The sequence below is a fragment of the Pseudobacillus sp. 179-B 2D1 NHS genome (assembly GCF_045370945.1).
In the GTDB taxonomy this organism is placed as follows: Bacteria; Bacillota; Bacilli; order Bacillales; family Domibacillaceae; genus Pseudobacillus.
In genome coordinates this window covers 55,282-285,967 of the sequence record NZ_JBIQDP010000001.1, presented here as the reverse complement: position 1 = coordinate 285,967, position 230,686 = coordinate 55,282, and the positions used below count along the sequence as shown (strand labels likewise).

At 39.9% G+C, this 230,686-nt stretch carries 228 protein-coding genes, 4 pseudogenes and 5 riboswitches (2 of these 237 running past the window's edge); of the genes and pseudogenes, 62 read left to right on the top strand and 170 right to left on the bottom strand.

The annotated features are described in order from the left end of the window. On the top strand, positions 1-749 hold the 3' portion of the coding sequence (locus ACH0BF_RS01525) for a sodium:solute symporter family protein (RefSeq protein WP_406908690.1). 733 nt of this gene lie to the left of the window's left edge; only the last 749 of its 1,482 coding nucleotides appear in the window; the start codon falls outside the window, past its left edge; its stop codon occupies positions 747-749. A 131-nt stretch (positions 750-880) separates the two neighbouring features. On the opposite strand, the gene ACH0BF_RS01520 is transcribed toward ACH0BF_RS01525, so the two are convergent. The 4 genes from ACH0BF_RS01520 to ytvI all read right to left on the bottom strand — a co-directional run bounded on the left by ACH0BF_RS01520 (position 881) and on the right by ytvI (position 4,790). After that, positions 881-1,843, bottom strand: coding sequence for a metal ABC transporter substrate-binding protein (locus tag ACH0BF_RS01520; protein ID WP_406908689.1), 963 nt, complete (start codon positions 1,841-1,843; stop codon positions 881-883). 21 nt (positions 1,844-1,864) lie between these two features. After that, complete coding sequence (locus tag ACH0BF_RS01515; RefSeq protein WP_340854067.1) at positions 1,865-2,722, bottom strand: metal ABC transporter permease; 858 nt, start codon at positions 2,720-2,722, stop codon at positions 1,865-1,867. Then, positions 2,723-3,466, bottom strand: coding sequence for a metal ABC transporter ATP-binding protein (locus tag ACH0BF_RS01510; protein WP_340854066.1), 744 nt, complete (start codon positions 3,464-3,466; stop codon positions 2,723-2,725). 292 nt (positions 3,467-3,758) lie between these two features. Next, positions 3,759-4,790, bottom strand: a complete 1,032-nt coding sequence (ytvI, locus tag ACH0BF_RS01505; protein WP_120031390.1) for a sporulation integral membrane protein YtvI — start codon at positions 4,788-4,790, stop codon at positions 3,759-3,761. A 187-nt stretch (positions 4,791-4,977) separates the two neighbouring features. Between ytvI and msrA the strand changes: the two genes are divergently transcribed. From msrA to ACH0BF_RS01490, 3 genes are read left to right on the top strand one after another with little or no spacing between them, the layout of a single operon-like run. Next, the gene (gene msrA / locus ACH0BF_RS01500; protein WP_340854065.1) at positions 4,978-5,523 is read left to right on the top strand and encodes a peptide-methionine (S)-S-oxide reductase MsrA; all 546 of its coding nucleotides are present in this window, start codon (positions 4,978-4,980) and stop codon (positions 5,521-5,523) included. Between the two features lie 51 nt (positions 5,524-5,574). Further along, on the top strand, positions 5,575-6,996 hold the full coding sequence (gene pdxR / locus ACH0BF_RS01495; protein WP_406908688.1) for a MocR-like pyridoxine biosynthesis transcription factor PdxR: 1,422 nt from the start codon (positions 5,575-5,577) through the stop codon (positions 6,994-6,996). A gap of 29 nt (positions 6,997-7,025) precedes the next feature. Next, the gene (locus ACH0BF_RS01490) at positions 7,026-8,093 is read left to right on the top strand and encodes a DUF3900 domain-containing protein (protein WP_406908687.1); all 1,068 of its coding nucleotides are present in this window, start codon (positions 7,026-7,028) and stop codon (positions 8,091-8,093) included. Between the two features lie 663 nt (positions 8,094-8,756). Here ACH0BF_RS01490 and ACH0BF_RS01485 read toward each other — a convergent pair. The 9 genes from ACH0BF_RS01485 to ACH0BF_RS01445 form a co-directional block, all read right to left on the bottom strand. Then, the gene (locus ACH0BF_RS01485; protein ID WP_406908686.1) at positions 8,757-9,899 is read right to left on the bottom strand and encodes a hypothetical protein; all 1,143 of its coding nucleotides are present in this window, start codon (positions 9,897-9,899) and stop codon (positions 8,757-8,759) included. Then, on the bottom strand, positions 9,900-10,319 hold the full coding sequence (locus tag ACH0BF_RS01480; protein ID WP_406908685.1) for a hypothetical protein: 420 nt from the start codon (positions 10,317-10,319) through the stop codon (positions 9,900-9,902). A gap of 514 nt (positions 10,320-10,833) precedes the next feature. Beyond that, a complete protein-coding gene (locus ACH0BF_RS01475) occupies positions 10,834-13,437 on the bottom strand; it encodes a DEAD/DEAH box helicase family protein (protein ID WP_406908684.1) in 2,604 nt (867 codons plus the stop codon). A 380-nt stretch (positions 13,438-13,817) separates the two neighbouring features. Beyond that, positions 13,818-14,693, bottom strand: coding sequence for a hypothetical protein (locus ACH0BF_RS01470; RefSeq protein WP_406908683.1), 876 nt, complete (start codon positions 14,691-14,693; stop codon positions 13,818-13,820). 63 nt (positions 14,694-14,756) lie between these two features. Then, the gene (locus ACH0BF_RS01465) at positions 14,757-14,981 is read right to left on the bottom strand and encodes a hypothetical protein (protein WP_406908681.1); all 225 of its coding nucleotides are present in this window, start codon (positions 14,979-14,981) and stop codon (positions 14,757-14,759) included. A 36-nt stretch (positions 14,982-15,017) separates the two neighbouring features. Continuing rightward, positions 15,018-15,437 (bottom strand): GIY-YIG nuclease family protein, encoded by a 420-nt coding sequence (locus ACH0BF_RS01460; protein ID WP_406908680.1) that lies wholly within the window; start codon positions 15,435-15,437, stop codon positions 15,018-15,020. A 5-nt stretch (positions 15,438-15,442) separates the two neighbouring features. Then, positions 15,443-15,613 (bottom strand): HNH endonuclease, encoded by a 171-nt coding sequence (locus tag ACH0BF_RS01455; RefSeq protein WP_406908787.1) that lies wholly within the window; start codon positions 15,611-15,613, stop codon positions 15,443-15,445. 344 nt (positions 15,614-15,957) lie between these two features. After that, positions 15,958-16,173, bottom strand: coding sequence for a hypothetical protein (locus tag ACH0BF_RS01450; protein ID WP_406908679.1), 216 nt, complete (start codon positions 16,171-16,173; stop codon positions 15,958-15,960). Positions 16,174-16,213: 40 nt separating this feature from the next. Beyond that, positions 16,214-17,116, bottom strand: coding sequence for an HNH endonuclease (locus ACH0BF_RS01445; RefSeq protein ID WP_406908678.1), 903 nt, complete (start codon positions 17,114-17,116; stop codon positions 16,214-16,216). A 637-nt stretch (positions 17,117-17,753) separates the two neighbouring features. Between ACH0BF_RS01445 and sduA the strand changes: the two genes are divergently transcribed. Together sduA and ACH0BF_RS01435 are read left to right on the top strand one after the other, a co-directional pair. Next, a complete protein-coding gene (gene sduA / locus ACH0BF_RS01440; RefSeq protein WP_406908677.1) occupies positions 17,754-18,896 on the top strand; it encodes a Shedu anti-phage system protein SduA in 1,143 nt (380 codons plus the stop codon). A gap of 559 nt (positions 18,897-19,455) precedes the next feature. Further along, the gene (locus tag ACH0BF_RS01435) at positions 19,456-20,226 is read left to right on the top strand and encodes a hypothetical protein (protein WP_406908676.1); all 771 of its coding nucleotides are present in this window, start codon (positions 19,456-19,458) and stop codon (positions 20,224-20,226) included. A 347-nt stretch (positions 20,227-20,573) separates the two neighbouring features. Here ACH0BF_RS01435 and ACH0BF_RS01430 read toward each other — a convergent pair whose 3' ends face one another. Continuing rightward, positions 20,574-21,353 carry a hypothetical protein gene (locus ACH0BF_RS01430; RefSeq protein WP_406908675.1) on the bottom strand — a complete coding sequence of 260 codons (780 nt, stop codon included), beginning with the start codon at positions 21,351-21,353 and terminating at the stop codon, positions 20,574-20,576. 1,364 nt (positions 21,354-22,717) lie between these two features. Between ACH0BF_RS01430 and ACH0BF_RS01425 the strand changes: the two genes are divergently transcribed. Continuing rightward, entirely contained in the window at positions 22,718-23,788 is a 1,071-nt protein-coding gene (locus ACH0BF_RS01425; RefSeq protein WP_406908674.1) for an immunoglobulin-like domain-containing protein, read from the top strand. A gap of 118 nt (positions 23,789-23,906) precedes the next feature. On the opposite strand, the gene ACH0BF_RS01420 is transcribed toward ACH0BF_RS01425, so the two are convergent. Together ACH0BF_RS01420 and ACH0BF_RS01415 are read right to left on the bottom strand one after the other, a co-directional pair. Next, entirely contained in the window at positions 23,907-24,668 is a 762-nt protein-coding gene (locus ACH0BF_RS01420) for a DUF1385 domain-containing protein (protein ID WP_406908673.1), read from the bottom strand. Between the two features lie 159 nt (positions 24,669-24,827). Then, complete coding sequence (locus ACH0BF_RS01415; RefSeq protein WP_406908671.1) at positions 24,828-25,391, bottom strand: GIY-YIG nuclease family protein; 564 nt, start codon at positions 25,389-25,391, stop codon at positions 24,828-24,830. Positions 25,392-25,877: 486 nt separating this feature from the next. Between ACH0BF_RS01415 and ACH0BF_RS01410 the strand changes: the two genes are divergently transcribed. After that, positions 25,878-26,609 (top strand): M48 family metallopeptidase, encoded by a 732-nt coding sequence (locus ACH0BF_RS01410; protein ID WP_406908670.1) that lies wholly within the window; start codon positions 25,878-25,880, stop codon positions 26,607-26,609. A 29-nt stretch (positions 26,610-26,638) separates the two neighbouring features. Here the strand turns inward: ACH0BF_RS01410 and ACH0BF_RS01405 are convergent, their stop codons facing one another. From ACH0BF_RS01405 to ACH0BF_RS01385, 5 genes are all read right to left on the bottom strand, one after another. Next, positions 26,639-26,962: a hypothetical protein gene (locus ACH0BF_RS01405; protein ID WP_406908669.1), complete on the bottom strand. Its 324-nt coding sequence runs from the start codon at positions 26,960-26,962 to the stop codon at positions 26,639-26,641. 62 nt (positions 26,963-27,024) lie between these two features. Continuing rightward, a complete protein-coding gene (locus tag ACH0BF_RS01400; protein ID WP_406908667.1) occupies positions 27,025-27,717 on the bottom strand; it encodes a hypothetical protein in 693 nt (230 codons plus the stop codon). Positions 27,718-27,803: 86 nt separating this feature from the next. After that, entirely contained in the window at positions 27,804-30,743 is a 2,940-nt protein-coding gene (locus tag ACH0BF_RS01395) for a type I restriction endonuclease subunit R (protein ID WP_406908666.1), read from the bottom strand. After that, positions 30,740-31,915, bottom strand: coding sequence for a restriction endonuclease subunit S (locus ACH0BF_RS01390; protein ID WP_406908665.1), 1,176 nt, complete (start codon positions 31,913-31,915; stop codon positions 30,740-30,742). Before ACH0BF_RS01390 ends, ACH0BF_RS01395 begins: the two co-directional genes overlap by 4 nt. Next, on the bottom strand, positions 31,908-33,389 hold the full coding sequence (locus ACH0BF_RS01385) for a type I restriction-modification system subunit M (RefSeq protein ID WP_406908664.1): 1,482 nt from the start codon (positions 33,387-33,389) through the stop codon (positions 31,908-31,910). The genes ACH0BF_RS01390 and ACH0BF_RS01385 overlap by 8 nt, the downstream gene beginning before the upstream one ends. A gap of 519 nt (positions 33,390-33,908) precedes the next feature. Between ACH0BF_RS01385 and ACH0BF_RS01380 the strand changes: the two genes are divergently transcribed. After that, positions 33,909-35,045 carry a site-specific integrase gene (locus ACH0BF_RS01380; RefSeq protein WP_406908663.1) on the top strand — a complete coding sequence of 379 codons (1,137 nt, stop codon included), beginning with the start codon at positions 33,909-33,911 and terminating at the stop codon, positions 35,043-35,045. A gap of 76 nt (positions 35,046-35,121) precedes the next feature. Then, positions 35,122-35,655, top strand: a pseudogene (locus ACH0BF_RS01375) (DUF3898 domain-containing protein); the annotation flags it as partial. A gap of 454 nt (positions 35,656-36,109) precedes the next feature. Here ACH0BF_RS01375 and ACH0BF_RS01370 read toward each other — a convergent pair. From ACH0BF_RS01370 to ACH0BF_RS01345, 6 genes are all read right to left on the bottom strand, one after another. Continuing rightward, positions 36,110-36,565: a PH domain-containing protein gene (locus ACH0BF_RS01370; RefSeq protein ID WP_406908662.1), complete on the bottom strand. Its 456-nt coding sequence runs from the start codon at positions 36,563-36,565 to the stop codon at positions 36,110-36,112. 672 nt (positions 36,566-37,237) lie between these two features. Next, positions 37,238-38,557, bottom strand: coding sequence for a C40 family peptidase (locus ACH0BF_RS01365; protein WP_406908661.1), 1,320 nt, complete (start codon positions 38,555-38,557; stop codon positions 37,238-37,240). A gap of 314 nt (positions 38,558-38,871) precedes the next feature. Next, complete coding sequence (locus ACH0BF_RS01360; protein WP_340854057.1) at positions 38,872-40,077, bottom strand: MFS transporter; 1,206 nt, start codon at positions 40,075-40,077, stop codon at positions 38,872-38,874. Between the two features lie 101 nt (positions 40,078-40,178). Beyond that, a complete protein-coding gene (locus ACH0BF_RS01355) occupies positions 40,179-41,690 on the bottom strand; it encodes a sodium:solute symporter family protein (protein ID WP_406908660.1) in 1,512 nt (503 codons plus the stop codon). Then, positions 41,683-43,350 (bottom strand): amidohydrolase, encoded by a 1,668-nt coding sequence (locus ACH0BF_RS01350; RefSeq protein WP_406908658.1) that lies wholly within the window; start codon positions 43,348-43,350, stop codon positions 41,683-41,685. Before ACH0BF_RS01350 ends, ACH0BF_RS01355 begins: the two co-directional genes overlap by 8 nt. Before the next feature lie 14 nt (positions 43,351-43,364). Further along, on the bottom strand, positions 43,365-44,618 hold the full coding sequence (locus tag ACH0BF_RS01345) for a M20 family metallo-hydrolase (protein ID WP_340854053.1): 1,254 nt from the start codon (positions 44,616-44,618) through the stop codon (positions 43,365-43,367). 284 nt (positions 44,619-44,902) lie between these two features. On the opposite strand from ACH0BF_RS01345, the gene ACH0BF_RS01340 reads away from it, so the two are divergent. Continuing rightward, positions 44,903-46,309, top strand: a complete 1,407-nt coding sequence (locus ACH0BF_RS01340) for a sigma-54 interaction domain-containing protein (protein WP_406908656.1) — start codon at positions 44,903-44,905, stop codon at positions 46,307-46,309. A 170-nt stretch (positions 46,310-46,479) separates the two neighbouring features. Here ACH0BF_RS01340 and ACH0BF_RS01335 read toward each other — a convergent pair whose 3' ends face one another. Beyond that, positions 46,480-46,647 carry a hypothetical protein gene (locus ACH0BF_RS01335; protein ID WP_340854051.1) on the bottom strand — a complete coding sequence of 56 codons (168 nt, stop codon included), beginning with the start codon at positions 46,645-46,647 and terminating at the stop codon, positions 46,480-46,482. A 441-nt stretch (positions 46,648-47,088) separates the two neighbouring features. On the opposite strand from ACH0BF_RS01335, the gene ACH0BF_RS01330 reads away from it, so the two are divergent. Both ACH0BF_RS01330 and ACH0BF_RS01325 read left to right on the top strand, forming a co-directional pair. After that, positions 47,089-48,537 carry a serine hydrolase domain-containing protein gene (locus ACH0BF_RS01330; protein ID WP_406908655.1) on the top strand — a complete coding sequence of 483 codons (1,449 nt, stop codon included), beginning with the start codon at positions 47,089-47,091 and terminating at the stop codon, positions 48,535-48,537. 181 nt (positions 48,538-48,718) lie between these two features. Next, the gene (locus ACH0BF_RS01325) at positions 48,719-49,261 is read left to right on the top strand and encodes a PspA/IM30 family protein (protein ID WP_406908654.1); all 543 of its coding nucleotides are present in this window, start codon (positions 48,719-48,721) and stop codon (positions 49,259-49,261) included. Between the two features lie 380 nt (positions 49,262-49,641). Here ACH0BF_RS01325 and ACH0BF_RS01320 read toward each other — a convergent pair whose 3' ends face one another. From ACH0BF_RS01320 to ACH0BF_RS01295, 6 genes are all read right to left on the bottom strand, one after another. Beyond that, positions 49,642-50,775: an NADH:flavin oxidoreductase gene (locus ACH0BF_RS01320; RefSeq protein ID WP_406908653.1), complete on the bottom strand. Its 1,134-nt coding sequence runs from the start codon at positions 50,773-50,775 to the stop codon at positions 49,642-49,644. 64 nt (positions 50,776-50,839) lie between these two features. Continuing rightward, positions 50,840-51,487, bottom strand: coding sequence for a DsbA family oxidoreductase (locus ACH0BF_RS01315; protein ID WP_406908651.1), 648 nt, complete (start codon positions 51,485-51,487; stop codon positions 50,840-50,842). A gap of 336 nt (positions 51,488-51,823) precedes the next feature. Next, positions 51,824-52,207 carry a Rossmann-fold NAD(P)-binding domain-containing protein gene (locus tag ACH0BF_RS01310; protein WP_406908650.1) on the bottom strand — a complete coding sequence of 128 codons (384 nt, stop codon included), beginning with the start codon at positions 52,205-52,207 and terminating at the stop codon, positions 51,824-51,826. Positions 52,208-52,226: 19 nt separating this feature from the next. Then, a complete protein-coding gene (locus tag ACH0BF_RS01305) occupies positions 52,227-52,397 on the bottom strand; it encodes an SDR family NAD(P)-dependent oxidoreductase (RefSeq protein WP_406908649.1) in 171 nt (56 codons plus the stop codon). A gap of 148 nt (positions 52,398-52,545) precedes the next feature. Beyond that, a complete protein-coding gene (locus tag ACH0BF_RS01300; RefSeq protein WP_406908647.1) occupies positions 52,546-53,346 on the bottom strand; it encodes a methyl-accepting chemotaxis protein in 801 nt (266 codons plus the stop codon). Between the two features lie 19 nt (positions 53,347-53,365). Next, positions 53,366-53,452: riboswitch (cyclic di-GMP riboswitch) on the bottom strand. A gap of 232 nt (positions 53,453-53,684) precedes the next feature. Beyond that, positions 53,685-54,557, bottom strand: coding sequence for an AraC family transcriptional regulator (locus tag ACH0BF_RS01295; protein ID WP_406908646.1), 873 nt, complete (start codon positions 54,555-54,557; stop codon positions 53,685-53,687). A 327-nt stretch (positions 54,558-54,884) separates the two neighbouring features. Between ACH0BF_RS01295 and ACH0BF_RS01290 the strand changes: the two genes are divergently transcribed. Further along, complete coding sequence (locus ACH0BF_RS01290) at positions 54,885-55,352, top strand: hypothetical protein (RefSeq protein ID WP_406908645.1); 468 nt, start codon at positions 54,885-54,887, stop codon at positions 55,350-55,352. A gap of 594 nt (positions 55,353-55,946) precedes the next feature. Here ACH0BF_RS01290 and solA read toward each other — a convergent pair. From solA to ACH0BF_RS01260, 6 genes are all read right to left on the bottom strand, one after another. Further along, the gene (gene solA, locus ACH0BF_RS01285; protein WP_406908644.1) at positions 55,947-57,092 is read right to left on the bottom strand and encodes an N-methyl-L-tryptophan oxidase; all 1,146 of its coding nucleotides are present in this window, start codon (positions 57,090-57,092) and stop codon (positions 55,947-55,949) included. Between the two features lie 427 nt (positions 57,093-57,519). Continuing rightward, positions 57,520-58,971, bottom strand: a complete 1,452-nt coding sequence (locus ACH0BF_RS01280; protein ID WP_340854035.1) for a sodium:solute symporter family protein — start codon at positions 58,969-58,971, stop codon at positions 57,520-57,522. 30 nt (positions 58,972-59,001) lie between these two features. After that, positions 59,002-60,252 (bottom strand): NAD(P)/FAD-dependent oxidoreductase, encoded by a 1,251-nt coding sequence (locus ACH0BF_RS01275; RefSeq protein WP_340854033.1) that lies wholly within the window; start codon positions 60,250-60,252, stop codon positions 59,002-59,004. 181 nt (positions 60,253-60,433) lie between these two features. After that, entirely contained in the window at positions 60,434-61,642 is a 1,209-nt protein-coding gene (locus tag ACH0BF_RS01270; RefSeq protein WP_340854031.1) for a CdaR family transcriptional regulator, read from the bottom strand. A gap of 241 nt (positions 61,643-61,883) precedes the next feature. Further along, positions 61,884-62,687: a CPBP family intramembrane glutamic endopeptidase gene (locus ACH0BF_RS01265; RefSeq protein ID WP_259455537.1), complete on the bottom strand. Its 804-nt coding sequence runs from the start codon at positions 62,685-62,687 to the stop codon at positions 61,884-61,886. Between the two features lie 198 nt (positions 62,688-62,885). After that, positions 62,886-63,305, bottom strand: a complete 420-nt coding sequence (locus ACH0BF_RS01260; RefSeq protein WP_120031432.1) for a carboxymuconolactone decarboxylase family protein — start codon at positions 63,303-63,305, stop codon at positions 62,886-62,888. A gap of 121 nt (positions 63,306-63,426) precedes the next feature. Between ACH0BF_RS01260 and ACH0BF_RS01255 the strand changes: the two genes are divergently transcribed. Then, positions 63,427-63,867 (top strand): Lrp/AsnC family transcriptional regulator, encoded by a 441-nt coding sequence (locus tag ACH0BF_RS01255; protein ID WP_406908643.1) that lies wholly within the window; start codon positions 63,427-63,429, stop codon positions 63,865-63,867. A gap of 182 nt (positions 63,868-64,049) precedes the next feature. Here the strand turns inward: ACH0BF_RS01255 and ACH0BF_RS01250 are convergent, their stop codons facing one another. The 3 genes from ACH0BF_RS01250 to pdxR (ACH0BF_RS01240) form a co-directional block, all read right to left on the bottom strand. Continuing rightward, positions 64,050-66,212 (bottom strand): sensor domain-containing protein, encoded by a 2,163-nt coding sequence (locus ACH0BF_RS01250; protein WP_406908642.1) that lies wholly within the window; start codon positions 66,210-66,212, stop codon positions 64,050-64,052. Between the two features lie 245 nt (positions 66,213-66,457). Continuing rightward, a complete protein-coding gene (locus ACH0BF_RS01245; RefSeq protein ID WP_182916935.1) occupies positions 66,458-66,601 on the bottom strand; it encodes a hypothetical protein in 144 nt (47 codons plus the stop codon). A 48-nt stretch (positions 66,602-66,649) separates the two neighbouring features. Next, positions 66,650-68,038, bottom strand: coding sequence for a MocR-like pyridoxine biosynthesis transcription factor PdxR (gene pdxR, locus ACH0BF_RS01240; protein ID WP_406908640.1), 1,389 nt, complete (start codon positions 68,036-68,038; stop codon positions 66,650-66,652). Positions 68,039-68,129: 91 nt separating this feature from the next. Here pdxR (ACH0BF_RS01240) and ACH0BF_RS01235 point away from each other — a divergent pair, with 91 nt between their 5' ends. After that, entirely contained in the window at positions 68,130-68,699 is a 570-nt protein-coding gene (locus ACH0BF_RS01235; RefSeq protein ID WP_340854025.1) for a GNAT family N-acetyltransferase, read from the top strand. A 204-nt stretch (positions 68,700-68,903) separates the two neighbouring features. Here the strand turns inward: ACH0BF_RS01235 and ACH0BF_RS01230 are convergent, their stop codons facing one another. Together ACH0BF_RS01230 and ACH0BF_RS01225 are read right to left on the bottom strand one after the other, a co-directional pair. After that, positions 68,904-69,362: a divergent PAP2 family protein gene (locus ACH0BF_RS01230; RefSeq protein ID WP_120031442.1), complete on the bottom strand. Its 459-nt coding sequence runs from the start codon at positions 69,360-69,362 to the stop codon at positions 68,904-68,906. Between the two features lie 582 nt (positions 69,363-69,944). Further along, complete coding sequence (locus ACH0BF_RS01225; RefSeq protein ID WP_340854023.1) at positions 69,945-71,327, bottom strand: sigma-54 interaction domain-containing protein; 1,383 nt, start codon at positions 71,325-71,327, stop codon at positions 69,945-69,947. A gap of 650 nt (positions 71,328-71,977) precedes the next feature. Between ACH0BF_RS01225 and ACH0BF_RS01220 the strand changes: the two genes are divergently transcribed. Together ACH0BF_RS01220 and ACH0BF_RS01215 are read left to right on the top strand one after the other, a co-directional pair. Further along, entirely contained in the window at positions 71,978-73,384 is a 1,407-nt protein-coding gene (locus tag ACH0BF_RS01220) for an amino acid permease (protein ID WP_406908639.1), read from the top strand. A 327-nt stretch (positions 73,385-73,711) separates the two neighbouring features. Then, positions 73,712-74,389, top strand: coding sequence for a DUF2711 family protein (locus ACH0BF_RS01215; protein WP_340854022.1), 678 nt, complete (start codon positions 73,712-73,714; stop codon positions 74,387-74,389). A 395-nt stretch (positions 74,390-74,784) separates the two neighbouring features. On the opposite strand, the gene ACH0BF_RS01210 is transcribed toward ACH0BF_RS01215, so the two are convergent. Next, the gene (locus ACH0BF_RS01210) at positions 74,785-75,276 is read right to left on the bottom strand and encodes a GNAT family N-acetyltransferase (RefSeq protein ID WP_120031448.1); all 492 of its coding nucleotides are present in this window, start codon (positions 75,274-75,276) and stop codon (positions 74,785-74,787) included. A gap of 277 nt (positions 75,277-75,553) precedes the next feature. Between ACH0BF_RS01210 and ACH0BF_RS01205 the strand changes: the two genes are divergently transcribed. Next, complete coding sequence (locus ACH0BF_RS01205) at positions 75,554-75,946, top strand: hypothetical protein (RefSeq protein ID WP_340854021.1); 393 nt, start codon at positions 75,554-75,556, stop codon at positions 75,944-75,946. Positions 75,947-76,196: 250 nt separating this feature from the next. Here ACH0BF_RS01205 and ACH0BF_RS01200 read toward each other — a convergent pair whose 3' ends face one another. From ACH0BF_RS01200 to ACH0BF_RS01185, 4 genes are all read right to left on the bottom strand, one after another. Next, a complete protein-coding gene (locus ACH0BF_RS01200; protein ID WP_406908638.1) occupies positions 76,197-76,754 on the bottom strand; it encodes a DUF4256 domain-containing protein in 558 nt (185 codons plus the stop codon). A gap of 508 nt (positions 76,755-77,262) precedes the next feature. Beyond that, complete coding sequence (locus ACH0BF_RS01195; protein ID WP_406908637.1) at positions 77,263-77,841, bottom strand: YdhK family protein; 579 nt, start codon at positions 77,839-77,841, stop codon at positions 77,263-77,265. 72 nt (positions 77,842-77,913) lie between these two features. Beyond that, positions 77,914-78,624: a response regulator transcription factor gene (locus ACH0BF_RS01190; protein ID WP_340854017.1), complete on the bottom strand. Its 711-nt coding sequence runs from the start codon at positions 78,622-78,624 to the stop codon at positions 77,914-77,916. Between the two features lie 22 nt (positions 78,625-78,646). Further along, positions 78,647-80,002 (bottom strand): sensor histidine kinase, encoded by a 1,356-nt coding sequence (locus ACH0BF_RS01185; protein WP_406908636.1) that lies wholly within the window; start codon positions 80,000-80,002, stop codon positions 78,647-78,649. A 143-nt stretch (positions 80,003-80,145) separates the two neighbouring features. Between ACH0BF_RS01185 and ACH0BF_RS01180 the strand changes: the two genes are divergently transcribed. After that, complete coding sequence (locus ACH0BF_RS01180; RefSeq protein WP_340854014.1) at positions 80,146-80,472, top strand: four-helix bundle copper-binding protein; 327 nt, start codon at positions 80,146-80,148, stop codon at positions 80,470-80,472. Positions 80,473-80,568: 96 nt separating this feature from the next. On the opposite strand, the gene ACH0BF_RS01175 is transcribed toward ACH0BF_RS01180, so the two are convergent. After that, positions 80,569-81,000, bottom strand: a complete 432-nt coding sequence (locus ACH0BF_RS01175; RefSeq protein ID WP_340854012.1) for a DoxX family protein — start codon at positions 80,998-81,000, stop codon at positions 80,569-80,571. Between the two features lie 29 nt (positions 81,001-81,029). Next, positions 81,030-81,812 (bottom strand): dioxygenase family protein, encoded by a 783-nt coding sequence (locus ACH0BF_RS01170; protein ID WP_340854011.1) that lies wholly within the window; start codon positions 81,810-81,812, stop codon positions 81,030-81,032. Positions 81,813-82,235: 423 nt separating this feature from the next. Between ACH0BF_RS01170 and ACH0BF_RS01165 the strand changes: the two genes are divergently transcribed. Together ACH0BF_RS01165 and ACH0BF_RS01160 are read left to right on the top strand one after the other, a co-directional pair. Continuing rightward, complete coding sequence (locus tag ACH0BF_RS01165; protein WP_120031462.1) at positions 82,236-82,763, top strand: helix-turn-helix domain-containing protein; 528 nt, start codon at positions 82,236-82,238, stop codon at positions 82,761-82,763. Between the two features lie 24 nt (positions 82,764-82,787). Continuing rightward, positions 82,788-82,958: a hypothetical protein gene (locus tag ACH0BF_RS01160; RefSeq protein ID WP_340856477.1), complete on the top strand. Its 171-nt coding sequence runs from the start codon at positions 82,788-82,790 to the stop codon at positions 82,956-82,958. Between the two features lie 154 nt (positions 82,959-83,112). On the opposite strand, the gene ACH0BF_RS01155 is transcribed toward ACH0BF_RS01160, so the two are convergent. After that, positions 83,113-83,355 carry a hypothetical protein gene (locus ACH0BF_RS01155; protein WP_120031464.1) on the bottom strand — a complete coding sequence of 81 codons (243 nt, stop codon included), beginning with the start codon at positions 83,353-83,355 and terminating at the stop codon, positions 83,113-83,115. Next, a complete protein-coding gene (locus tag ACH0BF_RS01150; RefSeq protein ID WP_340854009.1) occupies positions 83,352-83,714 on the bottom strand; it encodes a helix-turn-helix domain-containing protein in 363 nt (120 codons plus the stop codon). Before ACH0BF_RS01150 ends, ACH0BF_RS01155 begins: the two co-directional genes overlap by 4 nt. A 282-nt stretch (positions 83,715-83,996) precedes the next feature. Here ACH0BF_RS01150 and ACH0BF_RS01145 point away from each other — a divergent pair, with 282 nt between their 5' ends. Beyond that, entirely contained in the window at positions 83,997-84,392 is a 396-nt protein-coding gene (locus tag ACH0BF_RS01145) for a hypothetical protein (RefSeq protein ID WP_340854008.1), read from the top strand. A 217-nt stretch (positions 84,393-84,609) separates the two neighbouring features. Here the strand turns inward: ACH0BF_RS01145 and ACH0BF_RS01140 are convergent, their stop codons facing one another. The 3 genes from ACH0BF_RS01140 to ACH0BF_RS01130 form a co-directional block, all read right to left on the bottom strand. Next, complete coding sequence (locus ACH0BF_RS01140; protein WP_340854007.1) at positions 84,610-85,164, bottom strand: sugar O-acetyltransferase; 555 nt, start codon at positions 85,162-85,164, stop codon at positions 84,610-84,612. A gap of 295 nt (positions 85,165-85,459) precedes the next feature. Further along, positions 85,460-86,215 (bottom strand): GNAT family N-acetyltransferase, encoded by a 756-nt coding sequence (locus tag ACH0BF_RS01135; protein ID WP_120031473.1) that lies wholly within the window; start codon positions 86,213-86,215, stop codon positions 85,460-85,462. 429 nt (positions 86,216-86,644) lie between these two features. Continuing rightward, positions 86,645-87,403: an SDR family NAD(P)-dependent oxidoreductase gene (locus ACH0BF_RS01130; protein ID WP_120031475.1), complete on the bottom strand. Its 759-nt coding sequence runs from the start codon at positions 87,401-87,403 to the stop codon at positions 86,645-86,647. Positions 87,404-87,549: 146 nt separating this feature from the next. Between ACH0BF_RS01130 and ACH0BF_RS01125 the strand changes: the two genes are divergently transcribed. Continuing rightward, on the top strand, positions 87,550-88,800 hold the full coding sequence (locus tag ACH0BF_RS01125) for a helix-turn-helix domain-containing protein (RefSeq protein ID WP_340854003.1): 1,251 nt from the start codon (positions 87,550-87,552) through the stop codon (positions 88,798-88,800). A 168-nt stretch (positions 88,801-88,968) separates the two neighbouring features. After that, complete coding sequence (locus ACH0BF_RS01120) at positions 88,969-89,337, top strand: SMI1/KNR4 family protein (RefSeq protein ID WP_340854002.1); 369 nt, start codon at positions 88,969-88,971, stop codon at positions 89,335-89,337. 159 nt (positions 89,338-89,496) lie between these two features. Here ACH0BF_RS01120 and ACH0BF_RS01115 read toward each other — a convergent pair whose 3' ends face one another. Beyond that, positions 89,497-89,859: a hypothetical protein gene (locus ACH0BF_RS01115; RefSeq protein ID WP_340854001.1), complete on the bottom strand. Its 363-nt coding sequence runs from the start codon at positions 89,857-89,859 to the stop codon at positions 89,497-89,499. Positions 89,860-90,665: 806 nt separating this feature from the next. Beyond that, entirely contained in the window at positions 90,666-91,403 is a 738-nt protein-coding gene (locus ACH0BF_RS01110) for a cyclase family protein (protein WP_406908634.1), read from the bottom strand. A gap of 339 nt (positions 91,404-91,742) precedes the next feature. On the opposite strand from ACH0BF_RS01110, the gene ACH0BF_RS01105 reads away from it, so the two are divergent. The 3 genes from ACH0BF_RS01105 to ACH0BF_RS01095 all read left to right on the top strand — a co-directional run bounded on the left by ACH0BF_RS01105 (position 91,743) and on the right by ACH0BF_RS01095 (position 94,596). Beyond that, positions 91,743-92,780: a dipeptidase gene (locus ACH0BF_RS01105; RefSeq protein ID WP_340853998.1), complete on the top strand. Its 1,038-nt coding sequence runs from the start codon at positions 91,743-91,745 to the stop codon at positions 92,778-92,780. Continuing rightward, on the top strand, positions 92,752-93,978 hold the full coding sequence (locus tag ACH0BF_RS01100; protein WP_120031483.1) for a DUF819 family protein: 1,227 nt from the start codon (positions 92,752-92,754) through the stop codon (positions 93,976-93,978). The genes ACH0BF_RS01105 and ACH0BF_RS01100 overlap by 29 nt, the downstream gene beginning before the upstream one ends. An 81-nt stretch (positions 93,979-94,059) precedes the next feature. Further along, positions 94,060-94,596 (top strand): helix-turn-helix domain-containing protein, encoded by a 537-nt coding sequence (locus ACH0BF_RS01095; RefSeq protein ID WP_120031485.1) that lies wholly within the window; start codon positions 94,060-94,062, stop codon positions 94,594-94,596. Between the two features lie 146 nt (positions 94,597-94,742). Here ACH0BF_RS01095 and fosM read toward each other — a convergent pair whose 3' ends face one another. Together fosM and ACH0BF_RS01085 are read right to left on the bottom strand one after the other, a co-directional pair. Then, the gene (gene fosM, locus ACH0BF_RS01090) at positions 94,743-95,165 is read right to left on the bottom strand and encodes a FosM family fosfomycin resistance protein (RefSeq protein ID WP_340853997.1); all 423 of its coding nucleotides are present in this window, start codon (positions 95,163-95,165) and stop codon (positions 94,743-94,745) included. A gap of 443 nt (positions 95,166-95,608) precedes the next feature. Beyond that, positions 95,609-95,884, bottom strand: a complete 276-nt coding sequence (locus ACH0BF_RS01085; protein WP_120031489.1) for a YqhV family protein — start codon at positions 95,882-95,884, stop codon at positions 95,609-95,611. Positions 95,885-96,193: 309 nt separating this feature from the next. On the opposite strand from ACH0BF_RS01085, the gene ACH0BF_RS01080 reads away from it, so the two are divergent. Then, positions 96,194-96,529 (top strand): coiled-coil domain-containing protein, encoded by a 336-nt coding sequence (locus ACH0BF_RS01080; protein WP_120031491.1) that lies wholly within the window; start codon positions 96,194-96,196, stop codon positions 96,527-96,529. Positions 96,530-96,573: 44 nt separating this feature from the next. Here the strand turns inward: ACH0BF_RS01080 and ACH0BF_RS01075 are convergent, their stop codons facing one another. Then, positions 96,574-97,056, bottom strand: a complete 483-nt coding sequence (locus tag ACH0BF_RS01075) for a C40 family peptidase (protein WP_120031493.1) — start codon at positions 97,054-97,056, stop codon at positions 96,574-96,576. A gap of 115 nt (positions 97,057-97,171) precedes the next feature. Next, the gene (locus tag ACH0BF_RS01070; RefSeq protein WP_120031495.1) at positions 97,172-97,990 is read right to left on the bottom strand and encodes a GDSL-type esterase/lipase family protein; all 819 of its coding nucleotides are present in this window, start codon (positions 97,988-97,990) and stop codon (positions 97,172-97,174) included. 210 nt (positions 97,991-98,200) lie between these two features. Between ACH0BF_RS01070 and ACH0BF_RS01065 the strand changes: the two genes are divergently transcribed. Further along, entirely contained in the window at positions 98,201-98,503 is a 303-nt protein-coding gene (locus ACH0BF_RS01065; protein WP_340853996.1) for a DUF6509 family protein, read from the top strand. An 86-nt stretch (positions 98,504-98,589) separates the two neighbouring features. Here ACH0BF_RS01065 and ACH0BF_RS01060 read toward each other — a convergent pair whose 3' ends face one another. The 6 genes from ACH0BF_RS01060 to ACH0BF_RS01035 form a co-directional block, all read right to left on the bottom strand. Then, on the bottom strand, positions 98,590-98,730 hold the full coding sequence (locus tag ACH0BF_RS01060) for a hypothetical protein (RefSeq protein ID WP_182916937.1): 141 nt from the start codon (positions 98,728-98,730) through the stop codon (positions 98,590-98,592). Positions 98,731-98,929: 199 nt separating this feature from the next. Further along, on the bottom strand, positions 98,930-99,052 hold the full coding sequence (locus ACH0BF_RS01055) for a hypothetical protein (RefSeq protein ID WP_340853994.1): 123 nt from the start codon (positions 99,050-99,052) through the stop codon (positions 98,930-98,932). Between the two features lie 94 nt (positions 99,053-99,146). Further along, a complete protein-coding gene (locus ACH0BF_RS01050; protein WP_340853993.1) occupies positions 99,147-100,187 on the bottom strand; it encodes a ribonucleotide-diphosphate reductase subunit beta in 1,041 nt (346 codons plus the stop codon). 8 nt (positions 100,188-100,195) lie between these two features. Next, positions 100,196-102,421, bottom strand: coding sequence for a ribonucleoside-diphosphate reductase subunit alpha (locus tag ACH0BF_RS01045; protein ID WP_340853992.1), 2,226 nt, complete (start codon positions 102,419-102,421; stop codon positions 100,196-100,198). Positions 102,422-102,631: 210 nt separating this feature from the next. Then, positions 102,632-102,809, bottom strand: a riboswitch (cobalamin riboswitch). A gap of 93 nt (positions 102,810-102,902) precedes the next feature. Beyond that, positions 102,903-103,310, bottom strand: coding sequence for a sporulation protein (locus ACH0BF_RS01040; protein WP_406908632.1), 408 nt, complete (start codon positions 103,308-103,310; stop codon positions 102,903-102,905). 204 nt (positions 103,311-103,514) lie between these two features. Continuing rightward, entirely contained in the window at positions 103,515-104,399 is an 885-nt protein-coding gene (locus ACH0BF_RS01035; RefSeq protein WP_120031503.1) for a YitT family protein, read from the bottom strand. Between the two features lie 584 nt (positions 104,400-104,983). On the opposite strand from ACH0BF_RS01035, the gene ACH0BF_RS01030 reads away from it, so the two are divergent. Beyond that, positions 104,984-105,841, top strand: coding sequence for an MBL fold metallo-hydrolase (locus ACH0BF_RS01030; RefSeq protein WP_340853989.1), 858 nt, complete (start codon positions 104,984-104,986; stop codon positions 105,839-105,841). A gap of 647 nt (positions 105,842-106,488) precedes the next feature. On the opposite strand, the gene ACH0BF_RS01025 is transcribed toward ACH0BF_RS01030, so the two are convergent. Together ACH0BF_RS01025 and ACH0BF_RS01020 are read right to left on the bottom strand one after the other, a co-directional pair. Next, positions 106,489-106,995, bottom strand: a complete 507-nt coding sequence (locus ACH0BF_RS01025; RefSeq protein ID WP_340853987.1) for an NUDIX hydrolase — start codon at positions 106,993-106,995, stop codon at positions 106,489-106,491. Between the two features lie 125 nt (positions 106,996-107,120). Next, the gene (locus ACH0BF_RS01020; protein ID WP_340853986.1) at positions 107,121-107,330 is read right to left on the bottom strand and encodes a hypothetical protein; all 210 of its coding nucleotides are present in this window, start codon (positions 107,328-107,330) and stop codon (positions 107,121-107,123) included. A 333-nt stretch (positions 107,331-107,663) separates the two neighbouring features. Between ACH0BF_RS01020 and ACH0BF_RS01015 the strand changes: the two genes are divergently transcribed. After that, positions 107,664-108,077: a hypothetical protein gene (locus ACH0BF_RS01015; RefSeq protein WP_340853984.1), complete on the top strand. Its 414-nt coding sequence runs from the start codon at positions 107,664-107,666 to the stop codon at positions 108,075-108,077. Between the two features lie 92 nt (positions 108,078-108,169). Here the strand turns inward: ACH0BF_RS01015 and ACH0BF_RS01010 are convergent, their stop codons facing one another. Beyond that, positions 108,170-108,739: a DUF2238 domain-containing protein gene (locus ACH0BF_RS01010; protein ID WP_340853982.1), complete on the bottom strand. Its 570-nt coding sequence runs from the start codon at positions 108,737-108,739 to the stop codon at positions 108,170-108,172. Between the two features lie 645 nt (positions 108,740-109,384). On the opposite strand from ACH0BF_RS01010, the gene ACH0BF_RS01005 reads away from it, so the two are divergent. Next, the gene (locus tag ACH0BF_RS01005) at positions 109,385-109,963 is read left to right on the top strand and encodes an undecaprenyl-diphosphatase (RefSeq protein ID WP_340853981.1); all 579 of its coding nucleotides are present in this window, start codon (positions 109,385-109,387) and stop codon (positions 109,961-109,963) included. 341 nt (positions 109,964-110,304) lie between these two features. Here ACH0BF_RS01005 and ACH0BF_RS01000 read toward each other — a convergent pair whose 3' ends face one another. From ACH0BF_RS01000 to ACH0BF_RS00980, 5 genes are all read right to left on the bottom strand, one after another. After that, entirely contained in the window at positions 110,305-110,526 is a 222-nt protein-coding gene (locus ACH0BF_RS01000) for a hypothetical protein (RefSeq protein WP_406908631.1), read from the bottom strand. 407 nt (positions 110,527-110,933) lie between these two features. Beyond that, positions 110,934-111,536, bottom strand: a complete 603-nt coding sequence (locus ACH0BF_RS00995; protein WP_406908786.1) for a cupin domain-containing protein — start codon at positions 111,534-111,536, stop codon at positions 110,934-110,936. 1,831 nt (positions 111,537-113,367) lie between these two features. Next, positions 113,368-113,997 carry a metal-dependent hydrolase gene (locus ACH0BF_RS00990; RefSeq protein ID WP_340853977.1) on the bottom strand — a complete coding sequence of 210 codons (630 nt, stop codon included), beginning with the start codon at positions 113,995-113,997 and terminating at the stop codon, positions 113,368-113,370. A 251-nt stretch (positions 113,998-114,248) separates the two neighbouring features. Next, on the bottom strand, positions 114,249-114,563 hold the full coding sequence (locus ACH0BF_RS00985) for a hypothetical protein (protein ID WP_120031521.1): 315 nt from the start codon (positions 114,561-114,563) through the stop codon (positions 114,249-114,251). 221 nt (positions 114,564-114,784) lie between these two features. After that, positions 114,785-115,132 (bottom strand): hypothetical protein, encoded by a 348-nt coding sequence (locus ACH0BF_RS00980; protein WP_120031524.1) that lies wholly within the window; start codon positions 115,130-115,132, stop codon positions 114,785-114,787. A 213-nt stretch (positions 115,133-115,345) separates the two neighbouring features. On the opposite strand from ACH0BF_RS00980, the gene ACH0BF_RS00975 reads away from it, so the two are divergent. Then, positions 115,346-115,477: a hypothetical protein gene (locus ACH0BF_RS00975; RefSeq protein WP_259455538.1), complete on the top strand. Its 132-nt coding sequence runs from the start codon at positions 115,346-115,348 to the stop codon at positions 115,475-115,477. An 89-nt stretch (positions 115,478-115,566) separates the two neighbouring features. On the opposite strand, the gene ACH0BF_RS00970 is transcribed toward ACH0BF_RS00975, so the two are convergent. Next, entirely contained in the window at positions 115,567-116,667 is a 1,101-nt protein-coding gene (locus ACH0BF_RS00970; protein WP_120031526.1) for an AbrB family transcriptional regulator, read from the bottom strand. 125 nt (positions 116,668-116,792) lie between these two features. Between ACH0BF_RS00970 and ACH0BF_RS00965 the strand changes: the two genes are divergently transcribed. Beyond that, entirely contained in the window at positions 116,793-117,665 is an 873-nt protein-coding gene (locus ACH0BF_RS00965; RefSeq protein WP_340853975.1) for a LysR family transcriptional regulator, read from the top strand. A gap of 171 nt (positions 117,666-117,836) precedes the next feature. Here ACH0BF_RS00965 and ACH0BF_RS00960 read toward each other — a convergent pair whose 3' ends face one another. The 9 genes from ACH0BF_RS00960 to ACH0BF_RS00920 all read right to left on the bottom strand — a co-directional run bounded on the left by ACH0BF_RS00960 (position 117,837) and on the right by ACH0BF_RS00920 (position 129,053). After that, positions 117,837-119,435, bottom strand: a complete 1,599-nt coding sequence (locus ACH0BF_RS00960; RefSeq protein WP_340853973.1) for an amidohydrolase — start codon at positions 119,433-119,435, stop codon at positions 117,837-117,839. 462 nt (positions 119,436-119,897) lie between these two features. Then, positions 119,898-121,514, bottom strand: coding sequence for an amidohydrolase (locus tag ACH0BF_RS00955; RefSeq protein ID WP_406908629.1), 1,617 nt, complete (start codon positions 121,512-121,514; stop codon positions 119,898-119,900). Positions 121,515-121,920: 406 nt separating this feature from the next. Further along, a complete protein-coding gene (locus tag ACH0BF_RS00950; RefSeq protein WP_340856400.1) occupies positions 121,921-123,291 on the bottom strand; it encodes a sigma-54 interaction domain-containing protein in 1,371 nt (456 codons plus the stop codon). Between the two features lie 293 nt (positions 123,292-123,584). Then, on the bottom strand, positions 123,585-125,708 hold the full coding sequence (locus tag ACH0BF_RS00945; RefSeq protein ID WP_406908785.1) for a sensor domain-containing protein: 2,124 nt from the start codon (positions 125,706-125,708) through the stop codon (positions 123,585-123,587). An 87-nt stretch (positions 125,709-125,795) separates the two neighbouring features. Then, a riboswitch (cyclic di-GMP riboswitch) is annotated at positions 125,796-125,879 on the bottom strand. Between the two features lie 251 nt (positions 125,880-126,130). After that, positions 126,131-126,652, bottom strand: a complete 522-nt coding sequence (locus ACH0BF_RS00940; RefSeq protein ID WP_340853970.1) for a MogA/MoaB family molybdenum cofactor biosynthesis protein — start codon at positions 126,650-126,652, stop codon at positions 126,131-126,133. A 24-nt stretch (positions 126,653-126,676) separates the two neighbouring features. Further along, on the bottom strand, positions 126,677-127,687 hold the full coding sequence (gene moaA, locus ACH0BF_RS00935; RefSeq protein WP_120031540.1) for a GTP 3',8-cyclase MoaA: 1,011 nt from the start codon (positions 127,685-127,687) through the stop codon (positions 126,677-126,679). A gap of 58 nt (positions 127,688-127,745) precedes the next feature. Next, positions 127,746-128,354, bottom strand: coding sequence for a molybdenum cofactor guanylyltransferase (locus tag ACH0BF_RS00930; protein ID WP_120031542.1), 609 nt, complete (start codon positions 128,352-128,354; stop codon positions 127,746-127,748). Positions 128,355-128,359: 5 nt separating this feature from the next. Next, positions 128,360-128,590, bottom strand: a complete 231-nt coding sequence (gene moaD / locus ACH0BF_RS00925; RefSeq protein WP_120031544.1) for a molybdopterin converting factor subunit 1 — start codon at positions 128,588-128,590, stop codon at positions 128,360-128,362. Next, on the bottom strand, positions 128,583-129,053 hold the full coding sequence (locus tag ACH0BF_RS00920) for a molybdenum cofactor biosynthesis protein MoaE (protein ID WP_120031546.1): 471 nt from the start codon (positions 129,051-129,053) through the stop codon (positions 128,583-128,585). The genes moaD and ACH0BF_RS00920 overlap by 8 nt, the downstream gene beginning before the upstream one ends. Before the next feature lie 120 nt (positions 129,054-129,173). Here ACH0BF_RS00920 and moaC point away from each other — a divergent pair, with 120 nt between their 5' ends. Continuing rightward, positions 129,174-129,668: a cyclic pyranopterin monophosphate synthase MoaC gene (moaC, locus tag ACH0BF_RS00915; protein ID WP_120031548.1), complete on the top strand. Its 495-nt coding sequence runs from the start codon at positions 129,174-129,176 to the stop codon at positions 129,666-129,668. A gap of 14 nt (positions 129,669-129,682) precedes the next feature. Here the strand turns inward: moaC and ACH0BF_RS00910 are convergent, their stop codons facing one another. From ACH0BF_RS00910 to ACH0BF_RS00870, 9 genes are all read right to left on the bottom strand, one after another. After that, positions 129,683-130,705, bottom strand: a complete 1,023-nt coding sequence (locus ACH0BF_RS00910) for a ThiF family adenylyltransferase (RefSeq protein WP_120031551.1) — start codon at positions 130,703-130,705, stop codon at positions 129,683-129,685. Between the two features lie 429 nt (positions 130,706-131,134). Next, positions 131,135-131,662 carry a molybdopterin-guanine dinucleotide biosynthesis protein B gene (gene mobB / locus ACH0BF_RS00905; protein ID WP_340853966.1) on the bottom strand — a complete coding sequence of 176 codons (528 nt, stop codon included), beginning with the start codon at positions 131,660-131,662 and terminating at the stop codon, positions 131,135-131,137. After that, positions 131,647-132,912, bottom strand: a complete 1,266-nt coding sequence (locus ACH0BF_RS00900) for a molybdopterin molybdotransferase MoeA (protein ID WP_120031555.1) — start codon at positions 132,910-132,912, stop codon at positions 131,647-131,649. The genes mobB and ACH0BF_RS00900 overlap by 16 nt, the downstream gene beginning before the upstream one ends. Positions 132,913-133,215: 303 nt before the next feature. Further along, positions 133,216-134,223: a zinc-binding dehydrogenase gene (locus ACH0BF_RS00895; RefSeq protein WP_120037749.1), complete on the bottom strand. Its 1,008-nt coding sequence runs from the start codon at positions 134,221-134,223 to the stop codon at positions 133,216-133,218. A gap of 884 nt (positions 134,224-135,107) precedes the next feature. Next, positions 135,108-135,488 (bottom strand): hypothetical protein, encoded by a 381-nt coding sequence (locus tag ACH0BF_RS00890; RefSeq protein ID WP_340853965.1) that lies wholly within the window; start codon positions 135,486-135,488, stop codon positions 135,108-135,110. 259 nt (positions 135,489-135,747) lie between these two features. Next, positions 135,748-136,068: a 2Fe-2S iron-sulfur cluster-binding protein gene (locus tag ACH0BF_RS00885; protein WP_120031559.1), complete on the bottom strand. Its 321-nt coding sequence runs from the start codon at positions 136,066-136,068 to the stop codon at positions 135,748-135,750. A gap of 154 nt (positions 136,069-136,222) precedes the next feature. Next, a complete protein-coding gene (locus ACH0BF_RS00880; protein WP_340853963.1) occupies positions 136,223-137,359 on the bottom strand; it encodes a zinc-dependent alcohol dehydrogenase in 1,137 nt (378 codons plus the stop codon). A 17-nt stretch (positions 137,360-137,376) separates the two neighbouring features. Then, positions 137,377-137,739 (bottom strand): spore coat protein, encoded by a 363-nt coding sequence (locus ACH0BF_RS00875; protein WP_340853962.1) that lies wholly within the window; start codon positions 137,737-137,739, stop codon positions 137,377-137,379. A gap of 10 nt (positions 137,740-137,749) precedes the next feature. Then, positions 137,750-137,965: a spore coat protein gene (locus tag ACH0BF_RS00870; protein ID WP_340853960.1), complete on the bottom strand. Its 216-nt coding sequence runs from the start codon at positions 137,963-137,965 to the stop codon at positions 137,750-137,752. A 192-nt stretch (positions 137,966-138,157) separates the two neighbouring features. Between ACH0BF_RS00870 and ACH0BF_RS00865 the strand changes: the two genes are divergently transcribed. Beyond that, positions 138,158-138,364 carry a hypothetical protein gene (locus tag ACH0BF_RS00865; protein WP_120031567.1) on the top strand — a complete coding sequence of 69 codons (207 nt, stop codon included), beginning with the start codon at positions 138,158-138,160 and terminating at the stop codon, positions 138,362-138,364. Then, positions 138,361-138,660 carry a spore coat protein gene (locus ACH0BF_RS00860; protein WP_340853958.1) on the top strand — a complete coding sequence of 100 codons (300 nt, stop codon included), beginning with the start codon at positions 138,361-138,363 and terminating at the stop codon, positions 138,658-138,660. The genes ACH0BF_RS00865 and ACH0BF_RS00860 overlap by 4 nt, the downstream gene beginning before the upstream one ends. A gap of 116 nt (positions 138,661-138,776) precedes the next feature. Here ACH0BF_RS00860 and ACH0BF_RS00855 read toward each other — a convergent pair whose 3' ends face one another. Beyond that, positions 138,777-140,174, bottom strand: coding sequence for a M28 family peptidase (locus ACH0BF_RS00855; RefSeq protein WP_340853956.1), 1,398 nt, complete (start codon positions 140,172-140,174; stop codon positions 138,777-138,779). Positions 140,175-140,587: 413 nt separating this feature from the next. On the opposite strand from ACH0BF_RS00855, the gene ACH0BF_RS00850 reads away from it, so the two are divergent. After that, positions 140,588-141,385, top strand: coding sequence for an SDR family NAD(P)-dependent oxidoreductase (locus ACH0BF_RS00850; RefSeq protein ID WP_120031573.1), 798 nt, complete (start codon positions 140,588-140,590; stop codon positions 141,383-141,385). Between the two features lie 139 nt (positions 141,386-141,524). Further along, positions 141,525-142,937, top strand: coding sequence for an FMN-binding glutamate synthase family protein (locus tag ACH0BF_RS00845; protein ID WP_340853954.1), 1,413 nt, complete (start codon positions 141,525-141,527; stop codon positions 142,935-142,937). Here the strand turns inward: ACH0BF_RS00845 and ACH0BF_RS00840 are convergent, their stop codons facing one another. From ACH0BF_RS00840 to ACH0BF_RS00810, 7 genes are all read right to left on the bottom strand, one after another. Continuing rightward, positions 142,938-144,056 (bottom strand): GerAB/ArcD/ProY family transporter, encoded by a 1,119-nt coding sequence (locus ACH0BF_RS00840; protein ID WP_340853953.1) that lies wholly within the window; start codon positions 144,054-144,056, stop codon positions 142,938-142,940. It lies immediately after the preceding gene. A 45-nt stretch (positions 144,057-144,101) separates the two neighbouring features. Further along, on the bottom strand, positions 144,102-144,323 hold the full coding sequence (locus tag ACH0BF_RS00835; protein WP_340853952.1) for a hypothetical protein: 222 nt from the start codon (positions 144,321-144,323) through the stop codon (positions 144,102-144,104). Further along, complete coding sequence (locus ACH0BF_RS00830) at positions 144,320-145,531, bottom strand: Ger(x)C family spore germination protein (RefSeq protein WP_340853951.1); 1,212 nt, start codon at positions 145,529-145,531, stop codon at positions 144,320-144,322. Before ACH0BF_RS00830 ends, ACH0BF_RS00835 begins: the two co-directional genes overlap by 4 nt. Before the next feature lie 25 nt (positions 145,532-145,556). Beyond that, complete coding sequence (locus ACH0BF_RS00825; protein ID WP_340853950.1) at positions 145,557-147,122, bottom strand: spore germination protein; 1,566 nt, start codon at positions 147,120-147,122, stop codon at positions 145,557-145,559. A 161-nt stretch (positions 147,123-147,283) separates the two neighbouring features. Then, a complete protein-coding gene (locus ACH0BF_RS00820) occupies positions 147,284-148,321 on the bottom strand; it encodes an ABC transporter substrate-binding protein (RefSeq protein WP_340856397.1) in 1,038 nt (345 codons plus the stop codon). A gap of 69 nt (positions 148,322-148,390) precedes the next feature. Next, complete coding sequence (locus ACH0BF_RS00815) at positions 148,391-149,170, bottom strand: ABC transporter ATP-binding protein (RefSeq protein ID WP_340853949.1); 780 nt, start codon at positions 149,168-149,170, stop codon at positions 148,391-148,393. Between the two features lie 4 nt (positions 149,171-149,174). After that, a complete protein-coding gene (locus ACH0BF_RS00810) occupies positions 149,175-149,990 on the bottom strand; it encodes an ABC transporter permease (protein ID WP_340856395.1) in 816 nt (271 codons plus the stop codon). A 594-nt stretch (positions 149,991-150,584) separates the two neighbouring features. On the opposite strand from ACH0BF_RS00810, the gene ACH0BF_RS00805 reads away from it, so the two are divergent. The 3 genes and pseudogenes from ACH0BF_RS00805 to ACH0BF_RS00795 all read left to right on the top strand — a co-directional run bounded on the left by ACH0BF_RS00805 (position 150,585) and on the right by ACH0BF_RS00795 (position 151,886). Further along, positions 150,585-151,031 (top strand): GNAT family N-acetyltransferase, encoded by a 447-nt coding sequence (locus ACH0BF_RS00805; RefSeq protein ID WP_340853948.1) that lies wholly within the window; start codon positions 150,585-150,587, stop codon positions 151,029-151,031. 242 nt (positions 151,032-151,273) lie between these two features. Further along, positions 151,274-151,475 (top strand): annotated as a pseudogene (locus ACH0BF_RS00800) (flavodoxin family protein); the annotation flags it as partial. Positions 151,476-151,502: 27 nt separating this feature from the next. Next, positions 151,503-151,886 (top strand): annotated as a pseudogene (locus ACH0BF_RS00795) (VOC family protein). Between the two features lie 424 nt (positions 151,887-152,310). Here the strand turns inward: ACH0BF_RS00795 and ACH0BF_RS00790 are convergent. From ACH0BF_RS00790 to ACH0BF_RS00720, 15 genes are all read right to left on the bottom strand, one after another. Then, positions 152,311-152,760, bottom strand: coding sequence for a YaiI/YqxD family protein (locus tag ACH0BF_RS00790; RefSeq protein ID WP_340853946.1), 450 nt, complete (start codon positions 152,758-152,760; stop codon positions 152,311-152,313). 32 nt (positions 152,761-152,792) lie between these two features. Continuing rightward, positions 152,793-154,388 carry an ATP-binding protein gene (locus ACH0BF_RS00785; RefSeq protein WP_340853944.1) on the bottom strand — a complete coding sequence of 532 codons (1,596 nt, stop codon included), beginning with the start codon at positions 154,386-154,388 and terminating at the stop codon, positions 152,793-152,795. Positions 154,389-154,671: 283 nt separating this feature from the next. Continuing rightward, complete coding sequence (locus tag ACH0BF_RS00780; protein WP_340853943.1) at positions 154,672-156,012, bottom strand: aminotransferase family protein; 1,341 nt, start codon at positions 156,010-156,012, stop codon at positions 154,672-154,674. 140 nt (positions 156,013-156,152) lie between these two features. Then, on the bottom strand, positions 156,153-157,577 hold the full coding sequence (locus tag ACH0BF_RS00775; RefSeq protein WP_340856394.1) for an aldehyde dehydrogenase family protein: 1,425 nt from the start codon (positions 157,575-157,577) through the stop codon (positions 156,153-156,155). A gap of 66 nt (positions 157,578-157,643) precedes the next feature. Next, complete coding sequence (locus tag ACH0BF_RS00770) at positions 157,644-158,849, bottom strand: M20 metallopeptidase family protein (RefSeq protein ID WP_406908623.1); 1,206 nt, start codon at positions 158,847-158,849, stop codon at positions 157,644-157,646. Positions 158,850-158,873: 24 nt separating this feature from the next. Further along, on the bottom strand, positions 158,874-159,881 hold the full coding sequence (locus ACH0BF_RS00765; RefSeq protein WP_340853940.1) for a cyclodeaminase: 1,008 nt from the start codon (positions 159,879-159,881) through the stop codon (positions 158,874-158,876). A gap of 12 nt (positions 159,882-159,893) precedes the next feature. Beyond that, positions 159,894-161,093, bottom strand: a complete 1,200-nt coding sequence (locus tag ACH0BF_RS00760) for a M24 family metallopeptidase (RefSeq protein WP_340853939.1) — start codon at positions 161,091-161,093, stop codon at positions 159,894-159,896. A 168-nt stretch (positions 161,094-161,261) separates the two neighbouring features. Then, positions 161,262-162,929 (bottom strand): PucR family transcriptional regulator, encoded by a 1,668-nt coding sequence (locus ACH0BF_RS00755; protein ID WP_120031600.1) that lies wholly within the window; start codon positions 162,927-162,929, stop codon positions 161,262-161,264. A gap of 56 nt (positions 162,930-162,985) precedes the next feature. Further along, positions 162,986-163,990: a hydroxyectoine utilization dehydratase EutB gene (gene eutB / locus ACH0BF_RS00750; RefSeq protein ID WP_340853937.1), complete on the bottom strand. Its 1,005-nt coding sequence runs from the start codon at positions 163,988-163,990 to the stop codon at positions 162,986-162,988. Positions 163,991-164,263: 273 nt separating this feature from the next. Continuing rightward, on the bottom strand, positions 164,264-165,685 hold the full coding sequence (locus ACH0BF_RS00745) for a polysaccharide deacetylase family protein (RefSeq protein WP_340853935.1): 1,422 nt from the start codon (positions 165,683-165,685) through the stop codon (positions 164,264-164,266). A gap of 445 nt (positions 165,686-166,130) precedes the next feature. Further along, positions 166,131-167,624 (bottom strand): MFS transporter, encoded by a 1,494-nt coding sequence (locus ACH0BF_RS00740; protein ID WP_120031606.1) that lies wholly within the window; start codon positions 167,622-167,624, stop codon positions 166,131-166,133. Positions 167,625-168,079: 455 nt separating this feature from the next. Next, positions 168,080-169,042 carry an NAD(P)H-dependent flavin oxidoreductase gene (locus ACH0BF_RS00735; protein WP_340853933.1) on the bottom strand — a complete coding sequence of 321 codons (963 nt, stop codon included), beginning with the start codon at positions 169,040-169,042 and terminating at the stop codon, positions 168,080-168,082. Positions 169,043-169,333: 291 nt separating this feature from the next. Next, the gene (locus ACH0BF_RS00730; protein WP_120031608.1) at positions 169,334-170,494 is read right to left on the bottom strand and encodes a CapA family protein; all 1,161 of its coding nucleotides are present in this window, start codon (positions 170,492-170,494) and stop codon (positions 169,334-169,336) included. 310 nt (positions 170,495-170,804) lie between these two features. After that, positions 170,805-171,242 carry a YusW family protein gene (locus ACH0BF_RS00725; protein ID WP_340853932.1) on the bottom strand — a complete coding sequence of 146 codons (438 nt, stop codon included), beginning with the start codon at positions 171,240-171,242 and terminating at the stop codon, positions 170,805-170,807. 62 nt (positions 171,243-171,304) lie between these two features. Then, the gene (locus tag ACH0BF_RS00720; RefSeq protein WP_340853931.1) at positions 171,305-172,984 is read right to left on the bottom strand and encodes a glycoside hydrolase family 55 protein; all 1,680 of its coding nucleotides are present in this window, start codon (positions 172,982-172,984) and stop codon (positions 171,305-171,307) included. A gap of 283 nt (positions 172,985-173,267) precedes the next feature. Between ACH0BF_RS00720 and ACH0BF_RS00715 the strand changes: the two genes are divergently transcribed. The 5 genes from ACH0BF_RS00715 to ACH0BF_RS00695 all read left to right on the top strand — a co-directional run bounded on the left by ACH0BF_RS00715 (position 173,268) and on the right by ACH0BF_RS00695 (position 178,629). Further along, complete coding sequence (locus ACH0BF_RS00715) at positions 173,268-174,263, top strand: glycosyltransferase family 2 protein (RefSeq protein WP_340853930.1); 996 nt, start codon at positions 173,268-173,270, stop codon at positions 174,261-174,263. Next, positions 174,202-174,591, top strand: a complete 390-nt coding sequence (locus ACH0BF_RS00710) for a GtrA family protein (protein WP_120031614.1) — start codon at positions 174,202-174,204, stop codon at positions 174,589-174,591. The genes ACH0BF_RS00715 and ACH0BF_RS00710 overlap by 62 nt, the downstream gene beginning before the upstream one ends. Beyond that, positions 174,588-177,197, top strand: coding sequence for a YfhO family protein (locus ACH0BF_RS00705; protein ID WP_340853927.1), 2,610 nt, complete (start codon positions 174,588-174,590; stop codon positions 177,195-177,197). The genes ACH0BF_RS00710 and ACH0BF_RS00705 overlap by 4 nt, the downstream gene beginning before the upstream one ends. A 70-nt stretch (positions 177,198-177,267) precedes the next feature. Then, complete coding sequence (locus tag ACH0BF_RS00700) at positions 177,268-177,594, top strand: YflT domain-containing protein (protein ID WP_120031618.1); 327 nt, start codon at positions 177,268-177,270, stop codon at positions 177,592-177,594. 300 nt (positions 177,595-177,894) lie between these two features. Continuing rightward, positions 177,895-178,629: a CBS domain-containing protein gene (locus ACH0BF_RS00695; RefSeq protein WP_120031620.1), complete on the top strand. Its 735-nt coding sequence runs from the start codon at positions 177,895-177,897 to the stop codon at positions 178,627-178,629. Between the two features lie 339 nt (positions 178,630-178,968). On the opposite strand, the gene ACH0BF_RS00690 is transcribed toward ACH0BF_RS00695, so the two are convergent. After that, the gene (locus ACH0BF_RS00690; protein ID WP_120031622.1) at positions 178,969-179,634 is read right to left on the bottom strand and encodes a C40 family peptidase; all 666 of its coding nucleotides are present in this window, start codon (positions 179,632-179,634) and stop codon (positions 178,969-178,971) included. Between the two features lie 198 nt (positions 179,635-179,832). Here ACH0BF_RS00690 and ACH0BF_RS00685 point away from each other — a divergent pair, with 198 nt between their 5' ends. Continuing rightward, positions 179,833-181,431 carry a multicopper oxidase family protein gene (locus ACH0BF_RS00685; RefSeq protein WP_406908621.1) on the top strand — a complete coding sequence of 533 codons (1,599 nt, stop codon included), beginning with the start codon at positions 179,833-179,835 and terminating at the stop codon, positions 181,429-181,431. Positions 181,432-181,582: 151 nt separating this feature from the next. Here the strand turns inward: ACH0BF_RS00685 and ACH0BF_RS00680 are convergent, their stop codons facing one another. Next, complete coding sequence (locus tag ACH0BF_RS00680) at positions 181,583-182,437, bottom strand: helix-turn-helix transcriptional regulator (protein ID WP_340853924.1); 855 nt, start codon at positions 182,435-182,437, stop codon at positions 181,583-181,585. A 122-nt stretch (positions 182,438-182,559) separates the two neighbouring features. Between ACH0BF_RS00680 and fabF the strand changes: the two genes are divergently transcribed. Next, positions 182,560-183,795 carry a beta-ketoacyl-ACP synthase II gene (fabF, locus tag ACH0BF_RS00675; protein ID WP_340853922.1) on the top strand — a complete coding sequence of 412 codons (1,236 nt, stop codon included), beginning with the start codon at positions 182,560-182,562 and terminating at the stop codon, positions 183,793-183,795. A gap of 170 nt (positions 183,796-183,965) precedes the next feature. Here fabF and ACH0BF_RS00670 read toward each other — a convergent pair whose 3' ends face one another. Beyond that, positions 183,966-184,454, bottom strand: coding sequence for a PaaI family thioesterase (locus tag ACH0BF_RS00670; RefSeq protein WP_340853921.1), 489 nt, complete (start codon positions 184,452-184,454; stop codon positions 183,966-183,968). A gap of 141 nt (positions 184,455-184,595) precedes the next feature. On the opposite strand from ACH0BF_RS00670, the gene ACH0BF_RS00665 reads away from it, so the two are divergent. Continuing rightward, positions 184,596-185,048 carry a hypothetical protein gene (locus ACH0BF_RS00665; RefSeq protein ID WP_340853920.1) on the top strand — a complete coding sequence of 151 codons (453 nt, stop codon included), beginning with the start codon at positions 184,596-184,598 and terminating at the stop codon, positions 185,046-185,048. A gap of 64 nt (positions 185,049-185,112) precedes the next feature. Here ACH0BF_RS00665 and ACH0BF_RS00660 read toward each other — a convergent pair whose 3' ends face one another. The 4 genes from ACH0BF_RS00660 to ACH0BF_RS00645 form a co-directional block, all read right to left on the bottom strand. Further along, entirely contained in the window at positions 185,113-185,370 is a 258-nt protein-coding gene (locus tag ACH0BF_RS00660) for a DUF2533 family protein (RefSeq protein WP_120031636.1), read from the bottom strand. A gap of 206 nt (positions 185,371-185,576) precedes the next feature. After that, positions 185,577-185,855, bottom strand: a complete 279-nt coding sequence (locus ACH0BF_RS00655) for a hypothetical protein (RefSeq protein ID WP_340853919.1) — start codon at positions 185,853-185,855, stop codon at positions 185,577-185,579. A gap of 92 nt (positions 185,856-185,947) precedes the next feature. After that, positions 185,948-186,385: a GNAT family N-acetyltransferase gene (locus ACH0BF_RS00650; RefSeq protein WP_340853918.1), complete on the bottom strand. Its 438-nt coding sequence runs from the start codon at positions 186,383-186,385 to the stop codon at positions 185,948-185,950. A gap of 140 nt (positions 186,386-186,525) precedes the next feature. Next, positions 186,526-186,834: a DnaD domain protein gene (locus tag ACH0BF_RS00645; protein ID WP_406908620.1), complete on the bottom strand. Its 309-nt coding sequence runs from the start codon at positions 186,832-186,834 to the stop codon at positions 186,526-186,528. A 457-nt stretch (positions 186,835-187,291) separates the two neighbouring features. On the opposite strand from ACH0BF_RS00645, the pseudogene ACH0BF_RS00640 reads away from it, so the two are divergent. Continuing rightward, positions 187,292-187,887: pseudogene (locus tag ACH0BF_RS00640) on the top strand (class I SAM-dependent methyltransferase). A 212-nt stretch (positions 187,888-188,099) separates the two neighbouring features. On the opposite strand, the gene ACH0BF_RS00635 reads toward ACH0BF_RS00640, so the two are convergent. Continuing rightward, positions 188,100-188,438, bottom strand: a complete 339-nt coding sequence (locus ACH0BF_RS00635) for a zinc ribbon domain-containing protein YjdM (RefSeq protein ID WP_406908619.1) — start codon at positions 188,436-188,438, stop codon at positions 188,100-188,102. A gap of 85 nt (positions 188,439-188,523) precedes the next feature. Continuing rightward, positions 188,524-189,414 (bottom strand): LysR family transcriptional regulator, encoded by an 891-nt coding sequence (locus ACH0BF_RS00630; RefSeq protein ID WP_120031649.1) that lies wholly within the window; start codon positions 189,412-189,414, stop codon positions 188,524-188,526. Positions 189,415-189,568: 154 nt separating this feature from the next. Here ACH0BF_RS00630 and ACH0BF_RS00625 point away from each other — a divergent pair, with 154 nt between their 5' ends. Continuing rightward, positions 189,569-190,270, top strand: coding sequence for a class I SAM-dependent methyltransferase (locus ACH0BF_RS00625; protein WP_120031651.1), 702 nt, complete (start codon positions 189,569-189,571; stop codon positions 190,268-190,270). 134 nt (positions 190,271-190,404) lie between these two features. On the opposite strand, the gene ACH0BF_RS00620 is transcribed toward ACH0BF_RS00625, so the two are convergent. Further along, a complete protein-coding gene (locus ACH0BF_RS00620; RefSeq protein WP_340853917.1) occupies positions 190,405-190,833 on the bottom strand; it encodes a hypothetical protein in 429 nt (142 codons plus the stop codon). A gap of 267 nt (positions 190,834-191,100) precedes the next feature. Here ACH0BF_RS00620 and ACH0BF_RS00615 point away from each other — a divergent pair, with 267 nt between their 5' ends. Continuing rightward, on the top strand, positions 191,101-191,442 hold the full coding sequence (locus tag ACH0BF_RS00615; protein ID WP_120031655.1) for a hypothetical protein: 342 nt from the start codon (positions 191,101-191,103) through the stop codon (positions 191,440-191,442). A gap of 106 nt (positions 191,443-191,548) precedes the next feature. Here the strand turns inward: ACH0BF_RS00615 and ACH0BF_RS00610 are convergent, their stop codons facing one another. From ACH0BF_RS00610 to ACH0BF_RS00600, 3 genes are all read right to left on the bottom strand, one after another. Continuing rightward, entirely contained in the window at positions 191,549-192,277 is a 729-nt protein-coding gene (locus ACH0BF_RS00610) for an MOSC domain-containing protein (RefSeq protein WP_340853916.1), read from the bottom strand. Between the two features lie 36 nt (positions 192,278-192,313). Further along, positions 192,314-193,375, bottom strand: coding sequence for a nicotinate-nucleotide--dimethylbenzimidazole phosphoribosyltransferase (cobT, locus tag ACH0BF_RS00605; RefSeq protein WP_120031657.1), 1,062 nt, complete (start codon positions 193,373-193,375; stop codon positions 192,314-192,316). Positions 193,376-193,456: 81 nt separating this feature from the next. After that, a complete protein-coding gene (locus ACH0BF_RS00600; RefSeq protein WP_340853914.1) occupies positions 193,457-194,062 on the bottom strand; it encodes a histidine phosphatase family protein in 606 nt (201 codons plus the stop codon). A 261-nt stretch (positions 194,063-194,323) separates the two neighbouring features. Between ACH0BF_RS00600 and ACH0BF_RS00595 the strand changes: the two genes are divergently transcribed. Continuing rightward, positions 194,324-194,506, top strand: coding sequence for a CsbD family protein (locus ACH0BF_RS00595; protein ID WP_340853913.1), 183 nt, complete (start codon positions 194,324-194,326; stop codon positions 194,504-194,506). Positions 194,507-194,653: 147 nt separating this feature from the next. After that, positions 194,654-195,109 (top strand): DinB family protein, encoded by a 456-nt coding sequence (locus ACH0BF_RS00590; RefSeq protein ID WP_340853912.1) that lies wholly within the window; start codon positions 194,654-194,656, stop codon positions 195,107-195,109. Between the two features lie 54 nt (positions 195,110-195,163). Here the strand turns inward: ACH0BF_RS00590 and ACH0BF_RS00585 are convergent, their stop codons facing one another. From ACH0BF_RS00585 to ACH0BF_RS00485, 21 genes are all read right to left on the bottom strand, one after another. Then, positions 195,164-195,307, bottom strand: a complete 144-nt coding sequence (locus ACH0BF_RS00585; RefSeq protein ID WP_182916943.1) for a hypothetical protein — start codon at positions 195,305-195,307, stop codon at positions 195,164-195,166. Positions 195,308-195,433: 126 nt separating this feature from the next. After that, on the bottom strand, positions 195,434-195,709 hold the full coding sequence (locus ACH0BF_RS00580; RefSeq protein WP_120031665.1) for a YiaA/YiaB family inner membrane protein: 276 nt from the start codon (positions 195,707-195,709) through the stop codon (positions 195,434-195,436). Between the two features lie 150 nt (positions 195,710-195,859). After that, a complete protein-coding gene (locus tag ACH0BF_RS00575) occupies positions 195,860-196,726 on the bottom strand; it encodes an energy-coupling factor ABC transporter ATP-binding protein (RefSeq protein WP_340853911.1) in 867 nt (288 codons plus the stop codon). Between the two features lie 23 nt (positions 196,727-196,749). Beyond that, a complete protein-coding gene (gene cbiQ / locus ACH0BF_RS00570) occupies positions 196,750-197,526 on the bottom strand; it encodes a cobalt ECF transporter T component CbiQ (protein ID WP_340853910.1) in 777 nt (258 codons plus the stop codon). Next, a complete protein-coding gene (locus tag ACH0BF_RS00565; RefSeq protein WP_340853909.1) occupies positions 197,523-197,816 on the bottom strand; it encodes an energy-coupling factor ABC transporter substrate-binding protein in 294 nt (97 codons plus the stop codon). Before ACH0BF_RS00565 ends, cbiQ begins: the two co-directional genes overlap by 4 nt. Before the next feature lie 3 nt (positions 197,817-197,819). After that, positions 197,820-198,515 carry an energy-coupling factor ABC transporter permease gene (locus ACH0BF_RS00560; RefSeq protein WP_340856393.1) on the bottom strand — a complete coding sequence of 232 codons (696 nt, stop codon included), beginning with the start codon at positions 198,513-198,515 and terminating at the stop codon, positions 197,820-197,822. A gap of 88 nt (positions 198,516-198,603) precedes the next feature. After that, on the bottom strand, positions 198,604-199,380 hold the full coding sequence (gene cobA, locus ACH0BF_RS00555; RefSeq protein ID WP_406908617.1) for a uroporphyrinogen-III C-methyltransferase: 777 nt from the start codon (positions 199,378-199,380) through the stop codon (positions 198,604-198,606). After that, positions 199,373-200,014 (bottom strand): precorrin-2 dehydrogenase/sirohydrochlorin ferrochelatase family protein, encoded by a 642-nt coding sequence (locus ACH0BF_RS00550; RefSeq protein WP_340853907.1) that lies wholly within the window; start codon positions 200,012-200,014, stop codon positions 199,373-199,375. Before ACH0BF_RS00550 ends, cobA begins: the two co-directional genes overlap by 8 nt. Then, the gene (locus tag ACH0BF_RS00545; protein WP_340853906.1) at positions 199,992-201,407 is read right to left on the bottom strand and encodes a cobyrinic acid a,c-diamide synthase CobB; all 1,416 of its coding nucleotides are present in this window, start codon (positions 201,405-201,407) and stop codon (positions 199,992-199,994) included. The genes ACH0BF_RS00550 and ACH0BF_RS00545 overlap by 23 nt, the downstream gene beginning before the upstream one ends. Positions 201,408-201,419: 12 nt before the next feature. Continuing rightward, positions 201,420-202,547 (bottom strand): cobalt-precorrin 5A hydrolase, encoded by a 1,128-nt coding sequence (locus tag ACH0BF_RS00540; protein WP_340853905.1) that lies wholly within the window; start codon positions 202,545-202,547, stop codon positions 201,420-201,422. Then, the gene (gene cobM, locus ACH0BF_RS00535; protein ID WP_340853904.1) at positions 202,544-203,317 is read right to left on the bottom strand and encodes a precorrin-4 C(11)-methyltransferase; all 774 of its coding nucleotides are present in this window, start codon (positions 203,315-203,317) and stop codon (positions 202,544-202,546) included. Before cobM ends, ACH0BF_RS00540 begins: the two co-directional genes overlap by 4 nt. Further along, positions 203,314-204,018, bottom strand: coding sequence for a precorrin-2 C(20)-methyltransferase (cobI, locus tag ACH0BF_RS00530; RefSeq protein WP_340853903.1), 705 nt, complete (start codon positions 204,016-204,018; stop codon positions 203,314-203,316). The genes cobM and cobI overlap by 4 nt, the downstream gene beginning before the upstream one ends. Next, positions 204,015-205,232, bottom strand: a complete 1,218-nt coding sequence (gene cbiE, locus ACH0BF_RS00525; RefSeq protein ID WP_340853902.1) for a precorrin-6y C5,15-methyltransferase (decarboxylating) subunit CbiE — start codon at positions 205,230-205,232, stop codon at positions 204,015-204,017. Before cbiE ends, cobI begins: the two co-directional genes overlap by 4 nt. Beyond that, the gene (locus ACH0BF_RS00520; RefSeq protein WP_406908615.1) at positions 205,225-206,334 is read right to left on the bottom strand and encodes a cobalt-precorrin-5B (C(1))-methyltransferase; all 1,110 of its coding nucleotides are present in this window, start codon (positions 206,332-206,334) and stop codon (positions 205,225-205,227) included. Before ACH0BF_RS00520 ends, cbiE begins: the two co-directional genes overlap by 8 nt. Beyond that, a complete protein-coding gene (locus ACH0BF_RS00515; protein ID WP_120031689.1) occupies positions 206,331-206,978 on the bottom strand; it encodes a precorrin-8X methylmutase in 648 nt (215 codons plus the stop codon). Before ACH0BF_RS00515 ends, ACH0BF_RS00520 begins: the two co-directional genes overlap by 4 nt. Next, a complete protein-coding gene (gene cobK / locus ACH0BF_RS00510) occupies positions 206,968-207,759 on the bottom strand; it encodes a precorrin-6A reductase (RefSeq protein ID WP_340853900.1) in 792 nt (263 codons plus the stop codon). The genes ACH0BF_RS00515 and cobK overlap by 11 nt, the downstream gene beginning before the upstream one ends. After that, positions 207,756-208,664 carry a sirohydrochlorin chelatase gene (locus ACH0BF_RS00505; RefSeq protein WP_406908614.1) on the bottom strand — a complete coding sequence of 303 codons (909 nt, stop codon included), beginning with the start codon at positions 208,662-208,664 and terminating at the stop codon, positions 207,756-207,758. Before ACH0BF_RS00505 ends, cobK begins: the two co-directional genes overlap by 4 nt. Before the next feature lie 14 nt (positions 208,665-208,678). Continuing rightward, positions 208,679-210,265 carry a precorrin-3B C(17)-methyltransferase gene (gene cobJ / locus ACH0BF_RS00500; RefSeq protein WP_406908612.1) on the bottom strand — a complete coding sequence of 529 codons (1,587 nt, stop codon included), beginning with the start codon at positions 210,263-210,265 and terminating at the stop codon, positions 208,679-208,681. Positions 210,266-210,284: 19 nt separating this feature from the next. Then, on the bottom strand, positions 210,285-210,668 hold the full coding sequence (locus tag ACH0BF_RS00495) for a (2Fe-2S) ferredoxin domain-containing protein (protein WP_120031700.1): 384 nt from the start codon (positions 210,666-210,668) through the stop codon (positions 210,285-210,287). A gap of 155 nt (positions 210,669-210,823) precedes the next feature. Beyond that, a riboswitch (cobalamin riboswitch) is annotated at positions 210,824-211,013 on the bottom strand. A 109-nt stretch (positions 211,014-211,122) separates the two neighbouring features. Further along, complete coding sequence (locus tag ACH0BF_RS00490; protein ID WP_406908611.1) at positions 211,123-211,992, bottom strand: GHMP family kinase ATP-binding protein; 870 nt, start codon at positions 211,990-211,992, stop codon at positions 211,123-211,125. Positions 211,993-212,004: 12 nt separating this feature from the next. Next, a complete protein-coding gene (locus tag ACH0BF_RS00485; protein ID WP_120031704.1) occupies positions 212,005-212,754 on the bottom strand; it encodes a MerR family transcriptional regulator in 750 nt (249 codons plus the stop codon). 86 nt (positions 212,755-212,840) lie between these two features. On the opposite strand from ACH0BF_RS00485, the gene ACH0BF_RS00480 reads away from it, so the two are divergent. Together ACH0BF_RS00480 and ACH0BF_RS00475 are read left to right on the top strand one after the other, a co-directional pair. Next, complete coding sequence (locus tag ACH0BF_RS00480) at positions 212,841-213,539, top strand: CPBP family intramembrane glutamic endopeptidase (protein ID WP_406908609.1); 699 nt, start codon at positions 212,841-212,843, stop codon at positions 213,537-213,539. Between the two features lie 188 nt (positions 213,540-213,727). Continuing rightward, positions 213,728-214,300 (top strand): biotin transporter BioY, encoded by a 573-nt coding sequence (locus ACH0BF_RS00475; RefSeq protein ID WP_406908608.1) that lies wholly within the window; start codon positions 213,728-213,730, stop codon positions 214,298-214,300. Between the two features lie 60 nt (positions 214,301-214,360). Here the strand turns inward: ACH0BF_RS00475 and ACH0BF_RS00470 are convergent, their stop codons facing one another. The 5 genes from ACH0BF_RS00470 to ACH0BF_RS00450 form a co-directional block, all read right to left on the bottom strand. Then, positions 214,361-215,131 (bottom strand): NRDE family protein, encoded by a 771-nt coding sequence (locus ACH0BF_RS00470; RefSeq protein WP_406908607.1) that lies wholly within the window; start codon positions 215,129-215,131, stop codon positions 214,361-214,363. A gap of 21 nt (positions 215,132-215,152) precedes the next feature. Next, positions 215,153-216,205 carry a mechanosensitive ion channel family protein gene (locus tag ACH0BF_RS00465; RefSeq protein ID WP_340853891.1) on the bottom strand — a complete coding sequence of 351 codons (1,053 nt, stop codon included), beginning with the start codon at positions 216,203-216,205 and terminating at the stop codon, positions 215,153-215,155. 368 nt (positions 216,206-216,573) lie between these two features. After that, the gene (locus ACH0BF_RS00460) at positions 216,574-217,902 is read right to left on the bottom strand and encodes a D-serine ammonia-lyase (RefSeq protein ID WP_406908606.1); all 1,329 of its coding nucleotides are present in this window, start codon (positions 217,900-217,902) and stop codon (positions 216,574-216,576) included. A 67-nt stretch (positions 217,903-217,969) separates the two neighbouring features. Further along, entirely contained in the window at positions 217,970-218,962 is a 993-nt protein-coding gene (gene dapF, locus ACH0BF_RS00455; protein WP_406908605.1) for a diaminopimelate epimerase, read from the bottom strand. A 202-nt stretch (positions 218,963-219,164) separates the two neighbouring features. Continuing rightward, on the bottom strand, positions 219,165-219,506 hold the full coding sequence (locus tag ACH0BF_RS00450; RefSeq protein WP_340853889.1) for a GlpM family protein: 342 nt from the start codon (positions 219,504-219,506) through the stop codon (positions 219,165-219,167). 125 nt (positions 219,507-219,631) lie between these two features. On the opposite strand from ACH0BF_RS00450, the gene ACH0BF_RS00445 reads away from it, so the two are divergent. Continuing rightward, positions 219,632-220,528, top strand: a complete 897-nt coding sequence (locus ACH0BF_RS00445; protein ID WP_406908603.1) for a LysR family transcriptional regulator — start codon at positions 219,632-219,634, stop codon at positions 220,526-220,528. 48 nt (positions 220,529-220,576) lie between these two features. On the opposite strand, the gene ACH0BF_RS00440 is transcribed toward ACH0BF_RS00445, so the two are convergent. Beyond that, positions 220,577-221,863 (bottom strand): NCS2 family permease, encoded by a 1,287-nt coding sequence (locus ACH0BF_RS00440; RefSeq protein ID WP_406908602.1) that lies wholly within the window; start codon positions 221,861-221,863, stop codon positions 220,577-220,579. 267 nt (positions 221,864-222,130) lie between these two features. On the opposite strand from ACH0BF_RS00440, the gene ACH0BF_RS00435 reads away from it, so the two are divergent. Further along, entirely contained in the window at positions 222,131-222,334 is a 204-nt protein-coding gene (locus tag ACH0BF_RS00435) for a hypothetical protein (protein ID WP_120031727.1), read from the top strand. A 122-nt stretch (positions 222,335-222,456) separates the two neighbouring features. Next, positions 222,457-222,918, top strand: a complete 462-nt coding sequence (locus ACH0BF_RS00430; protein ID WP_406908600.1) for a hypothetical protein — start codon at positions 222,457-222,459, stop codon at positions 222,916-222,918. A gap of 85 nt (positions 222,919-223,003) precedes the next feature. Here the strand turns inward: ACH0BF_RS00430 and ribH are convergent, their stop codons facing one another. The 5 genes from ribH to ACH0BF_RS00405 form a co-directional block, all read right to left on the bottom strand. Beyond that, entirely contained in the window at positions 223,004-223,474 is a 471-nt protein-coding gene (gene ribH / locus ACH0BF_RS00425) for a 6,7-dimethyl-8-ribityllumazine synthase (RefSeq protein ID WP_120031731.1), read from the bottom strand. A gap of 16 nt (positions 223,475-223,490) precedes the next feature. Next, positions 223,491-224,684, bottom strand: coding sequence for a bifunctional 3,4-dihydroxy-2-butanone-4-phosphate synthase/GTP cyclohydrolase II (locus tag ACH0BF_RS00420; RefSeq protein WP_406908599.1), 1,194 nt, complete (start codon positions 224,682-224,684; stop codon positions 223,491-223,493). 22 nt (positions 224,685-224,706) lie between these two features. Next, positions 224,707-225,354, bottom strand: a complete 648-nt coding sequence (ribE, locus tag ACH0BF_RS00415) for a riboflavin synthase (RefSeq protein WP_406908597.1) — start codon at positions 225,352-225,354, stop codon at positions 224,707-224,709. 5 nt (positions 225,355-225,359) lie between these two features. Beyond that, positions 225,360-226,448, bottom strand: a complete 1,089-nt coding sequence (ribD, locus tag ACH0BF_RS00410; RefSeq protein ID WP_406908596.1) for a bifunctional diaminohydroxyphosphoribosylaminopyrimidine deaminase/5-amino-6-(5-phosphoribosylamino)uracil reductase RibD — start codon at positions 226,446-226,448, stop codon at positions 225,360-225,362. Positions 226,449-226,597: 149 nt separating this feature from the next. After that, positions 226,598-226,739: riboswitch (FMN riboswitch) on the bottom strand. A 159-nt stretch (positions 226,740-226,898) separates the two neighbouring features. Next, entirely contained in the window at positions 226,899-227,120 is a 222-nt protein-coding gene (locus ACH0BF_RS00405; RefSeq protein ID WP_406908595.1) for a hypothetical protein, read from the bottom strand. Between the two features lie 128 nt (positions 227,121-227,248). Between ACH0BF_RS00405 and ACH0BF_RS00400 the strand changes: the two genes are divergently transcribed. After that, positions 227,249-227,929 carry a hypothetical protein gene (locus ACH0BF_RS00400; RefSeq protein WP_406908594.1) on the top strand — a complete coding sequence of 227 codons (681 nt, stop codon included), beginning with the start codon at positions 227,249-227,251 and terminating at the stop codon, positions 227,927-227,929. 33 nt (positions 227,930-227,962) lie between these two features. On the opposite strand, the gene ACH0BF_RS00395 is transcribed toward ACH0BF_RS00400, so the two are convergent. The 6 genes from ACH0BF_RS00395 to ACH0BF_RS00370 form a co-directional block, all read right to left on the bottom strand. Next, positions 227,963-228,772 (bottom strand): GH25 family lysozyme, encoded by an 810-nt coding sequence (locus ACH0BF_RS00395; protein WP_406908593.1) that lies wholly within the window; start codon positions 228,770-228,772, stop codon positions 227,963-227,965. Next, the gene (locus ACH0BF_RS00390; RefSeq protein ID WP_406908591.1) at positions 228,765-229,235 is read right to left on the bottom strand and encodes a phage holin family protein; all 471 of its coding nucleotides are present in this window, start codon (positions 229,233-229,235) and stop codon (positions 228,765-228,767) included. The genes ACH0BF_RS00395 and ACH0BF_RS00390 overlap by 8 nt, the downstream gene beginning before the upstream one ends. 163 nt (positions 229,236-229,398) lie before the next feature. Beyond that, positions 229,399-229,881, bottom strand: coding sequence for a hypothetical protein (locus ACH0BF_RS00385; protein WP_406908590.1), 483 nt, complete (start codon positions 229,879-229,881; stop codon positions 229,399-229,401). A gap of 92 nt (positions 229,882-229,973) precedes the next feature. Continuing rightward, positions 229,974-230,117 (bottom strand): hypothetical protein, encoded by a 144-nt coding sequence (locus ACH0BF_RS00380; RefSeq protein WP_406908589.1) that lies wholly within the window; start codon positions 230,115-230,117, stop codon positions 229,974-229,976. Further along, positions 230,114-230,479 (bottom strand): hypothetical protein, encoded by a 366-nt coding sequence (locus tag ACH0BF_RS00375; RefSeq protein ID WP_406908588.1) that lies wholly within the window; start codon positions 230,477-230,479, stop codon positions 230,114-230,116. Before ACH0BF_RS00375 ends, ACH0BF_RS00380 begins: the two co-directional genes overlap by 4 nt. Before the next feature lie 12 nt (positions 230,480-230,491). Next, on the bottom strand, positions 230,492-230,686 hold the end of the coding sequence (locus tag ACH0BF_RS00370) for a lactonase family protein (RefSeq protein WP_406908587.1). The gene runs 1,035 nt beyond the window's last position; the window shows 195 of its 1,230 coding nt (coding positions 1,036-1,230); its start codon lies off the right edge, out of view — the gene reads right to left on this strand; the stop codon is at positions 230,492-230,494.

The window sequence follows — 230,686 nt, the reverse complement described above, 5'->3', positions numbered from 1 at the left end:
TTGGTCTTTATATGTGGCCTCATTCACTCGTTCCCGTCTTTTCCGCTAAAAATGAGAAGACCTTTAAAAAGAACGCCATTATGATGCCAGCTTATACACTCATGCTGCTGTTTGTTTTCTTTGTGGGCTTTGCTGCCATTCTCAAAGTCCCTGGACTCGTTGGGGCCGAAGGCGATCTCGCTCTGCTCAGAATTTCTGTACAAACGTTCAGCCCTTGGTTTGTTGGATTGATTGGAGCCGCTGGATTGTTAAGCGCTCTAGTGCTAAGCTCGATTTTGCTGATGACCACTTCAACGATTTTAGCCAACAATATCTATAAATTATTTGATCCCGGCGCCAGCAGTGTTAAAGTAGGAAAAATAGCGAAGCTCTGCGTTCCGCTCGTCTCCCTACTATGCTTATATTTCACCCTGGGAAACAGTAATTCCTTAACCGTACTGTTTCTGTCGGGCTTTAGCATCGTCACACAATTGTTTCCAGCTTTTTTTGCCAGTCTGTTTAAAAAGAACCCTTTCACCACACAGGGAGCATTTGTCGGCATTACCCTTGGTGTTAGCGTTGTTTTGTATACAACCATCACACAGCAGACAATGGGAACTCTTTTCCCTCACATGCCGCAGGTGATGAAAGATTTGAATATTGGTGTTTTAGCGTTAGTCATAAATATGATCTCAATGAGCATCGTTAGTGCTGTGCCGCCCAAACATTCTTCTCTTGCTGGACAAGAAAGCAAAGAAAAAGTGATCTAACAAAAAAGCAGGATTTCTCACTCTTATTAAGTGAAAAATCCTGCCTTTTCTTATATAAAACATCTCATTAGAGCATAGAGAGTGGAATCTAATAATTTCAGTTTTTATTACGATGATGAAGAAGGCTTCTCTTATTTTTCTTCTAAATTATCAAGGATCACCTTAATGTTCGATTCCATCATCTTAATGTAAGTGTCTCCATCTTCCCCTGGCTTGCCGAGAGAGTCTGTAAACAATTTTCCGCCAATCGGCACGCCTGTTTCTTTTGAAACCATTTCCATGCTGCGCGGATCAATACTTGTTTCAACGAATAAAACCGGCACTTTTCTTTCCTTAATTATGTCAACAATTCGTTTTACTTGTTGGGGCGTACCTTGGTTTTCTGCATTGATTTCCCAAATATAGCCAGCATCAAAATCATAGGCAGCACTAAAGTATTTGAAGGCACCCTCACTCGTTACTAAATAGCGTTTTTCTTTTGGAATTTTATTGAAATTTGCTACTGCTTCCTTGTGAAGTTCTTCGAGCTGGACAATATATTCTTTCGCGTTTTTCTCGTATACTTCTCTATGTTCAGGATCTACTTTTATAAGAGCTTCCTTTGCATTTTCCGCATATTTAATGCCATTGCGGATATCCAGCCAGGCATGAGGGTCCTCTTCCCCTTCCTTCCCCTTTGTCGTTAAATGTTTTGCTTCTACCCCTTCACTAAGACGGAAAACAGGTGCATCCTCTCCGGATTTTCCAGATGTGTCTAGTAGTTTTTCAAACCAGGAGTTTCCTGCTTCTAAGTTTAAGCCGTTATAAAATATCGCATCAGCATCTGTTGCTTTTTGAATATCCAATGGCAGCGGATCATATTCATGCGGATTCGAACCTACCGGTGCTAAGCTGTGAATCTCTACACGGTCACCACCAATGTTTTTTACGATGTCATATAAAATGGAATATGTAGTGACAATTTGCAATTTATCATCTTTGCCACCACCAGCTGATGCTCCTGTTTGCTCTCCTGCTTTATCTCCGCTTCCGCAACCTGCAAGAATTAGAACCGCCATAACACCCGTAGCTAAAAATTTTAATAGTTGTTTCATTACTCAATCTCCCCCCGTCTTCTAGATTAAAGATACTTTCTTTCTTCTTGCTTTAATAAACCGCCATAACACACCCCGCTTTGGTGAAAAAGTGAATGCTGATAAAAACAGCACAGTGGCGACTAATACAATCGTTGCACCAGAAGCTAAGTTATAAGTAAAGCTGAAATACAATCCTACAACAGACGAAATCACCCCGAGCCCTGCCGACAAGTAAAGCATGATCCACAAGCGATCGGTTAATAAGTAAGCTGTGGCCGCCGGTGTGATCAGCATAGCTACGACAAGCACGATGCCTACCGTTTGCAGGGAAGCAACAGTGACCATTGTTAACAGTGTCATTAAGAAATAGTGAATACCTTTGATTGGCAATCCATAAGCTGCCCCCATTGTCGGATCGAAGGAAGTAACAAGCAGTTCCTTGTAAAATAAATAGATAGACGCGAGAACGAAAATGCCGATTCCGAGCGTGGTCCACATATCGGAAGGACGAACAGCCAAAACATTGCCGAACAATATATGATAAAGATCTGTGCTGCTCTTCATCAACGTAATCAGGACGATCCCTAAGGCAAAAGCAAACGTGAACATAATACCGATGGAAATATCATTCTTAATGCGGCTATTCTGGCTGACAAACCCAATCGCCACAGCCGTCACCACTCCTGAAACAACGGCACCGATAAAAAAGTTAATGCCGAGCATATAGGCGATGGCCACTCCGGGAAGAACAGCGTGGGAAATCGCATCCCCCATTAACGCCATGCCTCTTAGAATGATAAAGCATCCGACAACTCCACAAATGATTCCGACCATAATCGAAGTTAACAAAGCTTTTTGCAAAAAACCGTATTGAATAACAGCATCAATAAATCCCATTTATGCGTGTACCCCCAATCTGTCAAGAAACGAGAACTGACCTGAGTAAGCTTTGGACAGGATGTCAGCCTGCAATACTTGATGAATGTCTCCAAAGCCAATGAGTTCTTTGTTTAATAGGATAAGCTGATCAAAATAGTCATTTACTTTGCTTAAATCATGATGAACAACGAGAATCGTTTTTCCTCTTTCTCTTAATTCTTTTAAGAGGTTAATAATCGTTTCTTCACTCGCGGCGTCAATCCCCACAAATGGTTCATCAAGAAAAAAAATCTGTGCTTTTTGTGCAAGAGCCCTTGCCAAGAAGACACGCTGCTGCTGACCGCCGGAGAGCTCTCCGATCTGGCGCTTGCTGAACGCTCCCATCCCGACCCTCTCCAGACATTGCAGAGCCCATTCTTTTTCTTGTTTCTTCGGTCGTTTAAACAATCCTAGCTTCGGATAGGATCCAATGACGACAGTATCTAACACTGTAATAGGAAAATCCCAGTCAATATTGCTTCTCTGAGGCACATAAGCAACCGATTTTCTTAATTCTTTCACGCTTTTTCCATATATTTGTACATCCCCTTTATCTTTTGGTATCAAATTTAACAAGGCTTTTATTAAAGTAGACTTCCCAGCTCCATTTGGTCCGATGATCCCCACTAAAGTTCCTGGATCAATAGAAAAGCTAATGTCTTTTACTGCTTCATTTCCATGATAGGATACAAATAAATCTCTCACTGTAAGGGCACTATCCATCTTGATTCTCCTTTACTTGTTTTCATAGTTACTAACAAAAAGAGTTGGCTTCTCTTTTAAAAATCCCAGGCCTCTTTTTTTGCTTGTAGACAAAGTTTTTCCTTAAGGCAAATTTTTGGGTAAAAAAAAGATTGTTTCTAAAACTACTGTATGCAGCCATTTTAAAAATGATATATGCGTACAACCAATAAAGTTTCCTTAATACAAAAATTAAAGTATAAGTCAGGTTATGTCAAGGAAATTGTGATTAAAATAAGCCAGCGCTCGAGGCGACTGGCTTGTTGTATGTCTGTTAAATTTTCCATCTGCTTTTAATGATGCCCGCTTCTCTTAATGTATCATATATAATCACGATAGCTGGCCCCACGAAAAATCCGATAAAGCCAAGCAGCTTAAATCCAATAAACAAGCTGATTAAAGCAGCTAATGGCGAAATGCCCATGTTGCTTGAAAACACCTTTGGCTCCAATATCCGCCGAACAACAGTGATAACGATAAACAGCACAATCAATCCAAAGCCAAGAAATTGATTTTCCTGGAAAAAACAGATGATGGCCCACGGCACGAGCACAGATCCCGTCCCTAAGATCGGAAGAATATCAACAAAAACGATTAATATGGACAAGAGCAGTGCATACGGCACTTTTAAAATGGCTAGTCCAACAAATGACATGAAAAAGGTGACAATGCTCAGGAAAATTTGCGCTTTAATAAAACCAATTCCGGCGCGATTTAACTGCGCAGTAATTAAATAAAGCTTCTCCTTCGTACTCTCTCTCAAATGCCTCTCCGCTTTAATTCGCAATCGTGACAGCTCCAGGCTGAACAAAAAGACGGCAATTAAGTATACTAGAAACTCAATTAAAAATCCCGGTATCGCTGCGGCCAGTCCAAACAGCCATTCAACGATTCCCTGCAGCATATTTGTCACTGACTGCAACGTATTTTCGATGGTTTTTTCAAAGGATTGGAACGCATCAACCGGCAGCGATTTAAAATACCGTTGCGACTGATCGAAAAAGCCCTTCAGTGACTCTTTGTAAAAATCATTAGCAAAGGATGGCCCCTTCTCTGCAAGTGTGACTGCCTGATCAATGACCAGCTTCACAATGAACCAGATGAACAAGGCAATAAATAGGACATAGAGCAGAAAGGTGGCAAGCACTGCCCGAAAACGCGGCCATTTAAAACGCATCATAAACCATTTAACGGAATTCTCCAGCAGGATGGCCGTGATCAATGCCAGCAAAAAAGGCAGTGAATAGGGAATTAAATAGATTGTTATGATTATTAGTGCGATTGTAATAATCCATCTCTTTATCATTGTCGTATCTACTGCTCCTCACTTCATATCTCATTATGTATTAATTTCTATAATAAACTATTCTCCTTCGCAAAGTCACTTTTCAGGCTGCAGAAAAAGTGTTTTTCCTGTTGATTGGCCCGTGACAAACCAAGAGAATAAGTGATAATATGAACTATTATTTCAACTATATAACGGGGGGACATCCATGAATAAAAAATTAGAGAAAGCCACATTTGCCGGGGGATGCTTCTGGTGCATGGTGAAGCCATTTGACCAGTGGGAGGGTGTCTATAAAGTTATTTCCGGTTATACGGGCGGTCAAACATCCAATCCAACCTATGAACAGGTAAAAAGCGGGACAACCGGCCATTTAGAGGCGGTTGAAATCACATATGATCCGGCTATTATCTCCTATCAAACCATGTTGGATCTGTACTGGCCGCAAATTGACCCGACAGATGATGGCGGGCAGTTTCAGGACCGCGGCGATTCTTATCGCACCGCTATTTTTTATCATACACCGGAGCAAAAAGAGCTGGCGGAGGCCTCCAAGAAAGAAATAGAGGAAAGCGGGAGATTTCAAAAACCAATTGTTACCCGAATCCTGCCTGCGGCAACATTTTACCCGGCTGAGGATTATCATCAGGACTTCTATAAAAAGAATCCGGATGAATATCAAGCCGACCGCGCGCAATCAGGGCGCGATGAATTTATTGAAGAACACTGGACAGAAGAAGATAGTAAGCAATGAAACAGGATGATATGATAGAGGCAGCACATAAATAGGGAGATTGAAATAGCGATGGGTACAAACCTGGCAAAATATGAAAAAGTGATGAATTATATAAAAAAAGCCATCTCCAGCGGCGAATGGCCAATCGGCAGTAAAATTCCGAGCCAGCGCAAATTGGCCGAACAGCTGTCCGTGAATCGTTCAACGATTGTCACAGCGCTTGAAGAGCTAAAAGCAGAAGGATTGATCGAGGGTGTCATGGGGAAAGGAACCCTTGTTGTTAACAATACATGGACGTTGCTTGCTGCAAGCCCTCCGTCCTGGGATGAAGCTGCCCTGCTCTCTTTCCCTAAAACGGTGTCTGCCCCACATTCGGAAACCGATAACACAAAGGAGCCGGATCATTTAATTGAACTGAGTAAAGGCGAGTTGGCCCAGGACATCTTCCCAAAGGATAATATGCAGCAAGTCATGATGCGGCTCGCTCAAAGTCTGGAGCCGTTCGGCTACGAAGAACCTAAAGGGTACCTGCCGCTCAGACAGGCGATCAGTGATTATATGAAAAAGCAAGGAACAGACGTGTCCCCCTCCTCGATATTAATTGTTTCCGGAGCGATTCAAGGACTGCAATTAATATCGGCTGGGCTTTTGCATAAAGGGTCGACCGTTTTCTTGGAAAAGCCGTCTTACCTTTATTCCCTTCATATTTTCCAATCAGCCGGCATGAATTTATCAGGCCTGCCCATGGATGAGAAAGGATTACAGCCCGCTTCCCTTGCGAAAAAGGCACTGGACGGCCCTTCTTCCGTTCTCTATACGATTCCGTGCTTTCATAACCCTACGGGCATTTTAATGTCGGAAGACCGCCGGAAAGAACTGCTCGATGTCTGTGCGGAAAAACGGCTGCCCGTCATTGAAGATGATATTTACCGCGAGCTCTGGATTGACAGCCCGCCACCGCCGACACTCCAGTCACTTGATTCCAACGGGCATGTACTCTATATCGGCAGCTTTTCCAAAACGCTCACGCCCGGTCTGCGCATCGGCTGGATCGCAGGATCAGAACAAGTCATTGATCGTTTAGCGGAAATAAAAAAGCAGACCGATTACGGCTCCAGCTCCCTTTCACAGCTGGTGGCGGCTGAATGGATTTCAAGCGGCCTGTACGAGCAGCATTTGTCCTTCGTCCGCGAAGAATTAAAAAAGCGCCGGACGGCTGCTTTGAAATCATTGAGTGAGTATATGAGCGACCTGGCTGAATGGGACATTCCTGCTGGCGGGTTTTTAATCTGGCTGCGCATGAAAGAGAATATCCAGTTAAAAGACATTTATACAAAAGCGTATCAAGCGGGAATTTCCTTGAATATGGGAAGTATTTACACAGAGGAATCGGTTCAGGCAATCCGCCTTTCCTACGGCTACGCGTCCATTGAAGAATTTGAGCAAGGCATTAAGAAACTGCGGCAAATCATCCTTGAAGACAACAAATAGAAGATTGACTGAAAAAACAGGTGATAATAATGGATTTTAAAATACACTACTTATCTTTCTTTTTAATCCGTGTGGATGACAAAGAAGAAAACAAGCGGGCGCAGCACTTTCGTACACTGAACGAAGAAGAATATGAAAGCAGTCCGCTCAGGGACTTTCTTGACGGGGAGTTTACGAAAATCGTCAAACGCAAGGCCGAACGTCATCCAAAAGCCGAACAAGTCCCTACAAAAATTGGCTTTTTCACAGCGGAACCGGGCCATGACTTAACATCAAACCCGAACTACAACCTTTTTGCCAAAGCCCGGGCCGCTTTTTCCTTGTTAGAGTTTCAAGAAGCGAGTGAACAATTCGCCACACTTTACACACAAACAAGTGCCGCGCGCGGCGGTGTCTTTATCGTTGCTAAAGCACAGCTAAGAAAGTATTTTGACGATGCCTTTATTTTCGTATTAAAATGCGATTTCGAACCGAAGGTGGCCTCGATCTCCGACGCCTCCTCCCTCATCGAGCACGTCGAACTGGCGATTACAACGAAAAACATGAAATCGATCCAATACCCCTACATGCCCGAAGAAGGAATGATCGAAGAAGGCGAACTAAAAATCCATCAAGCTTCCCACGCCCGTTACTTTGAGGACTTCTTAAAATACGTCGGCTACGAGCAATCCATGCCTGAAATCGTAAAAACACAAGTCATGGACTTCGTACGGGAAACGGTCATTGAAGACTTGGAAGATGAAAGTCCCGAACGAGCGCAGTTTGAAGAAGCGATGGAGATTTGGGCAGAGAGTCCGAAACGGGAGCTGCAGGAGCGGTTTTCAACGGAAGAAATCGTGGAAGCGGCCAGCCGCATGGTGGAGCACACACCTGAGCTTGAACTGAAAATGAAGCTGGACCATATGGGCGTCAAAGCGATGCTGTCGGACTTCGGAGAGTCGGTTCACTTGGCTAAAATTGGCGACCGCTATGTCGTTTTGATGGAAGCAGATTCGGTAATATTTGAAAAAGGCTTCTCTCCGATTGAGTTTCATAAGCCTGAGGAGTTGGATGAGGTGGTGGAGCGGATTAGGGAGAAACAGCTGGTTGGCAAATAAGGTTTTTGAGGGATTTTTTGGATTGAGGGGATCGCTTAAAGTGTTGATATGACTAGGATTACAAGGGTTTTTATGACCACGATTATGACCAATAAAAATATAAAAAGACGGTCTTAGAGCTTGTGTTTTGGGATTCCATTTAACTAAAATTTTTCTTCTAACCACTTCTCTAGTAAAAAGGCGAAGCGATTTATATTTAAGGAGCGATAAGAGAGAAGTTCAAAACATATTTGTTCTACTTTTTTCTTGCAGCTGCTACAAGACACTCGTTGAATCGAACTATGGTATTGTCTTTAGCTAGAATTTTACATTGTATGGTTATCAAGAGGCTAAAAAAACCTATCTGGTTATGTTTTCTAATGAATTAAAAAGAGTTTAATCAGAAATTTAACCCTTTAGCAAGCGACTTTAGTGCTTGTTTGTAATTGAAATTGCTGACCAGAGAATATGCTCTAAAGGTTTTTAATAAAGATTTTCTTTTGCTATAACTTGAAATTTCTAGTCAAAAAAAGACAGGGGGATTACAAACTGCTCCCTGTCTTCTATAAATATTTGAACATCTTCAATTTCAAATATCTCATTCTTACTAAATCTTGATATATCCGTGTTTATTCATACTATCCTGACGTTTTCACGCCCATGGTTTTAAGTCAGTTAACATCTTTATATAAATTCCTTTCTGTAGGATTTAAATCCTATTTTTTTATGGTCTGTTTCGTTAATATCATATGCTTTGAAAACAATCGAATCTTCAAAAATTATTCCTAATATATTATTGTATCTGTGATGGGTATCATAGATTTTCCATCTAATTATATCACCTCCTACATTTAAACACTCCTCTTCATTATAGATAATAACTAAAGCATTTTCACATTCTACAACAGTACCAAATTTAGCACTAGCACCTGAAATAATATTTCCTTTCCAAGCCTTAAATTCTACAAATCTAGATCTGAAGCTTAAATTTTGTTTTTCTTCTTTATTGAAAGTTACTATTTCCAATTTGTTATTATCAAACACTCTATATAATTTATTGTTGCTCGCCCAACTTATTTCATGTATTTGTTTTTTATAGGATTTAAATATACTAGATTCTTCAATAGTTTTATCTATATAATTACCTTCTTTTATTTTAGTATTTGATTGTACAACAAAAGCGCCCTCTATAGCAGAGGTGCTATATATATAGTCATTTATCCAATTAACCGAATTTGAATGTTTGTTCGATAGAAAATAAATATTTCTATCTACTTCTCTGACATTTAAACTGTTATTTAATGGTTCTTCGTATATATTGTATTCATATACCCCTTCGTCTCCAGCAGATAAAGCCAGTCTTCCGTATGTACCTACTCTAATATCATAAAGTTGGCTATCCCATATTTTTTGTTTGTCATTAAAACTCAACATATCCACAACATATAATCCATTATCTGTATTTATAAATACATCATTCTTATAAGAGTCAATAGAGATCGCTAAATCATGGAATGGTAATTCAAATTCTCTTTTTAAGTAATTCTCTAGTTCATTTTTTGAAATATCTATCTCTGTATCTTCATATAAAGATGAATAATCATGTTCTAACATAAAAAATTGCGACATATTACCCGTTTTATTTTTGGATTTACTTTGAAATAATTCAAATATTTTATAATTATTCCTTTGCTTTGATAAGTCCATAATAAATCTTTCCCAATCGTAAATTTCAATTTTACCATCAAATGTCCATAGAATTAATTCATTATACTTAATTAAATAATCCCAAAACTCTCCTTCTATTTTTATAGTTATATGTTTCATTTAAATTGTGCAACCTTTCCCTCTTAAAATTTTAGACATATCAGCTCGTTTAATAATCCCTTTCCTAACCCAATCTTTTAAAATTTTTGATTTAGGTCTGTCGTGCATGGATTTTCTATAGTCAACTGGATACCCATGCCATTGCTGGTTATTAGAGCTGTCAACAAATTTCGCAATCTGTACATCATCATTTTGAGTACTGCGTCCTAAGATTCTATTTGAATTATTTATCCTATGTATAGACCAACCTTTATCGTTATCTACTATCCAGCTATTCATGCACAGCAACCTAAAACTTTCAACTTCTTCTGTTTGGGTAATGGTCCAAAGAGATTTATTGCTATTTTGTCTATTTCTATGATGATTAGCTAAAATATATTTATATCTTCCTACGTTTATAACATTATGCGTTTGTGGCATTGTTATACACTCCTTTATTTTCTAACTACAATGTTATAAATACTACCATTTGAATTAATTCTCATTTTAACTTAAAAGTTACCGTGACTTATTACGAGCATAAAAGAACCAAATAGAGGACTATTCTTTAATATCTTTACAAATAATTTATAGTCACTTTGGTGCATAACCTCGAAGAAAGTAACACTGGTATTTTTTATCAAAAAACCCTACCTCATGTCCAGGAGATAGGATTTTTGCCTGTAATGAATAATGAGAATTCGACTACCAAGCTCTTGCTTATGTTCCATTATGCAACTAGGACATTTTGTACTCAGTTGAAGGAACAGAAGTTTTCTTTACAAGGGAGTATTATATATTTTATTTACGAACTTGGTTAGGAAACCTTCTACACATCAATATTAGTTTAGTCTCGTCTGTGAATTCTAAAGCATCGCAAATCGCGATTTCAATTGTACCATGAGGCAGCCTCTTATAACATAAGCCATCAACCAAAGTTGTTGAAACATTTCTTTTATTTTCCTAAGTCCTTTAATTTAAATTGTTTAATAAATTTCAAAAAATCTGCTGGCGTCATTCTATCTTCCTCTAAAATTTTCATAGCGCCTAACCTCCAAATCATGTCCCCTGGTTCCGAGAAACTTCTACGTAATTTTCTAAAAGTTTCAAGAGCTGTTTGGGCCCAATCTACAAAATCTTCTTGTAATACTAAATAGGTTTCTCCACCGTAAACATCTACGTTTTCTTCATACTCTTTTGTTGTTGTGATAAACACCGTTTCAATTGTGGCTTCTCTATTTAACATTTGAATATTATCTCTAATCCACTTTTCATGGGTTAAAGCTTGTCGTACATGCTTTGTTAAGATCTTTTTATTCTCTCCCGTATAAATTTTGTCTTCTGAAACTAAACAATAATCACCGTTAATTATCCACCATGGGTCTGGACTAGAATGCTCATCCGAATTACCAACGATATATCCCAGCAATTTTCCTAACTCTTGATGACCTTCTTCAAATTTATTTCCTTCATCACTTTTAAGTAGAGTAAGAATTTTCTCTACTCTTTTCTCAAACTTAGCTGGACTCTTTATACCATCTCTGTAAATTTCTTCTTCCATTCGTTCGACAACATCCATTAAACCAAAATTCACAGCATTCTCTTTAGATTCTTCTTTATTAGGAATAACCTTCTTAAACCAACTAACATTAAAAGCATTTTTTGCTGCTTTATCTAAGTAATCTTTCATAATTGGATAATAATTTTCATTACCATTTTGATACGTTAAATAAGCTAGATAACCACCCATATAGTTCCAAAAAGATTTATAACCTATTAAAGCTTTTCCATTAAGTTTACTAATAATTTGGTCAACGTTGCTTAAAGCACTTTCATAATCTTCTTTCCATATAGCATATTGAAACTTAACTTCAAACTTTGCACATTCATTTAACAGCTCATTGCTCACAGGTCTATCGGAGTCTGCTTCAACAATATAGCTCTCCCTAAGAGCTAAAATTTGTTCTTCAGCTGCATCCCAATCATCAGTTTTATTGATTAAAGCATCCATTGCTAACAAAATATTATCAAAATTCTTTAATCCCTCTGAATAAGTATAGCCAAACTCAAGTTCTGCACGTAACTCTGATGGGAATTTTTCAATCTTTTTCCTAGCTGTTAAAGTTTTTAATAAATCTTCTCCCATAATACATACAACTGCATAATCTGTATTTGAACGTGTGCATCTTCCAATTGCTTGAATTAATTTTGTTCTAATTCGTTCCTCAAACAATATAGAAGCAGCAAGCTTTGAACTTAAAAACTTTTCTTGTAATCCTGTTCCATTAGGTAACTGATTAATAAATAATAAATGACACTTATCTCCTTCCATATCTATGCCATCATACCTGTTTGCTAAAATAGCAATTGCGTCATCGCTATTAACAAAGGAAGAAAAATCTTGTTCAATTTTTTTTATTGTAAAGATCTCAGAGCTCATATTTTCCTGAACAAATTTTGAATAGTTTTGAACGCTTTTATTATCCTGGACTAATAAGAGTGACCGAGGTAGCTTTTTATTCATCTCAATAAACAGCTTTTCATATTCTTGAGGTTTAAATGAAGCGTCAGGAAAAACAAAATATCTTCTCCCTATACTTTTCTGCTTCCACTCATCTACAATAGGTAATCTAGTTATATTGCTTACTCCAATTATCCTTTCTAATTCACCGCTTTCTCCTAAAGTTGCAGACATGTAAATCCGTTGTTTTGCCTGTCTAAAAGGTTCATGAGTCATTGTTGGTGGAATATAAGGTCTAATTAATAACCTTCCACTACTTAAATATAAATTACATGAATTTAAATGCTCTTTTATATTAATCCAAGGATATATTAACTTATTTTCTTTATTTGCTCTTACTTCTATAATATCTATTATTTCTTGTCTCTTACTGTGAAATTTTAAATTTGGAAACTTATCAATCCAGCTGATTGCATCAATAGTATCTTCATTATTTTTTAAGTATGATAATTGAGTATAATCTAAATCACTTCTAATACATTCAACTAAAGTATCAAATAACTCTTCATGTTCCTCTCGATTAATTTCTAATGACCAATGACTAGCTATATAATTTTCCGCTCCATGTGCATCATCAAAGATGATAACATCTGCATCGCTAAAAAAAGGTTCTCTTATAAACAAACTACTATAGTTAGTAACAGCTATTACCTCCGCCCGGTTATATGCCGTTTTTGATGTTTGACTATAATCTCTTATTGGTCCTGTAAAACCATACGCCTTTATCCCATAGGTATTATTTGCTTTATCAACGACCTGGTTTACCAATTGATTATTAGGGCATACAAATACAACTTTTTCCTTGAATTTACGCCGTCTAAATTCACCTATTAATAGTCCGATTAAGGTTTTACCAGCACCTGTTGGTAACTCTAATGCAACATCTTTACTATGTAACCCTTTTTTCATATAAGCATCTATCATTTTACTTTGATAATCTAGAGGTCCATTAATAGTTTTTTTTCTATTGTCTTGATACATTTCTTGGGGTGTTTTAAAATTTGTACTGTCAACTTTTATTTTATTAAATAAACTCATACAACTATCTCCTTTTTATCTACTATAAAATAATTATAAAAATTTTCTGTACATTAATCTTCCTTTGTAGACGTTTGAAATACTAGCAAAGTGTTTATAACCCATTGACTCTAAATCACTCTATATCGTATCTGACTTTTTATAAACATTCCTTCTAAAAACAGCTGAATAACGATCTTGGCTGTTTTCTTAAATTTGTAAACTGTACCATACACTATTTTGCCTAGGTATCACTTCTGCTCTCTTCAATACAAACTTAGGAGGTTCTGATATTAGTTATTTAAGTGTTATTCTAAGCAAAAAGAGCAGCAAACATTTGATTGTTACTTTCTTCTAATACAATAAAATAAAAAATTTATTAGTTATGTGTATAGGAACAACTAAAAAGGTAGTATGCTTCTGTCACTATAAAAAGCCTTTAATGAATTAAACTGTAAAGGTGTTAAGCGTTTCATTTGTTGAATGGTTTTAAAACAATCTTCCCAAGTCAGCCAACCTATGTGTTTCGTTAGTTTGACTAACTTTTTATGACATTCTTTATCTTCAAACCATCCTGTAAGAGTGGGTAAATCCATAGCAAGAGCCGTTGGGTCATTTTGGTATTGCTTCAATTTAAAATAGTAGAGCCTACTTCCTGGAAACTCCCTGTAACGTTCGGGAGTAACTAATACAAAATAAAAATTTTCTACGTTATAATCCACTGCTTCTAATCCTACTTCGATACATCTAGCTATTTGGTTTCTTTCCGTTACATACGTTGTTTGATATGATATATCAGAAGTATATTTGCACTCGAAGAAAATCTTTTTATCAGTGTTAACCTCTAACAAAGCGTCAAAGTTAGTTTTTCCTTCGACTGTTTTCTGAGAATTACATTGTTCTCTTAGATATCTGACTGGATTAGAAAGAGCCTGGCCCCTTAATCTATCCTGCATATTCTTCGACGGTGAAATAGCTCGCTCTAACATTAGATTTGTATTATGTATGTTCCATGACTCGCTTGGAAAACATTTTGTTAGAATATCGTTCCATCCATCATTTCCACTCTTTTGAAGGGCTGCAAATGTAAGCAGTGTAATGATTGTTTCATCTTTATCAGATTGGAGAATATGCTTCAAGTTTTTTTCATTACTTTCTTGTCCACTAACAGAATATTCATACGCCTTTTGAAGAGATTCTTCTATTCTACTAATTCTCTTTTCTTTGTCACCAACAAATAGAGACTTTAGATACTCTCTATCAAATATTAAGGTCATCTACTCCCTCCTTTTGGTGACATAGTTTATCAAGCTTTTCATTTTAAAATGTTCACTAACTCTTTACACCTTGAATATTTTTCTCCTATGCCATTCCATATACTGCTGCTGACTGTCATCCATCTCTAGTCTCATAGCTTCATTAATATTCAAAAAAAACCTCGTTACTTCATCCAAACTATCTGAAATCAAAATTGTTCCATCATCAACACTAATATAACCCTCATCAAATAAAGCATCTTGGTTAGGGCTGAGTGACAACCAATAGTTTACATCCAATCTTCTCAACAAAAACTTCAATGATATTACAAAACTTATATCTAATTAAATTGGTCTCCACTTTTTATACTTAGGATTCAACAAAAACGATAGTAGATGTTCAACCAACTCTCTTTCTTCCTTCTCTTCAATCTCTAACCAAAATACTGTAAAAGTTCCTTGATTATCTTGAAAAAAGACATCCCTTCTACTATCTGAACCTATTTTTAATAACTTATTATAATGACTTTTGATTCTTGATTTTATCGGTCTTCCCTTACCTACATAAAGAATCTCTTGTGCAGCATCCCCGTAAACATAAATACCTTTCTTATCGGACAAATTAGATTCAATTAACTTTATATTTGTTTGTTTTTCTTGATTACTATTTGGTACTACTTGAGCAAGCCTAAACGAATTCCACAAGGGGGATGTTAAAGGATAGTATCCTTTTTTCTTTAATAGATCTTCAACATCTTTTTTCAAGCATTTCACTTCCTAAGATTAATTAAAGACTTTAGTTCTTCTATGGATAATACGTCATCTTTCCTTCTATGTATCATCCTATGACAATTAGAACAAACTGGAGCAAGATCTTTTTCTGGGTCAATAACTACCTCTTCACCTATAGTACTTAATGGTTTGACATGATGCACTTCGATGAAGTCCTTCCTCCGCTCGCCATAGACCTCTTCAAAATTGAATCCGCAAACAGCACAGCTTAAACCATGAATTTCAATTGCCTTTTTTCTATTTTCTGGTTTCCTTTCAAATCGCTTTCCATAATACTCTTTAACTGCACCTTCTTTATAATAGGCATCATCTTCAGCCTGTTCCGCATCAATGTCATTTACAATGACCTCTTTTAGCTTCTGGCTATCATCAAATTGACTACTTAGCCTATAAAGACACTCAATGACTGAACAAAAGTCAGTATTCTGCTGTTTTAGTAAAATTATTGCGTCATCAATACTTATTCCACTGAAAATACCTTTGTGGACATTTTTTAATCCAATAAAATGTAGTGTATTCCCATTGCTTGGTAACCGCGGCTTTCACCCAGGTTTAAACCTATGATCTGTTCATCAATCCAGCGATGGCTTTCTGAATTAAATAAGTATTCGTAGACAACTCTATCTCTAATATAATCTTCATAGAGATTATATTCCCTAGAACGTTTCACTGGTTCAAGATGTGGAACACTATTTTTAGAAATCGGCATTTTTCAAAGCACCTCTATGTTTCTTATAAATTACTATTTTTTAATTTGATTTAAATACATTACCACGATGCCATCCCATATATTGCTGCTGACTGTCATTCATATTAATTTTCATACTTTCATTGATATTTAGAAAAACCTTTGTTTCTTCGTCCAATCTATCGAAAATCAATATTTTTCCCTGATCATCAAAACTAATATATCCCTTATCAAATAAAGCATCATGATTAGGACATAGCAGCAACCCATTATTTATATCAAGTCGTTCTTGATTGTTAGATTGACTCCATGGTTTGATATGGCTTGCCACAAGGAATCGTTCATCTGTTACACCACATAATCTACATTTCTTTTTAATTGCTAAAAGAGACTTTTTAAAAGTGGATTGACCAATTCTGGACTTAATAACCTGTTCTTTCTCAGTCTCTGTTATTTCACTATCAATGATATTTTCTAGATCGCTTGAACCTAGTTTACTTTCTGTGTTGACATTGCTAGAATTCCATAATTTCTGCAGTTCTTCTCCGTGTTCTAGAGATAATAAATAATTTGTTTGTTGTCGTAGTCTTAGGATAAGCAAATCTTTTAAAACTAGATGTTCAAGAAGGGAAAGTCGACTTATAAACCCATCTTCTAGTCTTACCTCTAGAACTTCCAACTTTACAGCTAGATATGGATTTGCCCAATCATCTGTATGCCAGTAATCTTTCGCATTTTCATCATCTGTTCTTTCTTGAGGTAAATTCACTACCCTAGTCTTTGCAAATATTCCTCCAGTGCCTCGTTGTCCACCATCTGATCTCCATAGAAAGACTTCATCATTTAGCTGGATTTTATCACGAAAATTTTCTTGTCTTAATGACCACCAGATATATTTGTGATTTGTAACGTAACTATCAATATCAAAAACCCTAGGGTTACCTTGAAATATCCAAATGTTCATTCAACTCAATCCTTTAATAAAATATGAACCCAATATTTTGCCGCCTTATTTTGTATACATAGGTATATTATACCACATAATTAACTCTTTATAGAATGATGTATATGGCACTCAACGGATAGCAGCAAGACCTTAATTACTCATAATACGCAGATAAGCCATCCTATCCTTTATTCCTATCGTACCCCCATTGAAATTCTCCCTTTATATACTTGTTGACGTTCTTTAATTATCTTACCTAGGATTAGCCTCCATACCCTAGTTCCTTTTGCCAAGTTAGATAAACAAAATCCCTCATATGAAGATTTCATAATGCACTAAAATTCAATTTTAAAATAAAACTTAGATTAAAAGAATAAAGAGAATTGAAATCCTCAAACCGACACACGAACCATTCTGACAATCTATGAAGTGTATACCCTTACTTTAGTGAATAAGAAAAGCGTTCCTGCTTGGTACAGAAACACACCCTATTCGTTGAAGAAGACTAACCAGTGGTGTTTATTTACAAAAAAAGAAAAAGGACTGTTAGATCAGTCTTTTTCTTTTTTAGGTAAGTGTACCCTGTTAAATTCTGAATATTGTATACTACTAGTAAGGATTTCCAAATGTGATTATCGAGGAGTGTTAGCTAATTATGACTGACAGAATTAATGTATGGACAACGTCAAGGGACTCTGCTGTTTGTGATGATATTGAATTAAAAAAGACATCTACTACTAGACTTATTTTTAGACCTCAAATAGTGAACAATATTAATATTCCCGAAGCATCTGTTAGAGGATGCTTCATCTTTCAAAAGAAAGGGAAAAATGCCTCTTGGGAAGATTATAAAGAGTTAGAGTTAAGTAAGTTAAAAGCTGAGGAATGGATTAAGCTAGAACTAAACTCTGAGGCTATGCTGACTCTTACTAGAGAAATTCAAAAACATTATGCAGTACACGAGAAATATGGGGTTATGTCTGGAGGATTTCACCTTTTCAAGAATAACCCTGATATTGAGAGACTGGTTGAAATTTTTGGGAGTAACACTAGTCTGTTTACTCAATTAATGGAAGATGACAAGAGTGAAGTTCTAGAGAAAACATTAGAATGGATTGTTACAAATGATAATCCAGATAAAATAATTGACAGGCTTAAAAACCTACAAGAGAAAGATTTAGACCAACTTAATACTCTTGTTGGGATAGCTAACCTTAAAAAAGTATTGTCTGTTTGGGAAGGTAACAAACTCAATAATACTTCTGAGAAGTTTTGGCAGAGTGTCTTGAAAGAAAATACTTGGATTTTGAGTCAAATTTTTTCTAATCCAACCGTTTTGATAAATGATGAGGCGTATGTAGGAGGGAAGACCATTAACAATGATAGTGGTAAGTTAGTTGATTTCTTATATGCGAACCCTTTTTCAAAAGATGCTGTACTTGTTGAGATTAAGACTCCCTCCACTCCTCTAATTACTCCCAATGAGTATAGAACAGGAGTATATTCAGTACATAAGGAATTAATGGGAGCAGTTACACAAGTATTGACTTATAAGACAACCCTGCAGAGGGAATATCAGACTATAGACTATAACAATTATAAACAAGGAATCAAAACTGATTTTGACATTATTAACCCTTGTTGTGTTGTTATAGCAGGTAGGTTTGATACATTAACTGATACCGCCCATAAACATTCCTTTGAGTTATACAGAAAAGAGCTAAAAAATGTAACTGTAATTACTTTTGATGAGCTGTTTGAAAGAGTTAAGGGGTTAATTCAGCTATTAGAAGGATAAGCCCTCTCCCTCTCTTTTTGCTTCCTCTAAGCTTATAGAATCAACCTATTGAAGCTAAGTAAGATCATTAAAAGAAAAGGCAAATCTAAAGAGTATGTTTGCCTTTTCTTCTTTGTTTTAAAATTAACCTCTTGTCCCAGTTAGTTTGAGTATAATCACAAAAAAGGACAACTTAAATGTCGTTTTGTAGGTTTTTATAGAAATTTTCTGATGCAACCCCACCATATTTCATTATGTAGCAAACACAATAAAAGACGGGTTTTATTAGTTGGTGTGTAATCGATGTAATGAATTCAGACCCCATGTTCAATCATCCGCTCCAATTTAAAAAAGGAGATCCTCATTTAAGAGACCCTCCTCCTGCTTCTGATACTCCTTTTCCTACAACTATGCTCAATGACCTAACAGCCCACCTTCCCAAAAAACCATACATAATATGAAAAATATGGTAAGTAAAAATACTTTAGGTTATAATTCAAAATGTCTATGTTGGATTGTTTTCTCCCAATAAATAGTCCGAATATTAACTATAAACTAAATGTATGTTGAGGTGAGTGGTATGCGAATAATTTTAATATGGATCGCCCTATTAGTAGGTGTTCTATATGTTGTAGTTCATCAATTCCTTTTACAAATTCCTGCAAATGGAGATTGGCAATATAATTTAGGAATGTTATTTCAGGCTTTGTCTTTATCTTATATTGCTGCTTTTTTATTTTACCTTGTTCATAATCATTATCCTTATTTAAGAGCTAAGAAAAAATATCAACCAGTTATCAGTAGAGAATTAAATGATCTATGGGAAATCTGTAACGATCTAACCTATATGATGCGTCGTCATTCAAATGTTTCTGCTTATGATTCTTCACCGTATGACTTCAAAAATTCCGTTCCAAAACAATTACAGCATTTACCTGTTAATTTTAAAAATGAAGAAACTGAAAAAAACGTAAATAGCAATGGTCAAATTCTTTACCCTCTTCCTCCTGATAAAGAATTTGATGAGAAAAAGAAACCAATAGCGATAAGGGAACTAGGGTTTGATAGATGGAGCGAAGCAATAGAGTATGTGAGCTCTAATATAAGTAATACTTTAGATAAGGTAATAAAGCTAAAGGATGTAGTAGAAGAAGAAACTATTTTAAAGATATTTGATTTGGAAAAAAGTATCAACGATTTTAGAATAGTAGCAAAAATTTACGAAGAATCTAATTATAAAACATTTAAAAATGAATACTTAGAAAGACAATTTATTAAATTTTACGAAGGTACTGAAGAGCTACGAAAGTATAATAAAAAATACAAAGATCCTTTCAAGAACAAAGACTAGTATCATAGACTCTCTCTAAAATGTAACAATATGGATTTGTAAAATCAAAATTTCGTGAATTCCATTTAGCCTATCCAATTGAATCCAATAATAAAGGCAGCTATTTAATCTAGCTGCCTTTTTCGTTTATAAAAAATATTTCTTAGTACCTTAATCTTATGATTCTCTTTAATTCTTACTCCTCTTCTCATTATCAATTCGAACCCAAGGTTCTAGCTCGTAACCGCCTTCCCTCAAAGTTATTTTTAGTCTATTCACGTAACATTTATCGAATCCAATTGTTCCGAGAAGTACAAGTTCAATATAATGTAACCCTATTTGAAGAATCATTTATTTTTGATTGCTCATCATGATGCTCCTTTTTCATCCGATACTCCGATTGCCCCACCCTTAAACTTTCCTTTACCAGTCTTATAATGAAATTCAGCTAATGGAAGAGCCCATTCAGCAGTGTGGCCCTTATGAAGCCATCTTGTGCAGTAGTTCTTTGTAGTCGAATTGTTAATATGAAAGTGTATAAAGTATAGTATTTCTTCTTCATGCAATACTTTAAGGTATTCTACAACGGACTTTCTATTTATTCCTGTATTCCTTACAATTGTATCAATTGCAGTGTATGAAATTGGAGAGTTACTTACACTGTAGAATATATTACCTATCATATTGAGATAGGTTGCAAATACTTTAGGCCTATAATCACTTTTCATTGCAATTATTTTTTGAATATCCTTGTAAAACACTTTCGCAAATCCCGACTCTTCTTCGTCCTTGCCTATTGGTTTGATAAAGTAATTGTTAGCGGGTTTTAAATCGTTCACCATACTTTCCATTGCTAGATTTTCGTAAATCTCGATATGTCCCATCTCCTGCAGTCTAAGTAAGGATTCTTTTGTTCTAGCCTTTGTTGAACTTTGTTCCGTACTCATACCAATAAACCTCATCATATGAATAACTCCGGTAAAAGCCGCTCCTTGAAAGTTGTTCGCCAATGATTTAATAATTGCTAAATGATAAATATCCAATTCACCATTCTTGCCTAGATTCTTGGTCTCCATTAGTGACTTGGAAATCTTGATAAACGATTCTTCCCTTTCTTGTTGTATAGTTGATTTTGTTTCGGTACTCACTTTTTTCTCCTTTTCTAATTGTATTTTTATCTCTTACTCACTCAATAGACAGATTTCAGAGAAACTTATTTGAGGGGGCAAAAGGAGGCTTTGCCGACTCCCCCCTACATTTGTATCTACTATGGATTGTAGTTGGTACTTTTTCGAATCGACCTTGTATAATTCCATTAGCATATTCTTTTAATAGCATTGGCCCTAAAGTTTTCCTCGGTACTGTTGCAATGATTTCAAGTCTTATTCTATCAGCTTTTGCTATGTTATAACTTTTAGATAATACCCACGCATTGTCCTCAATATTAGCTGTATTAGGCTCACATACAGTCTGTGGGAGTTTATGGTCTACTTGTAAATTACTAGTTCTTTTGCAGATTTAGCAGAATAAACGTATTTCTTAAAAGTTGTCCGTTTTTGCTCCTTGGTGAAATCACCACCATTTACTCTACATTTCTTTTCTCGGTTATTATTACATTCCTTGCAAGCACTAGTAAGACCCTCTTTTTTACTTCTATCTCGACTAAATTCTTCTCCATTCTTAGTCTTTTTGCATTTTGTACATTGTTTTTTCATTTGTATGAGTAATGAATAGACTCTCTCTCACTCACCCAAACTATTTTTACTACTCGACCCTCGCTTTCTTTAATTTAATTTAATTTGTTTTAGCCACTCCTTAGACAACATAAAAAGGAGAGGATCTAAATGCAATCGACCTCTTAGAAAGCACACTTAACCCTATCCATAGTAGGCATAAATTTCGCCTAATCTACAGTACGCCATGGGTATTCAGTAAGTGTGCCTCCTAATGAGGCGGATGCATTAGATTCTCTCCCTACCTAGTTTATTTGTTTGATGATATATTAATTATCGATTTAAGTTTCTATATCGTACCACTATTGGAACCTTAATGCAAACAGAATTATTAACGTTTACTTGTTTAAATATTCGAGGTGTTTTGCGATGAGTGAGAAAAGGATGATAACTGTCTCCCTGCCAATTTAACATCCTTGGGACTAAGACAATTTTGTGTCTAGGAAAGGGATTACAGACATAAACACTCGGTGTAAGTACGCATCGAGACTTACATTAGAAATACTTATTGTTGGGCTACTTTCGTTGACTGAAAAGCACCGAATATCCGTCTCGTATCGAAATATTTAGAACTTGATAATGTGTAGCTCGATGTGCATCTCTTACTGCAGAGCAAACGCATCTTAATTGTTTGGAAAGACGTCCTTATTTTTTCAAATTAAAGCAAAATGTTTATCCTTGTCTTATTTCTCTACTCTCAACACTCATCTTCTTTGCTATAATCAGATGTATATTCCACTAAAAACCAAAATTCTGTACTACCAAAGGAGACACTTAAAATGAAAACACCATACAAAGTTCTGGCCTCCACGCTGCTTGTAGGAGCAATCCTATCTTCCACTGTTTCTGGAGCACAAGCGGCATCATTTCCAGATCCTATCCCTGCTCAGCCAACAAAGGATTTTCCATTTACTGACGTGCCATCAACATACAAAGATACTGTTAAATACTATTATGGTTACAAAGTGATTCAGGGGGTAAGCAAAACTGAATTTGGTTGGAATCGCTCAATTAAACGAGTAGATGCAGCTCTTATTCTTGCAAAAGTACTAGGTTACGAGTTTAAAGAAACACCACCAAAAACAACGTTCAGGGATCTTCCAACCCGTGCGATTCACGCCGTTTCTTATCTTCAGGCTGAGGGGATCGTAAATGGCAAAACTCAAGCATCTTTCGGAGCTGACGATACGATTACACGTGGTGAGTTTGCGATCTGGGCATCACGTGCGTTTGATAAAGAGCTAATGCCAGCAGATAAAGCCAATCATCAATTTACTGATGCAACAGGGCGCTACAAAATTGCTATTGACAGACTACAAGCATCTCATATTACAAACGGAATGACCCCTACCCATTTTGGGACTCACTCCATTATTAGAAGAGGCGAGTTTATTATAATGCTTCATAAACTTGATATGCTGTTCGATCCTGATTCTGATGTAAATTATCCACCAGACGAGAAAGAACCGATATTAGAAGGACTTCCTTCTTCAAGCGAAGGATTAACTTTTCAAGTAGCTAAACCGACTTATTACCTTTCCTCCGATAAAAGCATAGACTTCGTTATTACTAACAAGGGCAGTAAATCGTTTTTGTTTGACACTGAATATACGTTGGAAAAGAAAGATGGAAATGCATGGAGAGAGATTGCATATAGTGACCAAATTGCCTTTCCATTAATTATGGATGTGGTAAAGCCAGATGGTGAATTTAAAGGACATGTGAGCCTTGACTCCGTCTTCTTTAAAGAGCCAATTACAACCGGAGATTACAGACTTGTTCAAAAATTTTGGAGTGATGAGGAAACAAAGTCAATGGAATTAGCAGCATATTTTTCGATCTCAGAATAATCGAAAAGCATTTTCGATTTAATAGATTGTTTTTCCTCGTCCATCTTTCTCAGAAACATAGGCTTTTCAACCACACTTAGAATAATGAAATGTATTGGTGAAGCTAAAAACAGCCGTTTTATAAACGGCTGTTCTCCTTATCAACTCTTATTAATTCATTCCAGCTTGCTATAGCTACTTCTAAATGTTCTTCATTTGCCTTACTTGTGAAAACGTAAAACTGCAAAAAAGATCCTAAGATATAGAACGGAACCAGCACTTTTTCAATAACCTTATTGCGATTAAAGTGAATCTCTGTACCAACAGAAATGCCAATCAAACCAGCTAATAAGCTATTAATATCCAATAATGTAACTAATATTATCGTTATACTGACAATAAACACTAAAAGATTAGTTCCACAGTGCCTGTTAACTCTTGAAGCAAGCTTTATATTATCAAGAGAAATATTCTTTCCTTGCTCATAAGCATTGACTATCTGATGTTCTGCAGCATGATACTTTCCTAAAGGTGTTATTTTTGGCAACAGAATAAACAAGGCATGAGAAAGTAGCCAAACAGGAATGTTTATCCTTTCAGCTCCTCTTTCTTCGAAAACAAAGACACTTAATAAAACGACCATGGCAGCTAATAAAAACACAGCAATTAATATCTTCCAATTTTCAAACCACATAACAAGCAAGTTCCATATTCCTCTTATGAAAGGTGTCTCGGACATAAAATCATAGAGTCTTCTGAACTTCTTCCCTCTTCTTCTTAATGTTTTTTCTGTATGAATTTGAATAGTTCCATTCTTTATCCTTGTAGCTGTTACAATAAAACAATCAGAAACAAATGTTACACCATTTATTCTGGCCATGCCACCCCTGATATTTGTCAATAGAATCAATCCTCATCAATATTTACCATACTAGTAATTCACCTTCCGCTTTAGTAAGTTACACTCAATTGCCACAGAAGAATTCTAGTTTTTCCAAGTGATTAGTTTACTGTCTTTCCCGACTACTAGAGAGCGCAAAAATGATTCAATATAAAACCCTCAAATACTGTCTCCTTTTGTTTTTAGCCATCTCCTTCTTTTAACAACGAGGCACTTAAAACAGAGACAATTATCTTCTCCGCTACAATCAATCCGTCTTGAGTTAAGGCTCTCTGTTTCTCCATATCGCTTAAATCTAGAGTCATCCTCCCATTCCCTTTCGATAATTACAGAGTCAAACGACAGTAGAAAATTTTCAATGGAATGACGAATGTGAAGATTGCGAGCTTTAGCTATTGTTTTCACTGATTTTTCGTCTTTTGCTCCGGCAAAAAGCCAAAGTGCATAGTTCTTTGAAGGTCGAAGATACCAGATTAAAAGATGTTCTAATACATGGAGAGGATGTTTATTTGGGTCAGCGATAATCACTTGAAGAAATTGAACATTAGGTGCGAGCTTTCCATGAGAGCCGTAGGCATGGCTATTGAGCCTATTCTTAAAGTCATTATTGCACATGCCTATGTACGTTACATCCCCTTCAATATTCCTAAAAAGATAAATACCATAAACACCATTCAAAGAAGTAATATTGAAGCCTTTAGAGTGTGTATAATTTCTTGACAACTACGAGATTCCTCCTTTTTTTGACATAAACATTATTAACTAAATTGTTATCTGCCTTCTGATGATTATTCTAATAAAATTAAAATAGCTCGTCAACTATATTTTTAAATTTTCTGAATACCGTGTTAGTAAGTTACTGTTACAGTAATTAACTGTTTTTTAAAGATGGTTGACAAGGTATTTAATTTATCAATGATCTTACTTTTAATTATTTTAAAATAATTAATTATTATTAATCATTAAAAATTCGTTTGAACTTTAAAAATATTGATAGTGTGTGAATGAACGAACTACCTGCTAATTTAAAACATACTAGCTCTAAAAATGAGGGAATTAGCCCCCTTCTGCTCTCATCCTTACAGATAAGGTTAGTAATTATCCAATAATGCGAATACGTTAGTTTTAAAGAGTCTCTCGCTGTAATTGTAGTTGCTATAATGCTTTTCTATCCTTAAAATGATGATATACAAAGGAAGGGATTATCACATGCCGACTTTTCAATATGGGACTACAGCAATTGAATATGACATCGAGTACACTACCAATAAAAATGATATATCAATCATTATTGAATGGATGGAAGGCGTTCGAATTATTGCTCCTCAGGGAATTGCTAGTGAGCAAGTTGAAGGAATCATACATAAAAAGGCTCCAGTTATTCTTCAAAAGTTAAGGGAAGTAAATGAGATAACAAATCCACCTTCGCCCAAAGAGTTTATCAGTGGCGAAAAATTTGCTTATTTAGGTCGCAAATACCGTTTAAAGGTTTACAGAGAAGAAGGTCTTAAGAAAGCAGGTTTGGCCTTTGTAAGAGGAAAATTCATTGCAACAATTCCAGCTACAATGAATGAAGACGAAAAGAGGCGGCAGCTGAGAGAACTATTTAAAAATTGGTATCTTGTACATGGAAAGGCGAAGCTACAGTCACGTTTAGATCTGTATAGTGCTAAGATGGGAGTTACACCTAAGGACTTGCAGTTAAAAGAGCAGCGAATGCGTTGGGGAACTTGTACACCTGAAGGTAATATTTATTTAAACTGGCGGATTGTCATGGCTCCGATGCCTGTTGTTGACTACGTTCTAGTCCATGAGTTAGCACATTTAAGATACATGAATCATAGCAGTGACTATTGGAACTTTGTACGCTCCATTCTTCCCGACTACGAGAAGCACAAGGAGTGGCTAAGATTAAACGGGCCTGCTCTTACGTTAGAATAGGAAAGCCATCCTTTAATGGATGGCTTCATTTACTTCACATTAGCTACGTCTTTATGAACTTCTACTTCATACTTCTTGTTTACTAAATACTTCATTCGTAGATATGTTAAGGCCTCGTACACCTTTTCAAAATCAGTGGTGCCTTCGGAGTTTAAAGTTAAATGCGCTGGTACCATATAGTTCTTTTTACCATTGTAACTCATCAAAATGAACACTGCAGGGCGACGAGTCCCATTCTTTTCCCAATCAACTGTTCCATAACACACATGATATTTCGTATTCCCATCTGGATTATGATTGGCATCAATAATGATTTCCTCTTCAATGTTATATACCTTAAAGCTATTACTCATAAATATTCCTCCTTAGAAAATTTGGTTATCACCTTAAAACATAGAAGCTTTTCTACTTTGTTTTATTTTAAATATTCATCAAATACATAGAGTCCTTTCTCCCAAACATCATAGGCATTCTCCGCTCCACCTGCTTCAAAGCCCACGTAAAATCCGACATAGCAATCTATCCAGCTAAAAGGTAAATTAGGATTCTTCTCACTTAATAAAATATTAAAAGCATTTGTCGGATCGTTATATTCATGTCCCAAGGGAAGAAGTCCAGCATTAATGCTGTTGTTAGCCTGTACCGTTGTATTCCTCTGAAGATATACCAACTTGTCATACTTTTTTTGATTTTGCCTAGCAGTTACGTCAGAATGTACATCAATATGAATAAAGGAATGTCCTGCAAACTTTTCAATTAAATGAAGCTTTTCTTGTATCTTACCTTCTTTCCAGTCATTGTAAAATTTATGCCACGCCCATTCATTAGAGAGGAGATAGGCTGATTTTTCATCAGTCTCTTTAGACAATCCTCTTTCAATATGAAGACCGCAAAACACGATGTTTTTCCCACCCTTTTCTCTGTTGAAGAACACATATTTCCCATGCGAATATGCAGGCCACTTGTAGCTTTTTAACCCGATCCACCACAAACTTTGATTCGTATTTAGTGGCTGTTCAGGCTTTAAAAAATACTCTTTTCTGTCATGAATAAGATTATGTACTTCTTTCGCTATTCCATAAGCATTTTTGTATGGTGTAAGAATCACATAACCTCCCCCTTTTCATTAAAAAGGAGACACTTTCTTGATGTGCCTCCCTTTACTAATCATATATAAAATTCTACATTGTCTAGTTATTTCCTGTAATGCACTGCTGCCAAATCAATTAATTGCTGTGTTAGACTCTCAAGCTTTTCCTTTGGACAAGGACTAACACGTAGTTGTTTCTTTATCTTCTTACGGATCTCACGTTTTACATCTTCTTTGTTTGTCCATTCCACTACTATTTCTTGCTGGATGATATCTGTTATAAGATGAGTTAATGCCTTCAAATCCTCTACATCCTCATAAGCAGGCATTTCCTTCTCTAACATTTGATAAAATGGATATTGTTCTCGGGTAAATCCTTGCTCTTGGCCTTTTTCTGCAGTGTTCCGCATATCATTGACCATGTTACGAAGTTCCTCTAATATCTCTTCAATATCTAGTTGACGATCTTTTCTCCGTTGAAGTAATTCTTCAAGCCGCTCCTTTAAGGATGTATAGTAGACTGGATTCTCTTCAAGTTTCACTCGTATTTCATGGCGAATAGCATGTTCCATTTCAGCAGCTTTGCCTTCAGGTGTTTTTTCTTTTTCTATACGCTTTTCAAATTTATTAGAAAGAATATCGATTGGTTCATGTACAACATCAATGCCTACTGTAGCAAGATGTTCCTCTATAAGTTTTTTGACTTTTTCTCCACAATCACTGATATCCATACCATCTACCCGATAACGAGACTTAGCAGCTTGTCGTACTTTCCCTAGAAACTTTAAGTCCCCGATATAATCCTGCGCCTTTGGACTTGGCATGACCATGTCCATGCTTTCTGAGAATCGTTTAAACGCTGTATCAAACTCATTTCGCACATCTTCTGGCTCTAATACTTGTAAACATGCTTCTAGGTCATCCTGTCGGATATAATCAAAGAAACGCATTGCTGAGCGGTGGCGAGACTGTAATCTCGGAATCTCAGTATCAATGCTATGCAATGCTCCTTGTACATCTTCCTTATTAAAGATAGCTAGAGCTTGTTCCAAGAACTTCGATACACCGTAGTAATCAACAATCAAGCCATATGTCTTTTTATCATAGGTACGATTCGTACGGGCAATAGCTTGAAGGAGGTTATGTTCCTTGATGGGCTTGTCTAAATACATAACCTGCTCGATTGGAGCATCGAATCCTGTTAAAAGTTTATCGCATACGATCAAGAAGCATAATTGATCTTCAGACATAGGCTTCTTGAAACGAGCAATAATCTCTTTTTCTTCATCCTTTGATAAATGATGTTTTTGTAGATGTTCCTTATCATTATGACCGCCAGACATAATAACCTTTGACTCGTAGTTACTGAGTTCATCTAACATTTCTTTATAAATGACGGCTGCTTCACGGCTGATCGCTACAACTTGCGCTTTAAATCCATTTGGCTGAATATGCGTTTCGTAATGTTTGATCATATCTAAAACAATACGTTTAATCCGCTTTCGAGATGAAGTAATTGCTTCCTCAGTTACATATTTCTTTTTAATTCGCTCACGATCCTCTTCACTATACTCACGGAACTGTCGCTCAAATAAGTCATCTAGTGAATCGCCTTGCACATGAAGATCTACCATTCTTGCTTCATAAAAAATTGGAACAGTTGCTCCATCTTCAACTGCTTGTTCAATAGTGTATTTATCAATGTATGGTCCGAAAGTGCGCTTTGTACTTTTATCTTCTTTATCAATAGGAGTACCTGTAAATGCAAGATAACATGCATTTGGCATAGCACTCTTCATTGTCGTTGCTAATCCACCATATTGGGAACGATGTGACTCATCAATCATGACAAAAATATTTTCAGAAGCGGACAAGTTCTTAAATTCTTTAGTTTCTGTGTCCTCTTGGAATTTTTGAACCAAGGTCATAATAGTAGATCCTGCGCCTTGTTGAAGCAGCTGCCTTAGCTGTGCCACTGACTCTGCCTGCTGCGGATTTGGAAAACCGCAGCGACGGAATGTGTTGATAATTTGGTCATCTAAGTCTTTACGATCGGTGACAACAACAATGGTAGGGTTTTTTAGTTCCTTAAGTCGCCTTAACTTAACAGCCAGATAGACCATTGTCAGGGACTTTCCACTTCCCTGTGTATGCCAAACCACACCGCCACGCTGTTTTTTATCCGCTGCATGCAGAATACGATTAATTGCTTTATTTACTGCGCGGAACTGCTGGTAACGAGCAAGCTTTTTAATGGTTCGTCCATCCACTGGCTCATAAACAATAAAGTTTCGGATTAAATCTAATAGATTTTCCCTTGTAAGCATTCCAGTAGTTAAAATATCTTGTGGCGTTGGAGAATCTCCTATCTCTGCTACTGTTCTTGGATATGGGTCTTTCCACTCTCCAAAGTGTTGTGCTTTTGCCCCAATCGTTCCAACCTTTGAACGGTCATTGCTTGTCACAATCATGAATTGATTGTAATGAAATAACTGCTCATGAGAAGTCTGATAGCGGGTAAGCTGACGTACTCCTTCCCCTATTTGCTCATCTGGGGGTAACATCGGACTTTTACATTCAACAATAACTAGCGGCAGCCCATTAATAAAAATAATTAAGTCAGGTCGAATATTCCCTTGTGCGTTATTGATAGCGAACTGTTCCACAATTAGAAATTCGTTATTTTCTGGTCTTTCGAAGTCAATCAGTTTAACTGTTTGATTCTTTTTCCCCTTTCCAAGGTCCTGTTGAACGGAAATCATATTAACAATCATTTCATGGAACTTTTGGTTTGCTTCCATTAAACTGGTTGATTCAATGTGAGTAATGGAGCGGATGACCTTTGCTAGGTTTGTATTAGAAAGCCAAGGGTTTAATCGTAAGATAGCTTTGCTTAATCGCTTTTTCAATATGACTTCTCCTAGAGATTCTCTTTCTGTATCGAGAAAAGAGCCATGAAGATGTTCACAGTCCAGCTCTTTTAATTGTGTAATCATACGATTTTCGACAAGTTGTTTCTCATTCCATTTAGCGGAATAGGTCATGTTTCTGTCACCTCAGCTTGGTCGACTTTAACAAGTACTTTGCCTGTGAGAAGTGATTGCATAAGACCTTTCTTGAGAATTTCTAATTGTTTTAAGTAACTTTTTTCTTTTGCTATTTTTTCATCGTAACTCCAAAGTATATTACCTATTTTTCTTTGCTCGTCCAATGGTGGAAATGCTACTATTAATTCTTCTTTAAATACTTCTTTAGGAACCCTTTGTCTACCAGTTGTCCCTACCATTTTGCTTATTGCATAACTACGAATCTTCTCCCACTTAACAAGGTAATAAAGGAACCTGCTGTCCATTTTATTTGTTATGGGTGATAATACAATAAATTCTGTTGAACCTATCCCTATTTCAGCCTCCATATTTGAGATTAGTGCTGTCTTTCCATTTTCGGTGCATGGAGTTATGCGTGCAAACACCACATCACCATCCTTAAAACGAGAGCCGCTACTTGAGCCAGCCTCTCTTTTATCAAAGTAGGCAACGTGAGGTAAATCTGTATCAACAGCAGCCATTTCTACATAATCACATATCGTTCCCTTTTCTAAGCGGTAAGTGGGATTTACTTGGCAATGCTTACTTAATTGTGAGACTTCCCAATTTTCAGGAACCTCCCCAATCTCTGTTTTCTTAAACTTTGTATGTCCAATTCCTTTTGTAAGAAGCTGTTGCATCAGTCCTTTTTTGACGTTTTCTATTTGCTCAATAACAGCTTCTGTTTTTTCAATAGCTTCATCAACGGATGAAAGAATTACTGAGATTTTTTGTTGTTCTTTATGACTAGGAAGCGGTATTTTGATGTTATATAAATTTTCTCTATTTAAACTAGGTACACCCGTTGCTTCGTTCAATTTTGCCAAATCAAAATGTGAGAGGAAATAATACAACCATTTTAAGTCTATGGATTCATCATCAATAGATAAACCATATGCAGTGTCTATAATCCAACAATCCTTATTAATATAAAAAGGATTGTCAATGGTGCCTTTACGTCCAATAAGGATAAGAGGTGCTTTAAATAAAGGAGACTTTGCGTATCCAACTTGTCCAGATGTGCCGTATATAGGATAATCGGAAGAATCAACTCGAATATTACTAGGCGATTTTCCATATTCAATTTTTGAGATATCCTTTAATTTGACATTTCCCCACTGTTCACTCACTATATCCCAGCTCCTTCAAGTACCCATACATTACCGCTTCAATATTCTCCCGCTCTTTCTCCAATTTACGAAGTTCAGCTAGTGCAGCAACTACATCAATTTGTTCTTCATCTTTCGTTGTATCAATATAACGAGCAATGTTTAAGTTATAGTCATGTTCACGAATTTCTTTAACGCTTACAGCGCGACAATACTTCTTTACTTCTTCATATCTGTCATATTCTACTATAATCTTTTCAATATCTTGGTCACGTAGCGTATTTTGGTTCTTTCCTTCTTGATAGTCCTGAGAGCCATCTATGAAGAAAATTTTGTTTTTACGTTCTTCTGGCTTATTACGATTAAGGATTAGGATACATGCTGGAATACCTGTACCATAAAATAAATTTGAAGGCAAGCCAATAACTGCTTCAATTAAGTCTTCTTCGATAAGAGCTTTGCGAATCTTTCCTTCCGCTCCACCACGAAATAGGACACCATGAGGCATAACGACTCCAGCTTTACCTCCGTGGTTTAATGTTGCAACCATATGTTGAATAAAGGCATAGTCACCTGCATTCCTTGGTGGTAGCCCAAAACGGAAACGACCATATTCATCGCTTTCTACTTCTTCACGTCCCCAATTCTTTAAGCTGAAAGGCGGGTTAGCAATTACACGATCATACAAGATGAGTTCGCCTTCCTCTGTAAGTTTAGGGTCTCGAATGGTGTCTCCCTTTTCAATACGATGGTCACTTAGACCATGAAGCAAAAGGTTCATTTTACAGATAGCCCATGTGTTGAGGTTTCGTTCTTGTCCATGTAGGACAAGGTTACGAGGGTTTCCACCTTGATCTTTAATGTAATCTACGGATTGGATAAGCATACCTCCAGAACCAGCAGTTGGGTCACATACACGCATTCCTTCTTCAGGTTTAATAAGTTTAACAATCAGTTCAACTACTTTACTTGGTGTGTAGAACTCTCCGCCCTTCTTTCCTGCATCGTCAGCGAATTGTTTAATAAGGTACTCATATGCACGACCAAGCATGTCAGGTTCGGATAGGCTTGCATTGCTTAAATCAATTTTAGAGAAGTGTTGAATCAATTGCAGTAAAAGGTTATCAGGTAGCTTTTCCTTATCATTAAAATCAATGTTTGCTAATACGCCTTGCAAAGACACGTTTTCTTCTTCTAGCTTTTCAAATGCCTTGTTAATGGCATCTCCAATGTCTTGCGTTTGAGAACGGATGTCTTCCCATCTTGCGCCTTCTGGAACGAAGAATTGATGCTCGTCACGATCGTACCAACCGTAATCATCATCTTCCTCTTTTTCAATACGTTTTGCTGTTTCTACGAATACATCATTCAGTCGTTTTAAAAACAGTAGACCAAATATGTAGTTTTTATAATCAGAAGAATCGATACTTCCTCTCAATATATTCGCAGATTCCCATAAGTGGGATTCAAGTTGTTGTAACGTCAATTTCTCCATTTTCTTGCCTCCGATTAAGTTGCTATATCTGTAGATCTATATTTAATAAATTGTCTATCTTCTACTATAACAAAATAGAGTTTTTACAACTAGAGTCTGCCTACAAATGGAATCATCGTGGAAAGCACATTTTACAAAAACAGAATTAATAAAAGCAGGATTTCATTAAATTCAGTCTTCAAGAATATTTCTTTTACGAATAGGAAACGTAACCGAAGGGATAGAAAAGGCTCGTATCGTTTCAAATCCATCTAAGATGACGTGTAAGTTAACCTACTGTGCTCTATTCCAGTAATAAAGGCCCTCTAATTTGTGGAAACACGCCCCCTCCGTCAAAAAAAGATGATATGGCGATTGCTTTTCTTTAAAAATAAACTCATCCTCAACCATAGCATCTAAGCAATCTTCAGTATTTAAATAATGATTTTTAATATCCTCTCAGAAAATCATGTGGTAAAATACAGGCATAAATGGAATCCCTTCACAAACCCTATGTCCCTTATTGGAGGTTATAGATTTATGAGGGGAAGCGGAAGTATTACAAAAAATAAAAAGACTGGTAAGTGGGATTTTGTTTTTAGCGCAGGCAAAGACCCATTAACAGGTAGATGGAAGCAGATTAAACGTAGAGGGTTCGAAACCAAGAAACAAGCTATGGAAGAAATGACTAAGTTAAGAGCAGAGGTACTTCAGGATGAGTTTCTTGATTTAACTCAAATGTCTTACGCTCGATATATGGAAGAATGGTTTCAGGAAAGAAAAAGTCGGCTACAAAAAACGACTTATGAAACCCATCTACTCTTCTATCAAAATGTCATTAAACCAAAACTTGGCCATCTTAAGCTGCAGCAAATAGCTCCTATTCAAATTCAGAAGTTTGTTAATGATTTGGTGAATGATACGTCTTATTCCGAACACACCATCCACCTTATCTTTCGCATCGTCAGTGCATCTCTTAAGAAAGCAAAGGTGTTAAAGCTTATTAAAGATAATCCTACAATAGGAATTACATTGCCAAAGCTTAAAAGAAAAGAGATAAATGTTTGGTCTTTAGAACAGGTAAACCTCTTTATCACAGAAGCTAAGAGCATAAAACGACTAACACGTTGCTTTATTGGATTTCTTGTATCCATTTATACAGGGATGCGGCAAGGCGAGATCCTCGGACTGCGATGGAAAGATGTTGACTTTGAGAGCCAGACTGTATATATAAGGCAAACACTGACACAAAAAGCAGAGATCAAGACAGGTGCAAAGAACGAAGCGAGTATTAGATCCATTCATATTCCAAACAAGCTTGTTGATGAATTGCGTGCTTATCGAAAGCAGCTATTACAGGAGAAGCTGCTCCTTGGGAATAAGTATCACGACAATGACTTAGTTATTTGTACAAGGGATGGCCGACCAATGATTCCTAGGAACTTCAGGAAGGAGTTCTATAATGTGATTGAGAAGGTCGGTTTACCTAAGATACGGTTCCACGATTTGCGTCACACTCATGCTACTATCTTGATTCAGCAAAATGTGAATGTGAAACTGATATCGGAGCGGCTCGGTCATTCGGATATTGAAACAACGCTCAATACCTACAGTCATGTTTTGCCTAATATGCAGAAATCTGTTTCAGATGAACTGGAAAAAATCATTGGCATTTGACCATTTATCTGACCAGAGGTTTTTAAGGTCCTGTCAGCCTTGTTAAATCAACCCTCTTATCACTTGCGATGTACTTCTGCCCGAAGAAGGAATGATCGAAGAAGGCGAACTGAAAATCCATCAGGCTTCCCACGCCCGCTACTTTGAGGATTTCTTAAAATACGTTGGCTACGAACAATCGATGCCCGAAATCGTGAAAACACAAGTCATGGACTTCGTAAGGGAAACAGTGATCGAAGACTTGGAAGATGAAAGTCCCGAACGGGCGCAATTTGAAGAAGCGATGGAAATTTGGGCGGAGAGTCCAAAACGGGAGCTGCAGGAGCGTTTTTCAACCGAAGAAATCGTCGAAGCCGCCAGCCGCATGGTCGAGCATACGCCCGAATTAGAACTCAAGATGAAGCTCGACCATATGAGTGTCAAAGCCATGCTGTCAGACTTCGGAGAATCCGTTCATTTGGCTAAAATCGGTGACCGCTATGTCGTTCTGATGGAAGCTGATTCGGTTGTGTTTGAGAAAGGCTTCTCCCCTATTGAGTTCCATAAGCCTGAGGAGTTGGATGAGGTGGTGGAGCGGATTCGGGAGAAACATGGGAGCTTTTCAAGATGATAATGTGATCGCTACTTCTATTAAAAAAGAGCGTTATTAATGCATTTGTAAGTCGTTTTTGTGATCAAAAATGTGATCAAAATTTATGTTCTAAACATGTTGATAAGGAGTTCCTTTAGTTATATCTCTTAGTTTTGAATAGAAAAGACAGCGAGTGAATATAGCTTCGCTGTTTTTTTATTTATATTAATATGACTTTATATTGGTTGCTCTAAAGATTTTCCATTCATTGTGTTCATTCAAATGACTACACTTATAATCCTTGTTTTACCGCGGAAAAAGCGGGTTTTAGTTAAAAGTTAATACCGGTGGCCAGGGGCGAAATAACGGTTAACGTATTGATTTAATAGGGATTTATAGATGCTATGTGTAAAATCCTCTGAATCTATTTGTTTCCGCATTCCACATGTGTTGAGTGTTGGTCACTACATTTAAACCATAAGAGAGAGCGGATTCATAAATTTATAATGTGCATTTTCACAAATTCATATATTTCCATGAAGTTTGGCGAAGAGATATGTGTGACTCTATCTTTTTTGCTGCCAAATAATCCTGATTTGTTAAGGTAGATCATATTGTTGGTAATACCCAGAGCCTTCGTCATATCGTAGTCTACTTCGTCATAGTTCTTATACTCATATACATGAGTCTTTAACTTACCAAATGGTGGTTTCACTTCAATGAGGATCACCTTTGTATCCGTAAAGAATAAGTATCCGAAGGTTGTGTTTTTGAATGCTCCTGTGGAAAGGAAGTAAAACTTCTCGTCCTTCGCTTCTTTCTTAATCAAATCAAGTACTTTCCTATAATGCTCCCTGCTTGTTTTAGGGAGCTTCTCCGCTTCGCTGGCTAATCCATCAAATGTAGAGTATTCTCCCATAATTGTAATTTCTACTTTTATCTTACTCACCTTATATCCTCCACTCAAATTCCTTATCTTACAAAACTTTAGTATACTACCTTTTCGCTAGAATGTAAGGATAGATTCCCATATGGAAGAATAAACATTTATATCAAAAGATTTACATCACTTTTACTGTTAATAATTTTTGTTTCAGTAACCTGCTCCGTATGTGAAACTTATATGGGAGCGGCTTGGACATTTCCATATCGAAACGACAATCAATATCTATAGCCACATTTTACTTAGTATGCAGAAATCTGTTTCAGATGACTTTTAAATCCTGTGAGCCTTGTTAAATTAATACTTTTATCGTTTGCGATTTACTTCTGCCCCAAGAAGGAATAATTGAAGAAGGCGAACTGAAAATCCATCAAGTTTCTTCCTTTTATAGTCGATGAGTTTTCTGTAAACATCGTTATATAACAGTGTAGAAAAAATCCACCTGCTTTATATAAAATCCTTATATTATAAGTGAATAAAGGAGCGTTTATAAAATGATGAATCACTCTTATAGAAATCTTATTCATAAGGGAAATCGAATTGAATAATTGTATTACTTCCATCTACTTGCGAAACTGTTCTTTAACATAGCAAAAGACCTTCAATAGAAGGTCTTATCTGCATTTATGCTAATGAAAATTTGTGTGTTAGATGAATAGCCACTCGTATAGCATTCCATTAATTTAGTATTCTCGAAGCTGTTGAAAAACTTGAAGGATTATAGTTTGAAATCTTCACTACATCCCCTGTATGTGGGGCGTGTATATATTTCCCCCCTCCAATATAAATACCCACATGGTAGGCAGGGTTACCTCTAAACACTAAATCTCCCGGTTGTACTTGATTGGTTGGAATTCTTTTCCCGACATCCTGTTGATCTCTTGATATCCTTGGAAGCTCGATTCCAGCGGTGTTTCTAAAAACATAGGAAGTAAATCCAGAGCAATCAAATCCTTTTGGCGTGGTTCCACCCCATACATAAGGAACTCCCATATATTTCTTAGCATATTCAATAACTTTTTCAACTTTATCCGAAGAAGTTGTTAGGTTAGAGTCATTATCAGTATGGGCAGTTTGAACTTTTGGTGTTTTAAAGGCTGTTGGTGATTTTTGAGCTAATTGATCTTGTTGTTGTTCTCCTGATTGATCTTGTTGTTCACTGAGTCGAGCCTCTTGTTGCTCTCTTAACTTCGCTTGTTGTTCGTGAAGTTGAGCTTCTTGTTGTTCTTTTAGCCGAGCTTGTTGCTCCTGACGTTGAGCCTCTTGTTGAGCTTTTAATCGAGCTTGTTGCTCTTGTTGAGCTTTTAATCGAGCTTGCTCTTGTTCCCGTAATTGGGTTTGTTGTTGAACAAGTTGACTTTGTTGTGCTTCTAAGGTGTTTTTGGAATCAGCCAATTGTTTTTGGATTTCTTTTTTATTTTTTTCAATCATTACTTGTTCAGAAGCCAATTCGTCTTGTTTACGTTTTAAACTCTTCATTTGCTTATCTAATTTCTCTTTTGTATCTGTTAATTCTTGTCCCTTCTCTTTTAAGCCAGTCATTAAGTCTGAATCACTCTGAAGAATAGATGAAACAGCGGTAGCCCGACTAAAAAAATCTGATAGATTTTGAGAAGAAACTAAAACCTCTGCATAAGTGAGAAGTGGTTTTTGCCCTTGCTTTTGGATACTTCTCAATCGTTCAGAATAGACAGCTTGATGAGCATCAAACGTTTTTTGGGCTTCTTTGATTTCTGCTTTTGTTTTTTTTATTTTTTCTTGCTGTGTTTTTATCTCTGCATCAAGTTTTGAACTTTTATCCATTGATACACTGATTTTGTCATCCAGTTGTTGAATCTTTGTATCCAAATTATCAATTTGAAGCTGTGTAGACTGAATCTGTCCTTTAGTTTCATTAATTTGCCCCTCTGTTACTGGACTTGCAAAGACAGTTGTTGTTTGTATAAAAGTGGCTAATATAGCCAGGGATGCTGTATATTTAAATGACTTCTTCCTCAATCTCTTGTAACCTCTTTTCTATTTTCTATACAATAGAGTATGGCATTTCTCGACTAAAAACAACAGGTTTAGTGTTTGATGTTTCAAATTTGTAATAATTGTCAAAAAAGAAAAAGCCCTGTAATGCCAGAGCTTTTAATCAACGTATTTAAGAATAAACTATGTCTTCAAAAATGAAAAGAGATATGTATATAGGTTCTGCTTAAGCAGAACCTTCAGTTTATCGACAAACTGACAGTGAGCCTATATGTACTCACTGTCTTTTTATTTATAAAATTTCGTTCACTGCTACAGCCAATCAATAGTGCAAGAACCTATTTCACCTGTTTTCTTTGCCAGGCGTAGCCTGTTTCCTTTTTTCTGAGAGCTGGATTCCATATGACCATGAGGAATAAAGCGGTTAGCGCCAAGAGGCCTGAAAAATAAAAACCGGCTGCAATGCCAATAGAGGAATTCAGAATGCCGGCTATCAACGGAACGACGAACATGCCAATCGCATACACCGCTTGATAAAGGCCCATGGCTGTTGCTCGTTTTTCCGGAGAAATACTTTCTATGGCCATTCCTAAAAAAAGCGGAAACAGCAGGCCCATTGAAAAGCCGTTAAGTCCCAAGACTACACAGAGTAAAACGTTTGTTTCGATGAATGGGATGATCAGTGTGAAAAACGCTGTGGCGCCAAACGCGAGCTGCAAGGTTTTCCACTCGCCAAGTTTTGGTGCAAACCAGCCTCCGCTCAATAAAGTGGCCGCTGCATGAGGAATCATAAAAGAACAAACGATGAAGCCGATGTCGCTAGCCTTCAATCCAATATGCAAGGCGTAAGTAGGAACAAATCCAAACATCGTGGTGAAGATAATACCATGCGCCGAAATCGACAGCAAAGATACTTTCAACAGCATCGGCTCTCGGATGACAGAGGCCAAGTCTTGTAAGTTCACAGGTTCTCTCGGAATTTCTTCAGTTGATTCAGCAACTAAAAGAGACAGGAGCACACCGACGATGCCCATCGTCCCGCCAATCCAAAACGGAGCGGTCCATCCCCATGTGTCCACGATTAACCCACTGACACTCATACCTAGGAATTGCGCTAATACCACCACAAACGAAATGGTTCCCATCGCACGATGGATATGCTGATCTGTAAAATAACTGGAGTATAAAACAGTGAAGACGACCCAAGCGGAAGCTGCTAATCCAGCAAACGACCGAGCTAAAAGAATCCATCCTAGACTGTCTGTCCATGCAAAAGCTAAACAACTAAGAGCACTGACTAGCATTCCAAATATAATAAATGGCTTTCTTACTTTCAGCAGATCTGAAACAATGCCCATGGGAAGGCGAAATAAAAATTGCATGAAGCCATAGCTGCCTAACACTAGGCCAATAAAGGCATATTGCCCCCCTTTAAATTCTATGTAAGGGGACAATACGGGAATGTAAATAAAATGAGAAAACCAAAAAATAAAAGAAACAGCTAAGAATACATATTTATTTTGGATGCGTTGCGAAGATTTCACTCTATCACTTCCTCATGTAGTAGCTGTCCAAATTATTTTTTGGTTTTTCGAGATGAATAGGACTTCCTTCTAATCAAAACAGCTCTCCTAAATTATTCTTATTAAGCATTTTTAGTGCTGGCTTTTTCTTGTAAAAGCGTTTCCTCATAGAGCAAGTCACTCGATCCTAAATTATTTTCATAGGACATCTTCTCAATGAGAGCGGCATTCTGTGGCTTCGTAACAAGTGTAGCTGCGATAATGATTAGCGTTGAAGCGAGCAGCCCTGGAAACACTTGATGAATACCAAACGGCTGACCGGCTATTTGCCAGACGACCGTTGTAATCAAACCGGTCCAGATCGATAATGTCCCTGCCGACTCGCTGACTTTTTTAAACAGGACCCCAGCAATAAACGGAACGAGTAAGCCTGACGTAAGCATGGCCGTGCCAGCTACCCATAATGGAACAAGCTGAGGGATGGCAAGCGCCATTACTAAAGCAACAACGGAAAGAATGATAACAGATAACCGGCTGTATTGAAGCATTTTTTTATCATCTGTTACCTTGAAATAAGGTTTAATAATATCATTTGCAATACTAGAAGCTCCCGCCATGAAAAAGGAATCTGCGCAAGAAACAATAGTAGCCACGAGCGCAATTACCATAATAACGATCATAGGCACAGGCATCGTTTCATTCACTACTTGATAGAAGATTAAGGCTGGCTGATCGGTTTGAATATTTAATCCTAACGCTGAGAAAACACCAGTTAATACGATACATATACCAGTAATCAGGCCGATCACTAACGCAAACCAGTTGCTTACAACAGCTACCTTATCTGTTTTCGCTGCCCACACGCGCTGCCAATTATCTTGTCGAACAAACTGGTAAGCACCTAACGTAAAAATAAAAACAAAAATGCTGACGGTTGAAATCCCGAAGACATCCACAAATTGTGGCTGATTGATGGCTAGAGCATTTTCCTTTACGTTATTCCATCCGCCTGAAAGGAAATACACTGTACAAAATAGGATGATAACTCCTAATGTTTGAATGGTTCCCTGAACAGAATCAGACCAAATAACGGCTTTTAAGCCACCGATATAAGTTTTAAAGGTGAGGAACACACAGCCGATAATAATGCCTGCGGTTGTGTTTAAACCGAACATTAAATTTAAGAAAGTAGCAATCGCAATAAATTGTAATCCCGTAATGGACGCATATGCGACCAATATACAAATGAGTGCAGGCACACGCGCTTTTTCTCCGTAACGAAGGGCGATATAGTCAGGAAGCGTGACGAGGTTATATTTCGTTCCGAGATTTCGAATCGGCTTTAAGAAGAAAATGATCCAGATTGCGCTAACAATATATACGGGAAGAACTAACCAAATCATTCCAAGCCCCCCGCTGTAGGCATCTCCCATGAACCCAAGCAAGCTGGCCCCGCCGGTAGCCGTACCCACGATAGACAGGATCATCGGGAATGTGGGCATCGAACGGCCGGCGACATTGTAATCATCCGAAGTCTTGACTCGCTTAAAAAAATATAAAGAGTGGCCAAGAATAGCTAAAGAATACAGGAAAACAGCGATTAAAATAATAGATTTAATACTCGGATCAAACATATGAATACCCCTCTTTTCTCGTTCGTTGAAAAACGGTTTCTCCTTCAATCATGGTCAGCAATACTTTAATGTCTTTCAGCTGATCGGAATGTATCGTAAAAGGATCTTCGCTGAGTACAATCAAGTCAGCATATTTCCCTATAGAAAGCGAGCCTATAATTTCTTCATCAAATCCGCTGTACGCAGCATCGACAGTATAAGATTGAATGGCATCTTGTACTGAAATAGCTTCTTTTGTCCCTAACTGTTGCCCCCCTATCGTTTTTCTAGTCACTGCTGTATAAATCCCATAAAACGGATTGCCGTGACATACAGGCATATCTGAATTTCCCGGCGCTGTGATGCCGTATTTCTTAAAAGAAGCGTGGGGAAATACTCTTTCTGCCCGCTTTTCACCTAGATTTTTTAAATAACTATCTCCTATAGAATAAATAAAACCAACAGAAGAAGCCGCAATGATCTCACGTGAAGCCATCCGTTCTAAATGATCCTCCGTCGCTAAGGCACAATGCTCAATTCGATGTCGCATGTGCTTGTTCTGTTCAGGTGTCCCAGATTGTTCGATCGCTTCAAGCGCCATGTCAATGGCCCGTTCACCAATGCCATGAATAGAAACACGCAGATTGTGTTTTACGACTCGGGCCACATGATCACATAGCTTCTCACGTGTCATATAAAGAAGGCCGCAATTATCTTCTTCATGTTCGTAAGGGGACGATACAGCAGCTGTTTTTCCTCCAACACTGCCATCAAGCATATACTTCAACCCTTGGATATTGAGCCGATTATTCCCGTAACCGCTTTCAATTCCCAGTGCCAATACTTCATTCTCCATGCCGTTCCATCCCATCTGGCTAAGGGCCCAAAGCCATAATCGGACTTTCAGGCGAAAATCGGCTTGTTTTTGCAGTTGCTGGTACACCATCATCTCTTCTTTTTTTACAGCCATGTCATGTACAGTCGTAATGCCCCATTCATAAAAATGCTGCTGGGCCTGGAGCATCGCTTGCTTTAGCTGGTCGATCGTTAACGTCGGGACAGCAAACTCAGACATCGCATTCTCTTGAATTAGACCGCTCAGCTTTCCTGTCTCAGGATTTCTATGAAAATGTCCCCCTTCCGGATCAACAGGGTTTTCAGAAAGGCCGCTTTTTTCAAATGCTTTTTGATTCACTACAGCGTTGTGAATACAAGTGCGCTTCAGAAAGACCGGATGGTGAGGAGCTGCTGCACTTAACTCTTCAATAGTAGGAAATCTTCTTTCCTTTAACTTACTATCATCCCAGCCCATGCCGAGAATCCATTCTCCTTCCGGTAATTCTTCGGCTTTTTTTCTGACGGCTGCTAGAATGCTATGGATGTCAGGGGCTACTTCAGCACGTAAATCCAGTTCCAATAAGTTAGCCGCGTAATTCAAAGGATGGGCATGACTTTCAATCAGCCCCGGCAAAATAGTTTTGCCTTTTATATCAATCTTTCGAGTTTGTGGACCGCAATATGGGTCAGCGTCTTGATCAAATGCCACGATTTTTCCCTCTTTGATGGCTATCTTAGAAGCGGTAGGTCTTGTTTCGTCCATAGTATAAATAACCGAGTTGTATAAAATAAGATCTGCGTACATATTTTTCTCCCTTTGTTTTAAACTTGTTGTGCCTTCCATCTAACCATTCCTTTTTAATAAGCAGGAACATGTTCTCCGGCTAATTTTCTGACCACATTCAACAGCACATTGGCTCCTTTTTCAATGGCCTCTTGCGTCGTAAATTCTTCCTGGCAATGACTTTTCCCCTCAACGCTAGGAACAAAAATCATCGCTGTAGGAGCCAGTTTACTCATATACTTGGCATCGTGTCCGGCTCCACTAATCATCTGACGATGGCTATAGCCTAGCTGGTCTGCACTATCCGAAATACATTGAATCAGTTCCGTGGAAAAATAGCTGGCCGGTGTTTCCCAAATTTGATTGACTTCAAGTTCAACTTGTTCAGTGGCAGCAATCATACAAATTTTTTGTTTCACTGTTTCTAGTAAATGCTCCCGCACAGCATCCACTGAATGCCGAATATCTACGGAAAAAACAGCTTCTCCGGGAACACAATTAATTGAATTCGGTAACAGAGTTAAACGGCCGACTGTCGCAGTTGCTTCATCATCTTGCTTTTTTATCGTTTCCTTGATCTCCAGCATCATTTTAGCTGCTGCCATTAAAGCATCTTTGCGTCTATTCATCGGTGTTGGCCCTGCATGGTCGGCTTGTCCAGTCACCTTCACTTCCAGCCAGTTCATCCCTTGAATGCCGGTTACGATGCCAATATCCAATTGTTCATGCTCCAGGACTGGCCCCTGTTCAATATGAAGTTCTAGATAGCTGTATATATTGTCAGCCCGATTCTCTTTAGAGCCGTGATAACCGATTCGCTGGAGCTCGTCTAAAAATACTTTTCCGTCTTGATCTTGACGGGTAAATACAAAGTCTTCGTTAAAAATACCGGCCAGTCCTCCCGCACCTAAAATAGGAGGCTCAAAGCGGGCACCTTCTTCATTTGTAAAACATACCAGCTCAATCGGCCGCTCTAATTCAATGTCATTTTCCTGTAACACCTTCAATACTTCGAGTCCTGATAAAACACCTAGTATGCCATCGTACCGGCCGCCTTCCGGCTGGGTATCAAGATGAGAGCCAATAAGAACAGCCGCTGCCTCTGAATTTTTCCCCTCTCGTCTTCCGTAAATATTGCCGAAATCATCCACTCGAACAGTCAATCCTGTACTCTCCAGCCAATGAATAAATAAATCTCGCATATGTTTATCTTCATCTGTGAGCGCCAATCGGCCAATGCCACCTTGATCAAGCTGGCCAATCTTGGCACTTTCCTCAATTGTGTTCATCAGCCGTTCAATGTTAACGAGCTGAATTTGCTCTATCATGTTCGGGATCAGCTCCTTTCCTAGTCTATTGCTTTATAAGCATATTTCGTGCCAAGTTGTTCATCTGTTTTTTAAGCAAATCCTAGGTTTCAAAGCTGATTTTTCTATTTTTTCGTGTTGGTCAGATTAAAATCGACTCAAAAAAATAGGGATTTGAGTCGATTTAGATTCTAATAATCATTTTAACTGTCCCGATTTTTCTATTTTTCATGTATTGATTCGATATAGACTCAAAATGTGTTAAAATATTATAAAAATTTTAACAATTGATCATCAAAAGGAGAATGAATTTGAACAATATATTCGATAATATGTACTTTACTAGTATTCTCAATGCGATTTCAGACGGAATTTTGATAGCTGATGGAAACGGAAAAGTCCTTTGGCTGAATCAAGCATGTGAGAATCTGGCGAATGTCTCCCGCTCACAAATCATCGGCAAAACAGCGGATGCGCTGGAGAAACAAGGCGTTTTTATGCCCTCCGCCACTAAAATGGTATTAAATAAACGAAATACAGTCAGCACAGTACAGACAACGGTGCAAAATCGGAAATACATCACTTCAGGATACCCCATTAAGGATGAACAAGGAAATATTGAATTAATTGTGGCTCATGCACGAGATATTACAGAAGCAGTTCGTACGAATTTACAGCTGGAAGAAACCCAAGAGCTTTTAAAAAGATATAGTCAAGAAATTATAAAGATTAGACAGGAAAATGATCTGGTAGCTTCAGAATACTTTTTCATGGGTAAAAGCCCTGCTTACGTATCTCTAATCAGCATGGTCGATAAAATCGCCTTAACAGACACAACGGTGCTAATCACTGGAGAAACAGGAGTTGGGAAAAATGTAATTGCCAACCGGATTCATCAATTAAGTGAACGCAGTCTTGAACCATTTGTAGAAATTAATTGTGGAGCCATACCAGAATCTTTAATAGAATCGGAACTATTTGGCTATAAGAAAGGAGCCTTTACTGGCGCCAGCTCAGGAGGAAAAGCGGGGCTTATTAAAATGGCAGACAAAGGAACTTTATTTCTTGATGAAATTGGGGAGCTTCCTCTTCATTTGCAGGCAAAGCTCCTTCAATTCATCCAGCATAAGAAATTTCTGCCGATCGGAGGAACGGAACATCAAACGGCCAATGTAAGAATTATAGCTGCTACAAACCATGATTTGCTTCAACAAGTTCAAGAAGGAAAATTCCGCTCTGATTTATTTTATAGACTAAATGTATTGCCCGTCAGAGTGCCTTCTATGAAAGAAAGAAAAATAGATGTCATTGATTTGCTGCAGTTCAATCTGGAGAAATACAACAAAAAACATAAGCGAGAATGCACATTTTCGCAAGAAGCGCTCAAACACTTGCAAGCCTATGACTGGCCGGGAAACATTAGAGAGCTAGAAAACATGGTAGAGCGGTTAGTGATTATCTCAGCTCATGATGAAATTCAAGTAGAAGATTTGCCTTTTCAAATGAAGACGAAGGAAAAAACAACCTTTACTCTTAACAAATATGAAAAAGGAAGATCCTTGACTGCTATTTTAGAAACGATTGAACGGGAAATTATTGAAGAGGCCTATGCTGAATGTAAAACGACAAGAAAAGCAGCAGATGAACTGGGGATTACCCAATCTTTATTGATGAGACGTATTCGAAAATATGGGATAAATCTAAGGGAATAAAAAATAGCGGGCAACTACTGGATCTCCAATAGGCTGCCTGCTGCCTCTTCCTTGTTGTTTCCCCAAGAAGGAATACTATAAGAACAGCCGCTTATAAAACGGCTGTTTTCTCTTTTTTAATATTTTTTCCGTACTTCTTGATACAGAAAAACCTTTAAAAAACGCCGTTATTAGCGTTCGGACTGTTCCTTGTTAACGGCCTCGTTATTTTCGTTAATCATACTTCTCACTTCTTGCACCATGTCATCAAAAGTTTGATTCACTCTATTCATAATTTTATCCTGAGGCGTGTTGCCATTTTCAAAATCCATGTTTTCGTTGTTATTACTTTTTTTCACTTTCTTCACCTCCGATATAAATATATGGTTTGTAACGAGAACAAAAATATACTTTGAGTTGCTTATTAACTAAAATTTGCACAACAAAGTGATGATTAATCAAAAACAGAAGGTTTATACAGTGGCTCTCTGTTTTTTTAGTGTATAGTGATAATAAAGTTATTGAATTTTGATTAAAAAAGATAAGAGCCTTACTACATTCTATATGCAGCAAGGCTCTTTAAAGTTGTTTCAAATTATATCCATCTGCTTATGTAATACTAAAAAAATGAATAATAAAGTTGTTTACTTCTTATTGAACTAATGCCCCCGTTAGTTTAAGTGTAACTCTTCACAATTATTTCATATTATATAGGTAAATAGAAAGATAAATTAGAGTTTAGTTTATAGTTATAAAAATAAGTTATTTATACCCTTACAATTCTTCAAAAAGGAGAGTGCATGAAAAAGACTATTGTTTTTGTATTAACGATATTTATATTATTCTCAGGATTCGCAACACAAAGTTATGCGTTGTCAGATTCGAAAGCTGTGGCAATACAAGCATTGCTAGATGATGCCTGTCGTATATCAGGTGTGCCTGGAATGTCAATCTCAATACTTGCTGATGGTGAAGTGTTCTACTTTTCTTCTGGGTATGCAGATCTTGAAAAGGGGTTGTCTGCAAGTGAAAATACACTCTATGAGTTGGCCTCGGTGAGTAAAGCTTTTACTGGTATGGGGATTTTGCTATTGGAAGAGCAAGGGCTGCTATCAATGACTGACCCTATCCAAAAATATTTACCTTGGTTTACGTTAAAGTATCAAGGTAAACCTGTTGATATGCAAAACCTTACACTAAATAACTTTCTTCACCATACCAGCGGCCTAACAAATATTAGACATACTCAAAATATTCCACAAGGTAATACGCCTGATATGTTGCAAAAGACTGTGAAAACGCTGGTAGATGCAGAATTGGCGTTCTCTCCCGGTGAACAATATAACTATGGAACCGTTAATTATGACGTATTGGGTTTGGTTATTGAGATTGTATCACGACAAAGCTATGAAGACTTTATGAAGGAACAGGTATTTCTACCCTTAGGTCTTCACCAGACGTATGTTTATAAAGAAGATGCTCAAGCCACTGGACAGTTAGCACAGGGCTATCGTTCTTCCTTTTTTATAACAACTCCATTTAACGCTCCGGATTATGCTGGGAATAAACCTGCCGGCTATATCATTTCTAATACAAAAGATATGGCGCGTTGGATGGGCATACAGATGGGTATCGTGCAGGACATACCCGAAATATTTCACAGGGTTATCGAAAAATCACATAGGGGTGATATGTCTGTTTCGGCTGTCAATGATATGTATTATGCGGCAGGTTGGTCGGTAAATGCCGAACAAACGTTTATAGAACACACTGGGGGTAATCCAAATTTTCGAACCGAAGTAGCCATACTGCCAAATGAAAGAACAGCCATCTGCTTACTGAGCAACGGCGCAAATACCAATATAAACCTGGTGCTAAAAGTTAAAAATATATTAAACGGCAATCTAACTCAGTCATATGAGATAAGCGGCACACAGCTTTTGGACATCATTTTGTCGTCTACCACAATTATTCTTTGCCTATTGGCCGTTCTGTTATTTCTCTTAGGATTAAGAAAAAGGAAAACGAATGAACAGCAGCCAATGACAAAAAAGAGAACAATCGTAACAATTATTTTCCTAATCGCTACGATTGCCCAGTGTATAATGTTTTTTGCCTTCGATTGGTCAACGATACTTATTTGGCAAACATATAGTGTTCTTACAGCTTTAATTTCGTCAACATTATTAACAGCAAGCATTACTTGGTTTGTATATACTCACCGATTAGATGCCTCGGTCCGAAAATAAGTATAATGTTAAGTAAATAAATCCTAATTTATCGATATTCTTAATTTAAAAAACAGGAAGACACCTCGGTGTCTTCTTTAATGTCATCGACACTTCTCCTAGTTAAACCCACTTGCTATTTCTTCCACTAACCAGCCCCGTTAGTAGAAGAAGGATTTTTAAACAACTATATTTTAAAAGAATGAAATCCATTACGATGGCAGAATCACACGGTGCATTAGATAAAGTAGAAGACCCGATTGCAATGCTAAATCAGTATGTAAGAGAAATGGAAGAAAACCTGACAAAAGGACAAGAAGCTCTTGCGAGACAGATCTTCCTTGAGAAAAAACAGAAGGGATTGATTTCTGAAACAGAGGTGTTAATTGCTAAAAGAGAACGCCAAGCAAGGCTTGCCGTAGAACAGGGTGACGATCATATGGCCACTCTTGCCCTGTATGAAAAAAGCTTGCAGGAAAATCAGCTGAAGCTGTATGTGGAACAAATTAAAGCCATTCAGCAGCAGAGAGAGTCCCTTAAAGAAAAATTACAGGAATTCAAAGGAACATACAATGAGCTGCTACATAAAAGAATCTTATTAAGCAGCAGAGCTAACGTTGCTCGATCGATTAAACAAATGCAACAAACGACTCTCTCATTTAATTCCGAAAACATCGCAAAAGGAATGGCTCGGGTAGAAGATCGAATTTTATTAATGGAATCAGAAGCCCAGGCTTTTTATTAATCCACTCAACCGAATGAAGTTTCAGCGAAAGGCTATATGGATAACAGCCTGGAAGAGCTTCTGCAAGAGGAGCTTCAAAAGCTAAAGCAAGGTTCATCTAAAGAAACAGCATAAATAGTGTTTGGGAAGCACCTTTTCATTACGGCGCTTCCCTTTTCATTTATTTATTTCTTTTCTCAAACACCTTTACCAGCTCTTTTCCCATCAGTTCAGATGAAAAGGGATCACGGCTTGTCACTGTTTGCTCATCCGCCCATACGGCATGCGCTTTTTTGTTTCAGTCTCCTTTATGATAAGAATCAATCTTTGGCTCTGAACTAAAAGGTAAAACGTTTGGCAGCCCATCTGATTCAATTTTTCCGGGATAACCAGTATAAGAATTAGGCTTCAAAATCTTTTATCTTAGCATCCGGTCTTAATACCTTTTCCGGATTAAACTTTGCTAACGGCTCGCCATTTTTTACTTTATTGACCCAGTCATGATTGGCAAGAGCGCCCTTTCCTAAGGTAACAACGTCGGCCTCGCCTTTTTCAATGATTGCCTTTGCTTTTTCTGGATCTTCTAAATGGCCGTTAGCGATAACCGGAACTTTGCCATACTTTTTTGCTAAGGCTGCTAAGGAGGGACCACCATCACCAAAGGCTGAATCAGTAGCAACGGTCCCCTCTCCTTCCGGAAATGCGGGCTGCCATGCTTCATACTCCGTCACATGGATAAAGTCGAGACCAGCCTGACCTAACTGGCCAAAAATAATCTCTGCATCTTTTTCTTTTCCTGCCCACTTATGCTCATAATCATTCACTTTTCCTTGGGAGATGCGAATGCCAACCGTAAAATCTTGTCCAACGGCCTCCCGGACACTTTTTGATACTTCCGTTAATAAACGTACCCTATTTTCAGTAGAGCCGCCGTACTCATCTGTGCGCTCATTTGTATAATCCGTTAGGAATTGATCGAGTATATACCCATTTGCCCCGTGAATTTCTACACCATCGAATCCCGCCTCTTTGGCACGTTTAGCCGCATTCACAAATCCATGGATGACTTCTGTTATCTCTTTCTTTGTTGCTTCTCTCGGTGTTTGGAACGGACCTTTTCCTCCGTAAAACTCCATTTGCTCTCCTTTTGGCTGAACAACAGAAGGTCCGATGGTTTCCTTTACAAAACGGTTTCCTTGAGAAAGGGCGCCCGCATGCATCAGCTGGGCAACTATTTTTGCGCCCGCTTGGTGGACAGAGTTTACTACTCTCTTCCATGCTTGTGCTTGTTCGCCGTTAGCAATGCCCGGCTGGTTTAAGTACCCTTGACTATACTGTTCATCCGGATAAATGCCCTCCGTAATAATGAGCCCAAAGCCGCCGCGGGCAAATGACGTGTAATAGGAGAGCATTTGCTCAGTTGCCCGCCCTTCGGAGGTGGCACTTGTACGCGTCATTGGGGCAACTCCTACCCTGTTATCTAGTGTGATGTTGCCTACCGTTACTGTTTCAAATAATAACTGGGTGTCTCTCAAATTTAAAACTCCTTTCCTCGATAGAGTCACTTATCAGTATGCTCCACTTAATAAAATTTTTTCGTTAACAGCCATCCATATGACAGGACATGCCTTCGATTGAAATAGCTGCTTTTTTCTTTTGAATCTCTTCATTTATAACTTGCTCAAGCGTTTCTTTAGATCGTATTCCTCCGATAGTCGTGTTCCCAATGACGAATGTTGGCACGGCCGTAATGTTCACTTCTTCATAGGCATGTGTTAGCGCCTTTTGGTGTGCTTCTTTATAGGTTCTTCTCTCCAAGGCTGTCCGATACTCCGACTCATTAAGCCCAATTTCTCCAGCTACTTTTGTTAGCACATCAATGTCCCCAATATCTTGTTCTTCTTGAAAAAAGGCACGAAGCATCCGATCATTATACTCGTTGCCCTTTCCTTTCTCTTTTGCATATTGATATCCTTCAAACGCCAGATGTGTGTATGGCTGTGGTGATATGCTTGGCAAGACGATAGCAATTCCCATACGCTCAGCCAACGGATAGACCGATTGCTTCCAGGTACTTTGCAAATAGTCTCCCTCAGGCTTTAACGTTTCATTTGGATAAGGACGCAGCTCGAAAGGCATCCATTCTACTTCTACATCCTTCCCTTTGATCGCTTCTTTTAACGGTTTTTCTGCCAAGAAACAAAAAGGACATACATAATCTGAATATACCTTAATCTTTATAGTCATTGCGATCTTCTCCTTTTCTTGCATGATTGTGTCGCACATCTGACCTATTCCCTTGACTGTGAAGGAAATTCATCACACATTCGATTATTCTCCACCTACTTTTGTATTTTATTTTGTTGTGCATTTTTCTAAACATCGCCATATGCACCTTTACACTCATTAATCATTGCTTATATGTGTATTTTCAAGTAAGGTATCTTGTTTGCATGTTTTTATAAATTTTATATTTGAATTTTGCACAATATGTAATTAGTTAAAAATTTATAGTCTTAGCTGATTAGTATAAAAAACAGCTCAACGGTTTGTTAAGCTGTTCAGCGCATTTCTGAGGAATTTTTAATTGGATAAAGAAAGAATTTTTAACGCCCAAGCAATAAACCGCCATCGTTTAGTTCCATATACTGTCTTCTTTTTCTTTTTGATACTATGATATATTTGCAAAGCAGCCTCTTCTGGAGATGCTGCCCAAAACAGTTTATCAGGTTCGCCTTTAGCCATTTCCGTATCAATGAATCTGCATTTAACGTCCGTGGCAAACACGTTTTCCTGTTGCATTTTTAGTTTTTTTCGGATGTTCATCAAGTAGTTGGATACGAAAGTTTTTGAGGCATTGTATAAAGGAGCAACCGGATTAGCCATTAATGCTCCAACCGATGATAGGCCGAATAAATGACATGCATCCTTCGCTAGAAAATGATGACATGCCACGTTCACTGTCATTACAAAACCTGAAACATTCTCATCTATTGCCTCCTTTGACAATCGACTTATGTATTAGTTGTTCTTGGAGAGCAAGGAGCTTATCTTCCCTTCTAGCGGCTAACCCGACAATATATCCCTTATTCGATAAAATTTCCGCCAATTCTTCGCCTATGCCGGAACTTGCGCCTACAACTATCGCTTTTCTCAAGTCATCCTCTCCATAGTTCTATTCTTATCTTTTCCAGATTCTTTAGTATTAGAAATCTTTTAATAAACGCTAAACCAATTAGACGTTATTTGGTTTGTCTCTTTCTACTAACTATAATCTGTTCTTATGACGATCGACGAATTGTTTTTTATTTCATCATATTCTCGAATTCTTCAATATCCTTATTAAATTCGGATTGCGTTTCTATGATTATTTGCTGTAAATCATCGGTTATTTGGCTAATCCTTCTTACTTCGTTTGAAATGTTTTCTACATTCATATTCATATTTTTAACGGCATGATCAACCTGACCAGCCAATTTCCGCACTTCATCAGCGACCACCTTAAAACCTCGTCCATGTTCTCCCACCCGGGCAGCTTCAATAGCTGCATTTAAGGCTAGCATATTCTTTTGTGAGGAAATATTGCGTATAAGTTTAGATATCTCACTGATTAGATCTGTTTGCGTTTTTAATGATTCGATGGCCTGAATTTTTTCAGAAGAATTGGTGACAATTATATTGACTAATTCTACGGGCATATCTTTTAATTGAGAAATGATTCCCCTTGTATAATTTTCTCGTTCTGTAATATTAGTGGCGATTTTCAGAACAGCTTCCACTTCCCCGTCCGCATCTCGAACCGGAATATAGGTCGCTTCGAACCATAGTAAATTTTCCCGCTTGCTTACTCTCTGAATTTTCTCTTGGAATTTGACTCCTTTTCCAAGGTTCATCCACAAGTCTTCATACTGCCTGCTGTTTCTAAACGCTGGCCTGCAAAATTGCTCATGCTTCATATTTTTCATTTCACTGGCTGTATAGTCCAAAGTCTTTGCAAAGTTTTCATTCGCCCAAATCACTTCTCTGTTCAAGTTAAATTCTATCATTGCTAAGTTGGACTCCAATGCCGTTACAACAGCTGCTTCGTTTAATACTTGCGAAGTCATTTTTTACCCCTCTCATTGTAGGGGCAGCCCAGCCATCATAACCCATTTGGTTTTAGACCTGTCGGCTTTGCGTCCTAATCTTTCGACAAGTTTGCTTTTCACATTTTTAATAAGTAATAGTTATATTATAAATCTTTTTATTGGCAATGTTATAAAATTTTGCAGAAAATAAAAAATCACTATTAGGCTACTGCTATAAGATGAAAATAAAGTTATTTCATTTTATAACGTCAAACAAGCATACCCCCGTTCAGACTTCAGAACGGGGGTAATTCGATAGAAGATGCTTTACTGCGCTTGAAAGATAACTGATACGCTGACTTTCTAATTGATTATCATTACTTTTTTGAAACTGGTATCCATATTTCACTTTTGAAAGTGGGTGAAGTTACATCTTTATTTTCGTTCCACAGGATTTCTGGACCTTCTATTTGTTCATAATTTGAGGATGGGAACCATTCAGAATAAATGCGTCCCCATACATCTTGCAGCGTATCCGGAAATGGTCCGATGGCTTCAAATACAGCCCACGATAGAGCAGGAACTTCAAGCTGTGTTAGATGATCAGGACACGCTTTCGTTGTTGCCACGCCAATATAGTGATCAAGTTCCCCTTTTTCCTCCATCCTGCCTTCAGAAAAGTTGGTGGATGCACTAAGAAGTCCTATAGGTTCGACATTAGAAAGTTTTTTTAGAGTATTTATCGTTTCACTATCTAAGCTTCTCCACATAGAGGCAATGTCCGGATTAACTCCGTTGAAAATAATAGGAACTCTTTTCTTCATACCCACGATGCGAAATGCCTCTTTTTCTTCCATTCGATAGTTCATTTCATTTCCTCCTTTGATTGATAAATGGAAGGTCATTCGTGGATAAGCTTTAAGTGAATGGCCATTACTTCTAGCCTCTGAAGGTGTGATGCCATGCAAATTTTGAAAAGCCCGTGCAAAAGAATCGGGGGAATTGTATCCATATTTTACGGCAATGTCAATGACCTTTGCGCAGCTGTCTTTAAGCTCAAACGCGGCAAGAGTAAGCCGTCTGCGCCGGATGTACTCTGATAATGAAACACCTGAAAGAAAGGAAAACATCCTTTTAAAGTGATATTCGGAGCAGAAAGCCCGTCTTGCTACTTCTTTAAAATCAATCTCATTCGTAAGGTTTTCTTCAATATATTGTAATGCGCCATTCATATCTTTAAGCAAATCCATTGATATGACCTCCTTTATCAAAAGAATAGCAAGAATCAAATGCATCCATCCGACTTTTCGTGCACAATTATGTAGGGTTAATTTATAGATAATAAAACGTGTTATTCAACAAAATAGTCCAATTGAAGAATAACAGAAGAAGAATTTTCAAATAACTTTATCTTTAATGTAACATCTTTACTTATAATTAAACGACTTTATTGTAAGTCGACAACTGGATGTTTTATAGAAGATAGACTCATGCAACACTACAAAACTGATGCTACTAGAACTTTTGCACAATGAAAAGCGTTCGTAACCATTCCATGAAGAAAGGGATAGATGATAATGTTAACTTTTCAAAGATTAATAGCCAGCAAAGACTTTGAATTTTATAGAGTTATTACTCCTGACTTTGATAATGTAGGATACTTAATATTTTATGATACTCACCGGAAAACTGTCTTAAGTGATAATACGGTTTTATCCGAAAGTGGGATGAGTGAAGAGGAATTTGAAGATTATGCTAGAGCTAATCATATTGCTGTCTTGTTCTTTTCGTATTTTGAAACTCACCATGAGAAATATGATAGTGAATTTCGACAAATATTAAATTTTGTTGACGGCATGTTAGACTATAAACCAGATACCACTTATTTTATGGATGTTTACACTATTGATAAAGAACTGGAGTTTGGTTATCCTAATGAATTCGAGAAGGTAAGTGAATTTGCAAGTTATTTAGTAGAGAGAGCAAATAAAGAAATTACTATTCCAAAAATCAGTAGGAATTCTTTTAAACACTTAACTCAGTAATAGAAATGTTAAAATCAATATTTCAACAAGAAGCTTTAATTCATTCTAAAAACAAAAAAACATAAAAATCTCTGTGAAAGTTAACAGGAATTTCCTTTGCCAAGTTGTTTTTCAACAACACAAAAAACTCATTTTGGATATGAATGAGTTTCATTTTATCAACAAAAGGGGTTCGGAATGGTCTTATTCTGAACCCCTTTTGATTTTTCATTAGTTTTAAAGCCATTCGAGAGAAAGATATCCCTCTCCAAGTTCATCTTAAAGCAAGTATAGTTGTACGGCTACCCTAATTTTGCAAGCCCTATTGATTGGAATGGAAGCGCGAAGACTCCTGCGGGATCAGCGGGACAGGTGAGACCCCGCAGGCGCTTTCGCGACGAGAAGGCTCACCGCCCGCCCCGCGGAAAGCGAAGCGTCTGGAATGGAAATCAACAGTCCCCGTTCAGCTCTAATGTCATTAAGTTTGTCTACATTCTGAAACTCATTTGGAATACAAATGAGTTTTTTCTTTTAAATCAATATTTATAGACTACTTTTAATCCGTATCTATTTTAAACTAACAAGTTCTAGACTATCAAATGAGAAAACAACTTTTCATCTTACAGTCGCTAATGCTGGTCTTGAAATGGAAAACATTGAAATATCATGAATCGTTTGCCCATGAATGATTATCTCGCTTAGTACTTCTCCTAAAACGCTACTATACTTAAAGCCGTGTCCCGAAAACCCACCGGCAATCATCACGTGCGAAAATCCAGGGTACTGATCTATAATAAAGTCCTTATCGGGGGTTTTTGTAATCATACAGGAGCTGCCCTTTATAAGTTTGCCGGCTGCTCCTGGCAAAAACTTTTCTAAAAAGTTTCTTAAATCTCCTTCATCATTAAGGTATTTGCCAAAGTCCTGACTCATTGCATCTGGATCTGTTTCTTTCTCCGAATCATTCCGGCCAACTTTCACACCACCACCTGTTATATTTGGAAACCCATAGTATTTTTGATTTTCTACATTAAAATAGAAGCAAGGCAGCAAAGGATGTTCATAATTCTTACTATTCGCTTCAAACCATCCTAATGTTTTACGCATTGGCTGTAACGGCAACCTTAATGACGAAAGAAGTTTACCTGTCCAAGCTCCTGCACAAATCACCACTTTATCAGCATAAACAGTCTCATTTGTAGTTTTTACAGCCACTCCACTAGTTGAAAAATCAATGCATTCTACTTTTGTATTATTCTTTAGTGACATATTATATGTTAGACCTAACTGTTTGTATGCAAGGATACATTGTTCATTAAGAAGAGCTCCAGAGGAGGATTCAAAGTAGCCAACAAGATGTTCAGGAATTGAAAAACCCGGCCATCTTTTTTGAATTTCATTCGCCCTCATCCTTTCTAAGGATAAAGAATGCTCTGTAGCACTTTTGACTGTTTCTTTTATAAAGGGAGCATCATCTTCTCCCACCATTAGAGTACCAGATGGAATGAAAAGCGTCTGACCCACTTCCTCTTCTAACTGCTTCCACAACTGTTGTGCTCTGAGAACGAGGCTTACATAATGGCCGCCTTCCCCAGTGGCATGGCGGATTAACCGAGTTTCCCCATGATGGCTTCCCCTGCCATGTGGAGGATCAAACGCATCGATTAATAAAGTATCGATCCCCTTCTTAGCTAAATAACAGCCTGTGGCCATTCCGACAGAGCCGGCACCAACAATAACGACACTGTAATGCTTTTTCATAGCGGAGAGTCTCCCTTTCTATTCTGATCAATACTCTGGAACTCTCATTTCCCAGACATCATGAACTTGCGGGCTATTTGTAATCAACAATCCCCAAACCAAAGCTAAAACAACACGGTTAAGATAAAAAACGTCACAGAAAGGATGCTAAACCTTTCCCTCGCATTTGTCCTCTTCCTTCCTGGATTGTCTTACTCTACCCCTTCAACTAAAGGAGCCGGGAATGAGAGGAGAAGGAAAATACTTTTTAAAGAATGTAAAATAAGTCTATTTGCCTCTGGCATACTTTACCCAGCCCACTATTACTGTTGCTGCTGCTATATAGCAAACACTAGCTGAAAAATAAACGATAAAATCCCATATACCCATTGTGTGACCCCCTCTTTCAGTAAGTAATTAGATTTTTCGCTATTTCCGCTGTTCTTGTTTATGCATCTACTTTCTCCGTAGGCATGTTTTGATAATTTCGCGGCATTTTATGCAATGTCATAAAGTGAGTAACCCAAAAAACAACTAAATTTACGACGATCCCTACTGCAATGGCCGGAATGCCAAAAGGTTCTCCTAAAATGTTCAGCCATAGGATCGTGACAAGCAGGCCCGCTACAATGGCTGGCGGCCCAGCATATGGAGATACTTTGCGCTCCGAAGGCCCTCCCCAAAGTATAGCTATACATAGTGGTGGCAAGACCGATGGAGCCCATAGCTGAAAAGCGTATAACATGAGCCCCATTACACTAGGGATAAATAACGATACAATAATCCCGCCAATTCCAACTATCAAAGTGGAGTATTTTGTCCATTTTAACAAGCTGCTGTCATCAGCACTCTTGTTAATAATCTTGCCGTAAATATCTCTTGTAAAAATAACGGCTGCCGTATTTAAGATAGAGCTTCCTGTCGACATGACAGCTGAAAGCAATCCACCAAATACTAACCCCACAATGCCGATCGGTAAGTACTCCTGTGCATAAGTAACAAATACCACATCTCCATTTAAACCTGGAAATTCAACAAATCCAATCAGACCGATTACCATGATTACGATGGTAAGAAAAATGTACATAATAGCAAAAGATACAGTGCTCCACTTGCTAATATTGGACGTTTTAGAAGATGCATATCGCTGGATATAGTGCGGCGCTAGTGCCTCTCCTAATAAAAAACTTAAGAATGTTGCAATAAATATACCAACTGTCCAAGGTCCTCCAAAAAAGACTAAATGCTCTGTATCAATGGCACCTACTTGATCAATAATCTGTGTCATGCCTCCCATTTTGTTAACACCTATGACGGCGGCTGTAGCCATACTGCCCACAAGAATAATAAACTGAATAGCGTCCGTGTATATAACTGCTAGCATCCCTCCTGCCCATGTATAAATGATTGTTATTAACGCACCAATAATGGTTAAAGTGATAAAGGGCAACTCGATAACCGGCTCCAAAATACGACCGAGCGCCAAAACCTGAACACCAAACATGCTTGCCATAAACAAGAATGCAATAATACTGGCTATAAGCTGGCCTGACCTTCCAAAATAAAACTCCATAATATCGCCAATCGTATATATATTTTCCATCTTACTTATGCGCGGTGCTACGAAAAATCCAATCAGAATTTGGCTGATGACCACTCCTAGAAGTGCCAAGAAAACAACAATACCAGTTTCATAAACGAAAGAAACTCTGCCAACTGTTGCCCCACCGCCGGCTAATGTAGCCCCGATGGTCGCAAAAATCAAAGCAAATGGCATAGATCTCCCTGCGACAGAATAATCACTGAAGGATGTAATCTTATTCATTGTGAAATAACCGATCCATAAAACCACTAACATATAAACAACTAGTATGGTAAGGTCCAGCCCACTTAGCATCATAATCCCTCCTGTATTTTCATTTATCGTTACTCATACAGCAAAGCGATTCGGTTCAAATGGCTGTATATTAAATTCGGTTTGCCCGGAATGAATTAAATCTGACATTATCTTGCCTGTAGCAGGCGCCATGGCCATGCCGACCATGCCATGTCCGGTTGAAACAAACAGGTTTTTATAGTCTGGAACTCTCCCTAAAACAGGTAAGCCATCCGGTGTCATCGGCCGCATTCCTGTCCACTCTTCCTCCATATCACCCGTTAAATCTTCATTTAAGTAACCTGAGACAGCGGAGCGGATTCCTTGCAGCCGCTTCTTATCAAGTTTCGTGTTAATTCCCGACAATTCCATCGTGCCACCCATTCTTACCGCACCATCAAATGGTGTGATTCCTGCTTTGACATCCCCCAAATAAAGGGGCCGCTGGATATGAATCTTTGGGTTAGTGGCGGTAATGCTATAACCTTTTCCAGCAGTTAAGGGAAGAGCATAACCAATTCTCTTGGCTAAAGTGCCAGACCATGCTCCATTTGCTAACAAGAAGTGATCTGCTTCAATCCGAGTTGATTTTGTGTGTACGGCTATCACTTCATGTCCCTGTCTTTCCATGTCGATGACTTCTGTGTGGGGCAATAGTTCTGCACCGGAAGCGGCCAGCTTTCTTGTAAGCGCTTTAGAAAAAGATTCTGGTCGAATATGATATTGTTTTGAAAGTAAAATTCCTCCAATTACTTGATTAGACAGGTTGGGTTCTAGGTCTCTCACTTCTGCAGCACTCAGGGCAACTGGTGATTCGTGTCCATGAACAGCCGCTCCATTTTCCAGCCGCTTTATTTTATTGTTAAGATTTTCTTGATGCAAGAAAGCGAATAAGATTCCTTTTCTGTGTAATTCAAAGTCCAATCCTTCAGACTGAAGGGAATCAAATAATTTCAATGTCGATTGGCTCAGTGTTAACAAGGCTGTTTCTCCATCTTCAAAATCGCGTTCGTTACAATACTTCATAAACTGGCTCACCCATCCGGATAGCTGAGGAAGTGCGGATGGCTTAATATACAAAGGACTGTCTTTTTGGAGCAGCATTTTAAATGATTCTGTCATTAATCCGGGGGCTGGGACGGGTTCGTGTAAAGCTGGACAGATCCACCCCTGATTTCCCCTTGAACACGCCTCTCCAAATTCTCCTTTATCCACGACAGTCACATCGTAGCCTGCTTGTATTAAATAATAGGCACTGCTAAGACCAATGACACCGCCTCCAATAATAACTACTTTCTCTTTCATATCTAAATGCTCCTTTCCATTCATCAGCAATTCATTTGAATTTTCTGATAATTTTATTTAATTTTATTATTAGTGGCGGAATTGTACATTGTTTCATGTGCCTAATATTCAGAAGTTTTTCACAAGAAATTTTTTACTTTTTGCACAGTCATACTTTGTTCAGTCATTTTATACAGCCTGCCTACATGTCCGATGTTCCCATATTCTCCATCATTACAGCGAGATAGAGCATAAATGCATTCTTGTAATTTTTAAGATCGATATCGCTAATTTCATAAATTTTATTCAAGCGATATTGCAGTGTATTTCTATGAATAAATAACCTATTCGCGGCACTTTTCTGATTGAATCCAGATTCACACCATGCACAAATTGTTTTGGATAAATCTTCCCAATCAGACTGTTCCTTCAAAGACGTTAACATACTTAATATGTAGCGCTTCGATAGATCTTTTTGGATGCTTGATACTAAGTCTTCAAAAAACAAATCTTGAATAAAAAAAACACCTGAAGAAGCATGTAGCTTTTTTCCAATTTTCAAAGCTCTCCATGCATCTTTATAGGATTGGCTTAATTCATTCATATTCTTTGCAATGGCGCCAATTCCGATAGAGGCGGAGATTCCTTTTGCTTCAAATTGAGCGATTATGCTTGAACACTTATCTTGTATCTCTTCGATAACTCCGTGTTCTGAGAATTGAAAGGCCAGAGCGGAAAGAACAATAAATTTATCATCCTGCATAGGAGCAATCAAGTCATTTGCTTTGTGAAAAGTCTTTTGTATGATAGCTAATACGTCTAGCTTTAGAGACTGAATCTGCAGTTCAGCAGATTGCTGCCCTCCTGCTTTTTCATATATTTTTTTAGTTAAATTTTCAAAACGAAAAAGATCAATGGCGATAGCTATATGAGGCGGCTGTAAATCATAACCTAGCTCGTGTCCTCTAGACAACAAGTAAGATTCGTCGCTCTTTTCATCATCAAAAACAGAAATCTCTTGGATCAAATTCTTCACCGCTTGTTCCCGAAGATGACTGGATTTCATATACATTTCTTGATGAAGCATCGTTTCAATATATCTCTTTAATAGATAACAATATTTCTTTACCTTTGCTTTTTCACCTGCCATTCCAAATGATCCAATATTTTTATTGAATAATTCAATGGGTAAAGCAAATCCTGGTTTCGTACCTTTCATTTTATCGATATTCATCGTATCTGGATTCGGCTTGCCTGTTTTGATAATTTGAACAGAGGCTTCATGAAAATCACCTAGCCTGGAAGGATCACTTGAACCAATAATGATCGAATCTTCATCTGTTATAATTACTTCATATCCAATAATCTCGCTTGTCGAAACGGCGATCTTCTGCGCAATATCGTCTAACATACTAGTACACCTCCCGTGCTCACTTTCTACAACTTTTTAGCTATTTTATTTATATAAAAATTCCTTCTTTTATTTTCGCATAATAGCAGTGTTTCTGGGAGATCTGCTGAATAGAAAGCTCCTCAGAAAAATAGCTACCAGAAACATCAACAGAAAGCTCTCTAAATAAAAGGTGCTTAGACTACTATTCCTTTACGTATTTAAATACAAAAAAGCCCCGGATTTCGGGACTTTTTAATCTTCATTTTAAAATAAAACCACTTAAAACCATAAGTACGTTTAAAATGACATGCCATACGATAGACGGAACAATGCTTTTAGATTTGATGGTGAGCCCGCCATAAAATAGCCCTCCCACAGAAAAAGCAAGGCAAGCAAGCCATGGAAAACCAAGTGAATAATGCTGCAAACCGAAGCCTAAGCTCGTGATGATGACTGCCCACTTTTCACCTAGTTGCTCGGAAAAGCGGCTTAAAAGAGCCCCTCGCCAAATCAGTTCTTCCAATACAGCATTTGTAAGCGAAAAGATAATAGTTAACAGCCAGACTTCCTGAATGAAAGACCAACCGTTTAGAATAACAAATGGTGTGCATATTAAAATATTTACCGTTACTGCTATAGTGAGAAAAAATTTAATCTTTGTCTGGTGAAAGCCAGACCAGATAAAGGGAAAATAAATGTATTCATTCCATTCGGGCCTTCTCCAATATCTAATAAACGGAGAGCTTGAAAAGAGTGAGAGTACAACCAGCGGGATTAAAACAGTCACTAACGATAATCTATTTAAAAAGATATGTAATTCTCGCGATTCAGCTTGAACGATCCCATGAGCGTTTATGTACAAATAAATGAAGAACCCTATCCCAAAGAAGCTAGTGGTATAAACAAATGATTTTAGAGGTTTATCCAAAATCACAAATAAAAAAATAGCAAAAAAGATGCACAAGCTCATGAGTAAGTAACTGTGAATTTGTATGGAAATAACAAGCAAGACAAATAAAGATAAGCAAGCCATGCTTTTAGTAAAAGTATGGTGTATGTTCATCCCCTCCTTTTAAGAGCGCATCCTCCTTATTTTGCTTAATTGCTTCTGGATGCCGCCTACGTGTTGAATGTTGGATATATTGATATTTTCAAGACCTTTATCATTCAATTATAACGAAAAGATCATCGTCCATGCATAAGTTTAATAGCAGCGAAGAAAAAATGCTTGGAATAATGTAATCCAAGCATTTTTTATAAATTATTGTCTATCGGGTTTTAATTTCATCATCGCTCCAAAATACTGTTGAGCGGTAGTAAAACAAATAAATGCACAAAGCTCACTGATTTCAGCTTCAGAAAAATAATCGGCTACTATTTGAAAGGCCGAATCCGGAACATTTCCTTTTTCATATTTTAAAAATACCTCTGCAAATCCTGTTGCGACTGCTGTTTTTTCATCAAATAAATGCGGATCGGGCTTCCCTTTTGCCTTGCAATACTCACAGCCATTACTTTGTGCCAAAGTTCTTCTAACCTGCTCTTTTAGTTTAGATGAAAGCAGTCCATCCTGCTCCAGCACTTCTCCTAAATCAGACCATGCCTCCATTACTTTTCTATTGTGGCCTAATAATTTTTGAAAAGGTGTCTTCCCGAAGTTTGATTGAATAACTCTTGCCACCTGCACCACCTCCTTGTTACATTAAATATAAACTGAAAAAGCTTGATTTCACATTAAATACAAAATGTTTTTCCATAAGGTAAATTAAACATTCAACAAAAAAAGGGAGATTTCTTTAAAAATGAAAATAGATGAGATTGATAAGAAAATATTAGTTGAGTTATCGCAGAACAGTCGTTTGTCGATGAGTGAACTTGGAAGGAGAATTAATTTATCTTCCCCGTCTGTTACTGAACGGGTCAGACAAATGGAGTCATTTGGAATTATCAAGAAGTATACATTAGACATTGATTACGAAAAATTAGGGCTGCCTATTCAATGCATCGTAGAGGCAACAGTGAAAAATGGGGATTATAACCGCTTTAAAAGGTATATAGAAAGCCTTCCGAATGTTGATTTTTGTTACCGGGTTGCGGGCAATGCCTGTTATATGCTGAAGATGCAATTTGAAAATTTCTCTCAAGCAGAAGAGTTCATTAACACAGTCAATCCTTATGCTTCTACTGTTACCCATTTTATTTTTTCAGAAGTAGAAACAAATGTACAAATAGATTTAGAATGACCCTTTCTACGCTACTAAATAAGGAGACCTAAGTTGTTAGAGTAGAAATCGATGGGCTGTCGCCTGTTTTAACAGGTGTAAAAAGCTCTATTCAGGCATTAGTCATAAAAAGAAAAAGGCTGCCAATCTGCTAGCCTTTTTCTTTGCTTCGTTCAATGGTCTTTATTCCACTCCTTGCAAAGTTAGATTTTATTGATGTTTTCATAAACGATGGGCAGTTTGAGCGATTCGGCCGGCAGCGGGCGACTAAAATAATAGCCTTGCCCCTCATCGCATCCTTCCTTCTTCAGAAAAGCCAACTGTTCGTCCTCTTCAATCCCCTCTGCAATCACGCCTATATTCAATTTATGGGCCAAAGATATAATGGTAGAAGCAATAGCCATTCCATTTAAGTTTTGTTTCATATCTTCAATAAAGCTGCGGTCAATTTTCACATGGTCAAAGGAAAACTGTCTTAAATAACTAAGCGAAGTGCACCCTGTTCCAAAATCATCAATAGCCATTGAAATACCGATTGCTTTTAGCTTCATTAAATTTTCTTTTAAAAGTTTAGTATCCTCTATTAAAACACTCTCTGTCACTTCTAGCTCTAGCCATTTTGCCTCAAGTCCTGTCTCTTTAAGCACCATGCTTACTGTTTCAACAAAACTTGGGTGCCGCAACTGTATAGTGGAAACATTGACGCATACTTTAAAGGGAGGGTGCCCAAGATCCTGCCAAGCTTTATTTTGAGAGCAAGCTGCGTGAAGAACCCAGTTGCCTATGGGAATGATTTGTCCACTTTCCTCTGCAATCGGGATAAATTGGTCCGGTGATATAAAACCAAGATTGGGATGATTCCATCGTATTAATGCTTCCATCGCTCGCAGCTCACCATTATTCAAGTCGACAATCGGTTGATAATAAAGCAAAAACTCCAGATTCTTAATCGCTGCTTTTAAATCTTTTTCAATTGTTAATTTGTAAGCAGCCTCTACTTCCAGTTCTTTTGAATAGACTGTATAGCTGTTTCTCTCATGCTTTTTTGTGTAATACATAGCTGTATCAGCATTTTTTATTAATTCCTCTACACTTTCTTTTTCTCCATCATTAAGTGCAATCCCTATACTCACTGAGGTCGATACAGAGTGCCCCATCACATCAAAAGGTTCTGCCATTGCCTGATTTAGACGCTCGGCTAATAATATGACTTCTTCTTCATCCGTATCGGGAAATAATATGACAAACTCATCTCCAGCAAATCTGCTAATCGTGGCGGTTTCATGTACAATCTCTTTTAATCGCCTAGAAACCGCTTTTAAAAATTCATCTCCTACATGGTGTCCCAGTGAGTCATTGATCACTTTAAAGCGATCCATATCCAGAAAGAGGACCGCATACTGGTGATGACTCCCTTCTGATAGCTTGGCAACTTGCTGGAGCCGATCCTCAAACAATTTTCGGTTTGGCAATTTAGTTAATGGATCATAGAATGCCAGGTCCTCCATCAACCTTCTATGCTCTAATTTTTCTGTAATATCTTTAGCAATCCCATAAGCCCCTATGACTTCTTCGCCTGATCTCATCGGAAAATTGGTAATATCCAGGTATTTCTGTTCTCCATTTTTGCACATGATGGAAACTTCATAGTTTTTGGTAGCTCCCTGTTTCGCTTCTTCAAAATTGTGAACAGCAATGGGCAGATCTTCAGGAACGATCAGCGGAATAAAAGACATCTCTAACAATTCATTTGTCGAATAACCTGTTAGCGCTTTACACCCCGGATTCGCATCTATAAAATTGCCGTCCATATCAAAAGTGAAAATAGCATCTGGGTTATTATAAAAGAGAGATTGGAAGCGCTCTTTATTTTCTTTCAACTTTACATGAGCAATGACTTCTTTTGTTATATCAACCACTGTTCCGAATATCATTCTTTTGCCATTCACAATGGCTTTAGTCGCATGCACGGCTGCATGTATCAGACTACCGTCTTTTTTAAATGCTCTCACATGGTATGGCACTTGAGCCCCGCGCTCTCCCGTTTCTTTATGAACGCCTTCTCGTAATAAAGATAAATCATCAGGATGTATTAATTTATCCAATGCGACTTTGTCTCCAACTAACTCCTCTTTTGTATATCCAACAAGTTGGCAAAATTGATGATTAATATACGAGTAAGTAGCATCTTCTAATACGTACATACCGACAGGTGCATTTTCAACTAGAGTTTCAAACATCTCTTTATAAAAAGCAGGCTCTTTTGAAAGTGCTTGATGATTCTCCTCTAGTGAGCTCTGGAGATGGCCTTGAAATAGTTGTATATCACGGCTGCAGCTGTAGTTTTCATTGTTTTCATTTTTCATTATGTTTACCTCCAAGAGGACGGATTCACTTGTATAATTTAGAGTACCTATCTAGAGCAGCATTTGACAAGAGTAAATATAGACGAGCAAGCATTTAAATTGTGAATGATCCATCTTCTTCCACAAAAAGGATATACTTCACGTGGACAAAAAGACCGACATAGAATCGTAATTTGTTCTGTGTCGGTCTTTCTGCATTATGAAGAGTATTTTATTCAACAAGCGATTTTTACATTTTGGCTCTGCTAAAGATCCATGATATTTTTTGAATCGTTGATGATAATGGAGAACGTCCCCCTGCGCAGTGCCTGTTCATTGTCTATTACATTTCCCTTATCTTTCTTAAGGTAAACACCGTTCGTTATGTCATCATCCTTCATCCCCAGCATTTATGTTCTTCTTCCAAGAGAAGATCCTTTATAAGGTAGATGAAGTTTTTATTGACTAATCTGGCGATCGTTGTGGTCACCACAAAGAAAATAACTTAATTTCTTTATTCCGTGCTCTATCTCCTCTAAACTTGGCTCCCCGTATCCGATCATAATCTGGTTGTTCGGTTTCTGCTGTTCATACAGGCTAGAAATTCGATCTAACGCAATGCCTTGCTGATAAGCTTGGTGAATTACATGATCTTCTGTCAGATGAGCGGGCAATTCTAACACAATATGTAATCCCGCTTCCTCTCCTTTTACTTTAAAGCCCTGGCCTAAATATCTTTCAATATTCTTTAATAAGTGCATCCGTTTCTTCCGATAGAGCACCCGCATTTTCGCAACATGTTTGCTATATAGCTCTTTGTTTATGAATTCGGCCAACGTATGCTGGTCTACTTTAGAAACGGTTGATTTTAGATGCTTATTAAAATCTTCAAACGGCTTCACGAAATGAGCGGGCAATACAATGTAACTGATTCGTAAAGAAGGCATCAATGTTTTAGAAAACGTGCCAAAATAGATCACATGCTGAAGCTGGTCCAGATTGGCTAAAGTTGGAATAGGCGTACCTGTGTACCGAAACTCTGAATCATAATCATCCTCTATAATGACGCCTTGATTCTTCCTTGCCCAATTTAACAGATCTATCCTTCTTTGGATTGTCATGACCTGCCCATTTGGAAATTGGTGAGCGGGTGTCATATACAGGCAATTTATATGAAGATCTGGTACTTGGCAGCCCTCTTCATCTACATCCACAAGCTTATAGGGACGCCCAAGCTGCCGAAGTGTGGCCTTTGCTCTCATAAAACCAGGCTCTTCTATCCCTATGCTCCTATCTTCAAAAAACAGCATGCAATTCATAAATTGTTGTTGAAAGCCGCTAAAGACAAATACTTGCTGATAACTGCAACTTAGTCCTCTAGCTGTTGCTAAATACTGGGCAATCGCGCGACGAAGCACTTCTTCTCCTTGCCATGGGGCATTTTGAGGAGAAAGCATCTGCAGCTTTTCACGGTAAATGCGCAACCATTGATTATAAGGAAAGCTATGCAAATCTACCTGCCCGTTTCTAAAGTTATAAGCAGGGGGAACTTCTTGCTGATTGTTTGGTAAATCTTCCGTTTTGTTTTTTTGTTCATGCCATTCTTCCAAAATAGCCGCTACGAAGTACCCTCTCCTCTCTATCGAATAAATGTATCCTTCACTTACCAATTGATCGTATGCTTGTTGAACAGTGATCACACTGACATTCAATTGAACAGCTAACTTTCTTTTAGCGGGCAACTGCGTATCCTTTCTGAAATTCCCAAGCAAAATGCCTTGTCGGATGCCTTCATAAATTTGAAGAAACTTTGGCTTCTTATGAGAGAAGTGAATTTCTAATTCCATATCCATACTCCCTGGTATTATATTTTTTATCATTTTTGATACTACCTATATTATCAAAAATGCTTTTAAATGGTGACAGGGAGTGATACAAATGAGAAAACTAGAAAACAAAGTGGTTTCATTAATTCCCATCCAGTTAGAGCATATTGATGGAATCCACACTGCAGCCCAAGACATGAGCATTTGGGAGCATATGTCTGTTAACTTAATGACTAAAGAGGACTGTAGAAATTATGTAGAGGATGCGTTAAAGAAGCGTGAAAGTGGCACAGACTTTGCGTTTGTGATTTTCCATAATGACACCAAGCAAATTATTGGCTGTACTTGGTTATTGGATATTCACCCAGCGCATAAACGGTTAGAAATTGGTTCCACCTGGCTGAACCCAAATTATTGGCGCACAACCGTCAATACAAATTGTAAATGGCTGTTGCTGCAACACTGTTTTGAGGAGCTTGACTATAACCGTGTGCAAATTAAAACAGGGCACCGTAATGTACGCTCTCAAAAAGCAATTGAACGAATCGGCGGCATAAAGGAAGGGACTTTGCGAAATCATATGATCCAGCGAAATGGAGATATTCGGCACACGGTAATGTATAGCATGACACAAGAAGATTGGCCAAAGGTAAAACAGCTATTTCTGGCTCAATTGTTGTAAAAAAGCATAACTGCAAACAGGTGAATAGGTGTGCTTTATTGAACCCTGTTGATAGGGAGCTATAAATGACTTTAAAAAGAGCGCGTTCTTGCAAGCATTCATATATAATCACTCGGCAAGAACGCCTCCTCATCAGACCTACTCTATTCCGCTAATCCGCTTGTCTTCTCCAATGATCTCCTATGTATCTTACTGAAAGAGGCATCATTTTTCCGATAAGTAATAACCCGCTGCTCCTAATACGACACCCAACAAGGCTCCCCCCAGTACCTCACCTGGTTTGTGGCCAAGGACCTCTTTAAGTGGATCAGGTACCTTTTCTTCATATTTAACCGGATCATCTTTATGAATTTTATCGATCAATTCATCTAGGTCGTTCACTTTTAAAGTTAATTCTCCTGTTTGTCTGCGGATGCCCTGCGCATCGTACATCACAATGACCCCAAAAATAACTGAAAGAGCGAAATCGATGGACGATGCACCTTTTTTCATAGCAATGTAAGTGGCCAGAGAGGATACTCCAGCCGAGTGAGAGCTTGGCATTCCACCTGTGGCTAAAAACAGTTCAGGCTTCCATTCCTTTTTCTTTATATAATGAAGTGGTATTTTCAAAGCCTGGGCCATTCCAATACTTGATAATGCAGTAATTATTCCTTTATTCAAAATGCTCACCTCCATGTTATTTTGAAAAAAGTTGGTTGTTTTTATTCTTTCTTCAGATCATTAATAAAAAAGACAAACAGTCCTTACCATAGGGTTTAGCCGGTCTAATAGGATATTTCTCTTTTTTCCAGGAAGTTAAACAAAAAACTTGAGGAAAAACAGAATAGCTAGACTTTTTTCATCGATTGCTTCTTTTGGTGACTGTTTTTTTGTTATATTTATTTGAATTTTACATACACTACACTATTCACTAATTATCATATCTCTTCCTAAAATGATATGAACGTTATTCTACCGTCCGAAATGGTTTAGGTTTAAATGCTAAATCCATGCTTCTTCAATAAATACCATTATGCAGCCCTATTCTCATAACTGGGCCAGCGATTCTTTTGATATAGAAGAGACTGAGCTGCAAGAAATACTTCTTCTGTGTACCCCTTATTACATAACCCTTAGCTCCAACAGGCTTTACGTTACTATGGTAAAAGGGTCCCTCACGTAAACGGTCATGCTAAGCACCCCGCTCTTATTTTCGAACGGGGCGCCCAATAAATTGACCATTTAGCAAATCAAGCGAACTTGTTAGATGGATTCTTTATATTTTTTCAATTTACGAATGACGGAAGGCTGGCTGATACCTAGATATTCAGCCATTTCATACGTAGATTTACAATGTTTCTGTGCCTTAGAAAGCATTAGCTTTTCCACACGCTCCATCACATTTTTTAAATTGTGGTCTTCAATTACGAATTGTTCAATTAGCGACATCTCCTCCCCATTCGTTGGTTCTTGGCCAAGAATAGAAGCAGGTAAAGAATTTGGCCAAATCATCGGTTCCTCGGATGTTAAAATTAGCCGTTCCATTAAATTCTCTAACTCTCGTACATTGCCGGGCCACTTATACTTAAGCAGAACTTCATAAGTGGAAGAGTGTAACTTTTTTGACGTATTGTATTTTCTATTAATAAGATCGACATAATGATTAATCAGCAAAGAAATATCTTCTTTCCGGTCCCGTAATGGAGGGATATGAACCGGAATAACATTGAGCCTATAATATAAGTCCAGACGAAAATCGCCTTTTTGAACCATTTCCTCCAAATCTTTATTGGTCGCTGCGACCAGACGAAAATCAATACGGCGTTCTTTATTCCCGCCTATTCTCATGAATTTTTTTTCCTGCAGCACTTTTAATAATTTTGCCTGCATAGCCAAGGGCAATTCTCCAATCTCATCTAAAAATAGCGTGCCATTATGGGCTTGTTCAATTAATCCTTGTTTCCCATTTTTTTGTGCCCCTGTAAATGATCCAGATTCATAACCAAACATTTCTGATTCAAATAAATTGATAGGAATGGTGCTGCAGTTCACTTCAATAAACGGTTCTTTTTGACGATGTCCCTGCGTGTGGAGCTTTCGGGCCAGCATGCTCTTGCCAACGCCGGATTCCCCTGTCATTAAAACAGTCGCATCCGTATTGGCCACCCGCTGTAGAGTTTTGGATATTTGCTGCATTTCCTTGCTCCGATAGTGAGTCTCTTTTTTTTCTCTCAACTCCTCTACCTCTGTTTGGTACCCTTTTAACTTTCTCTCTAATTGTTCATATTGCTCTTGCAGATTGCTAATTTCTGTTTGATCAATGGCATAGCTGATGACTCGAACAATATCTCCGTTTTCGTCGAAGATTGGGTAAGCCGTTGACATAATAATTTTGCCTTTCCTTGTATGCTGCATGATTTTAGTAGGCTGTTTCTTCTCAAGTACTATGGCTGTAATAGAAGGAGTAAGCAACCCCTGTTCCTGAAGTTTAAAAATAGATTCTCCAATATAGTTTTTTGGTTCTTCATCATAAACAGACCAATGATCGCTGTTCGTGTATAAAATAATCCCTTTCTCATCCGTAATGGTAATGTTGTTATTAGAAGTCTTTATAATTTTCTCTAAAATAATATCTGCAATCGACATAAGATGCTCCTTCTTGCTTTTTTATTCATCTCTCTGTTACTTTTATTCATAATTAAAATATAATTCAAAAGTGGATCAATAATCAAGAAATGGATCAAAAAACCTCGAATTTGATACAAAAACAAATCGTTTTCTGTCATATCCAACGATAAAATGCCGAATTTTAGGCAAAAGAATGTTGGCACGCATCTTGCTTATAATATAAGGCACACCGCTTTAAATCAGTTTGAAAACGCTTAGATAGGAAGAAAAGGAATTTTTCACCTTATTCAATGAGTAAAAGTCTTCTTTCTATTAAACAGCAGGCAGATCTGGGAGACTTTTTTCATAAGTCATAAGGTTTTGATAAAAGATACGAATAAACAAACCTTAGACTAATGTTTGGCTAGGCCCAGTGAGATTTAAAGCATTCATTATTAAAAGGGGGCATGAAAATAAATTGTAAGATTTGTCAGAGAGCTGCCTCTTGAATTTTCTCAACATTGTTACCATTATAAATATTACTTCTATTTATAATGGCTATGAATGATGAAAATTAGGCAGAGAAAGTTTCTGATCAAGGTGCAGGGCATCAATAAACAATAACTTTTAAGATGGGGAATTTTGAAAAGGTGAGACAAACGTAAAACTTACGGAGTGGGTGATATAATTTGGGATTGCAAAATAATGATCTAAAACACGGACTAAAAACAAGACACGTAACAATGATTTCTATTGGTGGGGTAATCGGTGCAGGGCTGTTCGTAGGAAGCGGCACAATGATCACACAGGCAGGACCTGGGGCATTATTGTCTTATATTATTGCAGGATTGATGATCGTTCTTATCATGCGGATGCTTGGTGAAATGGCTGTTGTGAATCCTGATAGCGGTTCCTTTTCAACCTATGCACACCAGGCAATCGGTCCTTGGGCTGGATTTACTATCGGTTGGCTCTATTGGTTTAACTGGGTCATTATCGTTACAATTGAAGCAACCTTGTTAGGAGAAATGGTGAACAACTGGATACCTTCCATACCTATTTGGGTACCAAGTGTTATCTTTCCTATTTTGATGACGATTACAAATATTTTTTCGGTTAAAGCTTACGGAGAATTTGAGTATTGGTTAGCCTCTATTAAAGTAGCAGCCATCGTTATTTTCCTCGGTTTAGGCGTAGCTATCGTTTTTGGACTTATTCCCGGCGTTGAAGTTCAGAGCTTTTCCACTCTGGCTACAGTCGATCAATTTTTCCCTCATGGTTTTATACCGGTGCTGCTTGGAGTTATCTTTATCACATTCTCGCTATCTGGAAGTGAAGTGGCGGCTATCGCAGCCGGTGAATCAGAAAATCCAGAGAAAAATATCATTAAAGCAATAAACGCTGTAGTTTGGCGCCTTCTTCTTTTCTTTGTTGGATCAGTTGCTGTGCTAATCATGGTCATTCCGCAAGGAGCTGAAGACTTGCTTAAAACGCCTTTTGCCAGCGTATTTGATATGGCAGGCCTTCCTGCTGCAGGTCAAGTAATGAACTTTGTTATTTTTATTTCCTTGCTTTCTGTTTTGAATTCAGGACTTTATACAAGTTCCCGTATGGTATATTCTTTATCGAAAAAAGGTTCCGCTCCTAAATTCTTATCCAAGGTCAACGAGAGAGGAATTCCTATCTGGGCATTAGCAGCTAGTTTATTTTTCGCTTATGTCTTCACAATGTTTAAATTCATTTCTCCTGATACGCTATTTGTATTCTTAGCAAATAGTTCAGGCGGTGTAACGATCATTATGTATATTTTTATCGCCTTCTCTCATATACGTTTACGGAGAAAAATGGAAAAAACAAATCCAGCGGCGCTAAAAGTAAAAATGTGGTTGTTCCCTTACTTAACTTATGCAACTATCTTTGTCTTATTAGTTATCTTTGTCGCTCAGGCTTTCATCAGTTCTATGCGCTTACAATTCTTCCTTACTACCATTTTGACCATTCTCGTTATCGGCTCTTACTTTCTTTTCTATAACAAAAAAGAAATCGTTCCAAATCTGTCTCAAGCAGATCTGAAGAAAGTCGAAACGGAAAATTGATAAACAACACCTCCACCTTATGGATGCTATTTCTCATAAGGTGGAGGTGTTTTATTAATAGCCAAATCTCTTAATCTTAGCAAAATGGTTAAAATCCAAAGCCGGTTTTTATCTTACAAACATTCATGATAGAATAATGATAATTAAGTAAATGATTGGAAAATCAGGCAAGCAAATCACCTGAAGGAGACTGCCCTTTAACTAATTGAGTTGAATCTCGAGCCAGAACATCCGCTAATCCTTCAATTCTTGGGCCGACAAGCACTTCGCTAGAGAAAGAGCCCTAGATGAAACATTCGTCATTACAAAATCAAAGGAGGAATAATTTTGATCGATTATATTTCTTTAGATATAAACATCCCTATTTTGCGCCAACTTCCTCCTCCGTTTGCTTCTGCCGCCATTTTATTTCATCCTTTTGTTCAAATGCCTGCTGGATGGAAACAAGCCCAACAAAAGTATCCAAATCATCACGTTTATCCAGACGATAGGGAAATCATAGAGCTAGGCAGTCCTGTTTCATGGAAGAAGATAATGCAGCAAAGTGGCCTGTCTAGTTTTGCGGAAGTTGCTACTGCTTTATCTGATAATTGGCTTGATAGAAAATATGCAAAGCCCCATTTAGCAAAGAAATTGGACGCTGCCCTTCATGAAGACCTCTTTTGGCCGATGGAGGACACAGTATGTATCCTTCTACTGAAAGATATTCTAGATACCTTCTCTTCGAAAGGAGCAGAATACTTTTATTACGCTGATCCCATTGAAGGTAAAAAAGGGAGAGTGAGAATTACAGACATTACGCCATTTGAACTACCTTTTCTAACACTCAGCGAGATGATCATTGCTGATGAAAACATGGACTTCGCTTTTATGAGTGAGTATGATGCTTACACAACCTATTTTTTTGCGAAAGATGAAAACATCCATACAATAATTAAGCAAAAGGAATGGGAAGCCCTTATTTGTGATAAAGAAACAACCTCTGCTTGGTTTTTATCAGAATAATAATCGTAGGTCGAGAAACTAAAAAAGATAATAAAATTTTAAGCCGCCACATCTTACATATTGCTATTTTTCTTTAGAATAGAATAAGAATAGACGGGGACCATCAGCCAAGCCTTTATTTTTTTACAACCTTGTAATCCCCCCTTGACTGTCCCTGAATAATTTCAAGTTAGCTGCTCGATTACAGAAGTGCGTTATTTTAGAAGCCAGAGTTGCCATCAGACCGGAAACCCGATGGTCTAAAACTAAAAATGACGATTCTCCAAAAAGCGATGTTTATATTAGAAAGAATCATCGCTGCATGGGAAATTGCTTCGTCATCTTCATTTCTCTCATCTCGTATGGGCCTGTCCCCTTCGGCTCATTATAATTTTTTCTTTCCCCTCCATGGCCGTTTACAGCTCCAGATGCAAAATATATAGCTCTCCATTTTTCCCCATCGCACGGATCCCTTTATCTTTAAACCCGCCTGATTGATAGACACATTGGGCTCTCTTGTTTAAATGGTTAACTCCCAAAACAATTTCATTTTTATCGGGAAAGTTTTCTTTTACAAACGAAGGCAATAATTGAATAGACTGTGTAGCTATTCCTTTTCCTTGCAAGTTGGCGTTGACTGAATAGGCTCTCAAAAGAATAGCATTCCTATTATCACTATATGACTTGACACCTTCCCAGCCGTGAAGAACGAAAAATCCAGCTGGTGTTTGATTGTAAAGAATAACAACAGGAGTGCGCTCACTATCTGTTTCACATATTGCAAGAGCATCAGCCGGCAACGAAGTGTACTTTTGCTGCTCCTCTGGTAAATAATACTCTTCTAGCTTTTCCTTATATTTAAATTTATAGAAGTCCAACGAAATCTTCTCTTTTTGAACAGTTGCCATGCGTGTAGATCTCCCCTCGTTAAGGACATGTATGTGTTTTTGTTTTATTGTAAATATTTACTTTTTGGTGTTCAAGTCGATGGATGGAAAAAACACCTAAATAAACGCTCTTTGAATAACTCGACCGGTAAAAAAATTATACTTGCCTCCCTCTTCTTTTTCCAGCTCCTTTCTGTTAAATCTTTGTTAAGCTGAAAACTACAACATTTTCAAAATCTATTGATGTGTAACTGTAATTAAGTGTGCTACGATTCTAGTATTCTTGGAGGGAGGAAAAATGAGAATAAATTTGTACAGTATAGCCGCTCTATTAGGTAGCATTTTAGGTGCCTTTTTTCTTAAAAAGGCAGAGAGACGTGTTTATCCATTCGCCCTGCAGCATTCAAGCCTATCCCCGGCAGAAGCATCAAGTCTGCAGATTAACATGGGCTTATCCTATGCTAAGCAACGAAAGTATAAGCAAGCGACCGAATACTTTGATCAAGTGTTTCATGAACAAATGACGCAGGGGTTTGTTTATGATCCTAGTTTCAAAGAAAGAATTCAAACTTATTTAAAGAGTCACCAGAAAGAAAAAGCAAAGCAGGTTTTATTCATCATGTTAGGCAATAAAGAAAAAGATAAACGATACAAAAAACTGGAAAAGACATTCTCTTTCCTATTAGATTAAAATGTCAATTGTAGACTTAGAATAACGATGGATTAAATGACTGATAATATCCTTGATAAACGAACAAAAAGAAAGAGCGTGTTTTGAAAAGAAGATTCATCAAAACACGCTCTTAATATATTTCAATCGAATGATTCTTTTATAAAGCTATCATCCTAATCCAATTAAAGCGCATGATAGTTGAAGAATGAGATTAAAGCCTTTCTCCAGGGTTTATTCTTAAGCTTAATTTTCGCTGTCTGGGCAAAATTTAGACTCTTAGCGAGCCGCGAAATCCCCTGGAAGAATAGTAAGATTCTGCTCCATTGTGATACACGAAAACGTGTCCGAAGCGGTAATCGCAAAAAAGAGCCCCGCCGAGTTCTCTAATATCAGAGGGTGTCTGCACCCAACTCGACGTTTTCATATCAAAGTTTTCTATCTTCTGCAACGCTCGATATTGTTCTTCCGTTAATAATTCAATGCCCATGGCAGTTGCCATATCCATAGCATTATTTTCTGGTTTATGTTTTTTTCTTGATTCTAGCCCTTTGCGGTCATAACAAACACTTCTGCGACCTTTAGGACTTTCCCTTGAACAATCATAAAAAATATACTCGTCTTTCTTTTTATCATAATCAACAACGTCTGGCTCACCGCCTGTTCTTTCCATTTCATTGAGCGACCATAGTTTCTCAGTATTAGCTTCCAGCTTTTCTTGGATTTTAGCCCACTCAAGACCTTTATGGCGGTGCATGTTTTTCTCAAAACGAGCTTTCAATTCACTGAGTAATTCTTCACGTTGTTCTAGTGACAATTCTATTATCATGTTAATGTCCCCCTCACTGTATTTACTTATGATAATTTACGTATATGTAAATGGTTGGAATGAAGCTTTGCAACATCCACAACAAAAAGAAACGTTTGGCTCCGACACAAAATTTGATCAGGTTTTATTAAGAATAGTCAATCTTTTTTGTTAATTATTCAACAAGATATGCCCAACACTTCAATAACTCCCGCTTTCAGACACACTGAAGTCCTCCAACTGCTAAAGCTTGTTTATAAGAAATAGGGTTATCACAATAATTATATCTACCAAATCCCTGCTAATCAAAATTTTACCATAAAATGATTGGGTTATATTTCATTATTTTTTACGATGCTGATCATTAGGCCTCATTCATCTGCTAGTTTAGTTCCATTCCCAAAGAAGAAACCAGTGCGGTCATATAAACGTAAAAACGCCCCTCCTTTCAGATTTTCAACCTAAAAAAAGGGGCAACATTTTGAGAGCTTATTGGTATAAAAGTAAGCTCTTTTTTGAAAAACACTCGTTATTTTACTGGGGATAATTCGTTTTCAGTTACCCATTTGTGATTTTTTACTTCTTCTCCATTAGTAGTAGAGGTGTAATCGACCATATAGACAGTTGTTTTTTCTGCTGATTCAATTTCAGCAGAAGCTCCTTTCATTCCCTTCATGTGGTCCGCTACTAAGGTAACTTCCGTGCCAGGCGTTAACGTTTTGCTGCCCGCATCTTTCATTTCCTCTTGAATGACCCATTTATGGTTTTCTACTCTCTTTCCACCAGTATTCGGGGTATAAGAAACAACATAAGCTGTCGTTTCATAAGCCCCTGCTATGGTTGCTTTGGCCCCTTTCATTCCTTCCATATGATCGGTTTCAAGAATAGCCTCGCTTCCCACTTTATAAGTTGGATGATCTGCTGTTTTTAACCCTTTTGGAGTTTCGCCCGAACTGGAATGACTCATCTCTCCATGATCCATGTCTTCCATCTTTTCAGTATGCTCTTTATTGTCCGTTCTTTTCTTGCTTTCCTCCTTATCATTGGAACAGGCCCCCAGTATGAGGATAAGAGCGGCAAATAATAGAATCAGCGCTTTTTTAAGCATAAACATCTCCTCCTTTAATGATCGCTTCTCATCATAACAAGGAAGTTTGCAGAAAATATGGAGCTGTCTTCTCTATTTTTTTATATTGCTTTCTTCCTTAAGTGGGCTCTCTGCATCCACCCACTTATATCCAACTCCCCAAACCGTTGAAAGATATTGATCGATCGGAAAGTCTGCATTTCGCAGTTTTTCCCGGATGTTTCTTACGTGGGAATCAACGGTTCGATCTTCTGTAAAGGCTTCATCTCCCCAAATGCTTTCAAGCAGGTTGGGACGCGAGAATACCTTATTTTGATTATGTAGAAACAATCCAATTAAAGAAAATTCTTTTGGGGTCACTTGAATGTCCTGTCCTTTGTAGATTAATTCATGAGCCGTTCCATCCCAGAGAAGACCTTTAAATTCAATTTTCTGGTTCTCCCCGTTTTTTACTCTCCTAAAAATAGCCTCAATTCTAGCAAGCAGCTCAGCTTCGTCAAATGGTTTTGTTATATAATCATCCGCTCCTATCTTTAATCCTTTTACTATATCTGTTGTCTCGTTTCTTGCGGTTAACATAATGATAGGAAGAGTAGAGAATCTCCTAATCTCTCGGCACGTATCCCAGCCATCCATCTCGGGCATCATTACATCTAAAAGAATTAAATCAACTTTGTTCTTCTTCACATATGAAACAGCTTTCAGCCCTGAATTTACTTTGATGCACTCGTAATTCGGCGATAAATAAATGCTTAACAGATCAAGCATTCTCTCTTCATCATCTACAAGCAATATCGTTTTCATTTTGTTGCCTCCTTCAGCCAAATCAAAACAATGACCCCTGATTAATTTTGCTGCTAACCTCAATCCTGCCTTGATGGGCTTCTACTAACTCCTTTACAATGGACAATCCTAAACCGCTTCCCCCCAAATCTCTGGACCGCGACTTGTCGACTCGATAAAAACGGTCAAAGATAAAAGGAAGGTCTTCCTTAGGAATGCCCACTCCTTCATCTTTCACCGCAATGACAACGTCATTTTTTTTTCGCTTCACAGAAATGGTTGTTTTCGTATGTGGGCAGGAGTATTTCATCGCATTATCCAACAAGTTAAAAAGAATTTGTTCAAATCTTAAAGGATCCATCAAGACATACATCTCTTCTCTGCATTCCATTTCCAGCTCGATCCCTTTCTCTTGAAAAGCCGGAAGCATTTTTTCACAGACAGTTGTTAAATAAGGACAAATCTCCACTTTCTTTCGGTTAATAATAAAAGAGTTGCGATCAATCTTGGCAAGATCAAACAAGTCCTTCATCAGAGCGGATAGCTTCTCTGATTCTTCATAGATAATATCGAGGTACTTTTCTCGATCTTTTTCTTCAATGTTTTTTCTTCTGGCCACATCAGCATATCCTTTTATATAAGTCAAAGGGGTCCTTAACTCGTGAGAAACACTTGATAAAAACTCGTTTCTTTGTTCCTTTAAGTGCTTCAGATCTTGAGCAAGAACTGTGATAGACCGTGATAATTCACCGAGTTCATCTTCCCCGTGTTCCGGCAGCCGGACAGAGAAATCTCCCTTGCTTAGCTTTTCTGTAGCTCGTTTCATTTGAATAAGGGGAGTCGTTAACGCTTTTGAAAGAAATAGAACCGTCGTGATTAAAAGGATAATCGTTACTGCTGCAGCAAATAGAAAATGCTGATTTAATTTTGAAATTAGGCGTTGTACCTGATCGGTGCTTTTGAACATATAAATATATCCGCTTTGATTCTCTCTCGTAGTATAAGGACTGACGGTAGAAATGTATTTTTCATTTTCCCATCGCCTTTCAAGAATTTCCCCTCTGCGTGGAACTTCTTCCAGCTTTTTGGCTATAATTTTCTTTTCCTCATTGTCTATGTTAGAAGAACTAATAATAATTTTTTGTTTGCCGTCAGTAATAACCACTTCTGTATCAGCTTTCCATTCCATTAATGCAATGTGATGCAGCGTTTTTGGGCTGTAGCTATCCTCCAGAACCTCCCTATGGCTATTCCCTCTTGCAAGGAGGGAGTCTAATTCTTCTTCTACCCTGCTTTCGACAAGACCAGTATGTAAAACAAAGAATAAACAAATTTGAATCATTACCATCACAAAGAAAAACCAAAGACCTAACTTTAATGTTATTTTATTGATTGCCATCACCGCTTTTCAAAATTACTGTCTTTATCATACTGAAAAAATCATATTAAATTGTGCAGTTTTTAAGGACTTTTCATTAAATCGTTAGAAAAATAATAAGAAGGGTAGACTCTAATTGACTAATATCATGAGGAGGATGCTTTATGAACACAATGTATGAAGAATGTATCAAAGCTTGTCTGGAGTGTATGGAAGCGTGCAACCATTGTTATGACGCCTGTTTAAAAGAAGAAAACGTGAAAATGATGGCTGACTGCATACGATTAGATAGAGAATGTGCAGACATTTGCGCACTTGCGGCAAAATCGATGCAATCTAACAGTCCATTCGCCAAACAAATCTGCCAGTTATGCGCAGACATTTGTGAAGCCTGTGGAAACGAATGTAAAACACACGATCATGAGCATTGTCAAAAGTGTGCTGAAATGTGCTTCCGCTGCGCGGAACAATGCCGTCAGATGGCATCATAATCAGATTGAGCTAAAAAACCTGTATCCGCTATTAGAAGCGGATACAGGTTTTTTATGATAAATTCTTTTCTGCCTCAGAAGATGGGAAGAACAAGATTAGGCAGATTTAGGCGCATCGTTATTATAGTCGCGCCCTTTAAAAATCAACCGGTCTAACGAGCAAAACTTGCTTCCTGTGATAGCAAGAGAGACAGCCATTGCCAGGAATGCGAGATCCAACTCATATCCTGCTGATTGCCCGTCCCCTAAGAAACCAGCAGCCAGTTTCACTTTTAAGATCGCTCCAGCCATTAATAGAGCAAAGAGCGTCGAAATAATTTTAGTGCCTAAGCCGGCGATTAATGCTATTCCGCCAACTGTTTCTAAGAAAGCAACCCCATAAGCAAGAAAGCCTGGCAATCCAATGCTTTCAAACCACCCGGTGATGTTTTCAATGCCCCCCTGGAATTTTGTTAGTCCATGCACAAAGAAGGCTATTCCCAATACAACGCGTAAGATCAATGCACTCCACTCATATTTGCTTGCCATTTTCACCATACCTCCAGGTCATTTTTTTATTAACCAAATTGCCATACGCTGTGACTTAAGTTTCCATATCGATAGCTTCGGTGAAGGAGCTCGGCTGTTCTCTTGTCATCTGCTGCTCCCATAGCATAGAAAATTGGAATAAAGTGCTCTTTTCCATATGGAGGCACAGCCAGACGTGCTGTAGGAGCTAAAGTATCATAATGAAAGAGAGTATCTAACTCCCAACTTTGCAAATGACGGGCCACCCACTCATCAAAATCTACGGCCCAATCATCTACGGCCCCATAATCTGCAGCCATGTTTACCGCTCCAAGGTTATGCACAGTTCCCCCGCTGCCAATAATTAAAATATCATTTTCTCTCAGTTCGACCAGTGCTTTTCCAATCTTGTACTGCTCTTCTGGTGTGAGACGGGAATTAACAGACATAGCAACAACAGGAATATCAGCCTCTGGATAAAGCATCCGAAGAATCACCCACGCCCCATGATCCAGTCCCCTTCTCTTTTCTATTTCATAAGGGATACGATGTTTAGTGAATAACCCTTGAATTTCTTTGGCAACGTGCTTATCACCGCGAGCTGGGTACTGAATCTGATACAATGCTTCCGGAAAACCGCCGAAATCATAGATCGTACTGTACACATTAACGTCGCTTACTTTTTGGACAGGAGACTCCCAATGGGCCGACAGCAGTACAATGGCTTTGGGACGTACGAGTGTCCGGCCCAATTCCGTCAGAAACTGTGTATATTCATTGTCTTCAATAGCCAAAAGCGGCGCTCCGTGAGCGATAAAAAAAGATGGCATCATCCTTATTTTCCTCCTGTATCCTTTAGGTTTGTATATTAGTATGTTTCTTTTCGATCCATTTGTTTACTGTAAATAAATTTGCTGCTTCTCTTGATGAACTCAGCAATTATTTAGCCTGCCCCGTTTAAAAATATCCCCTCACGCTTGAATATAAAAAATTCTCTATCTTCCTAACGGCTAATAGTGAATCTCGCCCATTATTTCTTATTATTCTCTGAATGAAGAACCAGATAGTGTAAGCTCCATTTAGCTGGATCTATGCTGTTAGCGAGTTTACCTGCCTTTGATCTGCAGTTACGCTTTTATTTCCCTATGTGAATAATTGTTTTTTATAAGATAACAAACAATTTCATAGAACGTCAACTGTTTTTTTGTTAATATAGAATTAAGTTTCTTATTAGAAAACAACTGAGGGGGAAGAAGATGGACATCGGTTCAAACATCAGAGCGATCAGAAACAGAAAAAAAATCACCATTGCACAAATGAGCGAAAGCACGGGACTCTCCAAAGGATTTATCAGCAATATGGAAAACAACAATACGTCTCCCTCTATCACTACATTGCAAACAGTCGCTAACTTTCTTCAGGTGCCTCTGCCCTACCTTCTTTTAGAGAAGGACCAGCGTATGAATGTAGTTAGAAAGAATGAGCGGCAATATACGACTCACAAAAAAGAAAACATTAGAGTCGAGCATTTAATATCAAAAGATGGATTAACGCTCCAGCATGTCGAATTTCCGCCGGGAACCTCAACAGGAGAAGAACCGCATGTTCATGAAGGGAAAGAATGTCATCTGGTATTGCAAGGTAAAATTCTCGCTGAACAAGGAGAGGATTCGTTTATATTAGAAGAGGGGGATTCGTTTAGCTGGAATGCTTGTGCCCCGCATTTTGTTAAAAATATCGGTGACCAAACAGCCATTGTTTTAATTGCTGTTTATACAGAATAATAAAAATAGGTAGTATCCCTAGTCATGAAAGTTCTGCCAAACGTTGATATAACAACGTTTGGGAAGATTTTTCTTTTTATCCCGCTTTGTATTTTGTGGAAAGAGAAAGAACTATATGAGTTTATTGTTGAAGCTGCGAGTATAGCTGGCCTGGAATCAGAAGAAGATATAACTGAAGAGTGGAGGGAATGGTAAAAAAAAAACAGTATTCTTTTTAATGCCTATAATCGAGGATTATGTTAATAAAAACCTTAACCCAAGAATCAGATTGTCAATAGACGGTCCGTTTTAGAGATTTGAATGTTATAACATCAGGCATATTAAACAAACTGATCTAAGCTTCTATTTATTAGAAAGCTTTTATTGCATGTGATCCTATTCTACTTCTTCCTGCTTTCACAAGTTCGAGCCTTGGATGTGATTCGCTGATTAGCGAGCAGACTGGTGTATCATCCGAGAGATGAAGGGCCATTACAGGCTGTGCGACACCGACCATCAACCCGGTATTTCTACATCTAATTTCGTAACCTTTCTTAAACACCAAATCCTCCAGTTCATCAAGCGTTCTTACACCTCCTAGTGAGCGAATCACTCTGCTCTCCCCCTTTTTTTGTCATACATAGGTATATTCCCACAAAAAATTACAAATTCCTTCCATGTGTTAACAAATATAAAAGCCCCGCTTAATAGAAGCGGGAAAAGTATTTTAGCTATCAAACGGTGATATTTTTTGCGCAGTTCATCCTGCTCTGCTTTTCGCGCTTCAATATCACTTCTTAAAAATAAGGTTTCTCTATTAAGTTTTTTCACTGGAGTAATCTTTTTAGTTGAAATTAACGATTTCATTTTTTGTCTGGTAACACTCAGAATTTCTATTGCTTCTGAAGTGGTCAATACTTGCTCAATAACGAACCGTTCTATTTCTTCGCGATTCTTCAAATGATATTCCATTTCCTCACCGTTTCCTTTCTGGTACCAGCAACTTTATAACAAAGAAAATGATCCATTTTTTTAATGTTCCCCTTAAAACGAATACATTTATCTACAAAAAAAATAGGTAATACTTTATACAAGTACAATGCAAAGAAAAATTAAAAGATCATCGAATAATCATCCGGTTGGTTTTTTATCCATACTTAGTTAAGGAAATTAGAAAGAGAAATACTTCCTCGATTACAAAGGGCAAAAATGGTAAAATAAGTTATTCGTTATTTATTAAAAGGAGTGTAATATGTGACCAAATGGGGTTGTTTATCTGGAGTAATGGTTACAGTTGCATTTATTCTCTATCTTGTCGTGCATGGCTATGAGGAAAGAAATAAAAATATTTATGAATCTGAAGTTATCTTTAGCAACGAATCCCCAAACCACACCAATATAATCGAAGCTAGACTAGTGGTTAAAGAGTCAAAAGGATTGTTAGCATTTAAAGAAGTAACAAACTATTTCACAAGAATTTATTATGGAAAAAAAGGAAGTGTTTTAGAAACATATAAAGAATTGAAACCTTCTGAATCTATTTCTTCCCTTGATGAAGTTAAAGTCCACTGGGAAGGAGAAAATATGGCCACAGTAGAAATAAAGAAGGTACATGAAACAGAACATGTTAAAATATACATTCCAAATTAGTTAATAGAAGCTTCTTTTAATGCCCTCAAAATATAAAAGCCCCTGCCCGTTGAGAGCAGGGATCAATCGGAAATATTCGGGGTGTGACTCGATCGAACAATAAATAAATCCCCGCGCTAAAAGATCGAGAGTTTTTAATAAATTATTTCTCTTGTCTATAACTCATAGTGTTCTATAAATAAACGAGTGTGTAATACTGGAGAAGGATGGTATACACTTAGATATGTTTAATTATTTTCGCTGGATTTCCGCCAACCACTACATTATCAGGGACATCTTTTGTTACTACTGCCCCGGAAGCAACTACTACATTATTACCTATTTTCACACCGGGATTGATCACCGCTCTCCCACCAATCCACACATTGTGACCGATATGTACCGGCAGCCCGTATTCAGCGCCGCTAATTCTTTCCCTCGCATTTAGTGGGTGAGCAGCTGTATAGATATGTACTCCTGGAGCGATAAAACAATTGTCTCCTATTCGAATTTCACATACATCTAAAAATACACAGTCGAAGTTTGCATAAAAGTTTGCACCGACATGAAGATTGTAACCATAATCACAACGCAAGGTGGGCTCGACATATATATTTTCTCCCGTCGAACCAAAAAGTTTTTTTAAGAGCTCTGTACGCCTGTTGCCTTCCGTTTCTGTTGTCTGATTAAAAAGCCTCGTTAATCTTCGTGCGTTCTCACGTTCTTGTGTCAGTTCTGAGTCATCCGCAAAATAAATTTCTCCACTCAACATTTTCTCTTTTTCTGTTTTCATAACGGAATCTCCTTAACTAAGATGGATTTTTCTTATTTTATAAGACTGTATCGTATGAGGAAGAACTTTTAACATCCAATTATAAAATAATCTTTACCCTAAAACAGCTAAATTCACGATACAATAGGCTTCATTGTGACCTATCAAGAATTACTCATTCATTTTTGGACACTTGACAAAGTATCAAAGTTTAATATTACAAGGATAAAAAAGAGCATAATTGAAATAAGAAACTACAAAAAAGAACCTCAAATTGATAACGTCTTTAATCTAAATAAGAATAAAGAGTGTCTTTCTACGGTAGCAGTCTTGTTAGTAATTTATTAAATTTGTTTGGACTGATTATTTCATGTGTAATGAATTCACCATTATAAAACAAACCAAAAGTTGTCCAAATTACAGGTGAATGTTGTGCTTCATCTTTAGTTGTGATCTTATAAGTTTTAAAAGGGACATTTTTGTTTTCTGCTATTTTCTTTAATTCTTCTAATACACCAACAGCATAAGGACACTGTGCTGTGTAATAAATAGATATGCCTGTATCATCCGTCAAAGTCTCTACCTGCTTATTAAAAGAAGGTACGGTCGCTTGTTCATTCCACTTTAATGCTATTAATTGAAAATAAGGTTCTGCTTCGTCTACTAGCTCAAACCCCATATGTTCAAAGAAACGTTTATCGCTTAAATACGGGTAATTTTTCTTGCCTACAATATGTACAATCCCATCCATGCCACGATGGATAGCCTCTTCTTTGCAATGATTTAATAACTGCTTTGCATAACCGTTATTTTTATATCTTCCTGAAACCCACAAGCAGTTGATATACATAAAATTTGGTGCTTGAATAGGAACCCACGCCATTTCGGCAGGTAAATATTCTATAAATACTTTTGCCCGTTCATCTAAGCGATAAAAAACCAACCCTTCATCCATTCGTTCTGTTAGCCAATTCTTTTTCTCAGTTACTGCATTTTCATATTGTTTTGCTCCTAATGCACAGCATATGTGTTCCGTTTCAATATTATTTTTGGAAATTTGAATGAACTCCATATCGTTCCCCTTCGAATTCGATAATTTAAAGTATTATTATATAAATTAGAAAAATAACACTTTAATATTCATACGTTCTTAAAGATTCATAGGTTTCATTCATTGGATATAGACAGCTTTTCCGCGAAATTTTAACTAGCCCCACGTTTGCGCAGATGACGCCCTCCTATACTCCTTTTTAGTGTAAAGAAATCGAGGGCTCATCCATCCTAACAATTCCTGATTATTTCCTTCATTTAAGCTATCGCCTTGGAATAAAGTCTGATTAAACGTACGACAAAAACCGCTTATAACACAAATAAAAAATACTCTATTTTGAAAAAGGATTGATCAAAATAGAGTATTTTTAATGGTACACATAAATGGTTGTGAATGCCTCTTATGTCTTCAGCATTCTACCTGTTCCCTTGAATGGACTGTCTTTTGTGACTATAAGGTTAATCCGCCATCTACAAGAACAATTGAACCAGTCATGTAGCTTGCTTTATCTGATGCTAAGAAAGCAACCATTTCAGCGAGTTCTTGAGGATCAGCATAACGCCCCATTCTCATGTTGGAAACCTCTTCTGGAACGTATCCACCTTTTGCAAACTGAGCTTCAACACCTGTTGTTAAGGCTGTTTTTACCCCGCCAGGACAAAGCGCATTAATGCGAATGCCTTTTTTCGCATACTCTAATGCAGCTCCCTTGGTTAAGCCTACAACCGCATGTTTGCTTGCAGAATATACGGCTACACTGTGCTCAGGACGAACCCCCGCGGTAGAAGCGGTATTAATAATAGAGCCACTTCCCTGTTCCTCCATTACTTTCAACACATATTTCATTCCAAGGAAGACTCCTTTTACATTGATAGACATAATGCGATCAAATTCATCTTCTTCTACTGAAGTAAAAGGAGCGAACTTTTGGATAACACCTGCATTGTTGAAAAATATATCAATACGTCCATATGTTTCAACCGCTTTATTTACATAGTTTTGTACATCTTCCATTTTCGAGACATCTGCCTGAACGAAGATCCCTTGTCCACCTTGTTCTTTTACAAGTTTTAACGTTTCTTCACCTGTTTCCTGATTGAAATCGACTAATACAACTGTTGCCCCGTTACTAGCGAGTTTCAAACTGCTTGCTCTTCCGATTCCACTTCCTGCACCAGTTATTACAGCAATTTTATTTGATAATTCCATGTTTACTTCCTCCCTGCTTATCCTTCTTACTCCATAATTTTATTGCTTGTTTAACAATAAATATTGTATTATTTTACGAATAATAGTATTTATTTAATTATTTTTGAGCTGTATCAAATAAAAAACTTGAACGGAGCTTACAACAGATGGAGATAGCCATACAGGATTTGCCATACATATGTGACATTATTTATAGAGTTCATAACATACCGGTTTATTATGTTAATCAATTTGGGGAGATTGAATATGAATTTTCAAGTGGAGACCTACGGGATAATCCATATTACTATTCATTCAAAGAGCAGATAAGCGTATATACGTATGAAGATAACCCGACGGATTTTCCTATCTTTTTTTCGAATTCAAATTTGAACTTTTTCTTTGTCAATCTAAAAGAAACAAGCCTATTTTTAGGCACCATTATTTTAGGTCCTACTCTTGAATCGGAAATATCCGAGGAAGATATTAGCAAGATCATGGATGCTTTTAAAGGAAGCCTGAATAAAAGGAAGCTCATTGAATATTACCATTCCATCCCTATTATTGATCATCAGCAATTCCTAACGATTAGTCTATTGGTTTATTATTTGGTGTACCATAAAAAGCTAGATCAAACGATGGTGATCCAAAACAATCAAGCGTTACCCCTTGATAGGATGGAATCAGAGAATCCCGATCTTGAACTTTCAAAAGGGAGAAGGGATCTCATTTTTCATTCCAATCTTTCATATGAACGAGTTTTGCTCGAGTATGTCAAAAACGGGCGGGTAGATAAATTAAAGGACATCTTCGATTACTCTATTGTGGGGGAGGCGGAATTAGGACTATTGTCGAAACGAAATCGCCTAAGAAGTGAGAAAAATTTAATGATAACTGGAATTGCTCTTGTTTGCAGGGCGGCCATTGAGGGTGGTTTAAACGATGAAACTGCCTTCACCTTAAGCGATTTCTATATTCAACATCTTGAAGAATTAGGAAGCTTAAAAGCTATACTGAAGTTAACAGAAGAAGCTATAGTGGATTTCACCAATCGTGTGCACCGATTAAATAATGAAAAATATTCTCCAACCATAACAGCTTGTCAACATTATATTTATGACCATCTTTATGACGATATCGCACTTGATGCCCTTGCACAAGTCTGCCGTTTAAGCCCGAATTACTTATCGTCACTTTTCAAGAAAGAGGTTGGTCAGCCAATAAGTGAATACATTCAACGGCAACGGATTGAAGAAGCAAAAAAGCTATTACTTTTAACCAATTATTCAATTTCGGACATTGGCACATGGCTGAATTTCAACGACCAAAGTTATTTTATCAAGATTTTTAAAAAGTACACGGGTTTAACCCCCAGACAGTTTAGAAATGATCATTGCTCCGATCGTGAATCGACCTAGTGATCTATCAAGGAAATTTAAGCACTAACTTATTTTATGCTGAGGATATCAGACCGACTATGAGGAGGAGCATTACTGAGCTTACTTAATCTTACAATGAACGGATGAATAAGACGGATTGAAAAAGGAGCCAGTTGTATTCAACAAGAATTTGGTCCTATCAGCGAAGTGACATTTACATTCAATAATGGAGCGAAGAAAAAGAAAATGGTAGAGATGGAAGAACGATTAAAGATTACTTTTCCAGAAGACTATAAAGAGTTTCATTTCATGCATGACGGGGCGCATTTATTTATCGATGAGCAAGCAGGCACTCGTTTCGAATTACTGTCTCTAGAAGAAATAAATGAATATAGGAAGTATATGGACTCCCCTGATGGCTGGTATCCTATTGCCTATGGCTTTGAAGGCAGTATACTTTTGATCGATTCAATTAGGATAAATAAGACTAAAAGAGCCAATGATTATTTATTTTGGATAGACTCTACAGAACCCTTTGAGGACTCTGTTCCTCTCAATATGACCTTTGAGATGTAGCTCGACTATTTTGTCATGTCGCAAGGTACGAAGTTTTGGGAGTGGAGAATTTATGTTAGTGAACATTTTTATCAAGCGAATGATCTTAATGAAGATTGAAAAACACCCTCGTTAGGGAGCTTTTGGATTTATCTCTGACCTGGTCTAAGGAGAAAAGACTTAACGAAAGATCTCCCTCAATATCACCTTGAATTTAGGTTTGAAAGTAACATCCACTATGGTTAAAAAGCGCTCTCTATCGTCTTCCAGAAACAAACGAATTTGTGCGCTCTTCCTTGTATCTCTGACAATTTCTATATTTGTAACGGACTGAAAATCATAGTATAAGACCTCTTCTTCTCCATCATTTACAGAAAGAATGAACCGATTATAGAAAGGAGAAATGATCACTTTAAATGTCCTATTTCCTTGACGAAAGGTAAAGGTGGATTCATTTTGCGAAAAAGGATCCTTGTCATTCTTTTTTATTGGGCTGCATTGAAACAATGAAATAAAATCTAATTCCTCAGGATAATGTTCCATTCTTTTTCCCCCTCTTCTCTTTATAGACGTAAAATTTAACCTAAGAAGTTCATACTTCTTTCTCTTTTTATATCAATAAAAGCCTGCTATTGTCTTCTTCTGCTTTTACATTCTTCCTCTTTCGGATTCCCAATATATAGGCTGGTTTAATTCGTAATGTAACCAAAGATCCCTACCGAAGTGCATAAAGGATGAAAGTTGGCCTTTTCAATGAAGTGTGCATGAAATTTATTCATTTGTAAAAACTACCCCTAAACGACTTTAGGAGTGTTATTGTTGAAAAATCAATTAAATCTTATACTAAGTGTCCTTATAGGCAGCACGGTCATATCATCAGTTTTTAGTATAGTCATGCTTGTCCTTACCATTAAACACGATAAAAAAATGACTGGAGGCAGATTTTAGTAGGGCGAAAATAGGGCACTGCTTTTTATTTTTAAAATGACTCACCCATTCAAGTAGTGGCATCTGTTCAACAGGCTAGGATGCCTCATCCTGAAGGTAGCTTTTTCTCTTTTCCCAGGTTCCTTTTCTTCTATATAAGCCTGCTACTCCTTCGCTAGTCAAAGATTCTTGTGTTTTATATGCTAAAGAAATTTATTGATTGAACCAATAAGGAATATATTTGAATTTTACACAATAATCTCTTTGATTAGATGTCATAATCTATAGTTTCTCCCGCCGGAAGTAAGAAGAGAAATTTCTCCTAAACTACCAGCCTTCAAGGCTATCCTCCGACCCATTGTAAAGCTGCTTGAAAAAAATAAAAAACAGCCCTTAAGCTGCAGGAGCTGTTTTCTCTTCTTTTATGGCAATATGGCAAAAGACCTTACTGGAAATCCTGACGCTTTTTCCGGCTTAGGAACCATATTGAAAATAACGGCACCTTTGGCAGGAACCTTGTCCAAATTCGTTAATAATTCTACTTGATATGTATCTTGTTCTAAAACATAATACTCACCCAAGAGTGAGCCATTTTTTTTGAAGTCAACAGCTGAATCCGTATCAAATGTTTCATGGCCAACCGCTTTAATTTTTCTCTCTTCAAACAAAAATTTTAAAGATTCTAGCGACCAACCGGGTGCACGGTTATCGCCATGAACATCTTTATTTTCAAATGCTTCTCTATTTGGCCAGCGTTTGCTCCAGTCTGTACGCAGAGCAACAAATGTTCCTTCTTCAATCATTCCATATTCTTCTTCAAACTTTAAAATATCAGCTATCCCTAAAGTAAAGTCATGATTTTCTTCTACCTCCTTCGATTTATCAATGACAATTAGGGGCAAAACAAGCTCCTTTAACTCTAGCCCATCTAAATATCGTGTATTCCGTACAAAATGAATAGGGGCATCCAAATGTGTCCCATACTGGCCTGCAAATTTAAAGCTTTGAGCGAAAAACCCATCATCGTGAGTAAATAATGTATTAAATTCTGCGGAATCAAACGCTGCAAAATGTGGTGAATCGGGACCAAATGTATGAGTAAGGTCTATCCATTCTTTTTCCTTAATTAGATTAAATGCTTTCAATAATTCATTTGACACCTTAATCCCCCCGTTAAAAAATTCACTGCAAAACTTCCTTCTAAAGCAAGAAACTTTGCATTTCTATGGTTGCTCTCCTCTTTTTATTCTCTATGGGCAAGAACACCAGTAATTCCAATTACTATTAAACACCTACTTTTCTCTAAAAGTCAAAATAATTGTAAAATTACAATTTTATTGTTGGCAATCCAGACAAATAGAATCACTTTCATCTTCCTCTGCTTTGATAAAAATAGGCTATGATCGAACAAATATGCTAAATAGTCTTGTCTTTATGAAAATTCAGTTATAATATATTAGATAAATTACAATATAACATAATTCCTAGGAGGAGATGCCTTGAAAGTTTTTGATTTGCACTCAGATTTATTTACAGACATTGCCTGGAGAAAAAGCCGAGGCGAGAAAAGTGTTTTTGACAGAGTTCATTATCCAAAACTAAAAGCAGGTGGAATCACATCAATTATCTGTGTTTTTTGGGTGGAACCCAAGTTTGCCAATCAATCCTATGAACGGTTTAAGCAACTGCTGACATATGTTATGGAGGATTTAAATTCTTCAAAACACGCCGCCCTCTCCCCTCCCTCTTCTCGCGAAAAAAAGCTTGTGGAGACAGAAAAAATCAACATTTATTTAGGCCTTGAAGGCCTCACATTTATGGAGGACTGGGAAGGAGAAACCACCCTATCAAAAATAGAAAACGCCTTCACTTACCTTAGTGAACATAAGATCATGCACTCCATATTTGCGTGGAATGAACACAACTTTTTAGCAACTGGTACAGGAGCTGATTGTGTATCATCATTCAAAGGCCTTACAGATTACGGAAAGATTGCTGTTGCCTATGCAAACAGACAAAACTGGGTACTTGATGTCTCTCACCTAACTGAAACTAGCTTTTGGGATATGTATAATACTACTAATCATCCTGTTATCGCTTCTCACAGCAATGCAAAATCGATCTGTATGCACGAGCGAAATTTAACCGATGAACAAATAAAAGCCATTGCCCACAGAGGAGGGATGATCGGCCTGAATGCTTATGGGGCATTTGTCGATGAAGAAGAGCCAACGATTGATCGGTTCATTGATCATGCCGTCTATATTGCCAATCTTGTCGGCCCGCAGCACCTCGCCTTCGGCTTTGACTTTGTAGATTATCTTCATTCTTACGATTTAGGAACCGCTTCTCCTGTATATACGAAAGGCTTAGAGGATGCATCCACCGTGCCGGATCTTCTCGAAAAAATGAGCAAAAGAGGTTTTACAAATGCAGAATTAGAAGCCATTAGCTTCGAAAATGCTCATTCTTATATTACAAATCATTTAATCAAGAGGGGGAGCATAAATGGGACAAACACTTATTCAAGCAGATGATACGTTAACATTATGGGGAATTATCGTTGTGTGGGCGTCTGTCAGTATTTACTTAGAACAACGGTATAGCTGGGCATCCAAAATATCAGGTGCCATCATTGCTCTTATCGGTGCCATTGTTTTGTCTAACACTGGCATCATTCCAACAGAATCACCGGTATATGACTCGATATGGGGAGTGATCATTCCTTTAGCCATTCCGTTGCTTCTCTTTCATGTAAATATTAAACAGATATGGCGAGAGAGCGGCAAACTGCTTATCATTTTTCTATTAAGCTCCATCGGAACGGTGGCAGGAACGATCGTCAGTTTCTTTTTATTAAAAGACCACATTCCCTACCTTGATAAGATTGGAGCAATGATGAGTGCCTCTTATATCGGTGGAGGCGTTAACTTCGCTGCCATGGCCGCAAAGTTTGAAGCACCTGGCGAATTAGTTTCCGCTACAGTAGTTGCCGATAATTTAATGATGGCCATCTACTTTATTATCTTGATGATTATTCCGACACTTTCATTTTTCAGAAAACGGTACAGCATGCCCCATGTCTTGGAAGTAGAAAGCGGCAACTCTAATGAAGATGGCAAAACTTTAGCAGAAAGCTTTTGGAAAAGGAAGGACATTTCCTTAAAAGATATTGCCCTTTCTGTCGGTACAGCCTTTTTACTCGTTATTATTTCATTTAAAATAGCGGAGTTTTTCGATCAATTGATTCCATCCGGTGAAAACTCTTCTCTTGTGATGAACTTGCTTAATGGCCTTGTAGGAGACAAGTACCTGATGCTTACAACCATTACTTTTATTATTTTGGGGCTATTCCCGAAATACTTTGACAAGATTAATGGAAGCCAGGAAATAGGCACATACCTAATTTATTTATTCTTTGTGGTGATTGGGATTCCAGCATCTATCCCTCTCATTATTAAAAATGCTCCTTTGCTGCTGGTGTTTGTGTTTATCATTGTCATGATTAATATGATTATCTCACTAGCTGCCGGAAAGTTGTTAAAAACGAACCTCGAAGATATCATTCTAGCAAGTAACGCTAACATCGGCGGTCCAACTACTGCAGCCGCATTAGCGATTGCTAAAGGATGGAAAAATTTAATTGGGCCTATACTTGTCGTCGGAACACTCGGCTATATTATTGGCAACTATGTTGGCACATTGTTAGGTTTCTGGTTTTCTAGTTTAATATAAGTAAATTTTACCCGGCATTAATAAAATGCCGGGTCTGTTGTATAATACAAGCATACAAATAACCGAACTGAGGGAGATGCCATGTTTGACGGTACAAAGATTCGTGACTTGCGAACAGCGCAAAATTTGTCTTTAAAAGCACTAGCAGAAAAGTCAGGTGTAAGTGTAAGCATGATTAGTCAAATTGAACGCCGAACGACGGATCCGACTCTGACTACTCTTTACAAACTTTGCAAAGGTTTGGATGTTTCTATTTCATCGCTCTTGGAAAATGATGAACAATCTACGCATATTATTCGAAAGGAAGAGCGAAAAACCCTTACTTTTCCTCTGTCTCATTCTAAATATCAATTATTGACTCCTATTACAGAGGGAACAATTGAAATGATTATGATTCACTTGGAACCCGGTAAAGAAAATCAACAACTTATAGAGCATTCCGGTGAAGAATGCGGCCTGATACTCAAAGGACAGATGACGGTTGTTCTGGGAAGCAACGAATACATTTTAAATGAAGGGGATTCTATTCGCTTCAAGAGCACTATTCCCCATAGATTTTTCAACCACTCCAATGAAACCGCTGTCTCTGTATGGGCTATGACCGGACGGGTATTATAAATGGATCTCGGTCGCTGTTCAAGGGGGAACGTCCACCCATTCCAATCATCTATTATCCCTTGCCGCTATACTCGCTATAGCGGTTTTGTGTTCGTTCATCAGACTGTTATATGGCATGAAGAAGTCTTCCTGAATGAAAAAATTTTTCAATCGTAAAACTCCATATGCTTTTTTTCCTCTTTATAATAACGAAGTCTATCTTGTAAAGTGCCTGTATGAAGTTCAAATTTATGCCCATCGGGATCAGTAAAGTAGATAGACTTTTTATCTTTTTCGTCCCTGGAGCGCCCTGACAAAATATTTACGTGTAACTTCTCTAATTTCTCGTACATATTATCGTAATCCTCTTCTTTGATTGAAAAGGCAGTATGGGTATAGGACTGGCTGATTTCATTGCGAGGGATATTTTCTTCTACATTGAGCGCCAGCCACATGCCATCTAAATCAAAATAAGCTGTACTTCTCCCCTTTACTAGCAGCTTTGCACCAAATACGTTTTGATAAAACTGAATGGACCTGTCCAAATTGGAAACAGAAAACAACAAGTGATTAAGGCCTTTTACTGACAATTGTCTTACCTCCGTTGTGCATTCTGATAAAAGCTAAAAACTTATTCGCTTTATTTGTTTGACTTGCACAATCTCATCGTTATGTATTTAATTATTGAATCCGTTATCCTTCTTAACGTCTATTTCACTTTAAGCAACCTATCGCTTCTTTGAAGGACTCTTCCCTGCATTTTCACTCCTATGCTAATTTTAGCTTACCTAACGATCCAGAGGAAATAAAAAATAAAAAGCAATCTTATAATGAAGACTGCTTTTTATTTTCAACAACTTCTACAAAATAAAAGAATGGAAAATGAAAACTGCCGTTTAGCGGAGCTAGTCCAGAAGCCTTAAGCTCTTTTTACATTCAGCCTACAATGTATTATTTATTTTCTGCTTATACAAGTTGAGAGAACCATTACCGTAATCGGTTTTCATTAAAGAACAGATCTGATAGTTGACGGCTATCCGCTTCTTACCCCGTACAGAATACATCCTACACCAAGAAAGACCCAGAAGATTGTTTGAAATGATATCCGATCGGTCAATCCCAACAGACCAATGGATGTAGTGGCAATTAAAATAATCGGTCCTACCAAGGCGAGTGAACTGTTCAGAATCAAAGCTTTTTCAATATCGTTAAATCTAAGCATTAAAAAAGCAGCGAAAATTTCAATTCCACCCGATAATATTCTCAATAAAGCCATACCCATTACCGCTTTTTCTATAAATGTAAACATACGCTCCTCCAGTAAAAACCATTCTTTTTACAATTTATATGCAGCAATATAAGAAAGCAGGACAAGGCTCATCATTTTTTTAAACATTTTGCTTTCATCATACGATGGATTCGGTCACTTACTTTATTCGCTCATGAATTTCCCGATGAAATTTCCTTATTTTTGTTAATAGCCTGCTCTTATATTTGCTGCATAACTAAAAACTCCAACTGCCGTTAAGAGCCTCCCTAGGCTTTCACCCTGTCATTTGATCACTCTCCACATATGATGTAGGGAAATTGACCCTACGATAAAAGGAGAATGAAGAACATGAATCCATATTATTACCCTCCTGGCTTTGTGCCTCAGTCAGCTGATTATTATTCGGATTATTCCTATATGCCTCTTGAAGAAGAGTATGATGATGTGAGCAGACAGCCTTCTGCATTGGAGAGAAGAGTGACCGCTTTGGAACGCCAAAACGAGCGGCAGGTAGCAGAGATAACTCGGCTGAGCCGGGAAATTACACGGATCAACCGCGAAATTACACGTCTTAACCAGAATGATGAACGTCACACGAGGCGCTTAAACAGATTAAACCAACGATTACGCGCAGTAGAGAACCGTCTTAACATTCCTTTTGCTGCAATGGAAGACGGCTTCTAACAAAAAAGCAAGCTGGGAGCAAAAAGAGTCCCAGCTTGCTTTTTTTATTTAATGATTCTTTTCGCGCCTATATAACGGTTCTTCCAATAGGAGGTGTTCATCTTTACTTCTTTTACGCCTTTAGATGTAGCTCCTACAAACTTGCCATTCCCTGTATAAATCGCAACAAAAGAAACTTTTCCTTTCGCTCCTGTTGCATAGAACACCAAGTCGCCAAATTGTAAATCTTTCTGTTTGACTGCTTTTCCTGTTTTAAATTGAGCAGCACTTGTTCTTGGAATGTTCATTTGAGTAGCAGCTTCCTTATACACATACTGTGTAAAGCTTCCGGCATCAAACCCTTTGGGAGAGGTGCCTCCATACTTGTAAGGAGCCCCTATTAGTGTTTGTGCCGTTGCTGCTGCTTCTTCTCCATAATTAATGGTGGCCGATGCTTGATTGACTGGCTCGCAGGCAAAGAAAAAAGCAAAGGATAGCAGCATAAATACTGGGACAAACCACCTCGAAATTGATAAATGCCTGTTCAATTAACCTACCCCCTGATTGCAAAGATTGTACACGAAATTAAATATATGCTGGTTTGTGTTTAATATTCCCAGATCGAAGCATAATAAAAAAGCAGATAGGAAATCTGCTTTTTTATCAGACGGATTCAACGAATGGCTTCTTCTTTAACTGCTTCAGCATTTGTTTTGAGAGCGCTTCGTATCCGAGAGAATTTGGATGTACACCATCAGATGAAAGATATTGCAAATGATGGCCATTAAGCACTTTTGTTGTCTCTAGAACAATCGAATGATTGTAATGGCGGGCTACCTCATAAATTTTCACATTCCATTTTGGAAGAAGTTGATCAGCTACTTTATAAAGTTCGTGATCCGGATTTAGAGGATTGTACATCTCCAAAAAAACAATGGTTGCTGAAGGATTTTCTTTCTTGATCCTTTCACTTATCGCCTTTAAGTTGTCCGTGAATGTCTTTCTCATAGAGTCAAAATTAGCTACAACGTTTTTATAATCACCTTGATAAAGAGTCTCCAAAATATCGTTGCCGCCGACATTAATTGTAATCAAATCTGCCTTTTTAATTTGGTCATCAAAGGTGCCTCTTTGTACAAGTGTGTTTAAATTTGTACTGTTAATTCCAAGGATCCCTTCGTTTTCCAGAATGACCGTTTTTCCTGTTTGCTCTTCGAAACGGCGGGAAAAATAATCGACGAAGCTTTCTTCATTCTCTGAGCCAAAACCCGCAATGATCGAGTCACCAATGGCAAGGTGAGTTAAACTCTCTTTATCAACATTGCTATAATAGTCAACGTAAGAAAGAGCAGCTTGAGCAGACGTAGGGGCAGATTCTTCCTTCATTTGCTGGATCTTGTAAGTAGGATAGTAAAGCCAAAGGGATACAGCAATGACAGCAACAATGAGAACAGAGACGGTATATTTAAATAAACGCTTCATTTTTCGCTCCTTTGCTCCTTCTAGATATTCTTTTATGTACGCTTATTTTTCATTTATTCATCAACAGAGAGGAAATTCAGTAGTAAGTGTAGACGAATCTTATAATAATCATACCTGTATTTTCAAGCAAAAAAACCTGGTATGCGGCTATAAGCAAGTTTTATGTTAAAATAAAACGTACTCATATTACTTTCAAAGGACGGATTGTTAATGGACATTACACATCATACGGTTGAACTGCTTGAAGATCCATTCGGGCTGCTCGATGGGGAAAGATTTGAATTTCATTTATATGCAAAGGTAGACGAAGAGGATGAGTTATACTCAGAATCTGGTTTCTATATTCGTGTGCTTTATTTGGTAAATGGAGATGAGGAAAAGATCATTCATTATCACTTACACGATCGGGCAACAGGAGAAGTTTTGGATTTTGAACTTGAAGAGGACGAAGAAGCGCTTGTGGCAGCTTATTGCCGGGATCATCTTCCTGACGAAACCGAAGAGGCCGAATAACAGACAAAGCCCCGCTGCATGAATACTCACTGCCTGCGGGGTTTAACTTATTTCTTCAGTTAATGTCTCCGTAATAATCACACCCTCTATTTTATTTCGCTCTTCATGTACTCCTGCAGCTGCTCTTCTGTTAAATGCTTAACAAAATGGTAAAAGCTAATGGATTCCATTTCATAATTTTCACAGCTTTCCATGTAATATTCATAAGCCTCTCGATACATTTCCATATTTTCCACCTCCCTCCTGTTATATAACAAATATATTTTTTATACAAATAATATATAACAGATAGAAAAACATGTCAATATCTTGCTTTTGTTTTACCCTGAATATTCAGAAAATAACCTAAAAAAGTCAATCAGCGATTGAACCTTCTATTCTGTGCAATTGTTCCTTTTTTCCAGTGCTGCCAGTAAAATTAGCGGCTCACTCAATTAAAGGAACGATAACATCATCGTCTGCTTCAATTGAGTGAGCCGCCTCTTCTGCCTCCATTAACTTTTCTTGTAGGTTTCCTATACTGCGAATGGTTAGATGGATTTTTTTCATTTATTTAGCCGTTCAAAGGCTTGTCTTACTATATACTAGCTATTCATCGCCAAGCCATTCTCTTAAAGAATTTAAGAAGAATGGAGACTACTCATTATAATTCGTCAAACCCGTTCGCTTCACTTGTCTTCGTATAGGCACGGGATTTTTGTTCAAAAAAGTCTGTCTTCCCGAAATCTACTTCCTGATAAGCAATAATCCAGCGCATTGGGTTTGTCCGGTAGCCTTCAAACGGCGCTGTGAAACCTAACTGTTCAGCACGTTTATTGGCCATGAACTTAATATAGCTTTCCAGCTCGCTCATTTGAATTCCATCTATCTTATGGCCAATGATTGAGTTTCCCCACTCAATTTCAAGTTCAGCGGCCTGTCGGAATGCCTCCTTTCCGTAGAGATGTAATTCTTCTGTATCATACTCGGGATGTTCACTTAGCACTTCTTTAAAAATCTTTTCAAATAATCCGACATGAAGTTGCTCATCCCGATTGATATAATTAATCATTGTGCTCGTTGCAATCATTTTTTGATTGCGGGCCAAATTGTAGAAAAAAGCAAATCCAGAGTAAAAGAAAAGGCCTTCTAATATCACATCATAAATAATCGATTTCAGAAAGTTTTCGACGGTTGGTTCATGAGAAAAGGCTTCATACCCTTTTGTCACAAACTCATTGCGTTCCTGAAGAATCGGTTCGGTCCGCCAAAAATCAAATACTTGATCTTGCGTCTCTTTATCCGCCACACTCGATAACACGTAGCTGTAAGAATGATTATGAATCACTTCCTGCTGAGCAAGAATAATCATTAACGCATGCAAGCTGGAATCTGTTAAATAGTCTGCCGCTCTGCCAGCATAATCGGTTTGAATACTATCAAGCAAAGCAAGCAAACCGATAATCTTTAAAAATGCATTTCTTTCATCAGGAGACAGCTCGCTAAATTGCTGGCGGTCTTTCGTCATATTGATTTCAAATGGTGTCCAAAAGTTCGCAAGCATTCTCTTATATTTTGGATAAGCCCAGCTAAAGCGCACATCGTCCCAGTTTAAAATATTTGAGCTTTTCCCGTTCACAATCCCTGTAGAACGGTTTGGTGCACTATGATCAATGATTTCTCTTTTTTTAAGTTTCATACTCATTCTCCCCCTTATGAATGACAGCTTTCACAGTCTTCAATATCAGAAGCGGTCGACCGCACATAATAAGTTGTTTTTAACCCTGAATCCCACGCATCCAAATGCAGATCAAGCAGCGCTTTTGCCTTAATGTCGTTCCGCACATATAAGTTAAAGGAGACGGCCTGGTCAATATGGCGCTGGCGCTTGGCGTTCTGGCGAATGCTCCAATGCTGATCAATTAAGTAAACTGTTTTATAGTACCAGGTCGTCTTAGCCGACAAGTCCGGAGCAGTCACTGGGATTTTATAATTTTTCTTCTCTTCCATATATTCTTTACGGAAAACCGGGTCAATTCCGGCTGTTGAACCGGCAATCAAAGCAGTGGATGAATTCGGCGCCACTGCCAGCAAATATCCATTCCTCATGCCTGATCTTTTCACTTTTTCCTTTAACTCTTGCCATTTCGTCCCACTGTAACCTCTTTGCTCAAAGTAGACGCCGCTCTCCCACTCTGATCCTGCAAATACCGGGTAAGCCCCTTTTTCGGCTGCAAGCTCCGCACTTGCCTCAATAGTTAAGAACGCGAGCTGCTCGTACAGCTCATCGCAATAACTGACTGCTTCGTCCGATTCCCAGCTTAATCCCTTCAAAGCGAGCAGGTGCTGCCAGCCAAACGTGCCGAGCCCAATTCCCCTATATTTCTTGTTCGTCAGCTGTGCCTGTAGCACTGGGATACTGTTCATTTCAATCACGTTATCAAGCATTCTTACCTGAATCGGAATTAAGCGCTCAAGCACTTCATCCATAACAGCGCGGGCCAAAGAAACAGATGACAAATTACATACAACATAATCGCCTGGGTCCTTCGTAATCATGATTTTTCCGTCTTCCGTCTTTTCTTCGATCACAACAGTCGGACTCATATTTTGGCAGATTTCCGTACAGAGATTGCTCGCATAAATCATGCCGGCATGCTTATTCGGATTCGCCCGGTTGACGGTATCCCTGTAAAACATATAAGGGGTGCCTGTTTCAAGCTGGGAAATCATAATAGCTTTCATAATCTCAATAGCCGGCACGGTTTTTTTGCTGAGCGCTGGATGAGCCGCACACTCTTTATACCGGTTTCTAAATGTACCTGCTCCTCTTTTTTCATCAAATGAGTCTTCAAGCGAGTAGCCCATTACCTTCCTTACCTCATGCGGGTCAAATAAATGCCATTCTTCCCTGTTATCAACAGCTTCCATAAACAAATCCGGTATCGTTATACCGGTAAACAAATCATGTGTTCGGCGGCGTTCATCTCCGTTATTCAAACGGGTTTCTAAAAAGGAAAAAATGTCTTTATGCCAGACATCGAGATAAACAGCGATCGCCCCCTGACGCTGTCCGAGCTGATCGACAGAAACGGCCGTATTATTGAGCTGTTTCATCCATGGAATCACGCCGGAGCTGACATTTTTGAATCCTTTAATGTCACTGCCCTGGCTGCGAATTTTCCCTAAGTAAATGCCCAGGCCCCCTCCATTTTTGCTCAAATTGGCAGCGTCCGTATTGGCATCAAAGATCCCTTGCAGGCTGTCGTCCACCGTATCGATAAAGCAGCTTGACAGCTGGCCGTATGATTTCCCGGCATTGGCAAGTGTTGGCGTAGCTGTTGTCATATATAAATTAGAAAGAGCCCAATATGCTTCTTTTACGTATTGGAGACGTACCGATTGAGGTTCGTTCATCATTAACGTCATCGCAATAATGAGCCATCTTTCCTGCGGAAGCTCTGCTGGCTGCTTGTCGAGCGTATGAGCTAAATATCTTTCGCTCAATGTAACAATTCCGATGTATGTAAATAAGTGATCTTTATCAGGATCAATGATGGTGCTTAACTCATTAATCTCCGCTTCCGTATAAGCTGTCGTTAACTGCGGATTGTATATTCCTTCTTTCAGCAGAAGGTGAATAAGGTTCAAGAAGCTGCCATACCTATTGGTGTTTTCCCCACGTGTTATAGCTGCTTGCTTATATAATTGTTGTAAATACAGACGGGCAGCTACAAATGTCCAATCCGGTTCTTCACTTGTGATCCGCTCCACGGCTGAATGTAAAAGCAGCTGCTGAACCTGCTCATTTGTCCATCCCTCTCTCGTATCCAAAGTTACCCTTACTTTTTTCTTGTAGCTTGCCAGTTCAATAGAGGGGAATTCTTTTTGAATTTCACTGAACGCCTCTTCTGCCACACTTTGTACTGTTTGAATCATATTTGTTCCTCCTAAACGATAAGTAGTTTAGAAAGAGATTTTTTTGTCCATAAAAAAACCATCTTTCTAGATGAAAGATGGGATAAGAGCGAAGAAATAAAAGTTTAATGAAAAATGGGACAGACCTGCTCCTAAGCATCATCAAAAGAGCTTGTCTGAACGAAAGACATTTTTATTTTCTCCGCGCTTTCTTCCCAACTCCCGAAGAAGAGTACACGCAGTAAAAAGGCAGGTCTCCTGGCTTGTGCTTCTTCCTTCCACATTCCTTCCCATCTATTAGACAGTGGATTGATCTGCGGTCGTTCACACTTACAGTTGCGGGGACAGCTTCGGTATTTCACCGAATTCCCTATTAAGCTGTGACAGCACCTTTTTACTAAATATTGATTTAATTAAAGCATTACCACTAAATGTTGTGTCCGGATTAGTATAACAATGAAAATTCTCCTGTGCAAGCCTTGATTTATTTTTCTGTCCTTATTTAATTTAAAATGATTAATTCATCCTGACCAGAAGGATCAACGGCTTGCGGAATCACAGCGGTTGTTTTTAAAAAGGTTTTATTTGTATCACTGGTAGGTGGATGTTCAAGGTCAATTTCCAGCGAGAAAGGAATCGTTAGCTTTTCTTTAGGCTGGATTTCACGTTGAATCGGGATAAGAATTTCTTTTACATCTTTGTCATGGTATGCAAAATCACTGTCTTCGCGAACTTCATCCATTTGCAGATGCAAAGAAACAATGAGTGCATCAATTGGTTCCGCAGCCCGGCCGCCATTAATCAATACTGTTCCTTCAATTTTATCCCCTCTGTGGTAAGCCGCTTTTTGAAGAGCTGTATCAATCGCTACTCCGCCAATTCCAATACTGGATAAAATATGTTTCCACATGAAACTTCTCCTTTCTTTTAGTTAGTATTAGTTTAATATTCCCCGAGGCTCGCTCCTTAATCTTAACCAAATAGGATGGTTTTGAATTTGAATTTTACACATAAATAAATAAAAACATACTTTTTAAAAAGTATGTTTTACCTTGTGGACTTTGTCTGCCAACTGAAAAATATGTACAGTTGTGATCGCAAATAGATTAATAATTTAATGGATGTTTCTCTTTTTAAACCGTCCACCGCGCACTTCCGAAATATCTGCAATGGCCAGGAAAGCCGAAGCATCGATCTCCTCCACGATTGTGGTTAATTTAGATTCTTCCAAACGGGTAATGATGCAAAATATAACCTTTTTGTCATCACCTGTATAAGCGCCCTCTCCATGTAAATAAGTGACGCCTCTTCCTAATCGGCTATTAATGGCATCGCCTATCTCTCTTGCTTCATCGCTAATAATCCATGCCGATTTTGATTCTTCCATCCCGGCAACGACAATATCGATCGCTTTAGCAGCTACCACATAAGCTAGGATAGAATACATCGCACGATCCCACGTGTAGACAAACCCTGCAGAGCTAAGTATAAATAAGTTAATGAACATGACAATTTCACCAACAGAAAAAGGGACTTTTTTGCTTATCACAATTGAAAGTACTTCAGTCCCATCTAGCGCCCCGCCATTTCGGATGACCATCCCAACCCCAACACCTAGAAAAATCCCTCCAAAAATTGTGGCCAGAAGGATATCCTCAGTAAACGGCATAATCGGGTGAAAAAATGTGGCGAAGACAGATAGCATAATAATCCCATATACAGTCGATATGGCAAAAGTTTTCCCAAATTGCTTATATCCCAAGTATACAAACGGTAAATTTAAGATAAAAAGAAAGATACCAAGTTTTACTCCTGTAATGTGGGAAAGCATAATGGAAATACCTGTCACCCCACCATCAATTACCTGGTTGGGAACTAAAAAGATCTCTAATCCAACAGCCATGAGCAAGGCGCCAACTGTAATAAAAACAGCCCTCTGAATCACTTTCAAACGCGATAATTTCTTATGTTGCTTTTTTACCAATAACTCGTCCGTCAAAAAACCACACCTTTACTCATACTTATTTATTTTTAGTATATCTTAATTCCTGCTTAAGAAAAATAACTTTCAATTAGGAAAAGCCTTAAAATAAAAAAATTATCCCTTCCATAGCTGTGCACTATAAAGCTTTTTCCACTTTTTATTATAATGTTTCATTTTCTGAATGGACAGGAAAAAACCTCACTGCATAGTGAGGTCTACAATTACGTAAGAAGGCTATTCAAGTATGTAGCAGCCTTCTGAACAGGCACTTTTCAGGGAGATTCTTTAGTGAACAGATGTATATGCCCGGCTATTAAGCGGGACCTTTTTGCTGCTGTAAAAAAGTAGCAACAGTACTCCTAAGACTACTCAAACCGCCAGACAATCCTTTACTTCATCGGAAAGCTTTTTCGTTTGAATGCAACTTGTTCCTTGCATGCCTTTCACTTTCACCCCTTAAGATTTTTGAGTAATAGGATTTAACATAATTTGATCGATCTTATTCATTTTTCTTGCTTCAAATACTTTGCTTAAATGAACAAATAAAGGGGAACAATAGATTTTGCGCAGGTATTTAGGTGAATGAAGGAGGATGAAAAGTGGATAAGGATATAAATTACGGAAGTGATTACAAATATATTCCAACAACTTCTATAGGCAGTGGAGTGGGTATTGAGGTACTGCCAGACTTATTTTGTCATACTGTCCAAATCGTCAATATTCATTTAGTTGGAAATCCTAGGATGAGGGACTTCGTATTAGTTGATACAGGAATGCCTGAGTCGGCAAATGAAATTATTTCTGTTATCGAAGAACGCTTTGGGGCAAGCAGCCGGCCACAGGCAATCATTTTGACACATGGCCATTTTGATCATGTCGGGGCTGTTATTGACCTGGTTAAGCATTGGGAAGTTCCTGTCTATGCACACGAGTTGGAAATTCCTTTTCTCACAGGCCAAAAAAGTTATCCAGAACCGGACCCGACGGTTGAAGGCGGTATGGTGGCAAAAATGTCTCCTATGTTTCCGAATGAGCCGATTGATTTAGGAGATAATGTAAAACCACTGCCTCCTGATGGAGCCGTTCCTCATATGCCGGATTTTAAATGGATTCACACACCCGGACATGCACCTGGACATGTTTCCTTATTTAGAGAAAAAGACCGAGCATTAATCGCAGGGGACGCGTTCGTTACTGTTAAGCAAGAATATCTTTATAAAGTTTTAACACAAGAACAGGAAATCAGCGGGCCTCCGAGGTACCTCACAACAGATTGGAAAACAGCCAAGGAATCAGTCATTAAGTTAGAAGCATTAGAGCCAACTGTTGCTGTTACCGGTCATGGATTACCTATGTCTGGCGAGTTGTTGACAAACAGTTTGCAAAAGCTTGTTAAAGAATTTGACCAAATTGCTATACCTGATTACGGGAAATATGTAGACAAAAACACCCATTGATTATCTGCAAGAGAATGGTGTTAATAAAAATCTTAACTCGAGAACAGGCTGTCGATAGACGGTCTCAGTTTGTCGGCAAAAGTGGTTCGAAATAAGATCGTTCCAAACCACTTTTGATTCTTCGTTAGTTTTCAAGCCATTCAGGAGAAAGATAGACTTCTCTGAGTTTATCTTAAAGCAGGCATCGTTGTACGGCTATTCTAACTTTGCAAACCCTGTTGATTGGAATGGAAGGCGGCGCAAAGACTCCTGCGGGATTAGCGAGACAAGTGAGACCCCACAGGCGCTTACGCGGCGAGGAGGCTCACCGCGTAAGCGCCTGGAATAGAAATCAACAGCCTCCATTCACAAGCAAAATAAAAAGGACTGTCAATAGACAGTCTATTTTTATCGCTTTGAGTACCATAACTCAGGCGTATAAAAAACTTTTCTAAACTTCTATTTCTGCATCTAAGCCGCAGCCTTGTTCCAACAGCAAATTCTCTAGTACTTACGCCTTTTAGTGAGCCCCCTCTACTCTTCCCTTTTTATTGTACATAGGCATATTTCTATACAAGACTCTTCCAATATAATGAAAATAAAAAGCCTGCTTAATAAGGGCAAACTTTTTCACCATTTTCTTGGTTAATCTATGAAGTACACCCTCATCATTTTCCCGGGATATTTTCTAGCCAATTGTCATCCCATTGAAAAGATAAATCCGCTGTCATTCCCTGTACAAATAATGATTTAGGGTAAGGTAAGGCAAGTCCTGGCATGTCACTTGCATCAAAATAACGCAATTCCACAGTTTCATCGTCTACTGGACCAAGCCTCCCTTGATAAATCATACATTCAAATACGAATATAATATATTCCACTTGATCACCATTAGGGTACTTATAGCGAAATTCTTCTCCACCAAATACGCCTAATAGTTTTTTGGGTACAACGGTTAGACCGGTTTCTTCCCATACTTCTCGAATCACAGCTTGCGCTGGTACCTCTCCAGGCTCAATGGCTCCAGCAGGAAGACTCCACTTTTCCCCATTTCTTTTGTTTTGAAATAAAATTTCACCTGAATCATTTCGAACAATCGCTGCTACACTTGGCATGAATATCAATTCATTACCTACCTTTTCACGCAGCCTTTTATAATAATTAGACATCCCCATCTACCTTGCCACCTTCATTTGTTTCCTAAGTACACTTCTATTTTATTGATTGGCGATGTTAAATTTCGTTGATTGATTAAAAAATGAAAGACCTTTGATTAGGAAGGTCCTTTTAAAAGAGATAGTTAGTAGATATAATGAAGTATTTTTTGATAAGCAAAGGGTAATACGGAAGCTATTATAACACCGATTAAAATGGAAGAAGCTGAAAAAGCAATGAATTTTCGAGTTGATATTTCCTTCCTCTTATAAGCGATAATAAATACCTTCACCATGTAAAAGACAGTAATAAATATAATGATAGCTGAAAATATACTCGTTAAAATGACTTCCACTGTAGACCTCCTTTCACAACGTTTTCTCAACTAAATTTTACCAGATAATTGATATAGTAGATACAAAATTAATTCTTTGTTATCAGAATTTTATACGACTAATGCTTTTATTTTTATAGAAAAGTTTAATCGAGAAACTTTCCATCCTCCTCTTTTTAACTGTTTCATTATCATCGTTTCGGTGATGAAAAACGACTAGTCATCCTCACCCCAGATCATGATTTACTGTACAAATAAAAACAAAGCTGCCCAGCATTAAGCTATGCATAAAAATTAATAAACTGAAGAAAATGATAAAGCAACAAAAATAACAATGAAAGAGAGGAAACAAAAGTGCCTAAAAAGTGGTTACATATATTACCTGCCTTTTTATTATCAGCCGTAGTACTAATGGGGTGTAACAATGATAATGATCCAGTAGAAGATGACAATGATACACAACAAACACCTCAAAATGACAATAACAATGGGAATGAGATTAATGATATAGGCCCTGACAACGAAAATGACATGAATAGGGACGATGATATCCTGCCTGATGGTGAAGGCGACAGGAACAACGAAAATGATATACTCCCTAACGGCGAAGATGACACGAACAACGGAAATGACATACTCCCCGATGGTGATAATAACCAAAACAATGAAAATAATCTGATGCCTGGGGATAACAATATGAATGAAAATGATGAAGATATCCTTGAAAACAATAGAGATACGGAAGATCTTAATAATAAGAAAAGATAAATAAATGCCTTCACAACAGAAAGGGAGCTACCTTAATGAGTATTCTTCTAAGGTAGCTCCCTAATCTATTCACTTATTTATGTCTTTGTCCCTCAGTTTTGGTCGCTTACCTTTTTGCGAAAGGCTGCATAGATAGCTATGGTAAATCCTCCTGCCATGCCTGATAGCGTATCTGTCATCGTATCTTTATTATCATCACTTTCCAAAGCCCCCATAACGGATCCAATAAACTCTATCACTTCCCAAAAAGCACTGAAGGTCACAGCGAATGTTAAGACAAATAGAAAAATCAGCCAGCGGGAAATTCTTTTTTCTGCTGATTCAGGAATGAGAAGCCTGTATAAAGCTATTGCAACAAAGGCCGTGAAAACACTTCCTCCAAAATGAAGGACGGTATCCCACCAAGAAAAACGATCGTAAAAACGTAAAATGGCACCTAGGAAAAATGAGAAAAAAAGCAAAGCATAATACCCTATAATCAACGGCAAGCTAAAAGGAATCCTTTTTAAAAATAAAAGAAGGACAGGCAGAAAACCAATCACAATTCTCCCCAGCATGTCTGTCCATTTAGGGGAAGATCCATTTAAATGTTGTAAGAAGAAAGCGAATGCTATCAAGACAGCAAAACCTATGCTTAATATCAATATGGCTTTCTTTTTCATATTTATCGCCTCATTTGTCAAAGTTCTTATCATTTACTTGTTCCTCATATTTATAAACATTGTTCTATATGTATTGTTAAATTGCCCGCTTATCCTAAAAAAATACAGACGATTACATTCAATGTATTGCCGTAGAGGTAGCTATAACACTTTTCATATATGTTGGATATTTTTCAAATACACAATCTCACATTTTTCTTCTTATTTTAAAACTATTGCTCAAATGTCGGGAAGAATCATGTTATATATTTGGACATAAAAAGAGCACCTTCTATTCGGACGCTGGATCACTTTTTGAAATCCAATTGAACCATTCCATCAAAGAATTGATTTATAGTTAACCTCACAAATAAGTCGTTCAGCTTTCCAATATCCATCTCATATCTAATCATCCTCAATTTCTTTTTGTTTAAAAAAAAGAAACGATTTTCTCTTCCTAACCCATACGTTAAACTAACCCTTGGATTTCAAAGGAAAGTAATCCAATCGGACAGAAATAATAAAATTATTTAAGTACTCTATTTTTTAATCATGTAGAATTATGCAACAAAACCTTGAAAAGTGGATATTGATTGTTAAAATGTTAGTAATAGACATATGGAAAGGAAACGTTAATTAATTTAGTACGTTAAAGGTAATTATCAAATGAATTTTACAGATGCAGATTACGAATGGTTTAAATTTATCAATGATCAAGTTCAGCGCTATCAATTGCTAGACAACATCATGATTTTCTTTGCTGAGTATGTTCAATATGCTTTTGGTTTACTAATTATAATGTTATGGCTACTAAACAAAAGTAATTTTCGCATAATAGCCTTTCAAGCTATGTTTGCATTTGCCTTAGGATTTTCAATAAACAGACTTATTGAAGTATTCATCTATAGAGATCGGCCTTTTATATCGCATAACATTATTCAACTCGTAGACCATTCTGCTAACTCCTCTTTCCCGAGTGACCATGCTACTTCCGCAATAGTAATTGCTGTTACTCTATGGCTGTCATCCTATCGCTTTAAACATATTTGGTTTGCTCTCGCTGTAGGTGTAGCTTTCTCTAGGGTATGGGTGGGAGTACATTATCCACTTGATGTAATGGCTGGATTTATAAATGGCTTATTAATCGCTTTGTTTACACACTATATTTTATTTAAAGCACCACCAATAACTAAGCTAATCCAAAGACCCCTCTTTCAAGGCCAGGGTAAAATGAGAGATTGTTGAATTATCAGCTCAAGATAGCGATTGCTGTAAGTGTGGAATGAAGAGGAAAATAAAAACCCTATTGCAAATAGGGTTTTTATTTTGTATACAGAAGAAGCACCGCAAAGAAAATACTCGGTCTATATAAGACTTATTTTGCCTTTTTATCATCCATCTTTTTAATCAAGTCTGTAAACTCTTTTAAATACTCATCAGTAGTAATGATCCCTTTATGAGATAAAACATTAATCAATGCCACTACACTTGCTGAATGAACCTCATCACTATTTAAATATTTGATGTTTCAAAGGCACTATTCCAATCTTTTTTTGCAAGTTATCAACCACCTTTTAATAATTCACTTATTCCTGTTCATACTCTTCTATGCACGTAATCCCTTCCGATGTTAACTCCGGACCCTTCTCCCCATCACTCGTGCCATCAATTTGGACTAGATGGTTCTTTTTAATGGTGTCTATTTCAGCTTCAAATTGCTCCTGATTCATCGAAAAGTCACTCCAGTGAAGTTGCTTTCCATTCTGAATTTCTTTAAGAATCTCGTAGGTGAATTCGTCTCTTTCCATATTGCCTCCTCTGTGTTATCGCCCTGGAAAACTAGTTCGTTGTCTGCTAATTTGCTTACCAATTCCCTGCAAACACTTGGACCAAACGCTTCGATAACAACTAGAGGAAATTAATCCCTCCTCTCTTTTCTTAAATACTCCTTCTCTTGTATGTTCCTCTATTAGCACCCATAAGGCTCTTTCGGATCACTTCTCATTTTCAACAGAAGCAGCAGCTGGCGACAGTCGGTCGTTTTGTAAAAGAATCTCACAATCTAGCCAACTAACTGACTGATAATGGAAAAATAAAAAGGTACCCAAAACGTCACCCTGTTTGTTCGATTATTGGACGGAATTTGTCCGTTTTTGTTCCGTTCTTCCTCTAAAACAATTATTAAGGAAAAGTAACCATAAAACTATTCAACCTGCTATTTATTAGTGTGTTTTTTCTCAGCCGCCAGTGCATCTGCTTTCGTTTTATGAACAGTACCAAATGGATGCTCAGGTGGCGCATAGATCGAGTAAAGCTTCATTGGCTTATTTCCAGTATTGATGACATTGTGCCATGTCCCTGCTGGTATCATAATTGCGTAATCCTCATGCACTCTTTCTTCAAAATACAAATTATCTTTAGTATTTCCTGCCTGAACCATTCCTTGCCCTTCTTCAATGCGCAAAAACTGGTCAACTGTCGGATGAACTTCTAATCCGATGTCTTTTCCCACTCCAATACTCATCAGAGTTACTTGTAGATTTTTCCCTGTCCATAGGGCCGTACGAAATGTGTTGTTTTGGTTAGTGGCCTTATCAATGTTTACAACAAATGGTTGGGTTCCATAATCTTTTAATACAAAGCTTCCTTTACCTTTTAAAGGCTGTGGAGAAGCAAATCGGTTTCCATGCTTCATCTCATTAGGCATGGGCCAATAAGCCGACTGTCTTCTCTGGTTATCTATCAGCGGGTTAACATAGTAAGGATGTGGATGTGGATGTGGATGTGGATATTGATACATATAAGGAACGTAATACATCACTTTCATCCCTTTCATCAATTTATAGAATTATCCTATGCACCATATTTAGGGAGTGTACTTTGATTTATGGTGACTTATTTAAAGGAATCCTCTATTAGCCCCAAAAACCCCCTCCCATTCAATGGCTCGATTGCGTAATAATGAAATACGCTTTTTCAAATAACTGTTATTCTCTGTTTGAACGATAAGCGCCCAACGGTATCTCCTTGGCCCTCATAATCAAGTTTTGTCTTTCTTTTTCATTTATATCTATAAAAAGATTTAATTGTTTTGCATTCCTCCCCTTCCTATAAAATAAAAAAAGACACCAAACCATAAAACAGCTGCATACTGCCTTAATGGTTTGGTACCCTCGCTTTTTCCGTTAATCTCTATAGTAAGCTGTTATATTTTCAATGAACTATAATCTTAATAAAATTTGATTCTCACCTCCCCACACTTCTTACATTCGTAAACTTTCCCTCTCACTTTCGTATCATCAATACGTAAAGCCCATGAATGCCTGCAAAATATCTTTCTTAGCACCTTAACTACCCCTTCTGCACGCTACACATTTAAGTAGGAGCACGCAAATGCCAGTTGCTAACTCCAAATTTTTAACACATTCCTTATTTTCCCATTACAACCAATTACATTCAAGGGATTTTTAACCTATCTCTCATTCGTCTATCACTTGTTATTCGTCCAACAAATGCATCAAATAGCAGCCTGGCCAGACATCCGAACCCGTTGTCTTTTATCACATGAAGCACCGTCCTAGCTGCCTTTGATTTCTGTCTGACTATAAGGTTAGAATCTTTCATTAGGACACTCCCGACCTCTTATAATTGAAGTGTTAATGCTTTCCAGAGGCTGAGAGCTTTCCTGTTGTATATTTTTATTTGAATTGGAAATACTGGTTAAAGAGTCACCTGTTCGTTCCCCCAGAACATATACAGGTTAATAAGTCTGCCAGGAGATTTTCCTGGCTTTTTTATATTCTTCTTTTCAATATCCTTTTCGCCTGAAGCATCCAGACGACAAATCATCATGTATAACGAGTATCTGCTCGCAAGATGACTTGGGTACATTGGATGAGTTTCATGGCTAATAAAACTCATGAGAACGACTAAAAAATCCTTCACGATTGCCACAAGAGATCGTCATTAGATTACAAATCAATCCCCTTCTCAGTAAACACCGACTATAAAACCTCGATCAAGCAATCTGCAAGCGTGTTTTTATTAATGTGTTATAAAAAAATGCCGTGCTACTAAGAAAAAATTACAAACTACATACTCCTTCTTATATGGAGAGCGTAGAGGAAAAGCGCTTGGTTTAACGTACAATGACATTGATTTTGAGAGAAAAACACGTACAGTTAACAAACTACGAGATGAAAAAAATACCAGATCGCCGAAAACTAAAAAATAGTTATCGAACAATACTGGTAGACGACATTTTATTAAAACAGCTGAAAACGCATCGAGCTTGGTGTATTCAAACAACATTCCGTTATGGTTCTAGCTTAAAGGGTGAAGATTTTATTTTTATTTTCTATAGAACTGCTCAACTAATACGAAGCCGTACCATAAAGTTCTGTTTTGACCATATAATGAACGAGCGGGTTAGCACCAGTTACAGCTTATGGGCTACACTATTTTAATAAGATCCGCTTATTCCAGTCAAAATCACCGCTGAACGTTTAGAAAACACTCCAGAGGTGGATTAAGTTAAAAGAAAAGCCCGTCCAAGCATTCAACAGCATGATCAATATGTAATATTGGGGAACTCTGGGGGAGTTTTTAACCTCTCCCTCAATCCCTTTTATAGCCCGGGTTCTCCCGCCTTAAAACTCTTTATTAAACAATGGCTGAAACCATTTAATGCCTCTTTTATTAGCCGGCCATACTTTCATATCTGCTACTAAATGGCTCATGTAAGCGATCGAAGCAGCCAAAAAGCTGCCTTCAATTCCTACACTTTGTTGGAATTGCCACGCTATCCCTGCAAAACAGGCAGCTCCTATTAAAGAGTGAGTTAATGAACGGTGAGATAAAAATGAAGAAACAATAATAAACCCGCTTAACAACAACAGCCAAAAAATATCGGCATACCAAGCGGCCACACCTAATCCTGCTCCTGTTATAAAGAGCATCGTACGCTGCTTAATAAACAATCTAGGCAATATCGTCAAGCAAAGACCAACGATGAAGCCAGCCGACTGAACAAAACCGCTCAGCATTACGTAGCTATAGCCAATTAGAAGCAGGCCAGCTGCTGCAAAAAACAAGATCAGCCACTTTTTTGATATAGTAATTCGATTGGACAGCTTTCCATTTACGTCAAGGTCAGGTGCAAGACCAGCTACTGCCCCAATGCCAACTAATGCAGCTGTAGTAAGAGGATCCGTATGTAAATAAACAGCTGTTGCTAATCCGGAGCCTCCTCCGATAGCCAAATGAGCCGATCCTTTCATCTGTTTCCATCCTTTTCTTTTTCTCCATTATAACAAACAAACGTTCTTAATCCTATAAAAAAATGAACGGTAATGATCTTATCTACTCTAAATAACTCCCCCTCTTTCTCTTTAACTGTTTGTCTATTTCACCTCACGCTCTCGCCCTTCAGATCGAACGATAGCAGCTAGCAAACCCTACATCCATACATAACTAGATAAGGATCTCCTTTAGTTTTGCAAACAAAAAAACCCTGCGAGTAAACACAGGGTTAAGCATTCGTGTGCCGCTCAATCACTTGAAGAAGCCAGTCCTGCACACTTTCAATATATTCACCGGAAATATCAAGCTCTGCAAGTACAGTTCCTTTGCCGATAATTTTTAATCCTGGTACGAGAGCCGGTTTTTTCGGATTCATCGAATATACAACCGTATCTATGTGATGAATCGGAATCCGAACATTTGTGACTATACCTTTACTGATTAAAAATCCCTTATCCACTTTAATCACATTTTTCTTCCAACGATATTCCGTATCGGTAGTCGTGCATTCAATAGCAGCATCTTCATTTATGAAGGGTGTCATATATATACCTCTTTTTCACTATATATGGTCAATCACATCACCTATAACCTATCAGCTTTGAATTGCTTTGTAAACAAAAAATACCTTTCGTCAATGAATTGTAAATAATATGCTGGGATCGGCAAATATAAAACAAAAAAAAGAGATTTTTTCAAAAAAATAAAATATAGCCCCACTATAATAAATAGCCGGGGCCTGCCTGTTCGCTCATCACATTGTTATTATATAACTTCTGCTTTTGTATACACACCTGGATTTTGCTCTTTTAATTCTCTGATTAGCATTTTAGCATTTCTCACTCTGAGAAGATAAGAAACATTTGAACGCGTATATACCGCTACACTATCGAGCCTTCCCAGAAAGGTCTCAACATTAAACCGGAAACGCGGCTTCGCTGTTTTTCCTATTTTTACAACTTCCACAATTTCTGATAATGGGATATTTACTTGATTGAATGTATCCTCTGTAATCAGCATGCCATGATCTATTTTATAGTTTGACGACTGTTTTTTCCGCTGTAAGTACAGCCCCAAAAACAGTGCACCGGTAAGAAGCAACAACAATTCCACCTTGTGACACCTCCTCTTCTTCTTCGTATGGCGCCCTTCAAACCTCATTTCTCCCGTTTCTATTACTGTACCCATTTTTCTGTTTTTTACCCGTGCGTTTCACATTCTTTGGAAAGAAAAACTTTTTTCAAAAAGTTTAAAGCAGGCAAAAAAAGATAATATCAATAGTAAGGTGTGCACGTTTTGAAAGACGCCAGGTTTAGGAGGAAAATTATGAAAAAATTAGACGAAGAAAAGTTATTAATAAGGATTACTCAATTAGAAGAGATTGTTCTCGAATTATCTGACCGAATTAGACAGATGAGCGAAGAACTTATTGAAATGAAAGAGGAAAAAATTCATTAAGAAGGGCAGTCTAAAAATTGGTGGATAACCAATTTTTAGACTGCCCTTTTCTGAATAACAGCGATGAATTTGTTTTTCTCTCGCTTAAATTACGCAGAGAGGTGCGAATGAACCTCCTTCCGCATCTCCCAACCGTGCAGCAATCGAAAGAAAGGCGGTAACACAAGACAAACAGCCAAAATTCTAAGCACTTGCACAGCAACTACAAAGGTCGAATCTGCATCAAGTACAACCGCTGTCGTGGCCATTTCAGCAATTCCCCCTGGTGCAAAAGCGAGTGCAGCTGTTTTAAAATCTATGCCTGTCACAAGAGAAACAAGGTACGCACAGGCAAACATCACACCAATCAGCCCAATGGTACTGATCAAGCCGACAATCAGCGTCTGCTTCAGTCCGATAAACATTTTCTTATGAAAACGGACTCCAATCGATACGGCAATCAAAATTTGTGACAAAACGATCAAGTTGTGCGGCCAGTAGGCTACCATATTATGACCGGCATAGGAAGAACTGAATGATTGAACAATTGCCACAGCTGTCATGCTTCCCAGAAGCCAAGGTGCCGGGAATTTTAAATATTTCCCGATATGATAACCGCCCCATCCTGTCAGAGCTAATACGGCTGTCCACAGCAATTGACTTGGTTCAAATCCCAGTGAAGTCTGTTGCACAGCCGCTGCGCTAGCTGGATGTATCGTCCAAAGTGAAACGAACACCGGAATAATTAAAATCACTAAAAACACACGCATGGTCTGAATAATGCTCACCACTGCAGTGTTGGCACCTACCTCTTCCGCCAGTGCCGGCATAGCTGACAATCCGCCAGGCGCTGTGCCAAAAAAGCTTGTGAGCATATCTGAGCGGCTAAATTTCCATAAACTAAGACCGGAAAGTAATGAGAAAACAACTGATAATCCGATCATAAGAGTAATAACGATCCAATGAGACTGAAAAGCAGTTAACACCGACAGGTTAATCTTTTGACCCAATTGAATGCCCAATATTAACTGTCCTATATATAACCAGCTTTTAGGGATGTCTTTTGCTCCTGAAATTTGCGGAAAAGCAAAAGAAATAAAAGCGGCCGCAAGCAAAGTTCCTAACATCCAACCAATTGACAAACCAGTCAATGATAACAATAGCCCGCCAAGGCTGCTTACTAGTAGGACGACCCATTTGTTTACTTTCATCCGATCCTCTTCTTTCTTTTCTTGTTGTCTATAAATAAATTATACTAAGGTTAAAGAAATAAATAAAATATCGCTTTTTTATCTTTAACCATAAAATATAGTTATAGCAGAAAGGAAAAAGAGCAATGGATGAAAGAGATTGGCGCGTCTTACAAACATTATTTAATGAAAAAAACATGACAAAAGCGGCAAACAAGCTGTACATTTCTCAGCCGGCACTAACGAACCGTTTAAAGCAAATGGAAAAGGAATTCGGTGTGCAAATTGTCAATCGTGGACGGCGCGGTGTACAATTTACTCCCCAAGGAGAGTATCTTGCTAAATGTGCTGATGACATGCTGTTAAAGCTGCAGCATATAAAAGAGAATGTGCTGAACATGGAAAAGAAAATTACTGGCACACTCCGGCTCGGTGTCTCCACCTTTTTTACAGACTATAAACTTCCCGGGCTGCTAAAGCTCTTTAAAGATGAATACCCCGATATAGAATTTAAAGTGATGACAGGCTGGAGCAACGAAATTATTCATTTAGCTTATAACCAGGATGTACACGTTGCTTTTGTGAAAGGAGATTATAGTTGGAAAGGCGGCAAAAAACTCTTATTCGAAGAGCCAATTTATATTGCTTCCAGAGAAAAAATTACTTTGGAAGATTTGCCCGATCTGCCGCGGATCGATTATCATACAGATCAGAACTTGCGGACAGTCGTCGATAATTGGTGGGCAGAAAACTATACGAAACCGCCTCTTGTCAGTATCGATGTAGACAAAGCCGGCACAAGCAAAAATATGATGGCCAACGGCTTGGGCTATGCTATTTTGCCAGGGATGCTCTTAAGCGATTTAAAAGATGTGTATAAAATAGCCATCCACTCAAAAGATGGCCAGCCGATCATCCGAAAAACGTGGATGATTTTCCATGAAGAATCGCTCCAGCTTAACATTGTCCGGGCTTTTGTTGAATTTATGGAGCAGGTGGATTTGGAGAAAATTAACTAGCTGTCCGATGAACCGTCAAACCTATTGGCGTAAACAACTAAAAGCAGACCGCTCTGTAATAGTTCAATTACGGGGCGGTCAATGATCTTTTTGTTCAGTCCAAGTAACAGCTAATGACTTTATCCAGTCTCGTTAGTCGGTTCCATTATTAATGGCATTCTCTTTAGTTGTTTACCCCTGGTAAACAACCTTTCCGTCCACGATGGTCATCTCGATTTTGGTCGTTAACAGTTCGTCTGGATCCTCCATTGACAAAATGTCGTTTGAATAAACCGTCATATCGGCTAGCTTCCCAGGCGAGATCGTTCCTTTTTTATGTTCCTCATTTGTCGCGTATGCCCCACCGATGGTAAATAGCTTGAACGATTCAAGCATTGACAGCTTCTCTTTTTCATTCCAGCCGTCATGCAATTGTGCAGGGTCTCTCCGGGTGACTGCTGCATGAATACCTAATAACGGATCAACAGGCTCGACCGGTGCATCGGACCCCCCTGCACATACTACTCCAGCCGTTAACAGCGATTTCCAGGCATATAAATACTGGATTCTTTGCTCTCCAAGTCTTTCTTTTACCCACGGGAAATCCCCAACTAAAAATCTCGGTTGAATGTCTGCTACTATGTGTGACTTTGCCAAGCGCTGGATCAAGTCCTCTCGCAGCAACGACACATGGATAATGCGGTCGCGGTGATTGACTTTCGGAAATTGATCAAGTATTTCCAGCACATTTTCTACTGCCTGATCACCAATGGTATGAACAGCTATTGGCATGGAGTGCTCTCTTGCCTCTTTCACCATGTGATAAAGCTCTTCCTGGCTGTGCTGCGCTTCCCCAAACTGGTTCGGCGCATCATAATAAGGGTCTGAGAGTAAAGCGGTTCTTTTCCCAAAGGCCCCGTCTGCAAAAATCTTTACTGCACCAATTTGCAATTTATCATTCCCATAACCTGCATATATGCCTCTCTCCTTCAAGCGATCAAGAAAAGGGTAATCAATTAAAAGGTTGCACCGCAGACCTTTTTCCTCTTCATTGATTAATTCATCATACATTTTATATGTTTGATCAAAGCCGCCCAGGTAGAGCGGATCATTCGTATGGACGCTTGTTATCCCCCGCTGTGCGACATGGTCCATTGCTTGCCCCAGGCCGGACTTCAATTCCTCATATGTATGGTCCGGTATGTAATCGGTAACCAGCTTAGAAGCCGATTCAAGCAGCAAACCCGTTGGTTTTTTGGTAGTTTCATCAAGAACAATTCTTCCGCCAGTTGGGACTGTTATGGACGGGTCGTAATGGGACATTTCAAGTGCTTTACTGTTTACAAGAAATGCATGGTGACAGATTCTCTTTAAGAAAACCGGGCAATGCGGGGCAACTTGATCTAGTTCCTGTATCGTCGGCATCGTTCCATCGGTAAAAAGGTTCTCATCCCATCCCATACCAAGCAGCCACTTACCCGGCGGAGTGGCACTCGCTCTCTCGCGTATTTTTTCAAGCATCTCTCGTTTAGATGTGATCCCAATCAAATTTAAATCCAAATATTGAAAAGCCACCCCTGAAAGATGAAGATGACTGTCAATCAGTCCGGGAGTCACCATCTTCCCTTGTAAATCGATAATTTTTGTGTCGCTATCTCCCCATTTTGTCATCATTTCTTTATGGGATCCTATCTCTGTAATCCGTCCACCGTCTACGACGACTGTTTCAACTAACGGTTGGTTTTCATCAAATGTGTGAATTACCCCATTAGTAAATATTGACTTTGACATAATGACCCTCCCAAAACATCAAGTAAAATAAAAGCACATAACGGGCGTCTATTAACTGCATAATCATGCATAATTACAATTATTTTATCAAAAAATAAAGATCTTACTAATAAAATATTAAAAATATTTATTGAAAAAAGGCGGCTACTATTAAATTGCTGCTAGCTTTATGCCTACATGAAGGCTGCCTTTCTTTAGTGTCGAGTCAAAGGTCTGCGGCCGCATATAAAACCCTAACGCCGTTCGAATAATTGTTGTAATAAACGATAAAGTTCCCTCCCTTGATCAGGAAGCATTAAAAAATTAAGCTTCACTGTTCTGAAGCCTAACATAAATAAACCGGGATGTTTGTCTCTCCCAAAATAGAAAGTGTTAACCTATCGAATATGTGAAGTATTCACTATATTCTTTATGGAATGACAGATCTATTTCTCCTCTCATCCTACAAAGTTCATATCTCATTTAACTTTTTACTGCCGCTTCTCTTTGATACACACACTTTCCGCCCATATAGGTTTCCATGACTTGAAGTTCATCAATTTTTTGTGGATCGATCTCTAAAATATCTTGATCAAGTATAATGAAGTCTGCGTAATAACCCGGTTTTAACTGGCCGACATTCGGAATACGTGTCAACTGCTGAGCCGCTCTTGTATAAAGCTCAATCGCTGTAGCCACATCTACCCTCTCATCTTGTCCAGTGTCCGTTCCATCATATGCCTTGCGTGTAATAGCTGATTTAATTCCAAGGAATGGATTTACCGGGTCAGCCCATGCTGTTCCTGGGGCATCAGATGAAAAGGCGACTTCTATGCCCTCTTTTAGCATCGATTTTATAGGATAAGTGCTTTTTGTCCTTTCCGCTCCTAAGTTTTTCAAATAGCTCTCTATTTCGGCATATAGGAAAACCGGTTGTGTAACAATGCCAATTCTGGCTTTAGCCATGCGTTTCATCGCTTGTTTAGTAGGCAAAGTAACATGCTCGATTCTGACGGATGGAGCGTCCTCCAGCCAGCCTTCTTTATCATAGAACGTATCAACAATTAAGTCGATCGCTTGCTCCCCCATCGCATGAATCACTAACTGAATGCCGTATTGTTTAGCCGCTTCACCCGCAGCCAATAATTCTGCTTTTGACGTAGTAGCAATTCCGCCATTTTCTCCTTCACCCAAAAATGGCGGATTCACCCATGCTGTCTGTCCAGAAATGCTTCCATCTGAAAACAGTTTGATTCCGCCAATATGAATAGGATTCTCTCGATTTGTTCGCTCCTTATCTTGAATCGGTCGTTTTTGTAAATCTTCCCATAGGTAGTAAAGCACCGTGCGTTGCTTCAACCCTTTTTCACGGCCTTGATTGTACATCTCCAAGTAATCAACCGGTTCTACTCTAGCCATTAAATCGGTCACCGCTGTAATGCCATGAGCAAGTAATTTAGGACTTAGCTCGGCTAATGCTAAAGCATCCTCTTCAATTGTCTGAACAGGCATAATTTTAAATACTAATTCCCTTGCACTTTCACGCAAAACGCCTGTCGGTTCGCCATTTTCATCCTTATCAATTTGTCCACCCGGAGGATTTGGCGTATCTTTTGTGATGCCGGCCATCTCTAATACTTTGCTATTCACCGTAGCAATATGAACACATGAGCGACTGGCAATCACAGGCACATCTGGAGCAGCTTTATCGAGATCCCAACGTGTCGGCATCCGACCTTCCGCTAATTTCCCCTCATCATATCCCCAGCATTGAATCCAGGAGCCCTCCTTCAAATTCTTTCTCGCTTCCTGAATCTTTTCAATCAACTCAGCGATAGAATAGACATTCGGAGGAAGAGCAGCAATTTGCTTTGAATACATAGCTAAATGCCATGGGTGAAGATGAGCATCAATGAGTCCCGGAAGTACCCGTTGACCTTGAAGATCGATGACATCACCTGCTGTTAAGGCAACCTCCTCCTGTTTGCCAACCCATATAATTTTGCCATCTTGCACCTTCATAGCAGTTGCATATGGTTGGTCGGAATTAGATGTGAAGATTTTGCCGTTTATAAAAGTTGTTATGCCTTGGTTGTTCATTTCTATCGTTTTCCTTCCCAAATTAAATTATTAGATGCTTACTTTTCGATTTGCCCACTTATTTCTTGGCAGACCCTCAACGCTCACCTACTCAATCCCTACTAAAGATTGAATGATCCGCTTTCATTTTCTTGTTTTTATTGGTGTGTTGTTGCTTAAGTCATCCAAAATAAAAGCGGTTGCGCCGTATATGCTTGCGCATGTTAATTAATAATTTTGCTGACGTTATATTCAAATGCAATTAATGTGCCAATTTTATCAGGAATATATCCTTCCACTCTTCCCCATTGCTTTATGACTGGAAAACGGCTGACTTATTTAAAGTTTGTCAAAGCGATTGGCGAAAGAATTTTCTTTCTCCACACAAAAAAGAGGGAGAAAATTCTCCCTCCCTCGTAAAAAAATTTTACCGCAATCTGTATTTATCCATTTTGTATTTTAATGATTGTTTAGAAAGCCCGAGTCTTCTTGCTGTCTGAGCTATGACCCCATTGGCCTGTTCCAACTCACCCATAATAATTTTTTTCTCATAATCCTCTACTGCTTCACGAAGAGAATGAATGGTAGCACTTATTCTATTAGCTTCAGGAACAGGCCGTTTATATTCCCGAATCCTCTTCGGGATATCTTCTAGTGTAATCCGATGGTCATTTGCCTGATTAAAGGCAGTCTCTACTGCGTTTTTTAATTCCCTAATATTCCCCGGCCAGTCATAGGCTTTAAAGCAATCCATCACTTCCTGATCAATCTCATCGATAAAAATATTCATATTATTATTATAGAAGTTGACATAATGCTCCAATAGTACTTCAATATCTTCCTGTCGTTCCTTTAAGTTGGGTAGATCAATTTGGACCACCCCTAGCCGATAATAAAGATCTTCTCTCATTCTCTTCTCGGCAATTAGTAGATCAGGATCCTCATTTGTCGCTGAGATCACTCTTAAATCCACCTTAATATTTTTTTTGCCCCCTATGCGCCTAACGGACTTTTCTTCAATTGCTTTTAGAAGTTTTACCTGAAGGCCAATCTCTAAAGAATTAATTTCATCCAAGAACAGCGTTCCGCCCTCCGCTTGTTCAAATAGGCCTTGTTTATCTTCTGCCCCGGTAAAACTCCCTTTCGTTGTTCCAAATAACGTGCTTTCGAGCAAGTTAGCGGGAACGGCTCCACAATTTAAAGAAACGAAAGGCTGGCTGTATCTGTCACTTAAATTATGTATAGCTTGGGCAATAACTTCTTTTCCTGTTCCTGTCCTTCCGTAAATAAGTACAGTTGAATCCGTTTTTGAAATTTTTTCGATTTTATTTTTAATAGCTATCATAGTTGGATTGACGGTGATAATATCATCAATTGTATAAATGGTATCATTTTTACGGTACACTTTATGGCGAGCATACTTATCCATATGCTGAATATTTTCTTTCGGAAAAAAGTGTTTAGAAAACTCAACCGCTCCAATAATTCTATCTCCTTCTTTGATTGGGTAAGTCGAATTAACCGATACTACTACATTTCCTTTTGTTGTTGTAATTTCCTGTCTAATGTTACAAAGGGGACGGCCACTTCTTAATACATTCATTAACGTGCTATTTTCGTTGGTTAAATCTTTATAAAAAGAGGTGACATGTTTCCCTAGAAAGTTTTCGGGTCTGAGATGAAGCTCTTTCAATATATTTAAGTCAGCCATATCATAAAAAATAACATTTCCGTTCGCATCGACGACTAATACATTGTCGAAATCGGATAAGTTTTTAAAACTTTCTACATCAATCATCACCTTTTCTCCTCCTATCCGGTGTGAAAGTTCGTCATCTATGCAGCAGACCGCTCGTCAGTTAAAATGTCCGCTTAGAAAATTAGTGTATTCCAATTGTACCATGTCCTTTTTTGAAAATTAAAGGCTGCAAAATTTATTGCCGTGCAGATGTATGACAGATTGCTTGAATGATTAGCTGGCATAAGCATAAAAACCCTGATGGTGAGCCTATGCAAAAGCGACCCCCAGGGTTAAATAAATTATTATTCATAAACTAAATTTTTTCAACGTTCGTATTATTTTCATTCATGCTAGCCGTCTGCTTTTTCGCTTTGCCCTCTTTCGGCCGCTTCGATTAAATAGGTTTCAAAGTCTTCTCCTGACAACGGTTTGCTAAATAAAAACCCTTGTCCTTGGCTGCAGCCATCCTCATTCAGTACATCTAATTGCTCCTGGCTCTCCACCCCTTCAGCAATAACATTGATCCCAAGCGTCCGTGCAAGTGTTAAAACAGCTTGTACAATTGCCTGACTTTCTTCATTTTGATGAATATCCCGAATGAAAGAGGCATCGATTTTCAACGTATCCACAGGTAAATATTTAATGTAGCTAAATGAACTGTATCCAGTACCAAAGTCATCAATAGAAATATGAATACCGATGTCCCGCAGTCTTTGCAAAGTATCGGCCGCGTGATCGATATCTGCAAATACACTTTCCGTTACTTCAAGCTCCAGCCATTGTGCCTCCAATCCGGTCTCTGTTAAAATTTCTTCAATTCTCTCTATAATATTGGGATGCGCTAATTGGCGAACAGACATATTAACCGAGATTTTTAATGGTGGGTACCCTTTGTTTTGCCATTCTTTATTTTGCCTACATCCACGCCGGAGAACCCACTCTCCAAGAGGAAGAATAAGGCCCGTTTCCTCGGCAACCGGAATAAATTTATTGGGAGAGATCCTCCCCAGCTCCGGATGGTCCCAGCGGACAAGCGCCTCCATTCCGATGAGTTGATTTTTAGAAATATCCATTTTGGGCTGATAATCAATATGAAAATGCTCAAGCTCAATCGCTTTTCTTAATTCATTCTCCAGCAGGATGCGCTCCAAGGATTTCTCTTCCATCTCTGGTTTAAATAATGCATAGCCGTTTCTGCCCCGTTTCTTAACGGAATAAAGAGCGGTATCCGCTTTATTTAATAGTTCATCTGCATCTTCACCGTTCACCGGAAAAAGCGCAATGCCAATACTGCAGGAAAGCGTATAGTGCTCGCCTGCAACTTTCAATGGTTCTTGAAAGTTAGAATGAATCCTTTTGGCAATCTGATCCAGCTCTTCCATGCCTGATACATTGTTTAGCAACACAGTAAATTCATCTCCACCCAGCCGTGCGACTAAATCACTTGGTCGCAGCGAGTTTTTAATACGGCGAGCAGCCTCAGTTAGGATAAAGTCTCCATTCTCATGTCCCCAAGAATCATTCACAAACTTAAAGCGATCCAAGTCGATAAACATAACAGCAAGCTGAGAAGAATAACTCTTAGCATGATCCACTTCTTTTCTCAATCGGTTCATGAATAATCGGCGGTTAGGCAAGTCCGTCAATGTATCATGATAAGCTAAATGATAAATCATTCTCTCTGATTTTTTCCGTTCGGTTATATCTCGCATCGCCAGCACGAAGCTTTTGATCTCACCATCTTTATCAATGACGGGATTAATCTTCGTTTCCGTGTCCTTATACGCTCCCCGGTTCGTCTTTATACGGAATTCGAGCAGCGAGGATACTTTCTTTTTAGCAGCCAGAAGCTTTAACTCTTCAGAAAGAGTCAGTTGATCTTCTTCATGCACCCATTGAAAGATCCTTCCTGACTCTAATTTCGCAAGCTCATCGCCCAACAACAATGCATGAGATGGAGACATGTAGAGGAAGCTTCCTGACTGATCAATCACTGATACCAAGTCAGATGAATTCTCTGCAATTAGTCGATATTTCCCCTCGCTCTCTCTCAATTCCTCTTCCATCTTCTTTCGAAGACTAATATCGTTTCTTATCGATGCATATTGATAAGGTTTCCCGCGATCATTCAAAAAAGGAACAATCGTTGTGTCTACCCAATAAAACGACCCATCTTTCGCCTTGTTTCTTATCTCTCCCTTCCAGATTTGACCGGAACCAATCGTTGCCCACATTTGTTTAAAAAACTCCCGTGAATGATAACCCGAATTCAATATACAGTGATCTTCACCAAGGAGTTCCTCCTCATTGTATTTAGAAATTTTGCAAAATTTTTCATTCACGTAAAGTATCTTTCCTTGATGATCGGTAATAGCGACAATAGAAGACTGATCAATTGCATATTTGACATCTGTCAACTCTTTTAAAATATTCTCCAATTGATTGTCTTCTACATTCTTAGAAGGTACAGGCATGATAAATCTCTCTCTTCTCTTTGTTTTTTCTTTTGCTGTACAATATTTACTATACATATCTGGGTATATCCAAACAAAAAAACCGACTCAAAAAAGAGTCGGTTGCACTACTCGCTCCAAGCCATTCAAGTGCCCACATACAAATGACTGTTCATCGCTTCCACCATAAGATTGTTATAAAAAAAAATTCCACAAATGTCTTATTAGACTAACGTTTTTTATACAATTATCATAGTTCGATATACCCGTCAAGTCAATGTCTACCGTTATTTATTTCTAGCATTATTCGTCTCTTAATGAGGCCTATTTCACAAAGAAACCTAACAATATTTATGAGGCCTAGATCAAAAACCTTGCTTTTTCCTCTGACAAGAGAAAAGGATAAATACACCTCGTCTTACTCGTTTTTTATCCTTATTCACTTATCTATCTTTATTTAATTCTGCCACAATATGGCCAACTTCACGCAAAACCAGTTTTTCCATCGCTAATGTTACTGCGCCAGTAGAACCCGGCAGCGCAAAAATGATCGTTTCTCCAGCTACACCTGCAACAGCTCGGGATAAGATAGCCGCAGAACCGATATCTTCTGTATAACTAAGATAACGAAACAACTCACCAAATCCGGTTAGCTCTTTCTCAAACAACGGTGCCACTGCTTCAATCGTCACATCCCGCTTAGCCACACCGGTGCCTCCATTAATGATAACCGCATTGATTTGGGGGTCTTCAATCCCTTGCCGAACAGCTCCTGTAATCTGTTCCTTTTCGTCAGGAACGATCTGGTAGCGTGCAATGGAATGGTGACTGTTGATTAAAAACTCTTTAATTTTTTTTCCGCTTTTATCCGTTTCTTCTGTTCGTGTATCGCTGACAGTAATCACCTGACAGACAACATGCTTTGCCGCTTGCCCTTTATGAGCATGTACTCGTCTTTCATTCATGTGAAATGGGTGCACCTCTCTTCTTTAACCGCCAATATAAGACATCTCAATTTTTGGCCGGTTCTTTGCTGTTTCTTCCGTTCGCTCATCCGAATAGCGGTCCGTTCGCGCAAGCCAAAGAGCTGACATATGATCTCTTACTTTTTCTATTGAACTCGTCGATCGGAGCACAGCCTTTAAATCGCTGCCTTTTGTAGCAAATAGACAAGTGTACAATTTTCCATCTGCAGATATTCTTGCCCGGGTACATGTCGAGCAGAATGATTCTGTCACTGAAGAAATCACACCAAACTCTCCGCTTCCATCCTTATAACGAAAACGGCTCGCTACTTCGCCGTAATACGCTTCATCTGCTGGTTCTACAGGAAATTTGCTGCTGATGAACTTGACGATTTCTTGCTTGGATACGACCGAAGAAAGCTGCCAGCCATTCGTGCTTCCTACATCCATAAATTCAATAAAACGAAGGGGAATACCTTCTTTTTTAAAATAAGTCGCCATTGGCAAAATTTGTTGCTCATTTACACCTTTTTTCACAACCATATTTATTTTAATGCCAAGGCCGGCCTTCTGCGCTGATTCAATTCCTCTCAGTACGGTTTTCACGCTGACAGATCGGCCGTTCATTTGTTTAAAAATGGTATCATCAATCGCATCCATACTAATATTCACCCGTTGCAAGCCAGACGATTTCAATGCTGTAGCATACTTGGGCAACAAGACACCATTCGTTGTTAAAGCAATATCCTTAATATTTGTCTTGGCATATAAGCCATGAATTAACTCGGGGAGGTCTTTTCTAAGCAGGGGCTCTCCTCCCGTCAACCTGACTTTCTCTACGCCAAGCTCTGTTGCTGCTTGAACGACACGGATAATTTCCTCAAACGTCAAATATTCCTCTTTCGGTAAAAACGGATAGTCTGCGCCAAAGATTTCAGCCGGCATACAATAAGAACAGCGGAAGTTACACTGATCCGTCAAGGAAATCCGAATGTCTCTTAGCGGTCTGTTAAACTGGTCTTTTACTTGTCCCATTCATTTCTCCTTTCTGGATGCCACGGCTGTGCAGATGTTTGCATGGAGGCAGAGCGCCTTACTCATCTACAAATAATTGGCGATAGGCATCCTTCGTATTGATGTTTTGGAATAACCTTTCAGTTGATTGGAGATCAGCTTCCGTTATTTTCTTAACGTTTACTTCACTAAGTAAATCGATCATCCGATAGTTTCCCTTTGTAAGCTGGGCTGTAATAACAGGCAACACTCGGCGATGATAAACGGCTGCAAGCGGCTGTTGACGGCCGGCTATGCTGGGAATCACAGCATCAAATGACCGATCTGCTTCAGCAATGAGTGCATTCATCACTTTTTCGTTTATTAATGGCATATCACATGGAAGAACCACATACCATTCGGCGGTAACCTGCTTCATTGCGCTATATAAGCCAGCCATCGGCCCTTTCCCGCAAAAAGGGGGGATGTCTTCTGTTACCTTGACAGCGGGATCTTGACTAAATCGGCTGGTAAGTGATGGATGACTGATGATCACCACTTGATTGGTAAAAGGGACGAGAGCTTGCAAAGAATACTCATAAAAGTATTTTCCATTGTATCGGACGAAGGCTTTAGGCTCACCAAACCTGCTTGATTCCCCACCAGCAAGTATGACACCGGCCCACAGCTTCTCTTTTTCTGTGGTCAATGCTTTTACCCTCCGCTTACAGGCGGAATAAGCGCCACTGTATCGCCGGAACGGACCACATCATCTGAGTCGGCATATTCCTCATTGACAGCTACAATGAGCGTGTCTGTCTCAATAGAGTACTTTTCACGCAGTTCGCTTAACAACTCTTCTACGGTCAATTCGTTGCTCGCTACTTCCAACTGCTCTTTGCCAATCTGCTCTTTCAAATGAGCAAAACAAAGAATGTTAATCATACATATTTTCTCCTTTCGGTCTTCCTTCTGGATAGGCTTCTGTCTCCAATTGATTGCCGATCCATTTTTCTCCGTCTTCCCAATGTTCTTTTTTCCAGATAGGCACAATTTGTTTAATTCGTTCAATGGCATATTCACTCGCCCTGAACGCATCCTTGCGATGTGGAGTAGACACGGCAATCACCACGGCAATATCAGAAATCTTTAAATGCCCTGTCCGATGTGTAATAGCCGTTTTTGCCTCTGGCCATTTCTGGCTAATTTCTTCTCCAATCTTCTCTAACTGTTTTTCAGCCATCGATTGGTAAGCTTCGTATGTTAAGGATAAAGTCCGGCGACCATGTGTATACTCCCGAACAGTTCCAATAAAATTAGAGATGGCCCCCGCTTCCGGTCGGACTACTTTCTTCGTTACCTCTTCAATAGAAATCGGGCGATCTGTCACAACAAATAACCGTTCCACCTTCCGTTCCCCCTTCTAAAAATCTATGTTAATAAACTTCTCTTATTTCGGTTCATTCTCCTTCCATGTTACAATCAAATAGCCATATTTAAGGAAAATCATACTGAAAAGAGGGATTGTATGTCTGAATTTACTCATTTTAACAACCAAGGCCGAGCGAAAATGGTGGATATCACTGAAAAACAGGCGTCTCATCGCTCGGCGGTTGCCCAAACAAGCGTGCTCGTCAATGAACAAATTTATCAGCAAATCAACGATCAGTCGATAAAAAAAGGGGATGTGCTTGCTGTTGCCCAGGTAGCTGGCATTATGGCTGCCAAACAGACGTCCTCTCTCATCCCCATGTGCCATCCCATTCCTATCAGCGGTGTAAATATCTCCTTTGATTGGGTAAGCGAAGATGCCAACTACAGGCTGGTTATTGCTGCTTCTGTGAAAACCAAAGGCAGCACAGGTGTAGAAATGGAGGCTCTTACAGCTGCGTCCGCTTGTGCCTTGACCGTTTATGACATGTGCAAAGCAGTCGACAAAGGTATGGTGATCGGCCCTACTTATTTAGTAGAGAAATCCGGCGGAAAAAACGGCGATTTTCACCGCAGCGAGCCTGTCCGTTAGAGACAGGCCGTTCGTTACCCAAATAATTTAGCATAATACTTTTTTGCCTCTGTTTGGTCGTTCGTTCCATGGACCAGGACCCGGCCGTCATAAAACACAGCTAGTCGGTGAGGAGAGAAATGAACGGTCACCATATATGGATTGCGCTTGACGGCATAACCTTGTCGGATAAACGAACGCTCTAATTCCAGAAGATTTACTTTTCTTGCATGCACCGGGCGAATCTGCACGGTATTTCTCCCGCATAACACTGATACTTTTGCTAGATTTTCATGGGAAAGATGCGGATAAACTGGCGATTCGCCGCATGTAGGGCACGTTTTTCGCTTTACTTTGCTCACCTTGATCTCCTGATGCATATTTTTCCAAAGATCAAACATAATAAGCTTACCGTTTAGCGCCTCCCAATCTTCCACTAATATCTTCAATGCTTCTGTTACCTGATAGGAAATGACGTGAGTGGCTGCCGGGCCAATAATACCTGCCGTGTCACACGTATGTCCAGTGCCGACTGCTCCTTTTTCCCATAAACAGCGGAGACACGGTGTTTCTCCAGGCAATATAGCAAACACCATACCATGGCTGCCTGTACAGGCGCCATATATCCACGGAACTCCCAGCTGATGGGCGGCATCGTTAATCATGAGCCTTGTTTCATAATTATCGGTTGCATCAATAATCAAATCTGCCTCTTCAGCCCATTTTAGCAACTCAGCATAAGAAGCATCCATTACTTCTGCTTGGATCCTGACCGCCGAGTTAATAGCAGTAAGCCTACGTTTTGCAGCGATTGCTTTGGGAAGAGCCAGTCTTGCATCCTCTTCACTGTACAGCTGCTGGCGCTGCAAGTTACTTTCTTCCACATAATCACGGTCAACGATCGTCAGACGGCCGATTCCCGCACGCACTAACGCTTCTGCATTTCCTGTCCCGAGGGCCCCTGCGCCAATAAGAAGCACATGCTTCTCCTGCAACTTTTTCTGTCCTTCTTTGCCGACAGGAGAAAACAGCTCTTGTCTTGAATAACGTCCCTGCATCTTGATCTTCCTTTCTAGGGGCAAGACTGACTATCTATTATGCAAGCAAATTTCCTGCTTGAAAATCTTTTATTTTATGTTTTGTAAAAGTCTAATATACCTAGCTATAGCGGCTCATTTAGTTCTCTCAATCTTTATTATTTTACCATAAATTGAATGTATTCATCTGTCCAAGGCGGACTTTCACTCACAGATCAATTGAGAAATACAACACGACCGATCGTTTTCTTACTCAACATGGTCTTCTTCCTTGCCTCTGCCATCCTGTGTAAATTTTGCAACTGAAAAATCAAACCGGCCGTGCGGTAAAATAGGATTCCTTGCTGAAGACAGCCCCCTCTAATGAGTTAGATTTTCTTCTTTTTTACGAAAAGGCATACTATCCAATGAGGGCAGTATGCTCCAGATAAGCGAAAGGGCCTCTGATTATCAAACTAGACTGTTGCGCATGTAGCTCACAAACCAATTTATATACCTCTCTTCTTCTGAAAGCAGAAATACGGGACAGGTCGGCTGCTGCAGCGCAATGGGCTTCCAGCTAATCACCGCTTGAACGTTTACCAGTTGTTCAAGTAATTCCAGTTCGTGCGGCTCTTTAATTAAAACAACTTTTGGATACCCGGCTCGTTTGTATCCCTCAATTAATAGCAAATCGACAGGAAAGCTGTTATACAGCGGTAGAATCTCTTCAAGCCGCCAGTTTGTTTTCGCAGCTGTTATTTGCAAAACACCGCCGCCTTCTACCCCTGCGGCAAGCGCTCCCGCCTGCCGATGCCTTTCGCTGTCCTTGTAATCTTCAGGTCTATCTGGTGTTCCCCCGTGGCCGTGATGCTTTAAAGAAGCTACCGTCCATCCCTGCCGTCCTGCCTCTGCAATCAATTTGGCCATTAATGTTGTTTTTCCGCTGTTCTGATAGCCGGTCACTTGAAGAATAGGCTTGTTCACCCCCAAGGCCATTCGCTGCCCTCATGAGAATCAAGCAGCAGTACATCAACCAGGTCGCCTTGCTGGAAGCCCCTTGTACCACCGGGCAATACCATCAACACGTCTGTATAGGCAAGTACAGCTACTGCGTTGGATTTATTGAAACCGCTTGGATCTACACGCAGAAAACCAGTCTCCATATCAATGGAACTCCTGACGAAGCGAGTGAATGGATTAGGCTTTAAAAAGTCGGCCGCCAGCTCCGCTTTCACCTTTTTTAAATGCGGCTTCTCAGAAAATGAGCGGTGAACAACAATCGGTCGAACAAATAATTCAAATCCAACATAACAGGCGGAAGGATTCCCTGACAGACCAAATAAAATCTTACCTTCCGTCTTGGCAACCGTCGTTACACTTCCCGGCCGCATCGCTACTTTATTAAAGAGCACTTCAGCACCAATCTTTGCATAAATATCCGGCAACAGATCAAAATCTCCAACCGATACCCCTCCAGTAGTGATAAGTATATCTACTGTCTGCAGAGCTTCTTGGATAGCAGTAAGACAAAGATCAAATTGATCAGGCAGCTTTCCGAAATAAAGCGGCTCTGCTCCTGCTCTTTTAATCTGAGCAAGAATCATATGAGCATTGCTGTTGCGGATTTTCCCTGGCTCTAGTTTCTCCTCTACATCCAACAGCTCCGACCCCGTTGCAAACACACCGATAACTGGTTGTTTGGCTACTTCTACCGTGCTATAGCCAAATGTCGCTAAGAGAGCCATTACACCGGGATTTATGTATTCTCCTTTTTGAACAAGCACTTTGCCTTCCTGTGTATCTTCACCGGCAAAAGAAACATTGTCACCGGATGAAAACGGCCGTTTAATCGTCATATACTTGTCTGCCCCATCGGAATGTTCAGCTGTCAATTCAAACATAACAACGGCATCACACGAATCAGGAATTTGCGCCCCTGTCATAATTCTGACTGCTTCCCGCTCTTTCACTTCTCCATTGAATAGATCTCCTGCTCCAATCTCTCCAACTATGCGAAAGGTGAGAGGATTGTCTCTTGTAGCTGTTTTGGAATCCTGCGCTCTAATGGCAAAGCCGTCATACGGAGAACGGTCAAAAGGTGGCACAGGATGTTTCGCAATGACATCTTCTGCAAGCCTCCGCCCATAAGCTTGATCAATATGTATGGTTTCTTTTGTTCCGTTGCCAGCCAGATCCATTACCTTTCTTACAGCTTCGGCAACGGGAATAGGTGTTCTTTTTTCCAACTTCTCCTGTCTCCTCTTTTGGTTAAATTTGATCTCTCTCTGAATATCCCTTGAGTATTTTATAAAACAAGATAGCTGCAGTGTCACAGTTTATTTTATTTAGTGTATCGTAAAACACGTATAGGTTCAAAACACCGGCATAGCCTAAGTACAGACAAAGCTTACTTTCCCTCTTGGATCAATTAAAAACATTTGTTTTTTTACTGTAAACTCTCACGAGAAACTAAAGAGGGCAAAGACTTGTGAACGTCCTGCCGCATTGGGTGCAACATTTGTACGTTATCTTTAGTGGTTTTATCATTCTTACTCCGGTATTTCCAATATAATTTTACCGAATTGATGCCCTTTTTCCATATACGATTGAGCTTTAGCTGCTTCCTCCAGCGAAAAGACTTGGTCAATTGCTGGCCTTATCTGATGCTCTTCAAAGAACTGGATCATATCTTCAAAGTCACGCGAACTCCCCATGGTTGATCCCATGACATTCAAATGCTTAAAAAATAAACGAGGAAGAACAAGGTCAGGAACAGGGCCGGTTGTAGCTCCAAAACTTACAATCCTCCCGCCTGGCTTAGCTAATTGAATTAAATCATTAAACGTTTGTCCTCCTACGCCATCAATTGCAAGGTCTGCGCCCCCCATCTGTGCTTTTAAATCTTTCACATATGTATCCTTGCGGTAATTCACTCCACCCTTTGCTCCTAAATCTCTCGCTTTCTCTATTTTTTCCTTACTGCTTGAGGTTACAAACACATTTGCCCCTGCAGCTACAGCAATTTGCAAAGCAAAGAGTGCTACTCCACTGCCAATTCCCGGAATCAACACCGTTTCGCCTTGTTTCACTTTCCCTCTAACCACAACTGCCCGGTAAGCAGTTAACGCCGATAATGGGATGGATGCCGCTTCTTCCATGGATAAATATTCTGGCTTATTGTACACATTTTCAGCAGGGACAGCTACATACTGAGCATAGGTGCCATCTGTCGGCATTCCCAATATAGAATAATCCGGTCCATTGAAATGATCACTATCTCCCCAGTTCAAGGAAGGATTAATAATAACTTCGCTTCCTAGTTCTCTCCCTTTTACATTTTCCCCTAAACCAGCTATTTCTCCGGCTCCATCCGCCCCGAGAATTGATGGCAGCTTCATTCCCGGGTATTGTCCATAAGTAATCCATACGTCCCTTCGATTAAGTGAAGCATATTTTAGTCGCACTAGTATCTCATTTGGCTGCGGCACAGGAGTGTCCACCTCTTCATACACTAGTTGATCAGGTCCTCCTATTTCTTTTAAAACGATAGCTTTCATCCCATCTTCCCCCTTTTCAAAATTCTTCTCTACCCCAAAAATAACTGAATAATCAGTAAATAACAACTTTTCTGCTCTCCTTTTCGATACTATCTGTTTCCAGCCAGTTACTAAATTTCTTGTGAATGGCTTAAGAGCAAATGCTTTTCTATTAGGCATGTAAAGAGCGAGAGAAAATCGATTATATCCTTTTTACAGCGTCATTTCGTGACTGTTAAAGCCCTATCTCTATTGATAGAAGAAATGATTCGTTGATAGCATTTTTTAACGATGAGCGGCTTTAATGGGACATTAAACAGCCTTTTATCCGGGGGAATTCGAAAAAGAGGATCAGTGGAAAACTTCTCGTTGAATCTTACGATTGATGTGATAAGGGTGATCCTTACTTCATTATTGATTAGGATAAATTTCGGACGGTAACCTTTGGTATTGTCTCTATACATTTTAATATTCATGTCAGTGAGACTGCTTCTAGATTTCCAAGCTACTAATCTATCTTCTCTGGCTTGGAAACGAACCGTCCTTTTTTCAAACACAGCAAAACAAGACATTTCTCATTTAATAATTATAGCTTTCTCTTCCATTATGAGACCTCTCCTTTAGTTTATATCTATAAATAGGTTAGATAGGAACTAGCTGTTTTATAGAAATCAATTGCTTGTCCGATCAGTACTCTGTTTCGAAAGAGATGGACAGTCAAAAAATTAGGCAGTCTAAGCCTGCCTATCTGTCAGCTTTCATCTGCCTAAAATAACCCTATGCTGTTTATCTGCTTAAACAATAGACTTGATCAGCAGTAAAACTTTGCTAATCATTGCTAATGGTTTCTAGTTCCTTTTTTCACAACGAACAGCTGCATGTCGTTCTGCTGCCACCTCGATTGCTTACCAGTAGTAGCCCGGATAACCGTATCCATATGGATAGCCATAGGCATAAGGATAACCATAGGCATAAGGGTAGCCATAAGCATAAGGAGCAAGCAAGGCGCCTCCTAATAACCCTGCAGTAAAACCTCCGAGGAACGGATAACCAAAGCCGTAATAAGGGTAGCCAAAACCAAAGCCGAATGGACGGCCAAAGCCAAACGGTCTGCCAAAGCCAAATGGTCTGCCAAAGCCAAATGGTCTGCCGAAGCCAAATGGTCTGCCGAAGCCAAAGGGGCGACCGATTCTTCCGATTCTCATATCATCATCAATGGTCTGCTCTTCTGCTGTATTTCCGTCATAAAAAGGCTCTTCTGCCAAGTGTTCAGTCTCTATATTCATAAAAAGCGCCTCCGTCTCTTTAAAAGTGGATGTCAATAAATCATATGCCTTAATGATTTATTTTCTTGGGCGCTTTTTTAATTTGTAATTATTCACAAAAGAAGGCTTAATGGCAAAAGCATTCGATCTTCTTCTGTTCATATTATACTGAAACAGCGTTTAATATTTAGTTTATTTCACAATAAGCTTGTGCACATATCCTTTGAGCGAGCGGCTATTTGGACAGATGTCACCCCTCTTCTTATGTCTTTCATTATACTTATTCAGCGGGTCTTGGACCTGCCTTCAAGCCGGAATTTTTCATAGTCAATATAGGTCGCACCGTTACATCCCCATTTACATAAACTTGACAGGATAGTCGCAGAAGGTCTTCAATTCCTTTTTCGGAGAAGGCCTGTTTTTCGGCGTTAGTTACTTCATAATATTCACCCGCCAGCACCTCTACTCGACAAGTCGTACATCTTGCTTTTCCGCCGCATTGGTGAAGGATGTCTACACCGTTATCCTCCAATGCTAAGACTAGCTTTCTGCCTTTCTCCACCTCAAACTCTCCATGACCTATCACAGTGATAATCGGCATTACGTAGCCACCTCTCAGAAAACATTTTGGTTGCTCTTTCTTTTCATACAATTACATCAAGTGTCGGTTAAAAGGCTGATTTGTATACGGGGGCTCAAGAAAGATAAAGATAAAAAAGCCGGCAAATATGCTGGCTTTTTGCTGAACAAGTATCTCAGGGCTTTAAAATAACTTTAATACAACCGTCTGTTCTTGTATCGAATATTTCATATCCGTGCTTTGCTTGATCAAGCGGCAACACGTGTGTGATTACGTCACCTAAATCCACTTTCTCTTCAGTCATCATTTCGTATAAACGTGGCATCACCGGAATGACTGGCGCCTGGCCAGTTTTAATATCTACATTTCGCTGAAAAATGTCGCCAAGCGGAAAACCATTGTACCGACCGCCATAGGCGCCCGTTACCTGAATAGTTCCTGCCTTCCTCACAGCTTGGGAAGCGATGGTTATCCCACTCATAGCCCCGCCGTGAAGCTTTAAGCCTGACGCAAGAAATTCCATCGGAGTCATCTTCCCGCTCATCCCCGAACAATCAATCACGACATCAGCTCCGCCATGAGTAATTTCCTTTAAGTAGTTTCCTGTATTCTCATGTTGTTCAAGATTAACCGTTTCTACTTTATTCGTGTTTTGAGCATGGTTCAAGCGGTATTGAAGATGATCGACAGCAATCACTCTTTCTGCTCCTTTTAACCAGGCAAATTTTTGGGCAAGCAATCCGACCGGCCCGCAACCTAAAATGATAACCGTATCGCCGTTCTTTACTCCTGCATGATCAACGCTCCAATAAGCTGTTGATGCAGCATCCGCCAGTAAAACTAGTTTTTCATCCTCTATTTCACAGTTCTCTGGAATTTTGAAAGGAGTAAAATTCCCGTAAGGGACACGCAAATATTCAGCTTGACCGCCGGCGTATCCACCCGTAGTTTCAGAATAGCCCAAAAATCCACCCATGTCTCCGTGCGGGTTTGAGTTGTCACACTGGCTCGTTACATCATTTTTACAATACCAGCATTCACCACAGCTAACGTTAAAAGGGATGATAACACGATCTCCTTTTTTTACTTTCGTTACTTCAGGGCCTACTTCCTCAACGATGCCCACTGGCTCGTGACCGATAATGTAATCCGTTGGCATATTGGGAATGAGTCCGTGGATTAAATGAAGATCTGAGCCGCATATAGCTGAAGCGGTTACTTTTACAAGAATGTCATCCGCTTTCTCAATTGCCGGATCTGTTACGTCCTTCACACGGACATCTTTTAAACCTTGATACGTCACGGCCTTCATAAATGTTTCTCCTCCTTTTACTTGTCAGGCGTTGCCATCATACCCTGTCGGTCTGTGTCAACAGGAAAAAGAGTCATCTCAGCGATATCAAGCGCCATTGCTGCTGACTTCAAATCTAATTCCACTTGCTTTCCGACATCATACGGATAGAGCCACCCTTTATTCATCATCAGCTCGGAAGCCTCCTCGTGTAAATCCAGCGCTTGTTCCAGCTGCCGATATAGAGTATCTCTTACCTCTGGGCTCGCCGTTTCTGTCACAGCAAATGCATAATTGCGAATGCTATTTTTAATAGCTAACAAAAAATCCAAAGCAATAGCGGCATCTGTTTTCTCAAGCATTCCTTCAGCATTTACAGGATCTAAAAAATCCATTTTCATCTTTTTCACCTCATTGCGTATAGTCGGTTCGAGCTTTATTGTATAGTTCCTGTAATTCCCGAATAGCTTGAATGGACTGTTGGACATCTTTTTCCATTAATTTTTTTAAATCATTATCAAGACAAAGCCCCTGCATCATTTTAGATTTGAGCAAACCAACAGTTTTCATATTAAAAATTTCATGAGCCTCCATCGTTTCATGATAACCCATTGCTTCTTGCGTCATTTTGTTCACCTCCGCCGTCTTAACAGCGTTATTTTCCCTCCAGCAGTAACTATCTATACAAAGGGCTATGAATGTGGGCAACAAAACTGTTGAAAGCGTTAGTGCAGCTCATTGGTTGTTCCGAGACACAGGGATAATCGTTACACGATTACATAACCTAAACAGGTACACAATAAGTAGGGAGGGAAAAAGGTGAAACATTCTTTAGGACTTCATGAGACAGTGGATGCACATGAATTACTTACATTTAAAAATCTTTGTGTGACAAAGTCAGCATTAATGAGCGGGCTAGTAAAGGATGAGGAATTAAAAACATTACTTGAAAATGATGCCACTATCGGGCAAGGACACATACAGCAGCTACAAGCCTTTCTCAAGAAAGGAGGAAGTTATTCATGAATCAAATTGTAAAGAGCCTTGTAGGAATGGGCGGAATGACAGATCAAGTCATCGCCACTGATTTTCTAATTTCAGCAAAAGAAGGAGTTAGAAACCTTGCGGTAGCCCTTACAGAAACAGCTACACCTGAGTTACGGTCCACATTAAGAGAACAGCTGAGAACAGCGATTGAGACACATAAGAATATCAGCAACTATATGATAAATAAGGGGTATTACCATCCAGGCAAGTTAAACGAACAGCTGCAGGTGGACTTCCAAGCGGCCCAGGCTGCGATCAATATGGTTAAAGATTAACTCTTTCACCTATATAAAATGATAAAAGTATGTAAATCGTAAAAAGGGTACCTAGAAGCAAGCTTCCAGGCACCCTCTTGTTTTTTCTTCACAATCTGCCAAACAAGAACAGACTGTTATAGCGGACGATTTTCAAATGGCGGCTCTACTGGTTTTGGCGCTACTTTGGAGCGCTCTAGAGCCGGTGTATCTTTGCGGGCAATTTGATAAATGCCGGCACTTACTACTTTTGCCATGTTCTCCATTTTTTCTTTGCTGATTTTATCAATTGTATCCGTTGGCTGATGGTATTCCGGCTCTAACGGTGCATAGGTGAAAACAGCTGCCGGAATACCGCCGTCGTGGAATGGCTGATGATCACTCCGGCCCACTTTTCCATAAGTAAGCGGACTGAACACACGCGTGCTTGCAGAAGCGCCAGTATTCGTAACAATGTTTCTCTCGCCATCTACTGTAAACATGATCATCTCTCCTGCATTTTTACTGCCGACCATGTCAAAGTTAAACATGCCAACAGAACGGTCTTTTTCTTCGCTCGTTAAAGTGGAAACATAATGATAAGACCCAAGCAAGCCAAGCTCCTCAGCTCCAAATGTAAGGAACCGTATTTCCGTGTCTGTTTGCTGGTTACTCAGGACACGGGCAATCTCCAGATTCACGGCTACACCGGAAGCATTATCGCTTGCACCTGGTGAGCCAGGCACGGAATCATGGTGAGATCCAACATAGAGAATCTGTCCAGTGTCATGATTTTTATGAGCCTTTTTCGTAGCAATGACGTTATAGGATGTTTTGGTGACCATGGCAGCTCCAAGAACTTTTACAGTTGCTGTCACTGTCTGCTCTTTCTCAATCGAAGCTTTCAATTTATCTCCCTCTGCCTTTGTTAAGCCGAGTGTGGGCACAAACTCACCAGTGGAAGGAAGGTTACTTTTTAAGGCACCAGCTACATTATTGTAAATAAGGACTGCGTTCGCCCCCGCTGCTGTTGCATTAGCGACTTTGTCAGCAAAAGCGATCGTTCCTCGTTCAACGAGCGCAATTTTTCCTTTTAAATCCTTCCCGGCAAAATCAGACGCTTCTCCAAGGCCTACATAGACTATTTCCCCTGTTATTCCTGCACTCGGCGTATTAGGAGAATACTTGAAAGCAGTTGGTTTAAAGTTTTGTTCAGCTTGCCCTTCAATTTTTAAAGAAACTTCTTGCGCTTCTTGGTAAGTTTGGAAGTCAAACGGCTGGATGTTTACATCTAATCCATAGGAACGATACTGGGATACAATATAGTCAACTGCTCTTTTCTCTGCTTCCGTGCCTGCCACACGCTCACCAATTCCGACCGATAATTCTGATACATGCTTATAAATTTTTTCAGCATCAATTTTTTTGATGATTTTGTTGTCAAATGCCTGCGTTGATGCCTCGACAGCAGCCGGTGTGTTGTATACTGAGAGTGGCATCACCATCATACCTGCTGCAATAGTCCCTGATAATACCGCCTTTTTCCATTGATTCATTCCATCCCCCTCTTTCTCCATTTCTATTAACTTTTTTAATGTTTGGTAAATATGTAAGTTCTTGATAATCATATAACAAAGTAAGCGTTTTCCAAATAGGCTATTATCCGTATATTCATCGATAACAAACAAAATTTTCAGACAATTAATAGGCATATATACCTGTATAGCAAGCAGCCTAAAGATACCTTTTTCCTAAGATACCTTCTCTTACGGTTGTTAGCTATTTAACTATTACAATCGTTATCTAGAAGGTCCAGGTATCTATCCCTCTTTACTCTATCCATGAGCAATAATCCGACAATGCTGTCTCAACAAAATGAATTTATTTACATGTATTGGTACATCTGGCAACCAATCTGCTATACTATTTAAATAGTTCAGAATACTTTTCGAAAAAGGAGCAAGAAGGAATGAACGTACATACGCAATTTAACGGGAAGGTCTGCCTTATCACAGGGGCAGGCAGTGATGAGGGCATTGGTTTTGCCGCAGCTAAAATTATCGGGGGGCTCGGCGGCAAACTTGCCATTACCTCAACGACTGAGAGAATTTATGAACGTGAAAAGGAATTAAGAGCAAAAGGAATTGAAGCAAAAGGCTATACAGCTGATTTAATGGATTTTGAACAGGCACAACAGCTGATCAAACACATTGTAAAAGATTTTGGAAAAATTGATATCCTTATTAACAATGCAGGAATGGGGCAAGTCGGCTCACCTGAAAAGTTTATTCCTTTCGTAGAATTAGACACGGAAGAATGGAATGTTTCCATTTCGCGTAATTTATCTACCTGTTTTCATGTCACCCGCGCTGTCCTACCACAAATGATTGAACATGAATATGGAAGAATCGTCAACGTCTCCTCCGTTACAGGTCCACTTGTTAGCAATCCCGGAGAAACCGGATACAGTGCAGCTAAGGCAGCCATGGTTGGCATGAGCAGAGGTATTTCTATTGAAGTTGCCAAGCATAATATTACGGTCAATAATGTAGCCCCGGGGTGGATTGCAACCGGTTCACAGACAGATCACGAAAGAATTGCAGGAGAAAATACACCGATGGGCAGAAATGGACATCCCGATGAAGTTGGGCATTTAATTACGTTTCTGGCGTCGGAACAGGCTTCTTATATTACGGGACAGCTTTTCGTTGTCGATGGTGGCAACACCATTCAGGATTATAAAGGCCCTCGTGAACATTATTATTAAGTGCTGGTTCCCCTTCGATTCTAGAAAGAGACGTTTTTTATCTGATCAGCCAATCATTTTCTGCTTTATGAATAAATAAAGAACAAATAGGAGATAATGCGGGCAGCTACTGAATTTGCCATACATTCAAGGAGAGAACATGCCAAACATTTTAACCTATTTCATATTCGGAATGACTATATTATTATTTGTTCTTATGCTTTGTTTACTCGCTGGCTGGCGTCTGATTGTCAAACGAATGGTACAGCAGGCCGGCAAAATTATTTTAACGGACACCTATCAGGAGAACATTATGGAGCTCATTCCTGGATTTCGACATATGGGCATTCAAAACACACTCGAAAATAGCCTTCGTGCGGAAACAGGCAAGGTTCTTCACCGGCCGCTCGGCTCTTCAAAAAAGTGGCCTCATTTAGAGTCCATTACTTTTATCCCTGCACAGACGTCTCCTTTTCCAGTCAGCAGCGAAGAAGAGATAGATATCGAAGTAACCATTGGGCCAAAAGCAAAAAAACCATTGAGAATTCCCATTCCATTAATGATCAGCGGAATGGGATATGGCGTTTCTCTTAGTGAACAGGCACGGCTCTCTTTAGCTAGAGCAGCCAAAAACACAGGAACAGCTCTTAACTCTGGTGAAGGCGGAGTATTGCCTGAAGAGCTAAGCGCTGCTGGAAAGTATATTCTACAATTCTCCAAAACGGAATGGGGAAAAGAAGAAAAGCTGATCAAACACGCGGATATGATTGAAATTAAATTGGGGCAAGGAGCCTTGTTTGGAATGGGCACCCATATTCCGCCCGATGACTTAACAGGCGATGCTCGTAAAGTTATGGGACTGGAAAAAGGGGAAATGGCCATTATTCACGAACATTTTTTTGAGAATCAAACATTGAATGATGTAAAAGAACTTGTGCAACAACTTCGGAAGCTGTCAGGAGGTGTGCCGATCGGTGTAAAAATAGGGGCAGGTGGCAAAATTGAAGAAGATATTGATCACCTACTTGCTATGGATGTCGATTACATTGCTATCGACGGCGGACAAGCTGCTACATACGGTTCTCCTCCTATTTTATCTGATGATTTCGGCATTCCAACTTTGCATGCGATCGTCCGGGCTGTCAATCATTTAGAACAGAGAAATATGAAAAAACAAATGAGTTTAATTGTTTCTGGCGGGATGCTTACCCCTGGGCACTTTTTGAAGGCGCTTGCTCTTGGAGCCGATGCGGTCTATTTAGGTTCTCCGATACTATTTGCCATGTCACATGGTCAATCAATCACCCCTCTTCCGTTTGAGCCTCCTACGCAGGTGGTCTGGTATAACGGCAAGCTTAAAAACCAGTTTGACGTTGAAGAAGGAGCAAAAGCGGCAGAAAAGTTCTTGATAGCAAGCACTGAAGAAATGAAAACTGCCTTACGAGCAATGGGCAAGCGCTCGCTGAAAGAGTTATCAAAAAGAGATTTAGTTTCATATGATCAGTCTACCGCTCAAATGGCCGGTATTCCTTTTTCATTTGAACCATGGGCAGACATTCATAAAAAGGAATAGTCACTGTTCCGCTCGTTTCATCTGTCTGGATTGCTCCTTCCTGCCCCTCTTTCGTATGAGAGCGATGACCAATAAACATAGCGGAAGAAGTGTCTGGATCAGCAGCGAATAAAAAGGGAAGGACTGATTTTCATCTCGGGCGAATGCCATTGTGTCCGGGATCGACCAAAAACTAAATTCAGCAATTAAAATGCCAATCGGCCAGATAATGAAACGGTAACTAGAAAGATTCAACCACTGGGCCGTTCCTAAGACAATAACATAATAAAAAACTGAAAGCTTTACAAACGCTCCCATAATCCAAATAGCCATGACGATCGCATCAAGGTTTTCAAAAAAATCGGCCCAGCTAATATAGCGGCTAGCATTCATTAAAGGATAGATTTTAGATGAAGTGGTTACTCCCAGAACAAAAAGAGTAGTTAAGCTGACAGCAATGAGTGTAACCATGACAGCCAATACAATGATCAACCCTTGTTTAAGCGCTTTTTTTCCATCTGACAAAGAAGGCAGAAAGAAGGCAATCAAAAAAAATTCAGCAAACCACCCACTTAGTATAACAGCCCCTTTTATCGGAGGAATCACCCCCTCTTCCAGCACTGGTAATATATTTTTAATTTCAAAATTAGGGCTCAGCAAAAAAATCAGAATAATAAGCGGAACAAAAAAAACTGGGAAAAACAGCTGGGTTATTCTTCCTATAATTTCCAATCCTCCCTGCACAGCAAAGGCACAAAGAAGAAGCATCGAGGCAATCACAACACTGATCGGAGTTTTAAATAAAAAGGAGCTGGCAATGAATTCACTATAGGAACGAACAATTTGTCCTGTTATTTCGATATAAAACAATAAAATAAAAAAAACGACTACTTTTCCCATGAAGCGGCCAATGATTTGTTCAGTGGATTGAACGATAGTTTGGCCTGGATACAGTTTATGTAATTGAACAGCTATATACACGGTGACAAATCCGATAAACGAGGCGATAATGGGCGACAGCCATAAATCTTGTTTAGCATACCCCGCCGTCACACTGGGAACTGAAAGAATAGCGGTAGCAAGAATGGTTGGGTACATCATCATAGACATTTGCAGGGTTGAAATTTTACCTTCCTTCATCCATGTTCCTCTTTTCTTGAGTAAGTCAAAATAAATTCTAACCGCCTATTTTTGCAGAAACTGTCCAAGTGGTTTAAAAATCATTTCTTTCCACGTCACCGGTCCATTGATGTGCGGAAGGTCAAACATTGACAACGTCCAGCCAATGATCAATATCATGCTGAATGCCCACTTGTCTTTTTTAGGGGCCTTTTTGACCTTTGGCCATTGAAATAAGAGGATGATCACGCTAACTAAGATGACAGCAAGAAAAGACCCCCATCTCACTCATTCCTCACCCCTTCTCTTGTTTTTTCTGGCTCATTAATATTTCCTTGCCTGCGAATGTTGGCGTCCACCTGAACATGTACCTTTACAGTCGGAAAGACTTCTTCCCAGCGATTCTCCACTTGCTTCCACTGTCTCGGGTATTTTCGATGAAACTCTTCTGCAAAATTATTGATGTCTGCTTTTAGATCGTGCTGTATTTTCCTCGTAGCCGCCTCCACCCGTTGTTTAATATCCGCCTCATAAGCCTGTTCAACAAGCTTTAAATCCTTCGGGTTATAAAGGTCTAACTTTGTTTGATTTTGTATGAGCATTCCATCCGTTTTAACTTTCACTATCATTTCCCATTGCTTGTTGCGGATTTTCGGATCAAGACTCACATGGACTGACCGGGGAGTGAAGGATACCTCTCTCTTTTCTCCCCTAGGCCTTGCCGTAACGGTATATTCTTTTACTGCATTTTTTAACCAGAGTAGTCCCCTCGTTTCTTTTTGAGGAAGAGCACCAACCATTCGATCTTTTCTAAATACGGCCGCTCCAATAAATTTCGTGTATTTGTAAGGTTTCTTTATCTCCATTTTCTCTGTAGCTACCCTTATATATGGGAGAGCAGCAGCTTGAGAGAACCCGGTTAGCATTTCATCCAAATCTTGCATGGTTACTTTCAAAACAGTTCCTATGTTCGTCATTTCCCGAACAGCTTCTCCCGAATAAGGCTCCAAAGTAGTTTGTAATTCCAAAACATTTTTTGCTTTCCCCTTACTAACAAACATATACCCTCTTTCCCTTGGCTGCGGATGGCGAAGCAAGAAATCTAAATGCTCATATATGCCTGTGCGTGCTAACTTCTCTCCGAATATAAACACCTTGCACTGTCCCCAAAAAATTTGACGAGGAAAGTCCATTTGCAGCTTTGACAATGCATCGGCAAGATTGGTACCTGACTCAGAAATGACTACGGTTTTTTCTCCGCCTCCTCCGCCTCCTTGTCCTTGGCCTTGTCCCCCCATTGATTTAGGAACAAATATCTGGAGGGAGAGTTCGACTCGATTGGCACCCTTTTCGTCAATAGCAGCTGCTGTCACAATAGCCAAATCATTGATTTCCACTCTATCCCAACAGCCACCTAATAAGAGGAGCGAACCGCTAAAAGATAGAAACAGTAATATACGTTTCACTAAGAGGCTTTTGCTTTTTAATGCTGACATGATGATTCACCTTCTTTTAGGAACGTTATCCATGATCTCCTCCTTTTGGATTAGGCGCCTGATTGGGAGACTGACGATATACGTTAGATTCTCCCGTAAAGTGCGGGCGCGTATCCATCATCCACCAAGGAGCCCGCCATAGCGTATCCTTTAGCTCTCGCCTCTTCAGCGGAGCTAGCGGCGCTAAATAAGGCTCACCAAACGACCGTAATGTACATAAATGAATGATGATAGCAATCAGGCCAATAACCACGCCAAGTAACCCTAATGTACCGGCAAGAAAAACAAGCGGGAAGCGAAGCACTCGGATAGACATGCCCGTAATGTAACGGGGGAGCATAAAGGAGGCAATCCCTGTAATCGCAACGACAATAACCATAGGTGCAGAAACAAGCCCTGCCTGAACAGCCGCTTGACCGATAACGAGCGCTCCAACAATACTGATAGCAGATCCAATTTGCCTCGGTAACCTTACGCCTGCTTCCCGTAACGCCTCAAATGCAATTTCCATTATCAACACTTCTACTAAAGCGGGGAAAGGCACGGTTTCCCGCGCAGCAGCAATGCTAAGAAGTAACGTAGTCGGCAGCATTTCCTGATGAAAAGTAGCCACAGCGACATACACGGAAGGAAGCAGCAGGGCGACTCCAAGAAAAGTGTACCGGAGCCATCGGATGAATGTACTAATGACAAAGCGCTGATAGTAATCTTCTTGAACTTGCAATAAGGAGAAGAAAGAGATAGGAGCAATTAATATAAATGGAGTTCCATCTACTAAAATGACGATGCGCCCTTCAAGTAAATTAGCACAAGCAACATCCGGCCGTTCAGACGATAAAATCTGCGGAAAGGGAGAAAAAGGGTTATCCTCAATCAACTCTTCGATGTAATCACTTTCCAAGACTCCATCTATTTTAATTTTTTGCAGCCGGTTTTTCACTTCCTTAATAAGCGTTGGATCGGCAAGGCCCTCCATATACGCAATCGCAACATTGGTTTTTGTATATTCGCCAATCATCATTGATTGTATTTTCAATGCGGGACTTTTGATAATGCGTCGCAATAGAGCCGTATTCACTCCAATCGATTCAACAAATCCTTCCCGCGGTCCTCTAATGGAGGACTCGGCCTGAGGCTCTTCGATGCTTCTCTTTTCCCACTTAGCCAGCCCTAAGGATAAGGCCGCAGTTTCTCCTTCACATAGCAAAATAGGATTTCCATTTGAGATGGACTCAATACAGTCCGCAACCAAGTTTACTTTCTGGACTTTCAAAACAGCCAGTTTTCTTTCTATAAATTCATTAAGCGACTTTGGATCATCATCTGTTTTCTTCATAAGAGGAGAAAGAACATGCTCTTTAAGGCTTTCCATATTGGTGAGCCCTTCAATAGAGATCACTACGGCTTTGGTTTTTCCAAAAAGGAAAAAGGATCGAAAAAGGACGTCGGAACAGTTTTGATAAATGGAACAAAACATTTCAACGTTTTGTTCAAAACTGTCATGTAGCTTATCTTGGGGTTTCGCTTCCTGATGAGATGGACGCTGCTGCTCTTTCTTTCTCCTTAGCAGCCTATTTACATTCCGGATCACCTTGCATCCCTCCCCCCTATTTTTCAAGCTCACACTCATTCTTTTCTCTATGATTCTTCATTTGGGTTATTTTATACAGAAATCTTTAAATTGGCTTACATACATTTTTTCGTCTGCACACCATAAAAAGAGCACAGACTAATTGTCTGTGCTCTACCTGCTTATTCCTGTTTATATTCTCCGATAACTTTAATTGTTTCTTCTGTTAATGAGGAATCAATGGCTTTGTTCAAATCGACTTCTCCTTGAATCGCTCCATTTGCTTTATACATCTGGTACTGCTTTTTAATGTCTTCCATATACATTTCACCGTTCGGATTGAGACCTGTAACGAAAACATTTTCCCACACATTGGCATCTTTAAGAGCAGTATGTTTTGTCATAATTTGAATGATCTCTTCTTTATGTTTCCCTTTCATAAAAGCATCATTATAGTCCCGGACTCCTTTTAAATAGGCAGCCATAAATCGCAAAGAAACCTCTTCCTCCTCATTGATAAATTTAGGAGAAGCGAGAACCATGGCAATTTGGGCTTCTGGCGCATAATCTGTTGCATCGCCAAAGCGCACGTGCATCCCTTTTTCCTCTCCCTGTGTGATGAACGGTTCTATTTGAAGAGCAGCATCAATGGATCCGTTGTCAATAGCGGCTAGCATGCTTCCGAAATCTGGCATCAATACAAACTCGACGTCTTTCCTCGTCAATCCTCCATGTGCAAGCATTTGCTGGAATATATAATCATCTACGCCATTTTTGGTAGAAACTGCAATGCGTTTGCCTTTAAAATCAGCATATTCCTTTATTTCCTTTTGTTTATCTTTGCCGATGACAAAGGAAAAATAGGATTTTCCTTTTACATTGTGGCCTTTATCGGCAATAATTTTCACGTCAATCCCTTGAGCAATCGCATTGAAAAAAGAAGCAGTCGATACACCACCAGCAATATCTACTTCACCGGCAGCAAGGGCTGGCAGCATGTCATCACTATTAGCAAATTGAGCAAACTTTACTTCAATATTATAGTCAGCGAAATATCCTTTCTCTTTAGCTATATAAAATCCCGCTCCTGAAGCAGCCCCGTCTTCTGCAATAACGACTGTTGTTTTCTTTTGAAGAGGCGCTAAATCACCGGAAGGGTTCTTTTTGTTCGTTTCTGTATTTGAATTTCCTTCTGTTCCTGATTGCGAACAGCCGCTCATAATAAGTAGAAAAGCAAACAACATTATAAAACAGACGCGAAACCATCGTTCTCCCATCGTTTTCCCCCCTTAATTTCTAGACGCCTGCACCTCATCCTGCAAATGCTTGCGAATATCCATGAAGTATGCAGCGGCCCCCGGATCTGCCCGTACCTGTTCCATCGTACGCGGCCGCGGCAGATCTATATGAATGTCTCGAACGATTTTTCCTGGCTGTGCGCTCATCAGTAAAATGCGATCTGCGAGCAACAGTGCCTCATCAATGCTATGAGTAATAAATAACACCGTTTTCTTAGTCTCCATCCAGATTGCTAGCAGCTCCTCTTGCAAAATAAATTTATTTTGCTCATCAAGTGCAGCAAATGGTTCATCCATCAGTAAAATCTCAGGATCATTTGCAAAAGCACGGGCAATGCTGACGCGTTGCTTCATTCCTCCTGAGAGTTCTTTCGGGTACAAAGAGGCATACATGTTCAGCCCTGTTTTCCTTAAGTAGTAAGCTGTTCTTTCTTTTACTACACTTTTTGGCAATTTCCTCATCTTCAAGCCGAACGCCACATTTTCCTCCACTGTCATCCAAGGGATCACTCCCCGCTCTTGAAAGACCATCGATTGAAGCGGACGATTTTCCTGGCTCGGTATAATTTCATAGGAACCCGTGCTCGCTGTTTCTAAGTCTGCCAGAATGCGAAGAAGTGTCGTCTTGCCGCAGCCGCTTGGTCCAACGAGACAAACAAACTCTCCTTCTTGAATAGTAGTAGAAATGCGATCCAAAGCCTTTACACGGCTCTCTTTCTTAAAAAAAACTTTCGTTAAATGCTTGATCACAATCTTAAGCTGCCCGTTCATCTTGTCACCTCCAAGGAATGAGCTTTTTTTGCAATATCCTCAATGCTACTGAAAAGAAATAGCCAAAAAACGAGATAAGTATCAACCCTACAAACATTTCCTTTAACAGAAATGCTTTATAAGACGTCCAAATTAAATAACCAATCCCGGAAGTAGCTCCCATCATTTCCGCCGCAACAATCGTTAGAAGGGCAATGGCCTGCCCCATTTGCACACCCTCAAGCATCACAGGAAGAGCACCCGGCAAGGCTATCTTGAAAAAATACTCTTTTGAACTGGCACCGTAATTTTTTGCTACGTCTAAATGAATCGCATCAATATTCATGACACCCGCGGCTGTGTTGATCACAACAGGGAAAAATACGCTTCCCGCAATCGTTACAATTTTCGAAAGGTCGCCAATGCCAAACAAAATAATGATAAGCGGAAGCAAGGCAAGTGTGGGAATCGGCATTAACGCCATAACGAGCGGCGAAACAAAATGACGGATCGGCGAGTAAAGCCCCATTAGTAATCCAATAACCACACCTGGAATAACCCCTAAAAGAAATCCTGCAAAAATGCGATAGAGAGAAATCCAGATATGATGAAATAATTCTCCGCTCACACTCATAGTAATCAACGTCTTAATAATCTCAACTGGCGGCGGGAAAAAGCGGGGATCAATCCAAGCGACTCGCGATAAAAACTCCCATAATAAAAGAACAAATATTGGAGAACAGATCGTCAGCGCTTTTTTGTACCTTTCCTTTCGTTGCTGTCTTTTCCATTCTTGTTGTTCCACTTTGAATGGGTCAAACTGAATGGCTGTTTTTTTCATTTTCACACCTCACCACCTCTACAAGTATAAAATATGTAAAGAGCCCAAAAAGTGTGAAAGGCCTTAGGAAACAAATTTACCTGCGCTCTTTCTTTAAATAAAAACTCTATCATTTGACCAACCAAAAAGGAGCCTGGAATAAACAATACTCTTTATGGATTGATTTCTTCTAGGCTCCAATACCCGCTTTTCAAAATAAAAGCTGATCAATTAGAATAAAGTTGGATTGAAAACCTTGTTTTAACCTTTCCCTTTTACTATTAGGAGATTTAGTCGAAGAAGAAAAAATAGTCTTTTTTCAAAATGAAGGGGGTGCTTTTGTCCGTACATAAGGATTAAAGAGCATATTTTAATCAGACTTTGTTTCGAAATCTCTACTGTTCCATCGCAAACCGTTTCAAAGGCAAGGAGTTAAATTCCAACCGTGAATCGGAGAAATGAAACTAGCTATTAGCACGGCTGCAACGAGAACTGTTAGTGTAAATAAAACAATCAATGATAGACATGTCACTATGCGTTATCTGCTTAACCGATAGATTACAATCAGAGGCATCGTCACAAAGCCAAAAATTTCATACCTACGGAGGATGACGGATGATTATACGAAAGGCTAAAATTCACGAAATTTTACAGCTTAGTGAATTAGCGTTCCAATCAAAGGCTTACTGGGGATATACGGAAGACTTCATGGAAAAGTGTAAAGATGATTTGACTGTGACTCCGTGTGATATTGAAGAAAAACACGTCTATGTTTTGGAGGACAATGGTAAACTTCTGGCCTTTTATAGTTTAGAATTGAATCCCAATAGGCTAGACGCTTTCTTTATAAAACCAGATTATATTGGAAAAGGCATAGGAAAGTTATTGTGGAGAGATGTAATGGATCGAGCGAAAAAATTAAACATAGAGGAATTTACACTGGATAGTGAACCGAATGCAGAAGGGTTCTATAAGAAAATGGGAGCCAAAAGAATAGGAGAAATTTCTTCTACAGTCTTTCAAAATCGAAAGTTACCCTTAATGAAAGTAATGGTTCACTAGAGGGAGTAATTGGAGGATTGGACAGCTAAATTAAATGTTTCTACTATTGATTTGTACAGAGATAATAAAGTTATTTAATTATAATAACAGCCTTACTACATATGAAATGTAATAAGGCTGTTAAAAGTCGTTTTATAACATATTGCACTATACAATTTCACATTTACGCCAAAAAACAATAAAGTTGTTTCAGTCTATTGGACAAAAGCATCCGTTTAGTTAATAAATATGTTTTTATTCTCATGACAGGAATAATGAAAAATTTTATTGATCGTTGGTCCCAGACTTTGAGAGACACACAATATCCCGATTTTAAAAACAAATGTCTCAAAAAAAGCCTATGTTATTGCAGTGGGTGGAGATAATCCATACATTAAAGGCTTACCAATGATTCAGCAGTTTCAACATATCTTTGATTTTGTAGGAACAACTTTTGAAGGTTTCTAATCCTTAATGATAAGGGTGAAGCAAATAAAATTAGCTATGAAATATATCATTCTTTACGTAAACAATTTTGAAAAGACCATGCATTTTTGCAAAGACATTTTGGACTTGCCTGTCAAAATGCAACAAGATACATATGTTGAGTTTAACACTGGCGCAACAACGCTTTCGATTAATACGCGCCAATCTGTAAAAGAAAAAATCGGATTAAATGTACCTGAAGCCCCTGTTTCAACTCAAACTTTTGAAATTGGATTTGCTGTTGAAGATGCCCTAGCTACAATCGACAAGCTTCGAAGACAAGGTGTACCAATCATAAAAGAACCCATTACAAAGCCGTAGGGACAAATAGTTGCTTATGTAGCCGCCCCAGATGGACATTATATTGAGATCTGCACTTCTATGGAATAAAACGGGGCTGAATGAATCCTTATCGAACTAGAGGTATGCTAGTTGAAAAATATGAGGCTGCCATTAGAATGGTTTTTCCTTTATGGAACTAACAGAGGGCTCCGCATAGTGAAACAAGAAGGCTCAAAGTAATCAATCTTTTATAAAAAACAGTCCTGGAAAGTAAAGAAAAGCCAACGTTTTGAATAATCCTTATTCAAAACGTTGGCTTTTTATATGCATTGAAATCAAAAGCTTACAATGATTTTTAATCAATCTTTATTATAGATCAACATGTTACATGCTTAATTATTTTAAATGAGCGAAGAACTAAATAAAGAGGAATTTGATAAATGAAATAACGCTATGTCCCCTTCTAACAGCCATTTATGAGAAGAGGACTGTCTATAAATCACACCACTTTATGGGGTTTAAAGAATCTTTATCACTCAGCAGCTATAATCTGTTCTACTACTCTGATGAAGCGTTCTTCAAACTGCTGATCATCTTCTTTCTGCCGTTTTCTAGGGCCTTTCATTCTTTCACCGGCCTGTCTTGCTTTTTTAGCGACATGACGAAAGCCAAGAAGCTGATCGATATTATCAGGTGTATACAAACGGCCATTCTGGTCAATGGCATACCCATTTTTAGCTAGGACCATGGCGGCTAATCCATAATCTTGTGTAATAACAATATCCCCTTTTTTCACGCGGTTGACCAAGACAAAGTCCACCGCATCCGCTCCCTTCGAGACTGTAACTGTCTCTGCTCCATCCCGCTGCATAACGTGGGCCGTATCACAAATTAATACCACTCTTAACCCAAACTTTTTTGCTACTTTTAACGCCCGGTCAACCACCGGGCAGCCATCTGCATCAATTAGAATCGTAGGCATAACCAAGTACTCCTTTACTTATCATCTCTTAGTTAAGGATCAATAAGCGGCAACGTAATTTCCACAACAGTTCCTTTATTTACTTTACTGCTAACGTTCAAGCGTCCTTTATGCTGCTCAATAATACGTTTGATAATCATATAGCCAAGCCCTGTGCCAGTTTCTTTTGTCGTATAAAAAGGTGTGCCCAACTTTTGAATTTGTTCCGGCTTCATCCCTTCTCCTTCATCTATGATCTGGATTCTTGCCTCGCTATCTTTTGTTTCTCCAACACGGATCGTCAATTGCCCGCCAAACGGCATCGCTTCCACACTGTTCTTAAACAGGTTGATAAACACCTGCTTTAATTGATTTTTATTACAGTGAATCATTAATTCGCTATTGGCAAATTCAGTTGCCATTTGGATGTTGCTCATGCTTGCTTGTGTTTGAAATAAAGAAATGGTTTCCATAAGTATTTTGTTTAGGTTCTTATTATGAAAATGAACTACATTCGGTTTAGAAAGAATTAAGAGTTCACTAACGATAAAATTTATTCGGTCAATTTCTTCTAAAATAAGCTGGAAGTGTGACTCTTCTTTAAAGTCTTCCTTAACGAGCTGGATGAATCCACGAATCGTTGTAAGAGGATTACGAATTTCATGGGCCACACCGGCCGCCATTTGACCGATAGCTGCGAGCTTTTCAGTATTTAATAATAATTCTTCTGTCTTCTTACGTCCTGTAATATCTTTTATTTGGGCAAATGCTCCTGTTAACTTCTGTTGTTCATCACGAATAGGTAACGCATCGAATAAAACTGTCGTCTCTTGCCCGCTCTTCTGCACAAAGGAAATCTCCAAGTCAGTATACTGCTTGTTTTCCCCCAGCACTTTGTTTAAGTAGGAGCCAAAGCTACCTAGTTTATTAATTGGCTGAAAAAATACTTCTTCCCTTTTCAAGCCGGTTATCTGCTCGGCTGAAAGATTAAACCCGATTAGTTTACCCTCTTTATTTGAGATCATCATGCCATTTCTCGTTGTGTCCATCATCAGCTTATTAAGAATATACAGTTTTTCATTTTGCTTTAACAATTGAAGTTCTCTTTCAATAGAATCTTTCATCGTTAATAACAGCGTCAACAAGAGAGGACTGGCCTGATCGATTGTTGTCATAAAGGTGATCGCCCCCAAGATACCTCCCTCAATCGGATCTTTTATGGCCACGCCATAACACGCACATGAATGCAAACAATGATGATAATGATCGGGTCCAATCATTTCAATTGGCTGATCATATTTTAACGCGAGAATAACAGAATTCATCCCGCAAATTTCCTCTGTAAATTGCACGCCTTCCCTAATTCCAAGTTGATTGACTGTATCCTTGATCGTTTGATCTCCAAGCATTTGAATCACATACCCTTCTTTATCAGCGGTGGCTGTTAAGATAGGTACACCTTGCATAGAGGAGATAAACTTTTCAAAAAAGTGATCGACTACTTGTAAAAACTTTGTATGCTGCAAGCGCTTTTGTTGTAATTCCTTTTCATTTAAGACCTCTTTAAACTCAGGTGTAATAAGAGGATCAAGCCCTCTCTTTTGACATTGGGTTTTTAGGGTATCAAAACAGATGTTCATTTTTTCCATTATTCTCTATCCCCTAAACGAGTAATAATTTCTCATACGCTTTTAAGTATAAATTGAGTTTAACAGAAGATGGCTCAAAACCGAATAATGGATTTTTCTAAAGTGCTTAAAACTCAGCGTGCGTTGAGCTTTTCTATGTGTTAGACAGCCATTGCAATTCTCCCTCTTTACAGAACCATGAACAGCTGAGTCGATACGATCATAAGGAGGCTAGAAATAGAAAAGTCCCAATACAGACTTCTTAGGATGTCCGCATTGGGAAAAGTGAGGGGATTTTTTATATTTATGCTTTCAGCTCTTTCATAACAGTTATCAATGACTCATCAATAATAGAGATAATCGTTTCGATTTCTTCTTTTGTAATACAGAATGGCGGGGCAAAGGCTAGCGTGTCCTGCCCTTCATAAATAATACTTCTTCCTAATAAATTGCGTTTTAATGCTTCCGCTACTACCTTAGGAGAGACCGGTTCTTTAAATCGTTTGTTCGTTTCTTTATCTTCCACAATTCCAATAGCGCCGAGCAGTCCGATACCTCTTGCTTCTCCGAGAACATCATGGCGTTGTTCCAGCCACTTAAGCCCTTTTTGCAACTCTTCTCCCATCTCCCGGACATTGCCGATTAAATTTTCCTGTTCAATGATTTCCAAGTTTTTCAAAGCAACAGCACAGCACATTGGATGTCCGCTGTAAGTGTATCCATGCATATACACACCGTCTGATAATTCAATCAATTCCTTTTTGAGCTTCTCTGAAATAATCATTCCTCCAAGTGGGGCATAGCCGCTCGTTATTCCTTTCGCTATACACATCATATCCGGGGTAACACCGAAATTTTCAATGCCAAAGTTTTTGCCTGTACGACCAAACCCGGTAATGACTTCATCTGCGATAAAAAGAATATCATTTTGATCACAAAGCTTTCGTACTTCTTGAAAATAGCCTTCAGGAGGCAAATTCACCCCACCTGATCCCTGAACAGGTTCAGAGATAAACGCAGCGATCGTTTCGGCACCTTCACGCTCAATAAGTTCTTTTAATGCATCAATGGAGGAATCCACGTAATAAAAATCTGGAGCTAAAGACGGAAACTCTCTGAATGCTGGCAATCCAGTCGCACTCGTTGCTCCTACCGATACACCATGATACGATTTTTTTCGAGAGATGATCTTTTTCTTTTTCGACTGTCCTTTTAACTGCCAATAGTAGCGTGCTGTTTTGAAAGCCGTGTCATTTGCTTCTGACCCGCCTGAAGTAAAGAATGTCATCGTTAAATCCCCCGGTGCCATTTCAGCTATTTTTTCAGACAGTTGAATGACTGGCTCATGACTGTTAGTAGCGAATGTAGAACTGAATGCCAGCTTCTTCATCTGCTCCATCGCCGCCTGTCCAAGCTCTTCTCTTCCGTGCCCAATGTTGACATTCCATAAGGAAGACAAGCTATCAATGACTTTTCTTCCTCTAACATCTTTTAAATAAATGCCTTTCCCTTCGGTAAAAATAAATCCCGGTCCCTCCTCCTGATGCTGCTTAAGGGAAGATGTCGGATGCAAAAAGTGTTTCTTATCAATTGCTGCTAGCTCCTCATATTTTTTTTGTACATTTTCAGTTGTTTGAACACTCATTATTGTTCCTCCTCATAAATTCTTTTCTGATACTTACGTTTGTTAGATGCTTTCTTATTTGTTGAAAGTAATTGTTTCTGGTTGTTCTGTGACTCTATGTTTGCTCTCTGATCTTTATTGATTATTTTTCATAGAGAATATTAAATCGTTCGTTTATGTGCGAGTTTAAAACTGACAACCTTTGGTTCTGTCATTTCCTGGATGGCAAACTTTACTCCTTCCCGTCCGAGACCCGATCCTTTGACTCCTCCAAACGGCATGCCATCAATACGATAATCACTGCTGTCGTTAATCATTAACCCGCCTACGTTCATCTTCTCAATTGCTTCAAAGGCTTTATCAATATTTTTCGTAAAGATTCCTGCTTGAAGTCCATAGTTCACATGATTGGACTGTTCAATCGCTGAATGAATATCTGCAACTGGATAAAGCAAAACAACTGGACCGAAAATTTCCTGCTGAGCAATAGTACAGCCGGCTGGGACATCGGTTAAAACCGTCGGCGAATAAAAAGCCCCTTTACGCTCTCCGCCAACCAATAACCTTGCTCCTTTAGCAAGCGCCTCGTTTACCCAGCTTTCAACTCTTACAGCTTCTCTCTCATTAATCATGGGGCCCATATCTGTTGATTCTTTCAGTTTATCCCCTATTCGATAGCGTTTTGTACGCTCAACAAACAATGACTGAAATTCTTCAAACTTCTCCTCTTCAATGTAAATTCGCTGAACGCCAATACAGTTCTGTCCTGCTGCACAGAACGCACCGGAAACCGTAGATTCTACAGCCTGATTGATATCCGCATCTTTGAGAACAATGACAGGTGAGTTCGAGCCAAGTTCCATACTAAGCTTTTTTAATCCGGCTTTATGAGCAATCGCTTCTCCTGTCTCCAATCCTCCAGTAAAGGAAACCATTCGGACGGCTGGATGCGTAACTAACGGATCGCCAAGCTCATGGCCGCTGCCAGTAACAACAGAAAGAATTTCACCAGGCAGGCCAGCCGCTTCAAAAGCTTCAGCGAGCAACAGGGCACTAAGAGGTGTAGCTGTGGCTGGTTTTACGATGATGGCATTTCCAGACGCAATCGCCGGTCCGACTTTATGTGCGACCAAGTTTAAGGGATCATTAAAAGGAGTGATGGCCGCTACAATGCCAATTGGAAACCGGTAGTAATACCCGACCCGATCTTCACTTCCCTCCGACTGGTCAAAAGGAATGGTCTCGCCGTTAATTCTTCGTGCTTCTTCTGCGCATATTTTCAACGTTTGAATGCATCGCTTTACTTCAGAGCGCGCCTCTCTAATCGTTTTGCTTCCTTCTGAGGCAATCGTCCTTGCATATTTTTCTTTATGGTCCTCAATATACTGAGCCGCTCGATTCAAAACAGCCATTCTTACATGAACAGGCATAGCAGCAGCCACTTTCGCCCCGTTTTTTGCCTCTTCTATCGCAAATAACATATCTTCTGCTGTGGCAGCCGGAACACTGCTGATTACTGAATGATCTTGAGGATTTAACACGTCAATGGTCTTCTCTTTTCCAATCCATTTACCGGCAATAAACATTTTTTGACTGAGCGTTTGTGTCTTCACCCTTTATCCCGCCTTCCTAATAAAATAACGAACCGCTCTTTACTCCTGCGGCAGCTTTAATAACTTCAGCGCTGCTTCAGAAAGTATAGCTGCCCCCACCGGCAGACAGCGCTCATCAATATCAAAGATATTCGTATGCAGATCCCTGTTCACTCCGTCAGACAGTGCACACCCTAAAAAGAACATGGCTCCCGGCACTTCTCTCGTCATATAGCCAAAGTCTTCTCCTCCGAGACCGAACGGCTTTTGTTCCATTCTTATAGACGGGTATAGTTCCTTTGCTGTTACCTTAATGACCTCGTTAATTTTTGAATGGTTATTCAACGCCGGCTCTCCCCGTTCAACAGCAAATGTATAACTCCCTCCCAGTGACTCCACGACTTTAAAAGCTGTTTCTATCTCCTCAGCAAGCTGATCTCTTACTTCAGGAGAGTAGGATCGCAGCGTTCCGGTAATAGCCACTTCCTGTGGGATAATATTGCTGGCTGCTCCCGTATGGATTTCACCAATGCTGGCCACCGCGGTATCCAAAGCAGAAATGCGTCTCGCACTGATACTATAGAAGTTTTGCAGAACAGAGCCGAGCATCCAAACAGGATCTGTCCCCAGGTGTGGATAGCCTCCGTGGCCGCCGGTGCCTTTTATCGTCCCGTGAAAAACATCCACATTAGCCATGCTGTATCCATCGTTCACTTGAATGGTTCCTACGGAGTGCCACGGACACATATGAAGGGCTAAAACAGCGTCCACTCCTTCTAACACACCCTCCCCCATCATTCGGGGAGCTCCAGAAAGGCCTTCTTCGTCCGTTTTTTCCTCTGCTGGCTGAAAAATAAATTTGACCGTTCCGTGAAAAGAATCTTGTTCTGTTTTTTGAGATAAAAGCTTGGCAGCACCAAGCAGGATGGCCGTGTGAGCATCGTGTCCGCAAGCATGCATCACCCCTTGATGGCGGGACCGGAAAGCATGTGCGGTCTTTTCCTCAATGGGCAATGCATCCATGTCCGCACGAATGGCGACTGTTTTGCCAGTGCCCTTTGTAAGGGTAGCTACTACCCCTGTGTTGGCCACATTTGTCTGAACTTGCATCCCCTTAAAGCTGTTTAACGTTTCAGCGACAAACTGAGCTGTTTTATATTCATTGAAGCTGAGTTCCGGATATTGATGAATGCGCCTGCGCCATTCAACTAGCTGCTGACCCATTTCTTCCGCTTCCTCGGCAAGACTCTTCATTTGCCTCTTCATAGGATCCCTTCCAATCACTTCTTTTTATATAAAGCTGATCTCTTTTTTATTTTCTATCTTTAATCCCAGCTTTCCTGAAGCCATTAATCGTTCGTAAGCATACAGAGCAATCGCAGTATCTTGAACACCCGTGCCAGTTAAATCACAAACGGTAATTTCTCGATCATTTTGTCTGCCATGTGTGTGTGTTGAAGTGATCGTTCCTAGTTCAATTACACGGTTTTCCACGTCACTCATTCCTCTGCTAACAGCATGATGAAGCTCCCCTAAGCGGAGGCATTGCGATTTCGCATCACAAACTATTCGATCCGCCCGTTGTAAAACGTCTGCCTCCAGCTCTTGTTTATCTTCTGCATCTGAACCCATTGCTGTAATATGCAAGCCTCTGTTTAACCATTCCGCTTGTACAATTGGTTCTTTTGCGGGCGTTGTCGTTACCACTGCTTCACTGCCTTTTACCACTTCTTCAGGTGAAGAACATTCAATCACTTTTACATCCAATATGGCTTCCATTTCTTCTTTGAACTTTTTCACATTTAGTTCTGAACGGCCATATACAAGCAATTTTTTATAATCCCGCACCATTTTAAGCGCTTTCATTTGATATTTTGCTTGAGCACCTGTTCCAATAACCCCCGCTGTATGGATTGTTTTTTTCGCCAGATACTTAGCGGCAACTGCTCCTGCTGCTGCTGTACGTACCTCAGTTAAGTAGCCATTATCAAGCAGTAACGCTTTCGGTTCGCCTGTTTTTGTACTGATTAGCACCATAAATCCATTGGCACTGGGCAGGCCCAATTGATCATTATTGAAAAATCCTGACGACACTTTTAACGCAAATAAATCTTTTTGTGCCACATAAGCCGTTTTCACATCTACTTCACCGTTGTTCTCTTTAATGTCCACCCGCATGATAGGCGGCATTGTCACTTTGTTCATCGCCAGCTCAGTAAACGCTTCTTCCACTGCGTGAATAGCTTCATTATTTAATTGCACATGAGACCGAATCTCTTTCTCTGTAAAAATAATCAATGATTTCACCCCTCAAGAGCTTGATACGGAAATATTCGTTTCTTCTTTTATAATTAACTCACGCGGAAAATTAGCTAATACTTCACAGCCATTTTCTGTTACTCTAAATGATTCACTAATTTCAATGCCGTAATCATCAAACCAAAGACCTGGAATCAAGTGGAAAGTCATATTCGGCTTTAATACCGTCATATCTCCTTTGCGAATGCTTGCTGTATGCTCCCCCCAGTCAGGAGGATAATTTAATCCCATGGAGTAGCCGAGCCTTGATTCCTTAATGATGCCATGCTTTGTAATGACCTGATTCCAAGCTCTTTCTAAATCATCACATATAACTCCTGGTTTCACTTTATCCAAAGCAGCATTTAATCCTTCTACCACAATCTTTGATATATCTTGTGCTCGCTTGGTAGGTTGGCCAATTGAAACAGTGCGAGCGAGCGGTGAGTGATAGCGCTGATGACAGCCTGCCAGTTCAATAATGACCATTTCGTTATTTTTATATTTCTTATCCGACCAGGTAATATGCGGTGTAGAAGTGTTCTCCCCAGCCGGCAATAGCGGTACGATAGCTGGATAATCACCGCCGTATTCTTCTGTTCCGCTTATTAAGTCTTTATAAATATTGGCAGCCACATCGCACTCCCTCACCCCTTCTTGAATGGAGGAAACGGCTGTGCTCATGCCGATTTCAACAATTTTGGCCGCTCTTTTCATGTATTCTATTTCTCTTTCAGATTTAACGAGGCGCACATAGTTAACTAGTAGGCTAGCATCGATAAATTGAGCATTAGGAAGGTTTCTCTTCAATCGCTCGTAGGAAAGAGCTGAGAAATAATAAGACTCCATTTCTAATCCAATTCGGCGATTAGACTGGCCGATTTGCGTCAAAATCTGGGCAACAAAGTCCATTGGATGTTTGACGGTTGAGTGAATATGATCTTCTGGATAAGGAATAATGTTTTCATCATACAGCCAGGTTGTGGCTTTCGCTCCATTGGCATCCTGCTTTCTCCCGATCCAAATCGGCTGATCCTCGTCAATGATAACAACCAGCATTTGATCAACATAGAAGGACCACCCGTTATAACCTGATAAGTAATTCATATTGGCCGGGTTTGTTATTAACAATACCTCGATGCCTTTTTCTAGCATGCTTTTCTTCGTTTGTTCCAATCGGGATTTAAATTCGTTTAAACTAAATGGCAGCATGTTGATCCTCCTTTTACTTCTCCTTATTAACAACGCTTTCATCCTTGAAAATAACTTCGTTTGATAGTGTTAATTATAAAAATCAAGGTGTAGAAAAACATCCGCCAACATGTATGAATTTTCAGTTTTTTAATTCAGACAATTTGCCTTACAAAAAAAGCTGCCCTCTTATAAGGCAGCTTTCACATTTTGTCGGTCGATCACTCCCGTCGACCATACCTTCACGCTAAAATCAAGTAAAAAGAGATCATCAGGGTTCACTAGAGATAAACCAGTTAACGATTCGATCTTCCTTAATCTATACAATAGCGACTGGCGATGAAGATTTAAATCCCTCGCCGTCTGACTAACATTGCCACTGTTATTGTTGTAGGCGATAAAAGTATTAATCAGATCCATTTCCCGTTTTTCATCATAGTCAACGAGCGGGGAAACAGTGGAAACCGTAATCTCCTGCACATCCTCGTCTAAAGCTAAGTTAAGCAGCAAACGGTTGATTCTCGTTTCTTCAAAGTGCACCCGTTTTCCAATGCCTCTTTGACTTCTTCCCATATCTAGAGCGGCCTTCGCTTTTTGAAAGCTGTTATGAAAGCAGTTCACGCCGTCCCGTTGCTTGCCCATTCCCCAAGAGAAAATAATTCCCGGCAACATGTGGCTCAATCTTCTTTCCACTAAATCAAGAAATTGATTCACCGTATCAGACGATGTTCCATTAGCTGTTTCAAGAAAAATAATAAACTCTTGCCCTTCACTTGCAAACATAATGTTTCTTTGGACTGCTTCAGCCGCATAAATCATCTCTTCTTTAATATGGATTTTCATCTTCTCAAACCAATTGCGGTTTGTATCTGGGGTAAATAATTCGTTTAGGTTTTCTGGCAATCCAACGATGCACTCGTATGGGAGATCGAGGTTAAAAGAGAACCGCTCTGTTCGACTCAGCAAATATTCTTCGGTCATTTTCTCTCCTCTTGCCAAGCTGAGAATAAATTCATATTGAGCGTCCGTTTCTGATTCTATCACAGCGCTATTACGAGAAAACCACAGAGCCAGTGCTACAGTAGCATGTTCAATGATATGCATAGCCATTTGGCTGAAGTAAGAGTCAGCTGTCGATAAAACAAATAAATCCCCTTCATGGTTCCCATTCGTTTGTATCACTAAATGAAACAGTTGTTCATTGCCACTTACCAGCTTTCTCATTTTTGCGTGCAACGGATGATGAAGGTCATACTGGCTTTCTGTTCGGTTTAATTGGTTCCACAAAGAAAATACACGGGCAGGAGTAGCTCTGCCACTAATCGCCTCGCCTTTACGGTTGCAAATTAAAATGGGGTAATTCAATTGTTCTTCAATGTAAGTCGCTAAATGATCCAATGGTTTTTCTTCTAATATCATTTGAATGAGATGATGATGAATATCTTTTGAATGATTCAATTCAGTCTGCTTTAACTGATTCAACTTGCTCATCACTTCGTGAACAATATCAGCAAAGCGGATTTCCCAGGGGATATCGATCAGGATAAATTGTCTCTGCTCAGCAAACTGGACCACTTCCTCCGGGATATCAAACACATACCTTCCCGTTGCGATGGCTAATGCAGAGGCTCCCGAGTCATACACGTCTTTTACAAATTCCAGTAATAAATCCACATTTTCATGACATCCAATTCCGGTGCTTAGGACAAATTCATTTTTTCTTACAAAGTTTTCGACTGGACTTTCAATAACAGATACCCATTCAACCGTTTTATTAGTCAATGTTTCTTTTCCCGTTTTTACTCTTGCTGTTTTTAATAATTGGAGTTGTGTAATTTCTTTAACGGTCAAAAGCATTACTTATCTCTCCCATCTTCGTTGTTTTGGAGGTTTTATTAGACTGGTTGAAAAGATTATCTTCTTTGCTGCTGGTGTTTTTGAATGACTTCTAGAACAACCGGCAAATCGACATTGTTTCCCGTTATAATCGTGCCCACCTTTTTGCCGCTGCATTTTACTTTGCCTTGCAATAGAGCGGCTACACCCACAGCAGCTGCCCCTTCAACAATCATTCTGTGATGGTCCATCATAAAAACCATCGCATCAGCAATCTCTTCCTCCGACACGAGCAGAAGATCATCCGCATACCTTCTTGCAATATCAAATGTATATTCGTTGTTTACTCCTATGCCTCCAAGCAAGCTGTCGGCTAGTGTAGGCTGTTCTTTGAGCACCACTGGCCTGCCAGCCTGAATGCTCTCGTACATAACGGGTGATCTTTCCATAGAAACACCAATCACTTGAACAGAAGGATTAATAGACTTTAACGCTAAGGCTACACCTGCAAGCAGGCCTCCTCCCGAAAGCGGAATAATAATGGTGTCTAATTCCGGAAGCGCTTCCATAATTTCAATGCCAATGGTCCCTTGTCCAGCGATCACATCCAAGTCATCAAATGGCTTAATAACAGTCATTCCATGTTTCTCCTGCAAACTGTAACAGTGTTTTTCTGCCTCATCCTGGCTTTCTCCGATAAGTTCAATTTGAGCGCCGGCACGTCGAATGGCCTCGACTTTGACCTTTGGAACACGATGGGAAATACAGACAACGGCCTTTATTCCAAGCTTCCTAGCGATGAAAGCAACAGCAAGACCATGGTTGCCAGTCGAGAATGTAGCTACACCTCTTTGTTTTTCATCGGTTGATAAGCCGATGATTTTATTTGCTGCCCCTCGCACTTTGAATGCCCCAATTTCTTGATAATTTTCTAGTTTCAAATAAACATCTGAATTCAATCTCTCGGATAAAACGGCGGACGGAAGGAAGGGAGTCGGAGAAACAAGCTGCTTAATGTTTTGCTTTGCCTTCCAAATGTGTTGTACGTAAGAATGGTCTATTTTTTCTTGAATACGATCCATTATTCCACCCCATTTACTTATTTTGTGTTACGAGCAGGCAAGCTTGCACCTTTCTCATTTTAAACTAGATTTCTCCAAAATTTAACGAATAAAAAAAGTCAATTTTCGATCAATTCTTACACTAATAGAAACATATAAGCTCAATAAGTTCAAATTCTATGGTGAAAGTAAAGTGAATCAAAAGCTCGTTATTAATGACAAAGTTTAACAAACAAACACCATCTGAATACCCAGATGGTGTTTGTTTAAGGTTCTAGCTAGTAAATAATCAATTTATTTTTTAAAATAAGGTCCCATATCCGAATGATCATTCAACGACAGTAATTGGGAGACTGTCACAAATTGATAGCCTTGCTGTTCAAGCGCAGTTAATAATGAAGGGAGCGCTTCTGCTGTCGAAAGATGAATATCATGCATTAACACGATGGCTCCCGGTTTAACGTTCCGCAGGACAACGTCGTTTACCGCCTTAGCATTACGGCTTTTCCAGTCGAGTGAATCAACAGACCATAAGATAATGGGTGTACGGTTTTTTTTCGCTGCATACATTACTTTATCATTGTAAGCTCCGTATGGCGGACGCAGCAGTGTCGGTTTTTGGCCGACTGCTGCTTCAATCTTGTGGCTCGCCTCTCCTAACTCCTGCTGGATTTGTGCATCCTTTAAAGTGGAGAGATCTCGGTGATTCTCTGTGTGGCTTCCTATTTCATGCCCCGCCTCCAGCACTTGCTTTGCTATGGCTGGGTAATACTCTGCCTGACTGCCAAGCATAAAGAAAGTGGCAACCGCATGATGAGCTTTTAATGCCTTTAATACTTGCGGTGTCGAGGTTGAATTGGGCCCGTCGTCAAATGTAAGGGCTACATATTTCCCATTCGGGTCCAATTTCACTGTTTTCACATTATGCCCAGCAGGCTTTTCTTGTAGCTGATCCGATATATTCAGTTCTTTGGTAATACCTTCCTTTAAAAACGGCTTAACTTTTTCAATTGGAATGACAGCTTTTAAGGAACCAGCTGCACCGGCTGCCACTTCATATTTATCAAAGTACAAAGTAAACGCCTTTTTGTTTACTGACCATTTCCACTGATTAGGGTTTTTTAAAGCCTCAGCCAGCAAATCATCCATCACATAGTAGGCAATGTCTTCCCGGCTATTTAACCGTTTGGTGACTAACGAACGGATTTCATCTAAATTTTCTTTTCCATCCTTTAAAACATCTGTAACGGTTAAAATCTTTTTATGGGTAATATCTACTGTGAATGTTTTTATTGCCTCTTTTTTGTTTGCCCCATCGATATACTGGTAAGAAGAAAAAACGAGGCTATATATATGATCGTTCACTTTAGTCGTATCTACTTTAATGGTTAAATTAGCACGCTTTTGCTTTCCGAATAGTTTTTTATGGGCCTTTACTCCATCAAGAAATTGAGTTTTTTGCTCGTCGATCCACTGCTGAATAGCGTGATTGAGCTGCTCATCATCAGAAACAGGCAAGCTGATCGCCAATGTATAATTCTTTGTTTCACTTGTTCGTGTTTCCAAATGCAATCCCGGATAATTGCTTAGTTTTTTTGTTTCCACTTTCTCATTTTGTGCGTATGTAACAGTTTCCAATATGCGGTTAAATCCTACTAGGACAAAAAGAAAGAGCAAGGCAAGAACGACCCAAGCAGGCCAGCGTAATCTTTTCATTGTTTCTAAATCCCCTTAATGATGGCTAGATAATATGAATCTATCTACACCGTATTAATTTCACTCGGCTTTTCTATTATTTAGCAAAATAACCAATGTCAATGTCTCGTATTTTATGCTATTTTTTGCTAAAGGTCAATGAAACATTGAAATAAATGTAATAATTTGTTCGTAGTTTATGAATTAAGAAGATTTTGTCAAAAAGTGAAAAGAGAGCATTTTAATGCACTCTTCGCAGCCGTTATGTTCCGTGCCAAGTTTCCATATCACCATATAGGATAAATTCTAATGATCTCTGACGTCTCGCTCACTCTTGTTCCCATAGAAAAAACACCTTCTAGTTAGTTTCAGGCATTCCCTACCTGCGTTTCAACTTAAAGGTGTTTTTTATCGTCTCACTCTATCAGACGGTCTTAAGGTACAATACGATCTTTTATATGTTTATTTAATTGATATATTTTGTTTTTTGGCTCTTAATTGCCTGTGTCTTATGTTCTATATCTGCATCCAATTCTTCTTTCCACCACAAGGCCTCCTTCGGCTTCTTTAAAATTTCATCAATTTCACTTGGATCTTCGACAGCTGGTAATGATCCTCTCAATGATTTACCAGCGGTTTCTTTAACGAAACATGCAAATATAACAAGGCCGATTGTACAAGCAATCATTAAATAATAAGCTGGAATCATAATATTTCCCGTGATCCCTACTAACCAAGCGATAACAAGGGGGGTTGTTCCTCCGAACAAAGAGGTTGAAATGTTGTAGGTGATGGCAAGCGACCCGTATCTCACCTTTGTAAAAAATAATGAAGGTAAGGTTGCAGGCAATGTTCCTTGAAAAGATGCAAGTAAAGCTCCTAAAATAAGCAGTCCCAGAAAAGCAGTTATATCGTTATCTGAACTTATCATTTTAAATGCAGGAATACTTAATAAAATAACACCTAATAGAGCCCCTTTTACTATGCGATTACGACCTATACGATCGCTCAGATAACCCATTGTCAAAATGATTGGGATGATGCAAATCATAATAAGAAGAACTAAAAGCAATCCCTTCGTTTCACCGTAACCGAGCTCACTAGATAAATAAGATGGCATATAAGTAAGTACCATGTAATCCATCGTATTATAAAAGAGCACAATGCCCATACAAACCAAAAGGGGTTTCCAATGGTTAATGAGTATTTCCTTAAGCGAAGCTCGTTGTTTTTCCTCTACTTCCGCTTCAGCCATCGCCTTAAAAGCTGGCGTTTCCTCTAGATGAGAACGAAAATAGAATCCAATAATTCCCAGCGGACCAGCAATTAAAAACGGCAAGCGCCAGCCCCATTCAATCATTTTATCCGGACCAAGTAAAAAAGTTAAAAAGGTAACCAAGCCTGCCCCAGCAGAAAAACCAACAAGGGTTCCTACTTCTAGCCCACTTGCAAGAAAACCACGTTTTTTATCTGGTGTTGATTCAGCAATAAATGTCATTGCCCCGGCATACTCTCCCCCAGTAGAAAACCCCTGAATTAATCTAGCTATAAGCAACAAAATAGGCGCAGCTATTCCAATCGTTGCATAGCTCGGAATCAAACCGATACTTAGCGTGGATGCGGCCATCAAGATTAAGGTGAGAGACAAAACCTTCTTTCGTCCAACCCGATCCCCCATAATTCCAAAGATCATCCCCCCAATGGGTCGGGCAATAAAGGCGATAGCAAATGTGGCAAAAGCATAAATCAATTGAAAGGATGGATCAATTTGTGGGAAAAAGACTTGACCAATTGTTACAGCTAAATAAGAATAAAGCCCAAAATCAAACCATTCCATTGCATTGCCAAGTGAAGTGGCGACAACTGATTGTTTAGCAATTTTTGTATCTACAACATTGATGTCCTCTTTCCTTAAATCAATAGTTGGCCTACCTGCAGGATCTTTTGGTCCACGATACATAATTCTCCTCCTTTATTATGCATTGAGATTGATAACGCTTTCAATTGTTGTTAACCAGCTTATTTATATTACTCAGTTTAAATAAAGCTTTCCAAAAACACATCCGCCAATTTGTATGAATTTTCCGATAAATAAACCATACACTTTGCTATATATGTTGGATTGGTTGTTTAATCTATAGAAAGGAAAGTCCTTTCTAAAGCCTATTGATTGCTTTTACTAACTACAACGAGACAGGAATATTTCTTAACAATAAAAAGCCAGCAGACAAAGTCCAAGATTAGACTTTGTCTGCTGGCTAAAGAGCGTCCTGGTACATGCTCGCAGCTAACACGATCTATTTATCTATAAAGCTTTCGAAGATATGCCACCGTCTCCCTTCTGCCGTTTTCTCATATAAAATGAATGATTAGTCATTCATTTTTATTTCCTTTTTTTTCGTCAAATGAAGGCTTTTATTCCATAAGTTTTTTTCGAGCTGCCTTGTAGGAAGCTTTTAACTCTTCTACAATCTGCTGCATTGTCTGGACTTTATTAATCGTGCTAACTCCTTGACCGGCTGACCAAATGTTTTTCCAGGCTTTAGGAGCCTCACCGTTCATTTTTGAAAAATCAGCTTTATTCTTACTTTCCAATTGATCGGGGTCAAGACCTGCCTGTCTAATGCTCGGCTTTAAATAGTTGGCATTTACTCCACTGAAAGCATTTGTATAAATGAGATCATCAAGTGTACAATCAATGACCATATCCCGGTATTCTTTTTGGGCAAAGCTTTCTTCTGCTGTAATAAACCGCGTTCCCATATAGGCAAGATCAGCCCCTAATGCTTGCGCTGCAAGAATATCTCCGCCGTTCGAAATAGCACCTGATAAAATGGTCAGGCCATCCCAAAATTCTTTGACCGCTCCCATAAATGCAAAAGGATGAATAGTCCCTGCGTGGCCACCGGCTCCTGTACATACTAAAATAAGACCGTCCACCCCTTTACCAGCAGCTTTTTGAGCATGGGAAACGGTAATCACATCTGCAAAAACTAACCCTCCATATTGATGAACAACCTCTACGACTGGACTTGGATCTCCCAATGAGGTAATTACAATGGGGGGCTGATATTCTCCAATCAACGCCAGGTCCTCATTATATCGCTTGTTTGAACGGTGAGCGATGAAATTCACTGCCCAAGGGGCGATAGCTTGATCTGTCTTTTGTTGTTTTGCCGTTGATAATTCCGTGGTAATGGTCTCCATCCACTCCCTTAATGTCTCTACCGTCCGCGCATTTAACAGCGGAAATGAGCCAATTACTCCTGATTTACATCCCTCAATGACCATTTGGGGGCTGGATACTAGAAACATAGGGGCTACAATGACAGGCAAGGACAGATTTTGATTCAACTTCTCTACTATTTTCTTTGACATGCTTGCTCCTCCTTTCCTCTCTACCATACTTCGGCGCGCATACTAGCAAATCCTTTTTTCAGATCACTGACGCTGCTTACTTCAAATAACGTTAGTAAACGAAAGGCTCTGTTATGCTTGAGTATTGATTTTCACTGCAGGCAGATGCTTTCTGTGGGAATCGCCGCCTTCTGTTACAATCAATCATTGGAAAAAGAACATTCAGCTTTAACAGGCCAAATAAAAAAGCTGCACAAACAGTTTGCAGCCTGTTTGCACAGCTTTTTAGCGAATGGATCAGATGCTTTTTATTCAATTACCTTTTTCATATTGCAGCCAATCAGTACCGTTAATTTGGTCGGATACATCGATAATTTTCTTCTTGACTCTGTCCGCTTCCGCACCATCTAGCTTTTTAGGCTGATAGTTATTTCGGTAGGAAACAGAAGAAATAGAAAATGGAACCACATGGATTTCTTTTTTATCTGTCAGCTTTCCATTTTTCAAATGGAATGTCTGCTGAAATACATAGGTATCTTTATCGCTTGGATTTCTATTGCCGCCAAACATAAAGTTGCCTAGGCTGTAGACAATAAACTTTCCGTTATATTCTTCTATCCCTTGTACCACATGAGGGTGGTGGCCAAGGATCAAATCTGCCCCACTGTCTACTGTATAGCGTGCCAGTGTTTTTTGTGATTCTTCTGGTACGTAACTTCTTTCAATTCCCCAGTGATAATGAACAAGAACAATCTCGGCCCCTTTTTTCTTCAGCTCTTTAATATCTTTTGCCACTGTCTCACGAAGCTCAGGCGTATCATTCCATCCCTCATAACCGAGGGCGCCTACTTTTATTCCTTTAACCTCTGTCAAATACTTGTTGTCATAACCGAAGTAGCCTATTTTCTGTTTCTTGAGCGTTTCGATCGTATCATCGTAGCCCTTTTGCAAATAGTCATGAATATGGTTATTGGCCAAATTCACGGCTTCAATTCCGCCAAGTTCTAGAATCTGTGCGTAGGACGGATCTCCTTTAAAACGGAACTTTTTCACCGCTTTTTCAGTAGCATTTGTTAAGGTCGTCTCTAAATTTACTGTTGATAAGTCGTCATTTTTAAAAATATCGTCTAATTCAGCTACAAAGTAAGAAAGGCCATTCTTCTCTGCTTCATCCGGAAAAGAGCCTGCACGCTGAAATGTTTCATCTGTACCGAGCGTGAAATCCCCGGCTGCGCTAATCGTGATGGCTGTTTCTTTCACGGGCACCGGCTGATCTTTTTGATCATCTAGCTGCTTTGCCTTTGCTTTTCCTCGATCGGCTTGATCGCTGGCTGTCTCGGCTGGCTTTAAGCTAAAGTTATATACAGAGAGACTGATAATCAGCAGGCACAGGACAAAAAGAGTCAACTTGACTGATTTCTTTAACCGTCTGCGCTGTCTTCTCCTACTCCGGTTATTTAGTTCATTATTCATTTTCTTGCTAATAGCCCCTTTATGTGATTATTTTTCCACCTCCTATGAATATACTATAATTTTTGTTAAATAACTATCACTATTTTAGTGGTTTTTTAGGCATTCATCTTTATATGTAGTTATTTTTTCATTCGCCTTCTATGCACAAACTCATACATTCCTACCATCCACTCCAAACACAGAAAATCCCATAGCAAAAATGTCAGGACAAAGCTCTATGGCCTTGCCCTGCTGGACAACAACACCCGATCTCCCTTGCCTGGCCAAACAATAAAACCAATCTGCCCTTTAAGGAGCAGATTGGTGGCAATTACCGGCTATATTTCTTCTCTGGACCGCCTGTGAAATCAATATCCACTTCTACGGATTTGGCATCTTTAGGAATATCGAATGCTTCTTCTACACTTCGCAATACTTCATCATCAGGGGTGGTATCGTTAAAAGTAAAGGAGGAAAATATTTCATCCAATGCGTTCATCGCTTGATCGCCGGTTAAATTTTGATTGTTCGTTTTATTCACATAAGATGCTTCTGTTCCCTCTTTATCCTGCTCGTAGCTGACATCAATCGCATCGTCCGTTCCGTCCATGTCCACATCAAGATCAAAGCTGGTAAACGGGTAAGTGGCGTTAGCCCCTTCTCCTTTTACTGGCGCTTTATCGGGTTGATTTTGGGCCTCATCTTTGTTGGCACAAGCGGCAAGTGGAAGAGCTATGATCAATAAGAAGATTGAAATGACCCCTTTCATGCTGTTCACTCCTTTCAAGGCTGATTCTTTTTCTTATCTCCTTATTCTTCCGTTTCTATTCATTAGTGTTTTGACTCATCCCCTGAAAAAGCCATCTCATATCCCTCGGCCACAATATTTTTGAGCACGGCTGTCGAGGTATCCGCTTGACAACCGCATATCCCTCCTTGCTTTTTTGCCCGCACATTTTGAACGGTTGCTTTTTTGACACCAGCCCCAATTAGGATCCCGGTTTTCGCTGACTGATCGATTGTCACATGTTTAATATGAACATCATCCGCTCTTTGCCCCCCGCCGAATACTTTAATATCAACAGATGCTTTTTTAAAGTCTTTGATATGCAGATGATGGAGGTGGACATTTCGAGACCGGTATTGGATAGCAATAACCGGCTGCTTTTTATAATCATAATTCGGGTCTCCGATCACAGCGAAATGATTAATCATTACATTCTTATAAGCCGAAACAACCAACGCTCTTGGTGTAGAATTTCGGTAGAGCGCCGTCCTTATAGGAGCAATAGAAACAAGCCGGGCAGCGGAAATATTATAAGCGGTAAGGGATTCCGGATCTGCCGCGCTATGATGGCCAATATGCCTGAAGTTAAAGGAGCGGTTGTCGTTTACTGAAAGATGCCCTACAATATGAACGTTGTTAGCAGCAGACGAGTTATGATGGGCTTTTATTTCTATTCCCCCGAAACATCTAGCTGTTGAATTGTTGAGCAGCCAAATATTTCTTGAACCGTCATCTACTTCAATGCCGTTTGAATTAGAAAATCCTTCTTTGTGGCCTTTTCCGCTTGGATCACACATGTGGGAATTAGAAATAAAAACGAAATCACTATGGTGGGTTGTGATGCCATCATCTCCGAAACCATATCCCTGAAGGCCATCCAGCCAAACGTACTTACTACCTCCCCGTGCTCTTGTGCCATCGCCAGAGTAACTATATTTTGTAGATGAAATATCAAAGCAATGTAGCCCGGGGTTGATTGCTTTCACTTTCTTTACCCAACCATAGGACACATGGGCATAAGTGAGACAACTGGATCGATTGCCACCTGTGCTTGTACGTGGAATATCTCCAAGACGCTCTACATTCCAGTCCAGGGTCATATTCTCCACACATAGATGGTGGTTTCCCTTTTTATGGTCTGCATTTGTAACGAGCCAACTGCTTTTCGGCGCCTGATCATGAAGTCTTAAAATCGTTTGCTCTTTCCCTTCCCCGACAAGGTGGGTGAAAGAGGGAAGACGGATTTCTTTTACGAGAAAGGTTCCTTTCGGGATATATACTTTTACCTTTCCTTTTCCAATTGCTTTTCGAAAGGCTTCGGTACAATCCGTTACTCCATCTCCGACAGCTCCATAGTCTATCACATTTACCTCCCGGTTCATTTGTTTCGACAAAATCGTATACTCTTTATCCAATAAATCTTTCCAAGCCGGAAAGACATTGCCCCTTTCGTCTACTAACGTTTCTGAAGAAACAACCGGCTTAACGCGCTCCGCCGGCAAAAGAAGATTAATAAAAAAAGCTGTTGCCTTTTGAAATAAGCCGCTAATAGAGAAAGATCGTGGTGCCTCTTTATTCGAAGGAAATGGATAGCGTTTTTTATATTGGGCGAATAAATTATTTGTTTCTTGAACAATCTGTTTTATAGATGGGCTATTATGGAAAAACTGAGAGATCAGCTTATCGTTTTTGGAAGGATCATGATTTTTAGTTAAATTGAACATTTGCTTTCACCTGTCCTTTTGAAGATCTTTTATCATTGCTATAAAATTTACCCTTGTTTTTCGAATAAAATCAAGCCGAAAACAATTCTCTTCGACTTTAAAAGGATTAAAAAAGCGAAAACAGGGTATATGTCCGTTTGACAGAATTTATACAAATCGACTGATATTATGTCAGATTTATCATTATTTTCTTTTCATTTTTCTGTCAATTTAGGGCATACATAAAAAGAATCTACCCTTTGCACAACAGAATTAATTTTATGAAGAGAAGAGGCGGAGAAGTGTGAATACCATTTCAATCATCATACCAGCTTATAATGAGGAAGATAACATTTCATTAGTTTACGAAAGCATCAAAAAGGAATTTACAAAGTTAGCGTATGATTTTGAAATTTGTTTTATTAACGATGCAAGCACTGATAACACGTTAGAAGAAATTAAACAACTTGCAGCAAAAACACCTAAAGTTAAATTTATTTCTTTCTCCCGCAATTTCGGAAAAGAGGCCGCTCTGCTCGCTGGTTTACAGCATGCTAACGGCCGTGCTGTCATCATTATGGATGCAGATTTGCAGCACCCTCCCTTTTTAATTCCTAAATTGCTGAAAGGTTACGAAGAAGGATTTGATCAAGTAATTGCACGGCGAAACCGCAATGGGGAGCCTGCTCTAAAAAAGTTTTTTTCTTCTACGTACTACAAGCTCATCAACCATATTGTAGATGTCCAATTAGAAGACGGGGTCGGCGATTTCAGACTACTGAGCGAAAAAGCTGTCCAAGCTGTTCTGTCATTAAATGAAGGGCAACGTTTTTCCAAAGGACTCTTCTCATGGATTGGCATGAATCAAAAAGTCATTGATTATAACAATGTGCTAAGAAAAAATGGTGAAACAAAATGGTCCTTTTCCAAATTGTTGAACTATGGACTCGATGGGTTTATCTCATTTAACAACCGGCCACTCAGGTTATGTTTCTACTCAGGAGCTGTTGTTTTATGTCTCGCACTTATTTATAGCGCCATTACATTTGTTCAAATTTTAAATAATGGCATTGACGTACCCGGGTATTTTACAATCATCACAGCGGTCCTCATTTTAGGAGGGATTCAACTCGTGAGTCTCGGTGTGATTGGTGAATATATCGGCCGTATCTATTATGAGACAAAAAAACGGCCGCCTTATTTAATTCAGGAAACAAATTTTATGAACGGAGCGCAATATGAGAAAAACAAGCCAAGAATTTATCAGATTCGTCATAATCGGGGGAATCAATACCTTTAATTATTATGCTGTCTATTTAATGCTTCACGTACTTGTTGGCTGGATGTATATGCCATCCCACGTACTGGCTTTTTTAGTCAGCTTCGTCCTTTCTTTCTTTTTAAATTCTTATTTTACATTTAAGGTGAAACCCACATTAGCGAAATTTTTAAAGTTTCCGCTCTCACAAGCTGTTAACTTTACAGTGTCTTCTCTTTTTATGTATGTATTTATTGAATACTTCCAGATCAACAGCATGATCACTCCCATCTTGGCTGTATTCGTTGCCTTGCCCGCTACTTTTATCGTTACGAGCAAAATTTTGAAAAAAGAGAGTGTTAGTGCATGAGAAAAAAAAGTGTCATCGTTGTTATTATTAGCAGTCTGCTTTTATCAGCGGCTGCTCATTTCTTTTTTATTCAGGATTGGTTGGATGGACGATTTATGATTGGGCCGAACGACGGTTTATCACAAATGATCCCCTTCAAAAAATTTATTTATGATCAGTACAGTCACGGGAACTTTTTCTACTCCTGGGCATTTGGGTTAGGTGGCGGATTTTACAGTCAGCTCGCCTATTATTTTTCCACTTCTATCATTTTTCTGCTCACCGCAGCAATCGTTTATTTATTAGAAACCATAGGGCTGATTTCTCCGCCCGATTTATTATTCTGGGCAAATACCGTATTGATTGTAAGCATAATAAGACTTGCCCTCGTTATCTCAGCGGCTGCCTTCACATTTAAATACATGGGCATCCGCCTGTCTGCTGCTTTCACCGGAGCGGCAGTGTACGGTTTGACTGTCATGTATTTTCGCCATGTTGTTTACTGGGAATTTTTTACTGATGCCATGCTCTGGCTGCCTCTTCTCGTGTTAGGCACAGAAAAAATTATCCGTGAAGGAAAACCCGGATGGTTTATTGCTTCCTGGTCACTGATGTTTTTCAATAATTTTTATTTTGCCTATATCCACCTAATCTTTTTGTTTATTTATATATTGTTTCGCTGGATAGTTCCTTTATCACAGGAAGAATACCCGAAACGAAAACAGCTTGTTCTCTTTTTCACGGCCGGCCTTGTCAGTTTTTGTATAAGTGCGATCTCTTTTATCCCGGCTGTTTATGGATTTCTTAATAATTACCGGCCTGCTTATGAAGCAGAAATTCCTTCTTTTCTTATCACAGACAACATTTTATATGCCAGTAAATATATTATCTTGCCAGCGATCCTGTTATTGTTTCTGTTTGTTCCTTCTTTATACAAGGTTCGTACATATCGATTTTTCGCCTTGCTGACCTTTTTACTAGTCGTGCTTCACTTTAGCCCATTAGCAGCAAGTGCATTTAATGGCTTTTCGGCTCCACAATATCGCTGGGAATATTTACTTTCCTTTACTGCAGGTGGCTGTGTAGCCGCCGGCTTGCAATCCTTATATAAGATTCGTATCCACCAACTGCTTTTATCCATAACGATTTCCTTTGGCATTTATTTGTCTGCAGGACAGGCCATGGCCTATATCATCGGACCGGTTCTTACTGCTTTATTTGAACAGCAGATGGACATCGTTATGCAATTATTTTTCCTGGTGGCCTTTCTGCTCTTTCTTTATGTATGGACAAAGAAGACGGTTTTCCTCGTTGTCCTCCAGCTTGCTGTTGTCGCTTCAGGCCTTTTGGTCGTCAATACGTATCAGCAATTGATCATGTCGGATGAATTCGCTGTTGACCGGGTCTCCCGTGATTTTTTGCAGGACCCTAAATACAATGGGGCTGAACAGCAACGCCTGATTGATAAAGTTCAGCGTTCCGAACAAGACCCACTGACAAGAATTGATTGGATGAATGATCTTAGAAACAATACTCCCATTGTTCAAAATTTCAACGGAACAAGCTTATATTCAAGCATCTTTAATGAAGAGCTTCTCTTCTTCTACTGGCATGATTTGCAGATTGATATGGGACGCGAGAGTGTAAGCCGCTATGCTACTTTAGGCAACCGGGCGAATCTTTACAGTTTGCTGCAAACAAAATACTGGATGAGAAAAAAAGAGCAGGCGGCCAATGCTCCGTATGGTTTTGTCCCCTTTGCGGAATCAGCCCACTATACCGTATTTAAAAACACGCTGACTCTTCCTTTCGTGAGGACTGCCCGCCAGGTATTTTATGAGGAGGATTTGAAAAAACGCTCTCCAATGGAGAAGGAGCACGCCATGCTTTCTGGTGTTGTTTTGGAGAAAAAGAACGGTACTAGCCATTTTCTGGCCCCAGAAAAAAATACAATCGGAGAAGCGGATATTCAGCCAGTAAATGCCACATACAAAAACGACAAATTAAAAGTTACCAAAAACGATGGCGGCATTGTGATTACCCCGCACAAGTCTTCTAAGGAAACGAAGGATTATTATGTCGAGTTTTATATAAGAAATGTTCATGGCAAAGGCTTTGCCTTAAAAGTTAATAATTATCGAACGACGAGGAAGCCGGCTGCCTCTATTTATAAAACAGGCATCCAAACCGTCGTCATTCGTATTCCAAAGGAGAAACAAATTGCTCTTCGCCTTCCTAAAGGCACCTATGAACTGAAAAGCCTGAAGTTGTTTGAAGAGGATTATAAAGAGCTCCATCAAGCTGCAGCTAAAAAAATAAAGCAGCCTGAAATAAACTGGGATAAAAACAAAGTCTCTATTGACTATCAAAACGAAACTGGTGAACGGTATATGGTATTGCCAATTCCGTACGAAAAAGGCTGGAAGCTAAAAATAAATAATGAACCAAAGGAAATAGAAAAAGCCAACTTTGCCTTTACCGGGTTCCCTTTAGAAAAAGGGAACAATTATATCCAGCTTATCTATCGGCCGCCTTTCTTTTCCTTATCTGTTGCTTTGCTCATTTTTGGAGTGGCCGGAGCTGTCTGGCTAGTTAGAAGACATTCCGACAAAGAAAAATCGCACTGAACTTTCTATGTTTAGAGCTGGGAGTTTGATGGTAAACATATAGAGAATACAAAATCAGGAGGCAGATACAATGGTTACAACAAAAACAGTAGAGAATGCAGTACAAGCAAAAAGTGAGATTGAAGGCTTACTCTCTCAAGGCTATTCTTTAGATAACGTCTATCTCCTTGCCCATGACGAACATCGTGGAGAAGACATAGCTGAGGCTCTTCATACAAATGAAGTGGGCATGAAAGAACAAGGTGTATTGAATAGCATGACTAATATCTTTAAGTCTCGTGGCGATGAGTTACGAAGCAAAATGAAGTCACTCGGCCTATCTCAACAGGAAGCGGACACATACGAAAAAGAATTGGATAAAGGAAAATTAGTCCTGATCGCTAACAAACAACAGTAATAACAGCCCAACGAAAAAAGCTGTCATAGAGTGGAATATTCCCTCCATGACAGCTTTTTCTGACGTATTTTGCGGCGGAAAGCCGTCTGGCCACATCCAGACGTTCTGCCAAACAGCAGACTTTCCGACTTACGCAAATTAGCTCATCGCTTGATTACTATAACATACTTTTGCTGTTTTCAGCAATCTTTTTTATTTTTTCATGTACTCGCTCATAATTCACCTATAGAGCGGGTAAGGATAAACTACATTCAGCTTTTTAATGATAATAGGCTGTAAGTTAGCAAAGGAGAAAAAAGAATGGGAAAAGAGACAAAAACTAATGATGAGTTATCTGAACGCTTTGAAGCTGCTTTTAATCGAATACACAACAGACTCAAAGCAACAGTAAAACAAAGTGAAAGCGATGCTTTTATGGAGCTGCTTCATATAAGTGCACGCAATCATGCAAGCGTCCGTGCCCACCTTGACGAATTGAAGCAGTACGCTAAATTGAGAAACGCCATTGTTCACCAAAAGACAGAAGCGGATTACTACATAGCTGAGCCTCATCAAGAAATTGTTGAGCGCATTGAGCAGATCGACAAAATGTTATCAGAGCCGGCAGAAGCGATGTCGATCGCCTCCTCCCCCGTTCATATCGTCGAACCGGATACTCCGCTTGTACAAGTGCTAGAAATGATTCGCGATGATCAAATCAATGAATATCCTGTATATGAAAAAGGAAAATACCAAGGCTTGTTAACTGGAAAAGAAATATTGAAATGGATGGCCAACACGCATGCTGAGGGAAAAATCAACATTGCTAACGTCCAAGTAAAAGATGTCCTGCCTGAGCAAAATGATTATTTTCTTTCCTTCGTCAAACGAGATGCCAATATCTTTGACATTGAATACACTTTTGAAGAACACCAGTCTCTCAATAAAAAGCTGGAAGCTGTCCTCATTACTCCAGAGGGCGGGTCAGATGAACTACCGGTCGGCATTATTACTTCCTGGGACTTAACAAAAAACAATGATGTGATTCTCGAGTAATAATAAGCCGGGTGATCTTCAACGAGCTTTGTTCAAGAAAAATTATTTTATTCAACGGCAAATGATTTAACAAAAGTGGGGACTCTTGCAGTGCTCACTTTCATCTAATTCGGACTCTCTTTAAGTAGGAAGTATTCCCTTTGCAGATAAACTACCTGAATTCTCTTTATAAGATAGAAACTAAAATCTGTTTCAGCTTCTTCTGTTCATCCCGGCAAACAGCTCGCGGAAATAAAAGCGCTTGCTTATACAACTATTTTTCGGCTTTTATTTGTCGATATTACTCGAAAAGTTATCAATAAAAATACCCTATTCTTATTGAAGAATAGGGTATTTTTATTAATATGTTTTTGCACCTATGTAACGCTTAGACCAATATGAACTCTTAAGAGAGCTGATGGTCACTCCAGCTGAAGTAGAGCTATGTATAAATTGATTGTTGCCGAGATAAATACCGGCATGTGATGCGCCTTTTTGATATGTTTCAAAGAACACAATGTCTCCCACTTTTGGGCTGCTCGTTCTCTTTCCTGCAGAATAAATACCAGCTACTGTTCTTGGCAAGGAGATCTTTGCACTGTTTTTATAAACATAAGTCAAAAATCCGCTGCAATCAAATCCTGAAGGCGTAGCGCCTCCCCACTTGTAAGGAACGCCTATAAACTTTTTGGCATAAGCTACTGTGCTCGTTTTGCTAGAAGCACTTGCCGTTGACTTTGATGTTGTTTTCCCCAGCACCCTAAATGTGTTTTTTCCTACGATGCCATCCGCTGTCAGCCCGTTAGCTTTTTGCAGCCTAATGACTGCTGATTTTGTTAAAGGTCCAAAGGTTGTATCCAGTGAAGACTTGTAATATCCCTTTGCTTTTAACACTTGCTGCAATTCCTTTACATCCGAATGTTTCATCCCGCTTTTCAAAGTCTGATCACCTAAGGCTGCTTCCCCTGCAGCCGGGCTCGCTAGTAAAGCGCCAGCCATCGTTGCTGCGATTATCCATTTTCTCACTCTTTTTCCCTGCTTTCTATGTATTTTCTATTTTTCTCTTATTCTAACATCGAAAAATGTCTAATATATTTTAATTACATTACAAATATATTAAACGTTTGGAAATCATTTCATTATTTAATTTCCTTTCTCTAAAGTGGTTGCATAATATGTAGCGAGGCAAAAGGCTTTAATTCAGAAAAGAAGGTGGAAGCACAATTGAGCAAAAGAGTAAACCCCGCAGATCCAAATACTATCCCTAAATTTGTGGAACAAGTAAGAAAGCCCCCTGTAGCCAGGCCAACTATCGGCGATTCCTATTATGAAATAAAGATAAAAGAAACAAAGCATCAATTTCATCCTGCTTTTTCACGCACAACGATTTGGGGATATAACGGCATCAGTCCAGGACCAACCATTGAAGCGAAAAAAGGGAAGTATTTGGAAGTAAGATGGTTGAATCATCTTCCCAAAAAACATTTTCTTCCTATTGATCACACCTTACATGGAGCAGCGGGCAATCCAGAAGTCAGATCTGTCGTCCATCTTCACGGAGCAAACGTTGATTGGGAAAGTGACGGTCATCCAGAAGCCTGGTATACAAATGATTATGAAATTACCGGCCCGATGTTTAGAAGAAAAATCCACACCTATACGAATCATCAGCAAAGTGCAACCCTCTGGTATCATGATCACAGCATGGCTCTCACACGGTTAAATGTCTATGCTGGGCTTGCCGGATTTTATTTACTCCGTGATTCTCAAGAGGAACAGCTCAATTTACCAAAGGGCAATTATGAGATTCCTTTAATGATCCAGGACCGCTCTTTCAACGAAGACGGCTCTCTCTTTTATCCAGATACACCGAACCCTAATTTGCCAGTCTTTCCTTCTATCGTTCCTGGATTTCTTGGAGAAACGATCACCGTAAACGCTAAAGTTTGGCCGTACTTGCGAGTAGAGCCCCGCAAATATCGTTTTCGTATTTTAAACGCCTCTAATAGAAGAGAATATAATTTCAGCCTGTCCAACAATGGATCATTCTATCAGATTGGTACAGATGGCGGCTTACTATCCAACCGGACAGAAATTAGTTCATTTGAATTGCTGACAGCTGAAAGAATGGACCTGGTCATTGACTTTTCCAAATGGAAAGGAGAATGTATTACCCTTCTTAATACGAACGAGGCTGTGGACAGTCACACAAGATCGGTTATGCAATTTCGTGTAGATTTGCCGCTAAGGGGCGAAGACACAAGCGAAGTGCCTGAAAGATTATACCCAAACCTGGATCTGCATGAACACATGGCTCATACTATCCGTCATTTGCCATTAAGTGTCTCTTTCGATGAATACGGGCGGCTCATGTTTATGCTGGACGGAAAAATGTGGCATGATCCAGCAACTGAAAAGCCTTCGCTGGACAGCATTGAAGTCTGGAATATTATTAATGCCACTCCGGTTGCGCATCCCATTCATATTCACCTGGTACAATTTAAAATTCTCGAGCGACAGCCCTTTAACCTGGAACGATTTAATCAAACAGGAGAAATAGAATTTACAGGCCCGGCGGAAAAAGCGCGGATTTATGAGCAAGGATGGAAAGACACAGCTAAGGCGGATGCAGGGATGGTTACGAAGCTAATTATGCACTTTAAAGAACACACCGGAAATTATGTATGGCATTGCCATTTCCTTGAGCACGAAGATCATGATATGATGCGACCGGTTCGTGTTATTACCGATGCTCATCCTGTTGCTCCCCCTCATAAAGATGAAGAGCCTCATACTAGTAGGGACTCGTCAGATGACAGTTAGTACACGACAGCAAAAGGGGTTCAGAATGGTCTTATTCTGAACCCCTTTTGGTCTTTTAAAACAGGTATTGTGATCTAAATTTGTAACCCCTGCTGATTGAAATGAAAAGCGAGAAGGCTCACCGCCCGCCTCGCCTGGAAATGAAATTACTTTATTCATTTTCAATGGAAACCCTCTTCATTAATCGCTTTAATTTATTTTCTGTATCTGTTTCCTCTACTGGTGTATAGATACTGCACCGTAAATCTGCCTCCCCTTGAACTTGAAGAGAAGTTAAATTAAACAACATTTTGCCTGCTTTAGCATGTCTGAATTCAATTATCATTTCTGGAGCCTTGCTTACTTGACTTTCTTGCCATAAATCTCGGAATGTTGGATGCGAATGGCTCATTTCTTCAATAAATTGGTTGTACCATTCATCGCCTAAGTAGTGTCCATAATAGGTACGGAAAATGGCAAGAAACCCTTTAGCGAAATGTTCCCAATTGACGGCCAATGCCTTTAGTTCTTTTCTATTGAACACTAAACGGATCAAATTTCTTTGATCATTCGGTATTTGTCCAAAATTTAAAAAAACATGGGCAGCTGCAGGATTCCAGCCTACAATATGGCAATATCGATCCGTAATAATAGTCGGACAATAGGTTAATTCAGCTAGTATTCGCTTTAAGGAAGGGCTAAGCTCTGATTGATTCTTTTTTTGATGGGTAATTTCTGATTTTCCCTCTAATGCCAGATCGTATAAGTAGTCTCTTTCGTCATTGTTTAATTGTAAAGCTGTAGAAATACAATCTAGTACGATTGAAGAAACCTTAATATCTCTTCCTTGCTCTAGCCATGTGTACCAAGTGGTACTTACTCCTGCTAATTGGGCAACTTCCTCCCTCCGTAATCCCGGTGTCCTTCTCCGTGTTCCAGCAGGTAAACCAATAGACTCTGGCTTAATTTGGGCTCGCTTAATTTTCAAAAATGTCGACAAAGCTTCCAGCCTAGTTTTATCATTCATTTTTAAAACTCCTCATCATATCAATTTAGCCTATTAGTATTTATACCAGGATAAATACTCACTTGTAATAGGATAACTGAACTGTAAAATACAAGTATATTATTGATTGAGGGGGATGAAAAGTGGAAAGAGTCGTGATTACCGGTATGGGAGTGGTATCTCCTATAGGAAACAACATCCAAACATTTTGGAACAATCTGATTAATGGGAAATCTGGTATATCCCCTATTGATACATTTGATGTGGCTAATCATAAGACAAAAATTGCAGGTATCGTCCAAGATTTTGATGCCAATGAAGTTTTAGGGGGGAAAGAAGCAAAACGTTTAGATCGCTTTTCTCAATTTGCTTTAGCTGCAGCTGAACAAGCTTGGGCAGATTCCGAGTTAGCCCTCGATCGTATAGATGTAGAAAAGTTAGGCGTATACGTAGGGTCAGGTATAGGAGGAATTGCCACTTTAATTGAAAATATTGATGTGCTTAGACAGAAGGGGCCAAGAAGAGTCAGCCCAACTTTAGTACCTGCCATGATTTCTAATGCTGCTGCTGCACAAATTAGTATCAAGTGGAACGCGATGGGCCCCTCCTTGTCACCTGTTTCTGCCTGTGCAATTGGCAATACAGCGATTGGTGAAGCCTTTAGACTCATTCGTTCTGGAGAGGTTGACGTTATGTTTGCGGGTGGAACAGAGGCAGCGATAACAGACCTATCAATAGCAAGCTTTGGCAATGCGACAGCCTTATCAACAAGAAACGATGATCCCACTAAAGCTAGTCGTCCATTTGATGACAATCGAGATGGGTTTGTCATGTCAGAAGGAGCTGGAATTCTAATCTTAGAATCTTTATCTTATGCTTTGCAAAGAGAGGCAAAGATTTATGCAGAAGTCATCGGATATGGTGCAAGTTCAGATGCACATCATATCGTAGCTACACATCCCGAAGGTAAAGGGGCCTATCTTGCAATGAGAGCAGCTTTAAAAAATGCCAATATATCGCCTGAAGAAATTGACGTTATTAGTGCCCATGCAACAAGTACAAAAGTCGGGGACATCTCTGAAACGATGGCTATCAAGCAGCTGTTCGGGAAGCAAGCCTATCAGATTCCAGTAACAGCTAACAAATCTATGCTTGGTCATATGTTAGGAGCAGCTGGTGGGGTGGAAGCCATTGCTTTAGCAATGAGTTTGAAGGAAGGGATCATTCCTCCAACAATTAACCTAGAAAATCCCGATTTATTATGCGATCTTGATTATGTACCATCTGTTGCTCGCCAAGTGAAAATAAATACGGGGCTATCTAACTCATTTGGTTTCGGAGGTCACAATGCAGCTATTATTTTAAAGAAATACGAATGAATAAACTTTCTTTCGTCCATCTAACCATTTTCTCTAAAAGTTGAATTGTATAACTGTCGTTTTTCAAACCACTTTATTATTACTTAACAGCAAACTCAACATTCATTGATTTTGTCTGCAGTCTAAAAGGAGAATTCGTGGAAGAATTCTCCTGATTTAATTTATTGCTATTAATCTTGCTTATTTACAAAGCTACTGGGCATGACGACCGCTACTACTTCTCCCCGAGCACAAAGTACATCGTTGGCAAACACTTCCGTGTGCACTTTCCATTTCTTCGGATGAACCTCTTCTACTTTTCCCACTGCCTTTAATGGGACACCTTGCGGAGTGGGCTTGATAAAGTCTACTTGTAAGGAGCCTGTGACAAATCGCGGCAGTTCAGCTCCATCTCCTAATTCATGGCCATTTTTACGGTGCAGAGCTAAGGAAGCTGAACCTGTCCCATGACAGTCAATCAATGAGGCGATAACCCCTCCGTAGACAAAACCCGGAATGGCTGTATGATCCTTCTTTGGTGTATACACGGTTACGGTCTGTTCCCCTTGCCAGCCCGTCCGAAAATGATGCCCTTCTTCATTTAGCCGGCCGCATCCATAGCACCACGCAAAATCATCTGGATACTCATCCTGAACTGCTTTTATTATTGTTTCTTCCATCTTCATCCCCCCCTTTTTCAGAATAGTATAGCATATTCCAAATACATTTATATTTAAATAAGTGATAATAATTACAAAATTGGTTTTTTGTAGTAAATTAAACCTTATCAGCACGTTGAAAGGAGTTTCATTATTAATCGTATGAAGAAAAAATGGAGAGCTGTATTTTTCACGTTTACTGGAGGCTTTCTTTTAATCATTGGTGCAATTTTGGTTTTCCCAGAATGGGTTTTCCCAGAATTATCTCCTACCTATGTACAAACTCTTGAAACAAACTGGGGACTATTACTTCCTCCGCCAAATAAGGAACGAGTGATAAAGAATACGAGAGAATTTCATGGCGACGGAGATGCGATTACAGAATTACAGTATCAGCAAGCAAGTGACATCCAATCTATCAAGCATCTTTCTGCTTCTTGGATTAGCGGTAAAAAGTTTAAGGAATTAAAAAATCAATTTCCTGTTTGGGTTAGCGATCTCCTAACGGAAGTTGATAACGAGGCAATTTATTTTTATTTGAGAAAAGCTGGCTCGGATTACATCGTTTTTGAACTAAAAGGAAATAAAGTTACGATTTATGAGTCATATATCTAGCCTACATGATCTTTATTTAATGAAAAACCGTTCCAATATTAGCTTTGGAACGGTTTTTCATTCATCACTTTAAAGTTTTTACATATTCATCAACCATTTCTGGCGTTACTAGTTTACGGCTAGGTATCAGCCTCTTGTTTGCAAGAATATTAATTTGCTCGGTAATCTCATTAATACGGTCGGTTGTGAAATTCTTTCCTGCTTTGCATAACTCTACAGCTTCCTGAATATAAGCCTCTCTTTGCTGATCCAAGTCGGCAAACTCTTTGTATAATTGATTTTGCTTTTGCGCATGAAGCGTAAGGTCCTTATGTACACTCATTCTTTTTCACTCCTATAATTAAAATGGAATCTATCTCTTATCTTAACAAGTTCACTGAAAATACAGAAGATGCAAATGATCATTTTATAACTATTCGAAAAGCATAGGTAGCGTCTCCTTCTTTCCAATTTGCATGAATCACATAGATAAACGCACCTTTTTCTTTAGGTAACATAATCTTATTATGTTTTACTTTAATAGGTTGGTCACTTCCATCCTTCCATATGAGAAGGAGAATAATTAAATTTGATAACTACATTGGAGCCTGCCGGAACAGTAGAATAATCTATGTTTTTAACAAGTTCCTCCGGTCCAGCAGTATCAGCTTCTACCCCTTTGCCATTTTGACCCCAAGAATAAGATCCAATTTGATATTCAACCTTTTCTTTTCCTGCCGCTATCACCGGCTTAGGCGGCTCGGGCATGCCGAATTGACAGGCTGCCAAGAAAACGGGCAGAAGAACGGCTACCATTATTTTTTTCACTCGTTTCTCCTATTTTTTGCCGCAACATTTTGTTGATTTTCTCCTTCCAGTCTATCGGATAAATGATAAAAGAGATCCTGTATAGCTCGCTTTCATACATTCAAGCTCATTGTTACATGCCTAATAGAGAAACCCAATTTTTCATATAATTTGATGAGGTGGTTTCCTAAAAAAGCACTTAAACGACTCTCAGAATAACCGTTCAGCTTTAAATGATTAATAGCCTCCATTAACAGCGGTTCTGAAAAGCCCCTTCCTCTAAATGTTTCCTTAATGAACAGTTCATAGATAAAGCCAATCGGCGTGTCAGAGAATTGGTCTTCACTTGTGCCGAATAACACCCAACCCGCTAACTCTTCTCCTTCCACTACTATTAAGTAGGAGCAGCCTTTTTTCAACAGCGGTTCAATAAGCTGCTCTACTTTTTTATTTGTCGGTTTTACTTTCCTTAATGTCCCTTCGTATACTGCTTGCGGAGACCGGGCTATGATTTCTTCCACCTCCAAGTTTGACGGCTTTCGGATTTCCACATACGTCCCCTCCCACCATTTCTCAAGTTATAAAAGTTTAATAGAAAAAAACCCCCCCGACCGGAAGAGGCTTTTGCTTTACGGATGTCATTTTCTTCGTCCAATAGTAAATAACATTTAATGAACTGCTTGTCTGCTTTCTATGCCCACTTTTTATCTGCATTCCCTCTCCTGTAAGTTCGTTTCCACGCGCGGTATTGCCTGTGCTCTTTTCGGGAAAAGATAATTGCCTGTTCAATAGTGGTTACTTCATACTCTAACCAGTGACTGGCAATCTTCTTAATTAATCTGCCGTTTAGTCTCATGCCGTTAACAAGCAATACAAACTCCAGCAGTACATTTATTACTCCTTTGTTTAATCCCAAATCGTTTAGTTCCTCTAAAATCTTTAGGTCGTGCGAAGTTGCTTTCTCGTATTTATTTCGTTCAAGTACTTCAATAGGCGTCAAAGTTTCGAACTTCCTGACCAATTCTTCACTTATCACACCCTCACTCCCCTCTTTGTCCACAATTGTAACATATATCCATTTTCTATGCTTGTTTAAGCTCCATTCATTCAATTAAGAACTGGATATATGATATTTTTTGGGAAGGGAATTTCCTACACAAATATACTTTTAAAAAATCTTTTTATACTCTTTCAACCGTATCAGTCCCTCAATAAACTTTGCTTTCCGCCCCCTGTATTTATCCATATCTGCCCCCTTTCTCCTCTCTTTAACATCCTTTGTGTTTGAAACGACAGAAACATAGGCTAGTTTTCGTTTATCTAAAGTTACTGTGTAATCCTTACTCGGCTGACGGCAGGATAGTTGAACAAAAAATAAAAAGATGGAACGTATATCATTTTCTATCGTATTAAGTAAACGATATATAGAGTTAGATGTAATGAAAGGAGGTATAGAATTGAACTTGTTAAATAAGTTAATAGAACAAGCTAAGAATCCTAATGGGATTTTAGGTTCATTTATGTTAAGGATAATGAACTCTGCTCATATTGAAATGAACAAATGGGCTGTGGAGAAGATAAAAGTAAGAGAAGAATCTGTAATGTTGGATGCAGGTTGTGGCGGAGGGAAGACCCTGCAATTACTGTCAGACATTAATACATATGGAAAGATATATGGTATAGATTATTCCGAACAGGCAGTGAAAGACTCTATAAGAGCTAATAAGGTAGATGTAGAAACAGGTAAAGTACACATTCAACAAGCAAGCGTGACGAACATTCCGTTTCCCGAAATAGTTTTGATATTATAACTGCTTTTCAAACACATTACTTTTGGCCGGATTTAGAAAACAGTGTAAAAGAGGTTTTTAGAGTATTGAAACAAGAGGGCTGTTTCTTCATTATTGCCGAGATATACAAAATTAATTATCATATGAAAACCTATAAAACAAAGGAAGATATGGAGCAACTGTTTAAAAAAACGGGGTTTAACACAGTAGAGTTTTATGTAAATCCAAATAAAAAATGGATATGTATTAAAGGAACTAGATAATGCAAAAAATAAATCAATTAATAAACATTCTTAATCAACTGAGTTGAACAAATATGGGGGAACCTCTGATTAATAGGATTTTCCTTAATTATTATGCAAATATCCACAATAAGATGTAACGGAGCCTATATTTTAAAAGGCTTTCTTTTATAGGAATAAAGAAAGAGCATCCATCAAGTTTTCTTATGGATGCCTTTTCTTTTAATTGCTTTTTATGCTTTCTTAACGAATTGTGATTTTAATTTCATGGCTCCAAAACCCTCGATTTTACAATCAATGTCATGGTCTCCATCCACTAGCCGGATATTTTTCACCTTTGTACCTATTTTGAGCACAGAGGAACTTCCCTTCACTTTAAGATCTTTTATAACAGTGACCGTATCGCCATCGTTCAGGACATTCCCGTTGGCGTCTTTGATTACCTTCTCCTCTTCCTCTTCCTTTTCCCTCTCTCTCGTCCATTCATGGGCGCATTCTGGACAGATAAAAAGAGCTCCATCTTCATAAGTATACGTTGAATTGCATGTCGGACAATTTGGCAAGGCTGGCATTATTGTTTCCCCCATTCAATCGTTGTTCTATTTTTCTTTATAAGAATACCTCACGTATCTTTATCCTGTCATAAGCTTCTCTTATTTACAACCTGTTCTCAGCAAAAGCCGTTTTTAATGCAGTGACAAATTTCTTTGATTCTGGTGTTTCTATTTTAGTCACGATATAAGTGAAGGATGCAGGCGGTACAATTTTGTCCTGCTGCACTTCAGTCACTCGTTTCGTTTCTAGTTCCTCTTTCACCATAGACAGCGGTAAATAAGAAATTCCTAACCCTTCCTCAATCAACCGCTTAGTCACTTCGATTTGAGTGACAGGCATGATGCGAACTGTTGGGTAATGCTTTTTAATTACTGGTAAGAGATATTCCCAATAGGAAGGATGATTATTAGTTAAAAGCCGATATGAATGGAGAAGATCCTCCTCGCTCCTATCGTCTCTGTCTTGACAAGCCTTTTTACCCGATGGTGCGACAAGAATCACCGGGTCTTGATGAACTGTTTCATAACCTAACCCCATTCGATTTGACTTTAGTCTTGACAGTCCGACATCTGCCTGTCCACTGCTTACTTCTCTTTCTATATGAAAGGAGCTGACTACATTGATAATCACTTCAATATCAGGATGCTCTTCTATGAAAAAACGCAAGAAAGAAGGAAATACGGAGGCAGCAATTTGCGGAGCAACAGCGATCGTCAGCTTTTGATTATATCCTTGCTTCCATCCTTCAAATGACTCGATTTCCGCTTCATACTTCTCGACGATTTCTATAGCAGATGAGAGAAACTTATAACCAGCAGAAGTGAGAAAAATGCTTTTTCCTCTCCGTTCAAACAATGCCACATTTAAATAACTTTCCAGCCTTTTTATATGCTTTGTTACAGCTGGCTGTGTTAAAAAAAGTTCTTCTGAAGCTTTGCGGAAATTTTCATATTTTGCCGCTGCCACAAATGTTTTTAACCACTTTATATCCATTTAATTTTCCAACCTTCTTATTGATAACTGTTGGTTATTGATAACGAACTGTTTTGTTAATTTTCATTATACTCTAATTATTTTATAATTCATATCACACCAGTTATTTATACAGTTTGAGCTACTCTACTCAAAGGACGAGGAGGAACTGTAAATGAATCAAACTAAAAAGCACTTACAAGAAAAATTTAATGAGAACGCTCCCCACTATGATGAGCAAAGAAAAAAATTAATCCCTTGTTTTGATGATTTTTATTCTATTCCTTTATCAATTATAGAAACAACCAAGGAAGCTCCCGCCGTGCTTGACATAGGAGCGGGCACAGGATTATTCTCTTCCTTCGCAAAGGAAAGGTATCCTGACGCACAGATTACCCTTATCGACCTGTCTGAAAAAATGATGGACGTCGCTAAAGAACGATTTAGGAAGGATAAAAAAATTGATTATATTATCGCTGATTATACAGAATATAAGTTTGATCAAAAATTTGATATCATTATCTCCTCTCTTTCCATTCACCATTTAAGAGATGTTGAAAAGAAAAAATTGTATAAAAAGATTTTTACCTGGCTTCATGAAGATGGCATGTTCCTCAATGCAGATCAAGTTCTTGGTCATACACCTTTTATTGAATCACTCTATCAAAATGACTGGAAACATAAAATTGAAGCAAGCGGTTTAACGAAAGCAGAAATTCAAGCAGCTTATGAGCGTACAAAGCTCGATAACATGGCGACATTAGAAGATCAAATAAGCTGGTTACAAGAAAGCGGCTTTACGGATGTAGACTGCCTATATAAATATTTTAATTTTGTCGTATTGTATGGCAGAAAAGCCCTCTCTCAAGAGCCGTGACAAGTATTTCTACGCTGGTTTGTATTTCTTCTCAACGAACCATACATTAAAAGGCTTGGAAAAAGGTTGGGCATTTCTCCCTCCTTTTTCCAAGCCTTTGATTTTTTATTCAGCCAATGTGAGGTCTCTTTCCCTTACTCTACTTCGACGATAAAACTTGCATATGGTTCTTTATCGACCGCTACACTTATGTCCCACAAACCTCGTTGATCAAATGCCAATTTCGCTCCGCTTTGCTCATTTTCAATCATGGCTTTATAAAGTTGAATCTTTTTTCCTGTCTCTTCATGAGTAGCTGTCATGCTATATCCCTCTCCGTTTATTCCCGTGGAGTCATCAAGAAAATAAAGCTGATAATGCCCGCCTTTTTCTACAGTAAATTCCGGCTCCCCGCTTTCTCCATTTAATTTAACCATCCCAAACTTCCCCTTTTCCCCGTAGAGAAGCTTGCCCTTAGCCTCAAATGTCGGGCTTGGCTCGGCTGTATTCTCCGCGCACCCTGTAAGTAACAGCACAAAAGCAAACAACAGCACACCGATGAGCTTTATTTTTACATTGTTCATTTCTCTCTCCCATTATTTTATTTTCAACCTCTCAAGTCCCCTTTTATCCGAGCGTCGAATGAATAAAAACCTCTATCGCATCATTTATATTAAATGCCAGCATTCAAGTGTTTATTTCGTTTGACCTTTTAAGACGTTCGAGAAAGACACAAATTTATCCTTTCTGCCGTTCGCGAAAAAAGAAATCTGCTTCTCATACGAATATTAAAGCAGTCATTCACATAAGAATGAGCAAAACTTCATGTTGGACAAGAAAGGAAGAATTCCATGAATAACAAGTTTAAGTTTATTCTATTGCCCATTCTTTTAATTCTCCTTATAGCGGCTTCAAGCTTTGATTTTTCTTCCCAAAAGCTTTTGGAGGAAAAAACTTCTTTAACCGCCGTGGAACCAGGAAGCACACCGGTAATAGCTGAGTCAAAAGAACAAAAAGAGCAGTTCCAGCCTAGGAATTTCAAACTGGAAGAGAAGTTAGTCAATCGCGAGGAGATAGATGATTATGTGGTTGAAACATATCGCGAATACGAAGTTTATACAGACAGCCAAGGAAACGTAACAGAAAGCATTCCTACTTCAAACTATAATTATATTCGCTATTATAAAGATTAAAGAAATACCTCCATTTGACGATCCTGTTGTTTAAGCACGCTCCTAGAAAATCCTTTATCTATAGTCTAGAGCGTTTCTTTTGCAGAAACGCTCTTTATGTTAGCCTCTAGTCAATCAAAAACACGTCATCTCCGACTTGAATGTCGCCTGTCTTCACAACAGAAGCATATACTCCGAAAAAGTTATTTCTTTCTTTTACGATAGTTTTAAGCAAGGAAGCATTTCTCTCAGCACTATCAGGGTCAACGGTAATAATCATACATCTCTCGCAATGCCTGTTTAATTGAATCTCCACTTCCTGCCCAATCTTGAGTCGTTTGCCAAACCAGTTTTCTTCAGCAAAAGGAATTTTATCTTTTAATGATAAAAGTAAATTAGGACGAAAACGCCTGTAATCAATCTCTTCTTCCCCCCACATGTCCATCAATTGATTCAAAGAAGCATCTGTCACCAATTGAATATGTTCCTCTTCAATGGCTCCTAAAGGGACGTGAGTGGGAGAATACACTACAGTAGAAATTTCCTTTTTTGCTCGTCCTTCGAGCTCTTTCAATAACTCTTCTTCCCCCCAGTTCATAACCTTCCCCTCTGGCGTTGTTACCTGAACCTCAGGATATTCATCGTTTAGCTCTTCCCCCATAAACTTTGCTTGATAGCGAACCATTTCCGGAAATTGAGTAATCGTCAGGAATTTTCCTGCCCTGCTTTTATCTAAAAGTGCATGACTGCGGTCGCCATATAAGCCGTAGCCCATTATCTTGGTTTTCTGCACGCTCTCTCCGCGAAAGGACTTTACGGGATGCCGAACGATTTCCTTGATGGTACCGATTAACATATTAGTTCTCCTCTTCCTCTATTAATAGTTATGTTTTTATTTGTTAATAGTTATAGAAGCCGCTGTTTTATTCGAGACGTTTGCTTTGGCAAACGTGGCCATCTCTGCTGTCATGTTCACAGCCGCTTCTAATATTGGAAAAGCAACCGCAGCCCCGCTGCCTTCTCCAAGCCGCATACCTAATTGCAAAATAGGCCGTTTCTTTAAATACTGAACAGCCACTGAATGCCCTGGTTCAGCAGACTGATGAGAGACAATCATGTAATCTGACGAGACAGGAGCAAGCAAATGAGCAATACAAGCGGATACCGTGCAAATAAATCCATCGAGAAGGATAGGAATCCTCCGTTCTGCGGCTGCCAGCATCGCTCCAGCCATTGCTGCCATTTCCAATCCTCCTATATTTGCTACAAGGTCAATCGCATCTTGCGGATCAGGTTGTCTTCTATCTATTGCTTGCTTCACTACTTTTATTTTTCTTTCAAGCTGCTCCTTAGAAATACCCGTGCCCTGACCAACAATTTCTTCTGGTTTTATGCCGGTCAAACAAGCCAAAACTGCGCTGCTCGCTGTTGTGTTGCCAATGCCTACTTCTCCGACAATTAAACATTTCATGCCGGTCTCTATAAAACCTTTTGCTTCTTCATAGCCAACTGAAAGAGCTTGAATGGCTTCTTCTCTTGTCATAGCCGCTTCGTTTAAAAAGCTTGCCGTACCCCGCCTCACTTTTTTGTGAATGACCCCTTCATCCACTACATCAGCAGCCACTCCTACATCCACGACTTTAAACTGTGCGCCAATTTGGCGACTGAAGACATTAATTGCTGCTCCGCCGTTCACCATGTTTTCTACCATTTGAGCAGTGACCTCTTGCGGAAAAGCAGATACCCCTTCTTGCACTATTCCATGATCGGCTGCAAATACAATCACGCCGGGCGGCAACACTTCTGGAAACGGCTTGCCTGTTATTTTTGCCAGTTCAATCGCCAGATCCTCTAGCCTTCCAAGACTGCCAATAGGCTTCGTTAACGTGTTAATATAGTCAGATACTTGCCGGCCCATCTCTTCATTTAATGAGGGGATTTCAAATTTCTTCATCACATTTTCCTCTTTTCTTAATACTTATCTTGTCTATTGTCCACCGGGAAACTCTTTCACTTTTTGGCAAAATTCTATCTTTTATGACAATCGAGACAAGCGGCCTTGTCGATTTTCCGGTTCCTTATATGTATAGCTTGTACAGCTCCACTGATGCCGCCCAGTTTTACGCTCTCCCCTCCATCCTGCTCTTAATAGTTCCCGGGCAATAAACTGGTTAAAAACCCCGTGTCCTGCTAAGAGCACACGCTCGTGCTCTGCGGCTAACTGAATTAAGCGATTGCTTGCTTGGGCTGCCCTCTCTCTCGCCTCCTGTATTGATTCCCTCTTTCCTTTATATCCCGCCAGCCATCCGCATCTGTGGCAGATCGCCCAAAAGGACGGCGGCAACTTTATATCAAAAAAAGAAAAAGAAGTAACCGGCATTTCTGCTTCCCGAAAGAGCACATCCGATAAGATAGGAGCCTTTCCTTCTAACCTCTTTGCCGATTGGATCGAACGGCAGAGAGTACTAGTAACGATTAGATTCGCTTCTTGTGCTTGTAATTTCGTTGATTCCGGAACGGCGGTTTCTTGAATAATTCCAGCTTTATCATAATCATCCACCCATTTGGCAAAATCGGTGCAAGAAATGGGGAACCGATCAGCGTGCTCAGACTTTCCATGCCTCATCAGTATGATTTTCATCTTCTCACTTCCTTCTGCCCTTTGCTTAATGAACATTTCCCAGAAAATATTGTTTGAAAATTCTTTCAAATCTATTGATTGACGCTCTTTTTGCAAAAACATTTTCTGTATTTATTTTCCTATACTGGATAGTTTTTTTCAAGGAGATCTATTTCAAATGTATTTTTTTTACATTTTTCAGTATGTTTGATCTATCTAATAGAGGGAATAAAGTAACTATTCTTCAATTTAAATTAATGATACTAGAATGGAGGTTTTATAATGAGAGACAATGGGATGGAAGACAAGCTAAAAGGCATGGGAAACAAAATGAAAGGTGAAGCCAAAGAAGCGTGGGGAAATATGACCGGTGATGAGCGAATAAGATCAGAAGGGAAAGTGGATCAGCTCAAAGGCAAATTCCAAGACACGGTCGGTAAAGCTAAAAATAAGCTCAATGGCTGATGCTTAAGAAAAATAAATACTTTTGTAAAAAAGCTGCTCTAAAATATGGAATATAGGAGCAGCTTTTTTGTGTGGGCAGTTCTTGAAACGGGCTTTTTTTGTTTTTTGTTTTATAATAAAAGAGAAAATGTAAATGGAGGAATGTTTATGGCTATTTGGGAACGCGTAAATTTCGCACGCACAGCAACAGTAAACACATTAGAGAAAATTGATGAAGGTAAATGGGACCAGCAGCCTGAAGGCTTTCCCAATACGATCAGATGGAATGCTGGACACATTTATCTTGTCATGGAGGCCTTAATGACGAAAGCTGCTCCTGACTTAGAAACAAACATACAGAAATATGCTCCATTTTTCAGCCCGGGCACGAAGCCCTCGGATTGGCCGGATACTGTCCCATCGAAAGAAGACATTATCCACCTGCTTGTTGATCAGCAAAAACGGATGCAGCAACATTTAGACAGTCGCCTGTCGGATCAGCCAGCGAATGAGATTATGATCGGTCCGCTTAAACTCGAATCCATTGACGACTTATTGAACTTCCTTTTATTCCATGAAGGAATGCATTTAGGAGTCATTCAATCGCAAATGAAGCTCGTTTAACATGTAGAGGCTTGCCTGGAATCCACCTTTCCGGGCAAGCCTCTTATTTACGTTTTATCCCTTTATTCCTTGAAGCCATTCAGAGTAGCAATACTCACACATCATTTCTTCACGTTCTTTATTTTCATGAAAAAATGAGATGTAATGAACACGCTGCTGCTCTAAGTCGTCGTCACAATAAAAGCATGTTTGATTCATTCTGCTACCATCCCTTTTATACAAAATCTCTTCGTAAGACATCTTTATTTTTTCCGTTGCACTGCGAAAAATGACAGAAAAAAGATTCCACAAAGAGCGGATGGAAGCAAATTTGTTATGTTGTGGTTAGTCTACCTTTTTAGATATCGATGATATCCCTTGCTGCCTTTCTCTTTCTTGTTCAGCGATAATTTCATTATCTTCTGCGTTGTCTCGTGTTACTTTTTGCGTTAAAATCGCCCCAACTGCCACCAAAATCATCACAGCAATATAATATCCTTTTTCATTAAGCTGCATATCAGCATTATAAAGGCCGACGCTAAATAAGAAAACTCCCGCAAAAAACGTAAAATAAGACAGTACTGTAAAGGCCGTGGTATTTCTCCTTCTGTACTTTTGCATGCGGATGACCTCCTCAAAAATAATCCAATAGTCTTCCCTATTTACTTTTTCAAAAGAAAGACACTTTTCTTTATCATATCAATTTGAAGTCAATATGGGTACCTTTTTATGGATGAACAGTTATTTTCTCCTATAAAAAGCGCATAACTTCTATTTAAGAAGCATGCGCTCTGTGAAAATATCTCTATCCTTCTTTTTTTCTTGTTTGATCCAGTCAAGCAGTTCTCTTTTGGATTTAGGGGCTGTTTCTGCTGCACTTTTCTCCTTCTCTTGCAGGGCGGCAAACACGCCGATAACCCATGGCTGTTCCAAATAACACTCTTCTAGCAATTCTTTCTTCTTAAATATGTGACCTGCCTCTCCGAATGCCCGAATGCCCCCTTGCTGCATAATCAATACCTCATCCGCCCACTCATAGGCAAAATCCACATCGTGTGTAGAAAGCATGACAGTCGTTTCCTCATTATGTAATTCGCTTAGCAGCTGCATAATTTTTTTAGCGTAATAAGGATCCAGTCCAGCTGTTGGTTCATCAAGGATAAGCAATCTTGGTTCCATAGCAACAACACTTGCAATGGCAGCTCTCTTTTTTTGTCCAAGACTTAAAAAATGCGGTGGCTTATGCTGGAATTCAATCACGCCGGTTTTTTCCATTGCTTGCCTTGCCATCTGCTCTACTCGCTCATGATCCCATCCCAAGTTTCGTGGCCCATATAGGATATCTTCTCGAACCGTTGGAGAAAACAACTGGGTATCGGGATTTTGAAAGACTACGCCCACTTGTCTGCGCAACTCCTGCAGCTGTTTTCGCTTATAAATAAGCGGTTTCCCATTAAATAAAATTTCTCCTTCTGCCGGTCGAAGCAATCCATTCATATGAAGAAAAAGTGTGGACTTTCCTGCTCCGTTATTACCGAGTACCGCAATCTTTCGTCCAGGAGTGATTGCCAGCGAAACAGAGCTGAGTGCTTTTGTGCCATCTGTATAATTGTAGCTAACATTTTTTAATTCGATCATTTTAAGACATCCTTTGCCCGTTGTTAAAAAAGCACGCCGATGCTGCATGACAGAGAGAAGAATAGTATGGCAATCGCCCATGCATAAGGCCGAAGCGAGTATTCAATACTGTGCCGTTCCACTGCCTCTGCCCCTCCACGGGCGTCTGCAGCAAATTGTACTTCCTTTGCGTCTCTCATCGTCTGTACGAATAAATTGGCCGTTAAACTGGATAGTGAATGGAGAGAAGAACGCCAGCCGCTATAGCCAGCCCGTGACTTTTGCGCTTTGTAGGTTTCCTCCGCTTTCGCTGCCAGCACAAAAATAAACCGATAAGTAACAGCAGTCAGATCAACAAATAATGACGGCAGACGCAAGGTGTACAGAGCAAAGGCGATTCCCTGAAAAGGCGTCGTTAAAATAAAAAAGTACATACAGCTGACCGCTGAGTAGGCAGACAGACATAAAACAGTCGCCTGTTCAACCGCTGAAAGGGAAATGTAGGCATGCCACCCTAAAACATTCTCACTCTCAATAAAGGCAGCTGTATCTGTTCCGGCCGGAGCAATAGACACTAGGAGAGGAAGAATGCTCAATAGCAAAAAAACAAGTGGCAGACACAATAAAGCGAAATAGCGTCTCCAAGGGATTCCTGCACCCAATACAGCGATTAGGCTCATCAAAAAGAAGACAAAAACGGAAACGAAAAGATTTTTTAAAAATAGCACTAAAAACAAATGGGAAAAAGCAAACAACGCTTTTTCCACCGGATGCCAATCTGCGAGGCGATTATGATGAGCATAGTAATCGATCACTTTCATTGCAGGTGCTCAGCCGCTTTCTCTTCCAATTTCTTTTTCATTCGGCTGGAGCCGATAAAGTAACCGATAAATAATGCCCCGACAGCCGCCTGTAAAACAAACAGCAAGCTTTCCACTTCTCCGCTTGGCGGCTCCCATAAAGATTCAAACCAGGGCTTATAATCCGGGTTAATCTCTGTAATCGCTTCTTCTGCTTCGCCGTCAGCACCATTGAATTCAGCCGTTTTATTTATAATAAGCGGTATAACAGCGAGACCAACAACCAGTATGAGCAAAAGAATGTTTTTCATCGCTTAGGCTCCCTTCCCTACAATACTCAGTTGCTTTAATTCATTTTCATTATATTTCAGCAGCCAATTCATAACAATCACAGTGAGAATCCCTTCACATAAGGCGAGCGACACTTGTGTCAGAGAGAAAATGCCGGCAAATTTAACGAATGAGGCGAATACACCGCCTACTTCTGCTGGAAAAGCGAGCGCCAATTGGAGAGACGTCACCGTATATGTGCCCAAATCTCCCAAAAAAGCAGCTAAAAATACGGCTACTGCAAAACTGATGTTCATTTTCCGACAGCCTTTATAAACAGCATACGTGATAAGCGGGCCGGCTATAGCCATAGAAAAAGCATTGGCCCCGAGTGTAGTTAATCCGCCGTGAGCTAAAAGGAGCGCCTGAAACAACAAAACAATCGTTCCAAGGACAGCCATTGCGAGCGGGCCAAATAAAACGGTTCCGAGCCCAACACCAGTTGGATGAGAGCTGCTTCCTGTCACGGATGGAATCTTTAAAGCGGACAACACAAATGTAAAGGCACCAGCAAGACCGAGCATCATTTTCGTTTCCGGATGCTGTTTGATTGTTTTTTGAATGGACCTTATACCGGCAGCGATAAATGGAATAGCAAGTACCCACCAAAAAAGCGCCCATTTTAAGGGGAGAAACCCTTCCATAATATGCATGGCAGCGACAGGCTGAATAGAACTCATCCAAAAATAACAGGCAAAAACGGCTGTCACGATCACTAATTTATTTAAGTTACCCATACTGTCACCTTCTAAGTATTTAATTTTTATCCTATAGAGTCATTGGCTGTTTGAGAATTTCGTCCTCAAACCAGCTGATTTTTTCTCTAAGCCCGACAACCTCGCCAACAAGTACAATAGCAGGATTCGTTATCTGATGTTCTTTCGCTTTTTGCTCTATCGTCGACAGCTCTCCTGTCACCGTCCGCTGCACAGTAGTCGTTCCCCACTCGATGAGAGCTACAGGCGTGGAAGGCTTTTTCCCATGGTGGATCAGCTGTGAGCATATATGGGGCAAATTGCCGACCCCCATATAAAAAGCAATCGTATCAATTCCCTGGGCCAGCGCCTCCCAGTTAATATGATCTTCACCTTTTTGCTCCCGGCCGTGTGCGGTAACGATCGCAAAGCTTGAGGCATGATCACGATGGGTTATGGGGATGCCCGCATAGGCAGGAGCGGCGATGCCAGCTGTAATGCCCGGGACAATTTCAAAGGGGATGCCGCTGTTGGCCAGCTCCTCCGCTTCTTCCCCGACCCGGCCAAACACACACGGATCTCCTCCTTTTAAGCGGACAACAATCAAACCCTGTTCCGCTTTTTCCACAAGGAGGCGATTAATCTGCTCTTGAATAAGTGCGTGCTTGCCAGGGAGCTTTCCACAAAAAATCAGTTCGGCTCCCTTCTTCGCATAAGCAAGCAATTCTTTATTCACAAGTCGGTCATAAGCAATAACATCTGCTGCTTGAAGGCACTCCATTCCTTTTACAGTGATTAATTTCGGATCACCGGGACCCGCTCCTACTAAAAACACTTTTCCTTTATTCATTATTTTCCCTCCAATCTGTTAATACCTCTTCAAGCAGTTGTTCTCTTTCCGAACAGGAAGCTACCTTCGCTCTTTTTTCAAAAGCAGGACTGGCAAGTTCTTTAAACACCAGTTGCCGAATAGAGGGATCAGAAAAGGATTGTTTAATGGCAGCCCGGCATTTATCAAGAAAGGACAAATAAGAAATGTATTCATCATCGAACTGCTCTCTCAGCTCCTGAACGATCCTTTTGCTCAACGCCGGGCTTGCTCCATGCGTGCTTACTGCTATAGAAAGCTTATTTTTTTGGAAAGAAGCTGGCACGATAAAGCTGCTTTCCTCCGGATCATCTGCCAGGTTAACGAGCTGGTGGGGAGAAGTGCTTTTATTAACGAGCTGATTGGTTTCCCTGCTGTTCGTCGCTGCAATAATAATAAAGGCCCCCACCAAATCAGATGGCGAAAACTCTTTTCTTAGCCACCTCACCCCGTTGCAGCCAAGCAGCTGACTCATCGCTTCCGACACCTCAGGGCTGATCACTTCAATCTGTGCACCGGCCGCTGCTAAAGAACGCACTTTTCGGGCTGCCACCGGTCCTCCTCCGACAACGACCGCTTTTTTACCGGTAATGTTAAGCATCGCCGGATAAAGCATAGTTCTCACTCCCGATCGCCCGTTGTTCTTCTCTATACTTTTCACATGCCGTTACAAATCGCCCGGCTATTTCTGGCGAAGAAGCGAAGTGAAAGTGAACATAGCTGGCAGCTACATTGTTGAAAAGGCAGCCTTCTTCTTTCTCTCCTCTCCTTCCAACAGATTTCCAGGCTGTCGGCAGCGGATCTTCTGTTGAAAAGGTAGAATAGTGAAATTCATGGCCTCTGGCCTTTTCACCGACAGGCAAAAGAAAGTTCGGCCGCAATCCAGTTAATTCACGGTAACCAAGGGCTGCGAGCTTTCTCTGCATTTTCACTTTGCCTGGAATGACACCAACCATCGGATAAATGTGTCCGTCTGTATCTTCAATGGACTCCGTTAAATACATAAAACCGCCGCATTCAGCCAGCACTGGCAGTCCATTTTGCACAGCAAGACGAATGGAGTGTTTGGTCTTTTTATTCTCAGCAAGCCGAGCAGCAAACTCTTCTGGAAAGCCCCCGCCAATATACAAACCGGAAACACCTTGCGGAACCGGCTCATCAGCAAGCGGTGAAAAAAAAGAAAGCTCGGCTCCTTTTGCCTTCAGTAATTCCAAATTCTCTTCATAATAAAAATTGAAAGCAGCGTCTCTGGCAATGGCAATTTTAACGGTCGCCGCTTTATCCTTGGCAAAAATAGAGGCATCCTTTTCTTTGATTTTAGTGGTTTCTGCGATCTTCCAAATGCCATCTAAATCGAGCGTCGCAGTTATGAGTTCACCGAGTTCTTGGAACAGCTCATCCAGCTCTCCTCTTTCTACCGACGGCACAAGACCGAGATGCCGCTCCGGAATAGTCACTTCTATATTTTTCTTTAAGTAGCCGACAACCGGCAGCCCACACTCTTGTTCAATCGCTGCTTTTACGATTTGATAGTGGCTTTCACTCCCGACCCGGTTCGCAATCACGCCGGCAATCTTCCCAGCCTTGTCCATGGCCTGAAACCCTTTCACAATAGCGGCTGCACTTCGCGCCATGCTGGCACAATTGACGACTAATAAAACCGGACAATCAAGCAGGGCGCTAAGGTCCGCCGAGCTGCCCTCATCCGTGAGCGGATCCCGTCCATCGAAATAGCCCATGACTCCTTCCATAATAGAAAGCTCAGCCCCGGACGCTCCTCTGGCATACACTTCTCTTACCGTTTCTCGATCCATCATCCAGCTGTCCAAATTTCGGGACGGCCTGCCGGTAACCGCTGTATGATAAGCCGGATCAATATAATCCGGCCCGCATTTGAACCCTTGCACGATGCGGCCCCGTGCGTGAAAAGCCGCCATTAAGCCAAGCGTGACCGTTGTTTTGCCTGCTCCGCTGCTTGTTCCGGCGATCATAATTCTTCTCTGGCTCATCTTTCTTCCTCCTTACTGATAGGAAATGAGCCCGACCGAAATAGTCACATTTCCTGATTTCTTTTTTGCGAGCAGCAGCTGATCATTTCCGCTGTAAAGCATAGCAGCCGGTTCACTGACACCGTAGGCGCCGGTGAACTTATAGACCGTGTCCGACGGCTGAGAAATTGCTTTTTGGTTCAATTCTTCCGGCTTATAATAAACAAATTCCCAACGGTGTTTTCGTGCTACTTCAAGCAGCCCAACTTCATCTTTTTTCAAGTCGATCGTTGCGATCGCCTTGACACTTTTGATGCTTACCTTCAACTCATCGAGCGTCGTGCTGATGACCTGCTCAATTTCTTCTGCCGATGTGCCGCGGTTGCAGCCGATGCCGAGAACGAGCACCTTTGGCCGAAACAGCACGCCATTCGTTAAAATCGCCTCTTCTGCTTTTTCCAGCTGCCGATGCGTGACAACAAGAGCGGCAGCTGGATTTTCAGCGATCGCTTTCTGGATCGAGGAAAAAACATGAATTGTATCCGGCATCGGCGTATCATACATCCACCAATTTTTCTCTCCGCTTTCCTGCACAACTGCTACCTTTTCTTCATTCACTACCGCTGCGCTCACCGGAGTCAGCTTTTCATCCGATTCCCATACCCAGCCGAAGCGGCGACCAAATAAATCAACTGGAATTGTTTTTTGCACATCAGAAGCTGTTGTCACTACCGGATAGGCTCCGATTAGTGTGGCGACTTCCCGCGCCAGCTCATTCGCCCCGCCGATATGTCCTGAAAGAACACTGATTACGTGCTCCCCTTTATCATCAACAACGACCACACCAGGGTCCGTCTTTTTATCCTTCAGGATAGGAGCAATCATCCGGACGACAGCCCCCAAAGAGATGATGAGAATCAACCCCCGGTACTTGGCAAATAGCTCAGGCAGCAGCAAACGGACAGAACCCTCGAACAGTGTAATCCCCCGTTCTCCTTCATCGCCCTGCTCAAACTTTTTCATATAGTAAAGATCGCTGCCCGGAAAGACGGCGTTGATTTTTCTGGCAAGCTGGGTGCCGTGCTTTGTAATCGCTACAACGGCATAGTCCCCTCTTGCTATCACCTTAGGCAGATGGTCTGTTTCTGTCTTTACAGTCACGACTTCACCCCCCGGCGGTAGCCGTGCGTGAACTCTTTGTCATACAATTTGGAGCGGAAATCCTTTTCATGAATGGCAGGATCAAGCGCCCAGCCTGCTAAAATCATCGCTTGTTTGCGAATGCCGTTTTTTCTCATATCCTCATCCAGATTCTCTATAGTCGTACGGACGATTTTTTCATCCGGCCACGTTGCTTTGTAGACGACTGCCACCGGCGTTTCCGGTGCCCAGCCGACGTCCATTAATTCTCTCATAACTTTTTTAGTCAGCGTGGCGCTAAGGAAAAAAGCAATCGTGCAGTGATGCTTCGCTAAATCAGCTAGCTTTTCTCGCTCTGGAACTGGCGTGCGTCCTTCCGCTCTCGTTAAAATAACGGTTTGTGTCAGATCAGGAATCGTTAATTCCGCGCCCGCACTAGCCGCCGCTGCAAAGACCGAGCTGACACCGGGCACAATTTCAATTTCGACGCCTTTTTCTTTTAAGAGCGCCATTTGCTCCATAATCGCCCCGTATACAGCCGGGTCTCCGGTATGAAGCCGGACGACTTTCTTGCCCGCCTGCAAATGATCAATCATTGTGTCAACCATTTCTTCCAAATGCATACCGGCCGTCTTTAAAATTTCCGCTTCCGGTTTCGCTTCCCGGAACACTTCTTCATTGACAAGGGAATCCGCGTATAAAATGACATCCGCCTCTTTAATGAGCCGAAGCCCTCTCACTGTAATCAAATCTGCCGCTCCCGGGCCCGCTCCGACGATAAACAGCCTCATTTTCTCACCACCATTAAAGTCAGATATTCCGGCTCCGCGCCTTCCAGCTCTTCCATGCTCCAAACAATTTCTTCTTCTGATGTTACTTTGGAAACGACTTTTGCCTTATCGGTTAAGTCTAGCTCTTTCAAAATACGAAGCATTAAATCAATCACTTTCGCCACTTTAATGAAAATGACGCAATCGTGCTCTTCAATCGCTCTTTTCATTGCCTCATAGTCATCCTTCGCCGGCACAATAGCAACGAGGTCATCTCCATCCGCGAGCGGTAGTGATAGCCGTGCCGCAGCTCCGTTGATAGAGGAGATGCCCGGAATGACTTTCATGCTGACATCCCCGTAGCGCTCCTTCATCACATTCATCATATGTATAAACGTACTGTAGAGAAGCGGGTCCCCTTCGGTAATAAATGCGACATCTTTTCCTTCACTCAGCTTTTCCCATACCGCTTCCGCTGTCGCATTCCATTCTCGCTCCAAAATCGCTGGATCCTTCGTCATTGGAAACACGAGGCCGAGCATATCCTTTTCGGATGGATTCACATACGCATCGATGATTTTTCGTGCATAGCTCTTGCTGCCTTTTCTTTTTTTCGGATAAGCAATAACGGGCGATTCCTGTAATGCTCGAAAAGCTTTCACTGTAATCAGTTCCGGATCGCCGGGTCCTGCACCTACCCCATATAATGTGCCTGTCGTCATGACTGGTCCTCCTTCTGCCTCTTTGCTGTAATGATGTAAATCGGGTTCAATCCTTCCATTCTCGTTAAATGCAAAATCGGTTTGCTTCTCGCTATTTGGGCGAGTGTGATATCTACTTGAAAGCCACGCTCTTTAAGTGCCTGCTGCGCCTCGTATAAATTTTCAAGGGTCACGACATTCATCACAATCGTCCCATCGTCTTTTAAACGGCTGCAGCACTCGTCAAAAATCCCATTGATATTTCCAGCGGTTCCGCCGATAAACACCGAATCCGGATCAGGAAAGCTTTCTAGTCCATCCGGTGCTTTACCATGCACTGCGGTAATGTCTGTCCGGAACTTTGCAAAGTTTTCTCTGGCATTTTCAAGATCCTCTTCATTCTTTTCAATGGCGTAGACCGCCCCTTCTGAAGCAATTTTGGCCGCTTCAATGGCAACTGAGCCGGTACATGTACCGATATCCCAAACAATGCTGTTTTCATGAAGATTCATTTGGCCGATGGTAAGGACACGAATTTCCTTTTTCGTCAGCAAGCCCTTATCCGGCTTTCTTTGGGCAAACTCTTCATCAGGAATGCCAAGAGGCCATTGTTTCGGCTTCTCTATCTGCTTTAAAATCACTACGTTCAACGGTGAGAATTCCGACTTTTCCATCTCCGTTAATGACAGCCAGCGGCAGCGTTCCTGTTCGCCGCCAAGGTTCTCAGCTACGAATGCTTGATACTCATTCATCCCGAAAGATGTTAAATACCGGGCAATCGCCTGAGGAGAATTGACGTCATCCGTTAACAAAGCGATCTTTTCCTTGCCGTCAATCCGCTGGGCAAGACCCGTGATTTTCCGGCCATGCAAGCTAATGACGGCTGCATCGCTCCAGCTTTCGCCCATCCTGGCAAAAGCGAGCTGCACCGAACTCGGCTGCGGGTAAATATCTGCTTCTGCTTCTTTGGATAGATAACCGCCGACCCCATAAAACAGCGGATCACCGGAAGCAAGTACGACGATTTTTCCTTGCTGAGGTTTTTTCAGCCTTTCCTTTAATTCCCGCAAATTTCCTTTAATCGTGAAGGTCTCTCCCGCATAGTCAGGAAAAAAGGCGAGCTGCCGTTCCCCCCCGGCTAATAAGTCCGCCTCGCTGATCCACTTTTCATAAAGAGCCGGCAAGCCTGTCCGGCCGTCGTCCCCTATGCCAATAATCTTTATTCGTTCACCCATGACGCTCCGCCTTTCCTAAACATTCACCTTTAAACGTGTATAAAGTGGTTTCGATCTCCATTCCGCCGCCTACTTCCTTGAGCGCATGCTCGCAGCAGCTGGCACAAAGAATATCAAAAAAGCGATAATGACCGGCTGCCGCCATTAACTCCCCGGCATGAGAAGCCGTATTGGCTCCTCTGACTTCTTCTGCTTCCTCCGGAGAAGCCCCCGCCTGCAGTGCTGTTTCAGCCAAGAAGTTAAAATCAACAGGGGCACTTTTCGAATGAACCATCATGACTCCCTGGGCGACCTTGGAAAACTTGCCCATCATGCCGATCATGGATATTCGCTTAATGCCCAGTCGTTTGCAATGCTTCAAGGTAAACCCGATAAAGTCACCCATTTCAATAAATGCTTCTTCTTTCAATCCCGGAAGCTGCTGGATTGCATATTTCTCGCTGCGCCCACCCGTTGTAATAGCTACATGGTCACAGCCGCCAGCCCGCGCTACTTGTATCGCCTGAATAATGCTCGCTTTATAAGCGGCGGTAGAAAAAGGCATGACGATCCCACGTGTCCCTAAAATCGAAATGCCTCCGATGATACCTAACCGCCCATTGAGCGTTTTTTTCGCCATCTCTTCCCCGCCAGGAACCGAGATAATAATTTTTAAGCCTTCCGTCCGCTTAAAATCCGCTAAGATTTTTTCCGCTTCTGATAAAATCATCTTTCTTGGTACCGGGTTAATCGCTGCCTGGCCAACTTCGACTGCAAGACCTGGCTTCGTTGCCCGGCCTACCCCTTCCCCGCCGTCCAGCTCAATGCCGGGTTCTTTTTTTAAAATGACTTCCGCATAAATAATGGCTCCATGTGTAACATCCGGATCATCGCCGGCATCTTTTTTTATAGATGCTATCGCCCGATCTTCCTTTACTTCGCACTGCTCAACAGCAAAAGTGGCGAACACCTTGGCCGGAAGATAGATGGTGGCGGTTTCTTGTTTTTCCCCGGACAGCAGTGAAACCAATGCCGCCTGGACAGCAGCGGTCGCGCAGGCACCGGTCGTATAGCCTTTTCGAAGCGGCTTCTCTTCTTTCTTTTCTTGCGTTTTCATTGTCATGCTTTTTGCGCGAGCAGGGACAAAGCGTTGACAGCAGCAACAGTCACTGTGCTTCCGCCTTTTCTTCCAATGTTCGTAATATAAGGAATATCTAGCTTGGCCAGCTCTTCTTTTGATTCAGCCGCTGAGACAAAGCCGACAGGCAAACCAATGACAAGGCTTGGCTTGGCGATTCCCTCTTTCACAAGACGAATCAGTTCAAGCAAAGCGGTTGGTGCATTGCCGATGGCATAGATACCACCGTCAGCTTCCGCTGTCGCTTTACGCATCGAAACAATCGCTCTTGTTGTATTTAATCGCTTCGCTTCCTCCATTACGTCTTCATCAGAAATATAGACGTGGATGCTTCCGCCAAATTTTTCGATTCTCGGCTTGCTGACACCTGATTGCACCATTTGCACGTCACAAATAATGCGTTCTCCATTCCGGATGGCCTGGATGCCCGCTTGAATCGCATCCGGATGAAACAGCATGCTTTTTCCAAGCTCAAAATCAGCTGAAGCATGTACAACACGCTGCACGACTTTGTATTCTTCATCCGTCAGCGAATGCGGGCCAAATTCTTCTGTAATAATGTCAAAGCTAAGTCCTTCAATTTCCATTGGTTGAACCGTTTCCGGCTTAAATTCTGTTTTAAAATCCAATTCGTTCTCCCCCTCTAATCTCTAATTTGTGAAGCATGTCCCGTACTTCTTCGAAGCTCGAACAACGGTTTTTATAGTCAATTGCCGGCCGCTCGATGACAATTGTTTCGATGCCAAGCTCTTTGGCCGCTTCAATTTTCTGATCAACTGATCCTCTTTGGCCGCTCGCTTTCGTGACCATGCATTTTACGTCATATTGTTCATACAGCGCCTGGTCAAAAGCTTTTGTGAATGGCCCTTGAATGGCGACAATGTTTTTTTGCGGCAGGCCAAGCTGTTCACATTTCTCCATATTGTCTTTTCGCGGAAGCATCCGGCACACAAGGCGAATGTCCTCCATTGGCAGCAGTTTTTCGGTAAAAGTCGCCAATGTCTTACTTCCCGTTGTCAGCATAACCGTTCCTTTTGTCTTGGCTGCTCTATCTGCCGCTTCCTCGTACGTAGACACATATGTAATGAGCGGCGATTCTGTAAAGCTCTGCTCTTTTCTTTCAAAACGAATATAAGGAACGGCGGCCTGTTCTGCGGCTTCCATCGCATTTTTGGATGCTTCTTCTGCAAATGGATGGCTCGCATCGACAACGGCCGATACCTCTTTCTTCAATACGAATGCCTGCATTGCTTCTGCATCCATGCGTCCGGCAAATGCCGGAACATTTACCTGCTTCAGCTCTTTCGCCGCATTCTCTGTTACGACGGAGGCAATCAGCGGATAGCCATCCTGCTGCAAAGCGACCGCAAGCTCCCGTGCATCGCTTGTTCCCGCTAAAAAGAAAATCATTTAACTGTTGCCGCCTCACTTTCTTCTCCGTGGCTATGTTCATGGTGGTGATCATGGTCGTGGTGATGATCATCATGATCATGGTGATGGTGATGATCAATGTGCTCCATCGCCTCAAAACGGTATTGACATGTGTCACAATTCATATACACTTCGCCTTTCAGCACTTCTTCCACCCGGTCTTTAATGACAGTTTTTAACTTCGGATGAAAGCCAAAGTATTCTGCCAGAGAGAAAGAAACTCCTGGATAGGCGAGGCGAAATTGTTCCGTCATGCTCTCCAAGCGCTTGATTAACACACCGGTAAACAGAAAGTAGGGAAGAATGATCACTTTTTCGGCGCCAAGACGGATCGTTTTCTCTACTGTTTCCTCCAAGCTTGGTGAAGTGACGCCAATAAAGGCCGTCTCGATGATGGGAACAGGCAGCTTTTCCCATAAAAGTCGGGTAATTTTGAACAAATCACTGTTCGCATCAGCATCGCTACCACCTCGTCCAAGCAGGATAACAGCCGTCTGCTCGTCTGATCCTTCTTTGTATTCACCCGTTTCCAACACGCGGTTTTTACAAATATCCACCGCTTCATAGTGAATGCCAATTGGTTTGCCGTAAGTAAATTGGACGGCAGGGTATTTCTCCTTCGCTTCGTCGATCTCGTGAGGAATATGGATTTTAGAATGGCCCGCTGGCAGCAGCATGAGCGGGACAAGCGCAACAGATGTTGCTCCTTTTGCAATACATGTATCGATCCCTTTAGCAATGTTCGGCCGTTCAAACTCTAAAAAACAAGTTTCATAGATTACATTCTTTGCGAGCTCCGGGACAAGCTGATCGATAAATTGTCTGATTTGTTCATTTCCTTCTGGGTCCCGGCTTCCATGGCCGACAAATAAAATTGCCTTCATACTTTTCCGCTCCTTTAATCCCCACATGGTGCAGGTTCAAGATTTATTTTTGGTTCCATGTCGCGATAGTCAAAGTTTTGAATTCTTTTTACACGTTTAAAATATTTAAAGAATCGCTCATTTGGATGGCCTTTTTCTTTGTATTCAGCAATAATCTCCTCCAGCAGCGGAACGAGCGCCTCTGGTTCGACTCCTTCAGCAACAGGCTGGCCAGCATGAGCCGTACGTCCAACTGTCTTTGCCCCTAGAAACAAATCAAATTTGCCTTTGCGAAATACAATGCCGATATCCTCTTTCACCGCTCCATAGCAGGCCATTCCGCAGCCATTCAATCCAATTTTTAGTTCTTTCGGCATTTCTAAGCCGTCAAATTTCTCATGAAGCAGTTCAGCGTACGGAATTGCATCTTTCTTTTCTCCGTCACAGAAGTCACAGGCTTTCACCGTTGCAACATCCCCAATAGGTGAAAGCAAAAATCCGGCATCTTTTAAGGAAGCTGTTACTTGATGAGGATCTTCTGTCGGCACCCGTAAAATTACTTGGTGATGAGGCGTATATTCGATAGCCCCTTTTTCTCCGGCTGCTTTTGAAAGAACGAGCATTTGCTCAGCCGAGAACACCTTATTCGCTACTCCCGGGCTGACAGCTACTTCAAAAATGGATTCTACTTTTCTCTTGAACAGCGGCTGACTTGTCTCTTGTTTGTCTTTTCCATCTAAAAGGCGGAGCGCTTTCATTCCAAGCTTGTACAGGTCTGTTTTCTCCTCTTGCCCTCCATGAAGAGCCCACGGCTCATTTTTCGGCTTCAACCGTTCGTGCGGCTTTAGCGGCTGCTTTTCTGATGTTAATGTATATTTGCGCTGATAGCCCCTCGGTGTAATCATTTTGTTGTCGTAAAGGAATGTGGTTGAATTGCCAATGATTACGGTCGTCAGCATGCCGATATCATGATCCAGCATATTCTTCAAGTCTGTAATCACCACTTGTTCTCTTTCCCGGTAAGCGCTCTTGACGAGGCCGACTGGCGTATCCGGTGAACGGTGCTTTAATAAAATGCGCTGCGCTTCCGCAATTTGTCTCGTTCTTCTTCCGCTCTTTGGATTGTATAAAGCGATGACAAAATCAGCTGTCCCTGCTGCTTCTATCCGCTTGGCAATCAAATCCCACGGCGTTAGATGGTCACTTAAGCTGATTGTGCAAGCATCGTGCATAACCGGCGCCCCAAGAAGAGAAGCACAGGAATTGATCGCCGAAATTCCCGGTACAATCTCTACTCCCACGCCGTCCGCTTCTTTCCAACCCTGTTCAACGAGTACTTCATAGACAAGACCTGCCATGCCATAGACACCGGCATCTCCGCTTGAAATGACCGCCACCGTTTTTCCTTCTTCCGCTAATTTAACAGCGGCCTGTGCACGGCTCACTTCCTCTGACATCCCGGTGCTGATGATTTCTTTTCCCTCAATAAAGTCCGCGATCAAATCGACGTATGTTTTATAACCGATAATACAGTCGCTTTCCTTTAGCGCTTCCTTGGCCCGTTCTGTAATGTGCTCTGCGCTACCCGGTCCAAATCCGACAACCAATAATTTTCCCTTCACTCTATTCGCCCTCCTCTGCTTACTTGGCTGTTTGCTTTTCTTTATCTTTGGCCACACCGGTTACACGGTCATTTTGAAGAATCATGCCTTTTTCGTAATAAGTGTACGTGACAGCTTCTTCAACCGGCCGGCCTTCTTGGAGATGGGAAGCCACAATTTTCTCTGCGAGCTGTTCATCCACCTCGTGGTACCATGTGCCTTCCGGGTAAACGATGACGACACAAGCATCTTTACAGCGGCCGTTACATCTTGTTCTTGTCGTATGCACCCGAACATCAAGCTCCCGTTTTTTTATTTCTTCCCTGATTGTCTGCGTGACCTCTTCTCCGCCTTTTCGCATACAGCTCGAACCATTGCAAATGAATACATGATGGTTCATTTCTGTTAAATCCCATGTCGCCACATTCCCCACTCCTTTTTGGAAAATAAAAAAGTCCTTAACTTCAGAAGAAGTTAAGGACTAAGAGCTACGTATATAAGCTACTCAAGGAACGAGTAATCATGCCGAATGCGCCGACACCGTTCCATACAGTCATCCTGTTCTTCCCTCCGAAGAATGATGGTTCGAAGAAGAAAGCAGGTCTCCTGGCTTACGGGTCCACTTACTCTTGTCCCTTCCCGGCATTACGCCAGTGGCTGTTGACAATTTCATCACCGTTTACAGTAGCGGGGGCTGCATCGGACTTTCACCGATTTCCCTATTATCCCAGAAATGACTCTCCCGGGCACTCTCTTCTTATTATTCAATTTTTATGTATGTCATCCTGATTTTTCTAAATTTCAAACTCTTTTATTAGATTAGCAGGTTCTTCATTCATTTGACAAGGGAAATTTTACACAACGTTTCTTTTGTTGAACTATGAAGAAGAAGATGAAGCAGGTACAGAAACGGAAATGAAAGGCTTCCAGCCTGTTTTCTGCTTAATGATCTGCTTGACGGCAGACATTTTTTCTAAAAAAGAAGGATCATATCTATGACACAGCAAGCCTATCACGGTCCCGCTGTGACCTACAATGACTCCCAATTCAAATCTTTTAGCCAGCTCAGCGAACAACGAGAAAAAAGGCTTAGGCAGCAGCTCCTCATTTAACTTCGCGCTTTTCGTGACGGCAGACAAAATGGCAGGTACACTGCCGGACAAGAGACTGTCATGCATTTCATCAAATAATTGAGCCATTTGCAGCTTTGCAGCAGCAGAATATTCACCTTTCATCCTATAGTACTGTTGTGTATTCAATCGTCCCCCACTGTCATAACCGATAAGAAACAACTCAGGGAAATTTGGATAAGAATAGAGCAGTTCGCCTGTTTTCTGGTTCACGGCATTGATGCCCTGATACATAACTCCATCTGTCGGTTCAACAGCAGCAGCGATTTCTGCAATAGCTGAGTCCGTAAAGTCTATCCCCACACTCATAGCGACAGCGCGCACGGCAGCAGTTATATCCGCAGAGCTGCTTGCCATCCCTTTGCTGACAGGAATTTGTGACGAAAAGTATAATGTTCCTCCTACACTCATCCCAGCTCTCTTCAATGCAAGCTCTGCAGCGTAGATCGCTTTTCTCTTATAAGGATGGTCACTGCGTACACCAGGAGAGTGAGTGGGAACAAACCATACTTTGCTTGTTAAGGGAACAGGCAGCGTAAATAGGAACGGCTGACCATTCTTTTCTCCCTGGGCAAGCTCGCCAAATGTACCGGTGGATCTTCCAACTCCTTTTTTCACTATATAACCACCTCATTCACGTGCTTGTTCAAATAAGTAAATAGCGTCCTCCAAAAAACAGATCACCTCTTTTTTAATAGGATATAAATTTAGAAGCCCTGATTTATCTGCTGATTTCCGTACACGCCAAAACTTTTCTTCCAGCTCCCGATTTCCGGCAAACATTTCATCTGTCAGTAAGAGAACGTCAGAAGCAATCAACTTTCCCTCTTCTGATTCTGGGCCAATATTTTTAGCTACACAAAGGTCAATCCTTTTCAATAAGTTCATCCACTTATTGATCAGCTTATCATCCTGTTCCAGTTTCGGAAGCTGCTCCTGCAGGATGGTTTGCTCTTCCTCATCAAAGAACTTATTCCAATTTCCTTTCTCTTTTTCATCGCTTCTTTCTTTTCTGACTAAAGGAATTAAGTGCTCCCACTGTAAATCCCCTTCCACCTTTAAGATATTCAACAGCGTATTCGTATGAAGCACCGCTTGTTCAAGCTCCGCTATGTTTTGCCTCAATGACTGCTTATGTATGCTCAACAACTGCTCAATCGTTAATTGGGATAACACTTTCTTTATAACTTTAAGCGGCAGTTGGAGACTTTTTAAAATTGTCACCTTCTCTATTTTCAGAACATCTGCATCATTGTAAAACCTTTTTCCATGTTCATCTTTAAATGAAGGAGTCACTAAATCGATTTGATCATAATATCGCAGCGTCCGGACAGAAAGATTTAATTTTTTTGACACTTCCCCTGTAGAATAATAGCTCACTTCACTCACCCCTAAAAAAGTGCTTCCACGTGACGCAGCGTCACCTTTTACACTTACTATATCACAATGTAACGGGAAGAATAAGAATGAATGAGAAACCTTTATTTTTTAAATATTCACCATGGAAGCGGAAGGAAACTCTCCAGCTTCTTTTACTCGTGTTCGTGATCGTGCCCTTCTTTATTGAATATCTATTAAACGATTACTTGGAAAGCACATTTCAAAATGATTTATACGCCGGAACCCTCACTGGTTTTATCATGTCTATTGTCTTTACATTGGCCGTTTATTGCCTTGCTTTAAGACCACAGCGACTTACCTGGAAGGAAGTCGGCTTATCCAGTTTCCCAAAAACTTATTGGGGGGCGATCGGCGGCTGGGCAATGGTATTAATTATCGCCAGCATTTTTTTAATTATAGCAGGAGATTTATTTGAGCTTGGCTATGGAAATAAAAAAACTGACAGCCTGCAATCTCATCTTAATTTTATTAATTTTACGATTGGTTTTATCTCAGCAGCTGTCATTTCGCCTGTGTATGAAGAAATTCTTTACCGCGGCTTTCTTTACCGCTGGTTAAGAAGCAAATATGGACTGGTTATTGGAATGATAGGCAGTTCTTTTATCTTCATGCTCGTCCATATTCCAACATACAATGTTCTGCCGATTACTTTCATATCCGGCCTCGTCTTTTCCTGGACCTATGAAAAGACTAAATCAATTATCCCCGGAATGATCATTCATGCGATTTTTAATGCCCTAGCTGTCATTCTTACAGTCATTTAGTGACTAGCAGGAGACCATATGCCTCAATGCTCCTATTGCCTTTTGTTTAATAAAAATTCATTTGAATTTTTCACAAATTGAAATTTGTTCAAAAATAAACAAAAAAACGCCGTTGACACAATGAGTCGCCTTTATTTAAAATAAGGTTAACATTTATTGCTTGTTTAATTTTATTTGGAGGGATTCTTATGTCTGCTCAGCACGAAAGATTAAGAATGATGCTAACAGCCGCCCTTTTCGCTGCTATCATCGGTATTTTTGCTCAAATTACCATTCCTTTGCCACTCGTTCCTATTACAGGACAAACGCTGGCGGTCGGTTTGGCAGCCACCATTCTCGGTTCCAGATACGGAGCACTGGCAGCTCTTTTATACATGCTGATCGGGGCAGCCGGCCTTCCTGTGTTCTCAGGTATGTCCGGAGGAATGGGCATTATCTTCGGTCCAACGGGCGGATATATTATCAGCTTTGTTTTATCGGCCTTCTTTATCGGCTGGTATATTGAAAAAACTAAACCGACTGTGCTGCAAGCTTTTCTAGCCAACATTATCGGCATGGTGATTAACCTCGCTTTCGGTACGGTCTGGTTAAAGATTTTCGCTGAACTTGGCTGGGTGGAAGCCTTTGCTAGTGGATTTATCCCATTTATTATTGGGGGAATCATTAAAGCCTTTCTTGCTGCCTGGATCGGTATTCAGGCACGTAAACGCTTAGCTTCAGCCCGCCTGCTGCCGCAATCGGCTTATAACCATACGGCTTAATTGCCAAAAAGAGCTGTCTGACAAGTTGGTCACTGATGACTAACTGTAAGACAGCTCTTTTTATATAGATTCAATTTTAAATTGAAACGCTTCTTCACCAACAAGATTCCCCTGAAGATAGCTCCGTTCGGTGAAAGTAACATGGTTCGTCTGGTCAATTGTGACAACCGTTGATGAGCGGGTCCCATAGTCTTCACTTCTAATAAAAAGAGGCGAAAGCTTTCTTTCCCAATCGAGAGAGACGCCTGTACGAGGCAGTTCTTCATCCGGAGCCAATTCTTCATCCTGCAAAAAGGAAAACAAACAATCAACAGATAAAGCTGGCGATTGATGCAAACACTCTTCTAGATAAGCTTTTCCTTTTCTTGATTTCGGCCAGGGCGTGTTCAGCGTGGCGTTGCTTAAGCTGTGAACGCCGGGAGCAACAGCTTCTTTCAAATCTTTTCTGTTGTTATAATGCCAAAGCTCATCCGCTGTTCCAGCCAGTAAGTTAAAGCCGGGATAACTATCTTTTTGCTCCCGCAGCTCATCCATAAATACTTCCGGCGGCTCTGTGCCTGTTAAGAAAGCTTGAACGATTTCCCCACGCGACCGTTTTCCTTCGGTTTTTTCAGAAGGATCACGAAAATTCGTTAGCGCCGCAAACCGGCCTGTTTTTGTGATTCCGAGCCATGTTCCCATCTTCTCAAGATCACGCCCAGCTAGAACACTGGGCGTTTCCTCCCAATAATGAGCTTTTTGAGTCGGACGATTGAAAAACTCATCCCGGTTGGCAGCAATAACTAATTTATAGGGGGCATACGCCTGAAAACAAAAGTTAATTAAACACATACATTTGCACCTTTCTGGCAATTATGACGGCTTCACTTCGATCGGCTGCGAAGCAAGCCGGATATCATTTTTCTGGAATAGAGAAGCAATCGCATGACGAAGCCTGCTTTCTATTTTTTGCTTAATGACGATGCTTTGGACAGGGACTTCTATCTTGAACACCATCGCTTCATTGCGAAAATCAATAAAACGGACAGACTGTGGCCCCTGCGGCTTGATTTCCTTTTCAGCAATGACTTTATCAGCAGCGGCATATAACAATTCTTCAACCTTTTCCGTATCCTGCCCGAATTTTACTTCCACTACTACTTGAGCTACCACTTCAGCTCCGGAACGATTCGGTACAATCTGTTCAATAAAATACTGGTTCGGCACAATTAAAGAGCCTTCGGTTGCTGTTTTGACAACAGTGGAACGGAGCCGGATTTTTTCTACCCGGCCAAATTTGCCATTCACTTCGACTACTTCTCCGACTTCAATCGGTCGCTCAAACAAAATAATAATGCCCGAGATAAAATTACCAGCTACATTTCTCATGCCAAAGCCAATTCCGATACCGAGCACGCTAAATAAGGCGGCCGCTGCTGTTAAATCAAGCCCTACGGTCGCAAAGCTGATGGCCAGTGCAATAATCATAACCGTATAGTAGATCATCCGATTAAAAGTATAAGCAACCCCACTATCTAATCCATAATAATGATAGACTCTGCTCATCACAAAACGATTAAACAGCTTCACAAGCCTTTGGGAGAGCGATACAGTAAGGATTGCCACAAGAATTAAAAAGACAGTTACCTGTGCCTCTCCTGACGTATATAGAGGATAAAACAGCCACTTTTCCCTAGAAAAATAATAGAGAAACAGTAACAGAACGCCATAAAAAGTGAGCCAGTTTAACGTCGTATTAAGAAGAGGGATCAACTCCTCTTTCCAGGAGCCAGGCTCATATTTTTTTCTTCTGATGAGTTTCATAACCAGCCATTTAACGAGCAAGATAATGGCCGTAAATAAGCAAAAATCCAGCAGCCTGCCCGCAAAATGATCCATTGAAAAAAAACGAATGACTTTCTCCATATTATCACCACTACTTTATTCTCTCCTTCTTTTCATTGCCTAAATCCCGTAGAAGTAAACAAAAGAGAAACGTACTAACGAAGGATTATTATTTCGGATATAGCGGCTTGCTGCTTTGTAATAAAGCCTGATAAAGAAACTATATGGAGATCGATTATGTAACTCTATATTATTCTTACATTTTGCTATTAAATGGATTGAAGATGAGCAATTTTCGAACACCACTAATTGTTAAACAATGAGAACTTTTCATTAATACACACTTTTTCTAATTTTCTTCCCCATTTATGGAACGGTTTATAAGCATACTACTATCCAATTTGCTATCATTGCCCAAATAGGGTAAAGCATCACCACCTTATTTTAAATCAATACTGCTCTCCCTTTTTGATCATTACGATCATTTCTTCTTCAGGAACGAGGCTACCTCCTGTCGACCATACAAGATGAACAGCACCTTTTTGCTGACTGTCGGTGAAATGGCTCTCCAGCCAGCCGCTTACTTTTGCCCGAACAGGCCCTTCTATTCCCGCAAGAGCGGAAGGCTCCAGTTGCTCACCTTCAAGCTTAGCCATTTGATTCAAATAGATGAACAGCTTGTCATCCAACACGGTAAATACTCCGTCTAAATCATTTGCTACTGCTTTGCCGACAAAACTGGATGGTCTGCCGACGGCGAGGCCATCCGCCTCAGTTTTCAATTCGATCCCGGCATCCTGGACGGCTATTTGATCATGCAGTCCGGTCATTAAACCGAGCAGCATGCAGGGAGCTTGCACTGGTTCGGCGAAAAAGCCATAGACATGTTCTCCAAACACCCGCTTCAAGCCGGTAAAAATCCCTCCAGGTGCGCCGCCTACTCCACACGGTAAATACACAATCAATGGATGGTCTTCATCGACAGCAATGTTCTCTTTCTGAAACTGCTCCTGCAGACGAAGGGCAGCTGTTGAATAGCCGAGAAACAGCTCTTTTGAATGCTCATCATCAATGAAGAAACTGTTTTTTGTTTTTGCACTCAGCTCTCTGCCTTCTTCTACGGCACGGCTATAGTCATCTGCATACTCAATGACTTCAACCCCTCTATCCCGCAGCCGCGTCTTTTTCCATTCTTTCGCATCTGCGGACATATGGACGGTTGTCCGGAACCCAAGAGCTGCTCCTGTTATGCCAATGCTTAAGCCTAAATTCCCGGTAGAACCGACAGCGAGTGAATAATTAGAGAAAAATGCTCTCATTTCTTCGTTTGCTAGTTTACTATAATCTTCTTCTGTCGATAATAACCCATGTTCAATTGCAAGACTTTCTGCATGCTTCAACACTTCATACATGCCGCCGCGTGCTTTTACAGAACCGGCAACCGGCAGAAGGTGATCAGCCTTCATATATAAGCAGCCGGTAATCGTTTCGCAATGATACTTTTCAAGAAAAGCTTTCATATGTTCAATTTCCAGCAATGGTGACTCAATGATGCCGCCTGCTTCTTTTGTTTCAGGAAAAAAGGCCGTCAAAAAAGGCGCAAATCTTCTGAGCCTGGCATCGGCCTCATGTATTTCCTCGAGCGTGATCGGCCAATCGTCTGGTCCATTTTTTAACTTCTGATCGTTTATCCATGTTACTTCCTCGCCGTTCCTCATTGCAGATATGAGCGGCCATTGGCTCTCCAGTCTCTTTATTTCTTGTTTTTCGTTGCTCATCTACATCCCCCTGTTCATAATGAAGAAATTCCAAGAGCGGCCTCTTGGAATTTCTTTAGGTTATGATTTAAGCAAATACCGTTTGCTTTAAAAGTTCTTTTACTTCGCCGCCAAGCTTCTCATACTGTGCCTGTTCTGTTCTCTCTTGTTTATTCACTACAGCAAATGAAGCTGGATCGTTCAGATTCACTTCAACAACCGCGTCATATAAGTAAGTAGCATTGCCAATTAAATCAATCCAGTAGCCGCCGTCTGCTTTTTTGTGCGCGACACAGCGGACTTTGCCCCCATTATTATACACTTCAATGATTTCTTCCAGCTCATTTTTATCAAGTAAGCAAGTAATTAAGCTAGAAGCGGACATCGCTGTTCCGCAAGCATTGGTGAACCCAACCCCGCGCTCAAATGTTCTTACATAGATTTTTCCCGGTTCAATTGGATAGACGAAGCTCACATTCACACCATCAGGGCATATGTCATTTGGACCGTTTAATTTTTCGGCAATCTGTTTTTGCTCGTCAGAAGCGATTTGATCTTGATTTACCATCGCAATTAAATGAGGATTAGGCACTGCTGCTGCCGAGAATGCAATAGAATCAGATAGTTCCGGCACGATTTCATTCAGTAGTGTGTCCTTCCCTTCAAGGTACATCGGCAGGCTTGACAGTGAGAACAGCACCGGTGAGATTTCCACACGGTAAGTTGGCACCTCTTCATATAGCTCTTCGTCCTTTATTACTTGTAGATCAGCTTTCATCGTTTCAACGACAATTTCATCTTTTTTCAGCAATTCGCATACGTAACGGCCCAGACAGCGAAGGCCATTCCCGCACATAGAAGCTTCTGAACCATCGGAATTAAAAATCCTCATTCTTGCATCGGCCCGCTCGCTTTCCATGACGAACAAAATGCCGTCTGCTCCGAGGCTTGATTCTCTGTCACACAAAGCAATCGATAGATTCTTTCTCTCTTCCTCAGAAAAGGAATAACCGTTTGTCCATTCATCTATTAATAAGAAATCATTGCTTGATCCATGGCATTTAACTAACTCAATTTGCATGTCTTCTCCCCACAATCCGCTTTTGCTTTTTCTTATTAGCATACAAAAAAAACAGGCATTGGTCTATGCTTTCGTCACAAATATGCGAGCGTTCCGGACGAGTTGTCTTTCGAAAAGATAGGAAGCTAGGAAATGGGATGCCTATCTAAATATAAATAAAACCGTTTAATTTTTAATTTATCACTTGATATCCTTCCAATTTTTATACACTTAGCTTTTGAGAAATAAAGCACATATAGCCAACCATGTAACCAACATAAATCACCGACGCGCCTATAACCGCGTATAGAGGTTTGACCCAATTGGACAGAAGAAAAATGCTGCTCATTAAAATAACCGCTCCGAAAGCACCGACGATGGCATTTTTCTGCGTCATTCTAAACTCTGTGAGATTCATATTTTTCATTTGTAAACTGATGTTGATCAACGTCATGATTGGAAGCAAGGTGATGACTCCTGACAAAAAAAGATACTTGGATTTGCTTAAAAGCGAAGCCAATACCAAAATAGAACCACCGATGGCAAATTGTACAACATAACTCAATGACGCTCTCCCCTTTTATGTAGCAATCTTTAGATGGGACCATTTTATTCTCTGGCTATATATAAGTAAACTAAATATAATTAATATTAAATATAATAAAACCTTATATCTTAGGAGCCATACAAATGAACCTAAAGAAATACATGACTTACATTAAGGTAGTGGAAACCGGCAGTTTAACGAAAGCGGCCGAACTATTAAGCTACACACAGCCGAGCATTAGCCAGATGATCAGCAGCTTAGAAGAAGAATACGGCTTCGCCCTGTTGGTCAGACAGAAAAACGGCGTAAAGCCGACAGAAAATGGCTGGAAGGTACTGAAAGCGATGCGGGACATTCAGAAAGGCTATGAAAAATTGATGGAAACTGTGGGCGAAATTAATGGGCTAGAAACAGGGAAAGTTCGGATCGGCGCCTACATTAGCATCGCCACCAATTGGATGCCGCGCATACTGAGTGAGTTCAAAAGTCTGTATCCTTTTATAGAGATTGAATTGTATGAAGGAAACGCATCTGAACTGGATCGCTGGCTGGAAGAAGGCATCATCGACTTTGCTATTGGTTCTTCCTACAATCATAAATGGCACTTCCGCTTTCTGCTGGAGGACCCGATTATGGCTGTTATGAGTACTCAGCACGAGCTGGCTCAATCAGATATCATCGACCTAGAAGCAATCAAAGCGGCTGACTGGATTCTCCCGTATTCAGATTCACTTTTCGAGGTGCATCACTTAATCAAAAAAGAAGGATTCACTCCTCGGGTTGCTTATCAGATAAGAGGAGATGAAACGATCATTGCCATGATACAGAACAACCTGGGGATCAGTCTGCTGCCCCAATTGCTGTTGAGTAATTCTGCTTTAGACAATATTACAGCCAAACCATTAAGCATTCCGGTCTCCAGAAAAGTAGGCATCCTCACAAATACAACGAAACATGTACACACCCCCTCGATTAACAAAATGATGAGTTTCGTGGAAGAATGGGTAAAAAAACCTAATCAGATGGAGAAGAATCTCTAGGATAAAAAAAGCACACCGCTGCCCAACAGCGGTGTGCTTTTTTATCTATTATGCATAATGCAAGACAAAGTTAAACAGAAACAGCAACGAAACAATCCATAAGAGCTTGGATACTTCGCGGCCTCTGCCCATAACTATCTTTAAGATTGGATATAAAATAAAACCGGCAGCAATCCCGTCCGCTATGCTGTATGTGAATGGAATCATCACAATAATAAACAGCGCCGGGATAGCATCCGTTAAGTCCGTCAAATCCAAATGGCGGATATTTTGTATCATCAAGCTGCCAATCATCATTAGGACCGGAGCGATGGCCATGTCAGGAATCAGCTTCATGTAAGGAATGGCAAACACCGACAGCAGGAATAAGACGCCTGTCGTCAATGTCGTTAGCCCTGTTCTTCCGCCAGCAGCGATCACCGCTGAACTTTCCACAGTGGACACCGTTGGGCTCGTTCCCAAAATCCCTGAAAAAAAAGAGGAAAAGGCATTGGCTTGCAGCGCCCGCTTAAACTTATCTGGACGGCCGGCAAATTCCGTATGGCCGTGCACAAGGCCGATATTTTCAAATATGAGCACCATCGTTAACGAAAACACGGCAGACCAGAAAGGAACCGTGGCCCATTTTGACAGGGAAAATGCTGAAAACACATCGCCATACACAGCGAAGGAAAAAGAGGTATCTCCTACTTCCGGCAGCAACCCCATTACCCAGGCAGCGATGGTGCCAAATAAAATGCTCCATAAGAAGCCGCCTTGAATGCCTTTCAAAAAGACGATGATCGTAACGATCAGCGTCAATACGGTAAGGAGCACAGCCGGTTCTCCCAGATTCCCCATCGCCAAAATGGAGTGCTCTCCCCGTACAACGAGCCCGCCCTTTTCCAGTCCAATAAGCATTAGGAAAAAACCTAACCCGACTGAAATGGCCTCCTTTAAAACAGACGGAATGGATGCATTGAGCCAATCGGCCAATTTCGTCACTGTCACTAGGAAAAAGATAAGTCCTGATACCGCGACGACTCCAAGTGCTTCCTGCCAGCTCAGCGCCATCGCATGAACGAATGTATACGTAAACATTGCGTTCAGCCCCATGCCTGGCACAAGTAAAATAGGGGCATTTGCCCAAAAAGCCATAATCGCACAGCCGATAAATGAAGTGAGAATGGTCGCAATGACTGCTCCTTCAAATGGCACGCCTGCCTCCGACAAAATCAATGAGTTAACAGCCACAATATAAATAATTGTGAAGAAACCGATAACTCCCGCTGTCACTTCCCGCTTAATGGTTGTTCCGTGATCAGCTAACTGAAAAAAACCTCCACTCTTCTTCATAAATAAATGTACCTCTCGTACATCGCCCTCTCCCTACCCGCTTTTGCTGCATAAACAGCCAAGCCACAACAAGTATTGTATCAAAGCACTACTTGAAGAACAACACTGACAAAAAAGGACCTGCCCCGTTGCCGTTTGCAAATAAGCAGAACAGGTAAACAGGAGTGTGTGACACGATTTCAAATTGAAGAAAATTGATTCGTGTAGATGGTCTGAATAATTAATTATAAAATACATATCCTATTCCTGCTTAGGAGGTGAAACTTAATGAATAATCAAAGAAATAGTCAAAATCAGCAAAATAACAAAAGTGTCACAGAGAGCATTAAGAACACAGCAGGCTCTGCATTTGAAACAATGCATAATGCTTTAGAAACAACAGAAAACGTTGCAATGAATACTGTTGATGCAACTAAAAACGCCGTAAATAATTTAACAGATAACACAAAAAAGAAGCGAGACAACCAATGATGAATAATGATTAAACGCCATTTATCTGGCGTTTTCTCATCTCCCCATCTTTCTCACACTCCTTTCTTCATTTAAAGGAAATCCTTTTACTGTATCCATTTTTTGCAAGGAGAGAAATTACTATGCCTATCCGCAATCCAGTTGGAGAAGCAGAAGCGGCGGAACAATGTTTAAGAGAAGAAGCGACACGTAAAGTAAATGAAGCTAAAAATAGGATTCAAGATGCAATTAATAGTGGAGTTGACAGTCTTAACCGTCAGGATGTGGCTAAGGTATCAGAACATTTCAAAGAACACATTCCTCCCGAAATAACTAAAAAAGGAAAAGAATATGCACTTAAGTTGGAGGAGGTAAAAAACAAGATTCAAGAACTCCAAAACGCCTTAGATATAAACATGATAAAGAAGGAAATACTATACAGAGCAGAGGAATTTTGTGAAGCATGCCTTAAAGAAAAGCTTGGATTTCTTTCGTCTATCAGTTTAAAGAGCATTCCTAAAGTAAAATTAGATTTTAACGGTCAAGAAGAAAACCTTGATGCCCGCATCAAGGTTTTCTTTATAGGTGCTCCCTTTCAGTCATAAGCTTTGCAATATTTACTTTACCTTATTATTTCCTCAAATAACCTGCCCCGTTTCCGTCTCAAAACAGCAGGGGCAGGTCTTTCTATTATCCTTCGATCGATCTGACCAAGTTTGCCATCTCAATCGCTGTCGCAGCAGCTTCCCAGCCTTTGTTGCCAGCTTTTGTACCAGCGCGCTCAATCGCTTGCTCAATCGTGTCCGTTGTCAGCACACCGAAGATGACCGGTACGCCTGACTGCATGGCGGCTTGGGCTACCCCTTTTGTTGCTTCATTGCTAACGTATTCAAAGTGAGCTGTAGATCCGCGGATGACTGTGCCAAGTGTGATAACGGCATCGTATTTGCCGCTGTCCGCCATCTTTTTGGCGATCAACGGAATTTCAAATGCGCCCGGTACCCAAGCGGTATCCACGTTTTCTTCTTCAACTCCGTGACGGCGCAGGGCATCCTCTGCTCCGCTCAGTAATTTACCAGTAATAAATTCATTAAAGCGGGCGACAACGATGCCCACCTTCAAGCCTGTTCCAATTAAATTCCCTTCAAATGTTCTGCTCATGTTCTTCTCTCCCTAATTAAATAGTTAAAAAATGACCTAACTTTGTTACTTTCGTTTCCAAATAGCGGCGGTTTTCATCTTTCGGTGGCATTTCCAGCGGCACGCGATCGATGATTTCTAAGCCGTAGCCTTTTAAGCCGGCAATCTTACGCGGGTTATTTGTTAACAGCTTCATTTCTTTAACGCCGAGGTCACGTAAAATTTGAGCCCCAATGCCGTAATCACGCAGATCGTCCGGGAAGCCAAGCTTTTCATTGGCTTCTACTGTATCATAGCCCTGTTCCTGCAGCTTGTACGCCTTCAGCTTGTTGATCAAACCGATGCCACGGCCTTCCTGCCTCATATAAAGCAAGACGCCGCGGCCCGCTTCTTCGATTTGCTGAAGCGCCGCATGCAATTGAGGGCCGCAGTCACAACGGTAGGAACCGAAAACATCGCCTGTTAAGCATTCCGAATGAACACGGACAAGCACAGGAGAACCATCGCTTACATCACCTTTAATAAGGGCTACATGGTCTTTGCCCGTCAAATTTTCCGTGTAGCCAACCGCTTTAAAGTGGCCGAATTCTGTCGGCAGCTCAATTTCTACTTCCCGGGTAACCAATGCTTCCTTCTTGCGGCGATATTCAATTAAATGTTGGATGGTAACGATTTTCAAATCCAACTCTTCCGCCATCGCGAATAAATCCGGAAGTCTTGCCATCGTTCCATCTTCCTTCATAATCTCACAAATCACACCCGCACCTTGATGGCCGGCAAGCAGCGCTAAATCCACCGCTGCTTCTGTATGGCCGGCCCGTTTTAATACACCGCCTTTTTTGGCAATGAGCGGGAAAATATGGCCTGGCCGTTTAAAATCGGCAGGCGCTGCATCCTTCTTCATCATTTCCTGAATCGTTGCTGCCCGTTCAAAGGCGCTGATCCCTGTGTGAGTCGATACGTGGTCAATGCTCACAGTAAATGCGGTTCCGTGGCTGTCTGTATTATGATCAACCATCATATTTAAGCCGAGTTGTTGGGCTTTTTCTTCTTCCACTGGTACGCAAATGAGGCCGCGGCCCACCTTCGCCATGAAATTCACCATTTCGGCATCAGCCAGGTCTGCCAGGCCGACAAAGTCGCCTTCGTTTTCGCGATCTTCATCGTCCACAACGATGATGACTTTCCCATTTCTAAGGTCTTCCAGTGCTTCTTCTATCGATGCAAACATCTTTTTCACCTCGTTTGTATTATTAGGCAAAGCCGTGTTTTTCCAACAGCTCCATCGTTACGTTGGAAGCTGGTTTTTCCGCTTGCCGATTCATCATTCGCTCTACATATTTCGCAAGCATGTCACATTCAATATTAACTGGATCACCGATCGCTTTTTTCGCTAAAATCGTTTCCTCTTGTGTATGCGGAATGAGCGAGATCGTTATTTCTTTTTCAGACACATAAAAAATTGTTAATGATGTTCCATCTAGCGCCACCGATCCTTTCGGCATCAGGTAAGGCGCCAGCTCAGCCGAATAAGTGATATCCACATAAAGCGCATTTTCAACTTGTTTCTTGCCCGATATTGTCCCGACACCGTCTACGTGGCCGGAAACGAAATGACCACCAAAACGGCCATTCGCTGCCATCGCCCGTTCCAAATTCACTTTTGATCCCCGATTTACTTTGTTCAAGGAAGTGTCCTGGAACGTTTCCGGCATAACATCAACCGTAAAACGCTCAGCGGTAAAACTTGTAACGGTTAAGCAGACACCGTTCACCGCGATGCTATCCCCGAGCTGGACATCCTCCAGCACTTTTGAGGCCGCAATTGTCAGCTGCATCGACTGGGTCCGGGCAAGCACCTCTTCAATGGTGCCAATTTCTTCGATAATGCCAGTGAACAATATTGTCACCCTTCTTTCCGTGAAGCCGTAATCTTAATATCTTGTCCGATCATTTCCACCTTATCAAACGTTAATGGAATGGACTCATCCATCGTTGGGAATCCTTCTCCCCCGAAAGGAGTCGGCGCGATTTTGCCGCCAATGAGCTTAGGTGCCATGTAAATGATCAGTCGTTGAAAGGCTTTTTCCTGGTAAAAGGAAGCATTCACTTCACCGCCGCCTTCTACGAGCAGCGTCATGATCCCTTCCTCCCCTAATTTTTTTAAAAGAAGAGGGATTGGAATATCAGCCGTTTCCAAGCGAATCACATCAGCGCCTGCGGTAATTAACGCTTCTTCTTTGTCAAGAGAGGCTTCGTTGCCACAGATAATAAGCGTCTCGGCTTCTTTGTTTTCGATTACTTTTGCAGTTATAGGAGTACGTAAATGTGTGTCTAAAATGACTCGAATGGGGTGTTTTCCTCCGTGGGGCAAACGGGTAGTAAGGAGAGGGTTGTCCTGAAGAACGGTATTCACACCGACTAAAATCGCATCATGCTCATGTCTCAAACCATGAACATCTTCTCTTGCCGGCGCATCTGTTATCCAGCGGCTATGACCTGTGTAGGCGGCTGTTTTGCCATCGGCTGTAATGGCTGTTTTCATTGTGACGAAGGGGGTGTTATGTTCAATAAAATGAAAAAACGGTTGTAACAGGTGATCTGCGCGGTCCTGGCAAATGCCAATCTCCACTTCGATACCGGCAGCTTTCAATTTCTGGATACCTTTTCCGCTCACCTGCGGATTCGGGTCCATCGTCGCGATAAAGACCCGCTTGATTCCGGTTGAAACGACAAGGTCTGCGCACGGCGGCGTCTTTCCATGATGTGAGCAAGGCTCCAACGTAACATACAAATCAGCTCCCATCGCTTCTTCTCCGGCGGCACGAAGCGCATGAACTTCCGCGTGGGGAGTGCCTGCTTTCAAGTGAGCGCCCATTCCAATCACACGTCCGTCCTTCACGACTACAGCGCCAACCGGCGGGTTCGGAGACGTCTGTCCTCTGACGCCCTCCGCAATCGACAAGGCTAACTCCATATATTGTTCCTTTAACATTTCGCTAGTCCTCTCTCTCCATCCAATAAGTATTTTCGTCCAATGAATGGTTTACAGCCAATAAACCAACAAAGCCCCGTATATATAAAATATACGGGGCGTAAAAGGCATAGCCAAATAAGCATCTTAAAAATCCATTTTTAAAATGCCTCATCCTTCTCCCATCCAGACTTTCACTGTCGGCTTCGGAATTTCACCGAATCCACCGCTTTCAAACGAACGCGGGTCACGGACTAAGAGCCATTGCTCATCACCGCCGGTGGGGAATTTCACCCCGCCCCGAAGGATACACTATTCAAGTTAATTCTTATTATTACTCTAGGAATACGATTGTGTCAAGGTTTTTAATCTTCCCATTATGATTAATTCGAGTCAAAAAAGAAGGTTTTTGATGAATTTGGTCCCCAATTGGTCCCCATGGTCCCCAATAAAACAAAAGAGCCATTTTCTTTATTTTTTTGTTGGCAATGCCACAATCTCAAATGCTTCTTCTAATTGATGTGCTGCCATTTCCACCAATGATCCGTCTTCTAATACAAGAAAAAGCATGGCTCCTTCTATTGGCTCCAAATGTCTCAAAAAGAGCCCTGTCTTTCTGCATCGAAGATTTATATTATTTTCACACCTGAATTTTTCCAACTCTTTAAAGTCCTTAATACTATTCAACGACAATAACATCCTCTCCTTCACATGATATGTAGAACTATATAATCAAATAATTAGAAAAAATTTCTAATTATTTCTTCCCAATCCTATTTTACCTGATAAAATAAACTTATAAATAAAAAAGGAGGAAAGAAATGAAGAAATATTTAAAGGTACTTATATCTATGGTCTTATTACTTGTCGGTTTTACAGCCTTTCATTCAAATGCAGAAGCAGCGAAAAATCCGATCAGTCCTAAACAAAGCCGAGTTACATACACATTGAAAGATGCAAATGGTGTGGCTTATAAAGTGTATTTTGCCGGGGTTAGAGAGAAAAAGGCGATTGCCTCATACAACCGTGGTGATTGGGCGCATGTTTGGGCCGGTGCTAATGAAGGAGATTTACTTTACAGAGGGAATTACACACTCTACACACAAAAGGTTGGAACAAGCCATATCAAAAAGTCTAGTCATTATTTTAGAGACTACACATTAAATGCAACAAAGAAATCTGTTCATATGTACCCTTCTAAATACAAGGGACAACCGGACATTCTGGCAGTTGCGGAAACGGACAGTGAGTATTGGGAGAACGCCGATTGGTATTATATAAAGAATGGTGTTTTAACTCATATTACTGGAGCTGCTTATACTCTTAGAGCTCAAGTATTAAGAAAAAACGAGTTTCTAATCAGTTGGTATAGTGTTGAAGACAATAAATGGTTTTTTAGTGGAGCGGTCTTTGATCCCACGAAGAATGTACTTCAAACAGCTGACACAGTTTACAATAAACCAAATGTAGTAATTAGAGACTGGAAAAAACACTGGCAATAAAAATAAGCTCCACTCAAACGAGCGGGGCTTTTCTTATTGTTCTTGCCTGATTTGCGGATTAAAACCAAACTCTCGTCTAATATCTTGCTGAGCAATGGTTGCAGATTCAAGGGTTTCAAATACACCGGTCCAGATACGCTTTTCTTTGGTAAATGGCTTATAACCTAACTTTACACTGATCAACTGTGCCTGCTTTTCTGCCTCTTTCTCGGTTTTAAAGACACCGGTATAAATCCTATACTTCCCTTTTGTGACAACAGCGGCCTTTGTCTCTTCCTTATTCAAAAACCATGACAGCCGTTTGTTTCCTATCAGTTGATTTAAGTCTACATTTCCTTTTATACCAGATAAACGACCAGTATCAGTATATTGGTGTAGATCACAAGGATAGTCCGGCTTTTTTCCGCCATAACGAGGAATCCAAACAAAATCAGCTTTAATCTTCTCTGCCTGAAATAGCTTGTACGTATGATGACCGACATACAATCCCACTTTTTTCGCTCCCAATCTCCGTAGCTCATCAATGAAAGCCTGTGTACCTGCTCGCATATCGCCCATTGTTTTCACTTCCACATCAGCCACCCAAAATAGCGCTTCTTTGTCACCCCTTTCCCAAAATTCTTGTGCTTCTCTTTTAGCATCACTGATAGAAACAAACCGACAAAAAGCATAGTTGCCAAATGGCACTCCATATTTTTTAGCTCCTGCTACATAGTTTTTATATTGTCGGTCCCGCACTCGAGATCCGTCTTGCACTCGAAGAATAGCAAGAGACAATTCTTTCGATGCTTTGCTCCAGTCAATATCCCCTTGATGATGAGACAAGTCTGCAATTTTACTCATTATTTCCCACCTCTTTTTTATGCTTGATCTCTGTTTTATCCACTATAGTTGTTGTCTCTTTATTGTCTTCTTTCAACTGAGCAAATGCATGGCTAATTTGTGCTGGAACCTGGACACCCATGTGACCAAGATTTTCAATAAAAGAAATTCCCTCCATACCAATTAAGAAAAGAATCATGGCATTCCTCATAAAATGGCCACCGCTGCCGGTTACAATGTCTAACTGATTAGCTACAATTACTGCTAGTAGCATGGCAGCCTTCTTCATCAGTCCCTTAAATGCTTGCTTAGATTCTACATTCTTTTTAAAGAAAAAAGCGACAATTAAACCGCTTATATAATCCGTTGCCATTAGTATAATCAACGCGAGGATAAACTGATCAACACCTCCAAATAAATAGGCAGCGCTCATAAAAGCGCCGCCTGTTACGGTATTCCATAATGTGTCTGTATTATGTTGCATTCATTTTCCTCCCATCTGGGCAACTCCTTTCGTGAGTTCCCCTCACATATCCCTTTTTCTTTGCATAAAAAATACACCGATTCTCAGCGGTGTTTTGTCGTATTTATATTTTTCGTTATGTCGTATTATCGTCCTTACATGAAATTAAATTATGAATCAAATACTACTGTTCTAAGCACAAATTGATTAATCTTTCCTTTTCACTATCAGGCCCCTCAATTTTTATAGATAAATCTTCTTGAACCCATAAATGAAGATATCCCAACTTAGATAATGCCTTAGCTTTTTTATTTACTTGCTCTCTATATATTGGAGTTTCTGGCCAAGCAGCTATATAAAAAGCGTCGTCTATATAGTTTTCATCTTCCTCTCGCTCCATCAACTTATTGATTTGTCTTCTAACATTATCTCTAACTGATGTCCTTGGCATAGCGTTTATACTATTATCTTTATCATATTTATTTTTAACAGACCCTTTAGCTTCAATGTAAAGAGTAGCGCCATCTTTAAAAAGCTCTAAATCAATTCCTCGTTCGGTATCTTTTGCTTTTTTATTAAGGATAAAACCGCATTTTTTAAAATATTCCTCAATTGTGTCAATTAATCTGTTTTCAGTAACAAGTAGACCTTCAAATGATTTTGTCATAATACCCTCCTCTTACCAGATATTATAACAAAATAAAAAGCCTACACTGTGTACATTTTACCATTCCACTCATATCCAAAAAATAACGCCCACTATACAGCGGCGTTTGCGTCCAATACTTGATATACTATTTCTTGCAGATTCGATAATTTCGGTACCTGTTCTCTCTCATAGTTACCGTTTTGTACATTTCTAGCCCAGATCGCCACCAAAGCGCTGTTTACTGTAAACATCACGCATTACCTCCTGCAATGATTGTAGTTAACTCCATAATTGCCTGTTCGTTTTGAATGTTTCGCTGTTCTTGTTTTGCAGCTAGCATGGTCATCTCGAGAAGCGATGTTTCAAGCTCGTCATTCTTTTTCTTTAACTGATCAAATTCTTCCTGCAAATACCCGTCGTTTTCGCGGATGATTTCTTCTTTAAGCTGTTCATCTACAATGAAGTCATTGTTAGCAGCATCCCATTTATAATATCCAGATAAAATATTACGTGGAAGAACGTGATCATCATATTCAATTTCTTCAAACCCTTCATATGAATAAGTTAGAATGTCACGAACGACATTGCTTTTGTCCGTTTTAATGTAGAATTTCATTTTTATCCTCCTTCAATTAAATATATTCATTACTTTTCTCTCTTCACCAATGCTGCCGTTTTGTAGAGCATAACCAAGAGAATAATCTCCTTCTAAAGGAACAGTATTGTTTTTATACGCTTTTAGTTCATTTTTATAGTAATTAGCTCCAATAAGATGTTCTCCATCAGGAGAGATAGTAATATTCCAGTCGCCTGTTCCCCCCAT

What these genes read in the sequence shown, in the direction of transcription:
- ACH0BF_RS01490 (WP_406908687.1), top strand. Translation starts at nt 7,026, where the DNA reads ATGGATTTTAAAATACACTACTTATCTTTCTTTTTAATCCGTGTGGAT.
- ACH0BF_RS00710 (WP_120031614.1), top strand. Translation starts at nt 174,202, where the DNA reads ATGAGAAAAACAAGCCAAGAATTTATCAGATTCGTCATAATCGGGGGA.
- ACH0BF_RS01060 (WP_182916937.1), bottom strand. Translation starts at nt 98,730, where the DNA reads ATGGAAATGTATCGAGAGGCTTATGAATATTACATGGAAAGCTGTGAA.
- ACH0BF_RS00890 (WP_340853965.1), bottom strand. Translation starts at nt 135,488, where the DNA reads ATGAATATAGAGACTGAACACTTGGCAGAAGAGCCTTTTTATGACGGA.
- ACH0BF_RS00475 (WP_406908608.1), top strand. Translation starts at nt 213,728, where the DNA reads ATGTCTGCTCAGCACGAAAGATTAAGAATGATGCTAACAGCCGCCCTT.
- ACH0BF_RS01160 (WP_340856477.1), top strand. Translation starts at nt 82,788, where the DNA reads ATGAAAGTTCTGCCAAACGTTGATATAACAACGTTTGGGAAGATTTTT.
- ACH0BF_RS00395 (WP_406908593.1), bottom strand. Translation starts at nt 228,772, where the DNA reads ATGAGTAAAATTGCAGACTTGTCTCATCATCAAGGGGATATTGACTGG.
- ACH0BF_RS01085 (WP_120031489.1), bottom strand. Translation starts at nt 95,884, where the DNA reads ATGTTTACATTTATAGAAAAAGCGGTAATGGGTATGGCTTTATTGAGA.
- cobA (WP_406908617.1), bottom strand. Translation starts at nt 199,380, where the DNA reads ATGAATAAAGGAAAAGTGTTTTTAGTAGGAGCGGGTCCCGGTGATCCG.
- ACH0BF_RS01470 (WP_406908683.1), bottom strand. Translation starts at nt 14,693, where the DNA reads ATGACCTTAATATTTGATAGAGAGTATCTAAAGTCTCTATTTGTTGGT.
- ACH0BF_RS00785 (WP_340853944.1), bottom strand. Translation starts at nt 154,388, where the DNA reads ATGGAAAAAATGAACATCTGTTTTGATACCCTAAAAACCCAATGTCAA.
- ACH0BF_RS00810 (WP_340856395.1), bottom strand. Translation starts at nt 149,990, where the DNA reads ATGAAAAAAACAGCCATTCAGTTTGACCCATTCAAAGTGGAACAACAA.
- solA (WP_406908644.1), bottom strand. Translation starts at nt 57,092, where the DNA reads ATGAAAAAGCATTACAGTGTCGTTATTGTTGGTGCCGGCTCTGTCGGA.
- ACH0BF_RS00390 (WP_406908591.1), bottom strand. Translation starts at nt 229,235, where the DNA reads ATGCAACATAATACAGACACATTATGGAATACCGTAACAGGCGGCGCT.
- ACH0BF_RS00595 (WP_340853913.1), top strand. Translation starts at nt 194,324, where the DNA reads ATGAGAGACAATGGGATGGAAGACAAGCTAAAAGGCATGGGAAACAAA.
- ACH0BF_RS00465 (WP_340853891.1), bottom strand. Translation starts at nt 216,205, where the DNA reads ATGGAGAAAGTCATTCGTTTTTTTTCAATGGATCATTTTGCGGGCAGG.
- eutB (WP_340853937.1), bottom strand. Translation starts at nt 163,990, where the DNA reads ATGGATCGTATTCAAGAAAAAATAGACCATTCTTACGTACAACACATT.
- ACH0BF_RS00885 (WP_120031559.1), bottom strand. Translation starts at nt 136,068, where the DNA reads ATGCCGATTATCACTGTGATAGGTCATGGAGAGTTTGAGGTGGAGAAA.
- ACH0BF_RS01195 (WP_406908637.1), bottom strand. Translation starts at nt 77,841, where the DNA reads ATGCTTAAAAAAGCGCTGATTCTATTATTTGCCGCTCTTATCCTCATA.
- ACH0BF_RS01170 (WP_340854011.1), bottom strand. Translation starts at nt 81,812, where the DNA reads ATGATGCCATCTTTTTTTATCGCTCACGGAGCGCCGCTTTTGGCTATT.
- ACH0BF_RS01520 (WP_406908689.1), bottom strand. Translation starts at nt 1,843, where the DNA reads ATGAAACAACTATTAAAATTTTTAGCTACGGGTGTTATGGCGGTTCTA.
- ACH0BF_RS01005 (WP_340853981.1), top strand. Translation starts at nt 109,385, where the DNA reads ATGAATTTTACAGATGCAGATTACGAATGGTTTAAATTTATCAATGAT.
- ACH0BF_RS00585 (WP_182916943.1), bottom strand. Translation starts at nt 195,307, where the DNA reads ATGAATCAAACATGCTTTTATTGTGACGACGACTTAGAGCAGCAGCGT.
- ACH0BF_RS00970 (WP_120031526.1), bottom strand. Translation starts at nt 116,667, where the DNA reads ATGAAAGTAAACAAATGGGTCGTCCTACTAGTAAGCAGCCTTGGCGGG.
- ACH0BF_RS01135 (WP_120031473.1), bottom strand. Translation starts at nt 86,215, where the DNA reads ATGGAGTTCATTCAAATTTCCAAAAATAATATTGAAACGGAACACATA.
- ACH0BF_RS01480 (WP_406908685.1), bottom strand. Translation starts at nt 10,319, where the DNA reads ATGCCACAAACGCATAATGTTATAAACGTAGGAAGATATAAATATATT.
- ACH0BF_RS00400 (WP_406908594.1), top strand. Translation starts at nt 227,249, where the DNA reads ATGAAGAAATATTTAAAGGTACTTATATCTATGGTCTTATTACTTGTC.
- cobM (WP_340853904.1), bottom strand. Translation starts at nt 203,317, where the DNA reads ATGAGGCTGTTTATCGTCGGAGCGGGCCCGGGAGCGGCAGATTTGATT.
- ACH0BF_RS01245 (WP_182916935.1), bottom strand. Translation starts at nt 66,601, where the DNA reads ATGCTGGGGATGAAGGATGATGACATAACGAACGGTGTTTACCTTAAG.
- ACH0BF_RS00680 (WP_340853924.1), bottom strand. Translation starts at nt 182,437, where the DNA reads ATGAATGATAAAACTAGGCTGGAAGCTTTGTCGACATTTTTGAAAATT.
- ACH0BF_RS00625 (WP_120031651.1), top strand. Translation starts at nt 189,569, where the DNA reads ATGAATCAAACTAAAAAGCACTTACAAGAAAAATTTAATGAGAACGCT.
- ACH0BF_RS00895 (WP_120037749.1), bottom strand. Translation starts at nt 134,223, where the DNA reads ATGAAAGCTATCGTTTTAAAAGAAATAGGAGGACCTGATCAACTAGTG.
- ACH0BF_RS01380 (WP_406908663.1), top strand. Translation starts at nt 33,909, where the DNA reads ATGAGGGGAAGCGGAAGTATTACAAAAAATAAAAAGACTGGTAAGTGG.
- ACH0BF_RS00870 (WP_340853960.1), bottom strand. Translation starts at nt 137,965, where the DNA reads ATGACGCAAGAAGCAATGGGTTATCATGAAACGATGGAGGCTCATGAA.
- ACH0BF_RS01175 (WP_340854012.1), bottom strand. Translation starts at nt 81,000, where the DNA reads ATGGCAAGCAAATATGAGTGGAGTGCATTGATCTTACGCGTTGTATTG.
- ACH0BF_RS01125 (WP_340854003.1), top strand. Translation starts at nt 87,550, where the DNA reads ATGGAGATAGCCATACAGGATTTGCCATACATATGTGACATTATTTAT.
- ACH0BF_RS00985 (WP_120031521.1), bottom strand. Translation starts at nt 114,563, where the DNA reads ATGACACCCTTCATAAATGAAGATGCTGCTATTGAATGCACGACTACC.
- ACH0BF_RS00965 (WP_340853975.1), top strand. Translation starts at nt 116,793, where the DNA reads ATGGATGAAAGAGATTGGCGCGTCTTACAAACATTATTTAATGAAAAA.
- ACH0BF_RS00630 (WP_120031649.1), bottom strand. Translation starts at nt 189,414, where the DNA reads ATGGATATAAAGTGGTTAAAAACATTTGTGGCAGCGGCAAAATATGAA.
- ACH0BF_RS01185 (WP_406908636.1), bottom strand. Translation starts at nt 80,002, where the DNA reads ATGGCAATCAATAAAATAACATTAAAGTTAGGTCTTTGGTTTTTCTTT.
- ACH0BF_RS01000 (WP_406908631.1), bottom strand. Translation starts at nt 110,526, where the DNA reads ATGGAAAGAGACGAATTCACCTACGAGATTCTTAAAGAAATTCAGAAT.
- ACH0BF_RS00850 (WP_120031573.1), top strand. Translation starts at nt 140,588, where the DNA reads ATGAACGTACATACGCAATTTAACGGGAAGGTCTGCCTTATCACAGGG.
- ACH0BF_RS01140 (WP_340854007.1), bottom strand. Translation starts at nt 85,164, where the DNA reads ATGAAAACAGAAAAAGAGAAAATGTTGAGTGGAGAAATTTATTTTGCG.
- moaC (WP_120031548.1), top strand. Translation starts at nt 129,174, where the DNA reads ATGTCTGAATTTACTCATTTTAACAACCAAGGCCGAGCGAAAATGGTG.
- ACH0BF_RS01345 (WP_340854053.1), bottom strand. Translation starts at nt 44,618, where the DNA reads ATGATAGAGCAAATTCAGCTCGTTAACATTGAACGGCTGATGAACACA.
- ACH0BF_RS01130 (WP_120031475.1), bottom strand. Translation starts at nt 87,403, where the DNA reads ATGGAATTATCAAATAAAATTGCTGTAATAACTGGTGCAGGAAGTGGA.
- ACH0BF_RS00775 (WP_340856394.1), bottom strand. Translation starts at nt 157,577, where the DNA reads ATGTTTATTGCCGGTAAATGGATTGGAAAAGAGAAGACCATTGACGTG.
- ACH0BF_RS00805 (WP_340853948.1), top strand. Translation starts at nt 150,585, where the DNA reads ATGATTATACGAAAGGCTAAAATTCACGAAATTTTACAGCTTAGTGAA.
- ACH0BF_RS00995 (WP_406908786.1), bottom strand. Translation starts at nt 111,536, where the DNA reads ATGTATTACGTTCCTTATATGTATCAATATCCACATCCACATCCACAT.
- ACH0BF_RS00385 (WP_406908590.1), bottom strand. Translation starts at nt 229,881, where the DNA reads ATGACAAAATCATTTGAAGGTCTACTTGTTACTGAAAACAGATTAATT.
- ACH0BF_RS00600 (WP_340853914.1), bottom strand. Translation starts at nt 194,062, where the DNA reads ATGAAAATCATACTGATGAGGCATGGAAAGTCTGAGCACGCTGATCGG.
- ACH0BF_RS01045 (WP_340853992.1), bottom strand. Translation starts at nt 102,421, where the DNA reads ATGATTCAAACAGTACAAAGTGTGGCAGAAGAGGCGTTCAGTGAAATT.
- ACH0BF_RS00430 (WP_406908600.1), top strand. Translation starts at nt 222,457, where the DNA reads ATGCCTATCCGCAATCCAGTTGGAGAAGCAGAAGCGGCGGAACAATGT.
- ACH0BF_RS00725 (WP_340853932.1), bottom strand. Translation starts at nt 171,242, where the DNA reads ATGAAAGGGGTCATTTCAATCTTCTTATTGATCATAGCTCTTCCACTT.
- pdxR (WP_406908640.1), bottom strand. Translation starts at nt 68,038, where the DNA reads ATGGAATTAGAAATTCACTTCTCTCATAAGAAGCCAAAGTTTCTTCAA.
- ACH0BF_RS01280 (WP_340854035.1), bottom strand. Translation starts at nt 58,971, where the DNA reads ATGATGCTAAGTGGGCTGGACCTTACCATACTAGTTGTTTATATGTTA.
- moaD (WP_120031544.1), bottom strand. Translation starts at nt 128,590, where the DNA reads ATGATTAACATTCTTTGTTTTGCTCATTTGAAAGAGCAGATTGGCAAA.
- cbiQ (WP_340853910.1), bottom strand. Translation starts at nt 197,526, where the DNA reads ATGAAAGTGATCGATTACTATGCTCATCATAATCGCCTCGCAGATTGG.
- cobT (WP_120031657.1), bottom strand. Translation starts at nt 193,375, where the DNA reads ATGAAGAAATTTGAAATCCCCTCATTAAATGAAGAGATGGGCCGGCAA.
- ACH0BF_RS01425 (WP_406908674.1), top strand. Translation starts at nt 22,718, where the DNA reads ATGAAAACACCATACAAAGTTCTGGCCTCCACGCTGCTTGTAGGAGCA.
- ACH0BF_RS00700 (WP_120031618.1), top strand. Translation starts at nt 177,268, where the DNA reads ATGGTTACAACAAAAACAGTAGAGAATGCAGTACAAGCAAAAAGTGAG.
- ACH0BF_RS00960 (WP_340853973.1), bottom strand. Translation starts at nt 119,435, where the DNA reads ATGTCAAAGTCAATATTTACTAATGGGGTAATTCACACATTTGATGAA.
- ACH0BF_RS00770 (WP_406908623.1), bottom strand. Translation starts at nt 158,849, where the DNA reads ATGAAGAGGCAAATGAAGAGTCTTGCCGAGGAAGCGGAAGAAATGGGT.
- ACH0BF_RS01250 (WP_406908642.1), bottom strand. Translation starts at nt 66,212, where the DNA reads ATGAAAAATGAAAACAATGAAAACTACAGCTGCAGCCGTGATATACAA.
- ACH0BF_RS00580 (WP_120031665.1), bottom strand. Translation starts at nt 195,709, where the DNA reads ATGCAAAAGTACAGAAGGAGAAATACCACGGCCTTTACAGTACTGTCT.
- ACH0BF_RS00505 (WP_406908614.1), bottom strand. Translation starts at nt 208,664, where the DNA reads ATGAAGGCAATTTTATTTGTCGGCCATGGAAGCCGGGACCCAGAAGGA.
- ACH0BF_RS00880 (WP_340853963.1), bottom strand. Translation starts at nt 137,359, where the DNA reads ATGAAGGCCGTGACGTATCAAGGTTTAAAAGATGTCCGTGTGAAGGAC.
- ACH0BF_RS00855 (WP_340853956.1), bottom strand. Translation starts at nt 140,174, where the DNA reads ATGAATCAATGGAAAAAGGCGGTATTATCAGGGACTATTGCAGCAGGT.
- ACH0BF_RS00665 (WP_340853920.1), top strand. Translation starts at nt 184,596, where the DNA reads ATGAAGAAAAAATGGAGAGCTGTATTTTTCACGTTTACTGGAGGCTTT.
- ACH0BF_RS01115 (WP_340854001.1), bottom strand. Translation starts at nt 89,859, where the DNA reads ATGGAACATTATCCTGAGGAATTAGATTTTATTTCATTGTTTCAATGC.
- ACH0BF_RS01290 (WP_406908645.1), top strand. Translation starts at nt 54,885, where the DNA reads ATGTTAACTTTTCAAAGATTAATAGCCAGCAAAGACTTTGAATTTTAT.
- mobB (WP_340853966.1), bottom strand. Translation starts at nt 131,662, where the DNA reads ATGGCCTTGGGGGTGAACAAGCCTATTCTTCAAGTGACCGGCTATCAG.
- ACH0BF_RS01340 (WP_406908656.1), top strand. Translation starts at nt 44,903, where the DNA reads ATGAATTTGAACAATATATTCGATAATATGTACTTTACTAGTATTCTC.
- ACH0BF_RS00735 (WP_340853933.1), bottom strand. Translation starts at nt 169,042, where the DNA reads ATGTCAAAGAAAATAGTAGAGAAGTTGAATCAAAATCTGTCCTTGCCT.
- ACH0BF_RS01510 (WP_340854066.1), bottom strand. Translation starts at nt 3,466, where the DNA reads ATGGATAGTGCCCTTACAGTGAGAGATTTATTTGTATCCTATCATGGA.
- ACH0BF_RS01300 (WP_406908647.1), bottom strand. Translation starts at nt 53,346, where the DNA reads ATGACTTCGCAAGTATTAAACGAAGCAGCTGTTGTAACGGCATTGGAG.
- ACH0BF_RS00740 (WP_120031606.1), bottom strand. Translation starts at nt 167,624, where the DNA reads ATGTATCGTGGACCAAAAGATCCTGCAGGTAGGCCAACTATTGATTTA.
- pdxR (WP_406908688.1), top strand. Translation starts at nt 5,575, where the DNA reads ATGGGTACAAACCTGGCAAAATATGAAAAAGTGATGAATTATATAAAA.
- ACH0BF_RS01235 (WP_340854025.1), top strand. Translation starts at nt 68,130, where the DNA reads ATGAGAAAACTAGAAAACAAAGTGGTTTCATTAATTCCCATCCAGTTA.
- ACH0BF_RS01330 (WP_406908655.1), top strand. Translation starts at nt 47,089, where the DNA reads ATGAAAAAGACTATTGTTTTTGTATTAACGATATTTATATTATTCTCA.
- ACH0BF_RS00875 (WP_340853962.1), bottom strand. Translation starts at nt 137,739, where the DNA reads ATGAAAATGGATTTTTTAGATCCTGTAAATGCTGAAGGAATGCTTGAG.
- ACH0BF_RS00660 (WP_120031636.1), bottom strand. Translation starts at nt 185,370, where the DNA reads ATGAGTGTACATAAGGACCTTACGCTTCATGCGCAAAAGCAAAATCAA.
- ACH0BF_RS01070 (WP_120031495.1), bottom strand. Translation starts at nt 97,990, where the DNA reads ATGAAGCGTTTATTTAAATATACCGTCTCTGTTCTCATTGTTGCTGTC.
- ACH0BF_RS00565 (WP_340853909.1), bottom strand. Translation starts at nt 197,816, where the DNA reads ATGAAAAACATTCTTTTGCTCATACTGGTTGTTGGTCTCGCTGTTATA.
- ACH0BF_RS00705 (WP_340853927.1), top strand. Translation starts at nt 174,588, where the DNA reads ATGAGAAAAAAAAGTGTCATCGTTGTTATTATTAGCAGTCTGCTTTTA.
- ACH0BF_RS01055 (WP_340853994.1), bottom strand. Translation starts at nt 99,052, where the DNA reads ATGAAAAAAATCCATCTAACCATTCGCAGTATAGGAAACCTACAAGAA.
- moaA (WP_120031540.1), bottom strand. Translation starts at nt 127,687, where the DNA reads ATGGGACAAGTAAAAGACCAGTTTAACAGACCGCTAAGAGACATTCGG.
- ribH (WP_120031731.1), bottom strand. Translation starts at nt 223,474, where the DNA reads ATGAGCAGAACATTTGAAGGGAATTTAATTGGAACAGGCTTGAAGGTG.
- ACH0BF_RS01350 (WP_406908658.1), bottom strand. Translation starts at nt 43,350, where the DNA reads ATGGAAGGCACAACAAGTTTAAAACAAAGGGAGAAAAATATGTACGCA.
- ACH0BF_RS00610 (WP_340853916.1), bottom strand. Translation starts at nt 192,277, where the DNA reads ATGTTAATCGGTACCATCAAGGAAATCGTTCGGCATCCCGTAAAGTCC.
- ACH0BF_RS00420 (WP_406908599.1), bottom strand. Translation starts at nt 224,684, where the DNA reads ATGTTTGCATCGATAGAAGAAGCACTGGAAGACCTTAGAAATGGGAAA.
- ACH0BF_RS00790 (WP_340853946.1), bottom strand. Translation starts at nt 152,760, where the DNA reads ATGCCTACGATTCTAATTGATGCAGATGGCTGCCCGGTGGTTGACCGG.
- ACH0BF_RS01165 (WP_120031462.1), top strand. Translation starts at nt 82,236, where the DNA reads ATGGACATCGGTTCAAACATCAGAGCGATCAGAAACAGAAAAAAAATC.
- ACH0BF_RS01475 (WP_406908684.1), bottom strand. Translation starts at nt 13,437, where the DNA reads ATGAGTTTATTTAATAAAATAAAAGTTGACAGTACAAATTTTAAAACA.
- ACH0BF_RS01025 (WP_340853987.1), bottom strand. Translation starts at nt 106,995, where the DNA reads ATGGGGATGTCTAATTATTATAAAAGGCTGCGTGAAAAGGTAGGTAAT.
- ACH0BF_RS00755 (WP_120031600.1), bottom strand. Translation starts at nt 162,929, where the DNA reads ATGCTTTTGACCGTTAAAGAAATTACACAACTCCAATTATTAAAAACA.
- ACH0BF_RS01435 (WP_406908676.1), top strand. Translation starts at nt 19,456, where the DNA reads ATGCGAATAATTTTAATATGGATCGCCCTATTAGTAGGTGTTCTATAT.
- ACH0BF_RS00845 (WP_340853954.1), top strand. Translation starts at nt 141,525, where the DNA reads ATGCCAAACATTTTAACCTATTTCATATTCGGAATGACTATATTATTA.
- cobK (WP_340853900.1), bottom strand. Translation starts at nt 207,759, where the DNA reads ATGATTTTCTTTTTAGCGGGAACAAGCGATGCACGGGAGCTTGCGGTC.
- ACH0BF_RS00990 (WP_340853977.1), bottom strand. Translation starts at nt 113,997, where the DNA reads ATGAAAGGATCGGCTCATTTGGCTATCGGAGGAGGCTCCGGATTAGCA.
- ACH0BF_RS01225 (WP_340854023.1), bottom strand. Translation starts at nt 71,327, where the DNA reads ATGTCGATTGCAGATATTATTTTAGAGAAAATTATAAAGACTTCTAAT.
- ribD (WP_406908596.1), bottom strand. Translation starts at nt 226,448, where the DNA reads ATGTTAAAGGAACAATATATGGAGTTAGCCTTGTCGATTGCGGAGGGC.
- ACH0BF_RS01205 (WP_340854021.1), top strand. Translation starts at nt 75,554, where the DNA reads ATGAGAATAAATTTGTACAGTATAGCCGCTCTATTAGGTAGCATTTTA.
- ACH0BF_RS00975 (WP_259455538.1), top strand. Translation starts at nt 115,346, where the DNA reads ATGAAAAAATTAGACGAAGAAAAGTTATTAATAAGGATTACTCAATTA.
- ACH0BF_RS00460 (WP_406908606.1), bottom strand. Translation starts at nt 217,902, where the DNA reads ATGAGCAACGAAAAACAAGAAATAAAGAGACTGGAGAGCCAATGGCCG.
- sduA (WP_406908677.1), top strand. Translation starts at nt 17,754, where the DNA reads ATGACTGACAGAATTAATGTATGGACAACGTCAAGGGACTCTGCTGTT.
- ACH0BF_RS01040 (WP_406908632.1), bottom strand. Translation starts at nt 103,310, where the DNA reads ATGTGGAAACATATTTTATCCAGTATTGGAATTGGCGGAGTAGCGATT.
- ACH0BF_RS00940 (WP_340853970.1), bottom strand. Translation starts at nt 126,652, where the DNA reads ATGAATGAAAGACGAGTACATGCTCATAAAGGGCAAGCGGCAAAGCAT.
- ACH0BF_RS00730 (WP_120031608.1), bottom strand. Translation starts at nt 170,494, where the DNA reads ATGAATAATGAACTAAATAACCGGAGTAGGAGAAGACAGCGCAGACGG.
- ACH0BF_RS01405 (WP_406908669.1), bottom strand. Translation starts at nt 26,962, where the DNA reads ATGAGTAATAGCTTTAAGGTATATAACATTGAAGAGGAAATCATTATT.
- ACH0BF_RS01265 (WP_259455537.1), bottom strand. Translation starts at nt 62,687, where the DNA reads ATGAACATACACCATACTTTTACTAAAAGCATGGCTTGCTTATCTTTA.
- ACH0BF_RS01355 (WP_406908660.1), bottom strand. Translation starts at nt 41,690, where the DNA reads ATGTTTGATCCGAGTATTAAATCTATTATTTTAATCGCTGTTTTCCTG.
- ACH0BF_RS00695 (WP_120031620.1), top strand. Translation starts at nt 177,895, where the DNA reads ATGGGAAAAGAGACAAAAACTAATGATGAGTTATCTGAACGCTTTGAA.
- ACH0BF_RS01190 (WP_340854017.1), bottom strand. Translation starts at nt 78,624, where the DNA reads ATGAAAACGATATTGCTTGTAGATGATGAAGAGAGAATGCTTGATCTG.
- ACH0BF_RS00720 (WP_340853931.1), bottom strand. Translation starts at nt 172,984, where the DNA reads ATGTTCAATTTAACTAAAAATCATGATCCTTCCAAAAACGATAAGCTG.
- ACH0BF_RS01080 (WP_120031491.1), top strand. Translation starts at nt 96,194, where the DNA reads ATGAATCCATATTATTACCCTCCTGGCTTTGTGCCTCAGTCAGCTGAT.
- ACH0BF_RS00840 (WP_340853953.1), bottom strand. Translation starts at nt 144,056, where the DNA reads ATGAAGGAAGGTAAAATTTCAACCCTGCAAATGTCTATGATGATGTAC.
- dapF (WP_406908605.1), bottom strand. Translation starts at nt 218,962, where the DNA reads ATGCAAATTGAGTTAGTTAAATGCCATGGATCAAGCAATGATTTCTTA.
- ACH0BF_RS00670 (WP_340853921.1), bottom strand. Translation starts at nt 184,454, where the DNA reads ATGGAAGAAACAATAATAAAAGCAGTTCAGGATGAGTATCCAGATGAT.
- msrA (WP_340854065.1), top strand. Translation starts at nt 4,978, where the DNA reads ATGAATAAAAAATTAGAGAAAGCCACATTTGCCGGGGGATGCTTCTGG.
- ACH0BF_RS01445 (WP_406908678.1), bottom strand. Translation starts at nt 17,116, where the DNA reads ATGAACATTTGGATATTTCAAGGTAACCCTAGGGTTTTTGATATTGAT.
- ACH0BF_RS01210 (WP_120031448.1), bottom strand. Translation starts at nt 75,276, where the DNA reads ATGGCAACTGTTCAAAAAGAGAAGATTTCGTTGGACTTCTATAAATTT.
- ACH0BF_RS01295 (WP_406908646.1), bottom strand. Translation starts at nt 54,557, where the DNA reads ATGGATTTGCTTAAAGATATGAATGGCGCATTACAATATATTGAAGAA.
- ACH0BF_RS01180 (WP_340854014.1), top strand. Translation starts at nt 80,146, where the DNA reads ATGAACACAATGTATGAAGAATGTATCAAAGCTTGTCTGGAGTGTATG.
- ACH0BF_RS01515 (WP_340854067.1), bottom strand. Translation starts at nt 2,722, where the DNA reads ATGGGATTTATTGATGCTGTTATTCAATACGGTTTTTTGCAAAAAGCT.
- ACH0BF_RS00545 (WP_340853906.1), bottom strand. Translation starts at nt 201,407, where the DNA reads ATGAGCCAGAGAAGAATTATGATCGCCGGAACAAGCAGCGGAGCAGGC.
- ACH0BF_RS00445 (WP_406908603.1), top strand. Translation starts at nt 219,632, where the DNA reads ATGAACCTAAAGAAATACATGACTTACATTAAGGTAGTGGAAACCGGC.
- ACH0BF_RS00520 (WP_406908615.1), bottom strand. Translation starts at nt 206,334, where the DNA reads ATGACAATGAAAACGCAAGAAAAGAAAGAAGAGAAGCCGCTTCGAAAA.
- ACH0BF_RS01200 (WP_406908638.1), bottom strand. Translation starts at nt 76,754, where the DNA reads ATGATAATAGAATTGTCACTAGAACAACGTGAAGAATTACTCAGTGAA.
- ACH0BF_RS00440 (WP_406908602.1), bottom strand. Translation starts at nt 221,863, where the DNA reads ATGAAGAAGAGTGGAGGTTTTTTTCAGTTAGCTGATCACGGAACAACC.
- ACH0BF_RS01010 (WP_340853982.1), bottom strand. Translation starts at nt 108,739, where the DNA reads ATGAAAAAGAAAGCCATATTGATATTAAGCATAGGTTTTGCTGTCTTG.
- ACH0BF_RS01315 (WP_406908651.1), bottom strand. Translation starts at nt 51,487, where the DNA reads ATGACTATAAAGATTAAGGTATATTCAGATTATGTATGTCCTTTTTGT.
- ACH0BF_RS00760 (WP_340853939.1), bottom strand. Translation starts at nt 161,093, where the DNA reads ATGCTGCCATTTAGTTTAAACGAATTTAAATCCCGATTGGAACAAACG.
- ACH0BF_RS00480 (WP_406908609.1), top strand. Translation starts at nt 212,841, where the DNA reads ATGAATGAGAAACCTTTATTTTTTAAATATTCACCATGGAAGCGGAAG.
- ACH0BF_RS00635 (WP_406908619.1), bottom strand. Translation starts at nt 188,438, where the DNA reads ATGCCAGCCTTGCCAAATTGTCCGACATGCAATTCAACGTATACTTAT.
- ACH0BF_RS00615 (WP_120031655.1), top strand. Translation starts at nt 191,101, where the DNA reads ATGAATAACAAGTTTAAGTTTATTCTATTGCCCATTCTTTTAATTCTC.
- ACH0BF_RS00590 (WP_340853912.1), top strand. Translation starts at nt 194,654, where the DNA reads ATGGCTATTTGGGAACGCGTAAATTTCGCACGCACAGCAACAGTAAAC.
- ACH0BF_RS01150 (WP_340854009.1), bottom strand. Translation starts at nt 83,714, where the DNA reads ATGGAATATCATTTGAAGAATCGCGAAGAAATAGAACGGTTCGTTATT.
- ACH0BF_RS01485 (WP_406908686.1), bottom strand. Translation starts at nt 9,899, where the DNA reads ATGAAACATATAACTATAAAAATAGAAGGAGAGTTTTGGGATTATTTA.
- ACH0BF_RS01410 (WP_406908670.1), top strand. Translation starts at nt 25,878, where the DNA reads ATGCCGACTTTTCAATATGGGACTACAGCAATTGAATATGACATCGAG.
- ACH0BF_RS01325 (WP_406908654.1), top strand. Translation starts at nt 48,719, where the DNA reads ATGAAATCCATTACGATGGCAGAATCACACGGTGCATTAGATAAAGTA.
- ACH0BF_RS00745 (WP_340853935.1), bottom strand. Translation starts at nt 165,685, where the DNA reads ATGAAAAGATTACGCTGGCCTGCTTGGGTCGTTCTTGCCTTGCTCTTT.
- cbiE (WP_340853902.1), bottom strand. Translation starts at nt 205,232, where the DNA reads ATGGGTGAACGAATAAAGATTATTGGCATAGGGGACGACGGCCGGACA.
- ACH0BF_RS01050 (WP_340853993.1), bottom strand. Translation starts at nt 100,187, where the DNA reads ATGAGTATGAAACTTAAAAAAAGAGAAATCATTGATCATAGTGCACCA.
- ACH0BF_RS00910 (WP_120031551.1), bottom strand. Translation starts at nt 130,705, where the DNA reads ATGCAGGGACGTTATTCAAGACAAGAGCTGTTTTCTCCTGTCGGCAAA.
- ACH0BF_RS01395 (WP_406908666.1), bottom strand. Translation starts at nt 30,743, where the DNA reads ATGACCTATTCCGCTAAATGGAATGAGAAACAACTTGTCGAAAATCGT.
- ACH0BF_RS00560 (WP_340856393.1), bottom strand. Translation starts at nt 198,515, where the DNA reads ATGAGTTCTATTCAGCCTGTCGCTGCCATGCATATTATGGAAGGGTTT.
- ACH0BF_RS00860 (WP_340853958.1), top strand. Translation starts at nt 138,361, where the DNA reads ATGAATCAAATTGTAAAGAGCCTTGTAGGAATGGGCGGAATGACAGAT.
- ACH0BF_RS00950 (WP_340856400.1), bottom strand. Translation starts at nt 123,291, where the DNA reads ATGATTGATGTAGAAAGTTTTAAAAACTTATCCGATTTCGACAATGTA.
- cobI (WP_340853903.1), bottom strand. Translation starts at nt 204,018, where the DNA reads ATGACGACAGGCACATTATATGGGGTAGGTGCAGGACCCGGCGATCCG.
- ACH0BF_RS00815 (WP_340853949.1), bottom strand. Translation starts at nt 149,170, where the DNA reads ATGAACGGGCAGCTTAAGATTGTGATCAAGCATTTAACGAAAGTTTTT.
- ACH0BF_RS01385 (WP_406908664.1), bottom strand. Translation starts at nt 33,389, where the DNA reads ATGGAGAAATTGACGTTACAACAACTTGAATCCCACTTATGGGAATCT.
- ACH0BF_RS00780 (WP_340853943.1), bottom strand. Translation starts at nt 156,012, where the DNA reads ATGAGTGTTCAAACAACTGAAAATGTACAAAAAAAATATGAGGAGCTA.
- ACH0BF_RS00945 (WP_406908785.1), bottom strand. Translation starts at nt 125,708, where the DNA reads ATGCCTGTACCTTCTAAGAATGTAGAAGACAATCAATTGGAGAATATT.
- ACH0BF_RS00435 (WP_120031727.1), top strand. Translation starts at nt 222,131, where the DNA reads ATGAATAATCAAAGAAATAGTCAAAATCAGCAAAATAACAAAAGTGTC.
- ACH0BF_RS00550 (WP_340853907.1), bottom strand. Translation starts at nt 200,014, where the DNA reads ATGCTTTATCCGGCGATGCTTAACATTACCGGTAAAAAAGCGGTCGTT.
- ytvI (WP_120031390.1), bottom strand. Translation starts at nt 4,790, where the DNA reads ATGATAAAGAGATGGATTATTACAATCGCACTAATAATCATAACAATC.
- ACH0BF_RS01310 (WP_406908650.1), bottom strand. Translation starts at nt 52,207, where the DNA reads ATGACAGTGAACGTGGCATGTCATCATTTTCTAGCGAAGGATGCATGT.
- ACH0BF_RS01065 (WP_340853996.1), top strand. Translation starts at nt 98,201, where the DNA reads ATGGACATTACACATCATACGGTTGAACTGCTTGAAGATCCATTCGGG.
- ACH0BF_RS00375 (WP_406908588.1), bottom strand. Translation starts at nt 230,479, where the DNA reads ATGAAATTCTACATTAAAACGGACAAAAGCAATGTCGTTCGTGACATT.
- ACH0BF_RS00820 (WP_340856397.1), bottom strand. Translation starts at nt 148,321, where the DNA reads ATGAGCGGCTGTTCGCAATCAGGAACAGAAGGAAATTCAAATACAGAA.
- ACH0BF_RS00470 (WP_406908607.1), bottom strand. Translation starts at nt 215,131, where the DNA reads ATGTGTTTAATTAACTTTTGTTTTCAGGCGTATGCCCCCTATAAATTA.
- ACH0BF_RS01100 (WP_120031483.1), top strand. Translation starts at nt 92,752, where the DNA reads ATGGGACAAACACTTATTCAAGCAGATGATACGTTAACATTATGGGGA.
- ACH0BF_RS01095 (WP_120031485.1), top strand. Translation starts at nt 94,060, where the DNA reads ATGTTTGACGGTACAAAGATTCGTGACTTGCGAACAGCGCAAAATTTG.
- ACH0BF_RS01275 (WP_340854033.1), bottom strand. Translation starts at nt 60,252, where the DNA reads ATGAAAGAGAAAGTAGTTATTATTGGAGGCGGTGTCATTGGTCTTAGC.
- ACH0BF_RS00955 (WP_406908629.1), bottom strand. Translation starts at nt 121,514, where the DNA reads ATGAACAACCAAGGCATAACAACTTTTATAAACGGCAAAATCTTCACA.
- ACH0BF_RS01255 (WP_406908643.1), top strand. Translation starts at nt 63,427, where the DNA reads ATGAAAATAGATGAGATTGATAAGAAAATATTAGTTGAGTTATCGCAG.
- ACH0BF_RS00830 (WP_340853951.1), bottom strand. Translation starts at nt 145,531, where the DNA reads ATGTCAGCATTAAAAAGCAAAAGCCTCTTAGTGAAACGTATATTACTG.
- ACH0BF_RS01450 (WP_406908679.1), bottom strand. Translation starts at nt 16,173, where the DNA reads ATGCCGATTTCTAAAAATAGTGTTCCACATCTTGAACCAGTGAAACGT.
- ACH0BF_RS00620 (WP_340853917.1), bottom strand. Translation starts at nt 190,833, where the DNA reads ATGAACAATGTAAAAATAAAGCTCATCGGTGTGCTGTTGTTTGCTTTT.
- ACH0BF_RS01270 (WP_340854031.1), bottom strand. Translation starts at nt 61,642, where the DNA reads ATGTTAGACGATATTGCGCAGAAGATCGCCGTTTCGACAAGCGAGATT.
- ACH0BF_RS00575 (WP_340853911.1), bottom strand. Translation starts at nt 196,726, where the DNA reads ATGATCGAATTAAAAAATGTTAGCTACAATTATACAGATGGCACAAAA.